The following is a 224796-nucleotide window of genomic DNA, read 5'->3' as shown; positions in this document are numbered from 1 at the left end:
TCACTTCCCCTCCTGCCGTCAACCAGCGGCCCCAGTGCGCGGAAACGGGCCGGTCATCGTCCATCGTCTCGCGCTCGGGAGGTACCGGTTCGTTTTGGACACGACCGCACCGCGGCTAGTTCCGGACGTTTCCTGCGGTTGATCCGACCGCGCCTGCACACTAGATGAATGTGAGCGGAGGTGCGCGACGACTACCGTTTCGGCGAGGTCGGGTTCGAGCCGGCTGGCGCCATGGATGGCTGCTCCGGGATTCCTCGTGGGTTTGTTCGTCGCAGACCTCTTTCCCGGCATCGGGATATGGCTAGGTGCCGCCAGCCTTGTTCTTGCAGTTGGCTTGTTCCTCTGGCGCAAGTCGCTCCGGTGGGCCGCTTGGCTTGCCGGCGGCGTGGCTGCTGGTGTCCTCGCGCTGTTCCTTCTCGCACTGCTGCAGATGCTGAATCCGAATGCCACTCCGAGCGCCGGCTCGGGCAACGGATCGGCGACGCCTCGATAGGTCACGTCCGCGCAGCATCACCCGCAAGCGCGGACGTGTCGGAACCAGCCGTGTTGGCTCGTATCCAGCGAGATGTCCCGCGACGACAGCGGCGTGTCGGGATGTCGAGTGGAGAGTGAGCGACTTTCGGCCGACGCACCACTAGGGGTACCTGACCTGATCTCCGTCGCAGATCTTGTCGATCGTCCCGAGCCGCTTGCCATTCGGGTCGACGATCTCCCAGGCCCTGCTGCATCCTCCCCGTGGCATGGTGCGCGATACCTCCACCTTCTGGTGCGCTGGGACCTCTACCACCTCGGGGTACTTCAGGTCGCCCGTCTGTCGGAAAGTGATGGGTCCATCAGTGTCGTTCTGAATCGAGTAGCTCGAGACGGGCGACTCAACGATGCAGCCCGTGGAACCGAGGAGGACGGCGGAGACAGCGACCGCACTGGCGAAGATGCGCATGAAACTCCTCGGGCTCAATCTAGCGATACAGGGGCCCGGTTCAGGCGAAGTCCTTGCGAGTCCGGGCACGAGATCGAGACTGGAGGGACTACCGGCTTCGCGTCCTCGCGAAGGTCTGTGACGGCGACGCCGTCTTCTACCCCTGAAGCACCGTCGCAGCGCGGCAAAGTCGCATGATTCGAGGTCACTCTCATTGTGGGTCTGAGCGGCGCCACTGTTTCATGTTGTTGGCGACCCTCGGGTCCGGATCGCCATAGAGGATTCGTGCGATCGATTCAGGCTGCCTGCTCCCTGTGAGGACGAAGCGCACCTCGACTGACCTATCGCGGGCAAGTAACTCGAGCACGTCGATCGGCAGGTCTACTCTGCTGAACACAGCGAGTTGGTAGCGAACCTTCCAAGAGCGGTCCTTGGCCAGGAGGAGAGTCTGTCCTCGGCTGAGATGACCGTTCTCGGCCGCGCCCGCACGCACGACCTGGGACGGGTCGGTCAGCAATCGCGCCAGCACGTCGGGGTCGCGGGTGTGTGCTGCGAGCCGCCCGCGAACCTGCGGGTCGAAGTCGGCAGCCAAGCTCTGTGCAACGTCGGCCGCCAGTTCCTGCCCCGCAAGGTTCTGCCGTGCCATGGAGTCCCCCGACGCTGCCACCGCCCGCTGGACGCGAGGCCCACAGTTCTTGTGGATCGACACGGCCCAGCGCACCTCATTGAACGGGTCGCTCACCAACGCCATCAGCGCCTCTTCCGGAGCCGACGGGTTCAGCGCCACCGCCCAGCGGACCGCTCGACGCTCATCTGCGGCAAGGACGACCAAGACATCCTGAGGAGTTGACGGGTTTCCGGCGAGCGCCCTGCGCACACCGGGCCCGGCCTCCACCGCAAGAGCCCTAAGCATCTCGACATCCGTGGACTGGTCGGCCGCAATAAGAGCACGTGCCCGCACCCCGGTAGGAGGGCCGAGCCCTGTCGACTGCTTGACCACCGCTCGCTCGCTCTCCCTAGCCGACACGACGCCATTCTCCACGCTTGGCCGGGAGCACGCCGGCGCTGGGCTAACAAGCGACCACCAAGAGTGCGACAGATCAAGTTGTGACAACCGCCCGATATCTACCGTGCGCTTGGTTCGCTCAGTCATGGACTCGCTTGAGGACGCCGCCCGCCCAACCGTGGCGGAGACATTTGCCACCCGCTTGCGGTCGTCGTCGATCTTCTTCCGCGCGGGGTGCGGCCCGTTGGTTACCGCGCGGGCAGCGAGCCGCCCACGCTGGGTGTCGGGCACCTGCTAGGACAGTCGACGTGTACGCCGAGGTTACGCAGGTGGTCGGCACGGTCGTCACGATCACTGGTCTGGTGGTGGTCGCGCCCTACGAGGCTGGCCGTGTGGTGCCGGACGTGTGGCGGGCGATCCGCTCGGGCGGTCGCCGAGCGCGGGTCTGGCTGTCCGGCTGGCTGACGTTCCTCCACCTAGACGCGACCATTCACGGGGTCGCCGGGGGCAGCGTGGCAATCGCCCGCTCTGCAATCTGGGCCGTCGGTTGGGTCGGCCTGACCGATCAGGGCACCACCGAGGAGCAGCTAGCCGCGATCCGCCGCGCCGTCGAGTCGATCCACGCTGAGCTGACCGGGCTGCGCGAGGGTCAGAACGCGCTCAAGGCGGAGCTGACCCAGCGCCTCGACCAGCTCACCCAGGACCTCGCGGAACTCCGCCGGGCTATCGCCGACCAGCAGCAGACGCAGCGTCAACTCAACGCCAAGGGCTTTCCGCTGGCTGCACTCGGTGCCTTGCTCGCGGGCACGCCCGCCTCGTGGCTCGTGGTCGTGCCGACCGACCCTGCCGCCGGCCCCTGGCCGACGTGGGCATGGTGGCTGTTGCTAGGACTCGGCGCGGTGGGCATGGGCGTCGCCGAGGCATGGAGGCGCAGCCAGGGGGACGCGGCGAGCGGTCCGCAGGGCTGGGGCGTGGAGTTTGCCAAGGGCTGGCGCGAGGGATGGACCGAGGCCCGCCCTCCCAAGCCAGCTCAGGAGCCGCCGCCTGCCCTCACGACTTTGCCGGACCCAGTAGCCAGCGGGCAGCTGCCGGAGGGCCACGGCCAGGAGCAGGCCGAGCCCGAGGTGACTACATGACAGATGGGGCCGACGTGTGCTGAACCCGCGCGTCGGGACGACCTGTATTCGGATACGGTCGAATGTAAGGCGCTACGCGTCCAAGAGGCTGGGCTGCTCGAGGCCCACCGCGGACCTTGTGGCGCCCGACGCCCGAGCCCGCGGGGACTCTGCCCTAACCGGCCCTTCGATTGCTGCCATCGCAACCTGAGAGAGCCTGTCGGCGATGAGCCTGTCTCGGTCCGCCGCTGTGTGCTGGTAGATCATGGCCATCGCGGGAGTCGTGTGCCCCAGCCGGCCCATCAGATCTGCCAGCGTCGCCCCGGACTGCGCCGCCAGCACGGCACCGGTGTGGCGCAGGTGATGGAACTTCAGATCATCCCTGCCGGCGGCGTCGCGGGCGGCGTGCCAGGCGGCCTGGAACTCGGAGGGACGCAGATTCCGCCCGGTCCGGTCATGGAAGAGCAGCGCCTCCTGCCCGCCCTTGACGTGGTTCGCAAGATGGTCGGTGACCATCGGCATCAGGTGTGGCGGAATGGTGACGTCCCGCACGCCCGCACTTGTCTTCGGACGGTCGTTGGTGACCTGACCCTTTGTCCACACGACGGCACGACGGATGTGCACCACCCCGTGGAGGGCATCGATGTCCTTACGGCGCAGCTCGAACACCTCGCCGTACCGCAACGCGCACCAGGCGCCGAGCTGGACGGCCAGCCGCAGCTCGTCCGGCATCGCCTCGGTGATCGTCGCCAGCTCGTCCAGCGTTGCCGGATGGATCTGCGTGGATCGCGGCACCCTACCCGCGCCCTTGATGTGCGCCGGGTTCTCGGCCAGCGGCACGTCAGGGTCGTTCTTCGCTGCGTTCAAGATGGTCCGCAGCAGGCTGTAGGCCTTCGCTCGTGCCCGAGGGATGCGTCGGGCACCGAGCTTCCGGTACCAGGCTTCGACGTGGGACGGCGCCAGCTCCGACAACCGAATGTTGCCCAGCCCCGGGAGGATGTGGTTGCTGAGGAGCAGTCGGTAGTCCTTCACCGAAGACGGGCGCAGCGCCTGCGGATCGTGCGGGTCACGGTCGCACCGATCCTCGAGCCAGGCAACGGCGTACTCCCCCACTGTCGGTCCATCCGGCTCGCGGCGCGGCGTTCGAACCTGACTGCGTCGGGCCGGACGACGTCGGCCTGGAGGTGCCCACTGATCCAGATCGATCAACCGGCGCTCGCTTGCCAGCCATCCTTCAGCGTCGATCCGCGCGTGGAAGGTCTCGTCGGCGCGATGGAGCTGCAGGTCAGGCCCGACGTAGGCTGCGCTGAACCGCCCCGACCGCTCCCGACGCACCCGTCCGAACCCTCTTCGCCGCTGGACCACGACACACCTCCTGGCTCCAGACCCGCGACGGAGGCCGCCCGACGGGCCGGGATCTTGCACAACATATGCACAACAACGAGGCCCACTTGTGCCTATGAAAGCCCACTTCTGACCACTTCTGCCAAGCCATTTCTGACATCATCTTACCTAGTCAGACGCGGTTTCACTAGGTCAGATGCTCCATTTTGGAAATGCGCGGAATAGAGGGTCAAGTCCTCTCTCGGACACTCAAGGATTGTGGCTCTGACCAGGTGATCGGTCAGAGCCACTGTCGTATCTGCAGGTCCTCCGCCAGCTGCCCGCCCGGACAACTTCCGGCCACGCCTGCGCGTCATCCTGAGCGAAGTTAGGCTCCCGACATGAGCCGTTACCGTCGCCTGTTCCGAAGCATGTGGATTGCCTGCGTAGTGATCGTGGTCGTGTCGGCGGCGATCGGCCTTCTTCTCGCCAGAGTGGCAAGCAAGGGGCTCGACGTCGATGAGGATCCGACGATCGACGTCGGTGTGGTCACCACCTCGGCCCTGCTCCTGAACACAGCAGTGGTGTTCGCAGCGTTGTGGGCGGCGACCTTCCTGGCCTATCTGATCACCTCGGCCATGGACGAGGGCCGCGCCGAGATCCTGGCCGCCATCCGCGCAGCCTCACAAGACTCGGCGCAGGGCACACCGTCGAGAAGCGCAGGACTCGGCACGGGCAGTCTGCGGACCCCTACCAGCACCGACCCATCGACATCGCAGGACACCGGCACTCACGACGTTGAGCCAAACCGCCCGGACTCGCAGCTAGCCTCAACCTTCGAGGAACTCGTCGGCAGGAAGCTGCTCGTCCGTGGCTACACAACGGTCGAACCGCCGCAGTTCCGGCGCGTGGAGGGCGTCCTCACCAAGGACTCGGCCGGGCAGTACTGGATCGGCAACTCGCGCGTCGACAACCTCCGCGATACCAAGCTGGAGATCATCGAAGGCTAGCTGGCCGACCGACCTCGGCCGGACCGACCGCCGTCCCGATGCACCAGGCTCAGGAGAACAGGCCGCGCTCGCGTGCCGTGGCGATCGCCGCGGTCCGGGAGGCGGCACCGAGCTTGGCGTAGGCGTGGGCCAAATGGGTCTTCACGGTGGCCCGGCTGAGGTACAGCGAGGCGGCGATCTCGTCATTGGAGAGCCCATCGGCGGCCAGCCGCAGCACTTCAGTCTCACGCGGGGTCAAGGTGGTCGCCGGATCGAGGACCCGGCGCACCAGGCGCTGCTGGACGGCCGCCGAGAGCGCCGGTTGTCCGGCAGCCGCGGCCCGAATGGCCCGCTCCAGCTCCTCGGTGGGAGCGTCCTTCAGGAGATAGCCGCGGGCACCGGCGTCCAGCGCAGCCAGGATCGCGGCATCGGTGGCGTAGGTGGTCAAGATCAGCACGGACGGTCCGGACGCTGCTGAGATCCGTCGGGTCGCCTCGGCACCGTTGAGCCGTCCCTCACCGAACTGCAGGTCGAGGAGGACCAGATCACAGCTGTGATCCTCCAGCCAGGCCAGCAGGTCCTCGGCACTGCCGTGCTGAGCCACCACGGCCACGTCCGGCATCGTCTCGACCAAGCTGGCCAGCCCGGCCCGGACCACCGGATGATCATCGGCAAGCGCCACCCGGATCATCGGGCCACCCCCTCCTGCGGTAGCGGCAGACTGATGGCGATCACCGTTCCCTCACCGGGGACGGACTCGATCCCGATCGTGCCACCCAGGTCACGAACCCGAGCGCGCAGTGCAGGCAGCCCGAAGCCTCCCGACGGTGACTCGCCCACGCGGTCAGGGACGAAGCCGATCCCGTCATCGCTGATGTCGAGCAGCACCCGTCCCGGCTCCCAGGTCAGAGCGACCCAGGAGTGGGCTGCCTGAGCGTGCCGGACCACGTTCGACAGCGCCGACTGGGTCATCCGCAGCAGTTCGGTCGGCAGCGGGCCGAGGCTCGTCGGCTCATCGCCCTCCGAGCTCACCTCGATGGTCGTGCGTCCGGCGCTGTCAGCCTCGGCTCGCTCAGCGGCATGCCGGATCGCGGAAAGGACCGAACTCCGGCTCGAACCCGCCGCCTCGCCGGCCACGAAGCGCCGAGCCTGATCGAGTCCTTCGGTCGCCGCCTGTTGGGCGGCCGCGACCGCGACCGCTGCCGGGCCGTCCGGTTCAACGAGGGCGGCCACCCGGCGCAGGTGCAGGTCGATGGCCGACAGGTCCTGGGCGATGGTGTCGTGCAGGTCGCGGGCCATGATGGCCCGCTCCTGTGCCCGGGACCGCTCACTCTCGGCCTCCAGGAGCCGCTCCTGGGCCTGTTTGAGCTCATCGAGAGCCTGCTGGCGTTCGACCAGCGATCGGGCCAAGGACTCCAGGCTGATCACGGACGCGACCGCCACCATGGCCCCCACGACTGGGCCCAGGACGTAGCCGATCGCCGTGTAGCCCCGGATCGTGGCGCCCAGCACCACGGCGGCGATCGTGGTGGCGGTCACAGCGACCACGCCGGACCGCGGCCCCAGCAGGTGCAGCTGGAGCAGCATCAGCGGGAAGGCCAGCCACATCCCGGCCTCGCTGGTCAGCAGCATGGCGACATACCCGGCCAGGAGCACCGTGGCGGCGAAACCGCCTGGCCACCACCGTCCGCGAGCGTCCATGGGGTGATCGATCACCCGGACCCGCAACCGGACCACGACCCAGGCTGCGGAGAAGCAGAGGACGGCAGTCCCGGTCAGCCACAGCGGCCCGGACGGACGAGTGAGCGCCACCACCACCAGCAGCGCGGTGAGCAGGTCCAGGCCCACCAGCAGGTGAGCGGTGACCGACCTCGAACCCAACTCCACCCGCGCACTCTAGCCCGCCGGGAGCGGCGTCCCATCAGCCAAAAGGTGGAGACCCGACTCAGCCGCGCGGTCTCCACCAACCACTCTCGCGTCCGATGTCTGGGCGCAAGTGTTCGGGAAGCATCGAAAGCAGTCGATTCCTTGTGGAGGTCACCATGCGAAGGCTCTACTTCGCCGCAATCACCTATACCGTCCTCGGCCTTGTCAGCGGGGTCTTCTTCCGCGAGTTCACCCGCGCCACCGCATTCACCGGTGCCACCCAGCTCGGCCTGGTGCACACCCATCTGCTGGCACTGGGGACGTTGATGATGCTCATCGTGCTGGCCCTGGACCTCACCCTCGGCCTCAGCGGCAGCCGCTCGTTCTCGTGGTTCTTCACCACCTACAACGCGGGCCTGGTGGTTACCGCCGGCACGCTGGTGTGGCACGGCCTGCTGCAGGTTGCCGGTCAGGATGCCGGCCCGGCCGTCGCCGGCATCGCCGGCTTGGGCCACATCCTGCTCACCATCGGCTTGGGCTGCCTGCTCTTCTCGCTCAACCGTCCGGTGCGCGCCCGGCTGGCCGCTACCGAAACGGAGCGCTGAACAATGCTGGTGCTGGCTATCGTCCTGATCAGTCTCGCCCTGGTCTTCTACACCCTCGGCGTCTGGGCCGAACGACGCTCCGGCGAACTGCACTGGTGGCACGTTGCCGCCTTCGGAGTCGGCTTGACCGCCGACATCAGTGGCACCTCGGTGATGGCGCTGATCGCCAACTCCGGTGCCACCACCATCGATAAGAGCTCCTGGCTGACCCAGGTGATGGCCATCACCGGTGGCCTGGCGCTGGTGCTGATGGCGCTGCATCTGGTGTGGGCGGCTGTCACCATGGTGCGCAACCGCGCCGAGGAGAAGCGCTCCTTCCACCGGTTCAGCATCGTGGTCTGGGCCATCTGGCTGATCCCCTACTTCACCGGAATGGTCGCCGCCATGCTCTAGCCGGGACCGGTCGTCGGTTCGGCACCACCGGATCTCCGAGAGCAGCCACTCCGAGGCCAGGACACCTCTAGCATCGGACTCACTGGCGGACGAGGATCGATGATCGCAGCTGAGGGTTTGACCAAGGTGTTCGGCGGCCGGGAACAGGAGTTCCTGGCCGTCGACGCGCTCGACCTCGAGGTGGACGAGGGCGAGGTCTTCGGCTTCCTCGGACCCAACGGTGCGGGCAAGACCACCACCGTCCGGATGCTCGCGACCCTGGTGGGTGCCAGCTCCGGCCGGGCCTGGGTGAACGGCATCCAGATCGGGGCTGGGAGGGACGCCGAGATCCGCGCCCGGATCGGGATCCTCACCGAGTCGCCGGGGCTCTACGAGCGCCTCAGCGCCGAACACAACCTGCGGATCTTCGCCGAGCTCTACGGCTGCGCCGATCCGGCCGGCCAGGTGGAGAAGTACCTGCGCCTGCTCGGGCTGTGGGAGCGCCGCGACGATCCGGCCGGGACCTTCTCCAAGGGGATGAAGCAGAAGCTGGCAATCGCCAGGGCCCTGGTTCACGAACCGGCCGTGGTGTTCCTCGACGAGCCGACCTCAGGGCTGGATCCCGAAGCGTCCAAGAACGTCTGCGACTTCGTCGAGACGCTGCGCGGACAAGGGCGGACGATCTTCTTGTGCACCCACAACCTGGACGAGGCCGAGCGCCTGTGTGATCGGGTCGGCGTCTTCCAGCAGCGCCTGATCGCCGTCGACTCCCCCGACGCCCTGCGTCGGCAACTCTTCGGTCGCCAGACCGTCGTCCAGCTCGCTCCGGACAGTCCGGTCCTCGACCCGCAGCGGCTCGCCGAACTGCTGCCGGGGATCGAGCCCGCCACCGTGGTGGCCGGCGACGAGCAGAACGGCGTCCAGCTGATCTTCACGGTCCGGCAGCCCCATGCGGAGAACCCGGAGATCGTCCGGGCACTGGTCGGCTGCGGCGCCCGGATCGAGGCCGTGACCGAGGTTCATCACTCCCTCGAGGACGTCTATCTCAGCCTGATCAGGGACGGCGCCGCACAGGAGGGCGTCCGATGAGCGCCATCTCCACCATCGTGGCCAAGGAGTGGGCCGGGGTCGTCCGAAACCGGACCGTCCTAGCCGTGGTGCTGATCGTGCCGCTGGTGATCACTGCCATTCCGATCGTGATGCTCGCCGTGATGGCCAACCTCGGGATCAGCCAGTCCGACTTCGCTGAGATCGGCTACCTGCTGAACAACCCACGCTTCGACGGGATGGGGCCGGTGGAGGCCATGCAGGCGGTGATGGCCTCCAACATGCTGGTGCTCTTCTTGATGATGCCGGCCATGGTCCCGGTGACCATCGCCACCAACAGCATCGTCGGAGAGAAGCTGACCCGATCCCTCGAACCGCTGCTGGCCACCCCGATCAGCACGACCCAGCTCCTGGTGGCCAAGGGCGCGGCTGCGGCCGTCCCCGGGATCGCCACGGCCTGGGCCGGCTACCTGATCTTCCTGATCGGCGCGCGGATCTTCTCGGTCAGTGATCGGGTGTTCACCATTTTCATCGACCCGATGTGGCTGGTGGCTCTGTTGGTGCTGGCCCCACTGCTGACGGTCCTCGCGGTGAGTGCCTCGATCATCGTCAGCAGCCGCGCCACCGATCCGGCGGCGGCCCAGCAGGTCGGCGGCCTGGTGGTGCTCCCGCTGGTCCTGCTGCTGATCTGCACGCTGAGCGGAGTGGTTCAGCTCAGCGGGGTGGTCTTCTGGATCGCCGCCGCCGTGGTGGCTGCGATCGATGTGGTGCTGCTACGCCTCGGCGTCCGCCTGTTCAATCGGGAGAGCATCCTCACCCGCTGGAAGTGACCCCCGCCGCCGCCAGGCGCGATAGCCCAGGGCGGCACCGGCCACGGCCAGGCCGAGCAGAGCCGGCCATCCGGTCAGCCACAGCAGGACGCACACGCTGATCAGCGAGAACACGGCCACCGACTTGGCGAAGACACCCGAGAGCAGCTTCAGGGCCGCCGCGGTGCCGAGCACGTAGACCAGGGTGATCCCGCCGCTGACCATCAGCATGAACGTGTGCTGGTCCAGCGGCAGCAACGCCACCACGATGGCCGAGACCACCACGAAGGTGAGCGAGCGATGATCGGTGCCGGTCAGCCAGCGCGGCAGGGCACCCTCGGCGGCCAGGGACGTGCCCAGTCGGGTGGCTCCGGCCACGTAGGCGTTCACTGTGCCCAGGGTCAGCAGCAGGGCCACGATGGCGGTGATCAGCCGGGCCGGCTCGCCGATTCCGACCGCGAGCAGGTCGGCCAGCGGAGCCTGACTGGCACCCAGCTTCGGCCCGAGCACGGCGATGTTCGTTCCGGCCACGGCCAGGTAGAGGACGCCGACCACGGCCACCGCCAACATGGTGGCCTTGGGGACGTCCCGGCGCGGGTTGGCATAGTCCGGCGAGAGCGAGGAGACCGCCTCCCAGCCGGCGAAGGCCCAGACCAACATCGCGGCCGCGACTCCGACCGCCGGCCAACCCTGCGGGGCGAACGGCACGAAGTTGGACGGCTGCGCATGCGGCAACGCCACCAGCACCGTGATCACCATCAGCGAGACCAGCACACTGACCATGACCAGCTGGACCCGTCCGGAGACGTGCAGGCCCAGCCAGTTCAGGATGAAGACCACGGTGATGATCACTCCGAAGGTGGCCAGGCTGGTCAGCCGGCCCCCGCCCAGCGCATCAGCCAGGTAGCCGCCGGCGAACGATGCCGCCACCGGCGCTCCGACCGGCACGGCCAGGTAGAAGACCCAGCCCACAGCGTCCGCCGCCGCTCCCCCGAAAGCCTGCCGGACGTAGCTGGATACCCCGCCGGCGTCCGGGAACCGGGCTCCCAGTTCGGCGAACAGCCACGCCAGCGGAGCCGAGATCACGACCAGGGCCAACCAGGCCAGAATCGAGGCCGGCCCGGCCACGGCGGCCGCCATGGCCGGCAGCGAGATGATCCCCGCACCGAGCACCGCGCCGGCGCTCATGGCAGCGCCCTGGGCCACGGTCAGCTTGTGCACGCGGCAACCATAGGCCACCCAGGAGGGCTCAGTTGGCCGAGTAGGCCACCGCGACCGCTGCACCCAGCTTGGCGTTGTTCTTCACCAGGGCGATGTTGGCCCGCAGCGAATCGCCATCGGAAAGCTCGACGATCCGGCCCAGCAGGAACGGGGTGATCGCGGCACCGGTGATGCCGCGCTGATCAGCCTCGGCCACGGCCTGCTCGATCAGCGCGCCGATCTGATCGGCCGGGATCTCGTCGGCCTCCGGGATCGGGTTGGCGATCACCAGGCCACCGGCCAAGCCGAGGTCCCACTTGGCCTTCATGGCCGCCGCGATGGTCGCGGCATCGTCCAGGCGCAGCGGCGAACGGAAGCCGCTGGTCCGGGAGTAGAAGGACGGGAAGTCGTCGGAGCCGACGCTGATCACCGGGACGCCGAGGGTCTCCAGCACCTCCAGGGTGCGGCCGATGTCGAGCAGCGACTTCACGCCGGCGCTGACCACGGCCACATCGGTGAGGCTGAGCTCGGTGAGGTCGGCCGAGACGTCCATGCTCGACTCGGCGCCGCGATGGACGCCACCCAGGCCGCCGGTCACGAACACCCGGATCCCGGCCAGCGCGGCCAGCCGCATGGTCGAGGCCACCGTGGTGGCACCGTGCGCCTTGGTGGCCACCACGAACGGCAGATCGCGGATGCTGACCTTGCGGACGCCACCGTCGGAACCCAGCAGATCCAGCTCGGCATCGCTCAGGCCGATCCGCGGCACGCCGTCCAGGATGGCGATGGTGGCCGGCACGGCGCCGCCGTCCCGAATGATCTGCTCGACCTCGCGGGCGGTCTGCACGTTGCGCGGGTAGGGCATGCCGTGGCTGATGATGGTCGACTCCAGCGCCACGACCGGACGTCCGGTGGCCAGCGCCTCACGAACCTCCTCGGTAAAGGTGAACAGCTCTGCGGTCATCGGTGAACTCCTTCTGCGTGCAGGCGCGCCGCGAATGCGACGCCCAGGTCTGGTCGTACGGTCTGTGAACTGGCCAGGGTCAGAGCGGCGGCCAGGTGGCCCCAACGGGCCGCGACGTCGGCCGGTTCCCCGGCCAAGAGAGCGTGGACGTAGCCGGCGGTCATGGCATCTCCGGCGCCGGTGACGTCCACCACGTCGACGGTCTCGGCGTCCAGCGCGACCACCCGATCGGCTCCGATCAGCATGCTGCCCGCCGCGCCGCGGCTCACCCACACGTAGGCCACCCCACGCTGGTGGAGTTCACCGGCAGCGGCGACCAGCTCGTCGGGGTCGTCGGCCACCGGGTGGTCGACCAGGGCGGCCAACTCGTCGACATTGGGCGTGATCGTGAACACCGGGCGCAGTGGCGACAGCAACGCGGCCAGCCGAGCCGCCTTGGCCACGCTCACCGGCTCGACCACCGTCCGCACCCCGAAACCGGCCGTGACGGCCAGCGCCCACTCCAGCACAGCAGCCGGCAGGTTGCCGTCCAGCACGACGACGTCGCTGCGCGAGACCAGGTCCTGGGAGCGGCTCAGCGCCGCCGGATCGAGGGCATCGGTGGCGGCGAAGTCGGCCATTCCAATGATCAGTTCACCCACGTCGTCCAGCGCGGCCAGGTAGCTGCCAGTGGGATGAGCGCTGGTGTGCACGTGATCGACGAAGACACCGGCCTCCGCGGTGCGGGCCAGCAGCTCACGTCCGGCCGAGTCGGCGCCGACCGCAGCCACCAGGTAGACCCGGTCGCCGAGCCGGGCGATCCCCTCGGCGATGTTGCGGCCGACCCCTCCCGGGGTCTGCACGACAGTGGACGGGTTGGACGTGTGCAGCCGCGCGGCCGCTCGACTGCGGGCCTTGATGTCCCAGGCGGCTCCACCGATCACCGCGGCACTGGCGTGGTCGCGGAGCAGGTAGCCGCGGCCGACGATCTCGCCTTTGGCGCTCAGCGAGGACAGCACGACGGCCACCGCACCCTTGCTGGTACCCAGCAGCGCCGCCAGCCCGGCGGCATCCAGCGACGGCTGGCTGCGCAGCAGTGCCAGTACCTCGCGTTCCCGTGGCGTCAGACTCACGTAAGCATTCTTAGCCCCACTTGCATCTATTAGCAAACGGAACCGCCGGGGTTGGCAGCTGATCACGGCCGCCCCGACGGTCAGTGATGCTCCGACCGCCGAGGCGGCCTCAGTTCACGGACACGCCAATCCCTCGCTCACCAGGCGTGGCTCAGGACTTCTCGGTCTGCTCAGCCGTGGGCTGGTCGGCATCAGCAACACTCACCGCGTCGGGATCGGTCGCCGTCGGCGCCTCACCGGCTGCGGGGACGTCCTCCGTCGACTGCGCGGCCCGACGCCGGTTGCGGCGATGCCGCCACCACAGGATGGGGATCACGATCAGGGCGGCCAGCGCCAGGAACGGCAGCAGTACGCCGAGCAGGGTCGCGGCGATCGCGAAGGCCTTGATCAGCCCATCCCAGCCGGCTTGGAGGCCGCCGAGGAAGCCGGGAGTCGTGGTGGTCACCACTTGCCCCGGAGTCAGCAAAGTCACCGTGATGGTCGAGCGGGCCACCTGGCCGGCCAGCGCCTTCTGTTGCGCGGCCAGCGAGTCCCGTTCACCCTGGCGAGCGGTCAGCTGCTCCTCCATGCTGGCCAGATCGCCGAGGTTCCCGGCCCGCTCCATCAGCTTGGTCAGCCGCGCGATCGAGGCGTCCAGGTTGCGCAACCTGGCGTCGATGTCGGCCACCTGAGTGGTGACGTCGTCGGTGGTGACCTGGCGGGACAGCACCTCACCGAGGCCGCCGACTGCCGCCAGCGCATCGTCGAGCTGGTTGGCCGCCACTTCGAGGACGACGTACGAACTGGTGGCCGAGCCGCCCTCCTCCAGGCTCAGTTGCTCGGAGGTCACCTGGCCCTGATGACTGGAGGCGAGCAGCCGAAGCCGAGCGACGGCCGGCAGGAGCTCGGGAACGCGCAACGCGACCTGGGCGGTTCGGACCAGCTGCGGGCTGAGCTGGTCGGACCCGCCAGTGGATGGAAGGCCCTTGTCGCCGGGCAACCCCGGACGTGGCGCGGAGTCAGGCAGCGAGTAGCCAGTGCCACCGGAGGCAGCACTGGGTTCCGCGGCCGGCCCGTCACCTTCGCCGGCGCCGGCGCCGGCGCCCGAGCAGCCCGTGAGAGCGAGGACTGAGAGCAGGACCACAGTCAGGAGCTTCTTCATACCTAAGTACACGCCGCAGCCGAGGAGAGTGTGGCAGTTTTCGTCGAGAAACTCCCCGCCGCTCAGCCGGCCGTCCGGCGCCGAGTGACCCCGGGGGCCAGACGCCATGCGCCGGACGGATCCTGAGCCACCAGCTGGAGCTGGATCAACTCCTCGAGGCCGGCCAGGCACGCGGGCAGGCTGCAGTCGGCGCGCAACGCCAACTCCGATGCCGGGAGGCTGCCTCGGCCCGGAATCACCTCGAACAGCCGCAGCAGGGTCGGATCCAGCCCATCGGTGACCCGGTGATCGCCGGAGTCCCAGCGGCGGGCGCGCCCCATCGGATCGAGCAGCTCCACGATGTCGGCTGCGCAACTGACCAGGATCGCCTCCGCGTCCCGGATCAGTCGATGCGGAGTGACCGAGGTGGCACTGGTCACCGGGCCGGGAACAGCCATCACCACCCGGGCCAGCACATTGGCCCAGGTCACCGTGTTCCGGGCACCGGATCGGGCGGCGGCCTCGACCAGAACGGTGCCCGGCGAGAGCGCGGCGATCAGGCGGTTTCGGGCCAGAAATCGGACTCGGGTGGGGTGCTCTCCGGGCGCGAGCTCGCTGACCAGGAGTCCCTTCTCGGCGATCCGTTCGAACAATGGCCGATGCCCGCTGGGGTAGGCCTCATCGAGGCCACCGGCCAGCACGGCGATGCTCGGCGAGCGCCCGGCCAGACAGCCCCGGTGGGCGGCGGCGTCGATGCCATAGGCGCCGCCGGAGATCACCGTCCGTCCGCCCTCGGAGAGCTCGGCAGCGATCTCGGCGGCCACCGTGTCGCCGTAGCCGGTGGACGCGCGGGAGCCGACGATCGAGACGGCCTTGTGGCACAGCTCAGCCAAGTCAGCGGGGCCGCCCAGCCACAGCCCGATCGGCACTCCGGAGAGCTCGTTGACCGGCTCGCAGTCCTCCAGATCACCCAGCCGGGTCGGCCACTGCGGGTCGGACGGAGTCAGGAACCGCAGCCCCAGGGATCTGGTGGCGGCCGCCAAGGCCTCGGGATCAACCCGACGGGCACGCTGGGCGAGGGTGGACGACTCGGCGCCGGTCACCATGGCCTGCCAGGTCGCCTCGGCCCCGAACTCGTCCAGCAATCTCCCCACGCCGGGTCGGCCGGGCTCGACCACGGCGGCCAGGCACATCCGGGCCAACCGCTCGTCCATCAGGCCGCCCCCGCCTCGCGTGGCTCGCCGCGGCGCAAGGCCAGGGCCAGCTGGAGTTCGGTGCGGCCGGGCCGATCCCGACCACCCAAGTCGGCGATCGTCCAGGCCAGTCGGACCACCTTGTCGACCCCGCGCACGGAGAGCTGGCCGCGCTGGAGTACCGAGGTCAGTAGCTCGGGGTCGGTCGGCGCCGGGAGCCGCTTGCGGAGTACCGCGCCGGGCACCTGAGCGTTGGTGCGCAGCCCCAGCGGAGCCAGCCGGCTCAGCTGACGCTCTCGGGCCTGAGCGACCCGCTCCGCGACCGCGGCACTCCCCTCGCCGGCGATGGCCTCGCTGAGCAGGTTGAGCCGGACCGGCCTCAGCAGCTGATGAACGTCGATCCTGTCAAGAATCGGGCCGGAGACTCGGCTGCGATAGCGACGCACCACCATCGGCGGGCAGTGACACACCGCACCCACCGTGGTGGCGTTGCCACAGGGGCACGGGTTGGCCGCTAGAACCAGCTGGAACTGGGCCGGGTAGATGGCCGTGGCGCTGGCCCGGGACAGCACCACCCGTCCGGACTCCAGCGGCACTCGCAGAGCCTCCAACGCCTTCGGCGGGAACTCCGGCGCCTCGTCCAGGAACAGCACCCCGTGGTGTGCCCGAGAGACCGCCCCGGGCAGCGCCACCCGGGCTCCGCCGCCGACCAGGCTGGCGATCGATGCGGTGTGATGAGGATCGGCGAAGGGCGGTCGGCGAATCAGCCCGGCCTCCAGGTTCAGGCCGATCAGCGAGTGGATCGCCGACACCTCCAAGGCCTCGTCGGGGGCCAGTTCGGGCAGGATGGACGGCAACCGCTCGGCCAGCAGGGTCTTGCCGACTCCCGGCGGCCCGTGCAGGTAGAGATGATGCCGCCCGGCGGCAGCAACTTCGAGCGCCCACTTCGCCTCGGGCTGCCCGATCACGTCGGCCAGATCAAGCCGGACGGCTGGCTCCTCCTCGCGCTCAGGGGACGCCGCCGCGACCACTCCCGGCCCGCCCTCGAGCACGGCGAACAGATCCTCCAGGTCAGCGACGCCGAGCACGGTCAGCCCCTCGACCAGGCTGGCCTCGTGCAGCTGGCCCACCGGCACCACGGCGCGCTCGAAGCCGTTGCGAACGGCCCCGAGCAGGGCCGGCAACAGCCCCCGGACGTTACGAACCCGGCCGTCCAGCCCCAGTTCGCCGAACATCACCAGTCGTTCCAGGGCGGCTCGGTCACAGCGCTGGTTAGCGGCCGCCACGGCAGCGGTGATGCTCAGGTCGTAGTGCGAGCCGGCCTTGGGCAGCGCTGCCGGGGACAGGTTGATCGTCACCGGATTGCTGGGCCAGTTCTGGTGGGCCGAGGCCATCGCCGCCCGGCACCGGGCTTTCGCCTCCGACAGTGCCAGGTCCGGCAGGCCGACCATCACGGTGCTGGGCAAGCCGGAGCCGATCGCCGCCTCCACCTCGACCATGGTTGCCTGCATGCCGACCAGCGCCACCGACCAGGCCCGGGCCTGGCTCATCGGCCCAGGCCCTTCAGATGGGTGAGTTGCGGACCGTCCGGGCCGAGCAGGACACCGATCGCGTCGATCCGAAAGCTCGGCACCGGACGCTGCTGGGCCCGCAGCCAGTACAAGACCAGTTCCCGTAGCTTGCCCAGCTTGGCACCGGTGATCGCCTCCAGCGGCGTCCCGAAGGACAGCCCGGTGCGGCACTTCACCTCACAGAAGACCACTGTGGGTTCACGGCCCGGCTCGACGGCGACGATGTCGAGCTCGCCGGCCGTGCAGCGCCAGTTCCGCTCCAGGATCGTCCAGCCCTTCGCGAGCAGGTACTCCGCGGCCAGCTGTTCGCCACGACGTCCGACCTCGTCCTTGTCCACGCGACCACCTCCGTCCCGTCACTGTGGGCGGAACGGCGCAGGGTTGTTCAGTGATCAGCGAGGTTGTGGACGACGCGTGGCGGCATCCACAGCGGCACTACAGGTTGTCGGGAACCTTCAGCTCGGAGTGCGCGATCTCCTCGATCGACACGTCACGGAAGGTGAGCACCTTGGCGCTCTTCACGAAACGGGCCGGACGGTACATGTCCCAGACCCAGGCGTCGGCCATCGAGACCTCGTAATAGACGTCGCCACCCTCGGTGCGGACCTTCAGGTCGACCGCATTGCACAGGTAGAAGCGCCGCTCGGTCTCCACCGCATAGGTGAAGATCCCGACCACGTCCTTGTACTCGCGGTACAGCTGCAGTTCGAGTTCGGATTCGTACTGCTCTAGATCCTCGGCGCTCATAGCGGATTCACCCTACCCGCTCGCCGGACGTTCTCGAAGCACTGCCGGTGAATGCTGCTCGCGCCGTGTTGCTCGAGTCGCTCCTGGTGCAGGCTCGTGCAGTAGCCCTTGTGAATGTCGAAGGCGTACTGCGGCAGTTCCTGGTGCCACTGATCCATGATCCGGTCCCTGGTCACCTTGGCGATCACCGATGCAGCCGCCACGGCCGCCGCCACCTGATCGCCCTTCCAGACCGCCAGGCTGGGCATCGACAGCCCGTCCACGCTGAAGCCGTCGGTGATGGCGAAGTCCGGGGACGGGTCCAGCCGGGCCACCGCTCGGCGCAGCGCGGCCAGGTTGGCCTGCTGCATCCCCAGCCGATCACACTCGAGGTTCTCCACACAGACCACCGACCAACTGATAGCCCGGGAGAGGATCTCCGGGTAGACCCGCTCGCGCTGGGCATGGCTGAGCAGCTTGGAGTCGGCCAGTCCGGGCACTCGTCCGCTGCGGCCTGCGGGAAGGATCACGGCCGCGGCCACCAATGGGCCCGCGCAGGCGCCACGTCCGGCTTCGTCGGCACCGGCGATCAGCTCGAAGCCGGCCCGGCGAAGCGAGGCCTCGTAGGCGTAGATGCCGGCATCCCGGCGCACCACCACTGCCATCGGCAGGGCTAGCAGACGACCCGATCGCCGGTGATCACCGGTGCGGCGGGTGGCGGGCCGCCAGGCGACACGCTCTCGAAGACGTGGGGTCTACTGATCCCGTGGATGCGGTCGAAGGGGAACACCACGGCCACCGCCACCCCCACCACAGCGTCCGTGGGGACGAAGGCCATGCTGCCCTCAGGCAGGCCGTCGGTGGTTGGCTCGCCGAGGTGGCAGCGCGAGTCCTGGGACGCATTGCGATGGTCGCCCATCACGAAGATCGTCCCAGCCGGCACCACCACGTCGAAGGAGCGCGACGACGGCTCGACCTGCTGGCCCGTAGTCGGGTCGGTGTAGAGGTACTCCCGCTCGTCCAGAGCCACGCCATTGACCGACATCCGGCCGCGCGCGTCGCAGCAGACCACGTGATCCCCGGCCACTCCGATCACCCGCTTGACCAGGTGCTCGGCACTCTCGTCCGGGGCCAGACCGAGGAAGATCAGTGCCTCGTGCAGACCATCGACCTTGTGCGGAGTGGTGTTCAGCCAGCCACGGGCGTCCCGGAAGACGACGACGTCACCGCGCTGGAAGCCGGCCACCTTCTGGACGGCCACCCGGTCGTTCACCATCAGCGTGTTCTCCATCGACTGGGATGGAATGACGAACATCTGGACGATGAACAGGCGCAGCAGGGTGGACGCAACCAAGGCGCCGATCACGACAATCGCGATCTCCCGCAGCCACGCACCAAGGGTGCTCAGCGCCGATGGACGTTCAGCCGATTCTGCCTTCGCCACCGGGTTCCTCTCCCTAGCTGCCGTTGAGATCCATACTGGCGGCAATCACGGGCCCTAGGGCTCAGCGGTCGCGCTTCTCCTTGATCTTCGCAGCCTTGCCGCGCAGACCACGCAGGTAGTACAGCTTTGCACGACGGACGTCGCCGAAGCGCTCCACCTCGATCTTCTCGATGATCGGGCTGTGCAGCGGGAAGGTGCGCTCGACACCGGTGCCGAAGCTGACCTTGCGGACGGTGAAGGCCTCGGCGATACCCGAGCCGTTGCGGGCGATCACGACACCGGCGAAGACCTGAATACGGGAGCGGTTACCTTCGATGACCCGCACGTGCACCTTGACCTGATCGCCAGGGCGGAACTCGGGAAGGTCGCTGCGGATTGCCTCCGCGGTGATCTGCTCTACCAGCTTGTTCATGGTTTCCTCGCCAGTGCCACAGGACACTAAGTTCATTGATTCATGATGGGGCGTCGACGCCTTCCCCCTGTGGCAGGAGCGACGACGGCACAACGACTGCCAAGTTTGCCACACCGGCCCCCGCCCCGGGAAATCGATGGACGGCACAGGGCCCCGGGACGCATCCCGGGGCCCTGTGGCAGGTGCTACTTGCCGTCCCGCTTGAACAGCGAGGCGATCAGGTCGCGGTTGAGCTGGCTGATCGTGTCGAACGGGATCTCCTTGGGGCAGACCGCCGCGCACTCGCCGATGTTGGTGCAACCACCGAAGCCTTCGGCATCGTGGGTGGCCAGCATCTTCTTGATCCGCAGGTGCCGTTCCGGCTGGCCCTGCGGGAGCATGGCCAGGTGGGTGATCTTGGCCGCGGTGAACAGCATGCCCGAGTGGTTCGGGCAGGCCGCCACACAGGCGCCACAGCCGATGCAGGTGGCCGCGTCGAAGGCCCGGTCGGCCTTCAGCTTGCCGACGGCGTTCGCGTGGGCGTCCGGCGCCGAGCCGGTGTTCACCGACACGTAGCCACCAGCCTGGATGATCCGGTCGAAGGCCGTACGGTCGACAACCAGGTCCTTGATCACCGGGAACGAGCCGGCCCGCCAGGGCTCGACATCGATCGTCGCGCCGTCGGAGAACGACCGCATGTGCAGCTGGCAGGTGGTGGTCGCCACCGGCGAGTTGCCCCGGCCGTGCGCGGTGCCGTTGATCACGACGCCACACATGCCGCAGATACCCTCGCGACAGTCGTGGTCGAATGCGATCGGCTCCTCGCCCTTGACGGTGAGGTCCTCGTTGAGCAGATCGAGCATCTCCAGGAAGGACATGTCCTCAGAAACGTCCTGCACCTGGTAGGTGACCATCCGCCCTTCCGAGGCGGCATTCGCTTGGCGCCAAACGCGCAGAGTGATGTTCACTTGTAACTCCGTTGCTTCAGCTCGATGGCCTCGTAGACCAGATCTTCCTTGTGCAGGACGGGCTTCTCGCCGGTGCCGGTGAACTCCCAGGCCGCCGCGTAGAGGAACTCGTCGTCGTGGCGCAGCGCCTCGCCGTCCTCGGTCTGGCTCTCGGCCCGGAAGTGACCACCGCAGGACTCGCGACGGTGCAGCGCATCGACGCACATCAGCCGGCCCAGTTCGAAGAAGTCGGCCACCCGGCCGGCCCGCTCCAGGGTCTGGTTGAAGTCCTCGTTGACGCCGGTGACCTTGACGTCCTTCCAGAACTCGGCCTGCAGCTCGTCGATCTTGGCGATCGCCAGCTTCAGACCCTCTTCGGTGCGCTCCATGCCGCAGTACTCCCACATGATGTGACCGAGCTCCTTGTGGAAGGAGTCGACCGTGCGGGAGCCGTTGATCGAGAGCAGCTTGTCGATCCGACCCTTCACCGATTCGAGCGCCTCGACCGCTGCCGGGTGCGAAGCGTCCACAGCCGGGAACTTCAGGGCATCGGCGAGGTAGTCGTTGATGGTGTTCGGCAGGACGAAGTAGCCATCGGCCAGGCCCTGCATCAGCGCGGACGCACCGAGCCGGTTCGCGCCGTGATCGGAGAAGTTCGCCTCACCGGTCACGTACAGGCCCGGGATGTTGCTGGACAGGTCGTAGTCGACCCACAGGCCACCCATCGTGTAGTGCACCGCCGGGTAGATCCGCATCGGAGTCTCGTACGGGTTCTCACCGGTGATCTGGGCGTACATGTCGAAGAGGTTGCCGTAGCGGGCCGCCACTCCGTCCTTGCCCAGTCGCGAGATGGCGTCGGAGAAGTCCAGGTAGACGCCGCGGCGCACCATCTTCTCGTTGCCGTTGTCGTCGTACTCCTTGACGGCCGGGCCGACGCCGCGGCCCTCGTCGCAGCGGTTCTTGGCCTGACGGGACGCGATGTCACGCGGAACCAGGTTGCCGAAGGACGGGTAGATCCGCTCCAGGTAGTAGTCGCGGTCCTCCTCGGCGATCTCGCGCGGATCCTTGCCGCAGTCCTCAGCCTTCTTGGGAACCCAGATGCGGCCGTCGTTACGCAGCGACTCCGACATCAGGGTCAGCTTCGACTGAGTCTCGCCGTGCACCGGGATGCAGGTCGGGTGGATCTGCGTGTAGCAGGGGTTGGCGAAGTACGCGCCCTTGCGGTGTGCCCGCCAGTTCGCGGTCACATTGCAGCCCATGGCATTGGTGGACAGGAAGAACACGTTGCCGTAGCCACCGGTGGCCAGCACGACCGCGTCGGCGAAGTACGTCTCGATCTCCCCGGTCACCATGTCCCGAGTGACGATGCCGCGCGCCTTGCCGTCAGCAACGATCAGCTCGAGCATCTCGTGGCGGGCGTACATCTTGACCGTCCCGGCCGCCACCTGGCGCTCCAGCGCCTGGTAGGCGCCGATCAGCAGCTGCTGACCGGTTTGGCCACGGGCGTAGAAGGTGCGCTGCACCTGGACGCCACCGAAGGAGCGGTTGTCGAGCAGGCCGCCGTACTCACGGGCGAACGGGACGCCCTGAGCCACGCACTGGTCGATGATGTTCGCGCTGACCTCGGCCAGCCGGTAGACGTTGGTCTCACGAGCGCGGTAGTCGCCGCCCTTGACCGTGTCGTAGAACAGCCGGAACGTCGAGTCGTTGTCGTTGCGGTAGTTCTTGGCGGCGTTGATGCCACCCTGAGCCGCAATCGAGTGCGCCCGGCGCGGGCTGTCCTGGTAGCAGAAGTTGAGGACGTTGTAGCCCGCCTCGCCCAGCGAGGCGGCCGCAGCGCCGCCGGCCAGGCCGGTGCCGACGATGATCACCGTCAGCTTGCGGCGGTTGGCCGGGTTGACCAGCTTCGCCTCGAACTTACGCTTGGCCCACTTCTGCTCGATCGGACCGCCCGGTGCCTTGGTATCGGCAACCGGCTCGCCCAGAGTGAAGTAGTCGGCGCCGGGGAGCTTCTTCGCGTCCGCAGCCTTGGTTGTCGTCGTCATCGTCCAATCCATCCAAAGAAGACGGCCACAGGCATGACCATGAAGCCGATGTAGAGCAGGATCGCCACGGCCCACGCGCAGGCGTTCAACACGACCTGGGCCTTCGGGCTGGTGTTGGCACCCAGAGTCGCGAAGGCGCTCCAGAAGCCGTGCCGGATGTGCATGCAGACGGTCACCATCCACAGCGCGTACAGCGCCACCATCCACCAGATCCGGAACTCGGAGAGAACCATCTGGTACGGGCTACCGGTGTAGGGACCGGCAACCAGGGTTGCATGCACGGTGAACTGGGCGAGATGGAAGATCAGCAGGCCGGCCAGGATGATGCCGCCCCAGCGCATGGTGCGCGCCGAGTAGGTCTGGGCCAGCCGCCGCTTCGCCTCGTAGGTGGTGGGGCTGGCCAGCTTGGCCCGCCGCCACAGGGTCACTGCCGAGTAGATGTGCAGCACGATCGCTGCGACCATCACCGCCCGGAAGATCCAGATGAACCAGCCCTTAGGCAGCAGCGGGTAGAGCATTTCGACCTTCAGCCACTCTGCATAGTGGTTGAAGGACTCCTCGCCGAGGAACATCTTCGAGTTGCCGAACATATGCATCAGCAGGAAGCCGATCATCAGCAGACCGGTTACGGCCATCAACGCCTTCAGCGCGACTGTCGATCGGACGGCACTCTGATGCGGAGTAAGAGTAGTTGTCGCCACGAGGGACACCCTAGTTTGTCCTAGGCCACAGTCCCACCACCCCAGACATTCGGGCGTGGTCGATCTCAGATTGCGGGATTTTGTGCTCTCACAAGGGGATTCATCCCGTTTTTAGTAACCCGTATGTTGCTTAATTGGGGCCCTGCAGGAGATCCGGACGCCGCTGCGCCGTCCGCTGCCGAGACTGCTCGGCGCGCCAGGTGGCCACCTGCTCGTGATGCCCGGACAGCAGCACCGGCGGCACCTCAAGACCACGCCACTGGGCGGGCTTGGTGTACATCGGATACTCCAGCAGGCCGTCCAGGTCGGCGCCGTGGGACTCCTCGGCCAGCGACTCGGGGTTGCCGAGCACTCCGGGGAGCAAACGGACGACCGCCTCCACGATGGCCAGCGCAGCCACCTCTCCCCCGTTAAGCACGTAGTCACCCAGGCTGACCTCGATTACCCGCATCCGGGTAGCGGCATGCTCGGCCACCCGGGCATCGATCCCCTCATAGCGTCCGCAGCCGAACAGCAGCCAGTCCTGCTCGGCCAACTCGGCGGCCAGCGACTGGGTGAACAGCTGCCCCGACGGGGTCGGCAGGATCAGGGTGGGCTGCGCCTCGGGCGGCACCAGCTCGTCCAGGGCCTCTCCCCACGGCTGCGGCATCATCACCATGCCGGCTCCACCGCCATAGGGGGTGTCGTCGACCGTGCGGTGCCGGTCGTGGGTCCACGTACGCAGGTCGTGGACGCCCAGCTCGACCAGGCCGCTGGACACGGCCTTGCCGACCAGGGACAGCTCCAGCGGGGCGAAGTAGTCGGGGAAGATGCTGATCAGGTCAATCCGCATCGTCGACCTCCGTGAGCAGTCCGGGGATCGGGATGACCACGATCCGACGGTTCAACAGATCGACCTCGGGGACCAGTGCCTCGACGAAGGGCACCATCCGATCGCCGTCCGGAGTGCGCACCACGAGCAAGTCTTGAGCGGGGTTGTGCTGAACCGCGGTCAGAGTGCCGAGCGCGGCACCGTCCGGGTCGACCACGTCCATGCCGATCAGCACCAGGTCGGCGTACTCGTCCGGCTCGGTCGGCTCGGCGATCCCCTCGGCCCATAGTTCCAGCCCGCGCAGAGCCTCGGCGGAGGTCCGGTCGCCCACCCCGTCGAAGGCGACCAGCAGGACGCCGTTGAGCCAGCTATGCCCCGTGACGGTCAGGGTCCGATCCGAGGTGCGTACCGTGGCGCCGGCCGCGAACCGCTGCTCAACACTGTCGGTCTGCGGACGGACGGTCACCTGTCCGCGCAAGCCGTGGGCTCGGCCGATGGTGCCGACGATCACCTGTTCGCTCACTGGTCTCCATACCGAATCCGCCCCGCCGCGGAAGCGGTCGGGGCGGATTCTGGCTCGTTACTGAATCAGTTGTGACGACGTGAGCGCCGGTCGACATCGACGAAGTCGACCCGGACCTGCTCGCGTCCGGCAAGGGCCGCGATCACCGTGCGCAGTGCGCTGGCGGTGCGACCCTGGCGGCCGATGACCTTGCCGATGTCCTCCGGGTGCACCCGCACCTCGAGGGTGCGGCCGCGTCCGCGGTCGAACTCACGAACCCGGACGTCGTCGGCATTGGGCACCAGTCCACGGACCAGGTGTTCCAGTGCGTCAGCGAGCACGATCAGGCCTCTTCAGCCTCGGCCGGCTCAGCAGCCTCGACCTCGGGCTCGGGGTCGGCAGCCTTCTTCTTCTTGGAGATGGCGGCAGCGGCGGGCTCGTCGTCGGCCTCGGCCAGGGCGGCGTTGAACAGGGCCACCTTGTCCTTGGGCTCCGGCTGCGGGTCGACACCGGACGGCGAGGTGTCACCGCTGAACTTCTGCCAGTCACCGGTGCGCTTGAAGATGGCCACCACGGCTTCGGTCGGCTGTGCGCCGACGCCGAGCCAGTACTGCGCCCGCTCGGAGTCGACCTTGATCACCGACGGGGAGTTCTTCGGGTGGTAGAGACCGATCTCCTCGATGGCGCGACCGTCACGCTTGGTGCGGGCGTCCATGACGACGATGCGGTAGTGCGGGGAGCGGATCTTGCCGAGCCGCTTGAGACGAATCTTGACAGCCACGAGTGTGGAATCTCCTGTTGGAACAAGGACCGGTGACGTCACCGGCCGAGCGGGTGGAGCCTTGCGGCGATGTGGGGCAACGTCCCTCGACTCCGGGTGAATCACCGTCAACAGGGCATGAGAGGGCACCTGCATTCCAGTGATGCGGGTAATAGTGTGCCAGAAGCGCGGCTCTGGGGGCCAACCGGGATAACCTGCGGCTCAAGATGCACCAGCCAACCGCCAACCAGCCGAGCCGGCGAGGAGCCCTCGCTTGGGCGCTGGGCTCTCTCGGACCCGCCTTCGTCGCCAGTATCGCCTATGTCGATCCGGGCAATGTCGCCGCCAATGCCAGCGGCGGTGCCCGCTACGGCTACGCCCTGGTCTGGGTGCTGGCCCTGGCCTCGCTGATGGCCATGGTGATCCAGTACCAGTCGGCCAAGCTCGGCCTGGTCACCGGGCTGACCCTGCCCCAGGCCATCGCCGCCCGATTCACCGGACGCAGCCGTCCGATCTTCACCTGGGGCTACCCGCTGCAGGCCTTCGCGATCGCCATCGCCACCGACCTGGCCGAGGTGGTCGGCGGCGCGCTGGGCCTCTACCTGCTGTTCGGGATTCCGCTGTGGCTGGGCGGGATCATCGTGGGCTTGGTCTCGGTGATCCTGTTGCGCCTGCTGCGCAGCAACGGCGAGCGTGGCTTCGAGTTGGGCGTCGGGGCGGTGCTGGCCGTGATCGTGGCCGGCTTCCTGGGTGCGCTCTGGTTTCGTCCGCCGGACCCGATGGCCACTCTGGCCGGGCTGATCCCGCAGCTACCCGACCACGGCGCCTGGCCGCTGATCGCCGCCATGCTGGGTGCCACCGTGATGCCGCACGCCATCTACCTACACTCCGCGCTGGCCATCGACCGGTTCCGGCCCGGCGGTGGCGAACTCGACCAGCCGCTGCCCCGGCTGCTGCGCCTACAGCGGGTGGACGTCTTCGCGGCACTGCTGATCTCCGGCACGGTGAACGTCAGCATGCTGCTGCTGGGCGCCACCACCCTGGCCGGCACCGGCGGCGACACCATCGAGGCTGCCCACGCCACCCTGAACGCCGACCTGGGGCCGCTGGCCGCCGGCATCTTCGCGGTCGGACTGATCGCCTCAGGCATCGGCTCGGCAGTGGTCGGCACCCACGCCGGCTCCCGGATCCTCAAGGATCTGAACGTCTGGCACGTGGCCCCGACCGCCCGTCGGCTGATCACCGTGCTGCCTGCCGTGGTGCTGCTGCTATTCGGGCTGCCGCCCACCGACGTCCTGGTCTGGAGTCAGGTGGTGCTGAGCTTCGGCGTGGCCTTGGCCGCGGCACCGCTGGCTCTGGTCACCGGAGATCGGCGAATGATGGGTGACTACGTCGATCGTCCGCTCAGCCGAGTGCTGAACTGGACGATCGTGGCCACCGTGGTCGCGCTGAACCTGATGATGATCTGGTGGGCGTTGACCCCCGTGTTGGCGGGCTAGGCCGAAGCCACCACCGCACCGCGCAGGATCACCATGGCCGGATGAGCGGTCACTTCCGGCTCCACCCGCGGATCGGCACGGTAGACCACCAGGTCGGCCGACTCCCCCTCACCGGCAGCCTCGGCGCCGAGCCACTGGCGGGCCCGCCAGGAGGCCGCACCCAATGCGTACTCGGTACCGCCCAGTTCGGCCAGCAGGCCGATCTCCGAGCTGATCAGCCCGTGCGGCAGAGTCCCGCCGGCGTCGGTGCCGGCGTAGACCGGCACCCCGGCCTCGATGGCCGCCCCGATCGTCTCCCGGCGCCGCTGGTGCAGAGCCATCATGTGGTCGGCGTAGCGGGGGAACTTGTCCCGTCCGGCTGCCGCGAAGCTCGGGAAGTTCTCCAGGTTGATCAGGGTCGGCACCAGAGCCACCTGTCGCGCCGCCATCAACTCGATGGTGTCGGCGTCCAGGCCGGTGCCGTGCTCGATGCCGTCGATGCCGGCCCGGACCAGCTGCTGCACCGACTCCTCGTCGAAGCAGTGCGCGGTCACCCGGGCGCCGAGCCGGTGGGCCTCCTCGATGGCGGCCTTGGCGGTCTCGTAGGGCCACAGCGGAGCGAGATCTCCGAGGTCGCGGTCGATCCAGTCCCCGACCAGCTTCACCCAGCCGTCGCCCCGGACGGCCTGGCGGGCCACCTCGGCGACCAACTGCTCGGGCTCCACTTCGGCGGCGAAGTTGCGGATGTAGCGCTTGGGCCGAGCGATGTGCCGACCGGCACGAATGATCCGGGGCTGATCGGCCTGTGCGTCCAGCCAGTGGGTGTCGATCGGCGAGCCGGCGTCGCGGATCAGCAGGGTCCCGGCATTGCGGTCGGTGCGCGCCTGCTGCTCGGCCACCTCGGCGCTGACCGCCCCGGCCGACCCCAGGCCGATGTGACAGTGGGCGTCCACCAGTCCGGGCAGGATCCACACGTCCGAGGCGATCGTGGTGGCGCCGGGCACCGGAATTAAGGTGACGGTGCCGTCGACGATCCAGACTCCGGTGCGCTCACCGGAGGGCAGCATCACTCCGTCGAGGTGAAGTGCCGCTGCGGGCTGGCCCTGGTTCATGGCGCGGCGGTCAGCGCGGGCCGGTGTTCTTCGGGTTGAACAGCTGCTGAAGCTCCGGCGGCAGCTGGAACTCCCCCATCTGCTTGGTCAGCTCGGCCTGATCGATCGCGGCCGGCTGGCCGAAGGCCGAGCCCGGTGCGGTCGGCGGCACCGCGGCCGGCTTGGCGCTACCGGCTCGTCGCGCCGGGTTGCCGGAGACCTTGTTGCCGGCCTTGCGCTTCTTCTGCGCCTGGGGCGCCTGCTTGCGCGGCATGCCCGGAATCGAGCCGGCCATCGACTGCATCATCTTGCGAGCGTCGAAGAATCGGTTGACCAGGGAGTTCACGTCAGAGACCTTGGTGCCCGAGCCGTTGGCGATCCGGGCTCGGCGAGAGCCGTCCAGCATCTTCGGGTTGGCCCGCTCGGCCGGGGTCATCGAGTAGATGATCGCCTCGATCCGATCGATCTCGCGCTCATCGATGCCGGCGATCTGGTCCTTCATCTGCCCCATCCCGGGCATCATGCCCAGGATCTTCGACAGCGGACCCATCTTCCGGACAGCCTGCATCTGCTGCAGGAAGTCGTCCAGCCCGAACTCGCCCTTGCCCTGCAGCAGCTTCTGCGCGGCCTTGGCCGACTGCTCGGCGTCGAAGGTCTTCTGGGCCTGCTCGATCAGGGTGAGCAGGTCGCCCATGTCGAGGATCCGGCTGGCCATCCGGTCGGGGTAGAACGCGTCGAAGTCGTCCAGGCCCTCACCGTTGGAGGCGAACATGATCGGCTTGCCGGTCACCTTGGCGATCGACAGCGCGGCACCGCCGCGGGCGTCACCGTCCAGCTTGGACAGCACCACGGCGTCGAAGCCGACGCCCTCGGCGAACGCCTTGGCGGTGTTCACCGCGTCCTGGCCGATCATGGCGTCGACCACGAACAAGACTTCGTCCGGGTTCACGGCCGCGCGAATTTCGGCGGCCTGGCGCATCAGCTCTTCATCGATGCCCAGCCGTCCGGCGGTGTCGACCACCACCACGTCGTAGAGCTTGCTGGCCGCGAACTCCAGACCGGCCTTGGCCACCGCCACCGGATCGCCGATGCCGTTGCCCGGCTCGGGCGCGAACACCTGGACGCCGGCCCGCTCGCCCACGACCTGCAGCTGGTTGACCGCGTTCGGACGCTGCAGGTCGGCGGCCACCAGCAGCGGGGAATGTCCCTGCCCCTTCAGCCACTTGCCGAGCTTTCCGGCCAGCGTGGTCTTGCCGGAGCCCTGCAGGCCGGCCAGCAGAATCACCGTCGGCGGCTTCTTCGCGTAGCGCAGCGGACGGGCCGCGCCGCCGAGGATCTCGATGAGCTCTTCGTTGACGATCTGCAGGATCTGCTGCGCCGGGTTCAGCGCGGCATGGATCTGGGCACCCTTGGCCCGCTCCCGGACGGCCTGGATGAACTCCTTGACCACCGCGAGGTTGACGTCGGCCTCGAGCAGCGCCAGCCGAATCTCCCGGGTGGTCGCCTCGATGTCGGCGTCAGTCAGGCGAGTCTTGCCGCGCAGATTGCGGAAGACGGCGGACAGGCGGTCGGTGAGGGTATCGAACAAGGCTGACCTCTTGGTGCGAGCGATGGGCGTCGGCCATCCTACCTGCCGGCGGGCCGCCGCCGACCCGACGGCGGTGCGGACCGCCGGTGGATCAGAGGACGAGCTCGACCAGCACCAGATCCAGCCAGCGATCGAACTTGCGACCGACCTCGGGCATCCGGGCCACCTCGGCGAAGCCGAGTCGGGTGTGCAGGGCAAGGGACGCGACATTGTCGGCACTCAGCCCGCCGATCAGGGCGTGCACGCCACGCTCCCGGGCCAGCTCGATCAGCTGCTCCAGCAGCGCCCGGCCCAGGCCGGCGCGGTGGTGGTCAGGACGAACGTAGACGCTGTGTTCCATCGTGTAGGCGTACCCCGAATGCGGCCGGAACAGCCCGTAGGAGGCATAACCGATCACCTCGCCAGCATCCTCGGCCACCAGCAGCGGAAAGCTCGAGTCATGCTTCACGTCGTACCAGTGCTGGTGGTCGGCTGCAGAGCGCTCCTGGTGGTCCCAGGTCGAGGTGGTCTCCCGCACTGCCTGGTTGTAGATCGCCCGGATCGCCTCCAGGTCGGCCGTGGTGGCCTCGCGGATCACGCTCATGACTCCTCCAGCAGGGCGTCCACGAAGGCTGCGGCCTGGAATGGGGCCAGGTCGTCGGCGCCTTCCCCCAGCCCGATCAGCTTGACCGGGACGCCGAGCTCGCGCTGCACGGGGACGATGATGCCGCCCTTGGCTGAGCCGTCCAGCTTGGTCAAGACGATGCCGGTGACGTCCACCACTTCGGCGAAGACCCGAGCCTGGGCCAGTCCGTTCTGGCCGGTGGTGGCATCGATCACCAGCAACACCTCGGTGACCGGCGCCTTGCGCTCGATCACCCGCTTGATCTTGCCGAGCTCGTCCATCAGGCCGGTCTTGGTGTGCAACCGGCCGGCGGTGTCGACCACCACCACGTCCACGCCGTCGGCGATGCCCTTGGCCACGGCGTCGAAGGCGACCGAGGCCGGATCGCCGCCCTCGGGACCGCGCACCACCTCGACTCCGACCCGGTCGCCCCAGGTCTTCAGCTGCTCGGCGGCCGCGGCTCGGAAGGTATCGGCGGCAGCCAGCACCACGGAGTGCTGTTCGGCCACCAGCACCCGGGCCAGCTTGCCGATGGTGGTGGTCTTGCCGGTCCCGTTGACCCCAACCACCAGGATCACGCCGGGCACGCCGTCAGCGCCGGTGAGGTTCAGGCCACGGTTGGTGTCCGGGCCGACCAGGCGCAGGAGTTCGTCGCGCAGCACGGCCTTGGCCCGGTCGGCGTCCGCTCCGCCGCTGACCGACAGTTCCTTGCGCAGCGCCTCGACCAGCTCGGTGGTCGGGCCGACGCCCAGGTCCGCGGTGATCAGCGAAGCCTCCAGGTCGTCCCAGGTGGCCGCGTCCAGGGTGTCCGCGCTCAGCAGCGACAGCAGCCCCTTGGCGAACGGGTTGTTGCTGGCCGACAGTCGGCGGCGCAGGCGGGCCAGCCGCGACTCCGGGGCCTCGGGCTGCTCCGGCTCCCAGGCCGACTCAGTGAGCTCGGCATCGGTCGGCTCCGCGAACGCCGGTTCGGCGCTGTCAGCGGGCAGTTCTGCCGGGGCGTCCGCCGGTGGCAGTTCCGGGCGTCTACCGACGATGATGGTGACCGCAGCCACCAGAATGACCAGCGCCACGCCGGCCAGGACGTACCAGAAGTAGTTCTCCACCAGGTCAGATTAGTGAAGGTCGGCGATCACTGACGCCAACGGACACTCAGTGCTTGCTCGCCTCGACCGCTGACGTGGCGCTGCGCGGGCGCAGATCCGGGATCTCTTCGAAGAAGTTGACCAGGCCCTGCGGCGGCTCGGCGTCACCGTTCAGGTGCCGGGCGGTGCTGGCCAGCACGTTGGCAATCTCCGGGGCGTCGTCAGCCACCGGCCCGTTCATGCCCACCGCCACAATCGCGATGATCACCAAGGCCAGCACCAGCACTATCGCAATGAAGATCACTGCCATCGTCACTCTCGTCCAACTCCTCTGCTCGTCTGTAGGCCCAATTATCCTCGCTCGAACCAGGTCCCCTGACCAGTGACACCCGCGGGGCGCTAGCCCTCGCGCAAACGCTGGCTGATCACAGCCGATACCCCGTCGGCGCGCATGGTCACGCCGTAGAGCGCATCGGCGATCTCCATGGTCCGCTTCTGATGGGTGATCACCAGAAGCTGACTGTTCTCGCGCAGCTCGCCGTAGATGTCCAGCAGCCGGCCCAAGTTCACGTCGTCGAGGGCGGCCTCGACCTCGTCGAGGATGTAGAAGGGGCTGGGCCGGGCCTTGAACAGCGCCACCAGGAAGGCCACGGCGACCAGGGAGCGCTCGCCACCGGACAGCAGCGACAGCCGCTTCACCTTCTTGCCGGCCGGACGGGCCTCGACCTCGACGCCGGTGGTCAGCCACTGCCCCGGCTCGGTCAGCACCAGACGTCCCTCGCCGCCGGGGAAGAGCCGCGAGAACGAGTCCTCGAAGGCCTTCTCCACGTCGGCGTAGGCGGCCGCGAAGACCTCCTGGACCCGAGTGTCCACCTCGTTGATGATGTCGATCAGGTCGGTCCTGGTCTTGCGCAGGTCGGTGAGTTGCTCGGCCAGGAAGGCGTGCCGCTCGCTGAGCGCGTCGAACTCCTCCAGGGCCAGCGGGTTCACCTTGCCCAGCACTGCCAGATCTCGCTCGGCGGCGCGCAGTCGCTTCTCCTGCTCGGAGCGGACGTAGGCAACCGGCTCGGCGGTCTCGCCCTCGGCCAGCGGCAGACCATCGCTCCCGGTGAGCACCGGAACCGGGACGTCCGGGCCGTAGTCGGTGATCAGCGCCTCGGCCTCAAGGCCCAGTTCGGTCAGGGCCCGCTCAGCCAGCGACTCGACCTTCAGCTGACGCTGGGCCCGGGCCAGCTCGTCGGCGTGGACGGTGTCGACCAGGCTCTCGAACTCCTTGGCCAGCTCCCGGCCCCGCTGGCGGGCCGCGACCAACTCAGCTTCGGCTCCGGCCCGCACCTGCTGGGCCTGCTGGCGGGCCTCCTCGGCCTGGGCGCGCGAGGTGGCCAGCTGCTCCGAGAGCCAGGCCGCGGCGGTACGGACGGCACCGGCGATCTCGGCCTCCCGACGCAACTGCTCGCGGCGCGCTTCGGCGCGGGCGCGCGCGTCCCGCTCGGCCTGGGCAGCACGGGTGAGGCTCTCGGCCCGTCCGGCCAGGGCCCGGGCGCGCTCCTCCAGGGTGCGCAGCGCCAGCCGGGCGTCCATCTCGGCGGCACGCGCCGCTCGGGCCAGATCGGCAGTGTGGTCGCGTTCGGTGGGATCGGCCTCGCTGGCCTCGGTCTTGGCCGAGGCGAGTTCCAGCCGGGTCTCCAGTTCGGCCAGGTTGGCCAAGGCTTGGGCGCGAGCCGCCTGCGCAGCTTCGGCCTGCGCGGCGAGCCGACCGGCCTCGCCCTGCGCGGCCCGGACCGCCTGGTTCAGCTCTCCGGCCTCCTCGGCCAGCGCGGCATGCTCGGCGTCGGACTCGTTCAGCCTGGCCAGCGCCGCTTCGGTGCGCTGCTCGGCCTCGGCCAGCCGGGTCCGCGCCGTGCTGAGCTCGAACCGCAACCGCTCGGTCTCGGCCTGGGCAGCCGCCAGCCGGGCATTGGTCTCGTCCAGAGCTGCCTGCACCTCGAGCAGGGACGGCTTGGCGGCCGAGCCGCCAGCGGCGAACCACGAGCTGAGCAGATCGCCCTCTCGGGTCACTGCCGTGACCTCGGGCAACGCAGCCACCAGTTCGGCTGCGGTGTCGATGTCGTCGACCACGGCCACCTTGAACAGCAGCCGCTCCAGCGCCGGACGCAACTGGGCCGCACACTCGACAAGCTCGATCCCGTAGCGCGCGCCGGCCGGAAGCTCGGGCCAGTCGGCCCGCTGGCTGGTGCCCGGGCCACCCAGCAACAGCCCCGCGCGACCCAGGTCCTCGGCCTTCAGATGATCGAAGGCGACCAGGGCGGCACTCACTCCGGTCACGGCCACGGCATCGGCAGCCGACCCCAGCGCAGCCGCGATCGCCAGCTGATCGGCCGGGGCTACCTTGATCAGGGCGGCCACCGAGCCGAGCAGGCCGTCCAGCCGCTCGCCGGCGGCCAGCAGGGCCGCACTCCCGTCCCGACGTTCCAGTCCCAGTGCCAGCGCCTCGACCCGGGCGGCCAGCGCCCCACGCTCGGCGGTGGCGGCCTGTTCGGCGGCAGTCAGTCGCTCCAGTTCAGCCTCGGCCTCGGCTTGGGCCTCCGCGGCCTGCTCATAGGCGTCGTCCAGGCCGGCCTCACCGGCGCTGAGCCCGACCAGCCGGGTCTCCAACTCGTGGAACCGCCGGGTGGCCTCTGCCGCGCGCTGCTGCGCCTCGGCCTGGGCCAGCTGCAACCGATCGATCTCGGACGCGCTCGCCTCGGCCCGGGTGCGCTGGCTGTTCACCTCACCGGACAGCCGGGCCAGCCCCTCACGGCGGTCGGCGATGGCTCGCTGCTGGGCGGCGTACTGGCGTTCGGCCTCTTCATGGGCCGTCTCGGCCACCCCCCGCAGCCGGGACGCCTCGGACAGGGCCGCGGTCTTCTCGACCAGCTCGATGCCCAACTCGGCCTCCGCGGAGCGGATCTCGGCGGCCTCCCGCTCGATCGCCTCGGGGTCGCGTCCGGGACGCTCCTCGGTGCCGACCTGGGACGCATTGCGCAGCCGCTCGGCTGCGATCGACTCGGTGCTGGCCAGGCGTTCGGCCATGGCGGCCAGGGAGTACCAGGTCTCCTGGGCGGCGGCCAGGACCGGTGCGGCCTGCCGCGAGACCTGCTCGGCCTGCGCCTCGGCCTCGCGCGCCTCGGTGAGCTCACGCTCCAGGCGCAGTCGGCGAGCCTTCAGCTCGGCCTCGGCGGCCAGTTCCCCGGCCAGGCTCTGCTGCAGGCTGACCAGATCATCGGCCAGCAACCGGGCCTTGGCGTCGCGCAGGTCGGCCTGGATCACCGCGGCCTTGCGGGCCACCTCGGCCTGGCGGCCCAGCGGCTTGAGTTGGCGGCGAATCTCACCGAGCAGGTCGGAGAGCCGGTTCAGGTTGGCGGCGGTGGCCTCGAGCTTTCGCTCGGCCTTCTCCTTGCGCTTGCGGTGCTTGAGCACCCCGGCAGCCTCTTCGATGAAGCCGCGCCGGATCTCCGGGGTGGCCTGCAGGATCGAGTCCAGCTGGCCCTGGCCGACGATCACGTGCATCTCCCGGCCGATGCCGGAGTCGCTGAGCAGGTCCTGGACGTCCAGCAGCCGGGCCGGATTGCCGTTGATGGCGTACTCGGAGCCGCCGCTGCGGAACATGGTCCGGCTGATCGTCACCTCGGTGTACTCGATCGGCAGCGCGCCGTCCGAGTTGTCGATGGTGAGCACCACTTCGGCCCGGCCCAGCGGCGCCCGTCCGGAGGTGCCGGCGAAGATGACGTCCTCCATCTTCCCGCCGCGCAGGCTCTTGGCCCCTTGCTCGCCCATCACCCAGGCCAGGGCGTCCACCACATTGGACTTGCCTGAGCCGTTCGGGCCGACCACACACGTGATCCCCGGCTCGAAGGCCAAGGTGGTGGTCGAGGCGAAGGACTTGAAGCCGCGGAGGGTGAGGGACTTCAGGTACATCTCAGCTCGCGCTCGTCCCGGATGCAGCCGCGTGCCGGCCACGGATGTGACGGAAGGTCCACAGCTTGTTCACCACGAAGTTGATCGGAGTGGTGATCACGATGGTGAACAGCTGAGACCAGTACTCCCGCGAGGCCAGTCCGGCGTTCTCGTGGAACCAGGGCTCGGGCAGGTAGATCGGAGAAGTCGGGTTGGTGAAGCCGATCTTGATGAACAGTCCGACCAGCGCAGCCACGCTGCCCACAGCCAGGAACGGCCAGAACTCGGCCAGCCAAGGCGCCGCCTTGGTGTCCCGGAAGGTCCAGGACCGATTCAGCTGGAAGTTGAACAGGTTCGCCACCAGGAAGCCGGCGATCCACACCACCGAGGTGAACCTCAGGTTGTAGGCGGTGCCCGGCAGCGACCACAGGATGTCCTGGGCGTGCTGGGTGCCGCCGTGGAGCTTGTTCATCACCACCGCGACCACCATGTTCACCAGGACGCCGGCACCGCCGACGATCCCGAACTTCACGAATTGCCGCGCGACATGGCCGTAGCGGCGGTAGAGATCGGCTGGGCTCACAACTGCGAAGGATATATGGCTCAGCCGCGGACGGCGTCGCGACGCGGTGAGCGCTGGCAGGACGGGCACCGAAACGACGACCGGTTCATGAACGGCTCGCGGACCATCGGACGTCCGCAGCGCAGGCAGGGCAGCCCCTCGCGGCCGTAGGCGTTGAGCGACCGTTCGAAGTAGCCCGATGAGCCGTTGACGTTCACATAGAGCGAGTCGAACGAGGTCCCGCCGGCGGCCAGAGCGGCGGTCATCACCTGATGGGCGGCCTGCAGCAGCTCGATCACCTTGGCCCGGGACAGGCGGTCGGCCGGGGTGTCGTAGTGCAGCTTGGCCAGCCACAGCGACTCGTCGGCGTAGATGTTGCCGATCCCCGAGACGATCTCCTGGTTCAGCAGCACCCGCTTGATCCCGGAGCTGCGGGTACGGATCCGGGCGGCCAACACCGAAAGGTCGAGCTCCGGATCGAGCAGATCGAGGGCGATGTGGGCCAACTCGGCCGGCGCGTCCGCGCCACCGGGGCTGATCGCCAGGCCGCCGAACATCCGCTGGTCGGCGAAGCGCAACTGGGGGCCACCATCAGTGAAGCCGAACATCACCCGACAGTGCGGCGGCAGCGGCTGCTCCTGGCCGTCCAGCCGGAACTGCCCGCTCATGCCCAGATGGGCCAGCAGAGCGTCCCCGTCGGCGAAGGGCAGCCACAGGTACTTGCCGCGACGCTTCGGCTCGGCGAAGGTGCGCCCGACCAGGCTCTGCGCGAAGTCCTCCGGACCGCCCGGGTGTCGCCGCACCGGACGGGTGTGCAGCACCTGGACGTCGGAAACCGTGCGTCCGGCCACTGCGGTGACCAACCCCCGGCGGACGACTTCGACCTCCGGCAGCTCGGGCATCAGGCCGGCGTCTCCTGTGGCACGGTCAGCCGCGCCGACAAGGTCGTGAAGGCGTTCTCGGCCGCGCCTTGCTCGGCAAGCTTCTTCGAGGTACCGGTTCCGGGCTCGAACGTCTCCTCACCGATCACGGCCACGGCTTCGAAGCGCTTGTCGTGATCGGGGCCGGACTCGGTGATCCGGTAGGACGGCCCGCCCAGGCTCTGGTCGGCGCAGAACTCCTGAAGGCTAGTCTTCCAGTCCAGGCCCGCACCCATCGCGGCCGCACTGGCGACCAAGGGGTCGAAGAGATGGTGGATCAGCCGGTCGGCGGCGTCCCGGCCGGCCGAGATCAGCACCGAACCCAGGAATGCCTCCAGTGAGTCGGCCAGGATGGACGACTTGTCGGCACCGCCGGTGGTCTGTTCGCCCTTGCCGAGCAGGATCTCATCGCCGAGATCCAGATCGCGGGCCACGTCGGCCAGGCTGTGCGAGTTCACCACGGCGGCGCGCAGCTTCGCCAGGCGGCCTTCGGGCAGCTCAGGGAACGTCAGGTAGAGATGCTCGGTGACCACGATGCCCAGCACGGCGTCGCCCAGGAACTCCAGACGCTCGTTGTGCGGCAGCCCACCGTTCTCGTACGCGTACGAGCGGTGGGTCATGGCAAGCCGAAACAGCTGGGGGTCGAGATCGATCCCCAGCTGCTCAATCAGCTGCAGGGCGCGGCTCGTCGCCGCTGATGTTCCGGACGTGGCCGGAGCTTCAGGCGTCCAGAACCTGACGACGTGCAGCCCGCGGGCCGTACTGGCCACACTCGGGGCACGCGGTGTGCGGCAGGTGCTTGGCGCCGCAGGCGGCATTCGCGCACGTCACAAGGGTCGGGGCAGTGGTCTTCCACTGCGAGCGGCGAGCCCTGGTGTTGGCACGGGACATTCTCCGCTTGGGAACGGCCACGGCGTTACTCCTTGTTCTTCGTGTCGTTGCTGGGTTGCGCCCACTCCGTTAGCTCAGCCCACCGAGGATCGATGGGTTCAGCGTGGCCGTGATCCGGATCCTGATTCAGGTTGGCCCCGCATTCGGGACACAACCCGGCACAATCCGGGCGGCACAACGGCGTGAACGGCAAATCGAGTACTACCGCGTCCCGCAGGACGGGTTCGAGGTCGATCAACTCTCCCTCGATGCGGCTGGCCTCCGGATCGTCAAGTTCCTTCCCCGGGTAGCAGTACAGCTCCTGGAGGTCGAACTCCTCAGTCTCGGAGATCTCGTCCAGACACCGTGCACAGCTGCCCTGGAGCCGAACCATGGCGGTCCCAGTGACCAGCACCCCCTCCACCACCGACTCCAGCCGCAGGCTGAGCTCGATGGGTGAGCCGAGTGGCACCCCGATCACTTCGATGCCGAGGTCCGCGGGCGCCTGGGCCACCTGAGTGATCTCCTTCAGCACGCCAGCCCTTCGGCTCAGCTCATGGGTATCGATCACGAGACCGGAGCGAGAGTCAGGCAGACGGGGAGGCACGAGGTATCCCTTCAACACGCGGTTCGACAGCGTCGTAACCAAAGGAGGACTCTACCGTGCCGGAGGTCCGGCCACAAAAGCGAGTCCGAATCAGTCGCGCAGCCTGGGCAGCGCTTGGGTGTTGGTGTCGTCGAGCGCAGAGCGCTGCGAGAGCCGCTCCCGCATCGTCCGCACCTGCGACATGGTCTTGTGTAGCCCGGCCTCGAAACTGGCGATCCGGGCGTCCACGTAAGCATCGGCCTCGCGGCTGAGTGCTTCAGCATCACTGAGGGCCTTGGCCTCCAGCTGAGCGGCCTTGCGCTTGGCCTCTTCGACGACCGCCGACTGGCCGGCCAAGAACCGGGCCTTCTCTTCGGCGGCTTCGATGATCTGCTTGGCCTCGGCCTGAGCACGCTCAAGGGTCTCCAGGGAGGTCGCGGCCACCCGCTGAGCCTCCTGGGTGTCGTCGATCAGGGCCTGGGCAGCTTGGTCAATCAACGTGATGGCCTCAGTGCGATTCACCATGCAAGATGCCGACATCGGCACACTCTTGGCCGTGCTGACCAACTCACGCAGCTGCTGAAGGACCTGTTGGGTCCGCTCAACCATCTGCTTGCTCCTTCCTGCCGGCGATTTGGCGGATCCGCCGGGAGACAACTTCTGGGACGAACTCAGAGATATCGCCGCCGTGGGCTGCGATCTCGCGAATCATCGTCGATGACAGCGTCCCCCAAACAGACGACGCGGGGAGAATAATAGTTTCGACTCCGCCAACCGCCGAATTCAGATGAGCCATCTGCAGCTCGAAGTCGAAATCCGAGGCGAAGCGAACCCCCTTCACAACGACTCCCCCACCTAGTCCGGTGACGAAATCCACGAGCAGCCCGGACAACGGCTCCACTCGGACGCCGGGGATACCTGCGGTGGCTTCGACAGCCAGCTTCAGCCGCTCTTCGGCATCGAAAAGGTAGCGCTTGGTGGAGTTCTGACCGACCGCCACCACCACCTCGTCGAAAAGACGGGCGGCACGGGTGATGATGTCGAGATGCCCATAGGTGATCGGATCAAAGGATCCGGGGCAGACGGCTAGCAAAGTTCACCTTCCGGCGGTGGCAGCGAAGTAGAGCGTCGTCTCACCGTAACGTCGAACCCAGCTCTCGGCTATCTGATCGGGCCAACTCGGGGGGGTATCTCTCGATGACCGCTCGAGGACGAACAGCCCGTCGGCGGCCAGCCAACCGGCCTCGAAGGCGGCGCTGAGCACTGGATCGAGCCGATCCAGCTCGACTGCGTAGGGCGGATCGGCCCAGATGATGTCGAAGGCCTGCGGCGCCTCTCCGGTGAGGATCCGCTCCACCCGTCCAGCGACGATTCGGACGTCCAGCCGGGTGTCGGCGACATTGCGGCGAGCCACCGCGACCGCCCGCTGGTCGGACTCGACAGCCCACGCCGGTGCCGCACCGCGGCTGGCCGCCTCCAGCGCCACTGCAGCCGTGCCCGCGTAGAGATCGAGGAAGCTGAACCCGGACAAGGTGGTTTCCGGCGGCTCACCGACCGTGCCGGCCCAGTCACAGATCAGCGAGAAGGCCGCCTCGCGAACCCGGTCGCTGGTCGGCCTGGTGCCGGGATGGTCGGGGGTGTGCAGCCGTTGGCCACGCCGCGATCCCGCGATGATCCTGGTCACCGGCTCAGGCTAGGCCCTCAGTTGTGCTCCAGCCAATCGCCGCCGGACAGCAACTCGGTGGCCCGCACCGCGTCGGCGAAGCCTGGGACCAGGCGCTGCGGGTCGGCCGCGACGCACTCGATGGCCAGCTCCCGCGCCTGTCCGATCAGGTCGGCGTGCTCAAGCACGCGCAGCAGCCGCAGGCTGGATCGGGTGCCGGCCTGGTCGGCGCCGAGCACGTCGCCCTCGCGGCGCTGCTCGAGGTCGAGTTCGGCCAGTTCGAAGCCGTCGGTGGTGGCTGCCACCGCGTCCAGCCGGGCCCGGGACGGCTCGGCTGCGCCGGCCTGGGTGACCAGCAGGCACACCCCGGGGTGCTCCCCCCGGCCGATCCGCCCGCGCAGCTGATGCAGCTGGGAGATGCCGAACCGGTCGGCGTCCCAGACCACCATCATGGTGGCGTTCGGGACGTCCACGCCCACCTCGATCACCGTGGTGGCCACCAGGACGTCCAGCCGGTGCCCGGCGAAGTCGCTCATCACCTGGTCCTTGGTGTCGGACGGGAGCTGGCCGTGCAGGACGCCTACGCGCAGATCAGCCAATGGCCCCGAACGCAGTTGCTCGGCGAGCTCGACCACGCCGAGGCCCGCAGCCGGATCACCCTGGCCGCCGATCCGTGGGCAGACGATGAAGACCTGCCGGCCGGTGGCCGCCTCTTCGCGAACCCGCTCCCAGGCACGATCCACCCAGGCCGGCCGCAGGGCGGCGTCCACCACCACCGTGGAGACCTGGGCCCGGCCGGACGGCAGCTCGGCCAGGGTGGACACGTCCAGGTCGCCGAAGATGGTCATGGCCACCGAACGCGGGATCGGGGTGGCGGTCAGCACCAGGACATGCGGACGGCTGGACGCCTTCTCGGCCAACTGAGCCCGCTGCTCGACGCCGAAGCGATGCTGCTCGTCGATCACGATCAGACCCAGCTCGGCGAACTGCACCCGGTCGGCCAGCAGCGCATGGGTGCCGATCACGATCCCGGCCTCGCCACTGGCCGCCCGCAGCATGGCCGACTTCTTGGCCGCCGTCGACAGTGAGCCAGACAGCAGCACCACCTCGGTGGCCACGTCCGGGGTGCCGAGCATCCGGCCGCCGCCGAGCTCACCCAGCAGCCGGGTGATGGTCTGGTAGTGCTGGGCGGCCAGCACCTCGGTGGGCGCCAGCAGCGCGGCCTGGCCGCCGGAGTCCACCACGGCCAGCATGGCCCGCAGCGCCACGACGGTCTTGCCCGAGCCGACCTCGCCCTGGAGCAGCCGCTGCATCGGACGGTCCTTGGCCAGGTCGTCCAGGATGTCGGCGCTCACCTGTTGCTGGCCCGCGGTCAGCGTGAACGGCAGCCGGGCGTCGAAGGCGTCCAGCAGGCCCTCGGCGACCCGGGGCCGCGGGATCGCCTTGCGGGTGGCCGCGTCGGCCCGCCGATAGGCCATGGTCAGCTGGGTGGACAGCGCCTCATCGAAGCGCAGGCGCTCGGCTCCTCGCTCAGCCTCCGCCAGGTCGGCGGGCTGATGGACGGCGGCCAGAGCCTGGCTCAGACCAAGCACTCCGGCCCGTTCGCGCACCCAGGACGGCCAGGGGTCCTCGACGCCCTCCACACTGGCCAGGGCCAGCCGGGCACACTCGGCCACCTTCCAGGTGTGCAACTTGGCCGTGGCCGGATACATCCCGACCAGTCCGGTGCGGGCCAGCTCGGCCATGAGCGCCTTCTCCTCGCCGGTGGCCACCACTCGTCCGGACGCATCGAGCATGACGAACTCGGGATGGCTCATCTGCAGCTGGTTGCGGAAGCTGCCGACCTTGCCGACGAACAGTCCGGCCACCCCGGCCTGCAGCTGGCGGCTCCACCAGTCGAGCAGGTGATCGCGTCCGAAGAAAGTCGCGGTGAGCCGACCCTTGCCGTCGGTGAGGGTGACTTCGAGGCGGCCGGGGGCCGGCTTGCGGCCGGCCGATGGTCGGGCCGAATGCCGCTCGATGTTGCCAACCTTGGCCATCACAGCCACATGGTCGCCCTCGACCAGCGTGGCCAGGTCGGTGAGTTCAGTACCGGACAGGTAGCGCCGCGGGATGTGTCGCAGCAGGTCGCCGACGGTCTGGATCCGCAGCGCCGTGAACTCCTTGGCGGTGCGCTCGCCGAGCACACTGGACAGCGGCGCATAGAGCCGCGCATAGGCCTGCGTGTGCCAGCCGTCCAGGTTCGTTCCCATGAGCGTTCAGCCTAGGTGCAGCCACCGACGACCGGCCCACGGCGACACTCGCCGGGTGTCGATCGACCACGTCCGGACATGACAAGAGACCCGCCGAAGCGGGTCTCTCGACGTTGGGTCAGCGAGTGACGCGACCGGCCTTCAGGCAGGACGTGCACACGTTGAGACGCTTGGGGGTGCCCTCGACCACAGCACGGACCCGCTGAATGTTCGGGTTCCAACGCCGGTTGGTCTTCTTCTTCGACCACGGCACGTTGTGCCCGAAGCCGGGCCCCTTGGCGCAGATGTCACAGACGGCAGCCACCGCAGCACTCCTCGTTATCCAAACTGTTCCGGCGCTCGATCGCAGCCAGAAGAACGGCCCCCACTGCGGGGACCTGCCCACGATACCCGACGGGTCGGGCACCTGGCCAATCGGTCAGGACGCCACCACGATCGGCAGGATCATCGGACGGCGCCGGAAGTTGTTGTTCACCCAGCGTCCGATCAGCCTGCGCAGCAGTTGCTGGAGCACATAGGTGTCGTCGGCGCCGTCGGCCAATGAGCGTCTCAGGGCGGCCGCCAGCTCGGGACGGATCTCGTCGAAGACCGAGTCGTCCTCGGCGAAACCACGGGCGTGGATGTCCGGTCCGCTGACCAGTTCGGCGCTGTGCAGGTTCACCACCGCGATCACCGTGATGAAGCCCTCCTCGCCGAGGATCTTGCGATCGGTCAGCTCGGCGTCACCGATCTCACCCTCGGTCAGGCCGTCCACAAAGATGTAGCCGCACTCCAGCTGACCGACCTGTCGGGCCACGCCCTTGGCCAGGTCGATCACGGCACCGTCCTCGACCGCGAAGGTGCGCTCGGGCGGGACTCCGGTGGAGATGGCCAGCTTGGCGTTGGCGATCAGGTGCCGGGCCTCACCGTGCACCGGCAGCACATTCTTCGGGGTCAGCAGGTTGTAGCAGTAGAGCAACTCCCCCGCGCTAGCGTGGCCGGACACGTGCACCAGCGCATTGCCCTTGTGCACGACGTTGACCCCATTGCGGATCAGGGCGTTGATCACCCGGTAGACCGAGTTCTCATTGCCCGGGATCAGGGACGAGGCCAGCAGCACCACGTCGCCGGGGCCCGCGGTGATCACCGGGTGCTCGTGGTTGGAGATCCGGGACAGTGCGCTGAGCGGCTCGCCCTGGGAGCCGGTGGAGATGATCACCACCTCATCGTCGCGGTAGTTCTCGATCTGCTTGAGCTCGATCAAAGTGTTCTCCGGCACCCGCAGGAAGCCGAGCTCCCTAGCCACGGTCATGTTGCGGAGCATCGAGCGGCCGACATAGACCACCTTGCGGCGATGCCGGGCGGCCGCGTCCATCACCTGCTGGACCCGGTGCACGTGCGAGGCGAAGCAGGCCACGATCAGCTTCTTGTCGGCCTGGGCGAAGACCCGCTCCATGGCCGGCTCGATCTCCCGCTCGCCGGTGGTGAAGCCGGGGGTGTCGGCATTGGTGGAGTCGGGCATGAACAGATCCAGCCCCTCCTCCCCCAGCCGGGCGAACCCGCGCAGGTCGGTCAGCCGATGGTCCAGCGGGAGCTGATCCATCTTGAAGTCGCCGGTGTGCAGCACCGAGCCGGCCTTCGTCCGCAGCGCCACCGCGAGGGCGTCCGGGATGGAGTGGTTCACCGCGAAGAACTCCAGGTTGAACTCGCCGGCCTGGACCCGGTCGCCCTCGGCGACTTCGTGCAAGTTGGTCTGGCCGACCCGATGCTCGCGCAGCTTGGCCTGGACCAGTGCCAGGGTCAGTCGGGAGCCATAGACCGGCAGATCGGGACGGCGGCGCAGCAGGTAGGGCACCGCACCGATGTGGTCCTCGTGACCGTGGGTGAGGACCAGAGCCTGTACCTGGTCGAGCCGATCCTCGATCAAGTGCAGCCCGGGCAGGATCAGGTCGACGCCGGGCTGGTCATCGGAGGGGAACAGCACGCCGCAGTCGATGAACAGCAGCTGAGAGTTGATCTCGAAGCAGCTCATGTTGCGGCCGATATCGCCGTGCCCGCCCAGCGGAATGACCCGCAAGGTGTCGGCAGCCAGCTTCGGAGGTTTCTTCAAGGTCTCACGCACAAGCCAAAACTAGCCCGCCGGGGGCTCAGCCAACGATTCCGACGCAGGTTGCCGGCGCTTCAAGGTGGGTACAGTGACCCGGTGATCGCTGACTCAGTACGCCTGGCCCTGCCCGCGGAGGCCGCCGCCATCGCTGCCCTGCAGCGTCGCTGCTGGGTCTCCGACTACCCGTCCGAGCTCTCCGACCAGCTGCTGGCCTCGGCCGATCTGGCCGCCATGACCGCCAGCTGGGAGGCCGCCATCGTGCGTCCGCCGCTGGCTCAGTTCCGGGTCCTGGTGGCGATCGGCGCCGAGCGACTGGTCGGCTTCGCCGTGGTCGGCCCCTCCGACGATCCGGACGCCGTCGCCGGCTCGGATGCGCTGGTGGCCGAGTTCAGTGTGGACCCGCAGGCCCGGCGGTCGGGCCACGGCTCCCGGCTGCTCAATGCCGTGGCGGACACTCTGCGCGCGGACGGCTTCGCCCGGGCCACCTGGTGGGTGCGCTCGACCGACGACGTCCTGCGGGAGTTCCTGGTGTCCTCCGGCTGGGCCGCTGACGGCGCGCACACCGAGGTGGCCATGAGTGGCGACGGACCTCGGCTGAAGCTGGTCCGGCTGCACACCGGGCTCGCCTAGGGCTCCTGCCGCTGTCAGTGCGGCCAGACGCGCGGCTAGAGGCCGAGCAGGTCGTCGATGCCGATGGTCAGTCCTGGACGGTCGACCACGGCCCGTACGGCCAACAGCACCCCGGGCATGAAGGACGCCCGGTCGAAGGAGTCGTGCCGAACCGTGAGGGTCTCCCCCACCGCGCCGAACAGCACCTCCTGATGGGCCACCAGGCCACGCAGCCGCACCCCGTGCACATGCACTCCGTCGACAACCGCGCCACGGGCTCCGTCCGGGTCGCTGGTGGTGGCATCCGGCACCGGACCCAGCCCGGCCTCGGCACGCGCCTGGGCGATCCGGGAGGCCGTCACCCGGGCCGTGCCCGACGGGGCGTCCACTTTGTCCGGGTGATGCAGTTCGATGATCTCGGCCGACTCGTAGAAGCGGGCCGCCTGCTCGGCGAAGCGCATCATCAGCACCGCGCCGATCGAGAAGTTGGCCGCGATCAGCACTCCGGAGGTCGGCTGCGGGCCGAGCAACTCGCGCACCTGGTCCAGCCGCTCCGCGGCGAAGCCGGTGGTGCCGACCACGACGTTGATGCCGCGTTCGGCGCACCAGGCAATGTTGTCCATCACCACGGCAGGGACGGTGAAGTCGACCACCACGTCGGCCTGCTCGACGGCGCTGCGGTCCTCACCGGCATCGACCGCGGCGACCAGTTCCAGGCCGTCGGCGGCCTCAACAGCCCGACAGACCTCGGCGCCCATCCGTCCCTTGGCCCCGAACACTGCAACCTTCATCGTCCATCCTTCCGTCGCGGCCATCCTAGACAGCACAAGGCCATCCACTCGCTGCACTACGCGCCGCGAACGCGGCTCACCTCGCTACCGTTCCGGCTGCTTCGCTACCGGTACTGCCACCTCGCTACCGGTGGAGCTGTAGCGAAGCAGCCCAAGGGGTAGCGAAGCGGGCCCCGACAGAGAGCGGCGGCAGCGACTGGTGATCCGAGAGGGGTCCTACGGCCTGCGAGTGCCCTACGCCCGCTGAGCTTTCGGCGCCGGATGGCGCGGCGCCAGGTCGAACCCCCGACGAAGCAGTCTCCGCAACTGGTCGGGGTCGTTGGCCTCACGCCATCCCCACCGGACGATCCAGAAGCCCGCCTGGCGAATCCTCTCCTCACGGCGCTTCTCGCGCATCACCGCGTCGGCCGGCGTCTCACCTGGACGAAGCAGTTCGCCGTACTTGACTCGTCCATCACACTCGCCCACTAGCCCGTAGTCATCCCAGCCAAAGTCAGTTGTCGCAACAAGCGCACCGTCCAGGATCACTCGGAACTGCGTGACGGGCATCGGGAACCCCAGCCGGTACATCTGCACCCTGCTGATCGACTCAGCGGGCGACCCCGCTGCACCATCGGCAAGTCGAAGTGCCGCGGCCGCGCGACGCCGTCCAGGCCAGTTGCTCATTCGGTCGAGCACCTCACCCAAAGCCTCGGGCGCGCAGCCGTCGGCCAGGGCGGCATCCAGCCCGACCACACCCCAGTCGAGGGTCAGCTCCCGTGCCAGATCCATTACCGTGCGGGCCAGGCTCGTGACCGGCAACCCGTCAACAGCGTCGAGGTCATCTCGCAACAACGACGCCCTGCGCAAATGGACCACCGGTCCGTGCCGACCATGGCCGTCGCCGGCCCGGGTCACCCACACCCGATCAAGACGATCCTCGCGCACAGGAAGGCCATGCAGCACGGCAGCAGAGGTATGACTCAGCACGCTGCCCTCCGCGAGCAGTGGGAACGTCGCCGCAATGAGGCGGCGATGCCGGGCGAGCGCGTCCAGGTCGGTCCTGGCTGCGTAGCTCCCCCGCCGGATGCGCTCAAGGTGCCCATCCCTGCAGGCCGCGCGCAGCTCGCCCGGTGCGATTCCCTCGCCTCGGACGAGCTCGTCGGTCGTCCGCCCACGATCCATGACGCACAGCACACCACGCTGAGCCTGCCATTCAGGGGGCCATCGGCCCGATCCGGGCGAATCTGTGGATAGCTACTCGGCCGTCATCACTGCGGCGCCGGCCGAGACGCGTCCGCTTCGCTACCCGTGGACGCGCTTCGCTACCCCTAGAGCAGTAGCGAAGTGGACCGACCGGTAGCGAAGTAGGCCAACCGGTAGCGAAGCGGACGGACGGCCCCGCGAACAGCACAGTGGCCGGCGTCCCGTAGGACGCCGGCCACTGTGACGAGCTGATCGGCTCAGGTTGAGCCGAACGATCTCAGATCAGGCCTCGGGCTCCGCCTCGGCTGCCTTCTCCTCGACGACCGGGATCAGGGACAGCTTGCCCTTCTCGTCGATCTCGGAGATCTCGACCTGGATCTTCTGGCCGACGCTGACCACGTCCTCCACGTTCTCCACCCGGCCACCGCCGGCCAGCGAACGCAGCTTGGAGATGTGCAGCAGGCCATCCTTGCCCGGGAGCAGGGAGACGAACGCGCCGAACGGCATGATCTTCACGACCGTGCCCAGGTAGCGCTCGCCCTTCTCCGGCATGGTCGGGTTGGCGATGCCGTTGATGATCATGCGCGCGGCCTCTGCGGCCTCACCGTTGTCGGCACCGATGTAGATGGTGCCGTCATCCTCGATCGAGATGTTGGCGCCGGTGTCGTCCTGGATCTGGTTGATCATCTTGCCCTTGGGCCCGATGACCTCGCCGATCTTGTCGACCGGGATCCGGATGGTGATGATCCGCGGAGCGTAGGGGCTCATCTCGTCCGGAGCGTCGATGGCCTCACCCATCACGTCCAGGATCGTGTGGCGAGCCTCACGCGCCTGCTGCAGAGCGCCAGCCAGCACCTCGGACGGGATGCCGTTGAGCTTGGTGTCCAGCTGCAGGGCGGTGACGAAGTCACGGGTACCGGCAACCTTGAAGTCCATGTCGCCGAGGGCATCCTCAGCACCCAGGATGTCGGTCAGCGCGACGTACTTGGTCTCGCCGTCGATCTCCTCGCTCATCAGGCCCATGGCGATACCGGCCACCGGAGCCTTCAGCGGCACACCGGCGTTCAGCAGGGCCAGGGTGGACGCACAGACCGAACCCATCGAGGTCGAACCGTTCGAGCCGAGAGCCTCGGACACCTCACGGATCGCGTAGGGGAACTCGTCGCGCTTGGGCAGCACCGGGATCAGGGCCCGCTCAGCGAGCGCGCCGTGACCGATCTCCCGCCGCTTCGGCGAGCCGACTCGGCCGGTCTCGCCGGTGGAGTACGGCGGGAAGTTGTAGTTGTGCATGTAGCGCTTGGTGGTCTCCGGGGAGAGCGTGTCCAGCTTCTGCTCCATGTCGAGCATGTTCAGGGTGGAGACGCCCAGGATCTGGGTCTCGCCACGCTGGAACAGCGCCGAACCGTGCACCCGGGGCAGCACGCCGACCTCGGCCGACAGGGTCCGGATGTCCCGGACGCCACGGCCGTCGATGCGCACCTTCTCGGTGAGCGTCTTGTGCCGGACGACCTTCTTGGTCAGCGCGTAGAACGCCCCGCTGATCTCCTTCTCCCGCTCGGTGAACTGCGCGTCGAGCTCGGCGTGCAGAGCAGCCTTCAGCTCCTCGGTCGCAGCCTCCCGCTCGGCCTTGCCGGCGATCGACATGACGGCCTTGAGCCGATCGAGGCCGGCGGCCTCGACAGCGGCGAACACGTCGGGCTGGTAGTCTAGGAAGACTGGGAACTGGCTGACCGGCTTGGGAGCCATGGCGGCCAGCTCGGCCTGAGCATCACACAGCGCCTTGATGAACGGCTTGGCCGCCTCGATGCCCTGCGCCACGACCTCTTCGGTCGGAGCGGTGCGGCCGGAGCGAACCAGATCCCAGGTGGCGGCGGTGGACTCGGCCTCCACCATCATGATCGCGACATCGCCATCGGGCAGAACCCGGCCGGCGATCGCCATCTCGAAGGTGGACTGCTCCATCTGGTCGACAGTCGGGAAGCCGACCCACTGGTCACCGATCAGGGCGATCCGCAGACCGCCGACCGGGCCGGAGAACGGCAGACCGGCCAAGGTGGTGGACGCCGAGCCGGCGTTGATGGCCAGCACGTCGAAGCGGACGTTCGGGTTCAGCGCCATCACGGTGATGACGACCTGGACCTCGTTGCGCAGGCCCTTGACGAAGCAGGGACGCAGCGGACGGTCGGTCAGCCGGGCAGCCAGGATGGCGCCCTCGGACGGCCGGCCTTCGCGACGGAAGAAGGAGCCGGGGATCCGGCCCGCGGCATACATCCGCTCCTCGACGTCGACGGTCAGGGGGAAGAAGTCGACGGCATCCCGCGGGTTCTTGGCCGCAGTGGTGGCCGACAGCAACATGGTGTCGCCGTCCAGGTAGACAGCAGCAGAGCCATTGGCCTGCTTGGCGAGCAGTCCGGTCTCGAACCGAACCACATGCTTACCGAATGAACCGTTGTCAATCACGGCCTCGGTGAAGCGAATCTCAGGACCTTCCATTCAGATTCCTTTCGTTATCCCCGCCGCTCCTCGCCCGGTCTTCGATCGAGGCTCGCGGGGAACTCGAGGTTTCCCGAAAGTCACTACCGAGGACCAAACCAGTTGCCGGTCGGGCTCGATCTTGGGTTGTACGCACGATCAGCCGGTGACGGAGTCCGTCACCGGCTGATCAAGAAGCGAGTGTCACCGACGCAGGCCGAGGCGTGCGATCAGCGAACGGTAGTGCTCAACGTCGTTCTTCATCACGTAGTTGAGCAGGCGGCGGCGCTGGCCGACCAGCAGCATCAGGCCACGGCGGCTGTGGTGGTCGCCCTTGTGCTCCTTCAGATGCTCGGTCAGGTGCGCGATCCGCTTGGTGAGCAGCGCAATCTGAACGTCCGGCGAACCGGTATCGCCCGGGGCGATCGCGTACTCTTCGATGATCTTCTTCTTGGTGTCAGCGTCCATCTTCGGCTGCTCTCCTCTCGGTTTCCCGTTGCGCGGCGCTCCCCTGACCAAAGGTCCGATTCGTTTCAGATTTCGGATCGTGGGAGCTCTTGGGCGTCCGCGGCCGTCATGACGGCGAGGCAATGTTACCGGGCCGCGGCACCAGCGGGCCAATCGCGTGCGTAATCGGTGCCCCTCGGCGGGCAAAACCAGCCCCACTGCACGATCGGGCGGCCCGAGGCCCGGGTCGAGGAAGAATGTTCACCCCGGTGCCCACTACGCTACCGACCGTTGGCTTTGCCGGGCCGACTTCGTCGGAAGGACTTACAACTTATGCAGATCGGCATCCCCCTGGAGACTCAGGTCGGGGAGACCCGCGTTGCGGCCACCCCGAAGACCGTCGCTCAGCTCATCCAACTAGGTCATTCGGTGCTCGTCGAGAAGGGGGCCGGGACCAAGGCTTCCTACCCCGACGCCGACTACGCCGCCGCCGGTGCCACCGTCGCTGACAGCCCAGCAATTTGGGCGGCCGAGATGGTGGCCAAGATCAATCCTCCTAGCGAGGCCGAGATCGCCAAGCTCCGCGAAGGCGCGGTGCTGGTTTCTCTGCTCGCTCCGGCCCGCAGCCCCGAGCTGGTGGCCGCCCTCAACGAGCGCAAGATCACCGCACTGGCAATGGACGCCGTGCCGCGGATCTCCCGCGCTCAGGCGCTGGACGTGCTCAGCTCGATGGCCAACATCGCCGGCTACCGCGCGGTGGTCGAGGCGGCCAACGAGTTCGGCTCGTTCTTCACCGGGCAGGTCACGGCGGCCGGCAAGGTACCTCCGGCCAAGGTCTTCGTCTCCGGCGCCGGCGTGGCCGGGCTGGCGGCGATCGGCACCGCGAAGTCGCTGGGCGCGATCGTCCGGGCCACCGACCTGCGCGCCGAGGTGGCCGAGCAGGTCCAGTCCATGGGCGGCGAGTTCGTCGCGGTGAAGGCCGAACAGCAGAAGTCGAGCGACGGCTACGCCAAGGAGGCTTCCGAGGCCTACAACCAGGCCGCCGCTCAGATGTACGCCGAGCAGTGCAAGGACGTCGACATCATCATCACCACCGCGCTGATCCCGGGACGCCCGGCTCCGCGGCTGATCACCGCCGAGATGGTGGCCACCATGAAGCCCGGCTCGGTGATCGTCGACATGGCCGCCTCCAACGGCGGCAACGTCGAGGGTTCGGTGGCCGACAAGCTGGTGGTGACCGAGAACGGCGTGAAGATCATCGGCTACACCGACCTGGCCGGCCGGCTGCCAACCCAGGCCTCGCAGCTCTTCGGCACCAACGTGGTGAACCTGATGAAGCTGCTCACCCCGGCCAAGGACGGCGAGGTCGTCTTCGACTTCGAGGACGTCGTGGTGCGCGGCATGACCGTCTCCAAGGACGGCGAAGTCCTGTGGCCACCGCCACCGGTGCAGGTGTCGGCAGCGCCGACGGCTGCCGTCGAGGCCAAGCCGGTCGAGGATCCGGCGGTCAAGGCTGCTCGTGAGGCGGCCCAGGCCAAGGCCAAGACCACTCGTCAGCTGATCTGGTCTGCGCTCGCCGCGGCGCTGGTGGTGCTGGCCGTCACCTTCTCGCCGGCCAGCTTCGTCGGAGCCTTCACGGTCTTCGCACTGGCCGTCGTGGTCGGCTTCTACGTGGTCAGCGGCGTCGCCCACTCGCTGCACACGCCGCTGATGGCTCAGACCAATGCCATCTCCGGCATCATCCTGGTCGGCGCCCTGCTGCAGCTGGGTTCGACCAACATCGCAGTCCTGGTGATGAGCTTCATCGCCGCGACCATCGCATCGATCAACATCTTCGGCGGGTTCCTGGTGTCGTACCGGATGCTCGGCATGTTCAAGAAGGAGGCCTGAGCATGCTTGAGTACTTCATCCAAGGGCTCTACATCGTCGCTGGGGTTCTGTTCATCCTCTCCCTGGCCGGGCTGTCCAAGCAGACCACGGCCCGGATGGGCAACATCGCCGGCATGGTCGGCATGGCTCTGGCTCTGATCGCCACCATCGCCGATTCGCTGTTCCTCTCGGCCACCCAGCCGGGCCGGCAGTCGGTGCTGGTCACCCTGGCCCTGATCGTGGCCGTGCTCCTGATCGGCGCCCTGATCGGTACTCCGATCGCCCGCAAGGTCGAGATGACCCAGATGCCCGAGCTGATCGCGGCCTTCCACTCCTTCGTGGGCATGGCTGCGGTGCTGGTCGGCTTCAACTCCTTCGCCGTGGCGGAGGGCGCCGGCGGCGCCGTCCACCTGGTCGAGGTGGCCCTGGGCGTGCTGATCGGCGCCTACACCTTCACCGGCTCGGTGATCGCCTATCTGAAGCTCTCCGCGAAGATGGGCTCCAAGCCGCTGACCCTGCCCGGACGCAACCTGATCAACCTGGTCGGCTTCGTGCTGTTCTTCGCGCTGATGATCTGGTTCGTGATCGGCGCTGAGGCCAACCCGACCCTGGGCTGGGTGCTGATCATCGCCATCGCGGTCATCGGCTTCCTGCTGGGCCTGCACATGGTCGCGGCCATCGGTGGCGGCGACATGCCGGTCGTGGTGTCGATGCTGAACTCGTACTCCGGTTGGGCGGCGGCAGCGGCCGGCTTCATGCTGGGCAACAACCTGCTGATCATCACCGGCTCGCTGGTCGGTTCTTCGGGTGCGATCTTGTCCTACATCATGTGCCGGGCCATGAACCGCTCGTTCATCTCGGTGATCCTGGGCGGCTTCGGCTCCGAGGGTGGCACCGTGGCGGCCAGCGCGGTCGAGGATGGCGAGCATCGCGAGATCGACGCCGCCGGCGCGGCCGAACTGCTCTGGAACGCCAAGAATGTGATCATCACCCCGGGCTACGGGATGGCGGTCGCGAAGGCGCAGTACCCAGTGGCCGATCTGACCGCCAAGCTGCGCGCACACGGCGTCAACGTCCGGTTCGGCGTCCACCCGGTGGCCGGACGCTTGCCCGGGCACATGAACGTGCTGCTGGCCGAGGCCCACGTCCCCTACGACATCGTCTTGGAGATGGACGAGATCAACGAGGACTTCGCCGACACCGACGTGGTGCTGGTGATCGGGGCCAACGACACGGTGAACCCGGCCGCGCTGGACGACCCGAACTCCCCGATCGCCGGCATGCCGGTGCTCGAGGTCTGGAAGGCCGAGAACGTGATCGTGTTCAAGCGCTCGATGGCCACCGGCTATGCCGGCGTCCAGAACCCGCTGTTCTTCAAGGAGAACACCCAGATGCTGTTCGGCGACGCCAAGCAGCGTGTGGACGACATCCTGAAGGCGCTCGACTGAGCTCACACCCAATGAACAGGGCCCCCGCCGGATTCGGCGGGGGCCCTGTTCATTGCGGCCAGTGGGGCTAGCCCATCGTCGTGAATTTGGCCGGCGGCTTGATCGTGACCGGCTCGTTGACCTTGGTGAGCAGCACCTCCATCTTGAGCGGCGCCTTGCCTGTGTTGAGGTCGAACACCGCCTTGCGCATCAGTCCGGAGTCGTCGAGCCACGCGTCATAGGCGACCTCCCCGCTGGCGCCGGCATCGGAGCCGAGGTCCTTCAGGGCCGCGGCGTCCAGGGTGAGTCGGTAGTGGGTGGTGTTCGCCCCGCCCACACTCTCGGTGCCGAGGTTCTCGACCTTCTTGAAGGCGTCCTTGTTCTGGGCCAACCACTTGCTCTGGTCGATCTCGGCGGTAGTGGTCTGCGAGGCCACGTCTTCGGACACCTTGACCCAACCACTGCCGAGCAGGCCCTTCATGTAGGAGTCCTTGCCGATCGTGATCATCTCGATGGTCATCTTGCCCAGGTCCATCGACAGATGCTGATTCGGATGTTTGGGGTCGGCGGCGTCGACGTCGCCCTCGAACGTCATCTGCTGACCAGCCGAGCTCATCGACATCTTCAGGTGGTAGCTCTTGACGCCGTCCAGGCCATTTCCGACCTTGGCGACGAAGTCGTCGATCGCGGAGTCGCCGGCCGGCTGAGCCGGACTGGACTGTGGAGCCGCGCTGGTCGCCGGAGCGGCCGAGCTCGCGGAGGGTTGGCTGGGCGCCTGCTGACTTTGCGCCGGTGCCGGCGTGGAGCAGCCAGCAACCAGGACCAGGCCGACAGCGGCTGCCGTCAGGCCGAGCTTGTGAAACATGGGTGGGTTCCTCCCTTGGCGAATCTTGTGAAGAAGCTTTGCATGAGGCACCGCCAGCTGTAAGTAATAGCTGGCATCCGTTGTCACACGGTGATCTTCAGGCGGTGTCCGAGTGGTGCCAGGGACCAAGACGTCCAGCCGGATTTGGCTGACGGGGCGACACTGAACAAGCGAACCCACTCAACGACGGAGGACGAATGCCCGAGGCGCCGATCGAGGTCCGACTCTGTACCGCTGCCGATCTGCCGGCTCTCATCGCTCGGGAGAGCAACCCGGCGGCCAACTTCTCCCAGGCGCAGTTCGACATGATGTCGGCCGGCGACTACTACTACGCGATCGCCCTGCGCGACGACGAGCCGCTGGGCACCGGAGCGCTGGACTGCCGCGCCAGCAAGCTGTGCCCCGAGCTGAAGAACCTGTGGGTCTACCCGACCATGCGACGCCAGGGCGCGGCGCGGGCAATCACCACCTATCTGGAGGGACAGGCTGCGGCCCGAGGCTTCGTGGAGGTGTTCCTGCGGGTCGACCCCGACAACGAGGCGGCCATCCCCATGTACATCGGCTTGGAGTACACCCCGACCGGGGATCACATCGAGACCAACTACGACCAGCTCGGCCCGGACGGCCAGGTAGTGGCCCGGACCCAGGTGGACGCGGTCTATCGCAAGTCGCTCACGGTTCGCTAGCTCAAGCCGAGCAGCCGACGACAGTCGGCCACATCGGTGTGCATCTGCTCGATCAGCCCCGCGATGCCGTCGAACTTCACCTGCCCGCGAATCCGGGCCACGAACTCGACGGTGACCGGGGCGTCGTAGAGCTCCAGGTCATCGCGATCCAGCACATAGGACTCCACCCGCCTGGACAGCCCACCGAAGGTCGGATTGGTGCCCACCGAGATGGCGGCCGGCCAGCGCGGGGACGGTGCCCCCTCGGCGAGCTGCTCGCCCCGCCCGTCCAGGCCGTCGCGACGAGTCAGGAAGCCGGCATAGACGCCGTCGGCCGGGCAGGCCAGGTTTGCCGGCACCGGCAGGTTGGCCGTCGGAAAGCCCAGCTCTCGGCCGCGCCGATCGCCATGGCTGACCACACCGCGGAAGCAGAACGGTCGACCCAGGTGCTCGGCCGCGTGCTCGACATCACCAGCGGCCAGAGCTTCCCGGATCCGGGTCGAGCAGGTGTCCTCGTCGCGGAACTTCACCAGCGGCAGCCCGTCCACCTCGAAGCGGCCGGCGGCCAGCTCGCGCAGAGTGTCCAGGTTCCCGACGGCGCGATGCCCGAACCGGAAGTTCTCCCCCACCACGACCACCTTGGGCGCCAGTGGCATCAGCACGCGCTCGACGAACTCGGCCGGGGTCCAGGAGGCGAACTCGGGGGTGAAGTCGATCACCTCGACCCGGTCGGCTCCGGCGGCACTCAGATGCTCGATTCGGGCCTCCAGGGAGGTCAGCAGCAGCGGTGCGGCCTCCGGGCGCAGCACCGAGACCGGATGCGGCCAGAAGGTCACCACGACCAGCGGCAGCTCGGGATCGCGGCGCCGAGCCTCGGCCAGGACGGCCCGGTGTCCGGGGTGCACGCCATCGAAGTTGCCTATGACGACGATCGACGAGCCCACTGCCCAACCTTCCCCGGCCAAAGCCACGCAATACCGGTGGCTACCTTACCCAAGTGACCCGAACCCGCCTGCCGCGGGTCGCGCCAGCCCGTCCGGCTCATCCGAGGACGGCCACCGGCCGAGCGATGTCGCCATCGGCGCGATAGAGCGCCAGGAGCTCGCCATCGAAGAGGACCGCGGACGGGCTGTGGTCCAGCGCAAGCTCCAGACTGCGGCCGTAGCGGACGTCGGCCGCCTGCGCCGCGTCCAACTCGACCACCGGGAAGGCCCGCCGAGCCACCTCGGCCAGGCTGAGCAGGGGGCCGGGCTCGGCGTCGGCCAGGCCGGCCTCGTCCAGGCCCACCAAGGACAGATCGAAGTTGCCGATCCGGGTGCGGCGCAGTCGGGTCAGATGGCCCCCGCAGCCGAGGGCCGCGCCGAGATCCCTGGCCAGCGCCCGGATGTAGGTGCCTGAGGTGCAGTCCACCACCACGTCCAGGTCGAGCAGCGGCAGCCCGTCGGCCACCACCGGGGTGGCCTGGATCACGTCGAAACGGCTCACCGTGACGGTGCGGGCGGCCAGCTCGACGGCCTCGCCGGCCCGGACTCGGGCATAGGAGCGCTTGCCGTCCACCTTGATCGCCGAGACCGCGGACGGGACCTGGCTGATCTCACCGGTCAAGGTGGCCAACACCGTGGCCACCTGTTCGAGGTCGACACCGGCGGCACCGGACGCACTGACGAACTCCCCTTCGGAGTCGTCGGTGATGGTGGCCTGGCCGAGCCGGATGGTCGCCGAGTAGCTCTTGTCGTGGGCGGCCAGGTGTCCCAGCAGCCGGGTGGCCCGGTTCACACCGACCAGCAGCACGCCGGTGGCCAGCGGGTCCAGGGTGCCGGCATGACCGACCTTCTTGGTGCCATAGAGGCGGCGGCAGCGGGCCACCACCTGGTGCGAGGTCCAGCCGGTCGGCTTGTCGACCACCACCAGGCCGGACTGCTCAGTCAAGGTCGTCTTCTGCGGCTTCCGGCTTCCGGTAGGGGTCCGGATCCCCGGCGTAGGTCGCCGTGGCCGCCTGAGCGGCCACAGCGGCGTCCTGGGCGCGTGCCTTGGCCAGCACGTCCTCCAGATACGCCGCATCCTCTTCGACCGCGTCCAGCACGAAGGTCAGACTCGGGGTGAACTTCATCCCCAGCTGCTTGCCGACCGCCGAGCGCAGAATGCCGGTGGCCGAGGCCAGGGCGATCGCCGACTCGGCTCGCGCGTTCTCGTCGCCGAGCACCGTGTAGAAGACCGTCGCCTCATGGCCGTCGCCGGTCATCCGGACATCGGTCACGGTCACGAAGCCCAGCCGCGGATCCTTGACCCGACGCTGCAGCATCTCAGCGACCACGAACTTGATCTGTTCGGTCACCTTGGCGAATCGAGGCTTCGACATCGCTACTCCCCTTTCGAAAACGCCCGCCCGGTCCCTCAGCTGAGAGACCGGGCGGGACGTGACTTAGTGTCCTGAGCCCGCGGGGACTCAGTCGCGCGGCTTCTCCACCATCTCGAAGGTCTCGACGATGTCGCCGATCTTGATGTCGGAGAAGTGCGCGAGCGTGAGGCCACACTCGAAACCTTCCCGAACCTCGGTGGCGTCGTCCTTCTCGCGGCGCAGGGAGGCGATCGAGGTCTCGGTGACCACGATGCCGTCGCGCAGCAGGCGAGCCTTCGCATTGCGCTTCACCGAACCGTCGATGATCATGCAGCCTGCGATCACGCCGAACTTGGACGAGCGGAAGATCTCGCGGATCTCCGCCTGGCCGCGGACCTTCTCCTCGAAGATCGGCTTCAGCATGCCCTTCAGAGCAGCCTCGACCTCATCGATCGCGGAGTAGATCACCGAGTAGTAGCGGACGTCCACGCCCTCGGCGTCGGCCAGCTGAGTGGCCTTGCCCTGGGCCCGGACATTGAAGCCGATGATCACTGCGTCGGACGCAGCGGCCAGCGAGACGTTGGTCTCGGTGATCGCACCGACACCGCGGTCGATGACCCGCAGCGACACCTCTTCGCCGACGTCGATCTGCAGCAGTGCGTCCTCCAGGGCTTCGACGGCACCGGCCGAGTCGCCCTTCAGGATCAGGCGCAGCTCCTGCGTCTCGCCCTTGGCCAGCTGCTCGAACAGCTGATCCAGGGTCTTGCGGCGCGTGGTCTTGGCCAGCATGGCGGCCCGCTGCCGGGCTTCCCGCTTCTCGGCGATCTGGCGAGCCATCCGGTCGTCCTCGACGACCAGGAAGTTGTCACCAGCGCCGGGCACCGAGGTCAGACCGAGCACCTGCACCGGCATCGAGGGCGGAGCCTCGTCGACGGTCTCACCCTGGTCGTTGATCAGGGCCCGCACTCGGCCATAGGCCGAACCGGCCACGATCGAGTCGCCGGTGTGCAGCGTGCCACGGTGGACCAGGACCGTGGCCACGGGGCCGCGTCCCTTGTCCAGGTGCGCTTCGATCGCCACACCCTGAGCCTCCATGGCCGGATTGGCCCGCAGGTCCAGCGATGCGTCCGCGGTGAGCAGGATCGCTTCGAGCAGCTCGGCCAGGCCGGTCTTGGCCGTTGCGGAGACGTCGACGAACATCGTGTCGCCGCCGTACTCCTCGGGCACCAGGCCGTACTCGGTCAGCTGTCCGCGGACCTTGACCGGATCGGCTGCTTCCTTGTCCATCTTGTTCACGGCCACCACGATCGGCACGTCCGCGGCCTTGGCGTGGTTGAGCGCCTCGATCGTCTGCGGCATCACACCGTCATCAGCGGCCACCACCAGCACCGCGATGTCGGTGGACTTGGCGCCACGGGCACGCATGGCGGTGAACGCCTCGTGACCCGGGGTGTCGATGAAGGTGATCTTGCGCTCCACGCCTTCCAGCTCGCTGGTCACCTGGTAGGCACCGATGGCCTGGGTGATGCCACCGTGCTCGCCTGCGACCACGTTCGTGTTGCGCAGAGCGTCGAGGAGCTTGGTCTTGCCATGGTCGACGTGACCCATGACGGTGACGGCCGGCGGACGCGCCACCAGATCTTCCTCGCCGCCTTCGTTCTCGCCGAACTCGATGTCGAAGCTCTCCAGCAGCTCGCGATCCTCGTCCTCGGGCGAGACGACCTCGATGTTGTAGTTGAGCTCGGCACCCAGCACCTGCAAGGTGTCGTCGGCCACCGACTGAGTGGCGTTGACCATCTCACCCAGGTGGAACAGCACCTGCACCAAGGACGCCGGCTCGACGCCGATCTTCTCGGCAAGGTCGGTCAGCGAGGCGCCGCGGCGAAGACGGACGATCTGGCCGTCGCCCTGGCGGACGCGCACGCCGCCAATCGACGGCGCCTCCATCTGATCGAACTCTTGCCTGCGCTGCTTCTTGGACTTGCGGCCCCGCTTGGCCGGACCGCCGGGACGTCCGAAGGCACCCTGGGTGCCCGAACCACCACGACCACCACGGCCACCACGACCGCCACCAGCCGGCGGACCACCGGCCGGCGCACCGCCGGGCATTCCGCCACGACCAGGAGCCCCACCGGGACGGCCACGGCCGCCACCGGCACCACCGGGACGGCCCGCACCGGCACCCGCCGGACGACCGGCGCCACCAATGCCGAAGCCACCGGTCTTGGGCATCATCGCCGGGTTGGGACGCGGCACTCCGGCCACTCCACCACCGGGACGAGGCATCCGGTCACCACCGGGGCGCGGGGCTCCGGAACGGTCGCCAAAGCCGGGACGCTCGCCACTGCGGGCGGGTGCGGCACCTTCGGGGCGCGGACGCTGAACGCCCATGCCCTGCCGGGAAGCGAATGGGTTGTTGCCCGGACGCGGCGCGCCGGGCTTGCGGGCACCCGACGGCAGACCGCCGGTGCCACCGGGGCGCGGGACCGGACGCGGGCGAGCCGCATCGGAACTGGGTGCCGCCGGAGCCGGACGAGGAGCACCCGGGGTCGGAGCCGGACGCGGCGCAGCCGGGGCTGCGCTCTGAGTCGGGGCCGGGCTGGGTGCTGCCGGGGCCGGAGTCGGAGCTGCCGGTGCCGGGGCTGCCGGTGCCGGAGCTTCGGCCTTCACCGGAGCCGGGGCCGGTGCCGGAGTCGGCGCAGGGGCAGGAACGGGAGCCGGGGCGGCCGCAGGCTTGGGCGCAGGGCTCGGGGCCGCGCTGGGCTTGGGTGCTGCCGGGGCAGGCTTGGCTGCCGCCGGGGCGGCGGATTGACTGGATGCAGACTTCTCGCGAAGCCGACGAACAACGGGCGCTTCGATCGTCGAAGACGCCGAGCGCACAAACTCCCCCATGTCATTGAGGGTCTGCAAGAGTTCCTTGCTTTCGAGTCCGAGCTCCTTTGCGAGCTCGTAGACGCGGACCTTGGCCACTACTCTCCTTCAGGTCCGCGCAGGCGCGTGGACCAGCTAGTTCTGTTCAGTGCTCATTTCGAGATTCTCATCGAGTGGTCATGAGCGTTAGCCCACTTTCTGGTTGTGCCCGCCACGAACTGGCGAACGCGCAGCCAGCAGTCTATCTCTTCCGCGGGCTGAGCACTCAATCGGCACCCGCCCGCCCAAACGGCGGTGCCACGCCTGCGCACCGGCTCAGCTGAGCGTGGCCAACAACTCGGCAACCTGACCCGGATCCACCGGACGGCGCAGCGCCCGTCCGACCGTCCGCCGGCGGATCACCTCGGCCGCGCAGCCTGGATGCAGGTAGCAGCCCCGTCCACCCAGCCGGAAGCCGGGATCCAGCACCACCTGGGCGTCCGGCTCGACCCAGGCCAACCGAACGAGCTCGTCGCGCGCCACGCTGCGCCGACAGCCCAGGCAGGTACGCAGCGGAAGGTTCACGGGGAGCAGTCTAGGCAGCCAGCGATCCACAGCCCGCACCCAGCCGTCCTCGGGCGGGCCCACAGGGCGCTCCGGTGTGGTGGAGGCACACCAGATCAGGGGGTCAGATGAACACAGCGGTCAAGATCGGCCTCGGCATCGCCGGCGGCGTGGTGGCGCTCGGTGCCGCTGTCGGGGTTGGCGTCGCCGCCTCGGGGTTGGTCGCCCCCAACTCGGAGGCGGCCGGCCCGGCCGTCGACCGTGGCTCCGACGGGCAGGGCGCCGGACGCGGCCCGTTCAACAACACTCAGCTGGCCGCAGACCTGGCCGAGAAGCTCGGCATCGAGCAGAGCCGCGTGGCAAGCGCACTCAGTGAGGTGTTCGCTGCGCAACGGCGCTCCGGTGCACCGACCGCGGCGCCCACAGCGAGGCCGTCCGGTCAGCCGGACGGACAGCCGGATGGGCAGCCTCGGCTGGAGGCCATCGCCCAGAGCCTGGCCGAGAAGCTGGGTCTGGACCCGGACCAGGTGCGCACCGCCCTGGAACAGGTGATGGCCGCCCGGATGGCGGCCCAGCCGTCGGCCAGCCCGACCAGCCGCTAGTCACCCGCCCATCACGAGCCCGGCCCGCCGTCGACCATCCAGGTCCACGGCGGGCCGTCCACTGCTGCAGCTGAGGTCTGGCTACTCGGCCGGAGCCGTATCGGGGCGGATGTCGATCCGCCAGCCGGTCAGCCGGGCGGCAAGTCGCGCGTTCTGGCCCTCGCGTCCGATGGCCAGCGAGAGCTGATAGTCCGGGACGACCACCCGGGCGGACTTGGCCGCCGCGTCGGTCACCGTCACCGAGCTCACCTTGGCCGGGCTGAGCGCCTGGGCCACGAACACGCTGGGGTCCTCGGAGAAGTCGACGATGTCGATCTTCTCCTCGTTCAGCTCGTGCATCACTGCCCGCACCCGCTGGCCCATCGGACCGATGCAGGCGCCCTTCGCCGAGACGTCCCGGTTGTGGCTGATCACAGCGATCTTGGTCCGATGGCCGGCCTCGCGAGCGATCGCCATGATCTCGACGATGCCGGACTCGATCTCGGGAACCTCGAGCCGGAACAGCTTGGCCACCAGGTTCGGATGGGTCCGGGAGACCACCACCTGCGGCCCGCGCAGTTCGCGGCGGACGCTGACCACGTAGACCCGCAGCCGCTTGCCGTGGGAGTAGTCCTCACCGGGCACCTGTTCGGCCGGCGGCATGATCGCCTCGATCGGGCCTAGATCGACGCGGACGGTGCGCGAGTCCCGATCCTGCTGGACGATGCCCAGCACGATGTCACCCTCGACGCCGGCGAAGTGTCCGTACTTCTGTTCGTCCTCGGCCTCACGCAGCCGCTGGAAGATCACCTGACGGGCGGTGGCGGCGGCCACGCGTCCGAAGCCCTCGGGAGTGTGGTCGTACTCACCGATCCGGTTGCCCTCTTCGTCGAGCTCGGGGGCCAGCACGCTCACCTTGCCGGTCTTGCGGTCGATCTCGACCCGGGCCCCTTCGATCGCCCCCGGGGTGTGCGCATAGGCGTTCACCAACGCATCGGTGAGCGCGGCGAGCAGCACTTCCATGCTGATCTCCTTGTCGCGCTCCAGCGCCTTCAATGCACTCAGATCGACGTCCATCAGTCTTCCTCCTCGTCCAGCTGGACTCCCGGGCGGTTCATCTCCACCTGGACCAGCGCCTTGCTGATGGCAGCCAGCGGCACGGCGCGGCTGCTGCCATCGATGTCTAGTTCCACCGCGTCATCGGCGATGCCGGTGATCCGGCCACACAGCTCGCCCTCGGTGGTGCTGAGCGCGACCAGTCGTCCCTGGTTGCGCCGGTAATGCTTGGCTTCGGTGAGCGGACGTCCCACGCCGCGCGAGGACACCTCGAGCACGTAGGCGCGTCCTCGGGTGAGGTCCGCCTCGTCCATGGCGTTCGAAATGCTCCTGGTGGCCTCTGCGATCTGGTCCAGGGACGGGCCACGCCCCTCAGGACCGTCGCCGTCCAGGAAGATCCGCACCAACTGCCGCTTTCCGGCCGCCACCACTTCGATCCGATCGACTTCGAGGCCGTGGCTCTCCACCACCGGCTCCACCACAGTGGTCACCTGAGCGCTGTCCATTGCCTCCCCGATCCGATTGTTCGATGCTGTTGTGCAGTGCCGTGAGGCGCGCCGCAGCCGCCTCAGCGCCCAGTGTAAGGCGCAGAGGCGATCTCTACCGCAGGATCAGCCGCGGACGCGCGCGATGACCTCGGCCACGGCAGCCGTGACCGCGACCTCGATGCGCTCGCCACTGGCCCGCTCGCGAAGCTCGACCACCCCGTCGGCCAGACCACGTCCGACCACGACCGCCAGCGGCATGCCGAGGATCTCGGCGTCGGTGAACTTCACCCCGGGGCTGGCCTTGCGGTCGTCCAGCAGGACGTCCAGGCCGGCTGCAGACAACTCGGCGGCCAACTGCTCGGCCGCGGCCAAGAGCTCCTCGCCCTTGCCGGTGGCGACCACCTGGACGTCGAACGGAGCCAGTTCCTTGGGCCAGGCCAGGCCACGGTCGTCGCAGGAGTTCTCGGCCACCGCAGCGACGGCCCGGGACACGCCCACGCCGTAGGAGCCCATGGTGACGGTGACCAGCTTGCCGTTCTCGTCCAGCACCTTCAGGCCCAGGGCTTCGGCGTACTTGCGACCGAGCTGGAAGATGTGGCCCATCTCGATGCCGCGGGCCAGGCTGAGCGGCCCCGAGCCGTCCGGTGCCGGGTCGCCGGCGCGCACCTCGGCCACGTCGATCACGCCGTCACTGACGAAGTCACGTCCGGCCACCACGTTCAGCTGGTGGGTGTCGGCCCGGTTGGCGCCGGTGATCCAGCTGGTCCCGGCCACCACCCGCGGATCGGTCAGGTAGCGCACCTTGAGGGCACCCTTGAGACCCAGCTGGAGCGCAGCCGTGCCGTCCTCGAGCCGGACCGGGCCGATGTAGCCCTTGACCAGGCCGGGGTTGGCCGCGAAGTCCTCCTCGCCCACCGCAACCGCCTCGGCCGGGGTGATCGCCGCCTCCAGCCGCTTGAGGTCGACGTCACGGTCGCCGGGCAGGCCGACCACCAGTAGCTCCGACTTGCCGTCGGGGAAGGTGAGCTTGAAGACCACGTTCTTCAGGGTGTCCGCAGCCGTCCAGGGACGGTCCGGGCGCGGGAAGCGGGCGTTCACGGCGTCCACCAGCTCGACGATGGTGCCCGTGCCCGGGGTGTCGATCTCCTGGATCGGGTCGATGGCCGAGGCGTCCTGCTCCGGCGGCGGGGTGACCTGCACCGCTTCGACGTTGGCTGCGTAGCCGCCGGGCGAGCGGACGAAGGTGTCCTCACCAGTCTCGGCCACTGCCAGGAATTCCTCAGATGCCGAACCACCCATGGCCCCGGAGGTGGCCTTCACGATCACGTACTCCAGGCCCAGCCGGTTGAAAATCCGGACGTAGGCGTCCCGGTGCGCCTGGTAGGAGGCGGCCAGGCCGGCGTCGTCCACGTCGAAGGAGTAGGAGTCCTTCATCACGAACTCGCGCCCGCGCAACAGTCCGGCGCGCGGCCGGGCCTCGTCGCGGTACTTGGTCTGAATCTGGTACAGCGACAGCGGCAGGTCCTTGTACGAGGAGTACAGGTCCTTCACCAGCAGGGTGAACATCTCCTCGTGGGTGGGCCCGAGCAGATAGTCGGCGCCCTTGCGGTCCTTCAGCCGGAACAGGTTGGGTCCGTACTCGGTCCACCGGTTGGTGGCCTCGTAGGGCTCGCGGGGCAGCAGGGCCGGGAACCGGACCTCCTGGGCGCCCATGGCGTCCATCTCTTCGCGGACGACCTGCTCCACCTTCTGCAGTACCCGCAGCCCCAGCGGGAGCCAGGTATAGATGCCGGGCGCCGTGCGCCGGATGTAGCCGGCCCGGACCAACCAGCGATGGCTGGGGACCTCGGCATCGGCGGGGTCGTCGCGCAGAGTGCGCACGAAGAGCTTGGACAGTCGCGTGATCACCCGATGATCCTATCCAGCCGGCCGGCCGATCCCGACCGCGGTTCGCCGCCCTGCCCGACGCGGCGGACAGATCGTGGCCATCCGCAGTTGTAATTCCGCTCCGAGTAGGCCACATTGGTTTGGTTAGCGGTCTCAATGCGGAGGTACTGATGCTCGTCGTTGGCGTCATCTTGACGTTGTTGGCGGCAGGCATCCAGGTTTACGTCTTCACTGTGCAGTCCCTGAACTGGACCAACGATCGCACCCGCTCGGCCTTCGGCCTGAGCTTGGCCGAGGCCCAGAGCACCCGGCTGCTGGCCTTCACCCAGGGCTTCCACAACCTGTTCCTGGCGATCGGGGTGACCCTCGGAGTCGTCCTGCTGCTCTTCGGCCAGACGGCGATCGGGGCCACCTTGATCCTGGCCGGCGCCTCCGCCATGGTGGCCTCCGCGCTGGTGCTGCTGCTGTCCGCACCGCGGCTGGCCCGGGTGGCGCTGTTCCAGGCCGCGCCGCCGCTGTTCGCCATCTTGTGCGTGGCCGCCGGGCTGGCTGCCTGACCCGATCCTGGCAGGATGGCCTGGTGAGTTCCGTGGAGTTGCCGGACAGTACCCGGCGAGTAGCAGCCTGGCTGGCCGAGGCCGGACACCCCGAATCCATCGTGATGCTGCCGGTCACCGGACGCACCGCCGCCGATGCCGCCGCCGCCCTATCGGTCGAGTTGGGGCAGATCGCCAAGAGCATCGTCTTTCGCCGACTCTCCGACGACGCGGCCGTCCTGGTGGTCGCGTCCGGTGATCGCCGGGTGGACGAGGCGAAGGTCTCGGCCATCGTGGGGCCGATCGGCCGGGCCGACGCCGAATTCGTCAAGACGACGACCGGATTCTCGATCGGCGGGGTCTGCCCGGTGGCCCACACCGGGGACGTGATCGTGCTGATCGACACCCAGCTGTCCCGGTTCGACCAGATCTGGGCGGCGGCCGGGCACCCGCATGCGGTGTTCCCGCTCTCGCCGGCCCAGCTCGCTGAACTGACCGGAGCTCCGGTCGCCGAGATCAGCTGAGCCGGATCAGTAGAGGATCGTGGCGAACTCGCCGACCTGCTCGAAGCCGGTGCGCAGGTAGCTGCGCACGGCGCGCTCGTTGAAGTCGTTCACGTAGAGGCTGGCCACGCTGAACTCGGCCAGGACGTACTCCACGACGGCCGCCATGGCCGCGCTGGACAGGCCCTGACCGCGCAGCGACGGATCCAGCCAGACGCCCTGGATCTGGGCGACATGATCGTTGGTGGCGCCGATATCGGCCTTGAACAGCACCCGACCGTCCTCGACGATGCCGAAGGCCCGATGATGCTCCACCAGCCACCAGCAATAGCTGCGATAGCCGGAATCGGCTCCAGTGCCCGGATCGCTGCCCACCTCCTCGGTGTACATGGCCACCGAGGCTTGGAAGTACGAGCCGAACTCGGCCGGACGGATGGGCCGCAGGCGCGGCTCCGGAGCCACCAGCGGTGCGCCGCTGATCGCCATCACCGGCTGCCGGGAGCGGACCTCGCGGGCCGCGTCGTAGCTACGTCCCCAGCGGGCGGCCAGCGCCCGCCAGAACGGCATCACCAACCAGGACGGGCCGACGATCGACTGGCTGGTGCGGCGGCGTCCGGCCGCCTCGACGAAGGCCGGCACCGGATCCAGGGTGCGCGCCACCGGGGCCAGGTTCGCCCCGCAGTGCAGCAATGCCGCCGGCTGCTGGGACGGCCACCCCCAGACCAGCCCCGGAACGCCAGGGTTGAGCACGCCCGCATCGATTCGCGAGCCGACGAAGACGTTCTGGATCGGGTCCTGCCGGATCACGAGCCGGGCGGCCTCCTCGTCAGCGGGAGTGAGGATGCGAGCTTCCACCGGTTACCCGACCGACACTTGCACCGCGCCGGACTCACTGGGCGGCAACTCAGCCGCCAGCCGGTTCGCCTCTTCGATCAGCGTGGCCACGATCTCGGACTCGGGGACCGTCTTCACCACTTCACCGCGGACGAAGATCTGGCCCTTGCCGTTACCGGAGGCCACACCGAGGTCGGCCTCACGCGCCTCGCCCGGGCCGTTCACCACGCATCCCATCACCGCCACCCGGAGCGGGACGGTCATCCCCTCCAGGCCCTTGGTGACCTCATCGGCCAAGGTGTAGACGTCCACCTGGGCGCGTCCACACGACGGGCAGGAGACGATCTCGAGCTTGCGGGGACGCAGGTTCAGCGACTCCAGGATCTTGATCCCGACCTTGACCTCTTCCACCGGCGGGGCCGACAGCGAGACGCGGATGGTGTCGCCGATCCCCTTGGCCAACAGTGCGCCGAAGGCGACCGAGGACTTGATCGTCCCTTGGAAGGCCGGGCCGGCCTCGGTCACGCCGAGGTGCAGCGGGTAGTCACAGGCTTCACTGAGCTGCTCGTAGGCCCGCACCATGACCACCGGGTCGTGGTGCTTGACCGAGATCTTGAAGTCCCGGAAGCCGTGCTCTTCGAACAGCGAGGCTTCCCACAGGGCCGACTCGACCAGCGCCTCCGGGGTCGGGGCGCCGTACTTGGCCAGCAGCCGCTTGTCCAGGGAGCCGGCGTTCACGCCGATCCGGATCGACACTCCGGCATCCGTGGCGGCCTGGGCGATCTGCTTGACCTGGTCGTCGAAGGCGCGGATGTTGCCCGGGTTGACCCGGACGGCCGCGCAGCCGGCGTCGATGGCCGCGAAGACGTACTTGGGCTGGAAGTGAATGTCGGCGATCACCGGGAGCTGGCTCTTCTTGGCGATGATCGGCAGCACGTCGGCATCGTCCTGGCTGGGCACGGCCACCCGGACGATGTCGCAGCCGGCCGCGGTCAACTCGGCGATCTGCTGCAAAGTGGCATTGATGTCGGTGGTCTTCGTGGTGGTCATCGACTGCACCGAGACCGGCGCACCACCCCCCACGGCCACCTTGCCCACCCGAATCTGGCGAGTCGGACGACGCGGCGCCAATACTGGAGGCGGAACTGCGGGCATCCCAAGACTGACGGTCATCGACTCCTCGTTCGTTCAGCATCAGCCGGTATCGACCGGCCGCCAGTAAGCCTACTCAAGGAACCTGGCGACCTGGGAGCGCAGTGCTCCCAGGCCCCCAAAGTACGCAATCCGACTGGGTCTCCTCTGCGGGTCCGCGACTCCTTCAGACGGCTCCCAGCTCGTCCAGCAGTTGCTGGATCTGCCGCATGGCCGCCGGATCCAGCGGCCCCAGCGCCAGGGCGTCCGCGTTCTCTGCGGCCTGGCGTCGGTTCTTGAAGCCCGGAATCGCCACCGTGTGATCGGCGCGCGCCAGCACCCAGCCCAGAGCGCCCTGGGCCAGAGTGCGACCGCCGCTGGTGAGCACCTCGCGCACGGCGGCCAGCCAGGCCAGGAAGACCGGATCGGGACGTCCGTCGGTGAAATAGCGCACCCAGGAGTGCCCGCTTCCACGGACGTCCTGGTCGGACAGCTTCGAGGTCGCCACATACCTCCCCGACAGCAGGCCCATGGCCAGCGGCATGTTGGCGATGGCGGCCAGTCCGTGGCCGGCAGCGGCGTCCAGCAGATCCGGCTGGTCGTGCAGCACGTTGAGCTCGCACTGCACGGCGGCCAGATCCCAGCGCGGGGCCACCGTGCGGACGAGTTCGACATTGCCGGTACTCCAGCCGTAGCTGCGAATCAGCCCCTCGCGACGCAGCTCGTCGAGCGCGCCGAACACGTCATCCAGCTGCGCCTGTGGAAGGTCGCCGACGTGGAGTTGGTAGAGATCGACGTAGTCGGTGCCGAGTCGGCGCAGCGAGGCCGTCAGCGCCCGCCGGAGGTAGCCCGGGCTGGTGTCGACGCCCACCACCGCCTGCGTTGCCGGATCCGGGACGAACCCGAACTTGGTGGCGATCACGATCTGATCGCGCACTCCGGCCACCGCCCGGCCGAGCACCTCCTCGCTGTGCCCGGTGCCATAGGCGTCCGCGGTGTCGAAGAAGGTCACCCCTCGCTCGATGGCGCACTGGATCGCCCGTACCGACTCGTCGTCGTCGACAACGCCATAGCCGTCCGGCTTGCCGTCCAAGGTGAAGTGGCCGCCGATCGCCCAGCAACCCAGCCCGATCGGGCTGACCTCGATTCCAGAAGTGCCCAGCGGGCGCAGTGACCTGAGAGTGTCCATGACTCGATCCTTCCGGAGCATTGGACTGGCTCTACTATCCAATGCTGTGAGCAGATCCCAGACCAATCTGTGGCAGGAGCGGATGGTCGCCGGGGACGGACCCCGGCACGCCCGACTCGCCATGGCGATCCGCACGGCGATCCGCGACGGTCAGCTGAGCGACGGAGCGCCGCTGCCGCCGAGCCGGGAGCTCGCAGCGGAGTTGAGCTGCTCCCGCTGGGTGGTGACCCAGGCCTATGAGCAGCTTGTCGCCGAGGGCTATCTGGAGGCACACGCCGGCGCCGGCACCAAGGTGCGCTCGGCGATGGCCCGCCCGCCGGCCCGGGCGCAGAAGACCACCCACTCGGCACCGGTGCGTTACGACCTGGGACCGGGCCTGCCCGACCTGAGCGCATTTCCCCGGGCCGGGTGGGCCCGGGCCTGGCACAAGGCACTGACGGAGGCACCCCACTCCGACCTGGGCTATGCCCCGGCCGGCGGCCATCCAGCGCTGCGCGAGGCATTGGCCGACTACCTGGGCCGGGTGCGTGGGGCCACGGTGGCACCCGACAACGTGATCGTGACCACCGGTGTCCGCGAAGGGGTCTCCGCCATGGCCCGGCTGCTCGCCGGCCAGCACGATCGGATCGCGGTCGAGGATCCCGGCTGGGCTCGACTGCGGGCCACGATCGCATCGTCCGGCCTGCAGCCGGTGAGCTTGCCGGTCGACAGACATGGTGCACGGACCGACGAGCTCGACGACGGCCTGCACCTGGCCGCACTCACCCCCGCCCACCACTTCCCCACCGGTGCCGTCCTCAGCTCCCAGCGCCGGGCGGACGCACTGGCCTGGGCCGAACGGGTGGACGGGCTGCTTCTGGAGGACGACTACGACGCCGAGTTCCGCTACGACCGCAGGCCCATCGGCACCCTTCAGGGGCTGGCTCCCAACCGGGTGGCACTGTTCGGGTCGGTGAGCAAGACCCTGGCCCCGGCCGTCCGGATCGGGTGGATCGCCGCTCCACCGCAATGGTCGACCAGACTCACCCAGACGGTTCCCGAGGTCGGCGTGCTGGACCAGTTGGCGCTGGCCCGATTCCTGCGCAGCGGTAGCTACGACCGCTACCTGCGCCAGGCGCGACGCCGCTACCGGGTCCGCCGGGATCTCCTGGTGTCGGCGATCGCCCGCCGGCTACCCCAGTGCCGGGTGAGCGGAGTGGCCGCCGGTCTGCACTTGTTGGTGGTACTGCCCGAGCAGAGCTCAGCTGCCATGGTCACCGCAGTGGCAGCCGAGGCCGGCGTGCGCGTGATGGATCTCGCCGCCTGCCGACTCGTCCCGGCGCACGACCGGCCGACCCTGGTTCTGGGCTACGGCAATCTCCCCGACCGCATGGTCGACAGCGCCGTCATGGCGCTGGCCACAGCGATCAGAACAGCCGCACCGGGCTGATCAGATCGGCCAGAATCAGCGCGACTCCGCTGATCAGCAGCAGGCCACCGACGCCGTAGGCGATCGGGAGCAGCTTGGCGGTATCGAAGTAGCCCGGATCCCGCCGTCGGAAGAGCTTGGCCAGGCCACGACGAGCACCCTCGTACAGGGCACCGGCAATGTGGCCACCGTCCAGCGGAGGTAGCGGCACGAAGTTGAACAGCGCCAGGAACAGGTTCACCGAGGCCAGCAGCGAGGCGAAGCTGGCCACCTTGGCGCCGGTGTCGAGTTCACCGGAGGCGACCACCTGACCGGCCACCTGGCTGGCGCCCAGAATGCTGATCGGGTCGCTGATGTCCCGCGGTTGCCCGGTGACCAGGCCGGCCACCACGTGCCACACCTTCACCGGGAACTGGACCAGGGCCACCACGCTCTGCTGGGTCAGGGTCCACATGTCGGAGAGGACCTCGACCGGCCCACCCTTGGTCAGGACCTGAGTCGGACGGATCCCCATCAGGCCGGCCTGCACCTTGCGACTCGGATCCAGCTGATCGGCCACCGAGGTGACGATGGTGTGCACCGGCGTGAGCGTCACCCGCTGGCCATCGCGCTCGACGACCAGCTGCGCGGGCCCGTCCAGGTTGCTCCGGATCAGCGAGCTCAGTTGGGCGTAGGAGCTGATCGTCACGCCATTGAACTCGACGATCTGGTCGCCCACCTTCAGCCCGGCCGCGGCCGCCGGCGAGGGCGGATCGCTGGGCAGGCAGGTGGTGCGGGTCGGGTCGGCGATCACGCAGGGTTGGACGTAGGAGATCGTGGTCTGCGGGCGGTACACCCCATAGCCGGCCGTGACCCCGAACATCAGGACGAAGGCGATCAACAGGTTCATGGCCGGACCGCCGGCCATCACGATCAGCTTCTGCCAGGTCTTCTTCTGGTAGAACAGCCGCTGGTTGGCCACGTCCTCTTCGGAGATCTGGGTCCACTCATAGGCCCGGGCATCGTCGGCGAACTCCGAGAGCCGAGTGCGCCGGAAGCTGCCGTCCGGGCGCGGCGGGTACATGCCGAGCAGCTGGACGTAGCCACCCAGCGGGAACCACTTCAGGCCGTACTCGGTGTCGCCGCGGACCGTCGACCAGATCCGGGGGCCGAAGCCGACGAAGTACTGCGGCACTCGCACCCCGAACAGCTTGGCCGGCACCATGTGCCCGATCTCGTGCAGCGCGACCGAGGCCATGATCAGGACGAAGAAGCCGATCGCGAAGCCCACCGTGGCCAGTAGCTCCATCACCGCTCCTTGATCCGCTGTGCTGCCGCGGTCCTGGCCCAGGAGTCAGCTGCCAGCACCGACGCAACGCTCATTTCGGCGGCCACCGGGTTCGCGAGTTGCTCGGCCACCACGTCCGCCACGACGTCGACTATGCCGCTGAAGTCCAAATCACCGGCGCAGAAGGCGTCCACGCAGACCTCGTTGGCCGCGTTGTAGACCGCCGGGACGGTGCCGCCGGCCTTGCCGGCCCGCCGGGCCAACTCGACAGCCGGGAAGGCTTCGCTGTCCAGCGGCTCGAAGGTCCAGCTGGTCGCCGAGGTCCAGTCACAGGGCCGCGCCGCATCGGCGAGCCGTTCCGGCCAGGTCAGACCGAGCGCGATCGGCAGCTTCATGTCCGGAGGCGAGCACTGGGCGATCGTCGAGCCGTCGTGGAACTCGACCATCGAGTGGACGATCGACTGCGGGTGCACCACGACCTGGATCGCATCCAGGTCCACGTTGTAGAGCAGGCCGGCTTCCAGGAGCTCCAACCCCTTGTTGACCAAGGTGGCCGAGTTGATGGTGATCACTCGTCCCATCGCCCAGGTGGGGTGAGCCATTGCCTGATCCGGGGTGACGTCGCGCAGCTCGGCCTTGCTGCGGCCGCGGAACGGGCCACCGGACGCCGTCAGGATCAGCCGACGAACCTCATCCGCCCGTCCGGCGCGCAGCGCCTGCGCGAAGGCCGAATGCTCGGAGTCGACGGCGACGATCTGGCCGGGCGCAGCGGCCTCGGTGACCAGGCGTCCGCCGATCACCAGGGACTCCTTGTTGGCCAGGGCCAATGTGGTGCCGGCACCCAGGGTGGCCAAGGTGGGCGCCAGGCCGGCAGCCCCGGTGATGCCGTTCAGCACCACGTCACATGACCGTGCGGCCAGGATTGTGGCGGCATCGGGTCCGGCCAGGACCTCGACTCCCGGCAACTGCTCGGCGACGCGGTCAGCGGCCGCGGTGTCACTCACGGCGACCACGGCCGGATGCAGGTGCTTGGCTTGGCTGACCAGCAGCTCGACCGAGTTGCCCCCGGCCGCCAGTCCGACCACTTCAAAGCGCTCAGGACGTTCGGAGATCACCTCGATCGCCTGGGTCCCGATCGATCCGGTGCTCCCCAGAATGACTACCTGACGCATCCGCCACCGACTCCTTGCTGAACAGGCACCAGTGCAGCCTAGCGTCCGCCGGCCACCCGGATAGGGTGCACTCAGGGGCAATTGGCATGGCTGAACGGAGGCGGGGTGCAGCACAGCTCGCAGTCGGCGGACGATCTTGAGATCGAAACCATCGCCCAGTTCGACGCCCAGGTGGCCAGCGGCTCGCTGGCCGGGTGCTACCTGCAATCCCTGGATCTGAGCGCACGCAGCGATGCCCTGCTTGCCGTTGATGTGACCCGGGCGGTCTTCCTGGGCTGCCGCTTCGGATCGGGCGTGGAGGCGGCTATCGAGGCCAGAGGCGCCCTGGTCTTTCCCACGCTGCCCGACCTGCCGTTCCAGCCGTACCGGACCGGGCTGTACCGGCCCGCCGAGCTCTACGCCGGGCTGGACCGCGGCTACCGCTACACGCTGGACGCCCGGACCTACCGCTGGTGGCGCCACGTCGGCACCCAACGCAGCCTGACCAGCCAGCTGGCCATGACGCTGCACGACCACGCCATCACCGAAGCCCTGGACGATCTGGCGCTGGCGGGCGCCGTCGGGGTGATGGGCGGACACGCGCTGGAGCGTGGCAGCGCTGACTATGCCGCGGCCGCTCAGCTGGGCCGCTCGCTGGTCGCCGTCGGCCATCCCGTGCTCACCGGCGGCGGTCCCGGCGCCATGGAAGCGGTCAACCTCGGCGCCGCGCTCCCGCCCGAGGCCGATCTTGAGCGGGCGGTCGCCGCGCTCGCGGTGGTGCCCAGCTTCGGCGAGAGCATCGAGGAGTGGGCCCGAGCGGCCTTCGCGGTCACCGAGGGCCAGGATCTGCCCGGACCGAGCTTCGGAGTACCCACCTGGCTGTACGGCCACGAGCCGCCCAATGTGTTCTGCGTCGGCTCGGCCAAGCTGTTCTCCAACGCCATCCGCGAGGACGTCCTGCTGCGGCATGCCTCGGCCGGCCTGGTCTGCCTGGCCGGAGCGGCCGGCACCGTCCAAGAGATCTTCCAGGCCGTGACCCCGCGCTACTACGCCCACACCGGCCCGGTCGCGCCGCTGATCCTGGTCGGGGTCGAGTACTGGACCCGCACTGTCCCGGCCTGGCCGCTGCTGGCCGCGCTGGCCACCGGTCGCCCGTTGGCCGGGTCCATCCACCTGATCGACGACGTTGCCGAGATCCCGGCCCTGATCGGCTGAGTTCAGCCCCAGCGCTGCTCGAGCCGCGGCCCGTCCGGCCCGGCCACCACCTCCAGCCAGGTATCGATCCCGATCCGGTCCAGGAACTCCGGGTCGTGGCTGACCACCAGCAGCCCACCCCGGTACCGGTTCAGGGCGGCGACCAGGCCGTCGATGCGCTGCAGATCCAGATTGTTCGTCGGCTCGTCCAGCACCACCAGTTGGGGTGCCGGATCGGCCAGCAGCAGCCGGGCCAGCACTACGGTGAACCGCTCCCCTCCCGACAGGGTCGCCACCGGCCGCTCCACGGCCGAGCCGCGCAGCCCGAAGCCGGCCAGTTGCGCGCGGATCTCGCCGGGCGTGCGTCGCGGCGCCGTGGTGGCCACGTTCTCCAGGACGGAGGCCTGGTCGTCCAGGTCGTCGAGGCGCTGCGGCAGATAGCCGATCCGCTCGGCCAGCGGACGCGCCTGCAGCGCCGAGTCCCGGCTGGGCTCGAAGAGGGTCTCCAGCAGCCGGGTCTTGCCGACCCCGTTGGCACCGGTCAGCGCGACTCGCTGTGGGCCGGCGATGATCCAGCTACGTTCGGGATCGCGCAGTTCGGCCAGCCGTCGCCCGGCACCCAGCCGCGGATCGGGCAGCTCGACGCTCAGTTCGGTGACCGGACGCAGCTGCTGCTCAGCCTGGGCCAGTCGCTCCTCGGCCTGACGCACCTTGTCGTCCAGAGTGCCGCGGACCTTGCCGGCGGTCTGCTGGGCCTGTCGGCGGCGCTCGTCGGCCACGGCACCGATGAAGGTGGCGTTAGCCCGGTCCGTGCGTCCCTTGCGAGCACTACGGGCCAGCCGGGTTTCGGCCTCGATCCGCTGGCGCTGCTCGGTCCGCAGCACCTGACGGGCGGTGGCCACCGCCTGCGCTGCCGCAGTCTGCTCCCGCTCTCGCTGTGCGCGGAACTCGTCGTAGCCGCCCCCGTAGACGGTGAGCCGGCCCTGGTCTAGTTCGACGGTCTGCTCCACGGTGCGCAGCAGCGGCAGGTCGTGGCTGACCACCAGCAATGAGCCGGGCCAGTCGGCGAGCACCTCGCGCAGGGCGCCCTGGGCCTGGGCGTCCAGATTGTTGGTCGGCTCATCCAGCAGCGCCAACGCCGGACCGGACGCACGCAGCCGGGTGATCGCCACCAGCATGGCCTCACCGCCGGACAGCGTGCCGACCGAGCGATCCAGCCCCAGCCGGTCCAGCCCGGCCGCCGCCAGCGCGGCGGTGGCTCGCGTCTCGACGTCCCAGGCATCGCCCAGCTGGTCGTAGTGGAGCTGGTCGGTAGAGCCGGCCTCGATGGCACGCAGCGCATCGAGTTGGAGCCCGAAGCCGAGCAGGTCCACCACTCGTCGCTCGGTCTGGAGGACCAGGTGTTGGGGCAGCACGCCCACTCGTCCGGCCACATGGAGCCGGCCGGAGTCGGGGTGCAACTCACCGGCGATCAGCCGCAGCAGGGTGGACTTCCCGGCGCCATTGGCCCCGATCAGGCCGGCTCGGCCACTCAGGCTGGCCGAGGCTGCATCGAGCACCACCCGGCCGTCCGGCCAGGCGAAACACACGTCCTCAAGGACGGTTGTGGGATAAGGCATGTACGGACTCCTCGATCAGCGCGCTGCGCCCGGAGTCCGGAAGGACTCGACAGGTCAGCGCTGGGTGGCAGCTGAACTGGAGTCTGCGTACATCTCAACCTCGATCGATCGGGGATACGGATGCCATGGTGCACCCAACCCGATGCCACCGGCAAACCGTGGCTCAGCCCTGATCGTCCGCCTCCACCCGATCCAGCCACTCGTTCACCAGCGCGGCGAACAGGGTCTGCTGCTCGATCTGCAGGTTGTGGCCGGCCACGTCCAGCACGGCCAGCGAGGCGTGCGGGTAGCGCTCCAACAGCGGCAGCTGATCGCGATAGCCGACCGCGTTGTCCTGGCGTCCGAGCAGGATCAGGGACGGTCCGTCGAACACCGGCTGGTCACGGTCCGGGTCGACGCTCAGGATGAGTTTGGCCTCCACTCGCTGGACCGTCTCGGGGTCGGCGGCGGCCAGGCCGGGCTGAACATCGGCCAGGAAGCGGCGGACGGCCTCAGCGGTGTGCACCACGGCCAGCGCAGTGAAGTTCTCGACCACCTCCGCGGACAGGCCGTCCAGCGCCCCCGGCTGTCGGCGCAGGACCTGCAGCGCAGGCACCGTCCGCTCGGTGTACGGGAGGGCCACCGAAGGGCAGATCAGCGCAACGCCACGCACCTGGTCGGGCCGGCGGTTCACGATGGCGCGAGTCAGCAGGCCTCCGTAGGACTCCCCCACCAGCAGGAACGGCTCCTGGCCAACCTGCTCCTCGATGAAGGCGTCCAGGGCGTCCAGCACGTCATCGGAGCTGGCCACTCCCGCGCCGGACGAGGCGCCCTGGCCGGGCAGATCGGGGTAGATGCGGCGATAGCCGGGCCGGGCCTCGAAGATCGGCTCCAGACAGCCCTGGACGATGTGGTGATCCACCGGCCAGCCGTGCACCGCAATCAGCGGGACGCCCTCGCCGAACTCCTGATAGACCATGCCGGACATGCTGCTCCTTGAATCGAACGTGCGTTCGAGAGCCTAGCGCATCCGGATCTAGCCGGCGACCTCGATCGCAGCCAGCTGACCGCAGGCACCGTCGATCTCGCGGCCCCGGGTGTCGCGGACGGTGACCGGCACTCCGCGGGCCTCCAGCCGCCGCACGAACTCGTTGGCATCCTCCGGCCGCGAGGCCGTCCACTTCGAACCCGGGGTCGGGTTCAACGGAATCGGGTTCACGTGCACCCAGCCGTAGCCGTTCGGGCCGCGCAGCACATCGGCCAGATGCTCGGCCCGATCGGCCTGATCGTTCACGTCGCGGATCAGCGCGTACTCGATCGAGACCCGGCGTCCGGTGGTCAGGAAGTACTGCTTGGCCGCACCGATCACCTCGGCCACCGGCCACCGGGTGTTGATCGGGCACAGCTCGTCGCGCAGTTCGTCGTCCGGGGCGTGCAGGCTGACCGCCAGGGTCACCGGCAAGCCCTCGGCGCACAGCTTGCGGATGGCCGGCACCAAGCCCACGGTCGAGATGGTCACCCCGCGGGCCGAGATGCCCAGGCCGTGCGGGCTCGGCGCCACCAGGGTGCGCACGGCGTGCAGCACAGCGTTGTAGTTGGCCAGCGGCTCGCCCATCCCCATGAAGACCACATTGCTGACCCGACCCGGGCCACCGGGCAGTTCGCCGTCCTTGAGCCGGCGGGCGGCGTCGATCACCTGAGCGATGATCTCGCCGCTGCTCAGATTGCGGCGCAGGCCGCCCTGGCCGGTGGCGCAGAACGGGCAGGCCATCCCGCAGCCGGCCTGGGAGGAGATGCAGACAGTGGCGCGCTCGCGGCCGCGTCCGCTGGCCCGGATACCGGGGACGCCGTAGCGCATCAACACGCTCTCCACCAGGGAGTTGTCGTAGAGCCGCCACAGCGACTTGATCGTGGTACCGGCATCGGCCTGCTGGTCGCGGACCTTGGTGATCAGCGGCGGTAACCAGGCCGCAGTCAGCTGCTCGCGGACGGCCGTAGGCAGATCGGTCCACCCGGACGGGTCCACCGAGAGATGTTCGAACAGATGCCGGTCGATCTGACCGGCCCGGAAAGCCGGCAGGCCGATGGCGGTGACCGCAGCCACCCGCTCCTCGGCGTCCAGATCGGCCCAGTGCTTGGCCGGCTTGCCGCGCCTTGGCGCGCCCAACTCCAGCGGCACCTGACGTCCGGCGGCCGCTTGGGCCAGGGTCTTCTGAAACTCAGCCTCTTCGGCCGGGGTTAGTCCGCTCACCCGAACAACCCAACCATGGTGAACAAGACCCAGGCTGCAGGACCGGCCAGCAGCATGGAATCCAGCCGATCCATCACCCCGCCATGACCGGGCAGGAAGGAGCTCATGTCCTTGATCCCGACGTCCCGCTTGATCAGCGACTCGATCAGATCCCCCGCCGTGCCGAAGATCACCACGATCACAGCGAGGATGGCACCCTGCCACCAGGGCCGGCCCATGAAGATGGCCGTGGCCAGGCTGCCGACCAGAATGGCCAGCGCGAAGGAGCCGGCCAAGCCTTCCCAGGTCTTCTTGGGACTGATCGTCGGCACCATCTGGTGCTTGCCGAGGGTGGCGCCGACCACATAGCCGCCGGTGTCGCTGCCGACCACACACAGGAAGACCGCGACCACCTTGGCCACCCCGTGCTCCTGAGCCAGAATCAGGCCGATGAAGGACGCCAGCAGCGGGACGTAGCCGATGATGAACAGGCTGGCTGCACTATCGCGGACGTAGCCCTCGGCGCCGCCGAACATCCGTCCGATCAGCGCCATCAAGACGGTGCCGCCGATCGTCCCGAGCAGCACCACATGCCAGGGCACATTGGTCTGCTTCTGGAACTCGGCAGCGGCGTAGGTGCCGCCGATGATCAGGATGTTCCCGATCACCACCGGAATGATGGCCGAGGTCATCCCCACTCGTCGCAACGCCTGGTGCAGTTCGATGGCGCCAAGGCTGGTCAGCAGGACGAGCAGGGCCACGAAGCCGGGGTGGAACCAGATCAGGGTCACCACCACCAGGGCGAACAGCGAGAGCCCGACAGCAATCGCGGCCGGGAGATCTCGCCCCGGGCCTCGCTTCGGCGAGGCCTCCGGGCCCTGGACGGTGGTGGTCACTCAGACCTCCAGCAGTTCGGCTTCCTTGGCCTTCAGCAGCTCGTCGACGATATCGATGTGCTTCTTGGTGGCCGCGTCCAGCTGCTTCTCGGCCCCACGGGCCTCGTCCTCGCTGGCTTCCTTGTCCTTGACCAGCTTGTTGACCGAGTCGATCGCGTGGCGACGGACATTGCGCACCGCCACTCGACCCTCCTCAGCCTTGTGCCGGGCCAGCTTGATGTACTCCTTGCGGCGTTCCTCGGTGAGCTGCGGCAGCACCAGGCGGATCACGTTGCCGTCATTGGCCGGGTTCACGCCCAGGTCGGAGTCGCGGATCGTCTTCTCGATGTTGTTCATCGCGCCCCGGTCGAACGGGGTGATCAGGACGGTGCGAGCCTCGGGCACCTGGAAGGTGGCCAGCTGCTGCAGCGGGGTCGGCGAGCCGTAGTAGTCGACCAGCAGCTTGCTGAACATGGCTGGGTGCGCGCGACCGGTGCGGATCGCGGCGAACTCCTCGCGGGCGTGCTCCACGGCCGTGGTCATCTTGTGCTCGGCGTCGGCAAGGATCTCAGGGATCACTGTTGGGTTCCCTTCTGGGTCACACGCGCGCGGCGTGCAGGATGGTTCCGATCTTCTCACCCGCGACGACGCGGGCGATGTTGCCATCGACACCGAGGTCGAAGAACACCATCGGAAGTTGGTGTTCCCGGGCCAGGCTGACAGCGGTTGCGTCGGCGACCTTGAGGTCGCGAGCCAGGAAATCGTCATAGGTGAGTTCGTCGAAGCGACGAGCATCGGGGTTGGTGCGGGGGTCTGCGTCGTAGACGCCGTCGGTGCCCTGCTTGGCCATCAGCAGGACGTCGGCGTGGATTTCCAGCGCCCGCTGCGCCGAGACCGTGTCGGTGGAGAAGAACGGCATTCCCGAGCCTGCGCCGAAGACCACGGCCCGGCCCTTCTCGAGGTGCCGGATCGCCCGCAGCGGGATGTACGGCTCAGCGACCTGGCCCATGGCGATCGCCGTCTGGACCCGGCTCGGCTGGCCGGCCTTCTCCAGGAAGTCCTGCAGGGCAAGGGCGTTCATCACGGTACCCAGCATGCCCATGTAGTCGGCGCGGGCCCGATCCATGCCCCGGGTCTGGAGCTCGGCACCGCGGAAGAAGTTGCCGCCACCGGTAACGATCGCCACCTGCACTCCGGAGGCCACCACACCGGCGATCTGAGCGGCGATGCCGCCGATCACGTCCGGATCAACTCCGAGCTTGCCCCCTCCGAAGGCCTCCCCGGAAAGCTTCAGCAGAACTCGGCGATACGGACTGACCATGGGGTCTCCTTCACTGCAGGGGCGGCACTGGCCGGCGGCTTCTCACACCCTAACCGAAATGGGGTGTCTAGACGCACCTGCGGCCGCCCAGCGTGGCTGGACGGCCGCAGGTGAGGAATGGCTCAGGCGCCGGCGGAGAAGCGGATGAACCGCTTGACCTCGACCCCGTTGTTCTTGAGCAGCTGGCCCACGGTCAGCTTGTCGTCGGAGACCGACGCCTGCTCGACCAGACAGACCTCCTTGAAGAAGCCGCCCAGGCGACCCTCCACGATCCGCGGGATGATCTGCTCGGGCTTGCCCTCTTCGCGAGCGGTGAGTTCGGCGATCCGGCGCTCGTTGGCCAGCACGTCCTCGGGGACGTCCTCGCGGGTCACGTAAGACGGGGACATCGCGGCGATCTGCATGGCGATGCCACGCACGAAAGACTCGTCGCCACCGACGTACTCGACCATGACGCCCACCTGCGGGGGCAGGTCCGCAGACCGCTTGTGCAGGTAGACGCTGACCTCGCCGTCGTAGCTGGCGGCCGCAGCCAGTTCCAGCTTCTCGCCGATCTTGGCGCTGAGCTCGCCGATGGCCTCGGCAGCGGTCTTGCCCGAGGGCAGGACGACCGCGCTGGCCGCCTCAACGCCATGGGCGCCGGCGGCGTCCACGGCCTTGGCGATGTCGTCGGCCAGGGTCATGAACTCGGCGTTCTTGGCCACGAAGTCGGTCTCGGCACCCAGCTGGATGACGGACTTGCCGGCCGAAGCCACCAGGCCGTTGCTGGCCTCGCGGTCGGACCGCTTGGCCATCTTGGCCTGGCCGGTCACCCGCAGGATCTCGACGGCGGCATCGAAGTCGCCGTCAGCCTCGGTGAGCGCCTTCTTGGCGTCCATCATTCCGGCACCGGTCGCGTCGCGGAGCTTCTTCACATCCGCGGCAGTGATCGCACTCATCAGTCTCTCGTTCCTTACTTGGTCTTCTTGGCCTTGGGGGCAGCCTCGGCGGCCGGCTCCTCGGCAGCGGCCTCGGCGACCTCAGCCTCGGGGGCAACCTCAGCCTCAGCGACAACCTCGGCCTCGGGGGCAACCTCAGCCACCGGAGCAGCCTCGGCCTCAGGAGCAGCTTCGGCGACAACCTCAGCCTCGACAACGGCCGGCTCGACAACGGCCTCGGCCGGAGCCTCGTCCGTCTTCGCCTCGGCGCCGGCCAGCAGGTCGCGCTCCCAATCAGGCATGGGCTCGACCTCTTCGCCGGTGCTCGCCGCAGCCGAACGGGCCAGCAGACCCTCGGCAACCGCGTCGGCGATCACCCGGGTGAGCAGCGCGACCGAACGGATGGCGTCGTCGTTGCCCGGGATCGGGAAGTCGACGTGATCGGGATCGCAGTTGGTGTCCAGGATGCCGACGATCGGGATGTGCAGCTTGCGCGCCTCGTCGATGGCCAGGTGCTCCTTGTTGGTGTCCACCACCCAGATCGCCTGGGGCACGCGGTGCATCTCGCGGATGCCGCCCAGGGTCTTGGCCAGCTTCTCCTTCTTGCGCTTCTGCTGCAGCAGTTCCTTCTTGGTCAGGCCAGAGGACGCCACATCGTCGAAGTTGAGCCCTTCGAGCTCCTTCATCTTCGCGATCCGCTTGCTGATGGTGCCGAAGTTGGTCAGCATGCCGCCCAGCCAGCGCTGGTTCACGTAGGGCATGCCCACGCGGGTGGCCTGCTCGGCGACGGTCTCCTGGGCCTGCTTCTTGGTGCCGATGAACAGCACCTGGCCGCCCTTGGCGACGGTCTCCTTGACGAAGGCGTACGCAGTGTCGATGTAGGTCAGCGACTGCTGCAGGTCAATGATGTAGATGCCGTTGCGCTCGGTGAAGATGAACTTCTTCATCTTCGGGTTCCAACGGCGGGTCTGATGCCCGAAGTGAACGCCGCTGTCCAGCAGCTGGCGCGTAGTAACGACGGCCATGGCCGTTCCTTTCTGCGCGGGGCTGGGCATGGCCCGGCCCGCATTAGGTTGTTCGGACCGAGCGATTCGGCCCGCCTGACCCAGTCGCCGGCGCGCCCTCCCCGAAGGGACCGTGGGTGCCGACCCGCCCGGAGGCGGAAAGACTGCGTGCGAAGTCAACCTGGATCTGCCAGATTGCTGAGCAAAGTCTACGCGGGCGATGCGCCGCTTCACCAATCGGCGCTGTGGACACCGGTCGGTGTCGATCCACAGGCGCGGGAGTCACTGAATCGGACGCCGCAGCGCACCCCACAGTACGGGCATGAAGATCCTTCGACTGACCGTCCTGCTCGGGGTGTGCCTGGGCCTCCTGGTCTCCGGCGCCGCACCGGCGGCCGCCGCCAGTGCGGTGTTGCCGGTACCGGGTCCGGTGGCGCGCGGGTTCGATCCGCCGGATCGTCCCTGGCTGTCCGGTCACCGCGGCGTCGACCTGCGAAACCCTGCGGGGACGCCGGTGCGGGCCGCCCTGGCCGGACGGGTCACTTTCGCGGCCGAGCTGGCCGGCCGCGGGGTGGTGGTCGTCTCGCACGGGGCTCTGCGCACCACCTACGAGCCGGTCACCGCACGGGTCTCGGTGGGCACCATGGTCGGCACCGGTGAGGTGATCGGGACGCTGCAAGCCGGACATCCGTGCACCGGCGGTGACTGCCTGCACTGGGGGCTGCGCCGCGGCGAGCAGTACCTCAACCCACTGTGGCTCCTGGATCCGGGGCCGATACGGCTGCTCCCGAGCTCCACCTTCGACGAGGTGTCCGGGCCGGAGCCGACCTGGGCCGAACTCACGCCCGCGGGTGGGCCTGCTGGTAGGCCTTACGGAGCCTCTCCGTGGTGACGTGGGTGTACAGCTGAGTGGTGGCCAGCGACGAGTGGCCGAGCAACTCCTGCACCGAGCGCAGATCCGCGCCACCCTCGAGCAGATGGGTGGCCATGGCGTGACGCAAGCCGTGCGGACCGAGGTCGGGAGCCTCGGGGATGCGAGCCAGCGCACGGTGGACGATCCGGCGGACCACCCGCGGATCGATCCGTCCGCCACGATCGCCCACGAAGATCGCCGAGCCGGCCCCCGGTGCCGCCAGCAGCTCGCGGACGCCCAGCCACGCGTCCAGGCTGCGCCGGGCCGGACCACCCAGCGGCACCACCCGCTGTTTGCCGCCCTTGCCCAGCACGCGAAGCAGTTCTCGTTCGGTGTCCTGGTCGGACAGATCCAGCCCACACAGCTCGGAGACCCGGATCCCCGTGGAGTAGAGCACCTCCAGGATCGCCGAGTCCCGCAGTGCCGCGGCCCGCTCGGCCGGATCCTCGGCCGCCGCAGCCGCAGCGGCCAGGTCGTCGAGCACCCGCCGGGCGTGATCGATCTCCAGAGTCGGCGGGAGCCGCCGGTCGACCTTGGGCGAGCGCAGGCCGCGGGCCGGATCTGTGGTGATTCGCCCGGTGTGCTCGGCCCAGGCGAAGAAGGTCCGCACCGCAGCCGCTCGTCGTTGCAGGGTCGAGCGGTCGGCTCCGGTGGCATGTTGGTTGGCCAACCAGGTGCGCAGGTCGCGCAATGTCGCCTGGCCCGGTGGCGGCCCGTCGGTCCGCGCCAGGTGGCCGAACAGCTGGGTGAGATCGCCGGTGTAGGCCCGGACGGTGTGCGCGGAGCAACCCCGCTCCTTGGTCAGGTGCTGGGCGAAGTCGTCCAGCAGCGCCTCGACCGCCGGATCGAGTTCCACCGGCTCGACTGACTTCACCCGGCCAGCGTCACCCGGTCCGCTGCTGAGTGCAAGCGGGCGCGCTGGGCGTCCTATGATGACTCGGCGGAAGTGAAGAGGAGCGTATGGGCATCGAGGAACTGACCACCGGGGGCAAGCTGCTGCGAGTGACGCGCTGGGGCGAACCGGTGATGCACGCGGTCACCCGCCAGATCACCGAGTTCGGTCCGGAACTGCAGGAACTGGTTCGGGACATGTTCGCCACCATGGACGCCGCCCGCGGAGTCGGGCTGGCCGCCACCCAGGTCGGCGTGGATCTGGCCCTGTTCGTCTACGACTGTCCCGACGAGAACGAGATCAACCAGGTCGGTGCCATCTGCAACCCGGTGCTCACCCTCCCCGAGGGCGATGACCGCAATCTGGAGTCCACGGAAGAGGGCTGCCTCTCGCTGCCCGGCGGCTACCAGCCGCTGGCCCGTCCCGATCACGCCACCGTCACCGGGGTCGACCCGTTCGGCGAGCCGGTGACTGTGCACGGCACCGGCCTGCTGGCTCGCTGCCTGCAGCACGAGACCGACCACCTCAACGGGACGGTCTTCGGCGATCGGCTGTCGAACCGGATGCGCCGCAAGCTGTACGCCCAGCACGAAGAACTGGCCCACCTGTACCCCGAGGACTGGCCGCTGACTCCCAAGCGCAGCTCCGCCGACGGCTGAGTCGCGGCAGCGTCGTCAGGACTGCGGAAGGCCGAGCTCGTAGCAGGCGATTGCGCTTGCCGCAGCCACGTTGAGGGAGTCGACCCCGGCCCGCATCGGAATCCGCACCACCTGATCGGCCTGGCTGATCCAGCGCGGGCTCAGCCCATGCCCCTCGCTGCCGAGCAGCACCGCAAGCCGGGTGGCCTGCGCAGCCCGGGGAGCGAACTCAGCCAGCGAGACCGCGTCGTCCGACAGCGCGAGCGCCGCCACCAGGAAGCCCGCCTGCTGTAGCAGCGGGACGGCCTGCGCCCAGTCGTCCAGCCGCGCCCAGGGCAGCGCCAGGACGGTGCCCATCGAGACCTTCACCGAGCGCCGATACAGCGGATCCGCACAACGCGGCCCCAGCAGGAAGCCGTCCCAGCCGAGCCCGGCCGCATTGCGGGCGATCGCCCCGATATTGGCGTGGTCGGCGATCTCCTCGGCCACCACCAGCCGACGTGCGCTGCTCAGTAGCCCGGCGACCGTGTGTCGCTGCTCTCGATGCAGGGACGCCAACGCACCGCGGTGCACGTGGAAGCCGGTGACCTGCTCGGCCACCTCCTCGCTGACCAGATAGACCGGCACCTCGGGGACGGCCTCGAGCAGGTCACGCAAGTCGTCCAGCCACCGTGGCGCCAGCAAAAAGGACCGCGGCCGGTAGCCGGCTTCGATGGCTCGCCGGATCACCTTGCTGCCTTCGGCGATGAACAGGCCCTGCTCGGCTTCGAGGCTGTGCCGCAACGACGATTCGCGCAGTCTCACATAGTCGGCCAGTCGTTCGTCCCCGGGCTCCGCGACATCGACGATCACCTGGAGATTCTAGGATGCCGGGGTGAAACTCCCCCGCATCCCGATCGACCGCTTCCTGTTGGCGATCATCGCCGCCGCGATCACCGCGTCGATCTTCCCGGCCTCGGGGCTCGGCGAACAGATCCTGGAATGGCTGACCACCGCGGCCATCGCGATCCTGTTCTTCCTCTACGGGGCCCGGCTCAGCCCGCAGGAGAGCCTGGAAGGGCTCAAGCACTGGCGGCTGCACGCGACCATCCTGAGCTTCACCTATGTGCTCTTCCCGCTACTGGGCCTGGGCATCGTGGCGGTCACCAACGGCTGGCTGAACCCGAGCCTGCAGGCCGGACTGCTCTACCTCACCCTGGTTCCCTCGACGGTGCAGTCCTCGATTGCGTTCACCTCGATCGCCAAGGGCAATGTGGCCGGTGCAGTGGTCTCGGCGTCGGCGTCGAACATCCTGGGGGTGTTCATCACCCCGGCCCTGGTCTGGTTGCTGATGACCCGGACCAGCGGGGTCAGCTTCACCACCAGCACCATCGTCGACATCGTCTTGCAGCTGCTGGTGCCGTTCATCCTGGGCCAGCTCTCCCGGCGCTGGACGGCCGGCTTCGTGAAGGCCCACCCCGAGCTGAAGCTGGTCGACCGCGGCTCGATCGTCCTGGTCGTCTACTCGGCCTTCTCGGCCGGCATGCGGGAGGGCATGTGGTGGCAGACCACCTGGGTCGACCTGGTGGCGCTGCTGGTGATCTCGCTGGTGATCCTGGCGATCATGCTGTGGCTGACCTGGTGGACGGCCCGCCGGCTGGGCTTCAGCCGCGAGGACGCCATCGCCATCCAGTTCTGTGGCACCAAGAAGTCACTGGCCTCCGGCCTACCGATGGCCGGGGTTCTGTTCGCCGGCTCGCCGATCGGCTTGATGGTCCTGCCCCTGATGCTGTTCCACCAGGCCCAGTTGATGGCCTGCTCGACGCTGGCCGGACGCTACGCCAGGACCGCGGAGGCGTCCGAGTCGCCGAGCTGAGCTCGCCTCCGCTGGAACACCACGGCGGTGAGGCCGCGGGCTACTCGACCTTCACGCCGAGCCGCGCCGCCATCAGCGGAGCCAGGTCGAGCAACTGCTCCAGCGAGACGGTCGCCCCGGAGAGCCCGGCCAGATCCCCGACATCGCTGAGCTGTGCGCCGCGCAGGTCCACGTCGGCCAGGGTGGATCGAGTCAGCTCGAGGCGACCCAACCGGCAGTTCGAGAAGGCAACCCTGGTGACTTTGGACCGCATCAGGTCCAGTTCCTCGATCAGGCAGTTGGTGAACTGCAGGTCACTGACCTGGGCGTCGCGCAAGTTCAGATAGCCGAGCTTGCAGCCGCTGAAGTGCACCGAGCGCCACACCGATCCGGACAACTCGGCCGATCCGATCCGGGAGTCGCACACCTCGACCCGGCGCCAGCCCGAGTCGGCCGCGTGCAAGGACACCAGCTCGACTCGCTCGAGCACGGTCTCGGCCATGGCCAGGCCGTGGGCTCGCCACTGCTCGACCCGCAGCCCGGAGACCCGGGACGAGTCCAGCCGCCGGCGGGTCGGCCAGCTCAGCGACTCCCGGCTGAACCCGTGCGACTCGACCGCCTCCACGTCGTCGTCGCCGTCGGCGAACCGACCGTCGTCGACACCGATCAACTGGCCGAGTTTCACCGGAGTGAGGCGGGGCGCGCGGGTCTGGGATGCAGGACTGTTCACTGAGGTCACCCTAGTCAGCGACGCTGACAGCGGGCGCCATCGTTACGTTCGTGGGTAGCGGTGTGGACTGCCCTGCCGCGCCCCGGCCGAGCCTCTAGATTTCGGCCACGAGGCGACCGCGGAGGACGACAGTGATCGATGAGAGCAGCTTCTGGGCGACGGCCAATAGGCATCTGACCCGCTACGGCGGCGGCAGCTTCATCACCGAGCCGATCGTGTCGGCCAGCGGCAGCTGGGTGACCACGGCGGCCGGACGAAAGGTGCTGGACTTCACCTCCGGCCAGATGAGCGCGATTCTGGGCCACAGCCATCCCCGGATCGTGGAGAGCCTGGCCAGGGCCGCCGGCAGCCTGGACCACCTCTACTCGAACATGATCTCCCCGCCGGTGGTGGACCTGGCCCGGCGGCTGGCCGAGTCCTTGCCCGCTCCGCTGCAGAAGGTGCAGCTACTGAGCACCGGCTCGGAGGCCAACGAGGCGGCATTGCGCCTGGCCAAGCTGGTCACCGGCGGCTGGGAGGTGGTCTCGTTCTCGCGGTCGTATCACGGGGTCACCTCGGGCTCGTTGTCGGCCACCTATGCCGCCGGACGCCGCGGCTACGGCCCCACCATGCCGGGCAACCTGGTCCTGCCGACTCCGAACAGCTACCGCCCCGAGCTGATCGGGCCGGACGGTGAGCTGGACTGGCGACGCCAGCTCGATCTCGGCTTCGCCCAGATCGACGCCGCCTCGACCGGCGCCCTGGCCGCCTGCATCGTCGAGCCCATCATCAGTGCCGGCGGCCTGCTCGTCCCACCGCCGGGCTACCTGCGGGCGCTGCAGGAGAAGTGCCGCGAGCGCGGCATGCTGCTGATCCTCGATGAGGCTCAGACCGGCCTGTGCCGGACCGGCGACTGGTACGCCTTCCAGGACGAAGGGGTGGTGCCGGACATTCTCACCCTCTCCAAGACCCTCGGGGCCGGCCTCCCGCTGGCCGCGGTGATCACCTCCGCCGAGATCGAGCAGACCGCCTTCGAGCGTGGCTACTTCTTCTTCACAACTCACACCAACGATCCGCTGGTGGCGGCGGTCGGCAACACGGTGCTGGACGTCCTGGAGTCCGAGGAGTTGGCCGCACGCAGCCGCGACCTCGGCCGGCGACTGGCCGCGCGGTTGTGGGCATTGGGCGACCACCTCCCGGTGATTGGGGACGTCCGTGGCCGCGGCCTGCTGCAGGGCCTGGAGCTGGTACTCGACAGGGAGTCGAAGGCTCCGGCCGAGACGCTCGGTGATCGGGTGACCCAGCTCTGCTGGGAGCACGGGCTGCACATGAACCTGGCCCGGGTGCCCGGCTTGAGCGGCACCTTCCGGATCGCTCCCCCGCTGACCATCAGCGACGACGAGCTCGAACTCGGACTGGAGATCCTGGCCCAGTCGCTGACCGAGGCGGTCGGACCGTGAGGCGCGTGGTCGGCAGGAGGCGTGTGGCTGCCTGAGTCGTCGGACTCCGCTCAGCCGTCCAGCCGAGCGAAGTCCAGGGTGTGCACGACCAGTTCCCCGGCCCCATCACACTCGTCCAGGTCGATCCGGGCCGTGATCGACCAATCCCGGTTGCCGGCCGGGTCGGCGATGAGCTGCCGCACCTGCCAGGTGCGCGACTCCTCCTCGATCACCAGGAATTGGGGGCCGCGGGCGTCGGCGTCGGTGCCGATCCGGTCGTGCTCGTCCCAGTACTGCCCCAATGCCTCGTCCCAGTCGCCCCGCGTCATGGCCCCACCCGGTTCGAGCGCGGCAAGTGCGTCCACGTCGTCGGCCGCGGCCAACTCCACCCGGCGGAACATGGCATTGCGGACCAGCACCCGGAAGGCCCGCGCGTTCCCGGTGACCGTCTTGTTCGGCGGCGGGGCCTCCCCCAGCTCGGACGCCGTGCCGGCCAGGCTGGTCAACGACGCCCACTCGTCCAGCAGCGAACTGTCGGTCAGCCTGGTCACCTCGCCCAGCCACTCGATCAGGTCGCCGAGTTCTTCGGTTCGGGCGGCCTCGGGCACGGTCTGACGCAGCGCCCGGTAGGCGTCCGACAAGTAGCGCAGCAGCAGACCCTCGCTGCGTTGCAGCTTGTAGAAGCCCACATACTCACCAAAGGTCATGGCCCGCTCGAACTGATCGCGGACGATCGACTTCGGGCTGATCGGCGTCTCGGACAGCCACGGATGGGCCGCCGACTCCCGCAGGTGCACCTGCTCCAGCATCTCGGCCAAGGGCCGCGGCCAGGACACCTCTTCCAGAATCTCGGTCCGGGTCTCGAAGTCGTAGCCATCGGCCTTGAGCTCGGCCACGGCCTCGCCGCGGGCTTTGAACCGTTGGGCCAGCAGGATCACCATCGGATCCTCCAGCGTCGACTCGATCACACTCACCACATCGAGGGCGTAGCCGGGGGCCTCGGCATCGAGCTCGTCCATGGCGGCCAGCGCCAACGCGCTCAGCGGCTGGTTCAGGGCGAAGTTGTTCTGCAACTCCACGGCCAGTTGGTAACGCCGTCCGGTGGCCGTGGGCTCGGGCAGCCGCACCACCACGCCGGCGGCGATCAACGAGCGCCCCATGGCCGCGGCCCGGCCGATCAACCGGCGTCGGGTGGTCGGGTCCGGTTCTCCAGCGTCGATCAGGTGGACGAAGGCCGCCGCGGTGTCCTCTTCGCGTTGCAGCAGGTTCAGCAGCATGGCGTGGGTCACCCGCATCCGCGCCCGCAGCAGTTCTGGGGTCGACTCGATCAGCTTGGTGAAACTGGCCTCGGTGTAGTTCACGAAGCCCTCCGGCGGCTTCTTGCGCCGCACGCTCTTCAGCTTCTTGGCGTCATCGGCGAACTTGACCAGGATCCGGGTGTTCTCCACCTCATGATCCGGCGCCTGGGCCACCACGTAGCCGACGCTGTCGAAGCCCGGACGTCCGGCTCGTCCGGCGATCTGGTGGAACTCGCGGCTGCGCAACAGCCGGGAGCGGCGTCCGTCGAACTTCGACAAGGCCGCGAACAGCACTGTGCGAATCGGCACATTGATGCCCACGCCCAAGGTGTCGGTGCCGCAGATCACCGTGAGCAGGCCGCGTTGGGCCAGGGTCTCGACCAGGCGGCGGTAGCGCGGCAGCATGCCCGCGTGATGGACGGCCACCCCGGCGTGCAACAGGGTGGACAAGGTCTTGCCGAAGCCTCCGGCGAACCGGAAGCCGCGCAGGGCCTCCACCAACTCCTTGCGATGGCGTCGATCGACGATCCCCGAACTCAGCAGCGCCTGGGCTTGGTCCACCGCCCCGCCCTGAGTGGCATGCACCACGTAGACCGGGGCCTGCTGGGCGGCGATCAGGTTCTGGATGGTCTCGTGGATCGGGGTCACCGCCCAGGAGTACATCAACGGCACCGGACGAGTGGCTCCCCCGATCACCGACGACGGCCGTCCCGTCCGCTGCTCCAGGCTGCGGGCGAGCTCGGTGACGTCACCCAGGGTGGCCGACATGATCACGAACTGGGCCTGCGGCAGCTCCACCAGCGGCACCTGCCAGGCCCAGCCGCGGTCGCGGTCGGCGATGAAGTGGAACTCGTCCATGATCACCTGGTCGACACGGGCGGCCCGTCCCTCGCGCAGCGCGATGTTGGCCAGGATCTCGGCCGTGCAGCAGATGATCGGAGCCTCGGCGTTCACCGCGGCGTCCCCGGTCACCATGCCGACGTTGTGCGCGCCGAAGATGGCGCACAGGGCGAAGAACTTCTCGCTGACCAGGGCTTTGATCGGCGCGGTGTAGTAGCTCCGGCCACCGGCAGCCAGGGACGCGAAGTGTGCGGCCACGGCGATCAGCGACTTTCCCGACCCGGTCGGGGTGGTGATGATGGCATTCGCCCCGGTGAGGATGTCGATGATCGCTTCATCCTGGTGCGGGTACAGGCTGATGCCGTCGGCACTGGCTGCGGTGACGAAACTCTCGTAGAGCGCGTCCGCGTCCAGATGTTCGCCGGCGGGGAGCTGCTCGGTGAGATTCATAGCGAGGCCATCGTCTCATCCCGACCACCCCCGCGGCTCTGTGGTGGGTTCCGGGGGACGAGCAACGGCCCATCGCAGACCTCCCCCATCGCCTACTGGAAGTCTCGGGAGCGATGCGGCACCAGGATCGGCAGAGCCTCGATCCGGTCGGCCAGGACGTTCACCACGCCCTCGGTCGAGCGTTCCAGCTTGCCGCGGACGATCAGCGCGGACGACCCGCGAGCCACCCGGCGGTAGCGCTGCCAGACCCCCATCGAACAGACCACATTCACCAGGCCGAACTCGTCCTCGAGGCTCAAGAAGGTGACCCCGGACGCGGTGGCCGGACGCTGCCGGTGGGTGACCAGCCCGCCCAGCTCGATCCGGCGATCCGGCTCGGCGAAGTTCAGGTCGGCCGAGCTGAGCACCCCGCGGGCGGTCAGCTCGGCGCGCAACTGCCCGATCGGATGCTCCCCGGTGCTGACTCCGGTGGCCCACAACTCCTCGGCCAGGGCCTCGGTCGGACTGGGCTCATCGAAGAGCGGTGGCTGGCTGGCCAGCAGCGTCCCGGGTAGCGAATCAGGCTGGTCCAGGGCCGCGCTACCGGCCCGCCACAAGGCCTGACGCCGGCTCAGCCCAAAGCAGTCGAAGACTCCCGCGGTGGACAGCGAGGCCAACTGCTCGGCATTCAGCCCGGTCCGGCGCACCAGATCCTCCATCGAGCGGTACTCCCCGTTGGCCCGCTCGGCGACGATCCGTCCGGCCACCTCTGGCCCGATCCCCCGGACGCCGGCCAGGCCGAGCCGGACCGCGAACCCGGCATCGCGGCGATGCTCGCCGGTGTGATCCGGGGCGGTGACGTCGAACTCCCCCGGCTTCGGCTGGGTCCGTTCCAGGCAGCTGTCCATCCCGGACGGGCTCCGCGACTCGCCGATCGCCTCCAGCCCGGCCTGCACCCCGGAGTGAACCAGGTCGGGCGGCAACACGCTGACTTGGTGCCGACGGGCATCGGAGACCAGGGTGGCCGGAGAGTAGAAGCCCATCGGCTGGGCGCGGAGCAGCCCGGCCAGGAAGGCCCCGGGGTAGTGCAGTTTCAGCCAGCTGGAGGCATAGACCAGCAGCGCGAAGCTCAGCGAATGCGACTCGGCGAAGCCGAAGTTGGCGAAGGCCTGGATCTGCGCGTACAGCCGATCGGCCACCTCGCCGACCAGGCCGTTGCGGGCCATTCCGGCATACAGCTTGACCTTCAGCGACTCGATCCGCTCGACGCCGCGCTTGGACCCCATGGCCCGGCGCAGCAGGTCGGCATCCTCTCCGGAGCAGTCACCGACCGCCATGGCCATCTGCATCAGCTGCTCCTGGAAGACCGGGACGCCCAACGTCCGCTTCAGTACCGGTTCCAGCAGCGGATGGGCGTAGCTGATCGGCTCGCGACCCAGCTTGCGCCGGACGAATGGATGCACCGCTCCGCCCTGGATCGGGCCGGGCCGGATCAGCGCGATCTGAACCACCAAGTCGTAGAAGCGCCGCGGCTGCAGCCTCGGCAACAACCCCATCTGTGCGCGGGATTCGACCTGGAAGACCCCGATCGAGTCGGCCCGGCAGAGCATGTCGTAGACGCCGGGCTCCTCCTTGGGGATGGTGGCCAGTTCCCACCGCTCCCCGGTGGCACCGACGATCAGGTCGAAGCAGTACTGCAAGGCGGCCAGGATGCCCAAGCCGAGCAGGTCGAACTTCACCAGGCCCATCCAGGCGGCGTCGTCCTTGTCCCACTGGATCACCGTGCGGGCCTCCATCCGGGCGTGCTCGACCGGCACCACCTCAGCCACGGGACGCTCGGTGAGCACCATCCCGCCGGAGTGAATGCCCAAGTGCCGGGGCGCTTTCAGCAGTTGGGTGGCCAGTTCGGCCACCTGCTCAGGCAGCGCCTCCTCCGCCTCGGTGGGGGTCGGCCCCCAGCGCTCGACCCGCTTGGCGAAGGCGTCGGCCTGGCCGGGGCTGTAGCCCAGCGCCTTGGCGATCTCGCGGACGGCGTTGCGCGGCCGGTACTGGATCACATTGCAGACCTGGGCGGCGCATTCGCGTCCATAGCGGGCGAAGACCCACTGGATGATCTCCTCGCGCCGGTCGGAGTCGAAGTCGACGTCGATATCGGGCTCCTCGTCACGCAGCGCGGACAGGAAGCGTTCGAAGGGCAGGTCGTAGCCGATCGAGTCGACCGCGGTGATGTTCAGCAGGTAGCAGACCGCCGAGTTGGCCGCCGACCCGCGTCCCTGGCACAGGATGCCGCGCCGGCGGGCCTCGGCCACGATGTCGTGGACGATCAGGAAGTAGCCCGGAAAGTCCTTGGCCTCGATCACGGCCAGTTCCCGCTCGATCCGGGCCCGCTGGTCGGGAGTCAGGTCCGGATAGCGATGCGGCACCGCCTGCCAGACCAGGTGCCGCAGCCAGCTCATCGGAGTGTGCCCGGCCGGCACCTCCTGCTTCGGCAGGGCCGGCTTGGCCCGGCGCAGGCTGAAGGCCAGGTCGTCGGCCAGGCCGACCGTCCGGGCCACCGCTCCGGGGTAGCGGACGAAGCGCTCGGCCATCTCCGCCCCGGACCGCAGGAAGGCGGTTCCGGAGGCCGGCAGCCAGCCGTCCAGGGCATCCAGACTGCGGTTGGCCCGGATCGCAGCCACCGCCTGGGCCAGCCGATGCTGGGCCGGGGTGGCGTAGTGGACGTTGCCGGTGGCGATCACCGGCAGGCCACGTTGCGCAGCCAGTGCGGCCAAGGCGTCGTTGTGGTCGGCGTCCAGCGGATGCCCGTGATCGGTGAGTTCGACGAAGACCCGTTCGGGACCGAACAGCCGCACCAAGGTGTCCAGTTCCACCCCGGCCGCCTCGAGGCCGCCGGCGGCCAGCGCCTGCCGTACCGTCCCCTTCCGGCAGCCGGTGAGCACCACCCACTCGCCGTGGGCCGCCTGGGCCAGCTCGTCCAGCTGGTAGGTCGGACGGCCCTTCTCGCCACCGGCCAGCTGTCCCGTCGTGATCGCCGCTGACAAGCGGTGATAGCCGGATTCACCGGCGGCCAGCACCAGCAGGTGGCTGCCGTCCGGGTCGGGATGGCCGGCTTGTGGCTCGGTCAGGCCCAGGGACAGTTCGGCGCCGAACACCGTCTTGACCGAGGTGGGCTCGGCCGCCTCGGCAAATCGGACGATCCCGTACAGCCCGTCGTGGTCGGTGATCGCCAACGCGTGCAGGCCCAGCCGCTCGGCCTCCACGGCCAGTTCGGCCGGGCCACTGGCCCCGTCCAGGAAGGAGAAGGACGAGTGGGCGTGCAGTTCGGCATAGGGCACCACCTGCGTGGGCCGTTCGATCGCCGGCGGCTGATAGGGGCCACGCTTGCGCGAGAACGGCGCCTCGAGGGGACGCTTGCCGGTGCCGCTGAGCGTTTGTTCCAGCTGCGACCAGGGCATCGGCGGATTGTTGAAGCCCATCAGTCGTACCTGGCCTCGGCCCAGCAGCCCTCGGCGTCGGTGAACAGCAGCCAGCCGGTGCCCTCCCCGTCGACCACCTGGAACCGGTCGGCTCGTCGGGCCCGCTGCGGATCCCAGGCCCGTTCGCTGACCGGCCACGGCCCGGCCCAGCCGATCACCGGCACGGTGCGCTGGCCCAGGCCCAGCGTCACCGGCGGGTCGGTGACCCGGCCCCGATCGTCCACCCGAACCGGACGCCCGGAGGCGGTCAGCAGCTGCACGGGCTTCGGCTCGATGAACACCGAACCGGGCAGCGGATCGGGAACCATCCCCGGCCAGGGCTCCTCGCGCCGGGCCGCGGCGGCCGGACGATCCCCCCAGGCGACCAGCTGCTGCCGCTCGGCCAACCACCGCCCACCGCTCAGCCGGACGGTGACCACCTGATCGGGTCCCACCAGCGACTGCACTCGGGACAGCACGTGGTGCACCCGCTCGTCCGGCCCCAGCCCGAACAGCCCGGGGACGTGATGAGCGGCCTCATCGGTGGTGAGCGGCTCCAATCGCAGCCGGGCCAGCGGACTGGACAGCTGGCCACCCGAGGCCGCCTGCAGCTGCCAGCGGATCCGGTCGATCACGGCCGCGGCATCGAAGACCGTTGCGGCCAGCCAGTTGCGGACGATCACCTCGCCGGCCTCGCTGACCAGCTCGATCCGGACTTCGGTGAGGGCCAATCCGGCCGCGGTGAGCCTGCCGATGAACTCCTCGGTGGTTGCCTTGGCCGAGAAGGCCACCTGCTCGATCACCTCCAGCGGCGGCTCGAAGCTGAGGGTGGCGGTCAGCTCTGGGGGTGGCTGCCGTGGCTGGAGGTGCTGCGGATCGGTGCCGCCGGCCAGGGTGTGCAGCCGCAGCCCTTCGGAGCCGAACCGCTCCCGGACCGCCGGCACCGGCAACGCAGCGAACTCCCCGAGGGTGCGAACCCCCAAGCGAGGCAGCAGTTCGGCCAGTTCGGGCCGGCCCAGCCGGGCCACCGGCAGTGGGGCAAGGAAGGCCGGCGAGCCACCGGGCAGCACCCGCAGCACCGGGTCGCCGGCCCGGGCCGCCTGGATCGCGGCGAACAGGCCGTCGGCGATTCCGAAGCGTCCGCTGATGATCCCCACCTCGGTGGCCACCGCCTCCAGCAGGGTCTCGGCGGCCTCCAGCTCGCTGCCCAGATAACTGGCCAGCCCGCGCAACCGCAGCGCACACAGCCCCGGACGGATCACCTGAACCCCCGGAGCCAGTCGCTCCACGGCAGCCACCACCGGCTCGAAGCAGCGGGCGTCCCTGGCCTCGTCCGCCGCGATCACCCGCAACTGCGGACAGCGGGACTGCGCCTCCCGGCGGCGCTGTCCAGGCAGCACCCCCTCGGCCAGGGCAGCCGTCGAGCAGGAGCTGACCCGATTGGCCACCAGCACCGCCACCGGCGCCGAATCGTCCTCGGCTTCGGCCAGCGCCCACGCGGTCACCGGCCAGCCGGGGAACCAGAGCACCCCGAATCGTTCGGCCATCTCAGCCGACCGCCCGCAACGGACTCGGCGCCTCAATAGCGCGCAACGTGCCATCGGAGGCCGGCAGCAGGACCCGGGCGCTCCGCCCGGACGGGTAGCGCTTGGAGGTCACCGAGACCTGCACCTCCTGGCTGCGCAGATGCCCATGGCCGAGCCCCAAGCCCTGCCAGCTGCGGGAGCCGATCCGGAATCGAGCCTCGGCCCGAGGCCAGTCGCCGGCCACCAGCAACACTCCGCCGCGATCGCGCAGCCGGGCCGCCAGCCGGGCGGCGTCGGCCTCGCGCACTCGTCCGGGCGGACGCAGGGCCAGCACCGGGATCACTTCGGCCAGGGCCGCGGTAGCGGCCAGCCACTGCTCACCCGGGTCGGGCACCAGCACCAGCCGTTCCAGGTTCACCCCGGCCGCCGCTGCCGCCTCCGCGGACAGGGTCGGGATCCCGACCGCGCCACACCAGTGGCCTTGGGCCGAGGCGCCGGCCAGCAGCACGTTCAGCAGCGCCCCGGAGGGGGCCAGGCAGTAGGCCGCGCCCGGTTTCAGGCCGGTCTCCCCCAGCAAGTCGGCCAGCACCGGATCCAGCCCAAAAGGCTGCTGCCGGACCCGGGCTTCGGCATTGGCCACCTGCGCACGCAGCGACGCCAGCAGCTCCGCCGGGCTGGCGGAGTTGGGGACGGCGAAGGCGGCTTTCACTCGTCCATGATCGAACGCCTGTTCGATTACGTCAAGTGGCTCACCAGCCGGTGCGGCTCGCCGAACTCCGGCCCACGGGAGCGATCTGACCCAACCGATCCAGGGCCTCGCTCACCCCGGAGACGATCAACAGCTCGCCCGCCTCCACCACTCGTCCATCCGGCGGCGTGGCCTCATACAAGCCGCCCTCGCGAAGAATCGCCATGGTGAGCACGCCCTCCCCACGCAGTTCGCCGATGGCCTTCCCGACCAGCTGACCGTCGGGGGCGGCCAGTACTTCCTCCATCCCGAAGGCGAGGCTTTGCCTGGTCAGGGCCGCGTCGATGAACTCGACCACGGCCGGACGCAAGGCAAGGTTCACGATGCGTCGCCCGGCCATCACATAGGGCGAGACCGCCCGATCGGCTCCGGCCTGCAGCAGCTTCGAGATCACGTTCTCGGCTCCGGCCCGCGCAACGATGAACAGCTCCGGGTTCAGCGCCCGCGCCGAGAGGGTCACGTAGACATTGTGAGCATCGGAGTCGATGGCACTGACCAGACCCTTGGCTCGCTCCACCCCGGCCTGACGGAGCACCGCCTCGGAGGCGCCGTCGCCATGCACCACCAGGTAGTCGTCGGCTTCGGCTCGACGCAGCGAATCCTCACCGACATCGATGACCACCACCTGGTTGCCATCCTCGACCAGCTCCCGAGCGACCATCGAGCCCACTCGTCCATAGCCGCACACCACGTAGTGCCCACTCAGCTTGCCGATCATGCGGTCCATCCGCTTGGCCCTCCTCCTGCCGCTGGCCACATCGGCCATCACGTTCTCGGCCACTACTCCGACGGTCCCGAAGATCACTCCGATCGAGGACAGCGCCATCAACATCGTCCAGAGTCGGCCTGACCAGCTCAGCTCATGCACCTCGCGGAAGCCGACCGTGGTCATGGTGGTCACCGCCATGTAGAGGGCGTCGAAGAAGCTCCAACCCTCAAGGATCATGTAGCCGAACGACCCGATCAGAGCGAGGGCGAGCACCGCCAACACCCAGCCGAGCACCGGGCGCTCGGCCACCGAAGAACTACCGGCGCGGCGTCGTTGCCCCACCCTCAAGTTCCACATGCTCGCAGCCTAGGCCGCAAAACTCACCGCCTGCTGGCAAACCGCCCCAGTCCTCTTGACTCTTCCGCGATGTGAGGGTGTCTCATGGTCGCGACGAAAGGCCGCCCATGGAGAAGATCGACTTCAAGAAATCACTGCCCAGCTACACCGCGCGCACCGGGGTGTTCGAGGTGGTCGACGTGCCACCTCTCAACTACCTGATGATCGACGGGCACGGCGATCCGAACGCCGGTGGCCCGTTCAACGAGGCGATCGGCGCGCTGTTCAGCGTCGGCTACAAGCTGAAGTTCACCTCGAAGAACGAGTTCGGCCGCGACTACACGGTGATGCCGCTGGAGGGTCTGTGGTCATCCGACGATCCGTCCACCTTCACCACGGCCCTGGACAAGTCCACCTGGGACTGGACCCTGCTGATGATGGTGCCCGACTGGATCACCGCGGACGTCTTCGAGGCCACCCGCGACGTCGTCCGGACCAAGGTGGGACCGGCCATCGACCGACTCCGGCTGGAGACCCTGGACGAAGGACGCTGCGTGCAGATCCTGCATCTGGGCTCGTTCGACGACGAAGCCGAGACCTTGCACCGGCTACACACCCAGTTCGTCCCCGACAACGGCCTACGGCTGCGCGGACGCCACCACGAGATCTACCTGTCCGACTTCACCAAGACCGCCCCCGCCAAGCTGCGGACGATCCTGCGCCAACCGATCGACGAGGCCATGCGTGGGTAGCGGTGCCCGTGGGCGGCAGCAGGAGGCGCCCCCATCGAATGGGCCCACAGCACACCCGATCCGGATGGGCTGGCGAATGCCGGTCGCTCGGATTGACGATCATCGATCCGAAGGGCCTAGAGTTGATATCGACAAACGTCAATATCAACTCTAGGAGTGCCTCATGGTCAGCATCCGTGTCTTCGAGCCGGCGCTGTGCTGCAACACCGGCGTATGCGGGGAGGACGTGGACCAGGCACTGGTGAGCTTCAGTGCCGATCTGGAGTTTCTCATTTCTCAGGGTGTCGACATCTCGCGACACAACCTGGCCAACGACACCGCAGCCTTCATCCAGAACCCAGTAGTCGCAAACTTCATCGGCGCAGTTGGATCTGAGGGGCTGCCGTTGGTACTGGTCGACAACGTGGCCGTCCTCACCGGCCGATACCCAACCCGCGAGATGCTGGTCCGCTACGCCGGTCTCGCCTCAGCTGGAGCCAAGACCCTCCCTCTTGCCACAGTCCCATCCCAGGGCTGCTGCGGCGGCCCCAGCAGCAGCTGCTGCTGAGCGGCCCCGATGCGATTCCTCACGGCACCGACCCGCTTTCTCTTCTTCACCGGCAAGGGCGGGGTGGGCAAGACCTCCATCGCGTGTGCGGCGGCACTACAGCTGGCCGAGGCCGGACGCCGGGTCCTGCTGGTCAGCACCGACCCGGCGTCCAACGTCGGACAGGTGTTCTCCCAGTCGATCGGCAACACCATCACGGCCGTGACCTCGGTCGCCGGACTGGACGCGCTGGAGATCAATCCAGAGCAAGCCGCCGCGGCTTACCGCGAGCGGATCATCGGCCCTGTGCGAGGTTTGCTGCCGAAGAAGGAGATCGAGTCGATCACCGAGCAGCTGTCGGGTTCGTGCACCACCGAGATCGCCTCATTCAACGAGTTCACCGGGCTACTCGCCGATCCATCGCTGGTCGCCGACTACGACCAGGTCGTTTTCGACACCGCCCCGACCGGGCACACCATCCGATTGCTCAAGCTCCCCGGGGACTGGACCGGTTTCCTCGACGCCGGCAAGGGCGACGCATCCTGCCTCGGCCCGCTGTCGGGCCTGGAGAAGCAACGCGCGTTGTATGCGGGAGCAGTGCAGACCCTGGCCGACCCGTCGGTGACCAGCCTGATCCTGGTGGCCCGCGCTCAGGCCTCGAGCCTCGCCGAGATCGCCCGGACGGCCGACGAACTGTCCACTACCGGGATCAAGCCTCGCGGTGTCGTCATCAACGGCGTCCTGCGCGCCGGGACGGCAGGTGCCGACTCCCTTGCCGCCGCCGTTCGGAAGCGCGAGCAGGCGGCGATCGCCGGCATGCCCGCCTCACTGGCCGCCATCGGCCGGGACATCATCGAACTCAAGCCCGAGAACATGGTCGGCCTCCCGGCCCTTCGGTCCCTGCTCGATGCCACCACAGCGACCCCGCCAAAGGCAGTGCCGCCAAGCCTTGGCGACCTACCCGGGTCGCTGGATACCCTGATCGATGAGCTCGCCGCCGATGGCCACGGCCTGATCATGTGCATGGGCAAGGGCGGAGTCGGCAAGACCACCATCGCCGCCGCGATCGCCACCCGTCTGGTCGCGTTGGGTCACCCCGTCCACCTCACCACCACCGATCCGGCCGGACATCTGGAGAGCACCCTGGGCGAGGCAGCGGCCTCGGCCGGCCTCACAGTCTCTCGGGTCGACCCTGCACAAGCAGTTGCGGACTACCGCAGCCACGTAATGAACACCAAGGGGAAGCTGCTCGACGACGCCGGCCGAGCGGTGCTTGCCGAAGACCTCATGTCGCCATGCACAGAGGAGGTAGCGGTCTTCACGCAGTTCTCCCGCCTGGTCAACCAGGCCCGCAGCGGCTTCGTGGTGATGGATACGGCCCCGACCGGACACACGCTGCTGCTCATGGACGCCGCCGGCTCCTACCACCGCGAGGTCATCCGCAACATGCCAAGTGGCGCGGACTACACGACCCCGATGATGCGGCTACAGAACCCCGGGTACACCAAGATCCTGCTCGTCACTCTCCCCGAAACCACCCCTGTCCTCGAAGCTGGCGTCCTTGAGGACGACCTTGAGCGAGCCGGGATTCGGCCCTGGGCATGGGTCATCAACCAGTCACTCGCCGCCACGAAGACCAGTTCGGTTCTGCTCCGGTACCGGGCCGGACAGGAGAGCGGCCCGATCGACGCCGTCCGAAAGCGTGCGGGCCGGCTCGCGATCGTCCCCTTGCTCGATCGAGAACCGATCGGTCGCACCGGCCTCTCTCAGGTCGCACCATGAGCCGGACTCTGGCGACCATCGAATGCGCTCCGGCATCATCAGCACAGCTCATGTCAGCCGCCGAAGCCGAACTGCTCGCGAACTTGCTGAAGGCGCTCGCCGATCCAGTCAGACTTCGCCTACTGCGCCTGGTCGCAGAGTCCCCGGGCACGACCGCGTGCGGCTGCCATCTGCCCGCAGCATTGGGGATCTCGCAACCCACCCTCTCTCACCATCTGAAGAAGCTCATCGACGCTGGTCTCCTGATCAGGGAACAGCGCGGACGGTGGGCCCACTACCGGCTCGCAAGCACGTCCTTGGACCCTGTGCAGGGGCTCCTGGACACCTGCCGCTGAGCACCCGAGCACCCACTCGCCACGAGGGACCTCGCCAGCGTCACGCCGGCGAGGCGGCGGACGATCCTGCGCCAACCGATCGACTAGGCCATATGCGGGTAGCCGGTGCCCGTGGGCGGCAGCAGGTTCTCCTTGATCGAGCGCGGGCTGACCCAGCGCATCAGGTTCCACAGTGAGCCAGCCTTGTCATTGGTGCCGGACGCGCGGGAGCCGCCGAAGGGCTGCTGCCCGACCACGGCGCCGGTGGGCTTGTCGTTGACGTAGAAGTTGCCGGCCGCGTGCCGCAGTGCCGTCGAGGCCTGCTGGACCGCGGTCCGGTCGGTGGCGAAGATCGCCCCGGTCAGCGCGTACGGCGAGGCCTGGTCGACCTGGGTCAGCACATCGGCATAGCGGTCGTCGTCGTAGACGTGGATGCCCAGGATCGGCCCGAAGTACTCGGTGGCGAAGATGTCCTGGGACGGGTTGTCCGAGGTGATCAGGGTCGGCCGGATGAACCAGCCCTCGCTGCGGTCGTAGCGGCCACCGGCGACGATCTGGGCATCGGCGGACGACCGGGCCTGCTCGATGGCGCCGGACAACTTGGTGAACGCCCGTTCGTCGATGACCGCAGAGGTGAAGTTGTGGAAGTCGCGGACGTCGCCGACACTCAGCGCCTCGGTCTGGGCGATCAGGTCGTCACCGATCACCTTCCACAGGCTGCGCGGAATGTAGGCCCGGGAGGCCGCCGAGCACTTCTGCCCGGAGTACTCGAATGCGCCGCGGATCAGGGCCGCAGTCAGCGCCTCGGGATCGGCGGACGGGTGCGCCACCACGAAGTCCTTGCCGCCGGTCTCGCCGACCAGCCGCGGGTAGGCCCGGTAGCCGGAGATGTTGGCACCGACCTGCGACCACAAGCCCTGGAAGACCCTGGTCGAGCCGGTGAAGTGGATGCCGGCCAGTTCCGGATGGCTCAGCGCCACGTCGGAGACCTCCGAGCCGTGGCCGGGCAGCATATTGATCACACCGTCGGGCAGGCCGGCCTCGATCAGCAGCTCCATCAGCAGGTCGGCAGCCAGGCTCTGGGTCAGGGCCGGCTTCCAGATCACCGTGTTGCCCATCAGGGCCGGGGCGGTCGGCAGGTTGCCGGCGATGGCCGTGAAGTTGAACGGGGTGATCGCGTAGACGAAGCCGTCCAGCGGCCGGTAATCCATCCGGTTCCAGACCCCGGGCGAGTTCTGCGGCTGGTTGGCGTACAGCTCACGGGCGAAGGCCACGTTGAACCGCAGGAAGTCGATCAGTTCGCAGGCCGAGTCGATCTCGGCCTGCTGGACGGTCTTGCCCTGGCCGAGCATGGTGGCCGCATTCAGGAGCGCCCGCTTCGGCCCGGCCAGCAACTCGGCGGCGCGCAGGAAGATTGCGGCCCGCTCGTCGAAGGGCATGGCGGCCCAGTCGGCCTTGGCCGCGACCGCGGCCTCGATGGCCTCGGCAGCATCGGTTGCGGTGGCCTGGTGGACGTTGGCCAGCAGGGTGGAATGGTCCGAGGGCATCCGCACCTCATGGACGGGAGCAGCCACCGAAGCGGCAGCCACTCCACCGATCACCGGCAGGACTTCGCGGGTATCAGCGGCCAGCTCGGCCAGCTCGATCTCGATCGCGGCCCGCTCCGGACTCCCCGGGGCGTAGGTGCGAACAGGCTCATTGACAGGACCAGGAACAACGGTGATGGCATCCACACGGCGACTTTACGCCCAGCCGTCTCCTGAGGCCGAATCGCAGCGAATCAGCTAGCCGCAGCCTCGTCCCGACGTTTCTTGGCGGCTTCCACCGACGCTTTGAGCGCGGCCACCAGGTCGACCACCTGGCCACCGGTGTCGGCCGGCGCAACCGCCTCCGGCGGGGCCACACCCTCCAGCTTGGCGTTGATCACCTCGGTGAGCGCCTCCCGGTAGTCGTCGGTGTAGGCGGCCGGATCGAACTCACCGAACAGCTGATCGATCAGCAGTTCGGCCATCGAAATCTCGGCATCGCTGACCTTCACCTCGGCCTCGGGGGCCGCGAACTCGGTGTCCCGCAGCTCGTCGGGCCACAGCATGGTGTGCAGCCGCAGCACCTCTCCGACCGGACGGATCAGGGCCAGCGACTCTTTGTTGCGCAGGGCCACCTTCACCACCGCGGCCCGCCCGGAGTCGGCCAGGGCTCGGCGCAGCAGGACGTACGGCTTCAGGCCGGCTTTCTCCGGGGCCAGCAGATAGGTGCGGTCGAAGTAGATCGGGTCGATCTCGGCCAGGTCGACGAACTGCTTGACATCCACGGTCTTGCCCTCGGCGGCGGGCAGCCCGGCGAAGTCGTCCGGCTCCAGGATGGCCATCCGGCCGTCCTCGGCCTCATAGCCCTTGGCGATGTCGGCGAAGGCCACTTCCTGGCCACACACCTCACAGACCCGCTGGTAGCGGATCCGTCCACCGTCGGACGAATGCACCTGGCGGAAGCTGATATCGCGCTCCTCGGTGGCTCCGAAGACCTTCACCGGGATGGTGACCAGGCCGAAGGAGATGGCGCCCTTCCAGATCGATCTCGGCATCCCACTCCCCTCGATTGCCCGATCACTTCTGAATCAGTGCACCCCATTCCGCCGCCCCGTGCCAGAGCAGGTCAGCATTCTCCAGTAGCGCCACCACGGCCGGATCTTCCCAGGCCTGGGCCAGGGAGAGCCCGCGGGCGGCCTCCGCGGCGGCTGGCAGGGTCGGCTCGGCGGCATCGTCGGCGAAGATGGCCTCGACTGCGGAGTAGGCGAGGCCGGCGACCCGTAGCTCACCGAAATCCGGATCCCCGGACGGTTCGCCGCTGCCCTCGACGACGGCGATCAGCCGGACGCCGTGCGCGGCCAGACCGGCAACCGAGGCCACCAGCAGCGCAATGTGCTCGGCATCCTCATCGTCGCTGGTGTCGAAGGCGGCGCGCAGCCCCGCAGTCGCCGAGAACGCCGGACGGGGCTGGTCCAGCCGGCCGTCGCCGGCCCAGGCGGCCAACTCCGCCGGTGTCACCGGCACGAACAACAGGCTCACCTGGCCTCCTTGAGCAGGGTGGAGAGTTCGGCGGCCAGGTCGTCGGCCCAGCCGTCCAGGGCGCGGGTGGACATCGCGGCCAGACTGACCCGTCCGCGATAGCTGGTCACTGCCACCGAGAGCTCTTCGGCATCGGTGAGAGACGTGCAGCCGAACACCTCCTCGACCAGAGCCGTGCCCAGATAGCGAGCCCGTTGCGGCCCGGGGACATCGGCGACCAGCACCTGGTGGGCCCGGCCGGCTCCGACGCTCCCGGCGGTTACAGCATGCAAGGTGGGCGGCGCGAATCCGGCCAGCTCGACCAACTCCGGGACCCGGACGCTGTGTCCGCTGTCGGCGCGCACCCGAGTCAGAGTGGCGATCGCCGACAGCCGCTCGACGGCCGAGGCCTCCGAGACCGGCAGCGACAGCCACGACGGCGCGATCCGGCAGCCGATCGCCGACTCCAGTACGGCCGGCTCGCTGACGGCCAGCGGGACCAGTGCCACCGGATCGGTGAGCGTCCGGCCGAGCCGTCGGGCCTGCCCTCGCAGTCCGGCGGTGACTAGGGCCAACACCACGTCGTGGACTGTGCAGGCGAAGCCGTTGCGGACCACCTTCAGCGCGGCGAGTTCCACTTCGGCGACCGCCAGCTGTGCGGAGCGCCCGGCGAGCGTGACGGTGCGGACGGCGTTCTCGACCAGCCCGAACAGCCCACCGGCTACCCCCTGGGCGGCCTGCAGCGGGTCCCGTAGACCGGCTAGCGCCGCCCCCAGGCCGGGCGCCGGCTGCGGCTCCCAGGACGACTCGGGGCCGATCTGTGCGGTGGGCCGTTCGTCCAGCAGCTCCTGCAGCAGATGGACGTGGTCGTAGCCGTCGACCAACGCCGGATGACACCGGAACACCAATGCCTGTTGGCCGGGCGCGACCTCGTCCAGCAGAACCGCCTGCCACAGCGGGTGCTCGTCGTCCAGCGGGTCGGTGAGCAGGTCGGCCAGCCACTGCTCAAGAGTCTGATCGGCCGGCAGTCGCTGTTGCCGGACGTGACCGGCCACGCTGAAGGTGGGGTCGTCCACCCAGGCGGCGATCGGCCAGCCTTCGACCCGGCGTCGGAAGCGCGGCGCGTAGCCGATCCGCTCACCGATCCTTGCGATCAACTCGGCTCTGGACAGGCCGCCGGCCAGCAACAGGACGAATGCCTGCTGCCAGGGCTGCGTGGGTTGGTCCCGGGCCAGCAACGCTGCCTCGGTGACCGAGACGAACTCGCTCACGGCTCAACCCTACTCATCCACAGCTTTGCCGGATCGCCTGTTCGATGCGTTCCCCGGCGGGCCAAGCTGAGCCCAGGAGGATGCATGGATCCCAGTCAGGCCAGATGTCGGCCCGCGCCCAGCTCGTGGCCGCCGGTGATCCCGCTATTCGAGCCGGCCCCACTCCCCTCGCCCGACCAGCCACTGCTGCCGTGGCTGAACGCACCCGAGGTGATCGACGCCACCGCCTTCGTCCCGGCCCAGAACCGGCGGATCGCTCGCGACCTGGCCAGTGCCGTTGTCGAAACGCTCAGCGGACGGCGTCCACTGCATCAGCTGGAGCCCTGGCTGAGCCCGGACGTGCTGCGCCTGGTCGGATCGATCCGGACCAGTCCGGCCAGCCGTCAGCTGAGCCTGCTGTCGCTGCGCACTCAGCAGCCGCGTGCAGGGGTGGTCGAGGTGGCGCTACATCTGCGCCAGGCCGGACGGTCCAGGGCCGCGGCGGTACGGCTGACCCGGCTGGAGGGAGGATGGCGGATCACTCAGCTGGCGATCGCGCTGGATCCGCCGACCGTGCACGACGCGGGTCGGCTCAGTCCGTGAGCGGGCTGAGCGCGATCGTCCCCTCCTCGTTGAGCAGAAGGCCGTCCGCGGCCACGGTCGAGGCGGTATAGGGCGGCGGCACTCGGAAGATCCTGGCCGCGACGCTGTCCTCGGTGCGGCTGGGCGCAGCCACGATCAGCGTGTCGGCCTGGGCGGGTCCGGTTCGCAGGCTGCCGACCACCGCCCCCACCAGTCCCATCTGGGTGGCCCGACCGCCCAGGACACCGCCCTCGGCCAGCCGCGTGGCCGGACAGTCGGCTGCGGCAGTGAGCGGGATGATCCAGGACGCTCCGGCCCCGGCGACACCGTCCACATCCTCGCCGAAGGCCCCAACCAGAAGCCCGGGTGCACCATGGCAGACCTTGATCAGGGCCACCGACGAACCGAACTGCTCACCTTCTGCGGGCTGAGCCGACAACTCGGACGATGTCTGGTCGATCATTCGGGCGCTCCCAAAAGAACCCGGAGTGAACACCAGCACCGCTCCGGCGCCGGCCGCACCGACCTGGCGGCCCGGGAGCCCCGCAGCCGCATAGCCATCGGTGATGGCGACACTGGCCCCCAACCGATCACCGGAGGCGGGCCCATTGCCGCGCCGCGCAGGATCGAGGGTCTCGAGCCGCCCGCGGAACGCTCCACCACCCTGGTAGGTGGCCACGAACACGGCACCGGCGTCTGTGGCCGAACCGACGTCCTTGCCCGGCACTCCCACCAGCAACGTGTTCCGGCTCGCTGCCAATGCAGCACCGAACCGGTCGCCGGGACGGGACTCGCCGGTCAGCGAGCGTTGGCTGAGGACGGCCGCACCATCGATCGGCAACCCGTCAGGGCCGATCCGGAAGGTGGTCAGTGCGCCATCGTCCCCACTCCCGCCACCGGCAACGACCAGCAGCTTGTCGGGCGTGGTGAGCAGCGCCGGCGTGCCGCCGACACCGGCAACCGGGTAGCGCCGGGCCTCGGCCACTCGCAGGCCGTCCTTCGACCCGAAGATCAGGTAGATCGCCGAGCCGCCGCCACCGACGGTGGAGTCGACCACGACCAGGTCGCTGAACGAGTCAGAGTTCAGGTCCGCGGCCAGGACCCCGTCCCCGAACCCGCGCACATTGTCGTCGCTGGGGTCTGCCGGACCACCGGCGTCAGTGCGCTCGAATCCGGCCTTGCCCCCCGAGCCGTACTCGACGACGACTCGGCCATGGGTCGATCCGATCCCGAAGACCAGATCGGCCCGGCCGTCCCCGTCGAAGTCGGGGACGGCGTCACTGGGCCGGACGGCGGCGGATGCAGGCTGAGTGGGCACGGCCGAGTGGCTGCAGCCGACCTGCACCAGCGCCAGCGCTGCAGCAGTCAGCAACACGCCGGGTGACCGCACCCCGGAACCCCCTGATCAGGCGTTACGACCGTGGCAGACCTTGTACTTCTTCCCCGAACCACACGGGCACGGCGAGTTCCGGCCAACCCCGGCGTAGGGGTTGGTGTCCGGTCCGGTCGCGCCGGCCTTGGCCACCGCGCCGGTCTCATCCGGTGCGGAGTAGGCCATCGGACGGGCCGCCTTGCGCTCCAGACCCTTGGCCTTCAGCGCGGTCTTCGCGGCCGGAGCCTGGGCCCGGGCGGCGAGTTCGGCGGCAGCCCCGGCGACCAGGTCGTCGGTGGTGGTCGCCTGCGCGGACGGTGCCGGTGCCTGCTCGACGCGGACCTCGAGGTTGAACAGGTAGCCGACGACTTCCTCCATGAAGGCTTCCATCATGGTGTTGAACATCTCGCCACCCTCGCGCTGGTACTCGACCAGCGGATCGCGCTGGGCCATGGCCCGCAGCCCGATCCCCTCGCGCAGGTAGTCCATCTCGTAGAGGTGCTCGCGCCACTTGCGATCCAGCACGGTCAGCAGCACCTGCCGCTCGAACTCGCGCATGGTCTCTTCACCGAGCTGCTCGGTGCGCGCGTCGTAAGCGGCCTGAGCGTCGGCCTGGAAGTCGGTGACCAACTCGTCGATAGTGACGTCGCCGCGGCCCTCATAGTCGGACTGCTCGAGCTTGACCGGGTAGAGGGTGCGCAACTGGGTCCACAGCGCGTCGAAATCCCAATCCTCGACGAAGCCTTCGGTCAGGCTGCGGACGTACTGCTCGACCACGGTGTCGACGGTCTTGCGCAACTGCGCCTCGACGTCGGCACCCTCGAGCACCCGGCGCCGGTCACCGTAGATGGCGTGCCGCTGCCGGTTCATCACGTCGTCGTACTTCAGGACGTTCTTGCGCATCTCGAAGTTCTGGCTCTCGACCTGCTCCTGCGCCGAGGCCACCGAGCTGCTGACCCGCTTGTTCTCGATCGGGACGTCGTCGGGGACCTTCAGGGTCTGCAGCACCCAGGCGATGATGTCGGACTTGAACAGCCGCATCAGGTCGTCTTCCAGGGACAGGTAGAACCGGCTCTCGCCCGGGTCGCCCTGACGTCCGGAACGTCCACGCAGCTGGTTGTCGATACGCCGGGACTCGTGCCGCTCGGAGCCGATCACGTACAAGCCGCCCAGCCCGACGACCTCTTCATGCTCGTCGGAGACCTGCTGCTCGATGGTCTTCAGGGTCTCCGGCCAGGCCGCCTCGTACTCGGCCGGCGATTCGACCGGGTCCAGGCCCTTGCTGCGCAGCACCTGGTCGGCCAGGAACTCGGCGTTGCCGCCGAGGATGATGTCGGTACCACGGCCGGCCATGTTGGTGGCCACGGTGACCGCGCCCTTGCGTCCGGCCAAGGCCACGATGGCGGCCTCACGCGCGTGGTTCTTCGCGTTCAGCACCTCGTGCGGCACTCCGGCCCGCTTCAGCAGCTTGCTGAGCACCTCGGACTTGGCCACGCTGGCGGTACCGATCAGCATCGGCTGGCCGAGCTCGTGGCGCGCCACCACGTCGGTGACGATCGAGTCGAACTTGGCAGCCTCCGTGCGGTAGATCAGGTCCGCCTGATCGATCCGGATCATCGGCTTGTTGGTCTCGATCGGCAGCACGCCCAGGCCGTAGATCTTCTGGAACTCGGACTCTTCGGTCTTGGCGGTACCGGTCATACCGGCCAGCTTGCGGTACATCCGGAAGTAGTTCTGCAAGGTGATCGTGGCGAGCGTCTGATACTCGTCCTTGATCTCGACGCCTTCCTTGGCCTCCAGCGCCTGGTGCAGACCCTCGTTGTAGCGCCGGCCGACCAGAGTGCGTCCGGTGTGCTCATCGACGATCAGCACCTCGCCGTTGAGGATGACGTAGTCCTTGTCCCGCTTGAACAGCTCCTTGGCCCGAATCGCGTTGTTCAGGTAGGAGATCAGCGGGGTATTGACGCTCTCGTAGAGGTTCTCAATACCGAGCCGGTCCTCCACGGCCGAAATCCCGGGCTCGAGCACCGAGACGGTGCGCTTCTTCTCGTCCACCTCGTAGTGGACGTCGCGCTCCAGGCTGCGGACGAGCTTGGCGAACTCGGGGTACCACTCGGAGTTATCCTCCGACGGGCCGGAGATGATCAGCGGGGTACGGGCCTCGTCCACCAGGATGGAGTCGACCTCGTCGACGATCGCGTAGTAGTGGCCGCGCTGCACGCAATCATCGATCGACAAGGCCATGTTGTCGCGCAGGTAGTCGAAGCCGAACTCGTTGTTGGTGCCGTAGGTGATGTCGAAGCCATAGGCCTCGCGCCGCTGCGCGGGGTTCATGTCGGAGAGGATGGCGCCGACCTTCAGGCCGAGGAAGTGATGGATGCGGCCCATCTGCTCGGACTGGAACTTGGCCAGGTAGTCGTTCACCGTGACCACGTGGACGCCCTCGCCCGGGATCGCGTTCAGGTAGGAGGCGAGCACGGCGACCAGGGTCTTGCCTTCACCGGTCTTCATCTCGGCGATGTTGCCCCAGTGCAGGGCGGCCGCGCCCTGGATCTGGACGTCGAAGTGCCGCTTGCCGAGCACACGCTTGCTGGCCTCGCGGACCGCGGCGAAAGCCTCCGGCATCAACGAGTCGAGGCTCTCCCCGTCAGCGAAACGCTGCCGGAACACCTCGGTCTGACCGCGGAGCTCGTCGTCGCTCATGGCTTCGAAGTCCGGCTCGATCAGGTTCACCTGATCGGCGACCACCTTCAGCTTCTTGAGCTGACGGCCTTCGCCCATGTGCAACATCTTGTCAAGTAGAGCCACGCTGATCCGCTTCCTGATCGCACCAAAGCATCGCCGCGCAAATGCGCGGCGGCTTTACCATCCTAGCGAGCCCGGCGAAGATCTCAGTCCGGCTCGGTCTCACCCAGTTCGGAGTCTTCGATGTGGGTCGGGTCCAGCACGCGCTTGAGGAAGATCTGGGTGCGCCGCTCCTTGGGCGCAGTGATCAGTTCCTGGGAAGCACCTTCCTCGACGATCACACCGCCGTCCATGAAGATGGTGCGGTCCGACACGTCCCGAGCGAACGACATCTCATGGGTGACCACCATCATGGTCATGCCGGCATGCGCCAAGTCGCGCATGACCGCCAGGACGTCGCCGACCAACTCGGGGTCGAGCGCGGCGGTCGGCTCGTCGAAGAGCATCACCTTGGGATCCATCGACAGCGCGCGGGCGATGGCCACCCGCTGCTGCTGGCCGCCGGACAACTTGGCCGGAACGTAGTCCATCCGGTCCGAGAGGCCCACCATGGCGAGGTTCTTCTTGGCGATCTCGATGGCCTCGGCCTTCGAGCGCTTCAGGACCTGGCGCTGACCGATGATGCAGTTGCCGAGCGCGGTCATGTTCGGGAACAGATTGAACGACTGGAAGACCATGCCGACGTGGGCGCGCACCTGGTTGAGCTCGACGTCCGGGTCGGTCATCTCCGCACCCAGCAGTTTGATCGAACCCTTGGTCGGCTGCTCGAGCAAGTTCACGCAGCGCAGCAGGGTCGACTTGCCCGAGCCGGACGGCCCGATCACGCAGACCACCTCGCCCTGGGTCACGGTCAGGTCGATGCCTTTGAGCACCTCGTTGTCGCCGAAGCTCTTGTGCAGGCCGGTGATCACCACCGGCGGCTGGGTGGACTCCAGATCCGGGAACAGGTCGCTCATCGCTTCGGGTCCAGCTTCTTCTCGAGCAGGCCGACCAGGTAGGTCAGCGGTAGCGTGACAACGAGGTAGGCCAACGCCACCATCACCAGCGGCGTCGGGTTACCGGTAAGACTCAAGGCATCCTGTCCGAAGCTGGTGAGCTCCTTCTCCTTCACCGCAAAACCACCGATGAAGAGCAGTGAGGTGTCCTTGAGCAGCATGACAAGTTCATTGGTCATCGGCGGAATCACGATCCGCAGCGCCTGGGGCAGCACGATCCAGAACATCGTCTTGCCAGAACTCATACCGAGCGAGCGGGCCGCCTCGGACTGACCGGGCGGAACCGCCTCGATGCCGGCCCGGACGATCTCGGCTGCATACGCACCGGTGACGATGGTGAGCGCCATGATGCCCGCGCCGGGCCCACCGCCAGGGATCTGGAACCCGAACGCAATCGGGACGACGAAGGCGAAAGTGAAGATCGTCAGCAGCGCGGGGATGCCCCGAAAGAACTCAATGAACGCGGCGGCGAACCAACCGAGCGGGCCGCCGGTCACCTTCAGCACGGCCAGCAGAACAGCGAGCGCCGATCCCAGCACAAAGCTGGCGATCGTATAGATCAGTGTGTTCTTCAACGCGATCGTGACGATCGTCGGCCACATCTTGACCGCGACGTCCAGGTTGAAGAACTCCTTGCCGATCGTGTTCCAGTCAGCGAATACAGCTACCGCCAGCAGGATGATCAGGCCGATGGCATAGGACGAGCCTCGGCCGAGCCGTGCGCGCACGGTCGGCTTCAGGTACGGGATGACGCTCACGCGATTCTCCGAGGGTTCACACAGATCGCCTGGTGGGCCCGGCTAGCGGGCCCACCAGGCATCCGTTCAGCCGAAGTACTTCTTGTACAGCGTGCCGTAGCTACCGTCAGCGCGCAGCGCCTTCAGCTGCTCGTTGACCGCAGCCAGCAGCTCGGGCTTCTTGTCCTTGGCAAAGGCGAAGCCGTACTGCTCGTTGGTGTTGTAGGTCTCCACGATCTTGTAGGTCGGGTCGTCCACCTCGTGCTGGTGGTTCACCGGCTGATCCTGAAGGATCGCGTCCACCTGCCCGGCCTTCAGCGCCACGAACATCTTGCCGTCATCCGGGAAATCGATGAGGCTGGCGTCCTTCGGGGCGTTCTTGGTCGCATACGACTTGCCGGTGCTGCCCTTCTGGAGCCCGATCCGCTTGCCGGAGGTACCGGCCAGGTTCGTGATCCCGGAATCAGCCTTCACCAGGAGCGACTGCAGCGAGTCGTAGTAGGCATCGGCGAAGTCGAGGTTCTTCTTGCGCTCATCGGTGATGGTCATCGCCGAGGCCGCGAGATCGCACTGGTTGGCCACCAGGGCAGTGCCTGACTGCAGAGCGTCGAAGTCAGCCTTGATCACCTTCAGGGTGAGCCCCAGCTTCTTGGCGATGGCGCCGACGATCTCGACATCGAAGCCGGTGTAGCCGGTGTCAGTGGAGGCGTCCTCGAACTCGAAGGGCTTGTAGGGAATGTCGGAGCAGACCGTGAGGGTGCCCGGGGTGACCAGCTTGTAGTCGACGGCGGGCGCGGAACTGCTCGCGGCGCCACTCGGGCTCGGCGCAGCCGAGGTGGCCGGAGCAGCAGGGGTGCCCGTGCAGCCGGTGAGGGCCAGGGCAAGGGCGGCGACGCTCGCCGCAATGGTGGAAGTCTTCTTGAAGAGCATCACGCGGGCTTCTTTCTTGAATGCGGGCATAACTCTGTAGGAGCAACTGGTATCGGCAAGTTACCTATTGCATGTGAAGGTGGCGTTACAGTATCGGGCTCAGCCGCGGATGCTCTGGCGTCCCGCAGCCTGAATCCCCTGACCGCGCCGACGGAGCTGGACACTCACCGCGCGAACCAGGAGGCCGGCGGCCAGCGCCCAGAATGCCGCCCCGATTCCGGCAACGCTGATTCCGGAGGCCGCCACCAAAAAGGTCACCACGGCAGCCTCACGTCCCTCGGCTTCGGCCATCGATCCGGCCAAGGACGCCCCTAGTGTTCCCAGCAGCGCCACCCCTGCGGCGGCCTGCAGCAACCCGGGCGGGCCGGCGAAGACCAAGGCGGTGATGGTGGCCGTGATGCCGCCGAAGACCAGATAGCCGAAGCCGGCCACCACTGCGGCCCGCCAGCGCTTGGCCGGATCCTCACCGGCGTCCGGTGAAGCGGCCAGGGCCGCACTGATCGCCGCATAGTTGATCGCGTGGCCGCCGAATGGCGCGCCGACGACCGTGCCCAGGCCGGTCAGGGTCAGCGCTGAGCGCCAGGGCGCCTGGTAGCCGAAGCTGCCCAGCACGGCGACGCCGGGGATGTTCTGTGAGGCCATCGTGACCAGCCACAGCGGAACGGCCAAGCCGATCGCGGCCGACCACGACGGGGCCGGCATGGTGAACACCAAGGCCGTCCCCGGCGGCGGCAGCACGGACAGGCCCGGGCCGGTGCCCACGGCGATCACCGCGATCACCAGGGCCAGGCCCACCGCGGTGGCTGCCGCCCAGCGCGGCTTCCAGGCCAGCATCACCAGCCAGGTGACCAGCACCGGTGCGATCACCAGCGGCGCCTTCAGCAGCGACTGCACCGGAACCAGACAGATCGGCACCAGCACGCCGGCCAACATGGCCTGGGCCAGCGCGGTGGGGATCTTGGCCACCAGCCGACCCAGCCACGGCACCAGCCCGGTCACGGCCAGCAGGACTCCGGTGACCATGAAGGCGAAGACTGCAGCCGGCCAGCCGCCCTCGGGGATCCCGGTCGAAGCCAGTAGCGCCGCTCCGGGGGTGGACCACGCGATGGTGATCGGCATCCGGAACCGCCAGGCCAGGATGATGGTCGCGGTGCCCATGGTGAAGCAGAGCACCGCCAACCCAGACGCCGCCTGCGCCGGACTCGCCCCGACCGCCTGCAGGCCGGTGAGCACCACCGCGAAGGCGCCGGTGTAGCCGACCAGGATCGTCACCAGTCCGGCAACCACTGCCCTGCGCATCACAACCCCGTTCCACATACAGAACGTTCCGTATGTGGAACGAAGAGTAGCCTGAGCCCGTGACGGATTCGGACCTCAACTCAGCAGTCGGACGCCGGGTGCGTGAACTGCGCCAGGCGCGCGGCTTTTCGCTGTCCGGGTTGGCTGCTGCCGCCGGCGTCGGCAAGGGGTCGCTCTCCGAACTGGAGGCCGGCACCAGAAACCCCACCCTGGGCACGCTGTACGCCCTGGCCGGACCACTGGAGGTACCGATCTCGGCCCTGCTGGGCGAGGAGTTGGGCACCGGCATCGAGGCCGGCGGACTCAGCCATCAGCTGATCGATGTCCACCGCACCGAGGCAGCGGTTCGGGAGACCTTCCGAGTGGAGGGCCGAGCCGAGGCCGTCCGCCAGTCCCCCGCCCACGGGCCCGGGGTGCGTGAGCACATCGTGGTCACCCGCGGACGGATGCGCGCCGGACTTCTCGGCACCGAGCGGGAGGCCGGCGTCGGCGAGGTGCTGACCTGGATCAGCGACGCCCCGCACAGCTATCAGGTGCTGGAGGCGCCGTTCGAGGCGATCCTGGTGATTGTGACGCCGGTCAGCCGCTGACGGCGGCCAGCGCCGCGGCCAGATCGCCACGTGGCGCCACCACCACCTCGGCCAGCCCCAGCCAGTCCGCCAGCCGGCGCAGCTCGACAGCCAGACGGACGGCGGTCTGCCCCTGATCGCAGCCAGGCTCCAACCAGGAGGCCTGCACCAGCAGCCGTCCGGACTTGCGATCGGCCTTCAAGTCGACCCGGGCGGCGATCGCGTCGTCGGCCACGAACAAGTAGACGTAGTAGCCGTGGACCCGCTGCGCGGCCGGGGTATACAGCCCGATCCGGTAGTGCACCCCGAAGGTCTCCAGGAGCCGATCCCGGTCGAAGACCAGCGAGTCGAACGGCGCTACCAGGGCGTCCCCGCTGATCCGGCGCGGACGAGCGGCGTCCGCCCACAGATAGGCCGGACTGGACCAGCCGCGGACGGTGACCGGCTCCACCTCGCCCAGACGCACCAGTTCGGCCAGCGCCACCTGAGTCTGGGTCCGGTCGGTGTAGAAGTACTCGGCTAGCCACGGCTCGGTGAACACTCCCAGCGCCGCGGCCGCCCGCCGGGCCAACATCAGCCGAGCCTCTTCCTCGCCAGGGGTGGCCTGTGCGTGCACGGCCGTCGGCAGCACCCGCTCGGGCAGGTCGTAGCGGCGCTCGAAGGCCGTGTTGCGTCCGGCACTGGTGAGTTCGCCGACCAGGAACTGCCACTCGAGCACCGACTTGGCCGCCGACCAGTTCCACCAGCTGCCCGGGGTGCGTTGCTCCTCGTGATCGATCTCACGGGCGGTCAGCGGGCCGCGCTCACGCACCTGAGCCATCACCTTGTCGACCAACTCGGGGTGAGCGCCCAGGATCTCGCGCATCTGGTTCCACGGACGGCTCCGGTTGGCGTCCATCCGCCAGCGCAGCGCCGGCTGCAGGTTCACATCAATCAGACAAGCGGCATGCCCCCAGTACTCGAAGACCCGGCGCGGCGCGACGCCGCCGGCGCGGTCGAGCAGAGTTCGGTCGTAGCCGCCCAGCCGGGCGAACAGCGGCATGTAGTGCGCGCGGACGCAGACATTCACCGAGTCGATCTGCAGCTGGCCGAGCCGACTCACCACCTGCTGCACCTGCCGCATGGTGACCGCCGCGTCCGGACGGCGTCCGAAGCCTTGCGCGGCCAGCGTGATCCGACGAGCCTGGGCCGAGGTGAGAGTCGCTACCACGGCGCGCAGCCTAGCCGCAGCCTCCGACAGTGCCGGCTAGCCGAGTCCGACGTAGCCGACCTGCTCGATCAGGGCCTGGCCCTCGGCCGAGCGCACCCAGTCGATCAGCTTCGGCACGTTGGAGTTCGTGGTGCCGGCGGTCACTGCGTGAACCTCCACGGTGAACGGGTAGCTGCCGTTGCGGATGTTCTCCACGCTCGGCGCCACCCCATCGATGGAGAGCAGCTTCAGCCCGGCCTTGGCGTTCATCACGGTGGCGTACCAGCGGAAGGAGTAGCCGATCGCCCCCGGCGAGTTCCGGTAGTCGGCCACCGAGCTGAGGATGTCGCCCATGCCGGCGGCGTTCTCCTCCTTTAGCGGGGCCGCCATCGGCCGACCCTGCATCACCTTGGCTTCCATGATCGTCTGGCTGCCCGAGTTCTGCGGACGCTGGAAAGCGATGATCGGCTCGTCAGTGCCGCCGACCTGCTTCCAGTTGGTGAGCTGGCGGGTATAGATCGCTCGCACCTGGTCGGAGCTGAGATTCGAGACCGGGTTGTCCTGGCTGACGAAGATGACGAATGCTTCCCGTCCGATCGGGGTGAGCTTCAGGGTCCGCCCGGCCTGCTGTGCGGCCGCCTGCTGCGCCTTGGACGGCTGGGCGCCGAAGAACACGTCCGCCTCCCCGTCGATCAGGCGCTGATATCCGCCGGAGGTGTTGTTGCAGGACAGGTACTGCCAGGCGAACTCGGACAGGCCTTCCTGGCCCAACCCGACCGGCGGCTGGTAGATGGCTTGGCCCATCGCCGCATAGATGGGGTAGGCCGCCGTGGCACCGTCCAACACCGGGAAGTCCGCGTTCAGCTGCAGCGATGGACGGGTGGCCGGACTCACCAACCGGTTCCCCGAGGAGAACGGCTGGTACTGACTCAAGTCCACCTCCTGCGAGACGACCGTCCCGATCGCCAGCTGGTCGGCATTGGCCTTGGCGACCGCCAGCTGACCCCCGGTGGCACCACTCAGCGCCAGCACCACCGCCGTCACCACCGCAAGGGCCAGCCGACCGAGCGGGGCCTTCGCCCGCCGCCAGGAGCCGATCCCGAAGGCCAGTGCCGTAGTGACCAGCGAGGCGACCAGCACCAGCGGGAGGGTCATGGTCGCGCGCACGAACGAGATGCCGATGAGCAAGAGCAGGAAGGGAGCGTGGCTGTAAGCCGCGACTCGATAGCTGTCACCGAAGGCGAACCCCTCGACCTGGAAGACGACCAGCCACGCCAGTAGGAAGTAGGCGGGCCCGATCAGCACCGGCAACCAGGCCTGCACCCAGCCCTGCGGGCGATCGGGCGAACTGGCGCGGGGATAGATGAACACCGCAACCAACAGCACGGTGACGATGCCGGCGACCCACTCCAGCTGACTCGCCCCGGCCTCGGCGAACAGAATCATCGCCACCAGGGACACCACCGAGATCATGAAGGGGAGACCGATCAACCCCATCACGAGGTTCCACGACCAGTAGCGCAACGTTGGGCTCACAGGTCGAACATAGCCTGCGTCACCGGGCCGCGGGGTGGGACGGCGGATCCTCGCCCCGCGGCCCGGACAGGCTCACGCCGTCGCGGCCTCGGCGTCCTCCATGGTGAGGTGAATCACGCCGTAGTCGTAGGCCTTGCGGTGGTAGACCACGCTGGGCGCGCCGGTGTCGGCGTCCACGTAGAGGAAGAAGTCGTGGCCGACCAACTCCATCTCGTCCAGAGCCTGAGCCAGGGTGAGCGGAGTCGCCTCGAAGTTCTTCTCCCGGACCACCAGCGGGCCGTCGCCCTGGACGTCGATTCCGGCGATCTTGCGGATCTCCGGACGCTGCTCCTCCGGCTCGGCCTCGACCAGCGCGAAGCTCTGGTCCTCGACTGCGGCCTGGCCACGCAGCCCGCGATGGGTCTTGCGACGGTCAGCGGCCCGCCGTAGCTGCGCCTTCAGCCGATCCAGTGCGTGGTCGAAGGCGACGAACTTGTCATCGGCGGACGCCTCGGCCCGGACCACCGGGCCCCGTCCGCGCAGCGTGATCTCGACCTGGGTGGCCTGATCGGGTTGGCGGCGATAACCGTAGGCACTGACCTGGACCTCGACTCGAATCACCCTGTCCTTGAGCTTCTCGATCGCTGCGATCCGGTCGGTGACCCGCTCGCGGAAATCGTCGGGAATCTGGCAATGGCGACCAGTAACCAGGACGTCCATGTCTACCTCCTAGGTCGGGTCCGCTCATCTGATGACAAGCGGAGATGACAATGGCACCAAGCCGAACCCTCCCCCGAGGGGGTCGGAGCTGGCCTTGGTGCCATGCCCCCAACCTAGCTCGCCCACCCCCACTTCGCCAGCACTCAACCTGTGGATTTCCGATGTCTGAGCTGGGCGCCGAAACCACTTCGTAACATGGGCTAACGCGTTAGTAACGCGGACCGCATCGGCACGTAACACCGGTACGGAACCCTCATCACCATGTTGGAAATCAGCGCAGGCGACACCGCCTGGGTCCTTGCTAGTGCCGCACTGGTACTGCTCATGACCCCCGGTCTCGCGTTCTTCTACGGTGGCATGGTCCGGGCCAAGGGCGTCCTGAACATGATGATGATGAGCTTCATCTCGATGGGCGTCATCGGTGTGCTTTGGGTCCTGTTTGGTTACAGCATGTCCTTCGGCAACTCGGTTGGCGGCCTCGGCCTGATCGGTAACCCGCTGGAATATGCGGGCCTGCAGGGGCTCATCACCTACAGTCCGGACGCCTCCCTACCCAGCCTCGCCTTCGTCGCCTTCCAGGCCTGTTTCGCGATCATCACGGTCGCACTGGTCTCCGGCGCCGTGGCCGACCGAGCCTCCTTCGGCGCGTGGACACTGTTCACCGTCCTCTGGGGCACCCTGGTCTACTTCCCGGCAGCCCACTGGGTCTTCGCCTTCACCAGCGCGGACGGTTCCGTGGTCGGCGGCTGGATCGCCAATGTGGTCGGCGCTCTCGACTTCGCCGGTGGCACCGCGATCCACATCAACGCCGGTACCGCGGCGCTGGTCTTGGCCCTGGTCCTCGGCCCGCGTATTGGCTTCGGCACCAAGCCCATGCGTCCGCACAACATGACTCTGGTCATGCTGGGCGCCGGCCTGCTGTGGTTCGGCTGGTTCGGCTTCAACGCCGGCTCCGCCGTGGCCGCCAACGGCCTGGCCAGCCTGGCCTGGGTGAACACCCTGGGCGCCACCGCGGCTGCCATGCTCGGCTGGTTGATCGTTGAGAAGATCCGCGACGGGCACGCCACCTCACTGGGTGCCGCATCGGGCATCGTGGCCGGCCTGGTCGCGATCACCCCGGCCTGTGGTTCTGTTGATCCGCTCGGCGCTCTGGCCATCGGCGTGATCGCCGGTATCGCCTGCGCCTACGCCGTCGGCCTGAAGTACAAGTTCGGCTACGACGACTCGCTCGACGTGGTGGGCGTCCACCTGGTCGGTGGCCTGGTCGGCACCCTGCTGATCGGCTTCTTCGCCAGCCCGCTGGCGCTGACCTCGATCGCCGATGCCGCTGACCCGACCAAGGCTCACGCACCTGGTGTCGCCGGCCTGTTCTACGGCGGCGGCTTCGAGCAGCTCGGCAAGCAGGCCATCGGCGCCTTCTCGGTGATGCTCTACTCCGCGATCGTGACCTACATCATCGCGCTGATCATCAAGCACACCATCGGTTGGCGGATCAGCCCGGCGGACGAGCTCAGCGGGATCGACCTGGCCGAGCACTCCGAGGCCGGCTACGACCTGAGCCCGGTCTACTACACCAACAAGGTCCAGCGGACCCTCGTCCTCACCAAGGACGACCTGGCTGAGGCCGACAAGACGGGAGCTTCAAAGTGAAACTGGTAACCGCCATCATCCAGCCGGAGGCGCTGGAGACCGTGCAGAAGGCGCTGGTGCGCCATGGCGTGGGTGGAATGACCATCTCCGAGGTGTCCGGCTACGGCCGCCAGCGGGGTCACGTCGAGGTCTACCGCGGTGAGGAATACACCATCGACTTCATCACCAAGGTTCGCCTGGAGGTCCTGGTCGACGACGAGGAGGCCGAGGCTTTGACCGGCGTCATCGTCCAGGCCGCTCGGACCGGCCAGGTCGGCGACGGCAAGGTCTGGGTTATCCCGGTGGATACCGTCGTTCGGGTTCGGACGGGCGAAAGCGACTCTTCCGCCATCTGATCCGGCTCTGAACGGCCCAAAGGGGGTCCCTGCCTCAGCAGGGGCCCCCTTTCGCTGTCGCCGCCACGGTGACGCAGCCCAGCACCACTGCCCCGGCCGCCCGGCAGGCCCGGGTGGCTTCGGCCAGCGTGGCCCCCGTGGTGACGATGTCATCGCACAAGATCACCGGGACGGTCGGGACGCCACCGGCCCGGAACGCCCCTTCAAGGTTGCGCCAGCGCTGCCCGCGGGACAGCCCGGACTGGTCCTGGGGACGCCGCTGCACCACCAAAAGCGAGCGCGGCCAGACGTCCACCTCCAGCCGCCGCAGCCGTAGTGCGGCCAGCCGGGCCAGCTCACGGGTGTGATCCAAGCCTCGCTCCACGGCTCGGGCTGGCAGAGTCGGCACATTGACCAGCTGCACCGGCTGGACCGGGTCGTCCAGCAGGAGGGCCGCCACGGCGGCGGCCAGTCTTTCGGCCAGCAGCGGAAGCAGCCCGAGCGCCGAGCGCTCCTTAGCCGCGATCAACACCTCCTTCAGCACCCCGGCGTAGCCGCCGGCCGCATACACCGGAGGCAGCCCGGCCAGACCGTCCACCCGAAACGGCGCGGTGCTACGGATGGTGGACCGACATGATGCGCACAGCCCGATTCCCGGTCGCCGGCATCCGGCACAGCAGGCCCCCAGCACCAGCTGGGCGCCCGCCTGGCTCGCCGCTCGCCACCTCACGTACGCACGGTGGGGGTCGATGGCCCGCGCCGTTCAGCCGTCCACAGCCCTAGCCGGAATAGACCAGCGAAGTCACCGCCGACATGGTCATCGGCCAGGCGAACTCGCCGTCGTAGCGATAGACATTGCCCTCGGCGCTGCGGGCCAGCGTGGACCGGCCCGGCGCCACGGCGAGCTGGACCAGCGGGCCGGCGTCACCGGGTCCCAGATCTGTCACCGTGTCGGCGTCCTCGGTGGTCTTGAGCACGCTGGATCCGCCGGTGTCCCCGGTGACCAGCACCGCCAGCCCGGTCGCATTCGTCCAGCCGATGTCCGTGGCCGCCCCGGAGGCCGTTCCGGTGGTGGTCAGGGTGAGCGGTCGCCAGCTGCCCAGCCGGAAGGTCTCACCTTGCCGGACGATCGTGGCCAGGCCGACCTGGGTCGACTTGCCGACCTTGAGCGCCAGCGCCAGCCGGACCCCGTCGGGTGACAGTCGCATCGCCACCACCGGCAGGTTCGGCACCGCAGAGGTGTCCACGGCCACCTCGGCATCGGCGCGGTACACCTTCAGCTGCCGAATGCTGGCCGCTGCGGCCGACCAGAGCTCACCGTTGCGGCCGTAGTCGGGTCGGAGCAGCCCGGAGCCGACCCGCAGCTGCCGTGCCTTCGTCTCGCCGATCCGGCTGACCTCGAGCACTCGCCCGTCCGTGCTCACCGCCGCCAACTCGGTTGCCGCCGCATTCACGGTGAGAGCGCCGGGGTTGGTCAACCCGTTCACCACTTCGAGGCTCTGACTGGCATCGGTCACGTTGCGGATCTGACGCACCTTGTGGTCATCGCCCTCGACCGCGAACAACACCCCGGAGGAACCGGAGTTATCCGGGCTGAGCTGGCTGTAGCTGGCGCTGGTGACCACGGCGCGTCCGGCCGGATCCATCCAGGTGCCCGACTCCGTGGTAACGGTCAGCCCGGCCACCTGAGTGAAGCTGGCCAGGGTGAACGCCAACTCGGCCAGGAGCCGCTGTCGCTGTGCGGCATTGAGCGAGGACGCTCTCCCGCCCAGGGTGATCTTGACCAGCCCGGTCCGGTCCAGGTCGAGCGAGACCACACTCACTCCAGCCGTGTCGATCGGCTGGACGGCCGGCTTCAGCCAGTCCGACGGCCCGGCCAGCTCGGCCTCGACCGCGGCCCTGATCGCCTGGTCCCCGCTGGCGAAGAACCGGGAGTCCGGCACCAGCACCGACCCGGTGGCATCGAGGAAGTGCAAGTCCACGTCGGCGAAACCGGTGGAGAACAGATAGCGGGACAGCAGCAGCCCGGTCGGCGGCTTGGAGATCCGCCACTGACCTTGGGAGTTCTTCACCAAGGCGAAGTCCTGACGGATCGGGTCGGACTTCGCATCGGCCGCGGAGTAGATGCCCTTGGCGTCCACCCGGCCGACCGGCTGGGCGAGCAGTCGCACCGAGGACCCGGCATCGGTGAGCGGCACGCCGTCGGCATAGACCTGGACACCGTCCTCGGGATGCCATTCCTTGCTGGCCTGGTCAGTCAGGTACTGCCGGGCCACGGCATAGTCGGGCTGATAGGTGCTCATCGCGTGCAGGAAGCCTTCGACGATCAGCAGCGGGCTGGCCCCCTCCGACGGCGGCAGTGGATCGACCCGGACGCCGCCGTCAACGCTCACCGCCTGCGGCGTGTGGTGGGCCACCGGCCCGGTGGTCGGCACCGACGCGCAGCCGGTGAGCAGCACCGCCAGGGCCGCGATCATCAGGCGCTCAGTTGCTGATCGCATCGACGTCCTCCTTCACGTCATCGGGGATCAGCGGCAGCGGCGAGGATCGCACCGTGTCGCCGGCCCGCCGCGGCACCGTCAGCCGGAACTGGGCTCCCTCCCCCGGCCGTCCCCAGGCCGTCAGCCAGCCGCCGTGCAATCGGGCATCCTCCAGCGCGATCGACAGGCCCAGCCCGGTGCCACCGACCCGGCGGCCACGGGACGGGTCGGCCCGCCAGAAGCGGTTGAACACCTGGCCACCTTCGGCGACGGTGAACCCGACGCCATGATCGCGGACGGCGATCGCCACCGACTTGTCGTCCCCGGCGACCTGAACCACGATCGGTCGTCCCTCACCGTGCTCGATGGCATTGGTGAGCAGGTTGCGCAGGATCCGCCGAATCCGACGTCCGTCGACCTCGGCCACGCAGTTGCCACTGGCCAGCACGGTCAGGGTGCTGCCGGACTCCTCGGCCAGCCGCTGCACGGCGGCCACCTCCTCGGTGGACAGCCCATGCAGGTCCACATCGTCCAGCGCCAGCTGGGCGGCACCGGCGTCGAAGCGGGAGATCTCCAGCAGGTCGGCGAGCAACTCCTCGAACCGATCCAGCTCGGCGGACAGCAGTTCGGCAGAGCGTCCCGAGGCCGCATCGAAGCTGAACCGGTGGGCGTGGATCACTTCGCTGGCCATCCGGATGGTGGTCAGCGGGGTACGCAGTTCGTGTGAGACGTCCGACACGAACCGCTGCTGCACGGCCGAGAGATGCTCCAACTCGGTGATCTTGTGTTCCAGCTCGGCGGCCATGTGGTTCATCGAACGGGCCAGTCCGGCCAGGTCCTCGGTTCCGGTCACCTTCATCCGGTCGGTGAGGTGACCGGCGGCCAGGCGCTCTGCGGCCAGACGGGCATCACGCACCGGGCGCAGCATCTGCAGCGAGATCAGGTAGACCATCACAGCCAGTCCCACGATCACGAACAGGCCGGTGGCCAAGGTGGCCTGCTGGACCACGGCGAGGGTCTGCTGTTCCTGGCCTGTGGAGAACAAGAAGAAGATCCGGTAGGGCTCCTGGCCCGGTGCCAGCAGCCGGGACGCGACCACCAACCCGGGCTCCTCGGGTCGGCTGTCGGTGAAGCGGATCATGGTCGGAGTGCTCCACAGCCCGTCCTCGTCCGCTGCGGCCGCCCGGATCGAGTCCGGGATGCTGCTGGAGGCCACACCCTCGGTTCCGATCTGGGCGATCGACGTCTCCACGACCACGAAGTACTGGTTGCCGACCTTGCCGCGGTTGGCCGCTTCCCTGGTCAGCTGGGTGATTCGCTCGCCCAGCGAGGTCGTCCGCGGGTCGGTGGCGGACAGGTCGCGCTGCATGCTGGTCACCACCGAGGATGCCTCAGCCACGCTGGCCTGGGTCTTTCCGGCCATGATTCCCTGGACCGACTGAGCGGTGAGGAACCAGCCGGTGGCCATCAGGATCAGCACCGCAGCCAGCATGGTGCTGGTCACCACCCGATACGGCAGCGAGCGCGACCACAGCTGCAGTGGGTTCAGCCGGGCCAGCCAGCGCTTCATCAGGCCGACTTGGACTCACCGGCGCGGTAGCCGACGCCGCGCACCGTCACGATGATTTCGGGCTTCTCCGGGTCCTTCTCGATCTTGGAGCGCAACCGCTGCACATGGACGTTCACCAGCCGGGTGTCCGATGCGTGCCGGTAACCCCACACCTCTTCGAGGAGGACCTCACGGGTGAAGGCCTGCCGCGGACGGCGGGCCAGGGCCAGCAACAGGTCGAACTCCAGCGGGGTCAAGGTGATCTCGCTGTCGCCGCGCCGGACGGTGTGCTCGTTGACCCGGATCACCAGATCACCGATCCGCAGCGTGTCGTTGTCGGAGTCGGCCACCACATGGCGGCGCAGCCGGGTCTTGATCCGGGCGATCAGTTCCTGAGTCTTGAACGGCTTGGGGACGTAGTCGTCGGCGCCGGCAGCCAGTCCGTCCACCACATCGGTGGTGTCGGACTTGGCGGTGAGCATGATCACCGGGACTCCGGACTCCTCGCGGATGTCGCGGCAGACGTCCACTCCGTCGCGGCCGGGCAGCATCAGATCCAGCAGGACCAGATCGGGGCGGTAGTCGTGGAAGGCAGCCAGCGCAGTATCACCGTTATGGCAGAGCCGAGCGTCGTACCCCTCCGACTCCAGCACGATGTGCAGCATCTCGGCGAGGGCCTCGTCGTCATCCACCACCAGGATCCGCGCCGGTGCGGTGCGGGGAGCCTCTGAAAGCAACTTCCCTCCTTGGACTTCCAACAGCGTCATCCTATGCGACAAGGGGCGCTCAGTTGAGTTCCGCGTTCGCCGTCCATGTGGAGAGCAGCGCGAGCTCTCCCCCTTGCCGACGTAGTACCCGCCGCCACAAGCTGTTCGGCTGGGTGTCGAAGACGTCATCATGGGCCGCCGGCAGCACATGCCACATGGCCAACTCGAGCTCCCGTTCCAACTGACCGGCATCCCAACCGGCGTAGCCGGCGAAGATCCGCAGGCGTCGGTAGGCCCCGGCAGCGATCTCCACGGGGGTCTCCAGGTTGAGCAGCCCCACCCTTCCGAAGATCGGACGCCAGCCGGGCGGCTCCTCACCGGCGTGGGACGGCTCCGCCAGGCAGATCGCTCCCTGCTGGGACACCGGGCCGCCGTCGAACAGCCGGGCCGGCTCGCTGACCAGACCGGCCCAGGACGGAAGTGCACTGCCCAGATCGAGTTCGGAGATGCGGTTCAGGACGACTCCGACCGTGCCGGACTCGTCCACCTCGACCAGCAGCACCACGGTGCCGTCGAAGACACCGTCGCTGATCGTGATGCCGGCAACCAACAGGTCGCCAACCGCGAATCCGGACATCTCACCTCCCTGGGCCCAACCATATCCAGTGCCTGAACGAGTTCAGCGAGCCCAGATCCGGGCATAGAAGTCCCGAGACGGTGCGGCCAGCAGCGCGCGATAGGTGTCGGACGGCAGGCTCAGCGCCACTCCCCGGACCGCTCGCGTGCCCAGCAGGGACAGGCCCAGGCCCGCGCGTCCGTCCGGGATCGAGAAGCCGAGCGCCTCCAGCGTGGTCGGCAGCACCGAGAACTGGTCGCCGCGATCCACCCCGAGGTGCACCGGCCGGGGGCTCCACAGCCGGAAGAAGATGCTCCGCTGGCCGGCGTGCGACAGCTCCTGGTGAAAGGCGGTGCCGTCGCCGACCGCCTTGAGGTGGTCACCGGTCACGACCACCACCGTGTCCTTCAGGTAGCCGGCCGCGCGCAGGTGCTTCAGGAAGCCCGCAACCGCTCGCATGGAGCACTTGGTTGCCACAGCCATCGACGCGCCCTGACCGGCATTGCAGGAACCGTGCACGGTGGCCGGCTCGTGGGTATCCAAGGTGAGCAGGGTGAGATTGAAGGGCTGCTGGCGCGCGTGCAGGTCGTCGACGATCGCAGCGGCCCGATCGAACAACCGCTCATCCGACAGCCCCCAGCTGGAGATGTCCTGGGCGGGCTCTCCTTGCCGCACCCAGTCGTCCAGCCCCAGCACTGTCTGGTAGCCGTGGGCACTCAGGTACTTGCCCTTTCCTGCGAACTCAGTCGTGGCTCCGCCGGCGAAGGTGCTTGTGTAGCCGGCATCACGCAGCACGTCGCCCAGGCAGACCGCACCAGGCAGGTAGCTGTCCACCCGCTCACCGGTCTCGTTCGGATCGAACCCCGCCTGGAAGAGGTCACTCTTCAGCGCCAGCCCGCACTGAGTGGCGACGATGCCGGCCATGGTCCACCCGCTGCTGGCGGGCTGCTCGAGGCGCGGATAGGACGACCAGTCGGCGGTTGCCGCCTTCACCTCGCTGAGCAAGTCCTCTCCGAACAATGCCGAGTCACCGAAGGCGTTCTCGATCGACTCCAGGTAGATCGTGATCAGGTTCAGCGGACGGGCCGGGCCGGCCGTGACCGACGGCGTCACGTAGTAGGGCTCGATCGAGCGACCATCGGTGAGCGAGTACAGATACTGCGGCACGCCCGTGATCGATGCGAAGCCGGCGAACGACACCACAGCAGCCAGCAGCGGTAGCCAGATCGGCCCAAAGGTGACTCGTCCACGGACTCGTCCGCCTCTGCGGCCCCTGCGGATGACGATGATCGCGATCACGAGAACCAGCGCCAACGGAGCGATCAACCAGGCGGCCAGCTCGACCGCGACAGCGCCCGCGCCGGCCTCGGAGGCTCCTCCGGGCAGATTGAGCAGCGCCTGATCCAGCAGTACGGCTCCGAACCGGTAGCGAACCCAGATCCCAGTAACGGCGAAAGCCAGCGTGGACACAATGAGCACCCAACGCACCACATCGACTATGTGCCGAGGTGCGCCAGGAGCAGCTGGAGTGGTGCCGGCCATCGTGGAATCACGATAAGTCGCACGAAGCCGGCCCCGGACGAGCGGAACTGGAGTTCGGCCGAATCGGCCGCAAAATGTCCGGCTGGGGCACGCCGAGAATGGGACGGCCCCCGTTCGGCGCATCAGGTGCGCCCGACGGGGGCCGTTCTCAGCAGGGTGCCGCTGACCGGGAAGGTCAGGCAGCTGGTGGAGGTGGCGGGAGTCGAACCCGCGTCCTCAAGAGGTGAACCAGGACTTCTCCGGGCGCAGCCGACTAGGCGTTCTGCTTGGCTCTCACCCTCTCATCGGCAAGTGGTGAACAAGCCCAGTTCCATAAGTTTCCCCGCACAGCCCTGGAACGAGACTGCACAGGTAAGCCTCCAAAATGAGGCCAGGATCCGGACGGAAGGCACATCCGGACTGACCCTTCGGTCACTGCTCAGGCAGCGAGAGCGAAGTCAGTGCGCTTGGAATCGGCACTTATTGGTTTTCGGGAATCGTTAACGAGATGTCCCCGATCCTCGGCCCGCTTCTCCTGGGACTACCGTCCCAAGTCGAAACCAGTCACCCCCTGTTGAGTTGTCGCCGGCCAGGATCTCTCCTGTCCAGCTTTCAAAGCATACGCGCTCGGACCCAGGGATGCTCATTGGGTAGGGTGCCGGGCATGGAAAAGCCATTCGTCGACCCGATCGAGGGTCCAGCTCCCACCGAACTGCAGATCATCGATCTGGAGGTCGGCACCGGCCCCGAGGCGGTCGCCGGCAAGACCGTCGCCGTGCACTACGTGGGGGTCGCCCACTCCAGCGGCGAGGAGTTCGACTCCAGCTACGACCGCGGCGCTCCCCTGGTTTTCCCGCTGGGCGCCCGTCGGGTGATCACCGGCTGGGATACCGGCCTGATCGGCATGAAGGTCGGCGGACGACGCCGCCTGGAGATCCCGCCGCACCTGGCCTACGGCGATCGTGGCGCCGGTGGTGCCATCGCACCGGGCGAGACGCTGATCTTCGTCTGCGACCTGGTCGGAGTGAAGTAACCGCTACCAGCTACCGGCGCCGCCCCCGCCGCCGCCACCACCGGAACTGAAGCCGCCGCCTCCGCCGAAGTCACCGCCACCAAAGGCGGATCCGCCACTGCCGAAGCCAGTGTCGGAACTGAACGCGGGGGCGGCGGCGGCCACCGACCCGAGTACCGAGCTGTCGAGTTGGTTCAGCTGCCAGCCCAGGGTGGCCAGGCTCCAGTTCGGACCGTAGTACCACGTCGGGACGATCTCCGGAATCCGGCCCAACTCGACCAGACGTTCACAGACCTTCGTCCAGCGCTCGGTGAGGTCGAACATCACCGCCCAGGGCAGGTACTTGCTGAAGATGTCCTCGCCCTCTTCGAACTTCAGCTGTTCGGCCTCGGCCGTGGCGAGGTAGAGCCGGAAGCCCTCGACCTGATCGGTCAGCGCTCGGCCCACCCCGGTCCGCTGACCGCGACGCAGCCGGGAGCGCACCACCACCCAGGTGATCACCACCGACGCCACCACCGGGAGCAGCCACAGCGCCAGCGAGCCCAGCAGGTTCACTCCGAAGAAGCCGGCTATCAGCATGGGGAAGATCGCCTTGGCCGCACTGGAGCCGACCCCGGTCACCCCGCCAGGCTGGCGGGCGAACCAGTGCTCTGCGGTGGCTCGCGCCAGCACCGTCCGACCGACAGCCTCATGGGCATCGGTCAAGGTGCCGGCTTCGCCGAGGTCGCGCAACTGACCGACCTGACCGCTGGGGAACAGCTCTCCCAACAGCACCCGCTCGGGCTCGGCCAGCGGGACCGTCGGATCGAGCAACTCAACCTGCTGGACCTCGTCGCTGCGCAGCCGGACGGCCCCGCTGACCGCAAGACTGACCAGGGTCGCCGTGGTGTCACGCACCTGAGTCTCGCCATCAGCCAACAGTCCCGCCTCTGCCACGGCGATCGGCGGCGGAGCGAAGCAGACCGGGATCTCCAGCTTCGGATCGCCGATCACCTCGGTGGCCGCCGCACCCGGCGGCGGGAAGGTCCCCGGCGGCATGCCGGCGAAGCGGTAGTCACGGTTGCGGCGACGCAGGTAGGCCCAGCCGGCCAATGGGATCAGGGCGGCCACCCCGAGCGCACCGCCCAGCGTCCAGGCCACCTGACGGTTGGCGGCGGCATCGGCGTTCTCCTCGCGGAGCGGACGAGGGTCACTCACCGCTCCGGGAGCGAGCCGGACGCCGATGGTCATCAACTCCCCCGAGGGCACCAAGCCGGCAAAGACAGCCTGCGCACCGCTGACCTCGGACGTGCCGCAGCTCCCCTGCTGGCCGGCCCGGGCAATCGAGCACACTGCCTGCTGGGCGCCACCCGGCACACTCACCTGGACCCGAACAGCGTCGATCGGCGGCATCGTGGAGCCGGTGACGTCCCAGTAGAGCTGGTCGACACCGTCCACCGAGCGAAGCAGGCCGAGCACTCGGTAGGAGATCACATAGGTGGCCGTGTCGGCTCTGATCGTCCGATCGGACGAGCCGATCCGCAGCTCGAGGTACTGCTCACGTCCACTGCCCTGCGCGGTGGTCTTCAGCCGCGTGGAGACGCTGGGATCGGGACTGGAGACACTGATCTGGTCGATCCGGTAGACCATGTCATAGTCGCTGCCGTCCGGCTCACGAGTGACCAGGGTCCGGGTGATGCCGTGACGTCCGGACGACGCTCCGAACCTCCACACGAAGGTCTCGGTGACGTTGGTGTAGCCCTGCTCGTCCACCACGGCAGCGACCGTGAGACTGTCGATCCGGTCGCCGGAGGCGGCCAGCGCCGCGGGGGCCGCAGCCAATACCGACCAGCAGGTCAGCACCAGGACGGCCAGCCCCGCCAGCCAGGACGACAGCGGTCGCCGAGTCACCGTTCGCCCCGGCTACGGGCGGCCAGTTCGCGCCGCGCCTCCCGGTCCGCGTCTCGAGCGGCGATGGTCTGCCGCTTGTCCCAGTCCTTCTTACCGGTGGCGATCGCCAGCTCGACCTTGGCGTAGCCGTCGGAGAAGTAGATAGCCAGCGGGACGATGGTCTTGCCGGTCGCCGAGGTCTCCCGATCCAGCTTGGAGATCTCCTTGCGGTGCAGCAGCAGCTTGCGGTTGCGCCGGGTGGCGTGGTTGGTCCAGGTGCCGAAGGCGTACTCGGGAATGTGCGCGTTGCGCAGCCACACCTCGCCGTCGTCGACGGTCGCGAACGCGTCGGCCAGCGACGCGCGTCCCAGCCGGAGCGACTTCACCTCGGTACCGGTGAGCACGATGCCCGCCTCGAAGCGGTCGTGAAGGTGGTAGTCGTGCCGCGCTTTGCGGTTCTGCGCCACCATGATCCGGCCCTGCGGTCGCGGCATAGCTCCTCCTTCCCGATGCGGTCCAGTCAGCCTACCAACTCCGGCCGACGGCTCCCCCGGTCGGGCTCAGAGGTACTTCATCGGGTTGACGCGCTCCCCGTTGCGGTAGATCTGCAGATGCAGGTGGCACCCGGTGCTCAGTCCGGTGGTGCCCACATAGCCGACGATCTGGCCCTGAGCCACATACTGTCCGGCCTTCACGATGACCTTCGACTGATGGGCATAGCCACTGGCCAGCTGCGCGCCGTTCCTCTTGCCATAGCTGATGATCGTGTAGTTGCCGAAGCCGGTGGTCGTCCAGCCGGCCGAGATGACCTTGCCGTTGGCCATGGCCCGAATCGGGGCACCACAGGCCGCACCGAAGTCCGTGCCCCAGTGCATCCGCCAGTAGTGCAGGATCGGGTGGAACCGCATCCCGAACGGCGATCCAGCCGGCGCATTGACCGGACGAATGAAGCCGCCCTTGTTGACCAGGTTGTAGTTGTCCTTGGCCAGCTTGGCGGCGATCGCGGCCTCCTCACGCTGCAGCTTCTCGTACTGCGCGGTGGACTGCTCAAGCTCGTTCTCGGCCGCGGCGCGCGCCTGCTTGTTCTTCTCCACCAGTGCAGTCACGGTTGCCCGATAGCCCGCCGCTTCCTCGGTGAGCTGCTGCACCTTGGCCAGAGCGGCCGCGCTGGCCTGCTTGCGCTCAGCCGACTTGGCCTGGGCAGCCTGTGCGGTGGCGCTGAGCCGCTGCAAGGTGGCCTCCGCGGCACGCAGTCGGACGTACTGCGCCTGGACGCTGCCGAAAATGGTGTCGGTCCACTGCATCCGCTGCGCGAGCTCCGTGGGAGTGTCAGCGCCAACGAAGACGGTCACGCCGACCAGCGGAGTCTGCTGCTGATAGGCGGTGCGGACGGCGTTGGCGACCACCCGGCGCTGCTCGTCCACCTCGGCTTGGGCCTGCCGCTCGGCCGCCTGTGCAGCCTGCGCGGCTGAGTCCGCCTCGGCCAGCTCCTGGGCGATCCGGGCGTCATCGGCCTTCGCCTGGTCGAGCTTGGCGGTGGCGGTCGCGAGCGCGTGCTGCGCCTCCACCAACTCCGCCTGCGAGTCGGCGAGCCGCGCCTTCGCCTCGGCCAGCACCTTCTTGTCGGAGGCGATGTCCTTGTTGGTCTGGGACAGCTCGCGGCGAACCCGGTCCCGCGCATCGTTCAGGTTCTCGGCCTGAGCCGGGCCGCCCAGCCCCAAACTCAGGCACAGGACAATGCCGATCACCAGCGACGGCCGCAATGCGGCGCGCAGTCGTCCAGGGCGTCTGCCCCGGGCCACGTTCTGGGTGGAGGAAGACACCCGCACGATTCGCCCCTATCAGTTGTGTGGCTAGACCCGAAGGAACCTTCGGGTTGCGATCAGGGTTGGCACTACCGAAAGAACGATGGCGACGATCGAAATGATCCCCATCGCCCAGCCGACCTGCGTCCATTCGATCCACCTGATGGTGGTGATCTCCTTGGCCGCCTTGTCGACGATCACGAACTTCTCGACACCGGCCAAGGTCAGACAGGCCAGCGCCGCTCCGCCGATGGCAGCCACCAACGACTCCATCAGGAAGGGCAGCATGATGTACCAGTTCGACGCGCCGACCAGCCGCATGATGCCGATCTCCCGCCGTCGGGAGAAGGCGGCCATCCGGATGGTGTTGCCGATCTGGAGCGCGGCGGCCAACAGCAGCAGGCCGCTCAGCCCGACCGTGGCCCAGCGGGCCAGGTTCAGCCAGGCGAACATCGGATCCAAGATCTTGCGCAGGTCCTGGACGAGCTGGACGCCGGGCATCCCGGTCACTGCCGAGACCACCCCGAGATACTCCTCGGGGTTCTTCAGCTTCACCCGGAACGAGTCCTGCATCATCTCGACCGTGGTCGACTGCAGCACCGGATTGTCGGCGTAGAACTCCTTGAACTGCTGGTAGGCCTGCTCCTTGGACTCGTAGTAGACCTCGGCCACCTCAGGATTGGCGCGAAGGGTCTGCTCGATGGCTTGGCGCTGAGCGTCCGTGGTGCCCACGCCGTCCTCACAGTTGGCCCCCGGCGAGTCCGGGACGCACAGGAAGACGCTGATCTCGATCTTGTCGTACCACTCGTCCTTGAGCCGATCCACCTGCTGGGCGACCAGCAGGCCGGTGCCGAACAGAGTCAGCGAGACCCAGATGGTGACCACGACCGCGACTGCCATCGACGCATTGCGGCGCAGTCCGGACCACGCCTCGGTGAAGGTGTGCCTCATCGTCGGCCTCCCGCGCTCAACTGCTGATCACTGGTAGCCATACACACCCTTGGTCTGGTCACGGACGAGCTCGCCGTTGGACAGCTCGATCACTCGCTTACGCATCTGGTCGACGATGTTGGCGTCGTGGGTGGCCATCACCACCGTGGTGTCGGAGCGGTTGATCCGATCCAGCAGCTTCATGATCCCGACGCTGGTGGCCGGGTCGAGGTTTCCGGTGGGCTCATCGGCGATCAGGATCGCCGGACGGTTCACGAAGGCGCGGGCGATCGCCACCCGCTGCTGCTCGCCACCGGAAAGCTCCTCAGGCAGCCGGTCACCCTTGCCTTCCAGGCCGACCAGTTCCAGGGTCTCCGGGACGATCTTGCGGATCACCGAGTTCGACTTGCCGATCACCTGCAGCGCGAACGCCACGTTCTCGTTGACGGTCTTGCCCGGCAGCAGCCGGAAGTCCTGGAACACCGTGCCGATCCGACGGCGCAGTCCGGGTACCTTCCAGCCGTGCATCCGGGTCAGGTCCTGGCCGGCCACGTGGATGTGCCCGCTGGTAGGCAGGTACTCGCGCAGGATCAGCCGCAGGAAGGTGGACTTGCCCGAGCCGGACGTTCCGACCAGGAAGGCGAACTCACCCTTGGCGATCTCCACGGTCACGTTGTTGAGGGCAGGCTTCGACTGACCGTCGTAGGTCTTTGTGACGTTCTCGAATCTGATCACAGTGAACTGACCGTCCCGGTAGACATTGGGGAAGCAAGCTTAAGAAATCCTGAGGATCGGTCAAGCAGGAGTCTAGAGGACGTCACCAATCGCCCCCGACAAGCCGTGCGGCGTGTCAGTGGCTACCTTGCCGGGTCAGCGCTCTCCCTGTTGACGGCGCCAGCGCACCCCGGCGTCGATGAAGGCATCGATGTCACCGTCGAAGACGGCGTCCGGGTTGCCCACCTCATGCTCGGTGCGCAGGTCCTTGACCATCTGATACGGGTGCAGCACGTAGGAGCGCATCTGCGAGCCCCAGGAGTTGCCGGCGTCGCCCTTCAGGCCACGCATCTCGGCTTCCTTCTCGGCCCGCGCCCGCTCGAGCAGTCGAGACTGCAGGACCCGCAAGGCTGCCGCCTTGTTCTGGAGCTGGGACTTCTCGTTCTGGCAGGACACCACCAGGCCGGTAGGCAGGTGGGTGATCCGGACCGCCGAGTCGGTGGTGTTCACGCTCTGCCCACCAGGGCCGGACGAGCGGAACACGTCCACCCGGATGTCGGCCTCGGGGACGTCGATGTGGTCGGTCTCCTCGGTGACCGGGAGCACGTCGACTCCGGCGAAGGAGGTCTGGCGGCGCCCCTGGTTGTCGAAGGGGCTGATCCGAACCAACCGATGAGTGCCCTGCTCGACCGAGAGCATCCCGTAGGCGAACGGCTCCTTCACGGTGAAGGTGGCCGACTTGATCCCGGCCTCCTCGGCGAAGGAGGTGTCGTAAACCTCGGTGGCGTAGCCGTGCCGCTCGGCCCAGCGCAGGTACATCCGCAACAGCATGGACGCGAAGTCGGCCGCGTCGACACCGCCGGCTTCGGCGCGAATCGTCACCAGCGCATCGCGCTGGTCGTACTCACCGGCCAGCAGGGTGCGGATCTCGAGCGCCTCGATGTCGGCGGACAGTCCCTTCAAGTCGCGTTGCGCCTCGGAGAGAGTGGCCGGATCGTCCTCCTCCACGGCGAGTTCGATCAGCACGCCGAGATCGTCCACTCGTCCCCGCAAGGCGGTGATCCGGTCCACCTCGGCTTGCAGCCGGGAAAGCTTCGAGGTGACGGCCTGGGCATTGTCCTGGTCGTCCCACAGGTCAGGGGCTGCCGCCTGCTCGGCGAGCTCGGCAATCTCGGCCTTCTTGGCCGCTGGGTCGAGGACGGCCTCGATCGACTGAAGAGTGCGGTCGAGGACGGCCAGATCGGCCTGGAGGTCTGCAGCGGTCACAGTTGACTACTTTACCGTGAGCGGTACCCGAACCGGGCTGCCCGGCCCGGCCGCCTGGCCGTCACCCGAGCGAGTGACCGACCTGTCACCTATTAGGGGGACTGGTTAAGTAGCCAGAAGAATGCATTCGAAATTGTCTGGCAATCGGGGTTGCTATCCCCGCATTTCGGTGCGTAGAGTTCTTCTCGAGGCGGGTGGTTCCCCCCGAGCCGATCGCCTCACAGCCCAGTTCCCCTGAACTGGACCCCCTGCCCCCCGGCAGTGCCCGCAGAACGTTCCCAGGTTCGTGGCGGGCATTTTACTTTTCCCCTGCGACTAGGCGTAAGCCTGCGGCGCAGCCATGCCCGGAGAGGTCCGGGCACTATCGCAGGACCACCCTCGCGGAACAAGAGGTTACCCTCTCATTCATCAGGAGAATGCCCCCGCAAACCCTCAAGTACCAGACGAGACTGATTAACAATGAATTAACCTCATCAACGTCGGAAATTGAAGAATCAGCAATGCGATGGCCCCGGCAGCGGCGACTTCGACGGTCGGGGGCCGCTCCGGCACCGGAATCAGCAGCCGAGAGCGGCCTGGACCCAGGAACCTGGAGTTGTGCCGGCTCCGGCGGCCCACATGGGCTCGCCCGACACGGGCCTCGACGAGAGGTGGGGGCCGTTACGGCCTCCGCGGAGGCGCACTGGTCGAAAAGCTGCCAACTTGCGCACCGCGCGGTGGGGTCGGCGAGATGGGGAAATGATGCGTCCATGATGATTCGACGCACCCTCACAGCCGCTCTCGGCGCTGTCGTGCTACTGACCTCGGCGATGCTCCCCGCCCTACCGGCGGAGGCTTCAGAGACTCAGGTCACGGTCGGTAGTCGCCAAGTAGAGGTCACCTTCAACAACCCGATCAGCGCCGGCGGCGCAGACTGGGCGCATCACGACAAGCTACGGCGTCTGATCGCCGATGCCCCAGCCGGAGCCGAGATCCGTCTCGGCATCTACTACTTGACTCGGGACAACATCGTCGACAGCCTTCGCGACGCGGTTGCCCGCGGCGTATCGGTGTACGTGGTCGCCGACGGAACCTCCAGTCACAGGACTGCTCAGCTGAGGGCTCTCGCCACCTTGCTCGACAGCCGGATGAGGATCTGCGGGACCGGCACCTCCGGAGGATGCCTCTCCAACGCTTCCGGCGGCCTCATGCACGCCAAGTACATGCTGATCAGCCAGACCAAGGACAACCAGGGAACCAGCCGCTCGAACGTGGTCTGGGTGTCGTCAGCCAACCTGACCACGCCCTCGGGCGCTGAGCAGTTCAACAACTCGGTCACGATCTACGACGACGAGAGTCTCTATGACGGCTACATGTCCCAGGTGTGGAACCCGATGTGGGCAGGCACCCGCAACTACCCTGGCAACGACTACTACGTGGCATCGATGCCGCGCGGCTACTTCGGATCCAGCGCCAGCAACTCCACGGTGTTCGTCTCCCCCGAACAGAACACCGACCTGGTCGCTAACCGGCTCGACAACATCTCGCCCGACTCGAACTGCCGGATTCGCGTGATGCAAGCGTCCTTCAGCGACAGTCGATCCGCAGTTGCCGACAAGCTGGTCTCATTGAAGGCCGGCGGCTGCAAGGTCTGGATCATGGTCGGCGATGGCGACGCGATGGGCGACGGCAACCTCGCCAAGTTCAAGCGGGCCGGCATCTCGGTCCACAAGGGCGCGATCCACGACAAGGTCATCCTGGTCTCCGAAGGCGCCAACAACGCGCACACCTGGGTTCTGGTGGGTAGCCACAACCTGACTGAGTCAGCGCTGCGCGACCAGGACAACATCCTGATGCGACTTCAGGACAGCAAGCCGTTGTACGACGCCTACTACGCGCACTTCAACGACGCCTACAACAACTACCCGAGCGCCTAGTGCCTGACCCTGCCGGGCCTCCCGAGGCCCGGCAGGAGGGCCGGTACACGGCAAACGTCCAATCGGTGGGCGCAGAGGGACTCGAACCCCCGACCCCCTCCTTGTAAGGGAGGTGCTCTAACCAACTGAGCTATGCGCCCCGCCCGGACATCCTAGGGGCCAGGCCCTCGGAACGCGGAACTGGTGTGAGGCGCGCCGCACTGAACTCAGCGCCGAATCGAGCGACGGTTCGCGTGATCGCTGACCACGCTCATCGACACCGGCCACACGCGCCAGTGGACGAGCCCGCGGCTAGCGGCGTCCGCCCTTCGGCCGAACCAGCTTGTGGGCCTGCCAGAGCTTGCCGACCGAGACCGAGTTGGCCATGGCCAGGCCTGCAGTCAGCGCCGCCTCGGCCAGGTCCGAAGGATCCAGGTAACCGTCGCGGCCCACCTTCGGGCTCAGCAGCCAGATCGCTCCCCCGGCCGCCAGATCGGTCAGTGCATCCACCAGACCGTCACCGAGATCGCCGTCGTCCTCGCGCCACCACAGCAGCACGACATCGACAGCCTCGATGGCCTCGTAGACGAAATCCTCGCCGATGGCGTCCAGAATCGCCGAGCGCAAACCCTCGTCGACGTCCTCGTCCCAGCCGAGTTCCTGAACCACCTGGCCAGCGGTCAATCCCAACGCGGCCACCGGGGAACCGGTGGTCGATCCGGGCGCGGTACTCACGCGCTCAACACCTCTCTCGGCCAGTCCAGAATCTGATTGGCTTTCAGCCTGCCAGATCCGGACCGCCGAGGAAAGACGGATCACTCAGGAGTCGCCGCCAACTGCACCGGAAGCACCGGCCGAGATGTCGTTCAGGTGGTAGATCTCGGCCGCCCGCGCCGCCTCGGAAGCGTCCAGTTCGCCGGCCGCAGCAAGCTCCTGCAGGGTCCGAACCACCAGCGAAGGCCCATCGATGTGGAAGAAGCGACGAGCCGCCGCCCGAGTGTCGGAGAAGCCGAAGCCATCAGCACCCAGCGAAGCGAAGCGCTGCGGAACCCAGTTGATGATCTGATCCTGGACGCCCCGCATGAAGTCGGAGACCGCCAGCACCGGGCCGGGACGGCCCTGCAGCTTCTGGGTGACCCAGGGAACCTGCGCCGGCTGATCAGGGTGCAGGAACTTCTGCTCGTCGCAGATCAGGCCGTCACGACGCAGTTCGTTCCAGCTGGTCACGCTCCAGACGTCGGCAACCACTCCGAAGTCCTTCTTGAGCAGCTCCTGGGCTTCCAGGGCCCAGGCCACGCCGACGCCGGAGGCGAGCAGCTGCGCGCGGCGGGCGTCCGCCCCGACACCGTCGAAGTTGCCCTCCTTGAGCAGGTACATGCCCTTGACGATGCCCTCGACATCGACGTTCTCCGGCTCGGCCGGCTGCGGCATGGGCTCGTTGTAGACGGTCAGGTAGTAGATGACGTTCTCGGGGTTCTCCCCGTACATCCGGCGCAGACCGTCCTCCATGATGTGGGCGATCTCATAGCCGTAGGCCGGGTCGTAGGCGACCACTGCCGGGTTGGTGGCAGCCAGCAGGTGGCTGTGCCCGTCCATGTGCTGGGTGCCCTCGCCGGTCAGCGTGGTGCGCCCGGCCGTGGCCCCGATCATGAAGCCGCGGGACAGCTGGTCAGCCGCGGCCCAGATCGCGTCCGCGGTGCGCTGGAAGCCGAACATCGAGTAGAAGACGTAGATCGGCACCATCGGCACGCCGTGGGTGGCGTAGGACGATCCGGCGGCGGTGAAGGCCGCGACCGAACCCGCCTCGTTGATGCCCATGTGCAGGATCTGACCCTTGGGGCTTTCCCGGTAAGCGAGCATCAGCTCGTGGTCGACCGGCGTGTAGTTCTGGCCGTGCGGGTTGTAGATCTTGATGGTCGGGAAGAACGAGTCCATCCCGAAGGTGCGCGCCTCGTCCGGAATGATGGGGACGACGTGCGGGCCGAAGCCCTTGTCACGCATCAGATCCTTGAGCAGCCGCACCCACGCCATGGTGGTGGCCACCGGCTGCTGACCCGAGCCCTGCTTGACCGCGGCGTAGGCGCTCTGCGCCGGCAGCGGCAGCGGCTTGGCCACATCGCGACGCTCCGGAACCCAACCGCCCAGCGCCTTGCGACGCTCCAGGACGTAGGCGATCCGCTCGTCCTCGGGGCCGGGGTTCACGTACGGCGGCTGGTAGGGGTTCTCCTCCAGCACGGCGTCGCTGATCGGCATGTCGAGCCGGTCGCGGAACTGCTTGAGGTCGTCCAGAGCCAGCTTCTTCATCTGGTGGGTGGCGTTGCGGCCGGCGAAGTGGCTGCCCAGGAAGTAACCCTTGATGGTGTGGGCCAGGATCACGGTCGGTGCGCCCTTGAACTCCATGGCTGCCTGGTAGGCCGAGTACACCTTGTGGTAGTCGTGGCCACCGCGGGTGAGCTTCCAGATCCGGTCGTCGGACCAGTCGGCCACCATCGAGGCGGTCCGCGGATCGCGGCCGAAGAAGTGCTCGCGGACGTAGCCGCCGTCGTTGGCCTTGAAGGTCTGGAAGTCACCGTCGGTGGTGGCGTTCATCAGGTTGAGCAGCGCACCGTCGTTGTCGGCCGACAGCAGCGGATCCCAGCCGCGTCCCCAGACCACCTTGATGACGTTCCAGCCGGCGCCACGGAAGAAGCTCTCCAGCTCTTGCATGATCTTGCCGTTGCCGCGGACCGGGCCGTCCAGGCGCTGCAGGTTGCAGTTCACCACGAAGGTCAGGTTGTCCAGCTGCTCGTAGGCGGCCAGCTGCAGCGCGCCGCGGCTCTCCACCTCGTCCATTTCGCCGTCGCCCAGGAAGGCCCAGACGTGCTGGTCGGTGGTGTCCTTCAGGCCGCGGTTGGCCAGGTACTTGTTGAACTGCGCCTGGTGGATCGCGTTGATCGGACCCAGGCCCATCGACACGGTCGGGAACTCCCAGAACTCCGGCATCTGCCGCGGGTGCGGGTACGACGGAAGCGCGACCGGACGTCCGTCGACGATGTGGCTCTTCTCCTGCCGGAAGCCGTCCATCTGGCTCTCGCTGAGCCGTCCCTCAAGGAAGGCGCGGGCGTACATGCCGGGGCTGGCGTGGCCCTGGAAGAAGACCTGGTCGCCGCCGCCGGGGTGATCCTTGCCGCGGAAGAAGTGGTTGAAGCCCACCTCATACAGCGTCGCCGAGGACGCGTAGGTGGAGATGTGGCCGCCGACGCCGACGCCGGGGCGCTGGGCACGGTGCACCATGATCGCGGCATTCCAGCGGGCCAGGCGGCGGAACTTGCGCTCAAGCTCGACGTCGCCGGGGTACCAGGGCTCCTGGTCGGCCGGAATCGTGTTGACGTAGTCGGTCGCGGTCAGCGCCGGGAGACCGACGTGCTTGTCGCGAGCGCGCTCCAGGAGCCGCAACATGATGTAGCGGGCCCGGTTGCGGCCGGAATCGTCCAGGAGCATGTCGAGGGACTCCAGCCACTCGGCGGTCTCCTCGGAATCGATGTCGGGAAGGTTGGTCGGCAATCCGTTCAGGATCGGGCCGGCTTGGTCGCGACTTGCCACGGTTCGGTGCCTTTCGGTGGTACAGCTCGAGATCATCGAGCAAGGCTGACCTTACCCGGCAGGATCGGCTCGGGGATGTGGTCAGGAGCGCTCAGGGCACTTGGCGGCCCGATTATTAGCAGTTCCTCGACCGTCCGGATTATTCCCGCGGGCGCGAAGTTGGTCGCCGAGCCGCCCCACTCGACGGCCCCGCACCCTAGGATTCGGCTCATGGGAGCTCTCTCCGAACTGATTTCGGGTAGCCCGGACGAGGCCGCCGCACTGCTGACCCGGCTGACCGAGGCCGCCCGTCAGCAGCTCCCCGACGCCATCGAAGGAGTCAGCTACGCGATCCCCTGCCTGCTGCACAAAGGCAAGCCGGTGATCGGCTTCCGGGTCGGCGCCAAGGACTTCTCGCTCTACCCCTTCTCCTCTGCCGTGGTCAGCGCGGCCGTCCAGGCCAGCCCTGAGCTGCAGACCACCAAGGGCAGCATCCACTTCACCCTGGAGCATCCCCTCACCGAGGAACTGATCGCCCTGATCGTCGAGCGCCGCGTCGCCGAGATCGAGAGTCGATGACTGCAACCGATCAGTCCTGGTGGCCGGCACCGGAAGCGCGGGCCGCGAGCGCCCGCGAACTGGGCGCAGAGGCCGCCGGGCTGACCACCCGAGCCCTGGCCCGGATTGCCGCCGAGCACCCCTGGTTCGGCGAGCTGGACGCCGAACATCGCTCCTGGATCACCGTGGTGGCTCGAGCCGGCATCGACGGCTTCATCAGCTGGTTCGCCAGTGGCGGTGAGGGTGCGGACCCGTCCGCGGCCTTCGATGCCGCGCCGCGCGCCCTGGCCCGGCGGATCGCACTGAACCAGACAGTCGACCTGGTGCGCAGCACCATCGAGACCGTCGAGGAACGCATCGCCACCATGCCGGAGAGCGAGCAACTCCCGTTGCGAATCGGCATTCTGCGCTACTCCCGGGAGATCGCCTTCGCCGCGGCCAAGGTCTATGCCCGGGCCGCCGAAGCCCGCGGCGCCTGGGACGCCCGGCTCGAAGCCATGGTGGTGGACGCCGTGCTCCGCGGCGACGCCGACGAAGCTGTGGTCTCCCGGGCCTCGACGCTGGGCTGGCTGGCCACTCCCGACATCGCGGTGGCGATCGGCACCGCTCCGGCCGATCCGGTCCGCGCCGTCGAGGCGATCCGGGCCGTGGCCCAGGCCGAGTCACTGGACGTCCTGGCCGCCCCTCAGGGAGACCGACTGGTCGTCGTGCTCGGCGGGCGGTTGGCCTCGACCACCGAGCTGGTGGCCACAGTGGCCGCCTTCGTCGATCAGTTCGGACCCGGCCAGGTGGTGGTCGGTCCGGTGGTGCACAGCCTGGGTGAGGCGGTGAGCAGCGCCCGGGCCGCGCTGTCCGGGCTGCGGTCGGCGTCCGCCTGGCCGCAGGCGCCGCGTCCGGTGGCCGCCCGGGACCTGCTGCCCGAACGCGCCCTTGCCGGGGACGGCCACGCCCGGCGGGCGTTGTCGACCGAGCTCTACCACCCGCTGGCCGATGCCGGCGATCTGATCGACACGCTGGCGGTCTACTTCGAGTCGAACTCGTCGATCGAGGCGACGGCGCGGGCGCTGTTCGTCCACCCGAACACGGTCCGCTACCGCCTGCGGCGGATCCAGGACATCACCGGTTACTCGCCCAGCGAGTCCCGGGACGCCTATGCGCTACGGCTGGCGCTGACCCTGGGTCGCCTGCTGGGTTGAGCAGAACCGACAATCGACACCCTCGCTCCTCGGCCAGCCGCGCTGAGTCGTTGTAGGAAACCTACAAATCTGACGGCATCTTTTTCGTCGTGCTCGCGGCCTCGGCGGCCCTGCTTTATCGACACAGTTGTGGAGTGCTCGCAATCGTTGCGCCCGGACAGGGCGCCCAAACCCCCGGTTTTCTCGGCCCCTGGCTCGAAGAGCGCCGTTTCGCCGATCGACTGAACTGGCTGTCCACGGTGGCCGGGATCGACCTGGCCCACTACGGCACGCAGGCTGACGCCGAGACCATCAGGGACACCGCCATCGCCCAGCCGCTGCTGGTAGCCGCCGGCCTGCTGACCGCCCTCGAACTGTTCCCGCAGCCCACCGACGGCTTCCGCCGCACCGGAGTGGCAGCCGGCCACAGCGTGGGTGAGATCACCGCAGCCGCCGCCGTCGGAGTCCTGTCGGCCGAGCAGGCCATGGTGTTCGTCCGCGAGCGGGGCGCCCAGATGGCCGCCGCCAGCGCCGTCCGGCCCACCTCGATGATGGCCGTCATCGGTGGCGACCCGGACGAGGTGCAGGCCGCCATCGCCGCTGCCGGGCTCACCGCAGCCAACAACAACGGCTCCGGCCAGGTCGTGGCTGCCGGCACCGTCGAGCAGCTGGCCGACCTGCAGGCCAATCCCCCGGCCAAGGCCCGGCTGATCCAGCTGAGCGTGGCCGGCGCCTTCCACACCGTCCATATGGAGCCGGCCGTGGCTCACCTGGAGCGGCTGTCCCGAGCGATCACCACCCACGATCCGCGGACCCGGCTGCTGTCCAATGCCGACGGCCAGGTCGTCCAGTCCGGCCGGGAGTACCTGGCTCGCCTGGTCAAGCAGGTGGCCAACCCGGTCCGCTGGGATCTGTGCCTGGCCACCATGGCCGAGATCGGCGTCACCGGGCTGCTGGAGTTGCCGCCGGCCGGCACTCTGACCGGGATCGCCAAGCGCAACCTCAAGGGCATCGAGCTGTTCAGCCTGAACACTCCCGACCAGCTGGCCGACGCCCAGGACTTCGTGGCCCGTCACGGCGACGCCGGCTGGGCCAACCCGCTGGCCAGCACCCCGTCGTGGCGGATGCTGGTCTCCCCGATCAAGGGCGAGTTCACCAAGGCGTCCGGCATCGAGACCGGCCAGGCGCTGGCCGCCGGCACTGTGATCGGCACCGCGGCCAACCTGCGCGACAGCGTCGAGGTCCGCGCCACCCACGACGGCATCGTTACCGAATGGCTGGTCGAGGACGGTGACCCGGTAGCCCCGGGCCAGCCGCTGATCCGGCTCTACCCCGCAACCGAAGCAGGAGCAGCTCAGTGACCGAACTCAAGGCCAGCACCGGCGCCAAGTACGCACGAATCCTCAGCGTCGGCTCGGCGACCCCGTCGCGCGTGATCGACAACGAGTTCATGCTGCAGTACATCGACTCCTCCGACGAGTGGATCACCCAGCGCACCGGCATCAAGGAGCGCCGCTGGGTGGCCGAGGGCGAGACCATCGAGACCCTCTGCCTCGAGGCGGCCGGCAAGGCCATCGAGCGTTCCGGGCTCGAGCCGTCCACGATCGGCGCCGTGATCTTGTCGACCATCTCGCACTACCACCAGACCCCGGCGCTGGCTCCCAAGCTGGCCGCCGAGCTGGGCATCGGCGACGCCGCGGCCTATGACATCTCGGCCGCCTGCGCCGGGTTCAGCTACGCGCTGGCCCAGGCCGAGTCGATCGTCCGGGCCGGCCAGGCCGAGTACGTCCTGGTGATCGCCGGCGAGACCATCAGCCACATCACCGACCTGACCGACCGCGGCACCGCCTTCCTGTTCGGGGACGGCGCCGGCGCCGTGGTGGTCGGCCCGAGTGAGACCAACGGGATCGGCCCGGTCATCTGGGGCTCGGACGGCGCCCAGGAGGGCGTCATCTGGCAGACCGCCGACTGGCAGAAGGCCGTGGCCGAGGGCACCTTCCCCAAGCTCGGCATGGACGGACGCGCGGTCTTCAAGTGGGCCACCACCTTCATCGCCGGGGCCGCCAAGCAGGCTCTCGACGCCGCCGGAATCAGCCCTGAGCAGTTGGACGTGTTCATCCCGCATCAGGCCAACAACCGGATCACCGACACCCTGCTGCGCTACCTGAAGCTGCCCGAGCATGTCGTGGTGGCCCGGACCATCCAGCACCTCGGCAACAACTCCGCGGCCACCATCCCGATGGCCATGGACGCCCTGCTGAGCTCCGGCGAGGCCAAGAGTGGCCAGACCGCTTTGATCATCGGCTTCGGAGCCGGGCTGGTGTACTCCGGCCAAGTGATCACCCTTCCCTGAACCTCCGGCTCCGCCCGGACCCAAGACCCACAACACAAGGAGATATGAAATGGCCACCACCGAAGAGATCCGCGCCGGCCTCGCCGAGCTCGTCAACGACGTCGCCGGTGTCGCCGTCGAGGACGTCCAGCTGGACAAGTCCTTCGTCGATGACCTGGACGTCGACAGCCTCGCCATGGTCGAGATCCTGGTCGGCTGCGAGGAGAAGTTCGGGGTCACCATCCCCGACGAGGAGTCCAAGAACCTGAAGACCGTGGGCGACGCCGTCGCCTACATCGAGGCGCACAGCTGACTCACCCCTGGCCGGTAGCCGCCCCCGAACCGCGGGGCGGCACCGCCGGCCGTCCACCACACCCGCAGTCGACCACCACTCCAGGGAGCTTGCATGACTGAGATCGTGATCACCGGCCTCGGCGCCACCACGCCGTTGGGCGGAGACTTGGCGTCCACCTGGGCCGGAATGCTCGCTGGACGCTCCGGCGTCAGCGCCATCACCGAGGAATGGGCGGCCGAACTGCCGGCACGGATCGCGGCCTACGTGGCCGTCGATCCGTCCACCATCATCGATCGAGTGAAGGCTCGCCGACTGGATCGCTCGACCCAGCTGGCTCTGATCGCCGCCCAGGAGGCCTGGACCGACGCCGGCTTCGACTGGGAAGCCGAGGAAGGCTCCCAGGTGGATCCGCACCGGCTGAGCGTCTCGGTGGCCAGCGGAATCGGCGGCCTGCACTCTCTGCTGAACAACTGGGACGCCCAGCGCGACAAGGGCTATCGCCGGGTCAGCCCATTCACCATCCCCATGCTCATGGCCAACGCCCCGGCTGCGAACGTCGGCCTGGCCGTCCACGCCAAGGCCGGGGTGCACGCCCCGGTGTCGGCCTGCGCGTCGTCCAACGAGGCCATCGCACTGGCCGTGGACCAGCTGCGGCTGGGCCGGGCCGATGTCGCCGTGGTCGGCGGCACCGAGGCCACGATCCATCCGCTGCCGCTGGCCGCCTTCGGCCAGATGCAGGCGCTCAGCCGCCGCAACGACGACCCCCAGGGCGCCTCCCGTCCGTGGGATCGCGGCCGGGACGGCTTCGTGATGGGCGAGGGGTCGGCGGTCATGGTGATCGAGACCCTCGAACATGCGCTGGCCCGCGGTGCCAAGATCTACGGCACCATCGCCGGAAGCGGGATCACCGCCGACAGCCACGACATCGTCCAGCCCGATCCGACCGGCGAAGGCCAGTCCGGGGCCATGATCAAGGCCATCGTCGACGCCAAGCTGAGCCCGTCCGACATCCGGCACATCAATGCGCACGGCACCTCGACCCCACAGGGCGACGTCACCGAGGCCGGTTCGATTCGAACCGGGCTGGGTGATGCCACCGACGGCTGCGTGGTCACCTCCACCAAGTCGATGACCGGGCATCTGCTCGGCGGCGCCGGCGCCCTGGAGACTATCGCCACCGTGCTGGCGCTGCGGGACCGGATGGTGCCGCCGACGATCAACCTGGAAGATCCCGAGCCCGATCTGGGCATCGACATCGCCGCAAATGTGGCCCGTCCGCTGCCGTCCGGCGATCTGGCCGGCATCAACAACTCGTTCGGTTTCGGCGGCCACAACGTGGCCATCGTCGTCACCAACGCCAACTTCAACCGCTGACCTTCTTCACCGCAGGCCGCACCCGGTGCGGCCATCGCGGGCTACCCGAAACCGGCTTTGGCCGATCAGGAGGATCGCATGACTCACGCCGTTGCCAAGCCGCCCCGCCTCCCCCGCGAGGAGGATCCGCGCAACCCGAACGCTCGGCTGGCTGCCCTGCTCGACCCGGGCTCGCTGGAGCTGCTCAGCGCCGACGACCAGTCCGGCATGCTGGCCGCGCGCGGAACCGTGAACGGTTCCCGGGTGGTGGCGTTCTGCTCTGATGCCACCGTGATGGGCGGCGCCATGGGGGTGGACGGCTGCGAGGTCGTCGTCCAGGCCTACCGGCAGGCCATGATCGAGCGGATCCCGATCATCGGGATCTGGCATTCCGGCGGTGCCCGGCTGGCTGAAGGCGTGCTGAGCCTGCATGCGGTCGGCCTGATCTTCCACGCCATGACCCAGGCCTCGGGCAAGATCCCGCAGATCTCGGTGGTGCTCGGTGCCGCCGCCGGTGGTGCCGCCTACGGGCCGGCGCTCACCGATGTGGTGATCATCGCCCCGACCGGACGCATCTTCGTGACCGGCCCGGACGTGGTCCGCTCGGTCACCGGCGAGGACGTCGACATGCTCCGGTTGGGCGGCCCGGACACTCACGGCCGCAAGTCCGGGGTGGCGCACGTGATCGCCGACAACGAGGCGGACGCCCTGCTGCGGGCCCGCACCGTGACCACGCTGCTGGCCGCCCAGGGCCGGGTCGGCGAGGTGGCCGACACCGAGCTGGCCGACCTGCTGCCGGAGTCCCCCAAGCGCGCCTACGACGTGCACCCGCTGATCGACGCCGTCCTCGACGAGGGCAGCACCTTCGAGTTGCACGCCCGCTGGGCACCGAACGTGACCATCGCCCTGGGCCGCCTGGGTGGCCGGACGGTCGGTGTGGTGGCCAACAACCCGCTGCGGCTGGGCGGCTGCCTGGACTCGCTCAGCGCGGAGAAGGCGGCCCGGTTCGTCCGTTTCTGTGACGCCTTCGGGGTGCCGCTGGTGGTGCTGGTCGATCTGCCCGGCTACCTGCCCGGCGTCGGCCAGGAGTGGGACGGGGTCGTCCGGCGCGGCGCCAAGCTGCTGCACGCCTTCGGCGAGGCCACCGTCCCCCGGGTCACCCTGGTCACCCGCAAGGCCTATGGCGGCGGCTACATCGCCATGAACGCCCGCTCGCTGGGCGCGACCCGGGTGTTCGCCTGGCCGGGCGCCGAGATCGCGGTCATGGGCCCGGTGGCGGCCATCCGGATCCTGCACCGGCGCACGCTGGCCGAGGTGCCCCCGGACATGCTGGCTCAGGTGGAGGCCGAGTTGGCCGCCGAGCACGAGCGGATCGCCGGTGGCGTCGAGAAGGCCGTCGAGATCGGGGTTGTCGACGAGATCATCACCCCGGCCCGGACGAAGTCCGCGTTGGCCGAAGCCATCCGCAATGCCGACACCGGCCAGCGCGGGTTCCACGGCAACATCCCGCTCTGATCGTCCCTCCGCGCCTCTCCGACGTCGCACGCTGTGACTTCAGCGGCGACATCGCCGCCCAACTCACAGCGTGCGAGGAAAGTGGGGGCTAGCCGACCTGGTGCAGCCAGCGGACGGGCTGTCCGGCTCCGGCCTGCCGGAACACCTCGAGTTCGTCGTCCCAGCGGGCGCCGAGCAACTCGGCCACTCCCTCGGCCAGGCTGCGCCGACCCAGCGCATCGGCCAGCAGCGCCTGCTTGAGCCGGTCCTCGTGAATCATGATGTCGCCGTGTTCACCGATGGTGGCCGCGAACAGGCCCAGCGCCGGGGTGTAGGCCCAGCGGCTGCCCGCCCCGGCGGCACTGGCCTCTTCGGTCACCTCGAACCGGGCCCGCAGGCAACCCTTCAGCGCACTGGTCAGTTGGGCGCCGGTGCCGGCCGGACCGCGCCAGGAGTACTCGGAGCGCAGAGTGCGTGGCTCGGCGGGCTGATCGCTCCAGCTGAGCTCGATCGGATGCCCGAACACCGCACCGATCGCCCACTCCAGATGTGGGCGCAGTGCAGCGGGCGCGGAGTGGATCTGAATGATCCCGCGCGTGTGATCCATCTGATCCCCGATCGCTGAGATTTACCTTCCCCAGCAACCTCAGCCATGTCGGGAGTCATCGCCATTGTGCACCCGGCCACCAACGAAGACCAGCAGGTGCGGGCTGAGCAAGTCTGGTTAGCTAGGGATATGACCCAGATCGCGGCGAACCTGGCAACGGTGCGGGCCCGGATCTCGGTGGCCTGCCACAACGCCGGACGGGCCCCCGAGTCGGTGGCTTTGCTGCCGGTCTCCAAGACCCGGCCGGCCTCGGACGTACTGGCCGCCCACGCGGCCGGCTACCGGCGGTTCGGCGAGAACAAGGCCCAGGAGGCCGAGGCCAAGGCCGCAGAGCTGGCCCAGCTCGCCGACCTGGAGTGGGTGATGATCGGCCACCTGCAGTCGAACAAGGCCAAGCTGGTCGCTCGCTTCGCCAGTGAGTTCCAGGCGCTGGACTCACTGGCGCTGGCCGCAGAGCTGGATCGCCGCCTCCAGGCCGAGGGACGCCAGCTGGACGTCCTGATCCAGGTGAACTCCTCCGCCGAGGACTCCAAGTTCGGGCTGCCGCCGGAACAGGTTCCCGCCTTCGCGGCCGCCCTGACCAGCTTCGATGCGCTGCGGGTGCGGGGCCTGATGACCCTGGCGCTGCCCTCGCCGATCGAGGATCAGGTGCGGGCCTGCTTCGTCCGGATGCAGCAGGTGCAGGCGCAACTGCGCGATCAGGGGATCGAAGGCCAAAGCTACGACGAGTTGTCGATGGGGATGTCCGGAGACTTCGAACTGGCCATCCAGCATGGCGCCACCGTGGTCCGGGTGGGGACGGCCATCTTCGGCCAGCGCAGCTATCCGGCTGTCGGCTGACCGATCAGGGCCAGCGGGCGGCCAGCGACATCATGGCCAGCACGGCCAGCGCAGCGAAGCCGACCGCATAGCCGGCGTAGGTCTCGGTGACCTCCTGGTCGGCCTTCACGTAGCCGACCGAACGTGCGATCGAGGCGTACACCTGCCGCAGCTCCTCCGACGAGCCGGCCGAGAATTTCTTGCCACCGGACAGCCGGGCCACCTGGGACAGCTCGGCGTGATTCACCGGGACCGGCTCCCGCTGTCCGCCGTCGCCGATCAGGTAGCCACCCGCGGTGCCGTAGGCGATCGTGTAGATGGGGATGTTCTTGGTCTTGGACTCCCGGGCGGCATCGGCGGAGTCTCGTCCGATGTTGGTGAAGCCGTCGCTGAGCAGGACGATCGCGCCCGGTGCAGTGGCCTCCGGGTCGTTGGGATCCGGCGGCGCCTGGGCGATGGCGTCCAGGGAGGAGTAGATCCCCTCGCCGATCGCGGTGTACGGGGCCACCTGCAGTGAGTCGATGGCTGCCGCCACCACTCCCCGATCGCTGGTCGGCGGCACCACCACGGCCGCCGTGCCGGCGAAGCGGACCAGCGACACGTTGAAGCCGACCGGGAGCAGCTGGAGGAACTCCTTGGCTGCCGCCTTCGCCGCATCCAACCGGTTCGGGGCCACATCGGTTGCCTGCATCGACAGCGACACGTCCAAGGTGAGCACGATGGTGGCCCGGTCTCTGGGCACGTCCACCTCGGCCTTGGGTTGGGCGAAGGCGATGTTCAGCGCCCCCAGCGCCAAGATGGCCAGGCCGACGGCCACGTGCCGCTTCCAGGCCTGCTGCTTGGGCAGCACTCGGTCCAGGTTGGTGATGGCATGCGCCTTGGACCGGGAGCGGCGCCACCACAAAAGGAACACGTACAGCGCCACCAGGATGGGGATGATCAGCAGCCACCACAGCCGATCGGGACGCATGAACTCGGTCGGGATCAGGGCCATCTCGCCCCCAAGGAAACGGCAGCCAGAGCGGCCACCACGGCGAAGGCCAGGCCGTAGCCGGCCCAGATCGCGGTGGTCTCCTTCTTGGTCGGCGTCTGGCCGACCTCGCTGCGGATGTTGTCATAGACCCGGCTCAGCTGGCCGAGGTCCTCGGCGCTGTAGGTGCGGCCGCCGGAGTCTCTGGCCAGCTCGGCGAGCGCCTGCGGATCCGGCGGCACCGACTGCCGGACCCCGTCCAAGTCGACGTGGCCGTTGGCGGTGCCGTAGGCGATCGTGTAGATCGGCACCCCGGCCTGCTTGGCCGCGAAGGCCGACTGCACCGGAGAGCGGCCGGCCGTGTTCTGGCCGTCGGACAGCAGGACGATCGCGCCCGGCGCCGGGCGCTTGTCCCCGTCCGGGCCGGCCGGGGCCATCTTCAGGGCGTCCAGGCTCACGTACACGGCCTCACCGATGGCGGTCGAGTCCTGCACCTTCAGGCTCTGGATCGCCAGCCGGGCCTGGGTCCGGTCGGTGGTCGGTGGCAGCCGCACCGACGGGTTACCCGACAGGCTCACCAGGGACAGGTTGTACTTGGCCGGAAGATCGTTGGCGAACTCCAGGGCTGCCTGCTTGGCCGCTTCCAGCCGACTCGGCTTGATGTCGGTGGCCGCCATCGACTGCGAGATGTCGATCACCAGGACGACCGTGGCGCGTTCCCGCGGCACCATCTCGATGCCATTGGGACGGGCCCAGGCCAGGCTCAACGCGATCAGGCTGAGCAGCGACAACGCGACCGCCAGGTGGCGACGCCACTGGGACTGCCGCGGCATCACCTGGGCCAGCAGCGAGGTGTTGGTGAACCGCATCCCGACCCGCTTCTTCAGCCGCAGGATCACCAGGTAGGCCACGATCAGCAGCGGAACCAGGATCAGGATCCACAGCCGTTCGGGGTTGAGGAAGGTCGGCCAGGAGAACATCAGCGGCTCACTCCGCTCGGCGGCTGATGCAGCATCACGGCCGTGCGCCGGTAGGCCATCACGAACCGGGCGATGTCGTGCACCCAGTCCGAGTCGGTGCGCAGCTGGATGTGCGCGGCACCGGCCCGGCGCAGGGCCACCCGGATCCGCTCGCGCTGGGCGGCTGACGCGGCGTCCATCCGTTCCCGGGCGGCCGGATCGGAGGTGTTCACATAGCGCTCGAAGCTGGTCTCCGGGTCACGGATCAACAGGTCGCCGACGTCGGCGAACTCGACCTCGTGCCGGTCCACCACCTCGACGGCCAGCACCTGGTTGCGGACCGCCAGCCGGCGCAGCGGACGTTCCCACTCCGGCTCCACGTTGGGGTCCAACTCGAAGTCACCGGGAGTGAGGAAGTCCGAGACGATCAGCCGCAGGCCGCGCCGGCGCTCGGTGCGGCGCAGCCGCTCGATCCCGGCAGCCAGCGAGAACGGGCCGGTGGTGTGGTCGGAGACGATCGGCTCGGTGAGCATCCGGCGCAGCAGCGCGTACAGCGCCGTCCGTCCGGATTGGGCCGGCAGCCGCTTCATCGAATCCGGACGCATGATCAGCCCACCGAACCGGTCCCCCATCTTCTGGGAGAGGAAGCCGATGGTGGCCACGGCGGCGATCCCGAGGTCGCGCTTGGTGACGCCCTCGGTACCCCAGTTCATGCTCGGGGTGACGTCCAGGAGCGCCCAGATCTCCAGCTCCCGGTCGGCCACGGTGTCGCGGACGTACGGGACGGTGGTCCGGGCGGTCACGGCCCAGTCGATCTTGCGGACGTCGTCCTGCCCGGGGACGTACTCGCGGGCGTCGCTGGCTTCCGAGCCCGGCCCGGGCAGCAACCCCTGGTGATCGCCGTGCAGGAAGCCCTCCAGCCGGCGGACGATGGTCAGCTCCAGGCGACGCAGCGCGGCCTCAGGGGCCAGCTTGTTCAGCGGGATGGTGGCGGTGGTCGGCTCGGCCAGCACCGATCGCACCGCGCCGAGCTCGGGCGGTGGAGGCGCGAAGCCGGGCGACACACTCACCGGCGATCAGCCCTGGCCGGGGACGGTAGCGGGCTGGGCGGAACGCTGCTGGTTGTTCCACACCGGGGTGGGCGGCGGCACCATGGCGATGATCCGCTCGATCACCTGGGCCGGAGTGATGTTGTCGGCCAGGGCGTCGAAGCCGAGCACCAGCCGGTGGCTCATCACGTCCTTGGCGACGGCCTGAACATCGGTGGGCAGCACGTAGTCGCGTCCGTGGATCAAGGCCAGCGCCCGAGCTGCGGCCACCAGGCCGAGGGTAGCTCGGGGGCTGCAGCCGATCTGAATCACGTTGACCAGGTCGGGCATCCCGAACTCGTCCGGGGTCCGGGTGGCCAGCACCAGCCGGACGATGTACTCGGCCACTAGGTTGTGCACGAAGACGTTGGAGGCCAACTCCTGCAACTCGGCGACTAGTTCCGGATCGAGCACCGGGTTGGCCGTGGGCGGCTTGACGCTCATCCGGCGCAGGATCTCGAACTCCTCGTTGCCGCGCGGGTAGGGCACGTCCACCTTCAGCAGGAAGCGGTCCCGCTGCGCCTCGGGCAGCGGGTAGACGCCCTCGGACTCGATCGGGTTCTGGGTGGCGATCACGATGAACGGCTGCGGCACCGGGTAGGTGTGGCCGCCGATCGAGACCTGCTGCTCGGCCATCAGCTCGAGCATGGCCGACTGCACCTTGGCCGGAGCGCGGTTGATCTCGTCGGCCAGCACGAAGTTCACGAACACCGGGCCCAGCGCGATGTCGAACTTCTCCTCGCGGGCGGAGTAGATCCGGGTGCCGACGATGTCGGAGGGCACCAGGTCGGGAGTGAACTGGATCCGGGCGAACTGGCCGCCGACCACGGTGGCGAAGCTGCGTACGGCCAGCGTCTTGGCCACCCCGGGGACGCCTTCCAGCAGGCAGTGCCCCTTGGCCAACAGCGCGACCATCAGCTGCTCGACCATGTGCTCCTGGCCGACGATGACCCGCTGCACCTGGGCGATCGCCTCACCGAGCACCTTGGACGCCTTGGCGGCGTCGGTCTTGGCCGGGGCCGGAGGCGCTGAGGCCACCGGCTGCTCCGGGGTACCGGGCTGGGATGCCGTGGTGGGTTCGTTCTCACTACTCACAGGTGATCTCCCGCTGGGTTCCGTCTGGCCTTCCAGACCCGGTCAACGATACCGGCTGGTGGTAGCCGCAACCTGTGACCGAACCAGGCGGCCGGATGCGGGCCTGCGCAGGTGCGGCACAATGGGTTCACCTCGGTTCCCGAGCCCGATTGGACGAGATGAGCACACCGACCCCGGACGGCCAGCCTGCCGCGCGGCCGTTTCCGTTGCTCGCCTCCGATCCGCCGAAGGTCGGCGACTACTGGATCGACGCCCGGCTGACCGCGGCCGCCTCCGGTGTGGCCTACCTGGGCCATGACCCGGTGAACACCTCAGCCATCGTGATCCTGCTGTCCGAGGGTGCCGCCGGCGATGCCGCGGCCCGGGATCGGTTCGCCGGACTGATCAATCAGCTGCACATCGACACCGTGTTGGCCCGCGGCGGTCACGGTCAGGACGACGGACGTCTGGCCGTCCGGTTCCGTCCGGACACCGACGACCCGGCGGTCGGCGACGAGCTGCCGGACACCCCCTGGGTGGCTCTGGCCTATGACGCCAGCGCGGCTTCGGTAGCCGAGGCTCAGCGGATTCTGGACGACGTGGCCCTGATCGGGGTGGCTGCCCAAGGCCGTCCGACCGGCCCGGACTACCGGCTGCACTGGATCGACCAGGTGCGTCCGGGGATCGCCAAGCTGTGGCCGCTGCCCTGGCCGGGCCGCCACGATCGGGCCGGCTGGGGATCGATCCTGGCCTCCTGGCTGCTGATGATCCTGCTGTGCGCACTGGCGGTCCTGATCGCCATCCTGCTCTTCCAACAGGCACCGACGCAGGCCCCGCGGCCTCCGGTGCCGACCACCGGGTCGCCGAACGCCACCGTGACCGTGTCGTCCAGTGCGTCGCCCAGCCCGTCACCGTCGCCGAGCAGCTCTTCGCCGTCCTCGGCCAGCCCGTCCCCCTCGCCGGGGGCAAGCTCGCCGTCAGGTTCGGCCGGCTCACCGAGCCCGAACTCACGGCTATGACTCGGCCGCGGCTGATCGCCACCGACCTGGACGGCACCTTCTTGAACTCGCGCAGCGAGGTGTCGCCGCTGAACGCGTCCGCGGTGCTGCGAGCAGCCGAGCTCGGGGTGCCGTTCGTGGTGGCCACCGGACGTCCCAGCCGCTGGCTGGGGGTGCTCGACCAGCTCAGTTCTGCGCACCCGCAGGTGATCGTGAGCAACGGCGCCGCCGTCGTCGAACTGGGCACCCACAAGGTCCTTCACGAGTTCCCGCTGCCGGCCGAGGTGGCCTTGGCGGTGGCCGAGGAACTGCGTCCGGTGATCCCGGGGATCAGCTTCGGCTTCGAGACCGGCACCGGCTTCGGCTGTGAGCCCGACTCGCCCTCGCGGCAACGCAACGAGCCCGGCCACCACTTGGGCACCCTCCCGGAGCTGGTCAGTTCGCTGGGCAAGGTGATCAAGCTGCTCGGCTTCCACCCGGAGCTGGCCTCGGACACCATGACCCAACTGGCCGCCCCGATCGTCGGTGAGCGGCTCACCCTCACGCACGCGGCCACTAGCCATCCCTACGGGATGATCGAGCTCACCGCGACCGGGATCAGCAAGGCCAGCACCTTGGCTCTGCTGTGCGCAGAACTCGGGATCGCCGCAGAGGACGTGGTTGCCTTCGGTGACATGCCCAACGATCTGGACATGCTGCAGTGGGCCGGACGCGGCTATGTGGTGGCCAACTGTCACGCCAGTCTCAAGCGGCCCGGGCTGCACCCGGTGCCCGGCAACGACGCCGACGGGGTCGGCGCCACCATCTTGGAGCTACTCCGCTGAACTCGGCTGGTCGCTGAAGGCCGTCTTCGGGACGAAGGCCAACGCGATGGCTGCTGCCAATGCGGTCAGGCCACACACCGTCCACACGGTCAGATAGCCGCTGAACGAGCCGGCCGTCCCGGCCGCCGTGCCGTCGGGATGAGTAGCCAGCGCGATCCCGAACACCGCGGACGCCACCGCGCCACCCACCGTCTTCACCGAGTTGGTCAGGCCGGTGGCCACACCGGTCTGGGTCGGCGGAGCGGCAGCCGCGGCAGCGGCCGGGAGGGCGGCCACCAGGGCACCGGAGCCGATCCCGGCGATCACCATGTTCAGCAGAGTCTCGACGAAGCTGGCGTGGAACGGCAGGAACAGCAGGTAGCCCACGGCCACCATGGCACTGGCCCCGATCAGCGCGACCCGGGGCGCGACCACCTTGGTCACCAGTGGCAGCAGCAGCGCGCCGACCGCCAGCATCAGCACGTAGACCCCGATCAGGATCGACGTCATCCCACTACTGGCGCCCAGGCCGTAGTGATAGATGGTCGGATCGGTTCGGGCGAAGGTGGACAGCGGCGCCTGGGCACCCAGCACGCTGACTCCGAACAGGCCGGCGGTCAGGAAGACCGGCCACAGCGCCGGGTTGGTGAACATCCGCACGTCCACCACCGGGTCGTCCTGGCGCAGCTCCCAGGCGATGAACGGCCACATCAGCACCAGGCCGACCAGGGTGACCACCCAGGCCAACAGGCTTCCGGGGCCGTAAACCCGCAACAGGAACAGGCCGCCGGTGAAGCCGAGCAGGGCGATGGCCACCAGGATCAGGCCGACGGTGTCGAAGCGTCCGCCGTGCAGCTCGGGCGACTCCTTGACCCCGAACCAGATGATGAAGAAGCAGGCGATCACCGCGATGGCCGGAATCCACAACACACTGGGCAGGCCGAGCACGCCGACCAGCTGGCCACCGGCCAGGGCGGCCACGATCACGCCGGTCTCCAGGGCGCCGACGAGCAGACCGGCCGCCCGCCGGGTGAGCGCGGCCGGATGACCGGTGGAACGGGCCCGGGAGTAGATCAGGGCGGTCTCCAGGGGCAGCCACACGATGTAGAAGCCCTGCAGTGACCAGGCCACCAGGAACAGCCAGAAGTTGCCGGCCAGCGGCATGGCGATGCTGGCCAGGGCGGTGACTGCGGTGGAGATCAGCAGCATCTTGCGATGCCCGATCATGTCGCCGAGCTTGGCGAAGGCCGGGATGATCAGGGCGGCGGCCATCATCTGGCCGCCTTCCAGCCAGTTCACATCGGCATCGGGGACGCCGAAGTAGCGGGCGATGTCGGTGAGCATCGGGGTGTAGAAGCCCTGGATCACCCCGCTGGTCAGCTCGACGAAGACCAGGAAGCCGACCACGGCACCCAGGGTGCCGAAGCGCACCCGGCCCGGGTCGGTGATCTGGGTGGGTGTGCTCATGCGGGTAGCCCTTTCAGCAGTGCCCGGTAGCAGCGCTCTCCGCGCTGCAAGGTCTCGATCGAGACATGTTCGTTGGTGCCGTGGATGCTGCCCCGCTGGGCGGCGTCCATCAGCAGCGGAGCGAAGCGGTAGACGTCCGGGGTGAACCGGTGCCAGTGCCGTCCGTCGGTGGCGGCCGTGGTCAGGTAGGGCAACACCGGGACGCCCGGGTAGCCGGCCTCGACCGCACTGGCCAGGAGTCGCCAGGCCGGGTTATCGAAGCCGGACTCCGGGGTCGGCTCATCGCCCTCGATCAGTTCGACGTTCACCGCTCGGTCGGCGATCACTCGGCGCAGCCGGGCCAGCACCCCGGCGGTGCTCTCCCCCACGTTCACCCGGATGTTCAGGGTGGCCGAGGCCTGTGATGGCAGCACATTGGCGCTGCTGCCGCCGGCCAGCATGGTCGCGGCCAGGCTGGTCTGGACCAGCACCCGGGCGTCCGGGCCGGCCAAAGTGAGCAACCGGCTGGTCAGCGCAGGGACAGTCAGCGCGGCCCGGTAGAGCCGGGCGTACTTCGGCTCAGCGTGCTCGGCGATGGCGGCCAGCAACTGCCGGACGGTCTTGGGCAGCCGGATCGGGAACGGATTGTGGTTGAGCCGGTTCACCGCCCGCGAGATCCGGCCGACCGCGGTCAGCCCGGACGGCGCGGACGCATGCCCGCCGGTGCCTGTGGTGCTCAGCCGGACGGTCATCACACCCTTCTCGGCCAGCCCGACCATGCCGAACCAGCCGCTGACACCGGGGAACGGAATCTCGGTGATGGCGCCGCCCTCGTCCAGCACGAACCAGGGCCGGACGCCGCGGTCGCGCAGGGTGGCCGCGATCTGCTGCGCCGAACGTCCGTAGACCTCCTCGTCGCCGCCCAGGCAGATCAGCACCTCGCGGGCCGGCGTCCAGCCCTCGGCCAGCAGGTTCTCCACGGCCTCCAGCAGCACACAGACCGCACCCTTGTCGTCCAGGGCACCGCGGCCCCAGACGTGGCCGTCGGCGATCTCACCGGAGAACGGCGGTTTCGTCCATTCGGCTTCCTGGCCGGCCACCGGAACCACGTCGTAGTGGCCCATCAGCACCACCGGCGCGGCCTCGCTGGGCTGAGCCGGCCGCCAGCGGAAGACCAGGCCGAGCTCGCCGATCCGCTCGGTCTCCAGGCGGGTGTGGGTCAGCGGGTAGAGCTCGGCCAGCAGCGCGTGGAAGTCGGTGAACGGGCCGGGGCCGGTCTGTTCGTACTCGGCCGACACGGTGGGGTGTTGGATCATGGCGGCGAGCCGCTCGCCGATTCCTTCTCTGGCCGGCGCAGGGTCGGTCGGCGCGGGCAACTGCTGGTGCATGGCGGGCAGCCTATTCCTGGCCGGAATCGTGCGCTGACGTGCCCGCACGTCGGCCGGGAGCTAGGGTCGAACCGTGAGTGAACAACTGGCCGAAGTGATCGCGTCCGCACGGCGGATCGTCTTCTTCGGCGGTGCCGGGGTCTCCACCGAGAGCGGCATCCCGGACTTCCGTTCCGGGAAGGGTCTCTACCAGCGCTGGCTGGGCCCCTACTTCTCCCCCGAAGACATCCTCAGCCATCACTTCTTCACCAACCACACCGCCGAGTTCTTCGACTACTACCGCAAGAACCTGCTGCATCCACAGGCCAAGCCGAACCCGGCCCACCTGGCCCTGGCGAAGCTGGAGGCCCAGGGCAAGCTGAGCGCGGTGATCACGCAGAACATCGACGGGCTGCATCAGGCGGCCGGCTCACAGCGGGTGCTGGAACTGCACGGCAGTGTGCTGCGCAACCGGTGCGTGCGCTGCGGCACCAGCTACCCCATGGAGAGGATCCTGGAGGCCGAGGGCATTCCGCGCTGCGAGTGCGGTGCCACGGTGAAGCCGGACGTCGTCTTGTACGGCGAGTCGCTCAACCAGCAGGTGCTGGACGAGGCCGTCGCCGAACTGGCCGCGGCCGACACTCTGATCGTCGGCGGCACGTCCCTGGTCGTCCAGCCCGCTGCCGGGCTGACCAGGGCCTTCACCGGTGAGCATCTGGTGCTGATCAACTCCAGCCGGACCGCACTGGACTCCCACGCCGAGCTGGTGATCCGGGAGCCGATCGGCCAGGCACTGGGTTCGGCGGTCAGCTAGCCAGGTACAGCCGGCTATCGACGCCCGATCGGCGGCTGAGCAAGGATGGCTCCATGAGCAGCGAGCGGGTGGCCATCGACGGTCATGAGCTCGCCCTGACCAACCTGGACAAGGTGCTCTACCCGGCCACCGGCACCACCAAAGCCGAGGTGATCGCCTACTACGCCGAAGTGGCCCAGGTGATGCTGCCGCATCTGCGGCAGCGTCCGATCACCCGCAAGCGCTACCCCGATGGCGTCGGGGACGGCACCGAGCCGGGAGGAGTCTTCTTCGCCAAGAACCTGGCCGAGGGAACCCCCGACTGGGTGCGCCGCTACCGGATCGAACACCGCTCCGGCCCGAACGACTACCCGGTGGCCGACGATGTGGCCACCCTGGTCTGGCTGGCCCAACTGGCCGCCTTGGAGTTACACGTCCCGCAGTGGCGGTTCGCGGCCGACGGAACCCCGCAGCCACCGGACCGGCTGGTGCTCGACCTCGACCCGGGCGAGGGCGTTGAACTGGGGGCCTGCGCGGAGGTGGCCGGCTGGGTCGGAGAGGCGCTGGCCGGGGCCGGGCTGACCGCATTCCCGGTGACCAGCGGCAGCAAGGGCATCCATCTCTATGCGTCCCTGGACGGCTCGCTGAGCACCGAAGAGGCCTCGACGGTGGCCCACGAGCTGGCCAACGCTCTGCAGGCCGCCCATCCAGATCGGGTCACGTCGGTGATGCGCCGCTCCGGGCGCGACGGCAAGGTGTTCCTGGACTGGAGTCAGAACAACGGCTCCAAGACCACGGTCTCGCCGTACTCGCTGCGTGGCCGAGAGCGTCCCTGGGTGGCCGCCCCGCGCAGCTGGGACGAGCTGAGCCGGCCCGGGCTGCGCCAGTTGGAGTTCGGCGAGGTGCTGGAGCGGCTCCCCGACGGCGACCTGCTCGCTGGGCTGCTCACTCGGCCCGATCGGCTGGCCACGTACCGCAGCCTGCGCGATGGCGCCAAGACTCCCGAGCCGGTGCCGGCCGAGCCGGCTCCGCCCAGCAGTGGCCGCTCGTTCGTCGTCCATGAGCATCACGCCCGGCGGCTGCACTACGACTTCCGGCTCGAGCACGACGGGGTGTTGGTCAGCTGGGCCGTGCCGAAAGGTCTGCCGACCGATCCCCAGCGGAACCGACTGGCCGTCCAGACCGAGGATCATCCGCTGGCCTACGGCAGCTTCGAGGGGACGATCCCGGCCGGCCAGTACGGGGCCGGCACCGTCCGGATCTGGGACGCCGGCAGCTACGAGCTGGAGAAGTGGCGCGACAACGAGGTGATCATCACCCTGCATGGACGGCCCGACGGCGGCCTGGCCGGGCGTCCGACCCGGTTCGCGCTGATCCGAACCGACGAAAACTGGCTGATGCATCTGATGGCCCCTGCCCCGGACTAGGGGTCATGTGAGACAGTGGCAATGAGGGGGTGCGGATGGACGTCGTGGCTGCGGTGTTCGCCGAGCAGGACTATGTGCTGGCCTGTCGGCGCCGTCCACACCTGCGCTCCGGCGGCCGCTGGGAGTTCCCCGGCGGAAAGGTCGAGTCCGGCGAGGATCCGCAAGACGCCCTGGCTCGCGAACTGCGCGAGGAACTCGACGTCGAAGCCGAAATCGGCGCACTCCTGGATCGCACGACCACCTGGACGCCCACCGGGCCGATCAGCCTGGCCTGCTACGTCGTCCGCTCGCTGACCCCGTTGCCGGCCACCAGCCCCGACCACGACGTGATCTCCTGGTTCGACCGGGCCCGACTGGCTGCCTTGAACTGGGCCGAGCCTGATCGTCCGGCCATGTGGAAGCTGATCGTCAGCTGAGCGCGCACAATAGTGTCATGGCACTGTTCACACGGCTCCGGATCGACCCCGACCTGGCCACGCTGATCGGGCGAAGTGCTGTGCTTGCTGTTGGGACCACCGCGGACGGCCAGGTCGTGGCCACCACCGACAGCCTCTGGTACGCCACCGGCGACGGCTGGCGTCACCAGCCCTGGCACCAGATCACCCACGGCGGCTGGGACCGCAACGAGTTGCGACTGCGCTGGCACGACCAGGAGCGCGTCGAGCACTCGCTGCACCTGACCGAGACCGGCCGGGTGCCCGAAGTCTTCAACGAGCGCGTCACCGAGAGCATCGTGGTGCAGCGGGTCGTCGACCTGATTGGCCCGGGCGCTGCCGTGATCACGGCCCGTCGCGACCTCGGCAACCCCGACGCCGCCCTGGACTGGCGCCTCGAGCCGACCACCGGGACCAGCCTCGACGCGGTGCAATCCGACCGCCGAGTGGCCTCCGAGTTGGCCCGATTGAGGTCCGAGTACGACGTTCGCTGAAGTTCTGCTAACGTACCTACTCGCGCCCAGCGCGATCCCCTGTAGCTCAATTGGCAGAGCGTCGGACTGTTAATCCGTAGGTTCCTGGTTCGAGTCCAGGCGGGGGAGCCATTACGGCCCCGGTGAAGAACACCCCGGGGTCGACCTGTATCAGGCTCGCGATCTCGATGAGGTCGTTTGAGTCGTAGGGTGTGGCGCCGCGGTCTCGGCGTCCCCAGTAGGCGACGCTCTGGCCGATCAGCCGTTCGAGGTGGCTGATCTTGATTCCGTGGCGTGCCAGTTCGGCGCGGACGTTTGAGGCGACTGGGTTCGCGATGCGTAGCGGCTGCACTTCACTCATGTGACTAGGGTACATACGCTCAGCGAACGAAGCAAGGCATAGAGCGCACAAAACGACACGCCCAGAACTTGGCCAGTTCGCTTGACGCACTCTCCTGCCAGCGCTAAGAATGTGCGCTATGCGAACAAACCCGACGGCCACGACACAGCGCACCGCTGCCCACGTCCGAGGCCTCATCGCTTCCCGCAACCTCAGCCGCGCCGAAGTCGCCGCCGCCATCGGCATGTCCGAGGCCGCCTTCGGACGTCGAGTCCGCGGCCAGATCCCGTTCAACGTCGACGAGGTCGAGAAGCTCGCCATCCTGTTCGGCGTCCCCGCCAGCCGCTTCCTCGAAGAGGTGGCGTGATGGTCGCCTGGGAGCTGGCCACCATCGTGACCCGCGGCATCTGCGTCCTGGTCCTACTCGCAGCCGGCTACGTCGCCGGATCGATCGTGTGGGCCCGCTTCGCGGCCAGGAGCTCACGATGAAGGCCCCGAACCACGGCAAGCTCGTCCGCGTCGTCCTGCCCGCCGGCACCGTGCTCGGCTACGGGCAGCTCGGCTACACCCCGGGCATTTCCAAGCCGACCCACCAGGACGGGCTGTCGGGCCTGACACTGTTCGACACCGACGCGCCGTGCCCGATTCGGCTCATCACGACCGACCGGATCGAGGTCCTTTCGTGACCGCCACCGATCCGCGGAAGCTCCGCGGCAGCATGGCCGGACCAGGCGGCCCATTCGACAACGGCGGGGTCGTGATCGACGGCCAGAACGCCGTGCTCCTCGAGGGCGTCGGCGTGGCCGCGGTAAAGCCCGAGTCTGGTAGCGACTCCGATGGGCACATGATTGCGATGCTGCTGAACGGTCGCGTGAACAACACCACCGACCAGGCCGACGTGCTGTTCCTGTTCGACGTCGACGGCGCCGCCTCGATCATCACCGAACTCGTCGACCTGGCCGCCCGGATGGGAAGTGGTGGCGAACTGACGACCGCGATCGAAGCGGCCTACGCGGCCATCGACGCAGAGCTGGGCCGGTCATGAGCGCCCATCTGGCGGCCGCGCCGACCTCACCGTTCGAGGCGATCCGGCAAGCCCATCCGTCCGGCGCTGAGCGCTGGTCAGCGCGCGACCTCATGCCGCTCATGGGCTACTCGTCGTGGCAGAACTTCCAGGTCCCGATGGACCGGGCGAAGAAGGCGTGCGAGAACCAGGGCCTGGACCCGGACCGGAACTTTATGGGATCCCGCAAAGTTTCCGGCGGCCGCGGCCCCGACCAGTTCGACTACCTCCTGACCCGGTTCGCCGCCTACCTCGTCGCGATGAACGGTGACCCGAACAAGCCGGCCGTCGCCGCCGCGCAGGCCTACTTCGCTGTCCGGACCCGCGAGGCTGAGCTGCACCCGAGCCGGGCACTCCCCCAGAGTTACGCCGAGGCGCTGCGGGCGCTCGCTGACGAGTCCGAAGCGCACGAGCTCGCGAAGGCACGCATCGGTGAGCTGGAGCCGCCCGCGAAAGCGTGGCTGCACCTCGTCGACGCGGCCGGCGACTACTCGGTTGCGGACACCGCGAAGATGCTCTCCCGTGATCCGGCGATCCAGATCGGGCAGAACGGCTTGTTCCGGTTCATGGGCAAGCACCGGTGGCTGTACGAGCGCCGCGGCGACTGGCACCCCTACCAGGACAAGGTCGACGCCGGCTTGCTGACGATGCGAGCGAACCCGCCCTACTGGAATGACCGTCTCGGCCGGGAGCAGGTGCCGGCACCCACCGTTCGCGTGACCGCGAAGGGACTCCACAAGCTGTACGCCGAACTCGGCGGCACTGACCTGAACGAGGAAGCATGACCGACACCCCGACGCTGCGTGGCGTCCTCATCCCGGCCGACCCGGACCAGCCGGTGAAGCTCGTCCACTACGAACCGCAGCACGTCGCGAAGGCGATCGGCGCTGAGTGGTTCGAGCTGCTGTACTCCGTCGAGCTGTCCGGCTTGGACCTGGTCCTGGTCGTCGACGAGGAAGGCCAGCGCCAGTACCGCGCCTTCAATGGCCGTGCGAGTGGCTTCCGGGGCTGGCCGCTGGTCGGTGACGTCCTGGTCGCCGCTGAAGGCCTCGACGACGAAGGCGACCGGGAGCTCACCAGCCTGACCGACCACCAGCTCACGTGGCTGGCCTCGATCCTGGGCGAGGTGCAGAAGTGACCGATCCGACGACCATTGCCCCGGCCGGCCCGCCGACGATCAACGCTCCCGGGTTCTACTCCGGGATCCCCGACGAGCTGTACCACACCGGCTGGATCGACGTCGACGGCAACGTCATCAAGACGTGGTCCCGGTCGCAGCTGAAGGACTGGCGGTCGGCGCCGACGCCGGCGCACTTCCTCGACCCGGAGCCGCCGCGCACCAGGACCCAGGAACGGAAGTTCGACCTCGGATCCGCTGCGCACCTCCTGGTCCTCGGGAAGGGTCCGCTGCTGCTCGACATTGGCCGCGACGACTGGCGATCGCCGAAGGTCAACCAGGCCGCCGAGGAGTTCGAGGCTCGTGGTGGGCTCGCGCTGCGGAGCCGCGACTATCGCATGGTCCAGGACATGGCCGCTGCGACCCGGCACCATCCGACCGCGGCGGAGATCCTCTCCGACGGTCACGCCGAGGTGTCCGGCTACTGGTGCGACCCGGAGACCCACCTGTGGCTGCGGATCCGGCCCGACTGGCTGACCGGTGACGAGGTCGACGACTACAAGACCGCCGAGTCGGCGGCCGCGGACGAGTTCGGCAAGGCTGTTGCGAACTACGGCTACGACATGCAGACCGCGATGTACCTCGACGTCGCCCAGGCGCTCGGGCATCCGGCGCGCCGGTTCCGCTACATCGTGCAGGAGAAGACCGCGCCGTTCCGGGTGTGCGTCTACGAGCTCGACCCGGACGCTGTCGAGCTGGGCCGCTGGAAGTACCGGACCGCGCTGGCCGAGCTGGCCGCCGCACTGGATGCCGACGACTTCCCCGGCTACCCGGAAGAGACCGTGACGCTGTCGCTGCCCTATTGGGCGTTCCCGCGTGACTGGCGAACCAGCCAGGCCGTCGACGGCGCCGACCCCGAAACCTCCACGACCGGCGACGTCTTCGCCTTCCTCGACTCCATCAACCAGTAAGGGACTCCACCATGACCGAACCCACCAAGGACGTCGAGCACGTCAAGCCCGCCGAACTCGTCGAGCGGTACCGCGGTAGCTTCACCAGCCTGCTGCCGACCCATCTGCGCCAGGAGGACGGAGGCGACACCTGGATCGGCTCGGTGCTGTCGGTGCTGCGCACGAACCCGCAGGTCGCGACCGCCGCCTTGAACGACAACGCCGCGTTCCTGCGTGCGCTCGTCCCCGCTGCGCAGCGTGGCCTGACGCCGGGCACCGAGGAGTACTACCTGGTGCCGTTCTCGCCGCGCCGCGGTGAGCCGCAGATCGTTCAGGGCATCATCGGCTACCAGGGCCTGATCGAGCTGATCTACCGTGCCGGCGCGGTCTCGTCGGTGATCGTCGAGGTCGTGAAGCGGAACGACGAGTTCAGCTACGACCCCGGCGTCGACGAGCGGCCCCACCACAAGGTCGACTGGTTCGGAGGCGATCGCGGCGAGCTGATCGGCGCCTACGCCTACGCGCGGATGCGCGACGGTGCCACGTCGAAGGTCGTCATCATCGGCCCCGAAGAGGTGCAGAAGGCCAAGTCGAAGTCCGCGTCGGCCGCGTCCAACTACTCGCCGTGGAACACGAACCCTGAGGCGATGTGGATGAAGACCGCCGCCCGGCAGCTCGCCAAGTGGGTCCCCACGTCCGCGGAGTACCGGCGCCAGCAGCTCCGTGACGCGCAAGCCGTCCTCGCTGAGGATCGCCGCAACGGCATGATCGTGTCCGGCCTGGCCGACATTCCCGTGTCGAGCCCTGCCGAGGGAGAGACCGTCGACCCGGTCACCGGCGAAGTGCTGACTGAGGGCGACATCGTCGACGCTGAGCTCGTCGACACCACCAAGCCGGATCCGGGACTGGACGCCGGGGGGCAGTCCACGGGGAAGCCCGGATCCACCAAGGGGGCGCCGGTGGCGGCCGGCGCCCCCGCCACAACCCCGGCCCCGGCCGTGCAGATCGTCGACGCGACCCCGCCGGCCGAGCAGGCCCCGATCGACGTCATCCCCGAAGCCGTACCGCTGATCACGAACAAGCAGAAGTCGCTGCTGCGTGGCCGCTGCGCCGACCTCGGGATCCAGTCCGACCTGCAGCTGAAGCTGACGTACTTCGACCTGATCCTGCAGCGCCCCGAAGGGCAGCAGCTCGCTGCGGTCGACGACCTGACCAGTGCCGAGGCCGACCAGATCCTCGCTGTCCTGCAGCCGATGGCTACCAAGGCCGACCTTGAAGCGTGGGGTGCGGGCCAGGTCGCGCTCACCACCGAACCCGAAACCGACTGACCCACCACAACCCTGAAGGGACTCCACCACTATGAGCCAGAAGCTGAAGCTGGCCGGGAAGCTGCCCGGCAACGAAATGATCAACGGCCTGGACCCGCTCGCTGAGCAGCTGGCCGCTCGCTGGAACGACTCCGACGCCGAGAACCCGGCCGCGGTCCTCGTGATCGGGATCATGCGCGTCCGCAAGCTCGAGGTCGTCGCTGGCGACGACGGCCGGCAGCACGTGCCGACGTTGGAGCTGTCCCGGGTTGAGCCGCTCGGTGTGCTCGGGGCCGAGAACATCGACGGGTTGGGTTTGGCGTCGGTGGAGCATCAGAAGATCCTGCTGAGGGCGGCCGAGGCGCGGACCGGTGACACTCCGTTGCCGATCGACGCTGAGTCCGTCGACGATGCGCAGATCACGGTGATCGGTGACGGTGTCGAGGGTGGCGCCCAGGTCCTCGAGTTCGGTCGTGGCGGTGAGTGATGGCTGAGATCGAAACGGTGGAGGTCTGGTCTGACCGGCAGGTGGCCGAGGTCGTGTCGAAGCTGTCCCGGGGCAGCACGCCGGCGCAGGTGGCCACGTCGACGCATCTGCCGCTGGAGGTCGTTGAGCAGGTCGGGAAGCTGTACGGCTACCCGTCGATTGCTGACCTGACGCGGGCGTCGAAGCAGCTCGCGAAGAAGCTCCGTGACGCCGCCGAGGGGCAGAGCGCCATCAGCCCGAAGGTGATGCAGACCATCGACGTCAACGCGGCCGTCGCGGCCGCCGAGGAGACGGCCGGCGACATCGCCGAAGACCAGCAGGTGAACGACTCCCTCGTTCAGGAGGGCAAGCTGGTCCCGGTGCAATTCCCGGTCCCGCAGGACGCCGATGCCGCCCCCGCTGAGCCTGAGAGCCCCAAGTACGCCAACGGCGGCCCGGTATTACCCGGCCACGTCGTCGTCGTCGATGGGCCGGGCTGTCTCACGCAGGCCTTCTTCCCTGAAGCCTCCCCCGCCATGTCGGAGCAACACGAAGGTGGGGAGGACGCACCCGTTCCGGCTGAGCAACCGGCGGGTGTGGCCGAGGAGCCGTCGATCCCGCCGGCCGATCCTGACCCTTCTTCGGTCAGCTGGTTCGGTCCGGGTCCGAGAACGATCGAACGGCTCCTCGGCGCAGCTCGGCAGGCCGGTACGCCGGCGATGTTGGAGATCGTCGCAGCGATCGAGCAGAAGACGAACGAGCTGGTCGACCTAGTCGAAATGCACGAGAAGCTGGAGCAGGAGCTGGTCCTGGCGGAGGCGCGCGTTGCGGAGCTGCGGGCAGCACTGTCGGAGATCTCCGGCACGCCGGCGAGCAGGCCGGTGTTGACGGTTGTGCCTGATCCTGAGACGCCGGCGGTGCCGGCCCGGGACGGGGACGTGTGGCCGTTGTTGCCGGTCGAGGTGCGGCGTCAGATCTTGCCGTGGGCGATCGAGCACCGTGTTCACCATGCAGCTCGTGGCCGTCAGTCCGCTGCGACTGTCGACGCGTTCCTGGCCGCTCATCCGGATCTGGATCCGCGGCGATGAGCATCGAGGAGACGATCGCCGATCTGGAGGCTCGGAAGGCGCAGCTCGAAGCGGCCGCCGACCTGCTCGGCCGGAACACCTGCATCGGCGGGATCGTGGGCGGAATGGCGGCGGCGTACGCGCGGGCGACCATGCTGGTCACGCTTGGGGCGGCCTCGGACTTTGTGGCCCAGGCGTGCGCTCAGGAAGCGGACAAGCTCCGCGAGCTCGGCGATGCGATCCCGGGCCTGATCGCGATGCTGGAGCTGGCCCAGATGCTGCGCGGCGTCCACAACGTCGACGAGCTGCGCGTCCTGAAGGCTGCTCGTGAGGCGGCGGCTGCGGGGGTGGGCCATGTTGACGGTCACTGAAGCGAACGCGGTCAATAAGGTGTTGCGTGAGCTCGTCAGCGTCCCCCAGGCCGCAGACAAGGGTCTGATCGAGGCGGCTGTGCTGCTCGCTGAGCATGCGCATCAGCGGCTCGGTGCCGGCCTGACGAAGGCCGAGGTGCGGGCGGCGTTGACCGTCCGGGTCTGCGCGGGGTGCGGCTGCACCGACGACAACGCCTGCGTGACCCGTGAGGGGCCGTGCTGGTGGATCAACGACGACTTGTGCTCGGCGTGCGCGAGATTGGCGGTCGGGTCGTGACCGGGGATGCTGCGGTCGACACCACGGTGTCGCTCGTGCCGCGGACCGCTCGCGGTCTGTGCCCGACCTGCGGGACCCGGTTCACCGCGATCGGACCCGAGGCGCGCCCCGCGCTGCAGGCCGCCCTCGCCCAGCACGACCACGAGTGCGCAGACCTGCGCGCCGCGGCCGCGCTCCTCCCGAAGCCCGTCGATGATCCGGTGGCCCTGAACGACCTTCGGGCCGCGCTGCGCGTCATCTGGAAGCGAGCGTCCTGATGTACATGACGATCCGACCCCTGACCAGTTGGACCGGGGAACGCACCCCGGCCAGCCGGCGGAAGGCGCACAACTTCACCCGCCAGTCCGGCAACGGCTGGGACCGGCAGGACCTTCCGTGGTCCGACACCCTGCAGCTGCTCGATCGTGAGCTCACCGCGCTGCGCGCGTCCGGGGTCGTGGTGCAGATCAGCGTCACCGAACGGGACATCCGCCTCGACGGCCAGCTGCGCACCAACGCCCGCCCGTCCGACCCAGCGGTTCGGCTCCTGTTCGACTCCAAGCACGGCCCGCTGACCTACCAGTGCGACCGGTTCGCGACATGGCAGGACAACTGCCGGGCCATCGCTCTCGGCCTCGAAGCGCTGCGGAAGGTTGAGCGGTACGGCATCACCGAGCACGGCGAGCAGTACAAGGGCTGGCTGCAGCTCGAAGCCGGCTTGCCGATGGCGACGCCGCGCGAGGTGTTCGCCGCGGTGATCGGCGAGGGAGTCGACGCGGCCGACAAGAGCCTGGCCGACGTCGATCTCTGGCGGCGCGCCCGGGCCGCAGCTCACCCGGACCGTAACGGCGGCCGCCGTGAGCTGTGGGACCAGGTCGAGTCGGCCGCCAAGCAACTCGGGCTGGTGTGACGTGGACTGGTGGCTGATCGGCGCCGCGGTGGTCCTGGTGGCCACGCTGCTGGGTGCCCGGCATGACCTGAACCGGCGTGCGCAGAAGCGTCGCGCCGCCGCGGCCGCACGGAAGGCCGCGATCGCGAAGTACGGGCCGTGCAAGGCGCAGTCCAACCTCGGTGGCCACGAGTGCCACCTCCCCAACGACGACCACGACGAGCACGAATGCAGGTGCAACTACCGATGGACGAAATGATGACCGGCGAGTTCGCGATCGGCGATGCGCACCCAGTCGCGGCGGCGACGTTCGATCTGTCCGGGCCGCACCCGCGTGTCGAGGTGTCGGTCGACGTGCTCCGGATCGAGCTGGACGGTGTGCTGTACCGGCTGACGTTGACACCGCCCGAGGTCGACGCGGGCCGCTGCGAGGCGCACCTGGACCCGAACGGTTTGCTGGATCTGCTGGGCGCCGACGTCCCGGTCGAAGCTCGGCAGCCGCAGTCGTGGTGCGACCTGCGCGCCGGCCACACCGGCTGCCACCGTGACCAGTCGACCGGTGCCGAATGGCACAGAGTGGACAACCTCGCGGCTGAGCAGGCCGAAGTAGTCCGCTGCGGTCTCAGCCTCGACGAGCTGGCCGCGACCTTCAAGGCGCACGCCTTCGACCGGATGACGTGCCTCGATCATGCCCACCTGGGAGTCGCGTGCGACCCGGCCGGCTGCCACGGAATCATGGACGACCAGTACCGGCACTACGCCGAAATCGTCCAGGCCCACAGCGCCCGGATCAGCCCGGCCATCCAGGACGTCGCGGCCGAACGAGCGTCGCATGCCGGCCGCGGCTGGACCGCCGAGCATGACGCCAAGATCGGGGTCCACACGCTGATCGAACTCAGTGACCGATACCAGACCGAGGCGGTGCGCTGGACTCGGCGCAACCCGCTATGGGTCGGGTCGGGGTTCCTGCGCGACAGGCTCGTGAAGGCTGCCTCGCTTCTCGTCGCCGCGATCGAGCTGATCGACGCCGAGAGTGAGCAGCGATGACCACCAGATGCGACCTGGACGCGATCGAGGCCCGCTACTCGAAGGCGCTCGACGCGAAGCCGGGCAAGGGCGAGTACTCACCGGATGGCATAGCGGCGATCGTCGACTCGCACTGCGACGTCCGCGAGCTCGTCGCCGAAGTGAAGGCGCTGCGCGGCGCGGCCATGTGCGGGTGCGGTAGCCCGGCCACGCTTGGCACGGTGCACCGCGCTAATAGCCCGTGCTATGTCGCTGAGCTCGATCGAGTGCTGCCGAGCCGGGAAGAGATCGCGAAGGCGCTGTACGCCTGCGACGCGGCCACGATGGACTATGAGCGCCTATCGCGTGATCGCGATGGAGCTGGCCAGCCTGTCGACTACCACGCTGAGGAGTGGACGCGGTATCTGGCTGACGCCGACGCCATCCTCGCCCTGATCACCAACGCCCCCACGGTCGAGCAGGTCAAGGCACCCGCGTGGGACGAGGGGCATCGGGCGGGATACGCCGATCGCGCCGGCTACGAGAACGGCGATGGGTGCGGGCCTGACTCGTGGGACTGCGACTGCCCCAACCCCTACCGCACCAGCCAGCCCAAAGGTGACCCGGTGAAGCCGGCTCCCGTCGACGGTGGGCAGGTGTGGTCACCTGGTGCCCAGGCCGCTGCCGTCGCGCTGTTGCGCGGCCACGACGTGGAGCGGGAGCAGCCATGACTATTCCCGAGCCGCGCTCGACCCATGTCGTCCGCCGCGGCGCGGCCGAGACACCGTGCTGGTGCGCCGCACCGCGCGACCATCTGATCGGCGAAGAGATCCTGACGCCGGCGCAGATCGCCGCCCGAGCGATCACCAACGTTGGATGGACTCTCGACCCGGGCGGCTTCCGGATCGCGACCGCGCACGCGGCCCAGGCCGTCATCGAGACCGCGGCCGCGGTCACTAACCGGATCCGCGCGAGGCATTCGGCCGGCCACTGGTGCATCGACGCCGAGGGGCGGCCCGACATGTTCCACCCCGACCGAAGCCTGGGGTTCAACTGGCCATGCCCCGAGCTCGAGTACCTCGGCCAGATCGACGCCGAGTTCGGAGTACTCCGATGAGCCGCCGCGCTGCCGAAGTGCTCGTGGTGCTCGTCCTGGCCGCGATCGTCGGCATCGTCCTGTCGCTGATCCTGGGCGGTGCCGCGCAGCTCAGTGACGCGATCGGCGTCTGCCTCCAGCTACTCGCAGAGGCACTCCGATGACCTGGAGTGAGACCGGCTACCTGGACGGCCGCGAGACCCGAGTGGCGGTGGTTCGCCTCCTGGCTGCCGAGCCCGAGTGGGCGCCGTCCGTCGCAGCGCTGCAGGGCGAACTGCCCCCAATCGTCACCAACCGGGACTGCTCGGACTCCGAGTGGGACCGATGCCGGGTGCCGGCCTGCGAGTGCCAGCCCGCGCACTGCCTCGACCCGAAACGCCTCTGCGATGGCAAGGTCTGCGTCACCGAACGCCGCCAGCCGAACGTCTACACCGCTCTGCACTGGCTACGCAACGCCGGCATCGTCGAACGCAAGGGGGCCAAGCGGTCGATCACCTGGACGCTCGCCTGGGACACCACCAAGGCGCTGGCCTGGGCCGCCGTCTACGAAGGCATCCTGAGCAGCTGGAACGAGGCGAACGGCCCCTGGGCGAGCCGACCTGAGCTGCAGGACCAGCTCGTCACCCGAGTTCTCGAGGAAGCGATCCGATGAGTGCCGAAACGCCGCGCACATACGCGGATCCAGTCGACTGCCAGCATGGCGGCCGCCACCAGCACGGCACCCGTAGCGCCTACGTGTTCGATCGCTGCCGCTGCGAGGCGTGCACGATCGTGAACCGGGAAGGCATGCGGATCCGCAGCAGGCAGAAGGCGCTGGCGCGCTGGAATCCTGAACTGGATCCGTTCATCCCCGGCGACGTGGTCCGTGCCCACCTGCGTGGCCTCATGGACGCCGGCATGGGCTGGAAACGGATCGCGGCCGCGGCCGGCGTCGCCACTTCGACGGTGTACCCGATCCTGTACGGCAAGAACGTCGACCAGCCCGACCATCCCGAGTACCGGCCGCCCCGCAAGCAGGTCCGCCGGAACGTCGCTGAGAAGCTTCTAGCCGTAACTTTGGACCTAGCCGATGGCGCCATGGTCGACGGCACCGGCACGCGCCGCCGCCTGCAAGCGCTCGTCACCGTCGGCTGGTCACAGTCGCGCCTGGCCAGCGAGCTGGGCTGGACGGTGGCCAACTTTGGCCACCTGATACACGGCACCGGTCTCGTCACGAAGGGCACCGCGGCGCGAGTCCGCGACCTGTACGACCGCTGCTGGAGCGCGCCGCCTACCGCCACGACCCGGCAAGAGCGTGGTGGCATCACCAGGGCCCGCAAGGTAGCCCGTCAACACGGCTGGATGCCACCGATGGCGTGGGACGACGACACGATCGACGATCCGGCCGCTCGGCCGAACGTCGGCGTCCCGGCTGTCACGACGAATGCCCGGATCGAGGACGTCCGCGAGCTCCTGGAGCTCGGTGAGCATCCCGACATGATCGCTGCTCGGATCGGCATGAAGGCGTCGTCGCTCCACGAGCTGCTGCGCCGCAACGCACCCGAGCTGGCCACCGAGTTCGGGACTCTAGCTCACCGGCGCCGAACCGAAGGGAGCACTGCAGCATGACCATGCGCATCCTGACTGTCCGGTACCCGTGGGCGCCGGGGATCGTCGACCTCCACAAGTCCCCGGAGAACCGCACCCGCAACCTCGCCGGCGACTACCGCGGCGCGGTCGCGATCCACGAAGGACGCGGCCCGTGGACCGAGGACGAGCTCGTCCGCGTCGCTGACCTGGCCAGTGTGAAGGTCGAGCAGGTCCCCGCACCCATGCCGGGCATGATCATCGGCGTCGCCGAACTCATCACCGTGCACCACGGCCTCGACTGCGGCGGCCACTGCACCCGGTGGGCCGAACCCGACCGTTGGCACCTCCGCCTCGCGTTCCCCGAACGGCTCCGCAACCCGATCCCGTGGCGCGGCCAGCTCGGCCTCCAGACTTTGCCCGACACCATCGAGGCGCAGATCCGCCGCCAGCTCGCCGGAGGCCGCTATGCCAGCTGAGTGCGGGACAACAGGCGGCTACCAGAAGCACCGCCGCGACGGCACCAAGACCTGCAAGGCGTGCCGGGCGGCGCAGACCGCCTACAACCAGCAGTGGTCAGCGAGTAGCCCGACGTACAAGCGAAACAACCGCCTCATGTCACGAGCCCGGAGCCGCGCCCTCGCGAAGCTCGCCGAGCAGCACCCCGACGAATACCGCCGCCTCTACCAGCAGACCGTGACCGAGCTGAGGACAGCCTGATGCCCGCCGTCCGAATCGAAGGCACCCCCGCCACGAAGGGGTCGCTGCAGTGCATGGGGCCGCGCCGCTGCAAGGCGTGCGAGGCGGCCGTCTACCACCAGCTCGTCGAGGACGATCCGACCGGCGCCGGGAAGGTGTGGCGGCATCTCCTGGAGAAGGCCGGACGGCAGCTACGCGACTCGATCGGCCGCACCTACACCGAAGCTGTCCAGGTCGACGCAACGTTCGCGCTCGCTCGGCCGCCGGCCGCCGCGAAACGCCGCTGGCCTCACGTCCGGCCCGACGTCGACAAGCTCGACCGGATGGTCCTCGACTCGCTGCAGTCGGCCGGCGTCATCCAGAACGACGCCCTGGTGTGCGAGCTGACGTCGCGGAAGGTGTTCGCCGGCACGCTCGCGATGCTCCCGAAGCCCGGCGTGCTGATCACGATCGCGCCGATGGTCGACCCGGACGCGCCCACCCTGTTCCCACCCACTGCCGGAGCTGCTCATGCCTAAGTACCAGAAGCCGACCTACCAGAAGGGCCGCACCTGCCTGCTGTGCGACGGCCGGCTCGCCGATGACGCCGGCGACGTCTGGTGCTGCGGCCTCCCGACCCGCGACGTCCTGGTCCTGCCCGGCCTCGGCATGTGCCGCATGGACCGCACCCGGATCCTGCCCGGCGGCACGACGCGCCGCTGGACCGGAGTCAGCCAGCACGGTGCCCGGATCGTGTGGGACGACGTCGCCGAAGCCCAGGGACGAGGCGCGGCCTGATGGCGCGGTTGTGCATCGCTGACCCGCCCTATCCGCCGGCGGCGTCTGTCCGGTTCGACCGTCCCGGTGGCCGTGTGGTCAAGCGCAGCCGGGCGCGTCGCTACTACGGCGACGGCACCAGGCCGAGGCAGGAACGCCCAGCGGACTTCCACCCCGCCGCTGCCGAGTGGGACGACCCGGCCCGGCACGCCGCGCTTGCGCAGCAGCTGGCCACCGAGTTCGACGGATGGGCGATCGCCACCACCCCGGACGGAATCTCCGCCTACGGCGAGCTGCCCGAGGTGCGGATCATGGCATGGATCAAGCCCAACAATCCGCCCACCGCGCACCGGATCCGCGGATGCTGGGAAGCCGTCCTCGTCTGCCCCCCCCGGGACCGCCGAGCTGGTCGCGCCGGCGACTTTGTCAACGACGTCCTAACCGCACCATCCCCACGGATCGGCTTTGTCGGAGCCAAACCGGCTGCCTGGACCTGGTGGGTCCTGGACGCCCTCGGCTACCAGCCCGACACCGACGACGTGATCGACCTATTCCCCGGATCGGGCGGCGTGCAGGCCGCGGTCTCCGCCTACCCGACCCGGCTCCCCCTACGACCCAGAGAAGTGATGATGGAAGGAGTTCAACGTGCCTGAGCAGCGGACCTCTGAAGTGGTGGTCATGACCTGGGCGAGGCTGTTCCACGGCCGTCTGTGGCACGTCCAACAGTCCCCCGACCAGACGTGGTGCGGTGAGGTCCTCGTCTCGATCGACGAACGCCGCGTCGAACGGATCGACAACGCCCCGCCTGGTGGTGCGTGGATCTGCGACCGGTGCGTCCGAGAGATCCGCCGCCTCGCCGACGATGCCCGCGCCGCATGGCTGCTAGATCCGCGCCGGCAGGACACCGACCAGCTCCCGGAGGCCTCCGAACCAGTCCCAGAACCGGAAGTGGCCAGTACTCCGGAGGTGGAGCTGCTGGAGCGCCTGTCCGAGTCGGCAGGCCCGTCCGCGAAGGAGAAGGCAGCCGCGGCCGCCGAGATCGCGGAACGGCTCAGGGAGGCCGCTGCGGAGGCTCTCGCGGCCCGGGACGCGAACCCGGAGCCGATCACCCGTCTCGACCTCGCCCCGGCCGTTGAGGGGGCTTCTGCCTGATGGCTGAGCGTTCCTCTGATCTGCCCGAGTTTGAGGCTGCGCCCAGCGTCCGGATCGACCAGGCGATGCCTGAGAAGGGGTCGATCGTGGTGTTGTCCGATGCGGCGTTCCGGCTGATGATCGAGTCGATCTGCTACTGCGGCCGCAACGAGACGAACGGCTTCCTGCCGGCGACCTGGCTGCGGAAGAACGGCCGCCCGAAGGCGATCGCCGAGCTGGTCGCTCAGGGCCACCTCGCTGAGGTCGACAACGCGACCTACCAGCTGCCCGACTACCTGCGCTGGAACCGTGCCGCGTCCGAGATCAACGCCTACCGCCAGTCCAAGAGCGAGGGCGGCTCGAAGGGCGCCCACATGCGATGGCACGAGGCGGCCAGGAAGAAGGTCAAGGACTGCGCCTACTGCTATCCGGACACCCAGGCGGCATCCAATGGGTAAGCCATGGCACACGGGTAGCAGATGCCATAGCTCCACCTATGACAAAACGATGGCTATGCGATGGCTAAGACAGACTCAGACTCAGACTCAGACTCTTCACTTAGGTCTGCTTGTGGGTGTCGGTGGTTACGTCAAGCGTCAAACGTTGAGTAGTCAACGCGCGCGCCGCCGTCGATTGACCGTTGACAAGGCTGAACACCGATGAACCACGCCGAGCTCCAACGCCTCGCGGCCGCCGTCCACCAGCTGCGCCCCGACTGGCGAGTCGACAGCCTGGCGACGTTCCTCCGGCGGACATCAGCGCACCGGCCGCTGTGGGATGTCGCCCGAGAACTCGTCTGGATCGCACTCGAACCCGGCACCGCACCCGGCACCTACGCGAACACCACACCGGCGCTACTCGAGCATGACGGACCCTGGCGGGCGGCCCTCATCCCGACCATCAGCCAGACCCCGATCCCGCTCGGCTGGTGCAGCCTCCACCAGTGCGAAGACTCCCAACGCCACCCCTGCCGGGACTGCGCCAGGTCACGAGCCGAAGCCCTCCACGACCCCGAACGGATCCGGCAGATCCGCACCGAAGCAGCAGCTGAACTCGCCCAGGAGAACCCTTGCAACTGACCCCGGTCGGCCACCCCGCCGGACTCACCTTCGAGCCCGGAACCATCCTGCAAGTCCGCATCGGCAACGAGGTGTACCAGGGCACCCAGATCGAAGTGCTCCGCTACCGCAACCACGGCGGGAAGACCGTGTTCCGTCTCCAGCTCGTCGACGCGATCCTCGTCGAGGACGCCGAATGAGCCGCGGACCGTGGTGGCAGCCGAAGACGCAGCTCAGCGCCGACGAGATCAACCAGCACACCACCCACCTCGCCGAGATCCCGACCCTGTACGGGCAGCTACCGACCATCGACGAACCCGACCGGGCCGACGCCGGCCAACCCAACGACGACGGCGCCCACACCCAGCCCGGATCACGTGCCCCGATCAACCTGACCGTCATTCACCTGCAGTCGACCAGCATCGGCATCGGCTGGCGGCAACACGACCCCGGCCGGACCGCGTCCATCCACCGACTCGGCACCCTGCCAGCCCTCGTCTGGTGGACCGACAACATCGCCCGCCAAATGCTCGCCGCCCCCGGCGTCACCATGCCGCCGCTCGCGAACCCAGCCACCGTCGCGACCGAATGCGACTGGCTCAGCCACGTCACCCTGTTCGTCCTCGCCCGAGCGTGGGCGCCGCTCCACGTCCGCGACATCGCCACCCTCCACACCCGACTGTCCGAGACGGTCACCGGGAAGCGTGAGCCGTGGGTGCCGCGCTGCACCAAGTGCAACAACCAGCTCCGGGCGCGCGACGACGTCTCCTGGTTCGAATGCCCCGCCTGCCAGAAGCAGTACACGCCCGGGACGATGGTCGACCTCGGCCGCCGGCAGCCACCCATGTCCGGCGAGGAGCTCGCCGCGATCCTCGGCGTCTCACCGTCAACGATCACGACCTGGCGCAGCCGCAAGCTCATCAGCCCAGCCCGGCGAGACAGCCACGGCCGGCCCCTGTACTACCTCGCCGACGTCCTCCGAGTGAAGGAACGCGTCCGCGACCGTGGCCACCACCGCCGCAAGAGCTGACCCAGGCAAAGAACCGGCACATTCGAGTCAGGACGACACGCCCACACGATCAGCGCTAACCAACGCTATCCGCGCCAACTGTTGACTATCTGGTGCATACTGAGACGCAGATCGGTCGTTCAGCGACCCCAAACGCAGGCCTCAGCCCGAGCCACACGCTCACCAGCTGAGGCCTTTCGCGTCCCCAGACCCGGCCCCGCCCACGCCAACCATCGCCACTGTGTTGGCATCGCCTGCAGGAGTGGAGTCCCCAGGCCCGGGCGGGGCCGCCACGCATGAAGACCCCGAGAGGACCCAGAGTGAAGATCACTGTCACCACCACCGATGGCGCGCCCTACGACTTCGAGGCCGACACTCGCCGACGAATGCGACGGCAGGGCCACGCTCAACTGGGTCGTCGTCGCGTTCAGCATCAACCAGGCCGACTACGGGACCGGCCGCGGCGGCTACTACCGCACCGTTGCCGACGGCCAGCCGCTCCACGTCACCGACGGCCTCCTCGTCCAGGCTGAGCGCATCAGCGCCGACATCTGGTCCGACGAGTGACCGATCGCACCACCAGCTGGTCAGGACGTCGCAACAGCTACCCCAAACCAATCCGGGCCAAGATCCTCCGACGCGACCCGACCTGCCAATGCCCAGGCTGCCCCAACTGCACCCCCAACGGCTGCACCCAGCCAAGCACGATCGCCGACCACCGCATCCCGCACGCCGAATGCCTCCGCCAAGGCATCAACCCCGACACCCTCGACAACGGCCAAGGCCTCTGCAGCCCCTGCCACGACCACAAGACGCGCGGCGAACAGCAAGCCGGCCGCGAACGCCTCAAAGGCCACCGCGGCCCCAAGCCCCACCCCAACCAAGCCTGACCCCCAGGGGGACCACCCCCCACCCCCAACCCCCACCCCACGTTAGGCATAGGGCTTGCCTGGCTGTGCAAAACGTGAACCGTTCAGAGCCTTTGGATTTCGGGAGGTGATCGCTGGTGCCTGTTCCTGGCCGTAAGCAGAAGACCGAGGGTCAGGCGATCACCCGGCACCCGCCGACGACCGAGTGGGTCCTCGTTGAGGATGTGCCGTTCACCGGTGGGCCGAAGTTGCCGCGGACTCAGCCGGATGGCCGGGCCTGGCCGACGTGGACGAAGCGCTGGTGGGCGACGGTGTCGACGATGCCGCACTGCTCGCTGTGGACGGCGTCGGACTGGGAGTTCGCGATGGACACCGCGGCGCTGAAGGCGAAGTTCCACACCGATGGCGGCACCGGCATGGCGACCGAGATCCGGAACCGGGAGAAGGTCCTGGGCACGACGGTCGACTACCGGCGCGATCTGCGGATCCGGTACTTCACCAGGAAGCCGGAGGTGGCCGAGGACGCGGCGCCGGCCGCCGTGGTGTCGCTGGATGACTACCGCGAGCTCTGAGCTTCTACCCGGGTACCGGGTCGATCCGGAGACGGGCGCCTGGTGCACGTTGCCGTGGCCGACGGATCCGGAGGAGAAGCTGGCGATCGTCCGGTCTTCGCTCGCGCCGGCGTTGATCGCCTGGGCGGAGGGACGCACCGAGCGGCCTGGCCTGATCCACTACCTGACCGGGCAGCCGTGGCGGTTCACCGATGGCCAGAAGCGGTTCCTGATGCTGTGGTACTGGGTCGACGACGACGGTCGGTTCGTGTATCGGCGCGGTGTGAAGCGTGGCGCGAAGGGCACCGGGAAGGACCCGTTCGCGGCGACGATCGGGAACATGGAGCTGGCCGGCCCGGTCGAGCTGTACGACGTCGACGACAAGACTGGCCGCCCGATCGGACGTCCTCGAGGTCTGCCGCTGGTGCAGATCTCGTCGAACTCGGAGTCGCAGTCGCGGGACCTGCTGCGGATCATGAACGCGATGTGGTCGATGGACGCCCGGGCGTTCTACCGGCTCGACTGCGGGGTGACTCGCACGGTGATGGTCGACAGCTTCGGCCGCGTCGAGGTGAACACGCTTTCGGAGAAGACGAACGAGGGCGACCCGGTGACCTGCTCGTTGCTGAACGAGACGCACCACATGCACACCGACCAGGGGCACGCGATCGCCGCCCAGGCCCGCCGCAACGTCGCGAAGTCGCCGGCGTCGGTGCAGGCCCGGTCGCTGGAGTTCACGAACGCTCACCGGCTCGGCCAGGAGTCGGTGGCCGAGAAGTCGTACGAGGCATGGCAGGTGCAGCAGGCGCCGAAGTACTCCAACCCTCGCGACATCCTGTACGACTCGATCGAAGCACCGCCGACCGCCGACATGATGACCGAGGAAGGCCGGCTGGCTGGTCTGCGGGCGGCCTACATGGATGCGAAGTGGTCGGATCTGCTGCGGATGTCGCGGGAGATGCTCGACAACACGACGTCGGTCGGTGACTCGATCCGCTACTACTTCAACGGTTTGGCCGCCGACGAGGACTCGTGGGTGGATCCGGCGAACTTCGACCAGCTCGCCGACGCGTCGAACCCGCTGCAGGCCGGCCAGCAGATCGCATTGTTCCTCGACTGCTCGAAGTCGGAGGATGCGACGGCGCTGGTCGGGTGCCGGCTACGGGACTTCTACGTGCAGCAGCTGGGCTGCTGGGCGAAGCCGAAAGGCTGGAACGACAAGCGGGATGGCCGCTGGTTGGTGCCGCGGGACCAGGTCGACGATGCGGTTCGGGCTGCGAAGGCGACCTACAAGGTTGAGTGGTTCGGGGTGGATCCGGGCCCGGCGAAGGACGACGAGGGTGTGGCCCTGTACTGGGCTGACCAGATTGCCGAGTGGGCGACGCTGTTCCGGCCGCGGCTGAAGGTGTGGGCGACGCCGGGAGCGAAGGGCTCCCCGGTGCTGTACGACATGCGGCTATCCGCGTCGGGCGGTCTGGCGAGGAACTACGAGTTCACGAAGACGGCCGAGCTCGTCCAGTCGTGGATCGACGACGAAGGACCCGACGAGGTGCCGTTCCGGTGGGACGGGTCGCCGCAGCTGAGGAGTCACGTTCACGCGGCGAAGAACCGGCCGAACCAGTGGGGCATCTCGTTGGGCAAGGTCACCCGCGACTCTCTGCAGCTCGTCGACTTGGCGGTCGCCATGGTCGGTGCCGTCGTCGGGGCACGCGCAGTGATCGCGTCAGGCAAGGTCAAGATCAGGACCGGGGCACGCTCCGGTGGAGGCTGGAGGGCGGTGGTGCCATCGTGACTGTGATCCGTGGCCTGACGGTCGACGAGCAGCGCGTCGTCAACCAGCTGGAGGCGCAGCTCGACGCGAAGGCACGCCGGAACCAGCTCCGGTCGGCGTACATGGACGGGAAGCACGCTCTGCGGCAGCTCCCGCCGACAATCCCGCCGTACCTGCGGAACATCGGCATGGTCCTGGGCTGGCCGGCGAAGGCCGTCGAGGCGCTGGCGCGCCGTGCGCGTCTGGTTGAGTTCTCGATCCCTGGCCGGGACCTGACCGAGTTCGGCCTGGACGAGATCCTCACCGGCAACGACTACTACTCCGAGGCGCGGATCTCGGGCCTGTCGTCCCTGGAGCATTCCGTGGCGTGGCAGATCACGACCCGGGGCGACACCGCGGCGGGTGATCCTGAGGTTGTGATCAGCCGGAAGTCGGCGCTGAACGGCACCGGTGAGTGGTCGTCGCGTGCCCGCCAGCTGGTGAACTTCCTGTCGGTCGTTGATCGCGACAAGCAGGCGAAGATGGCCGCGTTCAACCTGTACCTGCCCAAGCAGGTCATCGTGTGCAAGGACGGTGCCGTCGTCGAACGGCTGCCGTCCTCGCTGCCCCGGATCCCGGTCGAGCCGCTGGTCTATCGGCGTCGGGACGGCCGCCCGTTCGGATCGTCGCGGATCAGCCGGCCGATCATGGCTCTCACGAACTCCGCGGTCCGGTCGATCCTCCGCTCCGAGGGGACCGCCGACTTCTACTCGATTCCGACCCTGGCGCTGTTCGGACCCGACGAGTCGTTCTTCGAGGGGAACCCGACCTGGAAGATGCTCCTGAACGGCATCTTCTCCGTCCCGGACAACGACGAGGCCGAGACCACTCGCGCGACCTTGACGCAGCTGACCCAGGCAAGCCAGCAGCCGCACGTGGATCAGCTCGAGGTGTGGGCGCAGCTGTTCGCTGCTGAGGCGTCGATCCCGGTGTCGTCGCTGGGTATCGGCATGACGCAGGCGAACCCCACCTCGGCCGAGTCGTACCTGGCGTCGCGTGAGGATCTGATCTCTGAGGCTGAGGACACGATCGATGGCTGGCGGTCGGCGCACGTGCGGACCCTGCAGAACGCGTGGATGATCCGTGAGGGTGCGACCACGCTGCCCGTCGAACTGCGTAACCTGCAGGCGAACTTCCGCGATCCTCGGCACGAGTCGAAGTCGGCGGCCGCTGACTGGTTCTTGAAGGTGACGACGTCGATGCCGTGGATCGCCGATACCGACGCCGCGGTGAAGCTCATCGGTCTGGACGAGACCACCGTGGCTCAGCTCCTTGGTGAGCGTGACCGCGACAAGGGCATGGCCAACCTGCGGACGATCCTCGACAGCGCGGCCGCCAACCCGGCCACCACCGCCGATCAGCCGGCGAGCGCGACCGATGAAGCGATCGCCGAAGCGAACCTCATGCGCGCCCGGTTCGATGCGCTCGGCGTCGCGATCCGCGCCGGCGCCGACCCCGAGGACGCCGCTGCGAGAGTGGGCCTGCTAGGCCTGAAGTTCACCGGCGCCGTCCCGGTCTCGTTGCGTGTCCCGGACAACCAGGCCGCCGCGCTCGAAAGCAAGTAGCCCGTGGACTCCCCCGGCGTGCAGCTGGCGGTCCTGGAGTACCGGCTGAAGAACATCGTCCGCAACGCCCGCGGCGACTTCGACAAGATCTGGTCGCAGGTCACCGACCTGGATGCGGCCGACGTGTTCCTGAACAAGGTCCTGCCGTCGATGGTCGACCTGTACGGGCCGGCGCTCGCGACCGCGGCCGCGGACTGGTACGACGAGACCCGGGATGCGTTCGGGATCGGTGGCCAGTTCTCTGCGATCCCCGCGGCCACCAAGGATGCCGGCATTCCGGCGCTGGTCGGCTGGGCGACGTCGGAGGCGACCAGCGATGCAGCGTTCCAGCAGTTGCTGTGGGGTGGCCTGGAGCGGCGCCTGACGAACTTCTCGCGGAACACGATCATCCGATCCTCGGTCGCTGATCCGAAAGCGCGCGGCTGGATGCGGGTCGCGCACGGCGACTCGTGCGACTTCTGCAAGATGCTCGCCACCCGCGGTGGCGTCTACACGACCACGACTGTCCGGTTCGGAGCTCACGACCACGACAAGTGCCAGGCGGCGCCGTCGTGGGGCGAGGACGCGGCCGTGTTCGACCTGCAGGCCTACCGGCAGTCGGAGCGCCGGGCCGGCATGACCGAGGAGCAGCGGGCTGCCGACAACGCGCGCGCCACCGAGTGGATCGCAGCGCACCTACCCAACTGACTTACGCCAACCCGAGCGGTCAATCGGGGCCATAGCCGACGGGCTCAACAACGGAAGGAATGACGATGACCTATACCCCGCCTGCCACTCAGGAGGACCTGGACCGCATCATCGCGGACCGGCTCACCCGGCAGGAGACCAAGATCCGCGGCGAGTACGCCGACTACGAGGACCTGAAGAACAAAGCGGCTCAGTTCGACAAGGCGCAGGACGCCTCGAAGACCGAGCTGCAGAAGGCCCTCGACCGGATCGAGGCGACTGAGAAGGAGCTGAACGCCTTCAAGACCGAGAAGCAGTCGGCCGCGGCCAAGGCTGCTCAGGACAAGCAGGTCGCCGACTGGACCGCCGAGGTCGCGAAGACCAAGGGCGTGCCGGCCGAGCTGCTGAAGGGGTCGACCAAGGAGGAGCTCGAGGCTCACGCCGACGTGCTCAAGCCGGTCATCGTCGCCAGTCGTAACGGGGTCGTGCCCAACGAGGGCGAGACGACCCCGAATGTCACCTCCGAAGAGCGGGCCGTCGTGGCCCAGCTGTTCGGCAATAACGATTAGGAAAGAGAGGCCGTCATGGCTGTTTTTGGAACCACTCAGGCCAAGGTCCTCATGCCCCGCAACATTGCGGCCGGCATGGTCACCCAGGCGCGCACCGACTCGACCGTCGCGAAGCTGACCGGCCGGGAGCCGATGAAGTTCGGTGAGACGGACCTCATCGTCTTCAACGACTTCCCGAAGGCGGAGTTCGTCGAGGAGGGCGCCAACAAGTCGTCCACCAGCGGTGGGTTCACCTCCGCGACCGCGAAGCCCCACAAGGCGCAGGTCACGATGCGGTTCAACGAGGAAGTCCAGTGGGCCGAGGAGGACTACCAGCTGGAGATCCTCAAGAGCCTCGGCGAGGCGGGTTCGCTCGCGCTGTCCCGAGCCCTCGATCTGGGCCTCTACCACCGGATCAACCCGCTTTCGGGCAGTGTGATCTCCGGCTGGGACAACTACGTGACCGCGACCACCAAGCGGGTCGAGATCACCGGCACCTCGGAGGCGGACGCGGACTTCCGCGCTGCGGTGGGCCTGCTCGTCAACGCCACAACCCCGATCGCGGTGAACGGTGCGGCGTTCTCGCCGAAGTTCGCCTGGGCGCTGGCGAACCTGAAGCGGAAGGACGGCGCCGGCCTGACCTCCGACATGCGGTACCCGCAGCTCGGTTTCGGCACCGCCGTCACCGACTTCTCCGGTGTCCCGGTCGCCCAGGGCGACACCGTCGACGGCACCCCGGAGGCCGCCGACACCAAGGTTCGCGCGATCGTCGGCGACTTCAAGAACGGCATCCGCTGGGGCATCCAGCGCGACCTGCCGATCGAGCTCATCCGCTACGGCGACCCCGACGGCCAGGGCGACCTGAAGCGGAAGAACCAGATCGCTCTCCGTCTGGAGATCGTCTACGGCTGGTACGTCTTCACTGACCGCTTCGTGGTCATCGAAGACGCGGTGGCGAACAGCTGATGCCTCGCCTCAAGAACCCGGACGCCGGGACCGTGGTCAACGTCGATGACGAGACCGCGGCCCGGCTCCTGAGCGGCGAGTACGGCATGGGTCGTTGGGAACCCTACGACCCCAAGCCGAAGCCCAAGCCGAAGCCGAAGCCCAAGCCCGCGGACGGTCCGCAGCAGCCGAGCGTCCCGGACGCCGGCGACCCGGCCAAGCCCGAGGGCGAGACCAAGCCGGCCGACCCCGGTGCTGGTGACCCGGCTGACGCCGGCGACCAGACCCAGGCCGAGGCGAGCGACCCGGACGCCGGCACTGCAGGTGACGGTGAGCCCGACACCGGCATTGCGGGTGACGGTGAGGTGGAAGTCGATCTGTCCCCCACGACCAGCGAGGAGACCGTGAAGGTCCCCGAGCCGGCCCCGGCTGCCAAGCCGAAGGCAGCCACCACCCCGCGGCGTACGACCCGACCCCGTACCCGCAAGTGACCAGAAGGGGGCAACGATGACAGCACTGATCCAGGTCAGCGATCTCACGCCGTTCGGCTTGCCGGACGACACGAAGACCGCGGCGATGATCACTGACGCGCTCGCGCAAGCTGTCATCGTTGCCCCCTGCCTGGGCGGCACCGACGATCTGTCCCCCGAGGTCGCGGCCGCCGCGAAGGCGATTCTCCGATCGGCGATCGTCCGCTGGCACGACGCCGGATCCGGAGCGATCACCACCGAGTCGGAGACCGCTGGCGCGTTCAGCCATTCGAAGACCGTCGACACGAGCCGCAAGCGCAAGGGGTCGTTCTATCCGTCGGAGATCACCGAGCTGCAGCGGCTGTGCCGCACCAGTAAGGCGCGGGCGTTCACGATCTCGATGAGCGACAGCGGCACCACGCATCTGCCGTGGTGCGACGTGATGTTCGGCGGCACCAGCTGCTCGTGCGGCGCGTCGCTCGCCGGCGCCCCGATCTACGAGCTCTGAGGCTTCCTGACCGCGGCCACGACGAACAGTGCGATGGCGATGATGACGAGCAGCCCTGCGGAGATCCCGGGCAGTAACGCGGCCTGAAGGCCTGCCATCTGGCCGGCGGCTTCGGCCCTGGCGATCCCGCCCGGAGTTGAGAAGTAGGCGTCCTGCTCAGCGCGTCCGTACGCGACCGGCGCCCACCAGGCCAGCCCACCAGCGACCAGGACCAGCACGGCCCCGGTTCCGATCAGTCCCTCACGGCTCATGCCGGGAGCGTACCGCGCAGAGGAGGTCACCATGTCGACAAGTGGCCAGGTCGTTCGTCTGCGTGCCCCGCTGATCGTCGATCCGTACTCGCAGCTCCCCACGAAGCGCGACTGGACGGACCCGGCACGGCAGCCGCTGGACGGCTTCATGGTCGACCCGGGCGGCTCTGTCGAGACCGACCTGGTGAACCGGACCCAGATTGTCACCACCCCGAAGCTGTACGGCCCGTTCGACGCTGACATTGAAGCGTCCGATCGGGTCGAGGCGGCCGGCGTCGTCTATGAGGTCGATGGGCATGCGGCGCGTTGGGAAGGCCGCTCTGGCTGGAAGGCCGGCGCGGTGTGGCAGCTGAAGCGGATCGAGGGCTGACATGCAGGGCTTTGGGCCGGTGAACCTGAACATGGCTGAGCTGGTCGAGATTTCGAACCTGGTCAACCGCGAGGTGTGTAACCCGATCGGTGAGCAGGTCCTGGCTCGGGCGCAGGCCGACGCTGACGGGTTCGCGCAGTCGGGGAACTATCGGGACACGCTGCGGCTGGAACCCGACGTCCGCGACGGTGTCGAGGATTGGGCGCACACCAGGGTCGTGTCCGGTGCCCGTTACGGCCACATCGTCGAAGCGAAGCACGGCACGCTCGCTCGGGCTCTGGGGTCGGCATGACCGGCATCCAGTTTCCCGACCTGGAGCTGCAGCTGGGCCCGGTGCTGCGTGCTCGGCTGGCGAGCTTCGAACCGCTGGTCGTGTCGCGTGAGTTCCCGGCCCCGGGCTGGGCACCTGGCCAGCCGGTGGAGGGCGCGGATTCGTCGTTCCGTCCGCGGTTCTGGATCGTGATCCGTGACGACGGCGGCCCCGAGCTGATGGTGACCGCGCAGCCGCGGCTCGGGTTCAACGTGATCGGTGCCGCCTACGACGAGACGGGCGACCTCGCACGTCGCCTGGCCGCCCTTCTGCAGGCCCTTCCTGAGCTGTGTCTGCTGCCTATCGCTGACGCCACTGTGCGCAGCCCCTACTCGCTCGGAGCGACTGATCGCGCCGAGTTCTACCTGACCGCGGAGCTGGTTGTGGTCGGGCGCCCCGTCAACCTGTAACACCGAGAGGACATTCGAAATGTCGACGATGATTGACACCTCCGGCCACGACGTCTCTAAGGTCGGCATCCCCGTCTCGGGTATGACCGCCATGGGGCCTCGGACCGCACCGATTCCCACCAAGACGCAGCTGTCTGACCCGAACTTCGTCTACCCGAACGCCTACGTCCGGCTCGGTCTGCGGAAGACCGACGGCTCGCCCGACTGGAACGAGGCGCCGGGCGGGATGATCGAGTTGTACGAGGAGGGCAACAAGGTCTCCGCGCGCAACGGCAAGCTGACCGTCACCCAGATCTTCGCCCAGGAGGACGACGTTCTGCGGGCACAGATCCGCGGGATCCCGGTCGTGAACGGCGTCCAGGACGTCGACATCGACCAGCGCGTGACCTGCATCCTGATCACCGAGGACCTTTACCTCATGCCCGACGGAAGCTACGAGCTCGATCGGAAGGTCGGGCCTGGCGCCACCGTGGTGTCGGTCACGAAGGGCAAGAGCCCTCGCGGTGAGGTCACCGGCACCACTGTCCAGTGGGAGATCGAGCGGTCGGCCGACATCGAGAACGCGCACTTCCGGCACGCCCGGATCCCGGTCGACGTCTCGCCGTTGCCGGTCATCCTGAACGTCACCCCGGCCGGCCAGAAGGTCGCCGACGAGATCGTGATCGAGGGCTACAACTTCGCTGGCGCCACCGCGGTGTCGATCGGCGGGACCGCCGTTGTGACGAAGCTGGTCGCGTCCTCGACGACGATCGTCGCGAAGATCCCGGCCGGGGTCGCCGCCGGCGATAAGGACGTCCTCGTCACCACGCCGAACGGCGTCTCGGCGGCGTTCAGCTACACCGTCGCGGCATGACCCAAGCCGACGATTGGGAGGTCGTTGGGGACGAGCTCGTCGTCCCCAACGGCCCTCGGCTGTCTTTGGCGATCCCACTCGATCACCTCGACGTGTGGCTCGACATGGAGAACTCCGCCGGGTGGCGCGCCCAGCATGACCGGATCCGTGACCAGGTCATGTCCGACCAGGCCGCCGACGCGATCCGGGAGCTTGAACGGACCGACAGCATGCTCGCCGTGCAGGCCGTCCGGAGGTGGGTGTGGGCACTCAATGAGCGCCTGGGAAAATCGCTGGACTTGCTGCTCTCTGGCGGGCCCACCGAGCAGCCCTCGCCCGAGACTTCTGGGAGCGATTCGGACTCCGAGCCGACCGAGCCGGCCTCGACTACTCCCTGACCCTGGCTGAGGACTACGCCCAGTCACTTCTGGCGGACGTCTTCAGCTACTCCTACGCGGCGTTCGTCGACTGGCCGATTTCTCTCCACGAGTGGATTGAGCGTGCCCAGCTCGACGTCCTGGCCGCCCTGGCCCAGGTCGAGATCCCGATGCCTTGGGATGCGCCAGCGTCAGGGCCGGTCATCGATGCCTCAGTGCAGGCCCAGGCCGACGAGATCATGCGGACCCGGTCCGCGATGCGTGACCCGAAGGAGGCGTAATGGGTGAGGTTGCCAGCTCCTATGTGAGCGTCTACCCGAAGATCGTGCCTCAGTTTGGGGCGCAGCTGCAGACGCAGATGGCCGGCGCCACGAGGGGTGCGTTCGGGCAGATCGACAAGCAGTCGGAGTCGGCTGGCAGCAACGCCGGGAAGAAGTTCGGCGACCGGTTCCGCGGGGTGGCCACGACCCTGGTCGCCGCGGTCGGTATCCACGCCATCGGGGACCTGGTCAAGAGCAGCGTCGACTCCTTCGCCGAGTTGCAGGACTCGACCGCGGCCGCCGCAGTCATCTTCGGCGACTCGATGGGCGAGATCGCTGACCAGTCCGAGACCGCGGCGGAGAAGATCGGCCTGTCGAAGCAGCAGGTCATCAACGCGGCGAACACCTTCGGCACGTACGGGAAGTCGGCCAACTTGGCCGGTCACGACCTGGCGAAGTTCTCTACCGATATGACCCAGCTGGCCGGCGATATGGCCAGCTTCAAGGGCACCTCGACCGAGCAGGCTGTCGAGGCGGTCGGTGCCGCAATGCGCGGCGAGATGGAACCGATCCGGGCCTACGGTGTGATGCTCGACGACGCGACGCTGCGCAGCGAAGCGATGCGGATGGGCCTGATCAAGACCAGCAAGGAAGCGCTCACCCCGCAGCAGAAGATCCTCGCGGCACAGGCGGCGATCCTGAAGCAGACCACCGACGCCCAGGGCGACTATGCGCGCACCGCGGACTCGACCGCGAACACCGCCAAGACCCTGGCGGCCAAGTCGGCCGATCTGTCCGCCGAGCTCGGCGAGAAGCTGGCGCCGGCGATCACCGCTGCGAAGGCTGCCGGCATCGACTTCCTGACCTGGGTCGATGCAAATCAGCGCGCACTCGTGCCGCTCGTTGGGACCGTCGGTGCCCTGGCGGCCGCGCTGGCCGGGTTCGTCGGGGTGGCGCGTGGCATCGAGGCTCTGAAGTCGGCGAAGGAAACCGTCGACGGTCTGCGGGCCTCGTTCGACGGGCTGAGCATCGGCGCCCGCGGCGCTATCTCGATCGCTGGCGGTGTCGGCGCGGTCCTGACCGTCGCGTCGATCGGCTATGGGATCTGGGCGAAGGCGAACGCTGACGCTGAGCAGCAGGTGAAGGACCTGACCGAGGCGATCAAGGCCGACTCGGGTGAGCTCGGGAAGAACACCCGCGCTTATGTGGCGAACGCGCTGCAGAAGAACGGCGTCCTGGACGCGGCGAGGAAGCTCGCGATCAGCGGCGACACGATGGTCAGCGCTGCGCTGGGCGAGGCCGACGCGGTTGCCGAAGTGAACCGGGCCTACGAGCAGCAGAAGACCACCATCGGGTGGCGGCTTCAGTACATGGAGGACGAGAAGAAGGGCACCCTGGAAAGCCGGGATGCCTACTTCGAGTCGAAGGATGCGCTGGTCGACGCGGCCGACGCCTACAACCTGATCCAGTCGAACGTGGCCGCGTTGCGGCCGAATCTCCAGAAGGCGACCGAGCAGGAACAGCAGTTCAACCAGGCGGTCGGTGAAACGACGCCGGCAGCAACCAGCGCCGCGACCGCAAGCAAGGACCTCGCCGACGGCACCCAGAACGCCGGCGCCGCAGCTCAGGGCGCGTCGAGTGCACTGGACGCCTACACCGAGTCGATCACGAAGAACTACAAGGCGCAGCTGGCGTTGCGTGGTGACCAGCGTGACCTCGAGTCAGCGATCGACGATGCGACCGCGACCTTGTGGAAGTCGGCCGGGGTCACGGACAAGATGATCGACAAGCACGGCAAGCTGACCGCGTCGGGCCAGAAGCTGGTCGACGAGTACACCAAGTCGGGCAACGTCTTCGACATCCACAGCGAGAAGGGCCGGAACAACTCCGAGGCCCTGGACAAGATCGCGGTCGCTGGTCTTGGCCTCGTCGATGGGCTGAAGGCTGTGCAGGCGCCCGCCGACAAGGTCGCCGCCCAGATGGACGCCTCCCGGAAGAAGTTCCTCGATGCCGCGCACGCCATGGGCATGGGCAAGACCGAAGCCGAGAAGCTAGCCAACAAGCTGGGCCTGATCAAGGGCAAGAACGTCGAGGTGACAATCGACACCAAGTGGATCGGGGACACGAAGAAGACGTTCAAGGTCGGCGGTGTCGGCCGCTTCCAGGTCGGGTTCTCTGCTGCCGGAGGCGGCCCCGTCCCCGAGAGCCTGGGCGTGCGTGGCATCGACTCGGTGCCGTCGCTGCTGATGCCCGACGAGCACGTCCTGACGGTGTCCGACGTGCAGAAGGTCGGTGGCCACCAGGCGGTCTTCCGGATGCGGAAGGCGATCCAGTCCGGCCAGCTGCGGTTCGCCGATGGTGGCCCCGTGCCGCCGGCGAGTGCTCCATCTGCTGGCGGCGCCGAGTGGGCGTCGATGCCGACCATCAAGAACGAGTTCTACGGCGTCGACATGGATCAGGCAGACCGGATCTCGGCGGCCATCATGGACAAGGTCGCGACCGAGTCGCGCCGGCGAGCGATGGGACTCGCGGCATGACCGTGTTGAGCGAAGGCCAGTACGAGCTCGACGGGTACCTGTTCGGGCTCGGCACCCCGGTGCGCCTCCTGAGCGGTGGGGATGTGACCAGCGGTGTCACTGTTCGCGTCCAGGACCAGGACCATCCTCGAGCTGATCAGCTGCTGATGGGGCGCGACCAGCTGGCTCCCCCGAGCCGGGAGTTCACTTGGCTGGTCGACGCCGAGGATGCGGCCAGCGAGCTGGCCCGGCTTCGGGCAGCGTGGCGCGCCGACAAGGTCCGGGCCACCCCTGGTGCGACGTCGGTGCTTCGCTGGTGCCGGCACGGTGTCACCTACTGGAGTCGGGGCCGCGGCCGCGACTTCACTCCGCTGCACCGTGACCCGGTCGAGCCGGGACGCCGATACGCGTCGGCGAAGTGGCAGTACGCGGAGGCGCAGGCCTATCTCGACACGCTGGTGTCGGCCGAGTTGTCGTTGACCGGATCAGCGGCACCGACCGGGTTCACTCTTCCCGCGGTCCTGCCGTGGATCCTCGGGTCGGTCACCTCGGAACGTGCTGGCGTGGTCACCGTCGACGGCCTGGCCGCTGTGCCGTTCCGGGTCGTGATCGCTGGCCCGTCGACCGGGTCAGCCACGAACCTGAAACTGGCGGGGCCCGGATGGCTGCTCGACTTCGGTGCGCTCGTGCTGAAGGCCGGGTCACAGATTGTCGTCGATACGTCCTGGATCGGGTCGGCGCTCATGGATGGCGCGTCGGTCGCCGGCACGCTGTCTCGGAAGTCGACTCTCACTGGCCGGCTGCAGCCCGGCACGGCTGAGTTCACCTTCACCGCTACCGACACGAGTCGCACCACCAAGGCGACGATCAGCTGGCGCCCCGCGGCGCTCATTTTCTAGGAGGTCCTGATGGCTCTACTGCCTGCCGGGTTCGTCGATGGCGGATCCACGTCTGCCGAGGTGCTGCGTCGTCTCGCCTACGCGGCGACCTCTGGTGAGGGTGGCGTGGTGCAGCCGTCCGACCTTCAGGTGACAGCAGCCGGCACCCCGGGTGGGCTGGTCTACGTGGCCGCCGGCTCGGCGTTCGTGCCGACGAAGTTCAGCGACGCCTACGGCTCCCAGTCCTACATCGCGTCGAACGACGCGGCCACCGCGGTGACCGTGCCGGCGAACACTTCCGGCTCAACCCAGATCTGGTACGTCATCTTGCGGATCACCGACCCGCAGTACGCCGGCGAACCGATCCCGCCCGATCGGGCAACTGCGATCTATGCCGTCCTCGAGCTGGTGGCCGCGCTGCCGACGACGAAGCCTTACCTGCAGCTGGCGAAGCTGACTGTGCCGAACGGCGCGTCGGCGATCACCGCGGGCATGATTTCGGACGCCCGCGTGCTGGCCAGGGCTCGTGCCCGCCGGGATCTGAAGGTGCTCCAGGTCGCGTCGTCGCAGTCGCTGACTGGCACGTCTGACACGAGGTGGCCGGACGCCGGGTCGTGGCAGATCGCGGTCCCGTCGTGGGCGACGAAGGCGCTGGTCCGGGCCTCGTGGGATGGGGTGTCGCAGCCCGGGTCGAACATGATCGGCTCGGTGCTGGTCCGGATCGGGACTGGCCGAGCTGATGTGGTGACGACGGGCCGCAACAAGGTCGATACGCCGTCCTCGGGTGGGACGACCCGGATCGCGCTGCGGGTCACCGACCAGGTGACGATTCCGGCGACGATGCGCGGCCAGACCGTGACCATCGACCTGCTCGGTAAGCGGGACTCCGGATCGTCTTCGGTGCTGGTCGACTCCGGCTCGTCGGTCGATCTCGACATCGAGTGGATCGAGACTCTGTGATCTGGCTGGCCCGCCTCAACGGGGACGGCACCGAGACTGGTCTGCGGACCGAGGTGCCGGCGACGTCGTGCCCGATCGTCGATCCGTTGACGGCGCCGCAGCAGATCACGCTGACGCTCGAACCGGAGTCGATCGATGTGGGCCTGTTCGTGCCGTGGCAGACCGCGGTCTATGTCGGCACCGAGGATCAGATCCTGGCCGCCGGCATCGTCGACATCAACGGGGTCACCTCGGAGAACTCGAAGCTGACCGTGAAGTGTGTCGGCTGGTCGGGCTACATCGCCGGCATGCCGTGGACGGACAAGGCGCTGTCCTACGTCCACACCGACCCGGGCAAGATCCTTCGCGCGATGTGGCTCCAGGTCCAGTCGCATCATGCCGGCAACATCGGCTTGTCGGTGCCGGCCGTGTCGACGGGCACCACGGTCGGCACGCCGGCTGTGTACGGCAAGACGAAGCGCGGGAAGAAGACGGTGAAGACGGCCGCGGAGCCGTTCGTCCTGGCGTCCTATGCGACCGCTGATCTCGCGGCCGCGCAGACGACGCTGCTGACCGAGGGCAAGATCGAGTACCGGGAGCGGCACTGGGTTGAGGGCGGCGTGGTGAAGCACGCGCTGCTGATGGCTTCCCCGAGGCTGGGCCGGCGTAACCCGGATGTGCGGCTGGTGATTGGTGAGAACGTCACCGAGGTGCCTTCGGTCGATCCGGCGCAGTACGCATCCGAGGTGCTCGTCCTGGGCGCCGGTGATGGGCCGAAGAAGATCCAGTCGCGGCAGCTGATCGCCGCGCCGCCACGGCTTCGCCGGGTGTATCTGCACAACCAGGAGACGATCACGCGATCGGCGGCCGCGGAGAGGCTCGCGAAGTCGTTGCTGAAGCTGCTCGCTGGCACTGCTGACGACGTCGAGAAGGTCGTTGTGACTGATGGGCCTTCGGCGCGGATCGGCGCTTTGGTGCCCGGCGATGAGGTGCTGCTGTCTGGCGACTCGGGATGGGCTGGCCCGATCGAGGTGTGGGTGCGGATCTTGGAACGGGAATGGGACGAGGTGGCCCCGCAGACGGTGACGTTGACGGTGGCCCGGGCAGACAAGGTGGGCGAATGAGCGCAGCTGATGATCTGGCGAGGATGATCGCCAAGCTGTCTGCTCAGGCGGCCGGGGCGCACACTGCGCCGCAGATGTCGGCGTCGGCTTTGGTCGGGTCGATTGACGTGGTGGCCCTGGTCGAGGGTGAGGAGACTGACGCTGACGGGAACCCGGTCCTGACCGAGACCACGATGGCACAGATCGGCGTCCAGGAGGACGGGTCGACGGTCCTGGTCGTGCTGGATGGGCCGGATCCGGCCAGGCCGATCGGGGCGTCTGTGACCGCGGCGATCTACACGCTGGTGGTGTCGTGGCTGGGTGGCTTCGATGGTGAGCAGCCGGTCGACTTCAGCCACATCGTGGTCCACATGGCTGCGAAGGCTGACGTTGATGCTGCGCTGGTCGAGTTCCCTTCGGATGCCACGGCTGTCTCGACTATCAGCACCCTTCAGGGCGGGGTCGTGGTGCTCCCCGGAGCGGTCGGGGTCGAGTATGTGGTCGGCCTGGTGACCGTGTCGCAGGCCGACAAGTCGTCGCCGATCTCCGACCTGATGTACGGCACCCCGAAGTCCGTCCTGGACGACACCGGACTGGCTGGTGAACTGGCGAACCGGCCTCGCGTCTACACCGACGAGTACCCGCCCGCCGTCGGCGAGGTGATTCCGGAGAACTCGTGGTGGTTTGAGGACGGCGGCGTGGTGCGTCGCCGCGTTGGTGGGGCATGGGATGTGCAGGTGTTCGACGCATCACTGACGATCGCGGCCGGCACGATCATCACGGAGCTTCTGGCCGCAGAGGCGATCACCGCAGAGAAGCTCGCTGCCGGAGCGATCACGGCGGCGAAGATTGCGGCGGGCGCGATCACGGCGGCGAAGATTGCGGCGGGCGCGATCGAGTCGGACAAGATCAAGGCTGGTGCACTCGACAGCTTCCTGATCACCTCGCCGAACATTCAGACGGCGGCGTCCGGCCAAAGGGTCGTCCTCAACTCGAGCGGCCTGCACGGCTACGACTCCGGCGGCGGGGAGAAGACGAAGGTTGGCACCGATGGCAAGCTGGCAGCGGTCGATGCGTCGTTCAGTGGCACGATCACCGGCTCCACCGTCACCGGCAGCACTGTGCAGACGGCGGCGTCCGGGAAGCGGATCGCGATGGTGCCCGCCGGCCTCCTCGACTTCTACAACACCGCCGGCACGAAGGTCGGCTCGATCTACCCGCAAGGGCCGACCGATGCGATCACCCTGTACGGTCTCGGGGACCTGCAGCTCAACACCGACGGGAAGGTCGCCATCAGCGGCGACCAGGGCGTCGACATCGCGACTGGCGGCTACCCGATCGCGGTGAACGCGGGCGCGTCCTCGTTCCGGATCGACACCGACCCGACTGGTTCCCTCGACGGCGTCTACCTCTACACCAGGCAAGTCAAGGTGAAGGACAACCCGACCACGAACACGGCAACGTGCCGATTCGCGAGCATCGGCGCTGATGGCATGGGCACCCTTCAGCGGAACACGTCGCTGCGCCGGTTCAAGATCGCATATGAGGACCTGGACGTGACCCCCGACCAGGTGCTCGCTCTCCGGCCCCGGAAGTGGTTCGACAAGGGTGAGGTACTGGACCATCACCTCGACCCCGACACGGCGACTGCTGAGGAGTGCCTGGCCTATCAGCTCGACTGGGTTCCGGGGTTCATCGCTGAGGAGGTGGAGGAGGTCGCCCCGGTCTTCGTCACCCGCGACTATTCGCAAGAGCTTGCTGGTGTCGCCTACGACCGGATCACGGCCGGCCTTGTCGTGCTCGCCCAGGCGCAGCAGCGCCAGATCGAGGACCTCACTGGCCGCCTGGTCGCCATCGAAGCCCGACTCGCGAAGCTGGAGGTCTGATGCCTGCTGCCCCTGCCGGAACCCCTTGGTGGGCATGGCTGATCGCGACCGTGATCGTGGTTGGTGTCCCGGCCTTGGTGACGTGGCTCACCCAGCGACGCACACGGCAGGACGTGACCGCGATCAAGGAGCAGGTCGCGAACACTCACACCACGAACCTGCGTGAGGACCTCGACAGGCTCAGCACCGCGCTGACCGAGGGTCTGACGAAGCTGGGCGCCGATCATCTGGCCGCAGTCGAGTCGATCCGTGAGGACATCGGCGGCCTGCACTCCGAGACCAGGGACCTCCGCAAGGACATTGCTGGGGTCCGGACCGATGCCCGCCAAGACCGCCGGGCCGTGGCAGCCCTGCGCGAGGAGCAGGCCGACGCCATGAAGCGCGCCGTCGAACAGCACGTCTCCGACTGCCCGCTGCGGAACCCCGCAGCCTGACTCAACTCCACCTCGACCCTCTCGAAAGGAGGGCACTTCACCATGCCCAGAACTCTGAATGTCGAGTCGATCCTGGCGGCCGCCGAGTCCATTCCGGACACCACCGGCTACGCCCAGGAACAGAACCAGCGGCGCGAAGTCTTCGACGAGGCGAAGCGCATGTGGCGGGCCTGGCGGTCCAGCGACTGCTCGTTCATGGTCTTCGCCGTGATGCTCGTCGCCGGCCTGACCGTCTCCGCCTGGCGGAAGATCACTCTCTTCTCAGGCAACCTCGTGAAGGTGCTGGTCGCGACCGGGCTGTTCCGCGAGATCGACGTGAGCAGATACGACACGCTGGGCGAGCTCACCGCGGCGCTACAGCCAGCCGATGCGATGACCGGGCCCGGCCACGCCATCCTTGTTGGCCGCGGCGGAAAGCGGTGGCTGTCTTGGCGGAACAACGAGCTCGGCAAGTCAACGGGCGGCAGGAAGGGCCGGCAGAAGGGGGAGGCCGTCGGCTGGGTCGCGCCCTACATGCGGTCGCGCGGGTGGACCAGGGTCGCCCGGCTGATCCCGGCCGCGGAGTTCTTGGGCCGGATCCTGGCCGCCTACGCGAAGGGCAAGAGCTGGGCGAAGCCGCTGGCACTGTTCGGTGTTAGGGCGCCGTCCGATGTGAAGCTGTGGCGCATCTTCCTGGCCGAGATGGAGCGGTTCACCAAGGGTGTGCAGCCCGACTACAAGCCGCGGGTCGTGTCCGACTCTGGCCATGCGTACGTGGTGCTGGGCGGAACGATCGCGCAGATGAAGCAGCGGCTGACCGTCGCGCTGGCCGGCCTGCAGCTGAACCCGAAGTCGCTGGTGATCGTCACCGGTGGCGTCGTGCGCCAGGGCAAGAGCGAGGCGGTGTGGATGCGCGACTGGCTGCTGGCCAACGGGGTTGCGGCCGACCGGATCGTGACTGAGACGAAGGCTTCCTCGACGGTCGGAAACGCCCGCTACAGCTTGCCGCTGCTGATCGCCCGCAAGATCACCTCGGCGACGCTGGTCAGCTTCGACTCCCACGTCCGCCGTGGCCAGATCCTGATGCTCGCGGCGCAGCTGGCGATCGAGACGGCCGGCGCCGGCATCCATCCGACCGGGATCACCTGGACGACCCCGCTCGCCTACCCGGACAAGCAGGTGGCCAAGACCAAGGCCTCAGCGGCGACCCGGGCGACGATCGCCGCCCACACCGCCGCGGTCCTTGGCCTCACCAAGCAGTACCAGGCTGCGCTGTGACCGCGAAGTGCAAGCACTGCGGCCAAGCGATTACCGATGGTGAGCATCCCGTGCACACCGCCGGCGACTACCGCGGGAAGAACCGTTGCTGCCCGGGAGACAGCGGCCTGCCCTACGGCTACGAAGCCGCACCCGAGGGGGCCGAATGCAGCTACCCCTGCCTCGGAGCCTCACCCACCGAACCGAACAACCACTGAGGAGCATCATCATGTCTCGTCTATTCACTGTGGCGTTCTGGCGGCTCGTCGCCGGCGCCCTGGCGCGGACCGCGATCGCCGCGCTCGTTCCGGCCTTCCCTGCCCTCCTCGCTGACCCGGCGGGCGTCTGGCGGACAACCGCGCTCACGGTCGGCTTCACGGTCGTCGGGGCGCTCGCGTCGGCGTTCGCCGGCCTTCCCACGACCGACGGCGGTCCGTGGTGGTCAGTCGCTCTGCAGCGTGGCGTGAGGCAGTTCGGCCAGTATGTGGCCGCTGCAACGGCCAGCGGAGTACTGCTGTCCGACTTCGACTGGCCGACCATCCTGATCGCGGCCGTGGGCTCAGCGGGGTCGACCATTTTCCTGGCCGCCCTCGCCCTCGCCCCGAGCCTTTCGGATCCCGCCGTCGTCGAGCTCGCCGGGAAGCGCTACACCGGCGTGCTGCCGGTGCCGGAGGATGACGACGTCGAGGATGTGACCCCTGACGCCGCGGCCGACGTCCCGGACGAGCCGTTCCCGGATCCGGGCCCGGACGTCCCGGAATCGACCGATGATGAGACGGCCGTCGAGGCGGACGCTGCTGACTAACCCCGCCCCCTGACACACTGCGGCCCCGGCCTCTCCCACCAGAGAGACCGGGGCCGCTTTCGTGCGTTCAGGCGACGGCAGCGGCCGGCACTACCCAAGCCGCTCCGACCCGGCGTGCTGGCAGAGCACCCTTGTCGATCCTCTGCTGGACCGCAGCCCGAGTGATACCCAGCCGATCGGCAACCTCGGTCACCGACAGCAGCGGCGGGATCTCCGTGCCGGCGCGCCGGTCGAAATCATCCGACAGCTCGACCGTCACCCGGGTCACGCCCAGGTCCGCCGACAGCGCCCGAGCCGTGCTGGTGGCCTGCCACATGTGCTCGGCCGGGATCGACACGATCAGCTCAGTCCGGCCCAGGTTCGAAACAGTCACCACCGGGTGGTAGTCGGCGAACTGGTCGAGCAGGCGATCGCCCAGCGCACCCTCGGCGGCTTCCTTTCCTGCGTCGAGTTCGAGAGCCAGGTTGTACGACTTCATTGTTCTGTCCCTTTCCGTGTTGGAGGGAGTGGAGGTAGCCTTTGGTGAGTTGGTGGGGAGCAGTAGCTTTGCTCCCCACCCTTTGTCACCTCTTGGGTGGCCACTCGAAGCCGAATCGTCTCAGTGCTGCGATGAGGTTCTTGCTTCCTCGTCGGTCACTGGGGGTCATCGCGGTCTTCGTGACGAACTGTCCGTTTCGGTACACCATCGGGTGTCCGTCGCTGGTGTGTCGTACCTCGAAGCCTTGCTTCTCGGCGGCCCGGAGGATCTTTGCGAGATCCTTGTCCAAGGTGATCACCTCCTCCCCTATTGAGTTGTTATCTAGATACTACGTGTTCGGCGTCCAGTTGTCAAGCAGATAACAAGGGAAGATGTGAGAACCGCTTGCCAAGTATCAACTAGCCAGCCACTCGGGCCGCCACCCCGCCAACCCCTCCCACTGGGCGGCCAGCTGACGCACCTCGGTGCACGGCCACGGCTCGGCGCACACCACACACTCCCGCGAGCCGCGGCCAGGGTTATGGGTATCCGAGACCATCCACTCTGCCTCGGTCCGCCGGTGAGCACGCAGGAAGGCGCCCAGAGCAGACGCCGATTCAGGAGGGAGCATGGCGGCCAGCGTAAGAGCCGCCGCAGACAGGGGGCGTCAGGCCGCGGCCGCCTCGACGATCTGCCGAAGCACGTCGGAGTCCTGGTGCACGTAGCGGGCCGTCGTCTCTGGGGTCGCATGGCCGAGCAGCTCCATCACGCCCAGGAGGTTGTGCGTTCGCGCCCAGGCGTCGGTCCCGAACCGGTGGCGGAGCGGGTGCGCCGTCCACTTGCCGGGGAGCGCCCGCGATACCAGCACGGTGACGTGGCCGGACGACAGGTGGCCGTCCGTCTGGCCGGGGAACAGCCATCCTCTTGGTCGGGCGAGGATCGCCGCGGCGACTTCGGGGTGTAGTGGCATGATCCGGTCCTTGCCGCCCTTGCCGTGCACGACGAGGCTCCAGCCGTTCAGGTCCTCGATCAGATCAGTCTCGGTGTTCACCTGCGCGATCTCGCCAGCCCTGAGGCCCTGCCGGTAGCCGAGCAGCACCATGAGCGGCACCCGGTCGTCCTCGGCCTTCAGACCGGCCTCCACGGCCCACTGAGGGGCCGGTGCGCGCCGCTTCCCGGACTGTTTGATCCTCGGCAGCGTCCCGGACGGATCCGCGTCGACCAGGCCTGCGGCGTGAGCCCACTGGTAGAAGCCGCGTAGCGCCGACCGTTGCGACCGTCGCGTCTCCTGGTCCCATCCGGGCCGGCCGAGCCAGGCGACGAGGTCGGCCGTGGTGACCGCGAGCAGGTCGGGGTGTTCCTCGGCGAAGCGGCGCAGCTGGTAGCAGCGCAGCCGGATGGTGTTCTTGGACAGGTTCGAGGCGACGAGCCAGGTGCGCCAGTCGCCGATGAGGGTGTGTGGGGTCATACCCATCTGCTCTATCGGAGCGGTGTTGTCTGGACTGTTGACTACGAGGGATAGCCCGCCACGCCTGGAGTTTGGGTTGAGGTTCATGCGGCCGGCGTCTGCCCGATCGGCGGCACGAGATGAAGGCGTCGGACCGTTAATCCGTAGGTTCCTGGTTCGAGTCCAGGCGGGGGAGCTTCCCAGCTCCTTAGCCCCTTTTCGCAGGTCATTGCGACCTGTGTGGGCAGCCGTCAGCCCCTCGCCGATCTCCTCGATGTGGCGAAACTGCGGGCACTCTCACTGGACAACGCCAGCAGCACCAGCACGCTGGCCGCCAGCGGAATCAGGTCGGCATGCATCGGGCCGTGCTCGTTCTCCAGAGTCCGCGAGACGAACGTCGAAGCGACGCTGACCAGGCTCAACGCACACACCAGGAGTCTGGCCCAGTTGCGTCCTGCCAGGGTCGCGACCGCCAGCACCAGATCCGCCAGCCCAGCCACCAGCGCGATCACTCCGAACGCCAGGACGACCTCTTGGGTGATCCCCTGAGCCTCGGTGGACGTGGCGATCACGTCCTTTCCGGCCACGAAGATCAACCCCAGCCCGAGGAAGGCCAGTGCCTGCAGCGCGGTGGCGGCCACTCCGAAGATCACCGAGCCCGGTGCCCTCCTCCGCACCGGCACCAGCGCGGTGGACGCCGGCTCGGCGGGGCCTGGTTGGGTGGGGACCGGCAGCGCCGAGAGATCGACGATCGGCAGATGCCCGTCGGTCTGCACGAGGTCTCCTCCCCCATTGCGGGAGTGGTAGCCGGTGGAGAAGTCCTCAAGGATCTGCACCGAGCTCTCCGGGACGGCCGCGCGGACCGTCCCGATCACGTGCTCGCGTTCCCGGTCGATGTCCATCTCGATCTTGTGGGTGACCTGGAGGGTGAACAGCGACAGCCCGACACTGCGGTCGTAGGTGCCGGCGGCCAGCCAGCCGACGGCGAACCCGCCGGGCAGCAGCCAGCCGTCCGGGCACTTCCAGAACCGGACGTGGTGACGCTTGGACGGGCTGCCGGCCACCTCCTGCTGGTAGGCGAAGTCCTGCCGGCGTCCGAAGAGGAACAGCGGGCTGACCGGCGCGCTCGGATAGCTCTTCCGGGTGAAGGTGTTCAGCACGATCCGCCAGCCGGTGCCGAACGTCAGGTCGTCGGCTCGGATCCACCCGGCCAGCTCCATGGCCCGGTGCAGTTGCTCGGGGCTGCCCACCAGGGCCAGGTTCACCGGATCACCGAGGAGCCCGTCAGAGGTGCGGGTCCGTCCGATGAAGTAGTCGGGCACGTAGATCCGGGTGAGGATCCGGTGGATCCGCGGCAGCACCAGATAGGCCACCAGTGCCCAGAACACCACGAGCAGGAGCATCGGCCAGCCGGGGGTGATCCCCTCCTGAAGAGTGAGGTACGCGAACCAGACCGAGGCGGCGCCGGCCAGCATGAACAGGACACCGTCGATGCGCGCCGCGAACTTACCGGCCATCGCCACCGCCTAGACGGACGGTGATCACCATCGAGCGCATCTGTCTCCCATCGCCGGGCGGCATCCCTCGCTGAGCGTAATCCACCGCCCCGACGGTTCGCCGGTTCCTATGCCTGCTCCAGGGAGATCAGTGCGATCCCGAGGTCACGCACCTTGGCCAGCAGGCTGTGCAGCCGCGCCTGGTCGACGTCCACTCCGGTCAGCGTGGTGGTTCCGTCCGGCTCGATCCGGATCGTGAAGCCGTCGAACCAGGTCGCCCAGCGTGTGTCCAGCCGACCGGCGAGTCGGATCGTGTAGCCAGCCGGGTTCTGGGTCATGCCGGGTTGCCGACTTCCGTGCGGAGCTCGACCGGGCGCGACCCGCGCGCACCACCACCGGGGCCGTGCCGGATCACATACTCGGCCACGGCGAGGTTCATCGCCCAGGCGGCCGTCATGCTCAGGTCGAAGTCCAGACTGCCGGATCCCGACAGCGCGCTACGGACGGCCCCGGTGATGACCTGGGTGCCGGCGCCTAGCGCCAGCGCGTAGCTGCGAGTCATCCAGGCCAGGTGGTGCCGGACGTCGCCGCGGCGGATCGCGCGCAGGCCGCGGGCAATACTGACCGCCATTCCGGCCCCGACCAGCACCCGGACGATGTAGAGCAGTTCGCCGCTGCCGGGCTGGAGCGGATAGCCCAGCGTCATCCAGAGCCCGGAGATGGCCGTGGCCATTCCGAGCAGGACGAGGACGCGTCCCGCCCACCGATGCCACGCCGGCCACCGGCCCCGTACCTGCGACGAGAACTGGAAGGCCCCGACCAGAGCGAACGGGATCACGCTGACCAAGTGCACGATCATCGGCGCCGGCAGCGCCTCGAACCGCGGGTTGGCCGGCATCAGCTGCGGACCGCCGAAGACCTCCCCCAGCCGCAGGCCGCCACTGGCCACCGGAAGCAGGCCCAGCGCCACCAGGGCGAACGGCACCCACCGAGCCGTGGCGGCCCGGTGGGTTGTGGAGTGGAGGGTCACTGGCCGACCCGGTCGGACAGCGGCACCTCGGCCACTGCCGCTACCGAGGCCGGGTTTCGGCTCTCTCGCCACAGCGAGTAGCCCAAGGCGATCAGGGCCAGTCCGGTCGGGATCGCGAAGAGCCGCTGGTTGATCCAGGGAAGCACTGGGATCGCCAGGCTGAGCGGGGTCGCCACCGCCAACAGGATCGAGGCCCAGCGGGCCAGGACGTTTGCGCGGAACATCGCGATACCGAAGACCAGGCCGCCGGCCAGGTAGCCGATCCCGCCGATCAGGTTCAGCTGGGTCATGGCTCCGATGTCGCCCACGGCGGTGCCATTGGTGGCCACGGCCAGTACATCGCCGACGTAGCCCGGTGCGCTGCCTGCGATCGCCGGCATCACCACCAGCCCGACCGTCTCCAGAGCGAACATGGTCAGGAACCCGGCGGCGAGGATCAGATAGCCGATCAGGCCGAGGATGCCGCTCTTGGTCACCTGCCGCAGGTACATCCCGGTGATCCCGATCAGGGCGAGCACGGTGAAGGCAACCTTCATGCTCTGCCGAATCACCCACTCCCCGGTGGTGACCAGCGCCAGATCGACCGGTGGGTGGTTGATCTGCACAGCGATGAACAGCAGGCCGCCCGCGACGGCGGCTGCGGCTGCTAGTCGGGTCAGCGTCTCTTCGGTGATCGACATCGACAAGCTCCCTTGGTGGAACCCGCGGTCGGTGCCGCAGGTGATGTCTCGACGGTAGGGACGCCGCTGGTGGGTCGGCATCACCCAACGATGTGACCTTCCTGGTGACAGGCCGGTCGAGCTAGAGCAGGCCGCGCTCTCGTCCCCGAGCGATGGCGGCCCGCCGCGAGGTGACGTCCAGCTTGGTGAAGATGTGCTTGGTGTGGGTTCGCAGGGTGTTGTCCGAGACGAACAGCGTCCGGGCGATCTCGGGCCCGCTGAGCTCGCTGTCGAGAAGCCGCAACACCTGCAGCTCCCGCTCGGTCAGCGCCGGGCGCGCAGCGGACGGCGCCAGACCCGCGCCCGCCGCGTGGACGGCCCGAGCCAGCTGCCGGCGTATGTCGGTCAGGCTGCCGAGCCGTCCCGACGTCTGTGCGGCGGCCTCCAGTCGCTCCAGGAGGGTGATCAGAGGGCCGAGCTCACCGCGACGCCGCGGCTGATCGGCCAGGATCAGCCGGGCCAGGGTGAGCTCGTCGTACTCGGCCAGATAGTCGGCCTCATCGGTCATGGTGACCGCCTGGTCGAGCGCCCATTCCGCGGCCTGAGCAAGCTCACCGGCGGAGATCAGGACCCGCGCCCGCAGCGCGGGAATCGGGCGCACCTGTGGGTAGTAGCCCGGCTGGTAGAGCGCCTCGGCCTGGGCCAGATGCTCCAGGGCACCAGCGAAGTCGGCCCGCGACTCAGCCACTCGCGCCGCGGCCATGAACCAGCGATGGCGTCCCCCACTTCCGGACACCTGCACTTCGAACTCCTCGGCCGCGGCGAGGTGTCGCCCGGCCGCATCCAGGTCCTGGTCGTCGAGGTCGAGTTCGGCCAGCTGGACGTGCAGGTCGGCGATCGCCCGGGCTGCCGGAGCCCCCAGTTCTTCGGCCCGGCGCAATGCCGTCCGGCACAGCTGCCGAGCCTTGGCCGGACGGCCCGCCGCGGCGACCATCTCGGCCAGCAGCGCAGTGCCGGCCAGTTCGTCCACGGTCGCTCCGGCGGATCGCAGACTGGCGATGGCGCTGGTGAAGGTGTCCACGGCCATTCCGATCTCCCCGGCCGACCATGCCACCAGCGCCAGGAAGCCGGCCGCAGCACCACGGGCCAGATGATCGTCCGGCCCGATCAGCTCCAGCGCCCGGCGAGCGTGTGCGGCCGCTCCGGCCAGATCACCACGCGCCTGGGCCAGAGAGGCCCGGTAGATGGCGATCGTGGCCGGCAGGGTGCGCAGTTCCTCGGTCTCGGCCCAGCCGCGCGATCCGCTCGCCGGATCGGCCAGCAGCGACTCGGCCAGCTCGAGCCGCGACTCGACTGCCTCTAGGTCGCCGCTGGCCATCAGGGTCCAGCCGTGGAAAGTCGTCAGGACGGGGTTGGCGGAGATCACCTCGATCGGCAGGCTCTGCAGCCAGCGAGTCAGTCTGGCGTCCTGCCTGCTGCGGCGGGCTTCGGGCAACTCGAGCTCGACCAGCCGAGCGGCGGAGCCGACGTCTCCTGCGGCCAGAGCGTGGCTGATCGCCTCGTCGGCGAGCCCGGCGGCCTCAAACCAGGTGCTGGCGCGCCGGTGCAGCGGCCGGACCATTTCGGGCTGCTCGGCGAGCAGTCGGGCCCGCAGGAGGTCGACAAAGAGGTGGTGATAGCGGAACCAGACCGCCTGGTCGTCCAGCGGAACCACGAACAGGTTCGCGCGCTCCAACCACGAGAGCATCTCGGCGCTGTCGTTGCGCTCGGTGACGGCGTCGCACAGGCTCCCGCTCAGTCGGTCGAGGACGGCGGTGCGCAGCAGGAAGTCAACGGTCTGCGCGGACTGGCCGGACAGCACTTCGTCCATCAGGTAGTCGACCAGGTACCGGTCGTCTCCGGCGAAGCGCTCGATGAAGCCGGCGACGTCGTGGTGCCCGCGCATTGAAAGCGCCGCCAACTGGAGCGCAGCAACCCAGCCCTCGGCCCGCTCAGCAAGGTGCGCTGTCTGCGCAGCACTGAGATCCAGCCCGGCCGACGACCGCAGATACTCGGCAGTCTCGTCCGCAGTGAACCGAAGGTCCGCAGCCCGCACCTCCACCAACTCTCCTCTGGCCCGCCAGCGAGACAGCGGCAGATCCGGGTCCTGCCGCGTCCCGATCAGCAGATGGACGTGCGCCGGCAGATGGTCGATCAGCTGGCCGACCGCGATGAGCACCTCGCCGTTGTCGAGCTGATGGAAATCGTCGAGCACCAGCCAGACGTCCTGCTCGACGCCGGCCAAGGCATTGACGATCGTGGCGACCACGTGGCTGGCGGCCAGCGGGGCCCCAACCACCAGGTCGGCCAGGGCGGGCACCGCGGCCCGCAGCGAGGCCACCACATAGTTCCAGAAGAGGGCCGGCTCGTTCTCGGTGCCGTCCAACGACAGCCACGCCACCAGCCGGGGATCGACGTCCGGGCGCTGCACCCACTCCGCGAGCAGAGTTGTCTTGCCGAAGCCGGGCGGTGCCGACACAACGACGACCCGGGCCGAAGTCGCGTGGCTGACCCGCTGCAGCAGTCGCTCGCGCAGCACCACGTCAGGGCGCACCCTGGGGACGTACAGCTTGGTGCTGATCAGCGGAACTGGCACGAACTCCCCATCCGAAGCGCCGTGTCGGCGAGGCTCCTGGCGACGACGGCAACGCTAGCCACTCAACGAACTTCGCACCATGCGTACGTCGAACGCGCTGCAACGAAACCGGCTTTGCGAGACTCTTCCTTACGTGACCGCATCCAGCGAGGAGCTCGAGACCTCCGTGCCTCGCGCTGAGCCGACCTCGTTCGACAGCTACGTCCGGGCCCGCTCGGACGGCCTGCTGCGGCTGGCTTGGCTGATCACTCGCAACTGGGACGATGCCCGCGACGCGATCCAGGACGCCTTCGTCTCGCTATATCCGCGCTGGCCACAGCTGCCCAGCGGTGCGCGGCTGGAGTCCTACGTCTATCGCAGCGCCGTGAACGCCTGCCTGCGGATCATCCGTAGCCGGAAGGCCGATCCGGTGGCCGACCCGGCCGGGCTTCGGGAAGCTCCGATCCTCGGTGATCCGACCGCCACCGTGGCGGCGTCCACCGAACTGTGGCGGCTCTGCGGCAAGTTGCCTCCCCTGCAGCGCACGGCCGTGGTGCTGCGCTTCTACCAGGATCTGAGCTTTGCCGAGGTCGCCGCCGCCATGGGCTGTCGCGAAGCCACCGCCCGCTCGCACGTCCACCGCGCCATCGCCACGCTGCGCACCAGCCTGAAGGAGGACCTGTCATGACCGACTTCGAGGATCGGATCCGCAAGAGCTTGCGTCCGGCGGCGAGCATGCCGGTTCCGGTGGCTCCGCTGGACCCGGACGACCTGGCCGCCCGCGCCGGGAGGCGCCCGCACCGAGTCTTCCCAGCACGCGTGTGGCTGGCCGCGGCAGCGGCCGTCGCCGTGGTCGCCGGCGTAGGGGGCGTGGCCACCATCTGGCCCGGACGAGGCCAGGGCGTCCCCGCAGCACCGATCGCGCCGACTCATTCAGCGATCACCCCCTCGGCGGTGAGTCCGACCCCCTCGGTGACCGCGTCGACCCCAGCTGTGGCTGGATCGGCCACCGTCCAGGTGCTGATGTTCTCCGGACGTCGAGACCCGGTTGCCACCCTCCCTGCCGACGTGGCCGACGAGCTGTATGCGATGCTGGCCGACCAGGAAGCGGCCGGGTTGCTGAAGCCGAGCGATGCCCCACCAGCGGACAACCTGGGCTTTCGCGGCTTCCTGGTGACGCCGAAGGACCGCTCGCAGCCCGCGCTGCAGATTCTGCCGACCGCGGTGTATCTCCAGCGCGCCGGGGACTTGCGCTTGGACGACCCCAACCAGAACTTCTACAACCGGGTCTACGACGCGATCGCGCCTCAGCTGGACCCGGACGTCCGGGCGGCCCTGCCGAGCGGGAAGCCGGCCATCCCGACGGTCGGCGTCAGCGTCCCGCCACAGGTCGGGGCTACGGCCACGTGGACCCTGACCCGGCCGGAGTCGATCGACGCACACACGGTCACCTTCGAGGTGTTCGCCACCCGGCTGGAGTGTGCCAGCGGCAAGACCGGCAAGCTGCTCGCGCCCGTGATCGCGGTGGGCGACAAGGAGGTGGTAATCAGGATCGATGCCAAGCCGCGCCACTCCACTGGCGACACCTGCCCAAGCAACAACCCGGTGCGAGTCAGAATCACGCTCCCCGAGCCGCTGGGCCATCGCAGCCTCGTGGACGCCGCCTGCCTGGTCGGAGAGGCCGTGAGCACCACAGCCTGCGCCAACGGCGCCGCCCGTTCGAAGCCGTGAGGCGCCATCACCTCAAGCCCGAGGCCGACATATGCGAAGATGCATGCAGTAGTCGACACGGGAGGGCACATGTTGAGCCGCAGCGGAGCAGAGTCACTGGCCACTGACCAGTACCTCCGGATCCGTGCCGACATTCTCAGCGGCGAGTTCCCGGTGGGTCAGCGGCTGCTGGAGACGTCCCTGGCCACCCGCTACGGGGTCTCTCGGACGCCGGTCCGCGAAGCCCTGACCGCACTGCAGCATGAGGGTCTGATCGAGCGCACCGAAGGTGGCTTCCGAGTCCGCACCGGCACCGCCGAAGACGTGATCGAGATCTACGAAGGCCGGATCGCCCTCGAGCCGGCCGCCGCTGCTGCCGCCGCCCGCAAGCGCACCGACCTGGACCTGCTCCGGCTGGAGAGCCTGCATCGAGCCAGCACCGAGGCCGCCGACACCCTGACCGGCCACGAAGCCGACGCCTCCTGGCATCGCGCCTTGTGGGAGGCCGCCCACAACCAGACCATCTCGACCACGCTTGAGCGCTGGTCGGCGCAGCTGCGGATCTACGACCAGGGCCCGCCCGGACGCACCGATGACCTGCACATCACCAATGCCGAGCACGCCGCGATCCTGGACGCCATCCGCAACCGGGACGATGCCGCAGCCCATGCCGCCATGGAGGCGCATCTGACCCGCAGCCGCTCGGTCCGGCTGAGCGCCCTGGCCTGATCCGACCTGGCCGCTCGGCCGGTGGTAGGAATGCCCCGGTCAACCCCCGGACGGCCGCCCAGGGGTTGACACTTGCCAGCCCGGGCGCGACCATTCTCGCGGGCACACTGCCCGCATCAATGAGGATTGCTACTGCGCACGCAGGCGAGACCTCCGCTGTCGGTTGAGCGACGGTTGGGGTCTCTTTTTGCGTTTGGCGCAGGCGAGACCTCTCGACTTCCACAGAAGTGAGAGGAAAAGATGGCTAGCGAGACGACAACCCTCGCGCAAGAGATTGCGGCCCAGGTGGGCGGCTCCGACAACGTCACGTGGGTCGGCTCCTGCACCACCAGACTGCGATTCGTCGTGAAGAACGAGTCCAAGGTGAACTTGGCCGAGCTCGGCAAGATTCCGGGCGTGCTGCAGGCGATCAAGGCCGGTGGCCAGATTCAGGTGGTGATCGGCACTCACGTCGATCAGGTACGCGACCAGGTGCTCGGCCTTCCCGGATGGTCCCGGTTGGCAGAGGCCGGCTCGTCCAGTGGCGCGGCGAAGGCCAGCCCGCTGGATCGGGTGTTCGACTTCCTGGGGGCGACCTTCCAGCCGCTGCTGGCTCCGATCACCGGTGCCGCACTGGTCCAGGTGCTGGCCCTGCTGCTGACCCAGTTCGGCGTGCTGGCTCCGACCGACCCGACCTACCTGGTGCTGAGTGCGGCCGGCAACGCCGTGTTCTACTTCCTGCCGATCTTCGTCGGCTTCACCGCCACCCGGAAGCTCGGTGCCAACCCGTACCTGGGCGCGACCATCGCCGCAGCCCTGCTGCACCCGAGCTTCGCCGGCATCGGCGAGACCGGGACGGTCGCGCAGGCGTTCGGGCTGCCGCTGTTCATGTACGGCTACGCCAACACGATGTTCCCCTCGATCCTGATCGCGCTGGCCCTGGCCGGCCTGGATCGCGGACTGAAGCGCTGGATGCCGAAGGCACTGCAGCAGGTGTTCAACCCGACCCTGGAACTGCTGATTCTGGTTCCGCTGACCGTGCTGGTCTTCGGCCCGATCGGCTCGGTGGTCGCCAACTCGATCGCGTCCGGCACCTCGTGGCTGAGCACCACCGCACCGTTCGTGTTCTACCTGGTGGTGCCCGCGGTGTGGGTGCTGCTGGTCTCGCTGGGCATCCACTGGGCGATCATCACGATCGGCCTGGTCGAGATGGCCAACGGTGGCTCCGTGATCCTGGGTGCCGGTGCCGGCTACCAGTACGCGATGATGGGCATCGCCTTGGGCATGCTGATCAAGGCCGCTCGGGAGAAGAACCAGCCGCTGCGCGATACGGCCGCTGCGGCCAGCCTTTCGGTGGTCATCGGCGGCATCACCGAGCCGACCCTGTACGGCCTGGTGCTGCGCTACCGGCGACTGCTGGTCATCGAGGTGATCTCGGCGGCCGCGTCCGGCCTGGTGCTGAGCCTGTTCCACACGGTGATGACCGGGTTCAGCCCGGCTCCGATCCTGGCCCTGCCGCTGTTCGTGCCGATGATCGGTGCCGTGCTCGGCCTGGTCACCGGCGTGACCGTGGCCGTGCTGCTGATCCAGTTCTGGGGCTACGAGAAGCCGGGCAGCACGTCCAGCTTCGACGAGGTCGAGGCCACTGCACCGCGCGGTGTGGCCGGCTTCGGTGGGGTGGCGGACGCCACCGCGTCCACCGTGCCGGTGACGGTGACCTCGCCGCTGGCCGGCGTCGTCCGTCCGCTGGAGAAGACCGGCGATCCGGTCTTCGCCGGCGGCCTGATCGGCCCGGGGGTCTCGATCGTGCCCAGTTCCGACCAGGTGGTGGCCCCGGCCAACGGGACCATCGTGGCCGCGCCCAGCACGGCCCACGCCATCGGGCTGCGCACCGATACCGGGATCGACCTGCTGATTCACGTCGGCATCGAGACGGTTCGCCTGGACGGTGCCGCGTTCACCCTGCTGGTTGAGCAGGGACAGCGGGTCACCGCCGGCCAGGCGCTGCTGAAGTTCGATGCGGCGGCGATCACCGCGGCCGGCTGTTCTGTGGTCAGCCCGGTGGTGGTCACCAACCTGGCCAAGTCGCAGCAACTGACCGTGCTGGCCGACGGGCCGATCGAGGCAGGTTCGCCGTTGTTCATCGTTGGCCCCAAGGCCGACTGACCCACGGCGGTCAACGTGGGTTGCCGTCCGCCGCCACGGACGGCAACCCGCCAGCAAAGGAGGATCAGTGCTCGTCATCAAGCGGATCTACAACAACAACATCGTGATGGCCGTGGATGACGCCCACGAGGAAGTGATCGCTACCGGTGCCGGCGTCGGCTATCTGACCAGCCGCGGCCAGGCCGTGGACGAGTCCAAGGTGGAGAGAGTCTTCCGGATGACCGGGCTGGCCAAGAGTGGCGGCTTCCGGGTGCTGCTGGAACTGCCCTACGAGGTGCTCAGCGCCACCACCCGGATCTCCACGGCACTCAAGCGGCGTCATGGGCTCAGCCTTACCCCGGCCCTCGAGGTCGCTCTGGCCGACCACTTCGCGCAAGCGCTCAAGCGGGTCGACGCCGGGCAGCCGATCTACAACCCGATGCTGTGGGAGACCAAGCTGAGCTATCCCACCGAGTTCGCGATCGCGCTGGAGGTGCTGGAGGAACTGCACGAGGCGGTCGGCGTGCGACTGCCGCTGGATGAGGCCGGCTTCGTAGCCATGCACTTGGCCAGCGCCGGACTTGTCGGCGACCCGGCCCGCGCGCTGAACCTGGGCAAGGCCCTGCACGATGTGATCGAGCTGGTCGAGCAGGATCTGGGAGTCAGTCTGAACACGGCCGGGGCGAGCACCACCCGATTCCTCACCCATGTGAAGTTCGTGATCCAGCGACTCACCCACAACAAGGCCTTCGCCGGATCCTTCGACGAGATCTTCCAGACCTTGAAGCGGCAGTACCCCGACACCTACGCCTGCGCCCGGCACCTCGGCGACTATCTGCAAGGTCAGTTCGCCACCGTGGTGACCGAAGAGGAGGAGCTCTACCTGATGCTCCACCTGCGCCGGCTCCAAGACGACGTGATCTCCGCCGACGAGTCCACCCAGACGATCCCCGACACCGACGCCTGAGCGTCCCCCGAAGAAGAGAGCTCTGTATGCCCAAGCTGATCGTCCAGGCCGACGACCTGGCCATCACTCACGCCGCCACCCTTGGCACGATCCATTCAGTCAAGGCCGGCATGGTCCGGGCCGCCGGGCTGTTCACCAACCGCCCCGACGCTGCCTTCGCGGCCGCCGAGTTGGCCGGCATCACCCGGCTCGACCTCGGCCTGGACCTGAACCTGGTCACCGGCGCTCCCCTGCTCAGCGCCGACCAGGTGCCCGGGCTGGTCGGCCTCGACGGCAACTTCCGCACCTCGCATCAGATCAAGGCGTCGCATCGCACCGTGGCGCAGGAGGGCTTCTACTCCACCTTCGAGCCCGAGCCGTTCGATCACGAGCAGACGCTGGCGGAGGCCAGGGCTCAGCTCGTCCGCTTCTTCGAGCTGGTCGGCCGCCCGCCGGCCTACGTGCACCACCACTCGATCATCAGCCCCATGCTCGATCAGGTGCTCCACGAGGTGGCCGCCGAGGCCGGCGTGCCGGTGATGGACGATCTGCTGCGCTACCACCGGGTGCACCAAGTGGAGAACTCCTGGTACGCGGCACCGTTCAGCGCCGAGGCGCAGGCCGGCTGCGACCCGATCGGCGCCTTCGAGGCACAACTCGACGCGATCGCCGCGCACGAGATCAGCCTCCTGATCGTCCACCCCGGCTATCTGGACGCCGAGCTGATCGACATCACCAGCTACCACATCGTCCGGGCTCGCGACCTCGAACTGGTCAGTTCGCAGCGGGTTCTCGCCATGCTGGCCGACCGCGGGATCGAACTGGCCAGCTACACCTCCAGCGGCCTGAGCTGGTGATCCTCTGGGCGCGCCACGCTCGCTACGATATGCGTCGATGGCGTCGCCCAAACGATGCGACCGATCGGAGGCTCGATCCTAGATGCCGACCCGCGAGAGCATCCTTGACGCCGCCGCTGCCGAGATGTTGCAGCACGGCTACGCGGCATCCTCGCTGTCGGCCATCGCCAGTCGCCTCGGCCTGACAAAGGGCGCTCTGGTGAGGCGTTTCCCCACAAAGGAGGCGCTCGCTCAGGCCTTGGTGGAGAACTTGCGGGCCGAGGTGGTCAGCCAGCGCGAGCGTTCCGCGCAGGCCTACCCCGACAGCGGAATCCGGGCCATGATCGACTTCCTGGTGGAGCTGGGCACGGCCTCGGAGGCGAAGCCGCTGGCGGCCGCGGCCGCGGTCCTGATCACCGACCGGACCTCACCCACCTTCGCCATGACCGAAGTGGTCGCCGTGTGGCGCTCCGCCTTGGCGGCCTTCCTCGAGCGTGCCCTCCAGCTGGGCGAACTGCCGGAACCGAGCTCGGCAAGCGAACTGGCCGAGTACGCCCTCATCACGAGCATCGGGGAGGCGGCGTTGTCAGCCCACGTCTACTCCCCGGCCGCCCGGGGCGAACCGCTGCACTTCCTGCGGTTCACCCTCACGGCAGCCGGGGTGGTCGACGTGGACGGGCAGATCGACGAGGTGTTGGCTCGCCGATCCGCCGAGGTTGCCGGCTAGCTCCGCCGAGCCCAGGGACGCGTGATCAGCAGCAGTCCGGTCCCGAGCAGCAGTGCGATCACACCGCCACCGATCGGCCAGATCAGATCCGTGCCAGTGAAGGCCAGCTGCTTGGACGGATCACCGTTCACGTCGGTGGTCGGCGCCACCGTGGGTACCACCGAACCACTCGCCGTCGACGTCGGGTCGACCGTCGGGGTCGGAGTCGGAGTCGGCTCACCGGCCGGGTCGACCGGCGCTGTTGGGGTCGGCTCGATGGTCGGCTGAGAGGTCTGGCCGCCCTCGGGATCGAGAGTCGCCGTCGGAGTCGCGCTGGTCTCGGTCGGGGTCGGCGTCGGCTCTGCCGGGGAGCTGGTCTCGGTCGGAGTCGGCTCCACCGTGGCACTCGTCTCAGTCGGAGTCGGCTCCACCGGGGAGCTGGTCTCGGTCGGAGTCGGCTCCACCGGAGCACTCGTCTCCGTCGGAGTCGGCGTCGGCTCTGCCGGGGAGCTGGTCTCGGTCGGAGTCGGCTCCACCGGAGCACTCGTCTCAGTCGGAGTGGGCGTGGGCTCCACCGGAGTACTCGTCTCCGTCGGGGTCGGCTCCACGGTCGGGCTGGTCTCAGTCGGCGTCGGCTCCACCGGGACGACCGGGGCGCTGGCGCAGGGCAACTCACCCAGGAAGGCGTGGTGATGGATCTCGCCGCCACCGGCGCTGGTCAGGTTCTGAGCGAACCACTGGCCGTTGGTGGTGATTCCGGAGCTGAAGTTCAGGCTCGCCTGGGGCGCCCAGATCGCGCCCATCTCGAGGCCGTCCACCGACACCGCACCGGTCACCTGGGACAGGTCCAGCAGGATGTAGCGAGCCAGGTCCTGCTGCGCACCGCGCTGCGAGGACCAACCCTCGAACCGGAGCTGGCCCAAGGTGGTAGTGCCCGGCGCCACCCGGATGATCAGCGGCGCGGACGCCGTCGGCCGGTAGCCGTTGGCACGATCCATCTTGATGGTCTTGCCGGCGATCTGGCTGTAGTCGATGACGTTGGGGCGATCGGTGGCGAAGCCGGAGACGAACACCATGCCACCGTCATTGGCCACCGCGACCTGGTTGCTGGCCGCCAGCGTCGGATCGTAGAGGGAAGCCAGGCACTGATTGGCGCGCGCGACCTTGGCATCAAGCTCGCCGAAGTAGGCCGCCGCCGAGGACTTCTCACTCTTGAGCGAGCTGACCGTTGAGCCCCGATAGGGCACGGTCTTCAGATCGAGAATGCCGCCGGATGAGTTGGTGACCCGCAGGAAGTCGGTGCCGGCCGCCGGGCCATTGCCGCCGCCGCGAGCCGAGCCGGTCAGCCCGGCGATGTCGGCCAACTTCAGCACGGCCGTCGCCTCCGGCGACGTGGGCGAGATGGTGTGCGAATCGTCCCGGTTGCTCAGCTCGAAGCCGCCGGAGCCGACGAAGCGATCAGCGAGGATCCGGACCGGCACCCCATCGATGGTGGGCACCACATAGTCGGGCGTCCCGGCGGCCTGATGGATCATCGGGTAGCCGTTCTGGTTACCCGAAGAGATCGAGCCCAGAACCGCGATCGACCCCTCGAACTCGCTGTTGTTCAGGTATGCGTCACCCTTGGTGACAACGGTGAACCCCTGGTTCACATCAAACGGATTGAACGTACTGGACGCCGCTTGCGCGGGTCCTGCTGCGCCGACGACGCCGGCCAGCAGAGCCAGCAGTGCTGCTCCAGACAAGCCCAGTGCACGCTTTCCGCGTCCGCTGTTTCCCCTTTCGGGCATGCCAAAACTAGCCACGATGTATTCCCCCCAAAATGCGGCGGTCAGCCAATGGCTCCGCCATCCCCCAGTGCAATCGCTCTCCAGGCTAGCACGGCCGTAGACGACCGTTTACATCCGGCTGAGCGAGCACTAAGTAATCATGAGGAGACGGTGGGGTTCGAGCGCCGACTCTCGAACCCCACCGCACTGATTGGTTCTCGCATACCGCGCCGCGAAGCGCAGTCCTCCTCTGCGGGAACCGGCTTGTCAGGCGCTGGCGCGCCGCCGAACCACGGTGGTCGCCGCGACTGCGATGCCGGCCACGACGGCCAGTCCACCGAGCACCGAAAGGCCGATCAGCAGCTCCGGGTTCCCACCGTCGGAGTTGGCCGAGTAGGCGGCCGCGGCGCTGGGCTCCGACGAGCTGGGTGCGACCGGCGCAGCCACGTCCGTCGAGGTCGACGGAGTCGGGGCCGCCGAGGTGCTTTCGGTGGGAGTGGCCCCCGGGGTCGCCGGAGCCGACTCGGTGGACGACGCCGTAGCGACCGCCTTGACCGACTCCTTCGCGCCGGTGGACGCCTTGGTCGAGCTGGACGGCTTGGGCGAAGCGGACGGCTTGGGCGAGGCCGAAGAACTGGCCGATGCGGTGGGCGTCGGCTTGGGAGTGGGCTTCGGCTTCAGCCCCTTGCCGGTCTGGGAGTCCGGCGACGGACCGGCCGGGGTGTCACCCTTGGTGCCGTCGAAGCCGGGCCAGGGCACCTTCACCCCGGTGTGGTCGTCGTAGCCGTCCCAGTCGCAGTCTTCCCACTGGGTGTAGTCGTTGCCGGCTGCGTAGGCCAGCGTCGCGCTGAACGGCGCCACGCCGGTGAAGAGCAGCGCCAGGGCGGCGGCACCGCCGGCCAGAGCCAGTCGAACTCGGTTCGGCAGAGTGTTGTTGGTCATCTCAGATCTCCTAGTAGGCGTTCGGGCTATCGGGTTGAGGCGGACGACAGCGGTGCCGTCCCCGCCTCTTCGATGGTGGGATCGGTCAGGGTCGGGTCATCGAGGATCGTCCGGTCGAGCTCGCCCTCGGAATGGGCGACCAGGGTGGCCGAGACGATGGCTCCGGTGACGTTGGTGGCGGTGCGTCCGGTGTCGGCCAGCGACGAGATCGGGATGGTCAGCACCATCACCTCCAGCGGCAGCCCGACGGCGGCCAGCACGCTGGCAGTGACCACGGTCGCGGTGCCGGGGACGCCGGCGGTGCCGATCGAGACGAACAGCGACATCACCGCGAGCAGCAGGTAGTCCTGCCAGCCGTAGTTGATGCCCAGGCCGTGGACGGCGTAGATCGCAGTGAGCACCGGCCAGATCCCGGCGCAGCCCGGCATGCCGATCGTCGTCCCTAGTGGGGCGGTGAAGTTGGCAACCTCGGGGCTGACCCCGAGCCGGTCGGTGAGCACCCGCGTGGTCACCGGCAAGGTGCCGGTGCTGGACTGGGTGGAGAAGGCGACCACCTGGGCCGGCACGATCTTCTTGAAGAACGGCAGCGGCGAGATCTGGGCGAAGACGCTCAGCAGCGTCGCGTTGAGCAGCCAGGTGTCGATCACGAAGGCCAGGAAGGCGACGGCCAGGAACACCAGCAGGGACCAGATGATGCCGGTGTTGGTGAACCCGCGCGAGGTCTGGACGGCCACCAGCGAGAGCACCGCGTACGGGGTGAGCGCGATGATGAAGGTGACCGCCTTGTTTATCACGGCCCGGACGGCCTCGATCAGGTCCTTGAACGGGGCCACTCGCTCGGGGTGCTTGCCCGCGACCAGAACGTAGGAGACCGAGATCAGCACCGAGAACAGGATCACCGGGATGATGTGGTCATTGGCGGCGTCCCACACGATGTTGCGCGGGAAGAAGCCGATGATCACCTCTTGCAGGCTCACCGTGCTGCGTTCGAAGTTGGCGGCGTCCACCCCTTCGATGCTGAGGTTGGCGCCCTTGCCGACACCGAAGGCCAGGCCCAGCCCGATGGCCAAGACGATGGCGATGGCATTGGTGGCCAGCAACCAGAGCACCGACTTCAGGCCGATCCCCTTCAGCTGCTGCACCGAACCGAGCGAGGTGACGCTGGACAGGATCGACACCGAGATCAGCGGGATCACGATGGCACCCAGCACGGTCACGTAGATCTTGCCGAAGGAGACGATCCAGTCGGTGTGACCCTGGAACACGAAACCGACCAGGATCCCGGCGGCCATGGCAGCCAGGATCGTGATCGTGAAGTTGGTCTTGCGACGGCGCAGGAAGAAGATCCCCACGTAGAGTGCGACGACCGCGAGGAGGGCGAGCGCCGAAAGTACGTCGAATGGCATTGGACTGCTTTCTGGCTGGCGGCCCGGCCCGAGAGCCGGGCCACCAGCGGGTTGGAGGTGGGCGCTACTTCACCGAGCCGGTCGGCTTGGCCGCCTTGGTGGTGGTGACGTAGCCGGCCTTGGTGGCGGTCACCTTGACGGTGACCTTCTTGCCCAGCTCGGCCGGGGTCAGGGTGTAGCTGGAGTTGGTGCCACCGAGGATGGCCACTCCCCCGGCGAACCACTGGTAGCTGAAGCTCACCCCCGCCTTGGGAGACCAAGTGCCGAGCTTCACCTTCAGCACCGAACCGACCTTGGCCGAACCGGTGATCTTCGGCGCGGGCGCCTTGGTGAACTTGGCCGCAGCGACAGGCTTGGACGCCGACGAGGTCTTGGTCACCGAGGCGTAGCCGCTCTTGGAGCCGGTCACGCTGAGGGTGATCTTGGCCCCCAGCTGCGCGGCGGTCAGCGTGAAGCTGGACTTGGTCGCGCCCTTGATCGGGGTGCCGTTGGCCAGCCACTGGTAGCCGAACTTGGCCGCCGGACTCCAGCTGCCGATGCTCGCCTTCAGAGTGGCACCCACCGTGGCCGTGCCCTTGAACTTGGGCGCCGGGGTCTTGGTGAACACCTTGGCCACCGCGTCCGTGGCCGCCGAGGTCTTGGCCACCGGGACGTAGCCGGTCGCAGATCCGGTCACCGTGACGGTGATCTTCTTGCCGGCCTCAGCCGCCGTCAGCTTGTAGCTGGCCGCGGTCGCCCCCTTGATCGCAACGCCATTGGCCTTCCAGCTGTAGGCGAGGCTGGCAGTCGGCTCCCAGGTGCCCGGGTTGGCGGTCAGGGTCGAGCCGACCTGCGCCGCTCCCGAGATCGTCGGGACCGGAGCGGTGGTGAACGGAATGGACGCGACCGGATCGGTCGGGTCGGACACGGTGGTCGTGGTCCGGTAGTCCGGACGAGATGCGGTCAGGGTCACCGTGATCTTCTTGCCGGCATCGGCCGGGGTGATCGTGTAGCTGTCGGTGTTCGCACCGGCGATGTCCACGTTGTTGGCCCGCCACTGATAGACGAGGTTCGGTGACTGGCTCCAGTAGGACTCCAGGTTGGCGACCAGCTTCTGGCCGACTGCCGCCGTCCCCTCGATCCAGGGCGCCGGAGCGTTGGTGAACTCGTGGATGACAGTGCCGTTGTGGGTCAGCACACGATCCAGCGAGGCCACGGCCTCGGCTCCGAACTCGGCCTTGGTCAGGCCGTCACGACCGGCCGAACGGGATGAGTCGGCCTTGGCAAGATCGGTCTGACGAACCCAGGAAAGCTCGAGCATGTACTCGGTGTAGGTCTGGTCGGCTCCGTCCGCGACCTTGTCCTTGTGCAGCCAGTGGCCCACGATCGGGCCACCCACGGCGTCCTTGTTGTAGCGGACGATGGTCGGCACCTGGAGCCGAGTTGCGTTGGCCTTCTGAGTGGCCGGATCGAAACCGACAGCGAACGGGTTGGTCGTCGAGGTCTCACCGAGCACAGCGTTGGGGTAGTAGGCCACCGAGTTGCTCTTCTTCGACGAGTTCTCGGTGATCCAGTTCGGACCGAAGTACTCCGCGAGCTTGCCGTAGAGGTAGGAGTAGCCGTAGCGATAGGGCGCGGTGGTGGCCAGCGTGGCATTGCCGGAACGGATCCACAGGCCACCGGTGGCGCTGTTGGCCGAGGCGGTGTCAATCAGGTCACCGGTGCCGAACTTCACGTTCGAGTCCAGTGCGAAGTCGACCACGTAGACCACAGGAAGATGCAGTTCCTTGGCCCGCTTGGCCACCGACCCGATGATCGCCTGGGTGTTGTGGCAGCCCTGGCCAGCGAACAGGATCGGGAACTCGCCGGTGGAGTTGAGCAGGTTGTACAGCTCCTTGACGTCGATGGCCTTCAGCACGAAGTCGCCCGGGTTCGGGTAGTCGGCCGGATCGAAGATGCTCACCGCCGTGCCGAACCGGTCGGCGGACGGGGTCGAACCCTCGGTCTTGGTGGCGCTGGCGTTGTAGAGCCGAGAGAAGAACTCGAACTGGCTGCGGACCGCGGAGGTCTTGCCGGTGAAGGCGGTGTTCAGCGCCGCGGTGGCGTCCGTCTTGACCCCGCCGGTGTCGGCGTTGAAGGCGGCAACGTCGGCGTCCTTGAGCTCGGCGAGCTTAGTGACGGTCTTGCCGGTGTCGACGTTCTTGCGGTCGGTGATGTTCACGTTCAGCAGCACCGCGGTGTTACCGGCGTAGTTCTCCAAGACACCGCCGGAGGCGACCGTGCTGGCCGGCAACAGCTGGGTGATCAGCTTCCAGACGTCACTGATCTTGGCGGTGCCGCCGAAGTTCACCGAGGTGCCGCCGGTGACGTCGGTGATCCCGTTCTTCAGGGTGGAGTCGAGCTGGTAGCCGTCCACGTAGGGATCGAAGTGGTAGATCTTGGTGATCCCCTTGGCCCGCGCGGCAGCATCGATCACCGGCAGCAGCGCCTGGCTGGCCGAGTGCTCGGGGCCGGCGAAGGCGATGTAGTAGTTGCCGTTGCTGGACAAGATGTCGAGCAGCCGGTCGGTGGTCACATTCTCGAAGACGTGACCGGAGGCCAGACCGGTGTAGGCGTCGGCGAGGTAGTCGCCGGTGCTGGCCACCTTCGACCAGGGGTAGACCGGGTCTGCGGCCCGCGCGGTGCTGGTGGATAGCACCGACGTGGCCACGATCGTGGTCGCGGCCACTGCGAAGGAGAGGCCGATGGCGGCCGCTCTGCGCAGTGGGTTCAGGGTTCGTGCCGAACTCATGATTGCCTTTCTGGGTGCGCGACAAGGCGTCGCAAGGGCGCGGCAAAGCCGCACTCGATGGAGTTGCGTTCAAAGAGCGCGCCTCGGACGGGCACGCGTCGGCGTCTTGGTGAGTTGGAGTCAACTCACAGGTCAGTTGGGCTGTCGCATCGAGGACAGCCCGCGGCCGCTGAGGTCAGCTCAGCCGCAGTGGTGCCGCCATACATCGGTGGGCGGTTACCGGAACTTCATACCGCGCCACGAGGCACCTTTCGTCGACCTGGAACGCGGGAGGTTTCCCGCTGCGCACGACTGTATACACTGGGATTCGGCCTGTCAAACACCTATGTGGCGTTGTGGGACCGATGTCATCCAGGCGGACGGCGCCACATGTCCACTCCCCCGTCCTTCCGCCTCGAGAGGTTCCGGACGGACTCACGCCCGCCACACCCGTCCATCGTTTGTCGCTCGAGCGAGCCGCCCGATACCGTGACTCGCGGACGACACTGGGGGCGGTAGCTCAGCCGGTCAGAGCAGGGGACTCATAATCCCTGGGTCGCGGGTTCGAGCCCCGCCCGCCCCACCGAGGCCGTCTCGATCCGGGGCCACGACGCTGGCCCCGCCTCCGGGGACGCCGTGCCTCATGTGAACGTCTCAGACGCAACCGGTTGGTCCTACCAATAGTCGCAATTGTTCTAGACTTGCCTCTCGCAAGGCCTTTGGCCTGCTCGCCGCCGTTGGCTAACCGCCGACCTGGTGGCATCCCCAACCAAGCTCGCGCGCGTAACCCGCGCGCGTGCGCAGAAGGAGCTGTATGACCGCCGAAGTGGACACTCGCCCATCGCTGTACCGGGACGACGCGTGGGAGGGGTTCACCACCGGCCCCTGGACCGAGCGCATCGACGTCCGCGACTTCATTTTGGCGAACTACACGCCCTACACCGGGGATGCCGCCTTCCTGGCCGGCCCCACCGAGCGCACCCTGACGGTCTGGGAGACCCTGCAGCGTGACTACCTCTCCGTCGAGCGCGCCAAGCGCGTCTACGACGTCGAGACCCACATCCCGGCCGACGTGGACGCCTTCCCGGCCGGCTACATCTGCGACGAGGACAACGTCATCGTCGGCCTCCAGACCGACGTCCCGCTGAAGCGTCCGATGATGCCGGCCGGTGGCTGGCGGATGGTCGAGACCGCGATCCGCGAGGCCGGGCTCGAGCCCGACCTGCGGCTCAAGGAGGTCTTCACCAAGTACCGCAAGACGCACAACGAGGCTGTCTTCGAGATCTACACCCCGCGCATCCGCGCCGCCCGTAGCGCACACCTCGTCACTGGCCTGCCGGACGCCTACGGCCGCGGCCGGATCATCGGCGACTACCGCCGCGTCGCGCTCTACGGCATCGACCGGCTCATCGAGGCCAAGCAGGCCGACATGGATTCGATCAACGACCAGCCGTTCAGCGAGAACTGGGCGCGCTACCGCGAGGAGCACGCCGAGCAGATCAAGGCTCTGCGCAAGCTCAAGAACCTCGGCGAGGAGTACGGGTTCGACCTCGGACGTCCGGCTGCCACCTTCGTCGAGGCCGTCCAGTGGACGTACTTCGCCTACCTGGGTTCGGTGAAGAGCCAGGACGGCGCCGCCATGAGCATCGGCCGCCTGTCCGGCTTCTTCGACGTCTACGCCGAGCGCGATCTCGCCGCCGGCATGATCACCGAGTCCGATGCCCAGGAGGTCATCGACGCGCTGGTGACCAAGCTGCGCATCGTCCGATTCCTGCGCACCATCGACTACGACCAGATCTTCTCCGGCGACCCGTACTGGGCGACCTGGTCCGACGGCGGCTTCGCCGACGACGGCCGCACCCTGGTCACCAAGACCTCCTTCCGGCTGCTGCAGACCCTGCGCAACCTCGGCCCTGCCCCGGAGCCGAACATCACGGTCTACTGGGACGCCAAGCTGCCGGCCGGCTACAAGGACTTCTGCTCGCTGATCTCGATCGAGACCTCGGCGATCCAGTACACCGACGACGCCGAGATTCGTGGCCACTGGGGCGACGACACCGGCATCGCCTGCTGCGTCTCGCCGATGGCGATCGGCAAGCAGATGCAGTTCTTCGGCGCCAGGCTGAACGCGGCCAAGACCTTCCTCTACGCCATCAACGGCGGCCGCGACGAGGTGTCGGGCAAGCGGATCGTGCCTGATCACGACGCCATCGAGGGCGACGGCCCGCTCGACTTCGACACCGTCTGGGCCAAGTACGACCAGATGCTCACCTGGGCCGTCGAGACCTACGTCGAGGCGCTGAACATCATCCACTACAGCCACGACAAGTACGCCTACGAGGCCATGGAAATGGCCCTCCATGACGACGAGGTCGTCCGCACCATGGGCTGCGGCATCGCCGGGCTGTCGATCGTGGCCGACTCACTGTCGGCCATCAAGTACGCGCGGGTGACCCCCGTCCGCGACGAGACCGGGCTGGTCGTCGACTACCGCACCGAAGGCGAGTTCCCGCTGTACGGCAACGACGATGATCGCGCCGACGAGCTCGCGTCCCTGGTCGTGAAGACCGTGATGGACAAGATCCGCAGCATCCGGATGTACCGGGACGCCGTCCCCACCCAGTCGGTGCTGACCATCACGTCCAATGTCGTCTACGGCAAGGCCACCGGCGCGTTCCCCTGCGGGCACAAGGCCGGCACCCCGTTCGCACCGGGAGCCAACCCGGAGAACGGCGCCGACAGCCACGGCATGCTGGCCTCGATGCTCAGCGTCGGCAAGCTCTCCTACGACGACGCGCTGGACGGCATCTCGCTGACCAACACGATCACGCCGGACGCGCTGGGCCGCACTGGCGAGGAGCGGATCAGCAACCTGGTCGGCATCCTCGACGCCGGCTTCGGCGAGGGCCTGTACCACGCCAACATCAACGTGCTGAACCGGGAGACCCTCCTCGACGCCATGGAGAACCCGGACAAGTACCCGCAGCTCACCATCCGGGTCTCCGGCTACGCGGTGAACTTCACCAAGCTGACCCGCGAGCAGCAGCTCGACGTGCTGTCCCGCACGTTCCACGAGGCCGTCTGAGCGTGGCCTCGACCCTGTTGGAGGTCGCCCCGGGGTATGAGCCCGGGGCGGCGCTCCGACCTGTGCGGGCGCCGGAGGCCGGACGCCTGGCCGGGCTGCCCACCGCGCTGCACCTTGAGCGCAGCGAGCTGCTCGCCGCCCAGCGCAGCGGCGAGGTGGGTTCGGTGCACTCCTGGGAGCTGGTGACGGCCGTGGACGGGCCGGGGACGCGGATGACCACGTTCCTCGCCGGCTGCCCGCTGCGCTGCCTGTACTGCCACAACCCGGACACGATGAGCGCCCGCGGCGGCGTCCCCGTGTTCGCCGACGACCTGCTCGCGCGGATCGGTCGCTATCGCGCCATCTTCCGCGCAACCGGCGGCGGCATCACCTTGTCCGGCGGCGAGGTGCTGGCCCAGCCAGCGTTCGCCCGACGCATCCTGCGCGGAGCCAAGCAGCTCGGCGTCCACACCGCCATCGACACGTCCGGCTACCTGGGGCGCAACGCCGACGACGCCATGCTGGCCGACGTCGACCTCGTCCTGCTGGACATCAAGGCTGGCGACGAGGCCACCTACCGCCAGGTCACCGGCCGGTCGCTTGAGCCCACCCTGGAGTTCGGACGCCGAGTCGCCGCCCTCGGCATCGAGATCTGGGTTCGCTTCGTCCTGGTTCCGGGCCTGACGGACGACCCGGCCACCGTCGAGCGAGTCGCCGACCACGCCGCGTCGTTCGGCAGCGTCTCCCGCGTCGAGGTGCTGCCGTTCCACCAGCTCGGCACCACGAAGTGGGACGAACTCGGCCTCGACTACGCGCTGGCAGGCAATCGCACCCCGACCGCCGCCGAGGTCGAGAGTGCTCGGGCCGTGTTTCGCAGCCGGGGGCTGACCACCTTCTGAGCCTTGTCGCTGGCTGAGCCTGTCGACGCCAGCGATCAATCCCTTCGACAAGCTCAGGGATCGGGACGACCAACCCAGGAACCCCGATGGCTGAGCCTGTCGAAGCCCCCGGCGGCTGATCCTGGCGAAGCCGCTCACTCAGCCTGGGCGGGCCTCGCTGTCTCGGACCACCATGGCCACCGACACCCGGTTGTCGACACCGAGCTTGGTGAACACCCTGGTCAGATTGGCTTTCACAGTGGCAAGACTCATCTGCAAGCGGGTGGCGATCTGCGAGTTGGTCATCCCTCGTGCCACCAGCACGGCCACCTCCCGCTCCCGCGGAGTGAGGCTGTTGAGCTCGGTAGAGGCCACGGTGTTCGCCTGCGGTGCCTTCGTGGCCACAGCGATCAGAGCCGAGGTGACCTCCGGGGCCAGCATCGGCTCGCCGGCATGCACGCGGCGCACGGCATCGACCAGTCGTTCCGGGTCGGCGTCCTTCAGCAAGAACCCCTCAGCCCCCAGGGCGAGCGCCCGCAAGACGTAGTCGTCGGTGTTGAAGGTGGTCAACACGATCACCTTCGGGCGGCGCGGACGCTCTGCGAGCGCGGCCAGGGTGGCCAAGCCGTCCATGCCGGGCATCCGGATGTCGAGCAGCAGGACGTCCACCTCGAGTTGGTCGAGCACAGCGAGCGCGGACGCCCCGTCGCCGGCCTGGCCGACCACCTCGATGTCGACCGGCCCGCCGAAGATCATCCGAAGTCCGGTGAGCACCATGGCGTCGTCGTCGACGATGGCGACACGGATCACATCGGCTCCTTGATCGGCAGCTCGGCTTCCAGGACGAAACCCTCTCCGTCCACCGCTCCGTAGGTCACGCTACCGCCGACCAGCGCTACTCGCTCGGCAACCCCGAGCAGGCCGAGGCCCGCCCCGGGCGCCGTCGGGGCCAAGTCGGCCAATGGGTTGCTGATCCGTACCCGTACCGCGCTGCTGCCGACCTCTACCGCAGCCGATACCGGCACCCCTGGCGCATGCTTGCGCGCATTGGTCAGCCCTTCCTGCACGATCCGGAAGGTGTGCCGCGAGACCCGCTGCGGAACCGCCCCGAAGTCACCCACCTTCGACAGGGTGACCTTCTGGCCAGCGGCTTCGGCATCTGCCAGCAAGGCATCGAGCTCGGCCAAGGTGGGCTGCGGCTCGGCCGGCGCCTCCCCCGGGCCACGCAGCGTGGTCAGCATTGCCCGCAGCTCACTCAGGGCAGCCTTCGCATTGGCCTGAATCAGGCTCACCGTCTCGCGGGCTTCATCACCGAGCAGATCGTCGCGATAGCCGAGCGCACCGGCATGCATCGCCACCAGCGAGATCCGGTGGGCGACGACATCGTGCATCTCACGGGCGATCAGCTCTCGCTCAGCGAGCCGCGCCTCCCGCAGCCGAGCCACCTCCGCGTCGGCGCGGGCCAGCTCGGCGGACAGGCGCTGCTCCTGGAGCTCGACCTGACTTGTGCGCAGCAACCCGATCAGCATCGCCAGCACCACCCCGATGACGCAGAGCGACAGTTCCACCGTCGAGGCCATCCGCCACGGCCCGACGTCCGGGCTCACCAGAAGCCGGACGAGGGTGGCCACGACCATCCCCACGCCGGCCAGCGGAGTGGCCCATCGGCGGTCACCGTTGCGAGCGAGCCGCTCCTGAATCACCAGGGCCGCACCCAGCCCGGCCGGTGACAGCAACAGCGTGACCATGATCAGCAGAGCAACTCCCCACGGCCGGCGATGGCGCCAGGCCAGAGCCGCCACGGCGATGACACCCGGGAGCGCGATGAGCGCGATCCGCGCCGGCGCGGACGGTCCGTCCACGCGTCCGGCGAAGACCGGGGTCATGTAGTACAGCCATCCCAGGACCGCAACTGTCCACGCGACGGCGGGCCACGGGCGCGAGCTGTCCTCACTTCTGAGGTCGGCGATATCGGTCACCTCCACAGGCTATGGGTCTGCGACCGGGCTGGTTAGCGACCTTCGGCTATGGCCGTCGGTCCGAATGGCTACGACCGGGCTGGCCGATCGCCCGATGACGCGACCCACCTGGCTGAGTTGTGCTGAACCCATGATCAGCCTCAGCCACGTGACCAAGCGCTTCGGCGCCACCCTCGCCTTGGACGATGTGTCGTTCGAAGCCCGTCCGGGGGCGGTGACCGGCTTCCTCGGCCCGAACGGGTCCGGGAAGTCGACCAGCCTGCGGATGCTGCTCGGCCTGGTCCGTCCGGACGCCGGCGAAGCCACCATCGGCGCGCAGACCTACTCCAGCTTGGCCGAGCCCGGACGTGTCGCTGGAGCCCTGTTGGACGCGGGCAACTTCCACCCCGGACGGACTGGCCTGGAGACGCTGCGGATGGCCTGCCTGATGATCGGCTGCTCGAGGTCCAGGATCGACATCGTCCTGGCCGAGGTCGGCCTGACGACGGCAGAGGCCCGTCGCCGAGTCGGCACGTACTCGCTGGGCATGCGGCAGCGGCTCGGCCTGGCCCAGGCGCTGCTGGGAGATCCGCCTGTTCTGATCCTGGACGAACCGGCCAACGGCCTGGATCCGCAAGGCCA

The 224796-nt window shown here is 68.3% G+C and carries 231 protein-coding genes, 4 tRNA genes, 1 other RNA gene and 1 pseudogene (1 of these 237 cut by a window edge); 110 read left to right on the top strand and 127 right to left on the bottom strand.

What is annotated here, in order from left to right:
- Window positions 1-634: 634 nt before the first annotated feature.
- Window positions 635-940 (bottom strand): hypothetical protein, encoded by a 306-nt coding sequence (locus tag ATK74_RS04970; protein WP_098460007.1) that lies wholly within the window; start codon window positions 938-940, stop codon window positions 635-637.
- A gap of 190 nt (window positions 941-1130) precedes the next feature.
- Window positions 1131-1946, bottom strand: coding sequence for a hypothetical protein (locus ATK74_RS04965; protein WP_098460006.1), 816 nt, complete (start codon window positions 1944-1946; stop codon window positions 1131-1133).
- Between the two features lie 287 nt (window positions 1947-2233).
- Here ATK74_RS04965 and ATK74_RS04960 point away from each other — a divergent pair, with 287 nt between their 5' ends.
- Window positions 2234-3061: a hypothetical protein gene (locus ATK74_RS04960; RefSeq protein WP_098460005.1), complete on the top strand. Its 828-nt coding sequence runs from the start codon at window positions 2234-2236 to the stop codon at window positions 3059-3061.
- Window positions 3062-3133: 72 nt separating this feature from the next.
- Here ATK74_RS04960 and ATK74_RS04955 read toward each other — a convergent pair whose 3' ends face one another.
- A complete protein-coding gene (locus tag ATK74_RS04955) occupies window positions 3134-4153 on the bottom strand; it encodes a tyrosine-type recombinase/integrase (protein WP_211283286.1) in 1020 nt (339 codons plus the stop codon).
- A 99-nt stretch (window positions 4154-4252) separates the two neighbouring features.
- Window positions 4253-4375, bottom strand: a pseudogene (locus ATK74_RS15785) (hypothetical protein); the annotation flags it as partial.
- A gap of 389 nt (window positions 4376-4764) precedes the next feature.
- Between ATK74_RS15785 and ATK74_RS04950 the strand changes: the two are divergent.
- Entirely contained in the window at window positions 4765-5373 is a 609-nt protein-coding gene (locus ATK74_RS04950) for a hypothetical protein (RefSeq protein ID WP_098460003.1), read from the top strand.
- Window positions 5374-5422: 49 nt separating this feature from the next.
- Here the strand turns inward: ATK74_RS04950 and ATK74_RS04945 are convergent, their stop codons facing one another.
- Entirely contained in the window at window positions 5423-6043 is a 621-nt protein-coding gene (locus ATK74_RS04945) for a response regulator transcription factor (RefSeq protein WP_098460002.1), read from the bottom strand.
- The gene (locus ATK74_RS04940) at window positions 6040-7239 is read right to left on the bottom strand and encodes a sensor histidine kinase (protein ID WP_098460001.1); all 1200 of its coding nucleotides are present in this window, start codon (window positions 7237-7239) and stop codon (window positions 6040-6042) included. Before ATK74_RS04940 ends, ATK74_RS04945 begins: the two co-directional genes overlap by 4 nt.
- Window positions 7240-7394: 155 nt before the next feature.
- Between ATK74_RS04940 and ATK74_RS04935 the strand changes: the two genes are divergently transcribed.
- The 4 genes from ATK74_RS04935 to ATK74_RS04920 all read left to right on the top strand — a co-directional run bounded on the left by ATK74_RS04935 (window position 7395) and on the right by ATK74_RS04920 (window position 10072).
- Window positions 7395-7823 (top strand): DUF2871 domain-containing protein, encoded by a 429-nt coding sequence (locus ATK74_RS04935; protein ID WP_098462016.1) that lies wholly within the window; start codon window positions 7395-7397, stop codon window positions 7821-7823.
- 3 nt (window positions 7824-7826) lie between these two features.
- Entirely contained in the window at window positions 7827-8216 is a 390-nt protein-coding gene (locus ATK74_RS04930; protein ID WP_098460000.1) for an HsmA family protein, read from the top strand.
- A 99-nt stretch (window positions 8217-8315) separates the two neighbouring features.
- Window positions 8316-9284 carry an ABC transporter ATP-binding protein gene (locus tag ATK74_RS04925; RefSeq protein ID WP_098459999.1) on the top strand — a complete coding sequence of 323 codons (969 nt, stop codon included), beginning with the start codon at window positions 8316-8318 and terminating at the stop codon, window positions 9282-9284.
- Window positions 9281-10072, top strand: coding sequence for an ABC transporter permease subunit (locus ATK74_RS04920; protein ID WP_098459998.1), 792 nt, complete (start codon window positions 9281-9283; stop codon window positions 10070-10072). Before ATK74_RS04925 ends, ATK74_RS04920 begins: the two co-directional genes overlap by 4 nt.
- On the opposite strand, the gene ATK74_RS04915 is transcribed toward ATK74_RS04920, so the two are convergent.
- From ATK74_RS04915 to rpsP, 18 genes are all read right to left on the bottom strand, one after another.
- Complete coding sequence (locus tag ATK74_RS04915; protein WP_098459997.1) at window positions 10016-11272, bottom strand: APC family permease; 1257 nt, start codon at window positions 11270-11272, stop codon at window positions 10016-10018. The two genes, ATK74_RS04920 and ATK74_RS04915, sit on opposite strands and share 57 nt — an antisense overlap.
- Before the next feature lie 28 nt (window positions 11273-11300).
- The gene (locus tag ATK74_RS04910) at window positions 11301-12215 is read right to left on the bottom strand and encodes a pseudouridine-5'-phosphate glycosidase (protein WP_098459996.1); all 915 of its coding nucleotides are present in this window, start codon (window positions 12213-12215) and stop codon (window positions 11301-11303) included.
- Window positions 12212-13327, bottom strand: a complete 1116-nt coding sequence (locus ATK74_RS04905; protein WP_098459995.1) for a carbohydrate kinase family protein — start codon at window positions 13325-13327, stop codon at window positions 12212-12214. Before ATK74_RS04905 ends, ATK74_RS04910 begins: the two co-directional genes overlap by 4 nt.
- Window positions 13328-13478: 151 nt before the next feature.
- Entirely contained in the window at window positions 13479-14468 is a 990-nt protein-coding gene (locus ATK74_RS04900) for a DUF4349 domain-containing protein (RefSeq protein WP_169923737.1), read from the bottom strand.
- Window positions 14469-14530: 62 nt separating this feature from the next.
- Window positions 14531-15661, bottom strand: coding sequence for a DNA-processing protein DprA (gene dprA, locus ATK74_RS04895; RefSeq protein ID WP_098459993.1), 1131 nt, complete (start codon window positions 15659-15661; stop codon window positions 14531-14533).
- Complete coding sequence (locus ATK74_RS04890) at window positions 15661-17190, bottom strand: YifB family Mg chelatase-like AAA ATPase (protein ID WP_098459992.1); 1530 nt, start codon at window positions 17188-17190, stop codon at window positions 15661-15663. The genes dprA and ATK74_RS04890 overlap by 1 nt, the downstream gene beginning before the upstream one ends.
- Window positions 17187-17549 (bottom strand): YraN family protein, encoded by a 363-nt coding sequence (locus tag ATK74_RS04885; protein WP_098459991.1) that lies wholly within the window; start codon window positions 17547-17549, stop codon window positions 17187-17189. The genes ATK74_RS04890 and ATK74_RS04885 overlap by 4 nt, the downstream gene beginning before the upstream one ends.
- 97 nt (window positions 17550-17646) lie before the next feature.
- Window positions 17647-17958, bottom strand: coding sequence for a DUF2469 domain-containing protein (locus tag ATK74_RS04880; RefSeq protein WP_098459990.1), 312 nt, complete (start codon window positions 17956-17958; stop codon window positions 17647-17649).
- Window positions 17955-18602: a ribonuclease HII gene (locus tag ATK74_RS04875; RefSeq protein ID WP_098459989.1), complete on the bottom strand. Its 648-nt coding sequence runs from the start codon at window positions 18600-18602 to the stop codon at window positions 17955-17957. The genes ATK74_RS04880 and ATK74_RS04875 overlap by 4 nt, the downstream gene beginning before the upstream one ends.
- A gap of 8 nt (window positions 18603-18610) precedes the next feature.
- Window positions 18611-19381, bottom strand: coding sequence for a signal peptidase I (gene lepB / locus ATK74_RS04870; RefSeq protein WP_098459988.1), 771 nt, complete (start codon window positions 19379-19381; stop codon window positions 18611-18613).
- A gap of 61 nt (window positions 19382-19442) precedes the next feature.
- Entirely contained in the window at window positions 19443-19793 is a 351-nt protein-coding gene (gene rplS / locus ATK74_RS04865) for a 50S ribosomal protein L19 (protein ID WP_098459987.1), read from the bottom strand.
- Between the two features lie 185 nt (window positions 19794-19978).
- Window positions 19979-20740 carry a succinate dehydrogenase/fumarate reductase iron-sulfur subunit gene (locus tag ATK74_RS04860; RefSeq protein WP_098459986.1) on the bottom strand — a complete coding sequence of 254 codons (762 nt, stop codon included), beginning with the start codon at window positions 20738-20740 and terminating at the stop codon, window positions 19979-19981.
- Window positions 20737-22764 carry a fumarate reductase/succinate dehydrogenase flavoprotein subunit gene (locus ATK74_RS04855; RefSeq protein WP_098459985.1) on the bottom strand — a complete coding sequence of 676 codons (2028 nt, stop codon included), beginning with the start codon at window positions 22762-22764 and terminating at the stop codon, window positions 20737-20739. The genes ATK74_RS04860 and ATK74_RS04855 overlap by 4 nt, the downstream gene beginning before the upstream one ends.
- Window positions 22761-23399, bottom strand: a complete 639-nt coding sequence (locus ATK74_RS04850) for a succinate dehydrogenase cytochrome b subunit (protein WP_211283426.1) — start codon at window positions 23397-23399, stop codon at window positions 22761-22763. The genes ATK74_RS04855 and ATK74_RS04850 overlap by 4 nt, the downstream gene beginning before the upstream one ends.
- A 196-nt stretch (window positions 23400-23595) precedes the next feature.
- Window positions 23596-24297 (bottom strand): tRNA (guanosine(37)-N1)-methyltransferase TrmD, encoded by a 702-nt coding sequence (gene trmD, locus ATK74_RS04845; protein WP_098459983.1) that lies wholly within the window; start codon window positions 24295-24297, stop codon window positions 23596-23598.
- Entirely contained in the window at window positions 24287-24799 is a 513-nt protein-coding gene (gene rimM / locus ATK74_RS04840) for a ribosome maturation factor RimM (protein ID WP_245840702.1), read from the bottom strand. Before rimM ends, trmD begins: the two co-directional genes overlap by 11 nt.
- 65 nt (window positions 24800-24864) lie before the next feature.
- Entirely contained in the window at window positions 24865-25119 is a 255-nt protein-coding gene (locus ATK74_RS04835; RefSeq protein ID WP_098459982.1) for an RNA-binding protein, read from the bottom strand.
- 2 nt (window positions 25120-25121) lie between these two features.
- Window positions 25122-25559 carry a 30S ribosomal protein S16 gene (gene rpsP, locus ATK74_RS04830; protein WP_098459981.1) on the bottom strand — a complete coding sequence of 146 codons (438 nt, stop codon included), beginning with the start codon at window positions 25557-25559 and terminating at the stop codon, window positions 25122-25124.
- A gap of 206 nt (window positions 25560-25765) precedes the next feature.
- Between rpsP and ATK74_RS04825 the strand changes: the two genes are divergently transcribed.
- Window positions 25766-27037, top strand: coding sequence for an Nramp family divalent metal transporter (locus tag ATK74_RS04825; RefSeq protein WP_098459980.1), 1272 nt, complete (start codon window positions 25766-25768; stop codon window positions 27035-27037).
- Here ATK74_RS04825 and ATK74_RS04820 read toward each other — a convergent pair.
- From ATK74_RS04820 to ATK74_RS04740, 17 genes are all read right to left on the bottom strand, one after another.
- The gene (locus ATK74_RS04820) at window positions 27034-28128 is read right to left on the bottom strand and encodes an amidohydrolase family protein (RefSeq protein WP_098459979.1); all 1095 of its coding nucleotides are present in this window, start codon (window positions 28126-28128) and stop codon (window positions 27034-27036) included. The two genes, ATK74_RS04825 and ATK74_RS04820, sit on opposite strands and share 4 nt — an antisense overlap.
- A gap of 10 nt (window positions 28129-28138) precedes the next feature.
- Complete coding sequence (gene ffh / locus ATK74_RS04815) at window positions 28139-29695, bottom strand: signal recognition particle protein (RefSeq protein WP_098459978.1); 1557 nt, start codon at window positions 29693-29695, stop codon at window positions 28139-28141.
- A gap of 91 nt (window positions 29696-29786) precedes the next feature.
- Window positions 29787-30278 (bottom strand): GNAT family N-acetyltransferase, encoded by a 492-nt coding sequence (locus ATK74_RS04810; RefSeq protein ID WP_098459977.1) that lies wholly within the window; start codon window positions 30276-30278, stop codon window positions 29787-29789.
- Window positions 30275-31402 (bottom strand): signal recognition particle-docking protein FtsY, encoded by a 1128-nt coding sequence (gene ftsY, locus ATK74_RS04805; protein ID WP_425440093.1) that lies wholly within the window; start codon window positions 31400-31402, stop codon window positions 30275-30277. The genes ATK74_RS04810 and ftsY overlap by 4 nt, the downstream gene beginning before the upstream one ends.
- A gap of 46 nt (window positions 31403-31448) precedes the next feature.
- Window positions 31449-31691, bottom strand: a complete 243-nt coding sequence (locus ATK74_RS04800) for a hypothetical protein (protein ID WP_098459975.1) — start codon at window positions 31689-31691, stop codon at window positions 31449-31451.
- Window positions 31692-31780: 89 nt separating this feature from the next.
- Entirely contained in the window at window positions 31781-35338 is a 3558-nt protein-coding gene (gene smc, locus ATK74_RS04795; RefSeq protein WP_098459974.1) for a chromosome segregation protein SMC, read from the bottom strand.
- 1 nt (window position 35339) lies between these two features.
- On the bottom strand, window positions 35340-35900 hold the full coding sequence (locus ATK74_RS04790) for a GtrA family protein (protein ID WP_342745419.1): 561 nt from the start codon (window positions 35898-35900) through the stop codon (window positions 35340-35342).
- 20 nt (window positions 35901-35920) lie between these two features.
- Window positions 35921-36781, bottom strand: coding sequence for a bifunctional DNA-formamidopyrimidine glycosylase/DNA-(apurinic or apyrimidinic site) lyase (gene mutM / locus ATK74_RS04785; RefSeq protein WP_098459973.1), 861 nt, complete (start codon window positions 36779-36781; stop codon window positions 35921-35923).
- A complete protein-coding gene (gene rnc, locus ATK74_RS04780) occupies window positions 36781-37569 on the bottom strand; it encodes a ribonuclease III (protein WP_425440092.1) in 789 nt (262 codons plus the stop codon). The genes mutM and rnc overlap by 1 nt, the downstream gene beginning before the upstream one ends.
- Window positions 37520-37711 carry a 50S ribosomal protein L32 gene (gene rpmF / locus ATK74_RS04775; protein WP_098459971.1) on the bottom strand — a complete coding sequence of 64 codons (192 nt, stop codon included), beginning with the start codon at window positions 37709-37711 and terminating at the stop codon, window positions 37520-37522. Before rpmF ends, rnc begins: the two co-directional genes overlap by 50 nt.
- 4 nt (window positions 37712-37715) lie before the next feature.
- On the bottom strand, window positions 37716-38318 hold the full coding sequence (locus ATK74_RS04770) for a YceD family protein (RefSeq protein WP_245840700.1): 603 nt from the start codon (window positions 38316-38318) through the stop codon (window positions 37716-37718).
- 48 nt (window positions 38319-38366) lie between these two features.
- On the bottom strand, window positions 38367-38864 hold the full coding sequence (locus tag ATK74_RS04765) for a hypothetical protein (protein WP_098459970.1): 498 nt from the start codon (window positions 38862-38864) through the stop codon (window positions 38367-38369).
- A complete protein-coding gene (gene coaD / locus ATK74_RS04760; RefSeq protein WP_098459969.1) occupies window positions 38857-39348 on the bottom strand; it encodes a pantetheine-phosphate adenylyltransferase in 492 nt (163 codons plus the stop codon). Before coaD ends, ATK74_RS04765 begins: the two co-directional genes overlap by 8 nt.
- Window positions 39349-39351: 3 nt before the next feature.
- The gene (locus ATK74_RS04755) at window positions 39352-39939 is read right to left on the bottom strand and encodes an RsmD family RNA methyltransferase (RefSeq protein WP_098459968.1); all 588 of its coding nucleotides are present in this window, start codon (window positions 39937-39939) and stop codon (window positions 39352-39354) included.
- Window positions 39940-39956: 17 nt separating this feature from the next.
- Window positions 39957-42170: an ATP-dependent DNA helicase RecG gene (locus ATK74_RS04750; protein WP_098459967.1), complete on the bottom strand. Its 2214-nt coding sequence runs from the start codon at window positions 42168-42170 to the stop codon at window positions 39957-39959.
- Window positions 42171-42288: 118 nt separating this feature from the next.
- Window positions 42289-42474: a 50S ribosomal protein L28 gene (gene rpmB, locus ATK74_RS04745; RefSeq protein ID WP_098459966.1), complete on the bottom strand. Its 186-nt coding sequence runs from the start codon at window positions 42472-42474 to the stop codon at window positions 42289-42291.
- 114 nt (window positions 42475-42588) lie between these two features.
- Window positions 42589-44271, bottom strand: coding sequence for a ribonuclease J (locus ATK74_RS04740; protein WP_098459965.1), 1683 nt, complete (start codon window positions 44269-44271; stop codon window positions 42589-42591).
- 81 nt (window positions 44272-44352) lie between these two features.
- Between ATK74_RS04740 and ATK74_RS04735 the strand changes: the two genes are divergently transcribed.
- Complete coding sequence (locus ATK74_RS04735; protein WP_098459964.1) at window positions 44353-44886, top strand: GNAT family N-acetyltransferase; 534 nt, start codon at window positions 44353-44355, stop codon at window positions 44884-44886.
- Window positions 44887-44921: 35 nt separating this feature from the next.
- Here the strand turns inward: ATK74_RS04735 and dapB are convergent, their stop codons facing one another.
- The 4 genes from dapB to rpsO form a co-directional block, all read right to left on the bottom strand.
- Window positions 44922-45656 carry a 4-hydroxy-tetrahydrodipicolinate reductase gene (dapB, locus tag ATK74_RS04730; protein ID WP_098459963.1) on the bottom strand — a complete coding sequence of 245 codons (735 nt, stop codon included), beginning with the start codon at window positions 45654-45656 and terminating at the stop codon, window positions 44922-44924.
- Window positions 45657-45890: 234 nt separating this feature from the next.
- On the bottom strand, window positions 45891-46820 hold the full coding sequence (locus ATK74_RS04725; protein WP_143483566.1) for a type IV toxin-antitoxin system AbiEi family antitoxin domain-containing protein: 930 nt from the start codon (window positions 46818-46820) through the stop codon (window positions 45891-45893).
- Between the two features lie 303 nt (window positions 46821-47123).
- On the bottom strand, window positions 47124-49334 hold the full coding sequence (locus ATK74_RS04720) for a polyribonucleotide nucleotidyltransferase (protein WP_098459961.1): 2211 nt from the start codon (window positions 49332-49334) through the stop codon (window positions 47124-47126).
- Window positions 49335-49517: 183 nt separating this feature from the next.
- Window positions 49518-49781, bottom strand: a complete 264-nt coding sequence (gene rpsO / locus ATK74_RS04715) for a 30S ribosomal protein S15 (RefSeq protein ID WP_098459960.1) — start codon at window positions 49779-49781, stop codon at window positions 49518-49520.
- Between the two features lie 312 nt (window positions 49782-50093).
- On the opposite strand from rpsO, the gene ATK74_RS04710 reads away from it, so the two are divergent.
- Both ATK74_RS04710 and pntB read left to right on the top strand, forming a co-directional pair.
- Window positions 50094-51650, top strand: coding sequence for a Re/Si-specific NAD(P)(+) transhydrogenase subunit alpha (locus tag ATK74_RS04710; protein ID WP_098459959.1), 1557 nt, complete (start codon window positions 50094-50096; stop codon window positions 51648-51650).
- A gap of 2 nt (window positions 51651-51652) precedes the next feature.
- Window positions 51653-53077, top strand: coding sequence for a Re/Si-specific NAD(P)(+) transhydrogenase subunit beta (gene pntB, locus ATK74_RS04705; protein WP_098459958.1), 1425 nt, complete (start codon window positions 51653-51655; stop codon window positions 53075-53077).
- A 67-nt stretch (window positions 53078-53144) separates the two neighbouring features.
- Here pntB and ATK74_RS04700 read toward each other — a convergent pair whose 3' ends face one another.
- Window positions 53145-53921 (bottom strand): LppX_LprAFG lipoprotein, encoded by a 777-nt coding sequence (locus ATK74_RS04700; protein ID WP_098459957.1) that lies wholly within the window; start codon window positions 53919-53921, stop codon window positions 53145-53147.
- A gap of 197 nt (window positions 53922-54118) precedes the next feature.
- Between ATK74_RS04700 and ATK74_RS04695 the strand changes: the two genes are divergently transcribed.
- Window positions 54119-54607 (top strand): GNAT family N-acetyltransferase, encoded by a 489-nt coding sequence (locus ATK74_RS04695; RefSeq protein ID WP_098459956.1) that lies wholly within the window; start codon window positions 54119-54121, stop codon window positions 54605-54607.
- Here ATK74_RS04695 and ATK74_RS04690 read toward each other — a convergent pair.
- From ATK74_RS04690 to ATK74_RS04670, 5 genes are all read right to left on the bottom strand, one after another.
- On the bottom strand, window positions 54604-55530 hold the full coding sequence (locus tag ATK74_RS04690) for a bifunctional riboflavin kinase/FAD synthetase (protein WP_098459955.1): 927 nt from the start codon (window positions 55528-55530) through the stop codon (window positions 54604-54606). The two genes, ATK74_RS04695 and ATK74_RS04690, sit on opposite strands and share 4 nt — an antisense overlap.
- A gap of 97 nt (window positions 55531-55627) precedes the next feature.
- Window positions 55628-56515 (bottom strand): tRNA pseudouridine(55) synthase TruB, encoded by an 888-nt coding sequence (gene truB / locus ATK74_RS04685; protein WP_245840697.1) that lies wholly within the window; start codon window positions 56513-56515, stop codon window positions 55628-55630.
- On the bottom strand, window positions 56508-56945 hold the full coding sequence (gene rbfA / locus ATK74_RS04680; RefSeq protein ID WP_245840694.1) for a 30S ribosome-binding factor RbfA: 438 nt from the start codon (window positions 56943-56945) through the stop codon (window positions 56508-56510). The genes truB and rbfA overlap by 8 nt, the downstream gene beginning before the upstream one ends.
- 87 nt (window positions 56946-57032) lie before the next feature.
- Window positions 57033-59894 (bottom strand): translation initiation factor IF-2, encoded by a 2862-nt coding sequence (gene infB / locus ATK74_RS04675; protein ID WP_098459953.1) that lies wholly within the window; start codon window positions 59892-59894, stop codon window positions 57033-57035.
- 216 nt (window positions 59895-60110) lie between these two features.
- Window positions 60111-60359: a YlxR family protein gene (locus tag ATK74_RS04670; RefSeq protein ID WP_169923736.1), complete on the bottom strand. Its 249-nt coding sequence runs from the start codon at window positions 60357-60359 to the stop codon at window positions 60111-60113.
- Window positions 60360-60466: 107 nt separating this feature from the next.
- On the opposite strand from ATK74_RS04670, the gene ATK74_RS04665 reads away from it, so the two are divergent.
- Complete coding sequence (locus ATK74_RS04665) at window positions 60467-60940, top strand: Clp protease N-terminal domain-containing protein (RefSeq protein WP_098459951.1); 474 nt, start codon at window positions 60467-60469, stop codon at window positions 60938-60940.
- Between the two features lie 81 nt (window positions 60941-61021).
- Here ATK74_RS04665 and nusA read toward each other — a convergent pair whose 3' ends face one another.
- From nusA to ATK74_RS04650, 3 genes are all read right to left on the bottom strand, one after another.
- Complete coding sequence (gene nusA, locus ATK74_RS04660) at window positions 61022-61996, bottom strand: transcription termination factor NusA (protein WP_098459950.1); 975 nt, start codon at window positions 61994-61996, stop codon at window positions 61022-61024.
- Window positions 61996-62481 (bottom strand): ribosome maturation factor RimP, encoded by a 486-nt coding sequence (gene rimP, locus ATK74_RS04655; protein ID WP_098459949.1) that lies wholly within the window; start codon window positions 62479-62481, stop codon window positions 61996-61998. The genes nusA and rimP overlap by 1 nt, the downstream gene beginning before the upstream one ends.
- Window positions 62482-62586: 105 nt before the next feature.
- On the bottom strand, window positions 62587-64359 hold the full coding sequence (locus ATK74_RS04650; RefSeq protein WP_211283425.1) for a proline--tRNA ligase: 1773 nt from the start codon (window positions 64357-64359) through the stop codon (window positions 62587-62589).
- Between the two features lie 161 nt (window positions 64360-64520).
- Here ATK74_RS04650 and ATK74_RS04645 point away from each other — a divergent pair, with 161 nt between their 5' ends.
- Together ATK74_RS04645 and ATK74_RS04640 are read left to right on the top strand one after the other, a co-directional pair.
- Window positions 64521-64907, top strand: coding sequence for a DUF1304 domain-containing protein (locus ATK74_RS04645; protein WP_098459947.1), 387 nt, complete (start codon window positions 64521-64523; stop codon window positions 64905-64907).
- Window positions 64908-64930: 23 nt separating this feature from the next.
- Window positions 64931-65410, top strand: coding sequence for a YbaK/EbsC family protein (locus tag ATK74_RS04640; protein WP_211283284.1), 480 nt, complete (start codon window positions 64931-64933; stop codon window positions 65408-65410).
- A gap of 6 nt (window positions 65411-65416) precedes the next feature.
- Here ATK74_RS04640 and ATK74_RS04635 read toward each other — a convergent pair whose 3' ends face one another.
- From ATK74_RS04635 to ATK74_RS04625, 3 genes are all read right to left on the bottom strand, one after another.
- Window positions 65417-66244 (bottom strand): GNAT family N-acetyltransferase, encoded by an 828-nt coding sequence (locus ATK74_RS04635; RefSeq protein ID WP_098459946.1) that lies wholly within the window; start codon window positions 66242-66244, stop codon window positions 65417-65419.
- Between the two features lie 3 nt (window positions 66245-66247).
- Window positions 66248-67396: a flavodoxin-dependent (E)-4-hydroxy-3-methylbut-2-enyl-diphosphate synthase gene (gene ispG, locus ATK74_RS04630; RefSeq protein WP_098459945.1), complete on the bottom strand. Its 1149-nt coding sequence runs from the start codon at window positions 67394-67396 to the stop codon at window positions 66248-66250.
- Window positions 67397-67541: 145 nt separating this feature from the next.
- Window positions 67542-68543 carry an aldo/keto reductase gene (locus ATK74_RS04625; RefSeq protein ID WP_098459944.1) on the bottom strand — a complete coding sequence of 334 codons (1002 nt, stop codon included), beginning with the start codon at window positions 68541-68543 and terminating at the stop codon, window positions 67542-67544.
- Window positions 68544-68589: 46 nt separating this feature from the next.
- Between ATK74_RS04625 and pdxR the strand changes: the two genes are divergently transcribed.
- The gene (pdxR, locus tag ATK74_RS04620) at window positions 68590-69972 is read left to right on the top strand and encodes a MocR-like pyridoxine biosynthesis transcription factor PdxR (protein WP_245840692.1); all 1383 of its coding nucleotides are present in this window, start codon (window positions 68590-68592) and stop codon (window positions 69970-69972) included.
- Here the strand turns inward: pdxR and ATK74_RS04615 are convergent.
- Both ATK74_RS04615 and dxr read right to left on the bottom strand, forming a co-directional pair.
- A complete protein-coding gene (locus tag ATK74_RS04615; protein WP_098459942.1) occupies window positions 69950-71239 on the bottom strand; it encodes a M50 family metallopeptidase in 1290 nt (429 codons plus the stop codon). The two genes, pdxR and ATK74_RS04615, sit on opposite strands and share 23 nt — an antisense overlap.
- Window positions 71239-72390 carry a 1-deoxy-D-xylulose-5-phosphate reductoisomerase gene (dxr, locus tag ATK74_RS04610; RefSeq protein ID WP_098459941.1) on the bottom strand — a complete coding sequence of 384 codons (1152 nt, stop codon included), beginning with the start codon at window positions 72388-72390 and terminating at the stop codon, window positions 71239-71241. The genes ATK74_RS04615 and dxr overlap by 1 nt, the downstream gene beginning before the upstream one ends.
- A 105-nt stretch (window positions 72391-72495) precedes the next feature.
- Between dxr and ATK74_RS04605 the strand changes: the two genes are divergently transcribed.
- Window positions 72496-73584: an LOG family protein gene (locus ATK74_RS04605; RefSeq protein WP_211283282.1), complete on the top strand. Its 1089-nt coding sequence runs from the start codon at window positions 72496-72498 to the stop codon at window positions 73582-73584.
- 2 nt (window positions 73585-73586) lie between these two features.
- On the opposite strand, the gene ATK74_RS04600 is transcribed toward ATK74_RS04605, so the two are convergent.
- The 8 genes from ATK74_RS04600 to rpsB form a co-directional block, all read right to left on the bottom strand.
- Window positions 73587-75182 (bottom strand): ABC-F family ATP-binding cassette domain-containing protein, encoded by a 1596-nt coding sequence (locus ATK74_RS04600; RefSeq protein ID WP_098459940.1) that lies wholly within the window; start codon window positions 75180-75182, stop codon window positions 73587-73589.
- A 163-nt stretch (window positions 75183-75345) separates the two neighbouring features.
- The gene (locus tag ATK74_RS04595; RefSeq protein ID WP_245840689.1) at window positions 75346-76149 is read right to left on the bottom strand and encodes an alpha/beta fold hydrolase; all 804 of its coding nucleotides are present in this window, start codon (window positions 76147-76149) and stop codon (window positions 75346-75348) included.
- Between the two features lie 48 nt (window positions 76150-76197).
- The gene (gene rlmN, locus ATK74_RS04590; protein WP_098459939.1) at window positions 76198-77412 is read right to left on the bottom strand and encodes a dual-specificity RNA methyltransferase RlmN; all 1215 of its coding nucleotides are present in this window, start codon (window positions 77410-77412) and stop codon (window positions 76198-76200) included.
- On the bottom strand, window positions 77409-78287 hold the full coding sequence (locus ATK74_RS04585; RefSeq protein WP_098459938.1) for a phosphatidate cytidylyltransferase: 879 nt from the start codon (window positions 78285-78287) through the stop codon (window positions 77409-77411). The genes rlmN and ATK74_RS04585 overlap by 4 nt, the downstream gene beginning before the upstream one ends.
- A complete protein-coding gene (gene frr, locus ATK74_RS04580) occupies window positions 78288-78809 on the bottom strand; it encodes a ribosome recycling factor (protein ID WP_425440110.1) in 522 nt (173 codons plus the stop codon).
- 55 nt (window positions 78810-78864) lie between these two features.
- Window positions 78865-79587 (bottom strand): UMP kinase, encoded by a 723-nt coding sequence (gene pyrH, locus ATK74_RS04575; protein WP_098459937.1) that lies wholly within the window; start codon window positions 79585-79587, stop codon window positions 78865-78867.
- Window positions 79588-79709: 122 nt separating this feature from the next.
- Window positions 79710-80525, bottom strand: a complete 816-nt coding sequence (gene tsf / locus ATK74_RS04570; protein ID WP_098459936.1) for a translation elongation factor Ts — start codon at window positions 80523-80525, stop codon at window positions 79710-79712.
- 14 nt (window positions 80526-80539) lie between these two features.
- The gene (gene rpsB / locus ATK74_RS04565; protein ID WP_098459935.1) at window positions 80540-81529 is read right to left on the bottom strand and encodes a 30S ribosomal protein S2; all 990 of its coding nucleotides are present in this window, start codon (window positions 81527-81529) and stop codon (window positions 80540-80542) included.
- A gap of 301 nt (window positions 81530-81830) precedes the next feature.
- Here rpsB and ATK74_RS04560 point away from each other — a divergent pair, with 301 nt between their 5' ends.
- Entirely contained in the window at window positions 81831-82400 is a 570-nt protein-coding gene (locus tag ATK74_RS04560; RefSeq protein ID WP_098459934.1) for a M23 family metallopeptidase, read from the top strand.
- Here the strand turns inward: ATK74_RS04560 and ATK74_RS04555 are convergent.
- Window positions 82348-83295: a tyrosine recombinase XerC gene (locus tag ATK74_RS04555; protein WP_143483565.1), complete on the bottom strand. Its 948-nt coding sequence runs from the start codon at window positions 83293-83295 to the stop codon at window positions 82348-82350. The genes ATK74_RS04560 and ATK74_RS04555 overlap by 53 nt on opposite strands.
- An 86-nt stretch (window positions 83296-83381) precedes the next feature.
- Between ATK74_RS04555 and def the strand changes: the two genes are divergently transcribed.
- Window positions 83382-83972 carry a peptide deformylase gene (gene def, locus ATK74_RS04550; RefSeq protein WP_098459933.1) on the top strand — a complete coding sequence of 197 codons (591 nt, stop codon included), beginning with the start codon at window positions 83382-83384 and terminating at the stop codon, window positions 83970-83972.
- Window positions 83973-83987: 15 nt separating this feature from the next.
- On the opposite strand, the gene ATK74_RS04545 is transcribed toward def, so the two are convergent.
- Window positions 83988-84803, bottom strand: coding sequence for a TrmH family RNA methyltransferase (locus ATK74_RS04545; protein ID WP_098459932.1), 816 nt, complete (start codon window positions 84801-84803; stop codon window positions 83988-83990).
- A 22-nt stretch (window positions 84804-84825) separates the two neighbouring features.
- Between ATK74_RS04545 and ATK74_RS04540 the strand changes: the two genes are divergently transcribed.
- A complete protein-coding gene (locus tag ATK74_RS04540; protein ID WP_098459931.1) occupies window positions 84826-85806 on the top strand; it encodes a bile acid:sodium symporter family protein in 981 nt (326 codons plus the stop codon).
- Window positions 85807-85846: 40 nt separating this feature from the next.
- On the opposite strand, the gene ATK74_RS04535 is transcribed toward ATK74_RS04540, so the two are convergent.
- Window positions 85847-86515: a pentapeptide repeat-containing protein gene (locus ATK74_RS04535; protein WP_143483564.1), complete on the bottom strand. Its 669-nt coding sequence runs from the start codon at window positions 86513-86515 to the stop codon at window positions 85847-85849.
- Window positions 86516-86646: 131 nt separating this feature from the next.
- Between ATK74_RS04535 and ATK74_RS04530 the strand changes: the two genes are divergently transcribed.
- Window positions 86647-87954, top strand: coding sequence for an aspartate aminotransferase family protein (locus ATK74_RS04530; RefSeq protein WP_098459929.1), 1308 nt, complete (start codon window positions 86647-86649; stop codon window positions 87952-87954).
- 50 nt (window positions 87955-88004) lie between these two features.
- On the opposite strand, the gene ATK74_RS04525 is transcribed toward ATK74_RS04530, so the two are convergent.
- The 5 genes from ATK74_RS04525 to ATK74_RS04505 all read right to left on the bottom strand — a co-directional run bounded on the left by ATK74_RS04525 (window position 88005) and on the right by ATK74_RS04505 (window position 97295).
- On the bottom strand, window positions 88005-90521 hold the full coding sequence (locus ATK74_RS04525) for a DEAD/DEAH box helicase (protein WP_098459928.1): 2517 nt from the start codon (window positions 90519-90521) through the stop codon (window positions 88005-88007).
- 92 nt (window positions 90522-90613) lie between these two features.
- Window positions 90614-93976, bottom strand: coding sequence for an error-prone DNA polymerase (locus tag ATK74_RS04520; protein WP_098459927.1), 3363 nt, complete (start codon window positions 93974-93976; stop codon window positions 90614-90616).
- A complete protein-coding gene (locus ATK74_RS04515) occupies window positions 93976-95502 on the bottom strand; it encodes a DNA polymerase Y family protein (RefSeq protein WP_098459926.1) in 1527 nt (508 codons plus the stop codon). Before ATK74_RS04515 ends, ATK74_RS04520 begins: the two co-directional genes overlap by 1 nt.
- Window position 95503: 1 nt before the next feature.
- Window positions 95504-96190, bottom strand: a complete 687-nt coding sequence (locus tag ATK74_RS04510; protein ID WP_211283281.1) for a hypothetical protein — start codon at window positions 96188-96190, stop codon at window positions 95504-95506.
- A gap of 40 nt (window positions 96191-96230) precedes the next feature.
- Window positions 96231-97295, bottom strand: coding sequence for a potassium channel family protein (locus ATK74_RS04505; RefSeq protein WP_098459925.1), 1065 nt, complete (start codon window positions 97293-97295; stop codon window positions 96231-96233).
- A 107-nt stretch (window positions 97296-97402) separates the two neighbouring features.
- On the opposite strand from ATK74_RS04505, the gene ATK74_RS04500 reads away from it, so the two are divergent.
- The 4 genes from ATK74_RS04500 to ATK74_RS04485 all read left to right on the top strand — a co-directional run bounded on the left by ATK74_RS04500 (window position 97403) and on the right by ATK74_RS04485 (window position 100669).
- Entirely contained in the window at window positions 97403-98026 is a 624-nt protein-coding gene (locus ATK74_RS04500; protein WP_098459924.1) for a GyrI-like domain-containing protein, read from the top strand.
- A gap of 163 nt (window positions 98027-98189) precedes the next feature.
- The gene (gene arsD, locus ATK74_RS04495) at window positions 98190-98573 is read left to right on the top strand and encodes an arsenite efflux transporter metallochaperone ArsD (protein WP_098459923.1); all 384 of its coding nucleotides are present in this window, start codon (window positions 98190-98192) and stop codon (window positions 98571-98573) included.
- Between the two features lie 9 nt (window positions 98574-98582).
- Window positions 98583-100334: an arsenical pump-driving ATPase gene (gene arsA / locus ATK74_RS04490; RefSeq protein WP_098459922.1), complete on the top strand. Its 1752-nt coding sequence runs from the start codon at window positions 98583-98585 to the stop codon at window positions 100332-100334.
- On the top strand, window positions 100331-100669 hold the full coding sequence (locus ATK74_RS04485; protein WP_098459921.1) for an ArsR/SmtB family transcription factor: 339 nt from the start codon (window positions 100331-100333) through the stop codon (window positions 100667-100669). The genes arsA and ATK74_RS04485 overlap by 4 nt, the downstream gene beginning before the upstream one ends.
- A gap of 83 nt (window positions 100670-100752) precedes the next feature.
- On the opposite strand, the gene pruA is transcribed toward ATK74_RS04485, so the two are convergent.
- From pruA to ATK74_RS04465, 4 genes are read right to left on the bottom strand one after another with little or no spacing between them, the layout of a single operon-like run.
- The gene (pruA, locus tag ATK74_RS04480) at window positions 100753-102381 is read right to left on the bottom strand and encodes an L-glutamate gamma-semialdehyde dehydrogenase (protein ID WP_098459920.1); all 1629 of its coding nucleotides are present in this window, start codon (window positions 102379-102381) and stop codon (window positions 100753-100755) included.
- A gap of 47 nt (window positions 102382-102428) precedes the next feature.
- Entirely contained in the window at window positions 102429-103229 is an 801-nt protein-coding gene (gene ku / locus ATK74_RS04475; protein ID WP_098459919.1) for a non-homologous end joining protein Ku, read from the bottom strand.
- Window positions 103230-103251: 22 nt separating this feature from the next.
- Window positions 103252-103713: a DUF6912 family protein gene (locus ATK74_RS04470; protein ID WP_098459918.1), complete on the bottom strand. Its 462-nt coding sequence runs from the start codon at window positions 103711-103713 to the stop codon at window positions 103252-103254.
- A complete protein-coding gene (locus tag ATK74_RS04465) occupies window positions 103710-104963 on the bottom strand; it encodes a wax ester/triacylglycerol synthase domain-containing protein (protein ID WP_098459917.1) in 1254 nt (417 codons plus the stop codon). Before ATK74_RS04465 ends, ATK74_RS04470 begins: the two co-directional genes overlap by 4 nt.
- A gap of 84 nt (window positions 104964-105047) precedes the next feature.
- Here ATK74_RS04465 and ATK74_RS04460 point away from each other — a divergent pair, with 84 nt between their 5' ends.
- The gene (locus tag ATK74_RS04460) at window positions 105048-105545 is read left to right on the top strand and encodes an Rv3235 family protein (protein WP_098459916.1); all 498 of its coding nucleotides are present in this window, start codon (window positions 105048-105050) and stop codon (window positions 105543-105545) included.
- On the opposite strand, the gene ATK74_RS04455 is transcribed toward ATK74_RS04460, so the two are convergent.
- From ATK74_RS04455 to ATK74_RS04430, 6 genes are all read right to left on the bottom strand, one after another.
- Window positions 105535-106914, bottom strand: a complete 1380-nt coding sequence (locus ATK74_RS04455) for an FG-GAP repeat domain-containing protein (protein ID WP_169923735.1) — start codon at window positions 106912-106914, stop codon at window positions 105535-105537. The two genes, ATK74_RS04460 and ATK74_RS04455, sit on opposite strands and share 11 nt — an antisense overlap.
- Window positions 106915-106929: 15 nt before the next feature.
- Entirely contained in the window at window positions 106930-109686 is a 2757-nt protein-coding gene (secA, locus tag ATK74_RS04450; RefSeq protein WP_098459914.1) for a preprotein translocase subunit SecA, read from the bottom strand.
- A gap of 101 nt (window positions 109687-109787) precedes the next feature.
- On the bottom strand, window positions 109788-110597 hold the full coding sequence (locus ATK74_RS04445; RefSeq protein WP_098459913.1) for an amino acid ABC transporter ATP-binding protein: 810 nt from the start codon (window positions 110595-110597) through the stop codon (window positions 109788-109790).
- Entirely contained in the window at window positions 110594-111394 is an 801-nt protein-coding gene (locus tag ATK74_RS04440) for an amino acid ABC transporter permease (protein ID WP_211283280.1), read from the bottom strand. Before ATK74_RS04440 ends, ATK74_RS04445 begins: the two co-directional genes overlap by 4 nt.
- A gap of 66 nt (window positions 111395-111460) precedes the next feature.
- Window positions 111461-112303, bottom strand: a complete 843-nt coding sequence (locus ATK74_RS04435; protein ID WP_098459912.1) for a substrate-binding periplasmic protein — start codon at window positions 112301-112303, stop codon at window positions 111461-111463.
- Between the two features lie 99 nt (window positions 112304-112402).
- Window positions 112403-113602 carry a benzoate/H(+) symporter BenE family transporter gene (locus tag ATK74_RS04430; RefSeq protein WP_211283278.1) on the bottom strand — a complete coding sequence of 400 codons (1200 nt, stop codon included), beginning with the start codon at window positions 113600-113602 and terminating at the stop codon, window positions 112403-112405.
- 59 nt (window positions 113603-113661) lie between these two features.
- Between ATK74_RS04430 and ATK74_RS04425 the strand changes: the two genes are divergently transcribed.
- Entirely contained in the window at window positions 113662-114192 is a 531-nt protein-coding gene (locus ATK74_RS04425; RefSeq protein WP_098459910.1) for a helix-turn-helix domain-containing protein, read from the top strand.
- On the opposite strand, the gene ATK74_RS04420 is transcribed toward ATK74_RS04425, so the two are convergent.
- The 3 genes from ATK74_RS04420 to hpf all read right to left on the bottom strand — a co-directional run bounded on the left by ATK74_RS04420 (window position 114182) and on the right by hpf (window position 117595).
- A complete protein-coding gene (locus ATK74_RS04420) occupies window positions 114182-115381 on the bottom strand; it encodes a winged helix-turn-helix domain-containing protein (RefSeq protein ID WP_245840686.1) in 1200 nt (399 codons plus the stop codon). The two genes, ATK74_RS04425 and ATK74_RS04420, sit on opposite strands and share 11 nt — an antisense overlap.
- A gap of 36 nt (window positions 115382-115417) precedes the next feature.
- The gene (locus tag ATK74_RS04415; protein WP_143483563.1) at window positions 115418-116896 is read right to left on the bottom strand and encodes a substrate-binding domain-containing protein; all 1479 of its coding nucleotides are present in this window, start codon (window positions 116894-116896) and stop codon (window positions 115418-115420) included.
- 72 nt (window positions 116897-116968) lie between these two features.
- Entirely contained in the window at window positions 116969-117595 is a 627-nt protein-coding gene (gene hpf / locus ATK74_RS04410; protein WP_098459908.1) for a ribosome hibernation-promoting factor, HPF/YfiA family, read from the bottom strand.
- 261 nt (window positions 117596-117856) lie between these two features.
- On the opposite strand from hpf, the gene ATK74_RS04405 reads away from it, so the two are divergent.
- Both ATK74_RS04405 and ATK74_RS04400 read left to right on the top strand, forming a co-directional pair.
- The gene (locus ATK74_RS04405) at window positions 117857-119245 is read left to right on the top strand and encodes an ammonium transporter (RefSeq protein ID WP_098459907.1); all 1389 of its coding nucleotides are present in this window, start codon (window positions 117857-117859) and stop codon (window positions 119243-119245) included.
- The gene (locus tag ATK74_RS04400; RefSeq protein ID WP_098459906.1) at window positions 119242-119580 is read left to right on the top strand and encodes a P-II family nitrogen regulator; all 339 of its coding nucleotides are present in this window, start codon (window positions 119242-119244) and stop codon (window positions 119578-119580) included. The genes ATK74_RS04405 and ATK74_RS04400 overlap by 4 nt, the downstream gene beginning before the upstream one ends.
- A gap of 34 nt (window positions 119581-119614) precedes the next feature.
- Here the strand turns inward: ATK74_RS04400 and ATK74_RS04395 are convergent, their stop codons facing one another.
- The 7 genes from ATK74_RS04395 to ssrA all read right to left on the bottom strand — a co-directional run bounded on the left by ATK74_RS04395 (window position 119615) and on the right by ssrA (window position 127004).
- Entirely contained in the window at window positions 119615-120157 is a 543-nt protein-coding gene (locus ATK74_RS04395) for a ComF family protein (protein WP_098459905.1), read from the bottom strand.
- A 181-nt stretch (window positions 120158-120338) separates the two neighbouring features.
- Window positions 120339-122060, bottom strand: coding sequence for an LpqB family beta-propeller domain-containing protein (locus ATK74_RS04390; protein ID WP_098459904.1), 1722 nt, complete (start codon window positions 122058-122060; stop codon window positions 120339-120341).
- Window positions 122044-123609, bottom strand: coding sequence for an MtrAB system histidine kinase MtrB (gene mtrB / locus ATK74_RS04385; RefSeq protein ID WP_098459903.1), 1566 nt, complete (start codon window positions 123607-123609; stop codon window positions 122044-122046). Before mtrB ends, ATK74_RS04390 begins: the two co-directional genes overlap by 17 nt.
- The gene (gene mtrA, locus ATK74_RS04380) at window positions 123609-124325 is read right to left on the bottom strand and encodes an MtrAB system response regulator MtrA (RefSeq protein WP_281255361.1); all 717 of its coding nucleotides are present in this window, start codon (window positions 124323-124325) and stop codon (window positions 123609-123611) included. Before mtrA ends, mtrB begins: the two co-directional genes overlap by 1 nt.
- A gap of 49 nt (window positions 124326-124374) precedes the next feature.
- Window positions 124375-124932, bottom strand: coding sequence for a YqgE/AlgH family protein (locus ATK74_RS04375; RefSeq protein ID WP_098459901.1), 558 nt, complete (start codon window positions 124930-124932; stop codon window positions 124375-124377).
- A gap of 42 nt (window positions 124933-124974) precedes the next feature.
- A complete protein-coding gene (locus ATK74_RS04370) occupies window positions 124975-126399 on the bottom strand; it encodes an LTA synthase family protein (RefSeq protein WP_169923734.1) in 1425 nt (474 codons plus the stop codon).
- 238 nt (window positions 126400-126637) lie between these two features.
- Window positions 126638-127004, bottom strand: a transfer-messenger RNA (tmRNA) gene (gene ssrA, locus ATK74_RS04365).
- A gap of 92 nt (window positions 127005-127096) precedes the next feature.
- Between ssrA and ATK74_RS04360 the strand changes: the two genes are divergently transcribed.
- On the top strand, window positions 127097-127465 hold the full coding sequence (locus ATK74_RS04360; protein WP_098459899.1) for an FKBP-type peptidyl-prolyl cis-trans isomerase: 369 nt from the start codon (window positions 127097-127099) through the stop codon (window positions 127463-127465).
- 3 nt (window positions 127466-127468) lie between these two features.
- Here the strand turns inward: ATK74_RS04360 and ATK74_RS04355 are convergent, their stop codons facing one another.
- From ATK74_RS04355 to prfB, 6 genes are all read right to left on the bottom strand, one after another.
- A complete protein-coding gene (locus ATK74_RS04355) occupies window positions 127469-129334 on the bottom strand; it encodes a DUF2207 domain-containing protein (protein ID WP_098459898.1) in 1866 nt (621 codons plus the stop codon).
- Complete coding sequence (smpB, locus tag ATK74_RS04350; protein WP_098459897.1) at window positions 129331-129807, bottom strand: SsrA-binding protein SmpB; 477 nt, start codon at window positions 129805-129807, stop codon at window positions 129331-129333. The genes ATK74_RS04355 and smpB overlap by 4 nt, the downstream gene beginning before the upstream one ends.
- Window positions 129808-129873: 66 nt before the next feature.
- Entirely contained in the window at window positions 129874-131142 is a 1269-nt protein-coding gene (locus ATK74_RS04345) for a peptidoglycan DD-metalloendopeptidase family protein (RefSeq protein ID WP_143483562.1), read from the bottom strand.
- 24 nt (window positions 131143-131166) lie between these two features.
- A complete protein-coding gene (gene ftsX / locus ATK74_RS04340; protein WP_211283277.1) occupies window positions 131167-132069 on the bottom strand; it encodes a permease-like cell division protein FtsX in 903 nt (300 codons plus the stop codon).
- 27 nt (window positions 132070-132096) lie between these two features.
- Window positions 132097-132783, bottom strand: a complete 687-nt coding sequence (gene ftsE, locus ATK74_RS04335; RefSeq protein WP_098459895.1) for a cell division ATP-binding protein FtsE — start codon at window positions 132781-132783, stop codon at window positions 132097-132099.
- Between the two features lie 135 nt (window positions 132784-132918).
- Entirely contained in the window at window positions 132919-134028 is a 1110-nt protein-coding gene (gene prfB, locus ATK74_RS04330) for a peptide chain release factor 2 (RefSeq protein WP_098459894.1), read from the bottom strand.
- 749 nt (window positions 134029-134777) lie between these two features.
- On the opposite strand from prfB, the gene ATK74_RS04325 reads away from it, so the two are divergent.
- On the top strand, window positions 134778-135944 hold the full coding sequence (locus ATK74_RS04325; protein ID WP_169923733.1) for a phospholipase D-like domain-containing protein: 1167 nt from the start codon (window positions 134778-134780) through the stop codon (window positions 135942-135944).
- A 66-nt stretch (window positions 135945-136010) separates the two neighbouring features.
- Here the strand turns inward: ATK74_RS04325 and ATK74_RS04320 are convergent.
- The 3 genes from ATK74_RS04320 to aceE form a co-directional block, all read right to left on the bottom strand.
- A tRNA-Val gene (locus ATK74_RS04320) sits at window positions 136011-136084 on the bottom strand.
- 151 nt (window positions 136085-136235) lie between these two features.
- On the bottom strand, window positions 136236-136658 hold the full coding sequence (locus tag ATK74_RS04315) for a DUF3052 domain-containing protein (RefSeq protein WP_245840683.1): 423 nt from the start codon (window positions 136656-136658) through the stop codon (window positions 136236-136238).
- An 84-nt stretch (window positions 136659-136742) separates the two neighbouring features.
- Entirely contained in the window at window positions 136743-139541 is a 2799-nt protein-coding gene (aceE, locus tag ATK74_RS04310; RefSeq protein ID WP_098459892.1) for a pyruvate dehydrogenase (acetyl-transferring), homodimeric type, read from the bottom strand.
- A 174-nt stretch (window positions 139542-139715) separates the two neighbouring features.
- On the opposite strand from aceE, the gene ATK74_RS04305 reads away from it, so the two are divergent.
- From ATK74_RS04305 to ATK74_RS04275, 7 genes are all read left to right on the top strand, one after another.
- A complete protein-coding gene (locus tag ATK74_RS04305) occupies window positions 139716-140063 on the top strand; it encodes an iron chaperone (protein ID WP_098459891.1) in 348 nt (115 codons plus the stop codon).
- Complete coding sequence (locus ATK74_RS04300; RefSeq protein WP_098459890.1) at window positions 140060-141238, top strand: PucR family transcriptional regulator; 1179 nt, start codon at window positions 140060-140062, stop codon at window positions 141236-141238. The genes ATK74_RS04305 and ATK74_RS04300 overlap by 4 nt, the downstream gene beginning before the upstream one ends.
- Before the next feature lie 134 nt (window positions 141239-141372).
- Window positions 141373-142578 (top strand): acyltransferase domain-containing protein, encoded by a 1206-nt coding sequence (locus ATK74_RS04295; RefSeq protein ID WP_098461970.1) that lies wholly within the window; start codon window positions 141373-141375, stop codon window positions 142576-142578.
- Window positions 142575-143570 carry a beta-ketoacyl-ACP synthase III gene (locus ATK74_RS04290; protein WP_098459889.1) on the top strand — a complete coding sequence of 332 codons (996 nt, stop codon included), beginning with the start codon at window positions 142575-142577 and terminating at the stop codon, window positions 143568-143570. Before ATK74_RS04295 ends, ATK74_RS04290 begins: the two co-directional genes overlap by 4 nt.
- Before the next feature lie 49 nt (window positions 143571-143619).
- Window positions 143620-143862, top strand: a complete 243-nt coding sequence (locus ATK74_RS04285; RefSeq protein WP_098459888.1) for an acyl carrier protein — start codon at window positions 143620-143622, stop codon at window positions 143860-143862.
- A gap of 93 nt (window positions 143863-143955) precedes the next feature.
- Window positions 143956-145218, top strand: coding sequence for a beta-ketoacyl-[acyl-carrier-protein] synthase family protein (locus ATK74_RS04280; protein WP_098459887.1), 1263 nt, complete (start codon window positions 143956-143958; stop codon window positions 145216-145218).
- Between the two features lie 78 nt (window positions 145219-145296).
- Window positions 145297-146712, top strand: a complete 1416-nt coding sequence (locus tag ATK74_RS04275; protein WP_098459886.1) for an acyl-CoA carboxylase subunit beta — start codon at window positions 145297-145299, stop codon at window positions 146710-146712.
- Between the two features lie 88 nt (window positions 146713-146800).
- Here the strand turns inward: ATK74_RS04275 and ATK74_RS04270 are convergent, their stop codons facing one another.
- A complete protein-coding gene (locus ATK74_RS04270; RefSeq protein WP_098459885.1) occupies window positions 146801-147298 on the bottom strand; it encodes a DUF3145 domain-containing protein in 498 nt (165 codons plus the stop codon).
- Between the two features lie 129 nt (window positions 147299-147427).
- Here ATK74_RS04270 and ATK74_RS04265 point away from each other — a divergent pair, with 129 nt between their 5' ends.
- Entirely contained in the window at window positions 147428-148138 is a 711-nt protein-coding gene (locus ATK74_RS04265; RefSeq protein WP_098459884.1) for a YggS family pyridoxal phosphate-dependent enzyme, read from the top strand.
- A 4-nt stretch (window positions 148139-148142) separates the two neighbouring features.
- Here the strand turns inward: ATK74_RS04265 and ATK74_RS04260 are convergent, their stop codons facing one another.
- From ATK74_RS04260 to ATK74_RS04245, 4 genes are read right to left on the bottom strand one after another with little or no spacing between them, the layout of a single operon-like run.
- Entirely contained in the window at window positions 148143-149111 is a 969-nt protein-coding gene (locus tag ATK74_RS04260; RefSeq protein WP_098459883.1) for a VWA domain-containing protein, read from the bottom strand.
- Window positions 149102-150067: a VWA domain-containing protein gene (locus tag ATK74_RS04255; protein ID WP_098459882.1), complete on the bottom strand. Its 966-nt coding sequence runs from the start codon at window positions 150065-150067 to the stop codon at window positions 149102-149104. The genes ATK74_RS04260 and ATK74_RS04255 overlap by 10 nt, the downstream gene beginning before the upstream one ends.
- Window positions 150067-151068 carry a DUF58 domain-containing protein gene (locus ATK74_RS04250; protein WP_425440109.1) on the bottom strand — a complete coding sequence of 334 codons (1002 nt, stop codon included), beginning with the start codon at window positions 151066-151068 and terminating at the stop codon, window positions 150067-150069. The genes ATK74_RS04255 and ATK74_RS04250 overlap by 1 nt, the downstream gene beginning before the upstream one ends.
- Before the next feature lie 54 nt (window positions 151069-151122).
- Window positions 151123-152172: an AAA family ATPase gene (locus ATK74_RS04245; protein WP_098459881.1), complete on the bottom strand. Its 1050-nt coding sequence runs from the start codon at window positions 152170-152172 to the stop codon at window positions 151123-151125.
- A 215-nt stretch (window positions 152173-152387) separates the two neighbouring features.
- Between ATK74_RS04245 and ATK74_RS04240 the strand changes: the two genes are divergently transcribed.
- Complete coding sequence (locus ATK74_RS04240) at window positions 152388-153227, top strand: hypothetical protein (RefSeq protein WP_098459880.1); 840 nt, start codon at window positions 152388-152390, stop codon at window positions 153225-153227.
- Window positions 153224-154030: an HAD family hydrolase gene (locus ATK74_RS04235; protein WP_098459879.1), complete on the top strand. Its 807-nt coding sequence runs from the start codon at window positions 153224-153226 to the stop codon at window positions 154028-154030. The genes ATK74_RS04240 and ATK74_RS04235 overlap by 4 nt, the downstream gene beginning before the upstream one ends.
- On the opposite strand, the gene ATK74_RS04230 is transcribed toward ATK74_RS04235, so the two are convergent.
- Together ATK74_RS04230 and ATK74_RS04225 are read right to left on the bottom strand one after the other, a co-directional pair.
- Window positions 154019-155476, bottom strand: a complete 1458-nt coding sequence (locus ATK74_RS04230) for an MFS transporter (RefSeq protein WP_098459878.1) — start codon at window positions 155474-155476, stop codon at window positions 154019-154021. The genes ATK74_RS04235 and ATK74_RS04230 overlap by 12 nt on opposite strands.
- Window positions 155473-156843 (bottom strand): M20/M25/M40 family metallo-hydrolase, encoded by a 1371-nt coding sequence (locus ATK74_RS04225; protein ID WP_098459877.1) that lies wholly within the window; start codon window positions 156841-156843, stop codon window positions 155473-155475. The genes ATK74_RS04230 and ATK74_RS04225 overlap by 4 nt, the downstream gene beginning before the upstream one ends.
- A 73-nt stretch (window positions 156844-156916) precedes the next feature.
- On the opposite strand from ATK74_RS04225, the gene ATK74_RS04220 reads away from it, so the two are divergent.
- The 45 genes from ATK74_RS04220 to ATK74_RS04015 all read left to right on the top strand — a co-directional run bounded on the left by ATK74_RS04220 (window position 156917) and on the right by ATK74_RS04015 (window position 184027).
- Complete coding sequence (locus tag ATK74_RS04220; protein WP_098459876.1) at window positions 156917-157636, top strand: NAD-dependent protein deacylase; 720 nt, start codon at window positions 156917-156919, stop codon at window positions 157634-157636.
- 53 nt (window positions 157637-157689) lie between these two features.
- Complete coding sequence (ligD, locus tag ATK74_RS04215; protein ID WP_098459875.1) at window positions 157690-159042, top strand: non-homologous end-joining DNA ligase; 1353 nt, start codon at window positions 157690-157692, stop codon at window positions 159040-159042.
- A 35-nt stretch (window positions 159043-159077) separates the two neighbouring features.
- Window positions 159078-159458 carry a (deoxy)nucleoside triphosphate pyrophosphohydrolase gene (locus ATK74_RS04210; protein ID WP_098459874.1) on the top strand — a complete coding sequence of 127 codons (381 nt, stop codon included), beginning with the start codon at window positions 159078-159080 and terminating at the stop codon, window positions 159456-159458.
- Window positions 159459-159475: 17 nt separating this feature from the next.
- On the top strand, window positions 159476-159970 hold the full coding sequence (locus ATK74_RS04205) for a hypothetical protein (protein ID WP_098459873.1): 495 nt from the start codon (window positions 159476-159478) through the stop codon (window positions 159968-159970).
- A 35-nt stretch (window positions 159971-160005) separates the two neighbouring features.
- Window positions 160006-160081 (top strand) — tRNA-Asn (locus tag ATK74_RS04200).
- Between the two features lie 347 nt (window positions 160082-160428).
- On the top strand, window positions 160429-160656 hold the full coding sequence (locus tag ATK74_RS04195; protein WP_169923732.1) for a helix-turn-helix domain-containing protein: 228 nt from the start codon (window positions 160429-160431) through the stop codon (window positions 160654-160656).
- A complete protein-coding gene (locus tag ATK74_RS15675; RefSeq protein ID WP_281255359.1) occupies window positions 160656-160778 on the top strand; it encodes a hypothetical protein in 123 nt (40 codons plus the stop codon). The genes ATK74_RS04195 and ATK74_RS15675 overlap by 1 nt, the downstream gene beginning before the upstream one ends.
- Window positions 160775-160975, top strand: a complete 201-nt coding sequence (locus ATK74_RS04190) for a hypothetical protein (RefSeq protein ID WP_098459871.1) — start codon at window positions 160775-160777, stop codon at window positions 160973-160975. Before ATK74_RS15675 ends, ATK74_RS04190 begins: the two co-directional genes overlap by 4 nt.
- Window positions 160972-161334 (top strand): hypothetical protein, encoded by a 363-nt coding sequence (locus ATK74_RS04185; RefSeq protein ID WP_098459870.1) that lies wholly within the window; start codon window positions 160972-160974, stop codon window positions 161332-161334. Before ATK74_RS04190 ends, ATK74_RS04185 begins: the two co-directional genes overlap by 4 nt.
- Entirely contained in the window at window positions 161331-162137 is an 807-nt protein-coding gene (locus ATK74_RS04180; RefSeq protein WP_098459869.1) for a phage antirepressor KilAC domain-containing protein, read from the top strand. Before ATK74_RS04185 ends, ATK74_RS04180 begins: the two co-directional genes overlap by 4 nt.
- Window positions 162134-162490: a DUF3846 domain-containing protein gene (locus ATK74_RS04175; RefSeq protein WP_098459868.1), complete on the top strand. Its 357-nt coding sequence runs from the start codon at window positions 162134-162136 to the stop codon at window positions 162488-162490. Before ATK74_RS04180 ends, ATK74_RS04175 begins: the two co-directional genes overlap by 4 nt.
- Window positions 162487-163440 (top strand): PD-(D/E)XK nuclease-like domain-containing protein, encoded by a 954-nt coding sequence (locus ATK74_RS04170; RefSeq protein WP_169923731.1) that lies wholly within the window; start codon window positions 162487-162489, stop codon window positions 163438-163440. The genes ATK74_RS04175 and ATK74_RS04170 overlap by 4 nt, the downstream gene beginning before the upstream one ends.
- 11 nt (window positions 163441-163451) lie before the next feature.
- On the top strand, window positions 163452-164747 hold the full coding sequence (locus ATK74_RS15485) for a recombinase RecT (protein WP_098459866.1): 1296 nt from the start codon (window positions 163452-163454) through the stop codon (window positions 164745-164747).
- Between the two features lie 31 nt (window positions 164748-164778).
- Window positions 164779-165213: a hypothetical protein gene (locus ATK74_RS04160; RefSeq protein ID WP_098459865.1), complete on the top strand. Its 435-nt coding sequence runs from the start codon at window positions 164779-164781 to the stop codon at window positions 165211-165213.
- Window positions 165213-166280, top strand: coding sequence for a hypothetical protein (locus ATK74_RS04155; RefSeq protein ID WP_098459864.1), 1068 nt, complete (start codon window positions 165213-165215; stop codon window positions 166278-166280). The genes ATK74_RS04160 and ATK74_RS04155 overlap by 1 nt, the downstream gene beginning before the upstream one ends.
- On the top strand, window positions 166277-166630 hold the full coding sequence (locus tag ATK74_RS04150; RefSeq protein ID WP_098459863.1) for a hypothetical protein: 354 nt from the start codon (window positions 166277-166279) through the stop codon (window positions 166628-166630). Before ATK74_RS04155 ends, ATK74_RS04150 begins: the two co-directional genes overlap by 4 nt.
- Window positions 166614-166907 (top strand): hypothetical protein, encoded by a 294-nt coding sequence (locus tag ATK74_RS04145; RefSeq protein ID WP_098459862.1) that lies wholly within the window; start codon window positions 166614-166616, stop codon window positions 166905-166907. Before ATK74_RS04150 ends, ATK74_RS04145 begins: the two co-directional genes overlap by 17 nt.
- Entirely contained in the window at window positions 166904-167164 is a 261-nt protein-coding gene (locus ATK74_RS04140; RefSeq protein WP_143483561.1) for a hypothetical protein, read from the top strand. The genes ATK74_RS04145 and ATK74_RS04140 overlap by 4 nt, the downstream gene beginning before the upstream one ends.
- Before the next feature lie 5 nt (window positions 167165-167169).
- The gene (locus ATK74_RS04135; protein WP_143483560.1) at window positions 167170-167796 is read left to right on the top strand and encodes a molecular chaperone DnaJ; all 627 of its coding nucleotides are present in this window, start codon (window positions 167170-167172) and stop codon (window positions 167794-167796) included.
- 1 nt (window position 167797) lies between these two features.
- Window positions 167798-168034, top strand: a complete 237-nt coding sequence (locus ATK74_RS04130) for a hypothetical protein (protein ID WP_098459859.1) — start codon at window positions 167798-167800, stop codon at window positions 168032-168034.
- Window positions 168004-168822, top strand: a complete 819-nt coding sequence (locus ATK74_RS04125; protein WP_169923730.1) for a hypothetical protein — start codon at window positions 168004-168006, stop codon at window positions 168820-168822. Before ATK74_RS04130 ends, ATK74_RS04125 begins: the two co-directional genes overlap by 31 nt.
- Window positions 168819-169511, top strand: coding sequence for a hypothetical protein (locus ATK74_RS04120; protein ID WP_098459857.1), 693 nt, complete (start codon window positions 168819-168821; stop codon window positions 169509-169511). The genes ATK74_RS04125 and ATK74_RS04120 overlap by 4 nt, the downstream gene beginning before the upstream one ends.
- Window positions 169508-169897 carry a hypothetical protein gene (locus ATK74_RS04115; protein WP_098459856.1) on the top strand — a complete coding sequence of 130 codons (390 nt, stop codon included), beginning with the start codon at window positions 169508-169510 and terminating at the stop codon, window positions 169895-169897. The genes ATK74_RS04120 and ATK74_RS04115 overlap by 4 nt, the downstream gene beginning before the upstream one ends.
- Window positions 169894-170040 (top strand): hypothetical protein, encoded by a 147-nt coding sequence (locus tag ATK74_RS15305; RefSeq protein WP_169923729.1) that lies wholly within the window; start codon window positions 169894-169896, stop codon window positions 170038-170040. The genes ATK74_RS04115 and ATK74_RS15305 overlap by 4 nt, the downstream gene beginning before the upstream one ends.
- Window positions 170037-170528 (top strand): hypothetical protein, encoded by a 492-nt coding sequence (locus ATK74_RS04110; RefSeq protein WP_098459855.1) that lies wholly within the window; start codon window positions 170037-170039, stop codon window positions 170526-170528. Before ATK74_RS15305 ends, ATK74_RS04110 begins: the two co-directional genes overlap by 4 nt.
- Window positions 170525-171484, top strand: coding sequence for a hypothetical protein (locus ATK74_RS04105; RefSeq protein WP_098459854.1), 960 nt, complete (start codon window positions 170525-170527; stop codon window positions 171482-171484). The genes ATK74_RS04110 and ATK74_RS04105 overlap by 4 nt, the downstream gene beginning before the upstream one ends.
- On the top strand, window positions 171481-171921 hold the full coding sequence (locus ATK74_RS04100) for an ASCH domain-containing protein (protein ID WP_143483558.1): 441 nt from the start codon (window positions 171481-171483) through the stop codon (window positions 171919-171921). The genes ATK74_RS04105 and ATK74_RS04100 overlap by 4 nt, the downstream gene beginning before the upstream one ends.
- A 240-nt stretch (window positions 171922-172161) precedes the next feature.
- The gene (locus ATK74_RS04090; protein ID WP_098459851.1) at window positions 172162-172659 is read left to right on the top strand and encodes a RusA family crossover junction endodeoxyribonuclease; all 498 of its coding nucleotides are present in this window, start codon (window positions 172162-172164) and stop codon (window positions 172657-172659) included.
- Window positions 172652-172918, top strand: a complete 267-nt coding sequence (locus tag ATK74_RS04085) for a hypothetical protein (protein WP_098459850.1) — start codon at window positions 172652-172654, stop codon at window positions 172916-172918. The genes ATK74_RS04090 and ATK74_RS04085 overlap by 8 nt, the downstream gene beginning before the upstream one ends.
- Complete coding sequence (locus ATK74_RS04080; protein ID WP_098459849.1) at window positions 172918-173550, top strand: hypothetical protein; 633 nt, start codon at window positions 172918-172920, stop codon at window positions 173548-173550. Before ATK74_RS04085 ends, ATK74_RS04080 begins: the two co-directional genes overlap by 1 nt.
- Entirely contained in the window at window positions 173543-174049 is a 507-nt protein-coding gene (locus ATK74_RS04075; RefSeq protein ID WP_098459848.1) for a hypothetical protein, read from the top strand. Before ATK74_RS04080 ends, ATK74_RS04075 begins: the two co-directional genes overlap by 8 nt.
- Window positions 174049-174486, top strand: a complete 438-nt coding sequence (locus ATK74_RS04070) for a hypothetical protein (RefSeq protein WP_098459847.1) — start codon at window positions 174049-174051, stop codon at window positions 174484-174486. Before ATK74_RS04075 ends, ATK74_RS04070 begins: the two co-directional genes overlap by 1 nt.
- A gap of 201 nt (window positions 174487-174687) precedes the next feature.
- On the top strand, window positions 174688-175107 hold the full coding sequence (locus ATK74_RS15300) for a hypothetical protein (protein ID WP_169923728.1): 420 nt from the start codon (window positions 174688-174690) through the stop codon (window positions 175105-175107).
- On the top strand, window positions 175098-175286 hold the full coding sequence (locus ATK74_RS15295; RefSeq protein WP_169923727.1) for a hypothetical protein: 189 nt from the start codon (window positions 175098-175100) through the stop codon (window positions 175284-175286). Before ATK74_RS15300 ends, ATK74_RS15295 begins: the two co-directional genes overlap by 10 nt.
- Window positions 175283-176116 (top strand): MerR family transcriptional regulator, encoded by an 834-nt coding sequence (locus ATK74_RS15290; protein ID WP_169923726.1) that lies wholly within the window; start codon window positions 175283-175285, stop codon window positions 176114-176116. The genes ATK74_RS15295 and ATK74_RS15290 overlap by 4 nt, the downstream gene beginning before the upstream one ends.
- Before the next feature lie 324 nt (window positions 176117-176440).
- Window positions 176441-176662, top strand: a complete 222-nt coding sequence (locus ATK74_RS04060) for a hypothetical protein (protein WP_098459845.1) — start codon at window positions 176441-176443, stop codon at window positions 176660-176662.
- On the top strand, window positions 176659-176985 hold the full coding sequence (locus tag ATK74_RS04055) for an HNH endonuclease signature motif containing protein (RefSeq protein WP_169923725.1): 327 nt from the start codon (window positions 176659-176661) through the stop codon (window positions 176983-176985). Before ATK74_RS04060 ends, ATK74_RS04055 begins: the two co-directional genes overlap by 4 nt.
- Before the next feature lie 116 nt (window positions 176986-177101).
- Window positions 177102-177536: a phage terminase small subunit gene (locus tag ATK74_RS04050; protein WP_098459843.1), complete on the top strand. Its 435-nt coding sequence runs from the start codon at window positions 177102-177104 to the stop codon at window positions 177534-177536.
- The gene (locus ATK74_RS04045; protein WP_098459842.1) at window positions 177517-179307 is read left to right on the top strand and encodes a terminase; all 1791 of its coding nucleotides are present in this window, start codon (window positions 177517-177519) and stop codon (window positions 179305-179307) included. The genes ATK74_RS04050 and ATK74_RS04045 overlap by 20 nt, the downstream gene beginning before the upstream one ends.
- On the top strand, window positions 179304-180890 hold the full coding sequence (locus ATK74_RS04040) for a phage portal protein (protein WP_169923724.1): 1587 nt from the start codon (window positions 179304-179306) through the stop codon (window positions 180888-180890). Before ATK74_RS04045 ends, ATK74_RS04040 begins: the two co-directional genes overlap by 4 nt.
- Window positions 180891-180893: 3 nt before the next feature.
- Window positions 180894-181577, top strand: a complete 684-nt coding sequence (locus ATK74_RS04035) for a VG15 protein (protein ID WP_098459840.1) — start codon at window positions 180894-180896, stop codon at window positions 181575-181577.
- Between the two features lie 65 nt (window positions 181578-181642).
- Window positions 181643-182125 carry a hypothetical protein gene (locus tag ATK74_RS04030; protein WP_098459839.1) on the top strand — a complete coding sequence of 161 codons (483 nt, stop codon included), beginning with the start codon at window positions 181643-181645 and terminating at the stop codon, window positions 182123-182125.
- 15 nt (window positions 182126-182140) lie between these two features.
- Entirely contained in the window at window positions 182141-183070 is a 930-nt protein-coding gene (locus tag ATK74_RS04025; RefSeq protein ID WP_098459838.1) for a phage major capsid family protein, read from the top strand.
- Window positions 183070-183540, top strand: coding sequence for a DUF7302 family protein (locus ATK74_RS04020; RefSeq protein WP_098459837.1), 471 nt, complete (start codon window positions 183070-183072; stop codon window positions 183538-183540). The genes ATK74_RS04025 and ATK74_RS04020 overlap by 1 nt, the downstream gene beginning before the upstream one ends.
- Window positions 183541-183556: 16 nt before the next feature.
- Complete coding sequence (locus tag ATK74_RS04015; protein WP_098459836.1) at window positions 183557-184027, top strand: hypothetical protein; 471 nt, start codon at window positions 183557-183559, stop codon at window positions 184025-184027.
- Here the strand turns inward: ATK74_RS04015 and ATK74_RS04010 are convergent.
- Window positions 184015-184278, bottom strand: a complete 264-nt coding sequence (locus tag ATK74_RS04010) for a hypothetical protein (RefSeq protein ID WP_098459835.1) — start codon at window positions 184276-184278, stop codon at window positions 184015-184017. The genes ATK74_RS04015 and ATK74_RS04010 overlap by 13 nt on opposite strands.
- A gap of 31 nt (window positions 184279-184309) precedes the next feature.
- On the opposite strand from ATK74_RS04010, the gene ATK74_RS04005 reads away from it, so the two are divergent.
- The 13 genes from ATK74_RS04005 (at window position 184310) to ATK74_RS03940 (ending at window position 196634) form a co-directional block, all read left to right on the top strand.
- Window positions 184310-184648, top strand: coding sequence for a hypothetical protein (locus ATK74_RS04005; RefSeq protein ID WP_098459834.1), 339 nt, complete (start codon window positions 184310-184312; stop codon window positions 184646-184648).
- 1 nt (window position 184649) lies between these two features.
- Window positions 184650-184940, top strand: coding sequence for a hypothetical protein (locus ATK74_RS04000; protein ID WP_098459833.1), 291 nt, complete (start codon window positions 184650-184652; stop codon window positions 184938-184940).
- Window positions 184937-185368 (top strand): hypothetical protein, encoded by a 432-nt coding sequence (locus ATK74_RS03995; RefSeq protein ID WP_098459832.1) that lies wholly within the window; start codon window positions 184937-184939, stop codon window positions 185366-185368. Before ATK74_RS04000 ends, ATK74_RS03995 begins: the two co-directional genes overlap by 4 nt.
- Window positions 185369-185387: 19 nt before the next feature.
- Window positions 185388-186221: an IPT/TIG domain-containing protein gene (locus tag ATK74_RS03990; protein ID WP_098459831.1), complete on the top strand. Its 834-nt coding sequence runs from the start codon at window positions 185388-185390 to the stop codon at window positions 186219-186221.
- On the top strand, window positions 186218-186598 hold the full coding sequence (locus ATK74_RS03985) for a hypothetical protein (RefSeq protein ID WP_098459830.1): 381 nt from the start codon (window positions 186218-186220) through the stop codon (window positions 186596-186598). Before ATK74_RS03990 ends, ATK74_RS03985 begins: the two co-directional genes overlap by 4 nt.
- A gap of 259 nt (window positions 186599-186857) precedes the next feature.
- The gene (locus ATK74_RS03980; protein ID WP_098459829.1) at window positions 186858-189374 is read left to right on the top strand and encodes a hypothetical protein; all 2517 of its coding nucleotides are present in this window, start codon (window positions 186858-186860) and stop codon (window positions 189372-189374) included.
- A complete protein-coding gene (locus ATK74_RS03975) occupies window positions 189371-190252 on the top strand; it encodes a hypothetical protein (protein WP_098459828.1) in 882 nt (293 codons plus the stop codon). Before ATK74_RS03980 ends, ATK74_RS03975 begins: the two co-directional genes overlap by 4 nt.
- Window positions 190253-190261: 9 nt before the next feature.
- Window positions 190262-191191: a hypothetical protein gene (locus ATK74_RS03970; protein ID WP_098459827.1), complete on the top strand. Its 930-nt coding sequence runs from the start codon at window positions 190262-190264 to the stop codon at window positions 191189-191191.
- Window positions 191173-192294 carry a hypothetical protein gene (locus ATK74_RS03965; RefSeq protein ID WP_143483557.1) on the top strand — a complete coding sequence of 374 codons (1122 nt, stop codon included), beginning with the start codon at window positions 191173-191175 and terminating at the stop codon, window positions 192292-192294. Before ATK74_RS03970 ends, ATK74_RS03965 begins: the two co-directional genes overlap by 19 nt.
- Window positions 192291-194159 carry a hypothetical protein gene (locus ATK74_RS03960; RefSeq protein WP_098459825.1) on the top strand — a complete coding sequence of 623 codons (1869 nt, stop codon included), beginning with the start codon at window positions 192291-192293 and terminating at the stop codon, window positions 194157-194159. The genes ATK74_RS03965 and ATK74_RS03960 overlap by 4 nt, the downstream gene beginning before the upstream one ends.
- Window positions 194159-194593 carry a DUF2746 domain-containing protein gene (locus ATK74_RS03955; protein WP_098459824.1) on the top strand — a complete coding sequence of 145 codons (435 nt, stop codon included), beginning with the start codon at window positions 194159-194161 and terminating at the stop codon, window positions 194591-194593. The genes ATK74_RS03960 and ATK74_RS03955 overlap by 1 nt, the downstream gene beginning before the upstream one ends.
- Window positions 194594-194635: 42 nt before the next feature.
- Complete coding sequence (locus ATK74_RS03950) at window positions 194636-195850, top strand: YdcF family protein (RefSeq protein WP_098459823.1); 1215 nt, start codon at window positions 194636-194638, stop codon at window positions 195848-195850.
- A 208-nt stretch (window positions 195851-196058) separates the two neighbouring features.
- Window positions 196059-196634 (top strand): hypothetical protein, encoded by a 576-nt coding sequence (locus ATK74_RS03940; protein ID WP_143483556.1) that lies wholly within the window; start codon window positions 196059-196061, stop codon window positions 196632-196634.
- Between the two features lie 67 nt (window positions 196635-196701).
- On the opposite strand, the gene ATK74_RS03935 is transcribed toward ATK74_RS03940, so the two are convergent.
- The 4 genes from ATK74_RS03935 to ATK74_RS03925 all read right to left on the bottom strand — a co-directional run bounded on the left by ATK74_RS03935 (window position 196702) and on the right by ATK74_RS03925 (window position 198559).
- On the bottom strand, window positions 196702-197112 hold the full coding sequence (locus ATK74_RS03935; protein WP_098459820.1) for a helix-turn-helix domain-containing protein: 411 nt from the start codon (window positions 197110-197112) through the stop codon (window positions 196702-196704).
- An 85-nt stretch (window positions 197113-197197) separates the two neighbouring features.
- On the bottom strand, window positions 197198-197410 hold the full coding sequence (locus tag ATK74_RS03930; protein ID WP_098459819.1) for a hypothetical protein: 213 nt from the start codon (window positions 197408-197410) through the stop codon (window positions 197198-197200).
- Window positions 197411-197506: 96 nt separating this feature from the next.
- On the bottom strand, window positions 197507-197722 hold the full coding sequence (locus tag ATK74_RS15130) for a hypothetical protein (RefSeq protein WP_143483555.1): 216 nt from the start codon (window positions 197720-197722) through the stop codon (window positions 197507-197509).
- 36 nt (window positions 197723-197758) lie between these two features.
- Window positions 197759-198559 carry a tyrosine-type recombinase/integrase gene (locus ATK74_RS03925; RefSeq protein WP_169923723.1) on the bottom strand — a complete coding sequence of 267 codons (801 nt, stop codon included), beginning with the start codon at window positions 198557-198559 and terminating at the stop codon, window positions 197759-197761.
- Between the two features lie 97 nt (window positions 198560-198656).
- Here ATK74_RS03925 and ATK74_RS15285 point away from each other — a divergent pair.
- A tRNA-Asn gene (locus tag ATK74_RS15285) sits at window positions 198657-198734 on the top strand.
- Window positions 198735-198789: 55 nt separating this feature from the next.
- On the opposite strand, the gene ATK74_RS03920 is transcribed toward ATK74_RS15285, so the two are convergent.
- The 5 genes from ATK74_RS03920 to ATK74_RS03900 form a co-directional block, all read right to left on the bottom strand.
- Window positions 198790-200055: an LssY C-terminal domain-containing protein gene (locus ATK74_RS03920; protein ID WP_098459817.1), complete on the bottom strand. Its 1266-nt coding sequence runs from the start codon at window positions 200053-200055 to the stop codon at window positions 198790-198792.
- Window positions 200056-200162: 107 nt separating this feature from the next.
- Window positions 200163-200372 carry a hypothetical protein gene (locus ATK74_RS03915; protein WP_098459816.1) on the bottom strand — a complete coding sequence of 70 codons (210 nt, stop codon included), beginning with the start codon at window positions 200370-200372 and terminating at the stop codon, window positions 200163-200165.
- On the bottom strand, window positions 200369-201019 hold the full coding sequence (locus ATK74_RS03910) for a DUF2306 domain-containing protein (RefSeq protein WP_169923722.1): 651 nt from the start codon (window positions 201017-201019) through the stop codon (window positions 200369-200371). The genes ATK74_RS03915 and ATK74_RS03910 overlap by 4 nt, the downstream gene beginning before the upstream one ends.
- A 41-nt stretch (window positions 201020-201060) precedes the next feature.
- Complete coding sequence (locus ATK74_RS03905) at window positions 201061-201825, bottom strand: hypothetical protein (RefSeq protein ID WP_098459814.1); 765 nt, start codon at window positions 201823-201825, stop codon at window positions 201061-201063.
- 40 nt (window positions 201826-201865) lie between these two features.
- A complete protein-coding gene (locus tag ATK74_RS03900) occupies window positions 201866-204358 on the bottom strand; it encodes a winged helix-turn-helix domain-containing protein (protein ID WP_098459813.1) in 2493 nt (830 codons plus the stop codon).
- Between the two features lie 133 nt (window positions 204359-204491).
- On the opposite strand from ATK74_RS03900, the gene ATK74_RS03895 reads away from it, so the two are divergent.
- The 7 genes from ATK74_RS03895 (at window position 204492) to ATK74_RS03865 (ending at window position 211409) form a co-directional block, all read left to right on the top strand.
- Window positions 204492-205025, top strand: a complete 534-nt coding sequence (locus tag ATK74_RS03895; RefSeq protein ID WP_169923721.1) for an RNA polymerase sigma factor — start codon at window positions 204492-204494, stop codon at window positions 205023-205025.
- Window positions 205022-206068, top strand: coding sequence for a hypothetical protein (locus ATK74_RS03890; RefSeq protein ID WP_098459811.1), 1047 nt, complete (start codon window positions 205022-205024; stop codon window positions 206066-206068). Before ATK74_RS03895 ends, ATK74_RS03890 begins: the two co-directional genes overlap by 4 nt.
- Window positions 206069-206137: 69 nt before the next feature.
- Window positions 206138-206776 (top strand): GntR family transcriptional regulator, encoded by a 639-nt coding sequence (locus ATK74_RS03885; protein ID WP_098459810.1) that lies wholly within the window; start codon window positions 206138-206140, stop codon window positions 206774-206776.
- A 240-nt stretch (window positions 206777-207016) separates the two neighbouring features.
- A complete protein-coding gene (locus tag ATK74_RS03880) occupies window positions 207017-208921 on the top strand; it encodes a glucose PTS transporter subunit IIA (RefSeq protein WP_098459809.1) in 1905 nt (634 codons plus the stop codon).
- Window positions 208922-208988: 67 nt separating this feature from the next.
- A complete protein-coding gene (locus ATK74_RS03875) occupies window positions 208989-209867 on the top strand; it encodes a PRD domain-containing protein (protein ID WP_098459808.1) in 879 nt (292 codons plus the stop codon).
- Window positions 209868-209893: 26 nt separating this feature from the next.
- On the top strand, window positions 209894-210703 hold the full coding sequence (locus ATK74_RS03870) for a ChbG/HpnK family deacetylase (RefSeq protein WP_098459807.1): 810 nt from the start codon (window positions 209894-209896) through the stop codon (window positions 210701-210703).
- A gap of 82 nt (window positions 210704-210785) precedes the next feature.
- Window positions 210786-211409, top strand: a complete 624-nt coding sequence (locus ATK74_RS03865; RefSeq protein WP_098459806.1) for a TetR/AcrR family transcriptional regulator — start codon at window positions 210786-210788, stop codon at window positions 211407-211409.
- Here ATK74_RS03865 and ATK74_RS03860 read toward each other — a convergent pair.
- The 4 genes from ATK74_RS03860 to ATK74_RS03845 all read right to left on the bottom strand — a co-directional run bounded on the left by ATK74_RS03860 (window position 211406) and on the right by ATK74_RS03845 (window position 218275).
- Window positions 211406-213133 (bottom strand): collagen-binding domain-containing protein, encoded by a 1728-nt coding sequence (locus ATK74_RS03860; protein ID WP_169923720.1) that lies wholly within the window; start codon window positions 213131-213133, stop codon window positions 211406-211408. The genes ATK74_RS03865 and ATK74_RS03860 overlap by 4 nt on opposite strands.
- Before the next feature lie 291 nt (window positions 213134-213424).
- A complete protein-coding gene (locus ATK74_RS03855) occupies window positions 213425-214099 on the bottom strand; it encodes a hypothetical protein (RefSeq protein WP_098459804.1) in 675 nt (224 codons plus the stop codon).
- A 26-nt stretch (window positions 214100-214125) separates the two neighbouring features.
- Window positions 214126-215505 carry a dicarboxylate/amino acid:cation symporter gene (locus ATK74_RS03850; RefSeq protein ID WP_098459803.1) on the bottom strand — a complete coding sequence of 460 codons (1380 nt, stop codon included), beginning with the start codon at window positions 215503-215505 and terminating at the stop codon, window positions 214126-214128.
- Between the two features lie 64 nt (window positions 215506-215569).
- Entirely contained in the window at window positions 215570-218275 is a 2706-nt protein-coding gene (locus tag ATK74_RS03845) for a hypothetical protein (RefSeq protein ID WP_098459802.1), read from the bottom strand.
- Between the two features lie 488 nt (window positions 218276-218763).
- Between ATK74_RS03845 and ATK74_RS03840 the strand changes: the two genes are divergently transcribed.
- The 3 genes from ATK74_RS03840 (at window position 218764) to pflA (ending at window position 222217) form a co-directional block, all read left to right on the top strand.
- Window positions 218764-218837 (top strand) — tRNA-Ile (locus ATK74_RS03840).
- 231 nt (window positions 218838-219068) lie between these two features.
- A complete protein-coding gene (gene pflB / locus ATK74_RS03835) occupies window positions 219069-221339 on the top strand; it encodes a formate C-acetyltransferase (RefSeq protein WP_098459801.1) in 2271 nt (756 codons plus the stop codon).
- A gap of 2 nt (window positions 221340-221341) precedes the next feature.
- Complete coding sequence (gene pflA, locus ATK74_RS03830) at window positions 221342-222217, top strand: pyruvate formate-lyase-activating protein (protein ID WP_245840678.1); 876 nt, start codon at window positions 221342-221344, stop codon at window positions 222215-222217.
- 138 nt (window positions 222218-222355) lie between these two features.
- Here pflA and ATK74_RS03825 read toward each other — a convergent pair whose 3' ends face one another.
- Both ATK74_RS03825 and ATK74_RS03820 read right to left on the bottom strand, forming a co-directional pair.
- On the bottom strand, window positions 222356-223006 hold the full coding sequence (locus ATK74_RS03825) for a response regulator (protein ID WP_098459800.1): 651 nt from the start codon (window positions 223004-223006) through the stop codon (window positions 222356-222358).
- Window positions 223003-224175, bottom strand: a complete 1173-nt coding sequence (locus tag ATK74_RS03820) for an ATP-binding protein (protein WP_143483554.1) — start codon at window positions 224173-224175, stop codon at window positions 223003-223005. The genes ATK74_RS03825 and ATK74_RS03820 overlap by 4 nt, the downstream gene beginning before the upstream one ends.
- Window positions 224176-224323: 148 nt before the next feature.
- On the opposite strand from ATK74_RS03820, the gene ATK74_RS03815 reads away from it, so the two are divergent.
- On the top strand, window positions 224324-224796 hold the 5' portion of the coding sequence (locus ATK74_RS03815; protein WP_245840675.1) for an ABC transporter ATP-binding protein. The gene runs 214 nt beyond the window's last position; 473 of the gene's 687 nt are visible here — the first part of the coding sequence; the start codon lies at window positions 224324-224326; its stop codon lies off the right edge, out of view.

The sequence above is a fragment of the Propionicimonas paludicola genome, from assembly GCF_002563675.1.
Lineage (GTDB): Bacteria > Actinomycetota > Actinomycetes > Propionibacteriales > Propionibacteriaceae > Propionicimonas > Propionicimonas paludicola.
The sequence above is the reverse complement of the archived record's forward strand: the minus strand, read 5'-3'. Positions and strand labels throughout refer to the sequence as shown.

Coding starts and splice junctions, on each gene's coding strand:
- ATK74_RS04430 (WP_211283278.1), bottom strand. CDS start 113,602: ATGCGCAGGGCAGTGGTTGCCGGACTGGTGACGATCCTGGTCGGCTAC.
- ATK74_RS04225 (WP_098459877.1), bottom strand. CDS start 156,843: ATGCACCAGCAGTTGCCCGCGCCGACCGACCCTGCGCCGGCCAGAGAA.
- smc (WP_098459974.1), bottom strand. CDS start 35,338: ATGTACCTGAAGTCCCTCACCCTCCGCGGCTTCAAGTCCTTCGCCTCG.
- ATK74_RS04665 (WP_098459951.1), top strand. CDS start 60,467: ATGAACACAGCGGTCAAGATCGGCCTCGGCATCGCCGGCGGCGTGGTG.
- ATK74_RS03985 (WP_098459830.1), top strand. CDS start 186,218: ATGACCCAAGCCGACGATTGGGAGGTCGTTGGGGACGAGCTCGTCGTC.
- pflB (WP_098459801.1), top strand. CDS start 219,069: ATGACCGCCGAAGTGGACACTCGCCCATCGCTGTACCGGGACGACGCG.
- ATK74_RS03950 (WP_098459823.1), top strand. CDS start 194,636: ATGCCCAGAACTCTGAATGTCGAGTCGATCCTGGCGGCCGCCGAGTCC.
- ATK74_RS04255 (WP_098459882.1), bottom strand. CDS start 150,067: ATGTTCTCCTGGCCGACCTTCCTCAACCCCGAACGGCTGTGGATCCTG.
- ATK74_RS04880 (WP_098459990.1), bottom strand. CDS start 17,958: ATGAGCGCCGAGGATCTAGAGCAGTACGAATCCGAACTCGAACTGCAG.
- ATK74_RS04600 (WP_098459940.1), bottom strand. CDS start 75,182: ATGCCTTATCCCACAACCGTCCTTGAGGACGTGTGTTTCGCCTGGCCG.
- ATK74_RS04405 (WP_098459907.1), top strand. CDS start 117,857: ATGTTGGAAATCAGCGCAGGCGACACCGCCTGGGTCCTTGCTAGTGCC.
- ATK74_RS04525 (WP_098459928.1), bottom strand. CDS start 90,521: ATGAATCTCACCGAGCAGCTCCCCGCCGGCGAACATCTGGACGCGGAC.
- ATK74_RS04820 (WP_098459979.1), bottom strand. CDS start 28,128: ATGAACCAGGGCCAGCCCGCAGCGGCACTTCACCTCGACGGAGTGATG.
- ATK74_RS04485 (WP_098459921.1), top strand. CDS start 100,331: ATGAGCCGGACTCTGGCGACCATCGAATGCGCTCCGGCATCATCAGCA.
- ATK74_RS04765 (WP_098459970.1), bottom strand. CDS start 38,864: ATGGTTGAGCGGACCCAACAGGTCCTTCAGCAGCTGCGTGAGTTGGTC.
- ATK74_RS04015 (WP_098459836.1), top strand. CDS start 183,557: ATGACAGCACTGATCCAGGTCAGCGATCTCACGCCGTTCGGCTTGCCG.
- ATK74_RS04025 (WP_098459838.1), top strand. CDS start 182,141: ATGGCTGTTTTTGGAACCACTCAGGCCAAGGTCCTCATGCCCCGCAAC.
- ku (WP_098459919.1), bottom strand. CDS start 103,229: ATGCCGAGATCGATCTGGAAGGGCGCCATCTCCTTCGGCCTGGTCACC.
- ATK74_RS04930 (WP_098460000.1), top strand. CDS start 7,827: ATGCTGGTGCTGGCTATCGTCCTGATCAGTCTCGCCCTGGTCTTCTAC.
- ATK74_RS04060 (WP_098459845.1), top strand. CDS start 176,441: ATGGCGCGCCCTACGACTTCGAGGCCGACACTCGCCGACGAATGCGAC.
- ATK74_RS15675 (WP_281255359.1), top strand. CDS start 160,656: ATGGTCGCCTGGGAGCTGGCCACCATCGTGACCCGCGGCATCTGCGTC.
- ATK74_RS04145 (WP_098459862.1), top strand. CDS start 166,614: ATGTTGACGGTCACTGAAGCGAACGCGGTCAATAAGGTGTTGCGTGAG.
- ATK74_RS04135 (WP_143483560.1), top strand. CDS start 167,170: ATGACGATCCGACCCCTGACCAGTTGGACCGGGGAACGCACCCCGGCC.
- ATK74_RS04300 (WP_098459890.1), top strand. CDS start 140,060: ATGACTGCAACCGATCAGTCCTGGTGGCCGGCACCGGAAGCGCGGGCC.
- ATK74_RS04375 (WP_098459901.1), bottom strand. CDS start 124,932: ATGTCCGGATTCGCGGTTGGCGACCTGTTGGTTGCCGGCATCACGATC.
- ATK74_RS04190 (WP_098459871.1), top strand. CDS start 160,775: ATGAAGGCCCCGAACCACGGCAAGCTCGTCCGCGTCGTCCTGCCCGCC.
- ATK74_RS04945 (WP_098460002.1), bottom strand. CDS start 6,043: ATGATCCGGGTGGCGCTTGCCGATGATCATCCGGTGGTCCGGGCCGGG.
- ATK74_RS04005 (WP_098459834.1), top strand. CDS start 184,310: ATGTCGACAAGTGGCCAGGTCGTTCGTCTGCGTGCCCCGCTGATCGTC.
- dprA (WP_098459993.1), bottom strand. CDS start 15,661: ATGGACGAGCGGTTGGCCCGGATGTGCCTGGCCGCCGTGGTCGAGCCC.
- ATK74_RS04520 (WP_098459927.1), bottom strand. CDS start 93,976: ATGGGCTTCAACAATCCGCCGATGCCCTGGTCGCAGCTGGAACAAACG.
- ATK74_RS04950 (WP_098460003.1), top strand. CDS start 4,765: ATGAGCCGTTACCGTCGCCTGTTCCGAAGCATGTGGATTGCCTGCGTA.
- ATK74_RS04030 (WP_098459839.1), top strand. CDS start 181,643: ATGACCTATACCCCGCCTGCCACTCAGGAGGACCTGGACCGCATCATC.
- ATK74_RS04970 (WP_098460007.1), bottom strand. CDS start 940: ATGCGCATCTTCGCCAGTGCGGTCGCTGTCTCCGCCGTCCTCCTCGGT.
- ATK74_RS04710 (WP_098459959.1), top strand. CDS start 50,094: ATGCAGATCGGCATCCCCCTGGAGACTCAGGTCGGGGAGACCCGCGTT.
- ATK74_RS04175 (WP_098459868.1), top strand. CDS start 162,134: ATGACCGACACCCCGACGCTGCGTGGCGTCCTCATCCCGGCCGACCCG.
- ATK74_RS04925 (WP_098459999.1), top strand. CDS start 8,316: ATGATCGCAGCTGAGGGTTTGACCAAGGTGTTCGGCGGCCGGGAACAG.
- ispG (WP_098459945.1), bottom strand. CDS start 67,396: ATGACCGTCAGTCTTGGGATGCCCGCAGTTCCGCCTCCAGTATTGGCG.
- frr (WP_425440110.1), bottom strand. CDS start 78,809: ATGACCACGGCCGTGGAGCACGCCCGCGAGGAGTTCGCCGCGATCCGC.
- ATK74_RS04240 (WP_098459880.1), top strand. CDS start 152,388: ATGAGCACACCGACCCCGGACGGCCAGCCTGCCGCGCGGCCGTTTCCG.
- ATK74_RS03925 (WP_169923723.1), bottom strand. CDS start 198,559: ATGACCCCACACACCCTCATCGGCGACTGGCGCACCTGGCTCGTCGCC.
- ATK74_RS15485 (WP_098459866.1), top strand. CDS start 163,452: ATGACCGAACCCACCAAGGACGTCGAGCACGTCAAGCCCGCCGAACTC.
- ATK74_RS04120 (WP_098459857.1), top strand. CDS start 168,819: ATGACCACCAGATGCGACCTGGACGCGATCGAGGCCCGCTACTCGAAG.
- ATK74_RS04155 (WP_098459864.1), top strand. CDS start 165,213: ATGGCTGAGATCGAAACGGTGGAGGTCTGGTCTGACCGGCAGGTGGCC.
- secA (WP_098459914.1), bottom strand. CDS start 109,686: ATGTTGCACATGGGCGAAGGCCGTCAGCTCAAGAAGCTGAAGGTGGTC.
- tsf (WP_098459936.1), bottom strand. CDS start 80,525: ATGAGTGCGATCACTGCCGCGGATGTGAAGAAGCTCCGCGACGCGACC.
- ATK74_RS03980 (WP_098459829.1), top strand. CDS start 186,858: ATGGGTGAGGTTGCCAGCTCCTATGTGAGCGTCTACCCGAAGATCGTG.
- ATK74_RS03915 (WP_098459816.1), bottom strand. CDS start 200,372: ATGACCCAGAACCCGGCTGGCTACACGATCCGACTCGCCGGTCGGCTG.
- ATK74_RS04180 (WP_098459869.1), top strand. CDS start 161,331: ATGAGCGCCCATCTGGCGGCCGCGCCGACCTCACCGTTCGAGGCGATC.
- ATK74_RS04160 (WP_098459865.1), top strand. CDS start 164,779: ATGAGCCAGAAGCTGAAGCTGGCCGGGAAGCTGCCCGGCAACGAAATG.
- ATK74_RS03940 (WP_143483556.1), top strand. CDS start 196,059: ATGTCTCGTCTATTCACTGTGGCGTTCTGGCGGCTCGTCGCCGGCGCC.
- ATK74_RS03975 (WP_098459828.1), top strand. CDS start 189,371: ATGACCGTGTTGAGCGAAGGCCAGTACGAGCTCGACGGGTACCTGTTC.
- ATK74_RS04725 (WP_143483566.1), bottom strand. CDS start 46,820: ATGGATCGTGGGCGGACGACCGACGAGCTCGTCCGAGGCGAGGGAATC.
- trmD (WP_098459983.1), bottom strand. CDS start 24,297: ATGCGGATTGACCTGATCAGCATCTTCCCCGACTACTTCGCCCCGCTG.
- ATK74_RS04615 (WP_098459942.1), bottom strand. CDS start 71,239: ATGGAGCTACTGGCCACGGTGGGCTTCGCGATCGGCTTCTTCGTCCTG.
- ATK74_RS04720 (WP_098459961.1), bottom strand. CDS start 49,334: ATGGAAGGTCCTGAGATTCGCTTCACCGAGGCCGTGATTGACAACGGT.
- ATK74_RS04045 (WP_098459842.1), top strand. CDS start 177,517: ATGACTACCGCGAGCTCTGAGCTTCTACCCGGGTACCGGGTCGATCCG.
- ATK74_RS03865 (WP_098459806.1), top strand. CDS start 210,786: ATGCCGACCCGCGAGAGCATCCTTGACGCCGCCGCTGCCGAGATGTTG.
- ATK74_RS04080 (WP_098459849.1), top strand. CDS start 172,918: ATGGCGCGGTTGTGCATCGCTGACCCGCCCTATCCGCCGGCGGCGTCT.
- ATK74_RS04750 (WP_098459967.1), bottom strand. CDS start 42,170: ATGGGAACGAACCTGGACGGCTGGCACACGCAGGCCTATGCGCGGCTC.
- ATK74_RS03890 (WP_098459811.1), top strand. CDS start 205,022: ATGACCGACTTCGAGGATCGGATCCGCAAGAGCTTGCGTCCGGCGGCG.
- ATK74_RS04150 (WP_098459863.1), top strand. CDS start 166,277: ATGAGCATCGAGGAGACGATCGCCGATCTGGAGGCTCGGAAGGCGCAG.
- ATK74_RS04595 (WP_245840689.1), bottom strand. CDS start 76,149: ATGTCCGGCATGGTCTATCAGGAGTTCGGCGAGGGCGTCCCGCTGATT.
- ATK74_RS04445 (WP_098459913.1), bottom strand. CDS start 110,597: ATGAGCGACCTGTTCCCGGATCTGGAGTCCACCCAGCCGCCGGTGGTG.
- ATK74_RS04235 (WP_098459879.1), top strand. CDS start 153,224: ATGACTCGGCCGCGGCTGATCGCCACCGACCTGGACGGCACCTTCTTG.
- ATK74_RS04500 (WP_098459924.1), top strand. CDS start 97,403: ATGGAGAAGATCGACTTCAAGAAATCACTGCCCAGCTACACCGCGCGC.
- ATK74_RS03955 (WP_098459824.1), top strand. CDS start 194,159: ATGCCTGCTGCCCCTGCCGGAACCCCTTGGTGGGCATGGCTGATCGCG.
- ATK74_RS03850 (WP_098459803.1), bottom strand. CDS start 215,505: ATGCCATTCGACGTACTTTCGGCGCTCGCCCTCCTCGCGGTCGTCGCA.
- ligD (WP_098459875.1), top strand. CDS start 157,690: ATGAGCAGCGAGCGGGTGGCCATCGACGGTCATGAGCTCGCCCTGACC.
- ATK74_RS04205 (WP_098459873.1), top strand. CDS start 159,476: ATGGCACTGTTCACACGGCTCCGGATCGACCCCGACCTGGCCACGCTG.
- ATK74_RS04090 (WP_098459851.1), top strand. CDS start 172,162: ATGCCCGCCGTCCGAATCGAAGGCACCCCCGCCACGAAGGGGTCGCTG.
- ATK74_RS04700 (WP_098459957.1), bottom strand. CDS start 53,921: ATGTTTCACAAGCTCGGCCTGACGGCAGCCGCTGTCGGCCTGGTCCTG.
- ATK74_RS04305 (WP_098459891.1), top strand. CDS start 139,716: ATGGGAGCTCTCTCCGAACTGATTTCGGGTAGCCCGGACGAGGCCGCC.
- ftsX (WP_211283277.1), bottom strand. CDS start 132,069: ATGAGGCACACCTTCACCGAGGCGTGGTCCGGACTGCGCCGCAATGCG.
- ATK74_RS04875 (WP_098459989.1), bottom strand. CDS start 18,602: ATGGCAGTGGTGGTGCGCCGGGATGCCGGCATCTACGCCTACGAGGCC.
- ATK74_RS04115 (WP_098459856.1), top strand. CDS start 169,508: ATGACTATTCCCGAGCCGCGCTCGACCCATGTCGTCCGCCGCGGCGCG.
- ATK74_RS04460 (WP_098459916.1), top strand. CDS start 105,048: ATGGATCCCAGTCAGGCCAGATGTCGGCCCGCGCCCAGCTCGTGGCCG.
- ATK74_RS04230 (WP_098459878.1), bottom strand. CDS start 155,476: ATGAGCACACCCACCCAGATCACCGACCCGGGCCGGGTGCGCTTCGGC.
- ATK74_RS04360 (WP_098459899.1), top strand. CDS start 127,097: ATGGAAAAGCCATTCGTCGACCCGATCGAGGGTCCAGCTCCCACCGAA.
- ATK74_RS15305 (WP_169923729.1), top strand. CDS start 169,894: ATGAGCCGCCGCGCTGCCGAAGTGCTCGTGGTGCTCGTCCTGGCCGCG.
- ATK74_RS04900 (WP_169923737.1), bottom strand. CDS start 14,468: ATGAAGAAGCTCCTGACTGTGGTCCTGCTCTCAGTCCTCGCTCTCACG.
- ATK74_RS03885 (WP_098459810.1), top strand. CDS start 206,138: ATGTTGAGCCGCAGCGGAGCAGAGTCACTGGCCACTGACCAGTACCTC.
- dapB (WP_098459963.1), bottom strand. CDS start 45,656: ATGAAGGTTGCAGTGTTCGGGGCCAAGGGACGGATGGGCGCCGAGGTC.
- ATK74_RS04920 (WP_098459998.1), top strand. CDS start 9,281: ATGAGCGCCATCTCCACCATCGTGGCCAAGGAGTGGGCCGGGGTCGTC.
- smpB (WP_098459897.1), bottom strand. CDS start 129,807: ATGCCGCGACCGCAGGGCCGGATCATGGTGGCGCAGAACCGCAAAGCG.
- ATK74_RS04010 (WP_098459835.1), bottom strand. CDS start 184,278: ATGAGCCGTGAGGGACTGATCGGAACCGGGGCCGTGCTGGTCCTGGTC.
- dxr (WP_098459941.1), bottom strand. CDS start 72,390: ATGCGTCAGGTAGTCATTCTGGGGAGCACCGGATCGATCGGGACCCAG.
- nusA (WP_098459950.1), bottom strand. CDS start 61,996: ATGGACGTCGATCTGAGTGCATTGAAGGCGCTGGAGCGCGACAAGGAG.
- ATK74_RS03960 (WP_098459825.1), top strand. CDS start 192,291: ATGAGCGCAGCTGATGATCTGGCGAGGATGATCGCCAAGCTGTCTGCT.
- ATK74_RS04800 (WP_098459975.1), bottom strand. CDS start 31,691: ATGGCAGTGATCTTCATTGCGATAGTGCTGGTGCTGGCCTTGGTGATC.
- ATK74_RS04810 (WP_098459977.1), bottom strand. CDS start 30,278: ATGAGCGTGATCCGCGAGGCCACCACGGCCGACCTGGAGGCGATCCGG.
- ATK74_RS04100 (WP_143483558.1), top strand. CDS start 171,481: ATGACCATGCGCATCCTGACTGTCCGGTACCCGTGGGCGCCGGGGATC.
- ATK74_RS04280 (WP_098459887.1), top strand. CDS start 143,956: ATGACTGAGATCGTGATCACCGGCCTCGGCGCCACCACGCCGTTGGGC.
- ATK74_RS04285 (WP_098459888.1), top strand. CDS start 143,620: ATGGCCACCACCGAAGAGATCCGCGCCGGCCTCGCCGAGCTCGTCAAC.
- ATK74_RS03995 (WP_098459832.1), top strand. CDS start 184,937: ATGACCGGCATCCAGTTTCCCGACCTGGAGCTGCAGCTGGGCCCGGTG.
- ATK74_RS15290 (WP_169923726.1), top strand. CDS start 175,283: ATGAGCCGCGGACCGTGGTGGCAGCCGAAGACGCAGCTCAGCGCCGAC.
- ATK74_RS03905 (WP_098459814.1), bottom strand. CDS start 201,825: ATGCCGACCCACCAGCGGCGTCCCTACCGTCGAGACATCACCTGCGGC.
- rpsO (WP_098459960.1), bottom strand. CDS start 49,781: ATGGACGCTGACACCAAGAAGAAGATCATCGAAGAGTACGCGATCGCC.
- ATK74_RS03935 (WP_098459820.1), bottom strand. CDS start 197,112: ATGAAGTCGTACAACCTGGCTCTCGAACTCGACGCAGGAAAGGAAGCC.
- rbfA (WP_245840694.1), bottom strand. CDS start 56,945: ATGTCGAAGCCTCGATTCGCCAAGGTGACCGAACAGATCAAGTTCGTG.
- ATK74_RS04625 (WP_098459944.1), bottom strand. CDS start 68,543: ATGGACACTCTCAGGTCACTGCGCCCGCTGGGCACTTCTGGAATCGAG.
- arsD (WP_098459923.1), top strand. CDS start 98,190: ATGGTCAGCATCCGTGTCTTCGAGCCGGCGCTGTGCTGCAACACCGGC.
- ATK74_RS04125 (WP_169923730.1), top strand. CDS start 168,004: ATGCAGGTGCAACTACCGATGGACGAAATGATGACCGGCGAGTTCGCG.
- ATK74_RS15300 (WP_169923728.1), top strand. CDS start 174,688: ATGAACCACGCCGAGCTCCAACGCCTCGCGGCCGCCGTCCACCAGCTG.
- ATK74_RS04070 (WP_098459847.1), top strand. CDS start 174,049: ATGGCTGAGCGTTCCTCTGATCTGCCCGAGTTTGAGGCTGCGCCCAGC.
- ATK74_RS03990 (WP_098459831.1), top strand. CDS start 185,388: ATGTCGACGATGATTGACACCTCCGGCCACGACGTCTCTAAGGTCGGC.
- arsA (WP_098459922.1), top strand. CDS start 98,583: ATGCGATTCCTCACGGCACCGACCCGCTTTCTCTTCTTCACCGGCAAG.
- ATK74_RS04110 (WP_098459855.1), top strand. CDS start 170,037: ATGACCTGGAGTGAGACCGGCTACCTGGACGGCCGCGAGACCCGAGTG.
- ATK74_RS15130 (WP_143483555.1), bottom strand. CDS start 197,722: ATGCTCCCTCCTGAATCGGCGTCTGCTCTGGGCGCCTTCCTGCGTGCT.
- ATK74_RS03970 (WP_098459827.1), top strand. CDS start 190,262: ATGGCTCTACTGCCTGCCGGGTTCGTCGATGGCGGATCCACGTCTGCC.
- rimP (WP_098459949.1), bottom strand. CDS start 62,481: ATGGACAGCGCTCAGGTGACCACTGTGGTGGAGCCGGTGGTGGAGAGC.
- ATK74_RS03845 (WP_098459802.1), bottom strand. CDS start 218,275: ATGAGTTCGGCACGAACCCTGAACCCACTGCGCAGAGCGGCCGCCATC.
- ATK74_RS04935 (WP_098462016.1), top strand. CDS start 7,395: ATGCGAAGGCTCTACTTCGCCGCAATCACCTATACCGTCCTCGGCCTT.
- rplS (WP_098459987.1), bottom strand. CDS start 19,793: ATGAACAAGCTGGTAGAGCAGATCACCGCGGAGGCAATCCGCAGCGAC.
- ATK74_RS04850 (WP_211283426.1), bottom strand. CDS start 23,399: ATGGCCGTAACCGGTCTGCTGATGATCGGCTTCCTGCTGATGCATATG.
- ATK74_RS04505 (WP_098459925.1), bottom strand. CDS start 97,295: ATGTGGAACTTGAGGGTGGGGCAACGACGCCGCGCCGGTAGTTCTTCG.
- ATK74_RS04910 (WP_098459996.1), bottom strand. CDS start 12,215: ATGACCGCAGAGCTGTTCACCTTTACCGAGGAGGTTCGTGAGGCGCTG.
- ATK74_RS03855 (WP_098459804.1), bottom strand. CDS start 214,099: ATGACCAACAACACTCTGCCGAACCGAGTTCGACTGGCTCTGGCCGGC.
- ATK74_RS04515 (WP_098459926.1), bottom strand. CDS start 95,502: ATGGCCGAACGATTCGGGGTGCTCTGGTTCCCCGGCTGGCCGGTGACC.
- ATK74_RS04260 (WP_098459883.1), bottom strand. CDS start 149,111: ATGGCCCTGATCCCGACCGAGTTCATGCGTCCCGATCGGCTGTGGTGG.
- ATK74_RS04560 (WP_098459934.1), top strand. CDS start 81,831: ATGAAGATCCTTCGACTGACCGTCCTGCTCGGGGTGTGCCTGGGCCTC.
- ATK74_RS04210 (WP_098459874.1), top strand. CDS start 159,078: ATGGACGTCGTGGCTGCGGTGTTCGCCGAGCAGGACTATGTGCTGGCC.
- ATK74_RS04890 (WP_098459992.1), bottom strand. CDS start 17,190: ATGAGCCAGGCCCGGGCCTGGTCGGTGGCGCTGGTCGGCATGCAGGCA.
- ATK74_RS04825 (WP_098459980.1), top strand. CDS start 25,766: ATGCACCAGCCAACCGCCAACCAGCCGAGCCGGCGAGGAGCCCTCGCT.
- aceE (WP_098459892.1), bottom strand. CDS start 139,541: ATGATCTCGAGCTGTACCACCGAAAGGCACCGAACCGTGGCAAGTCGC.
- pyrH (WP_098459937.1), bottom strand. CDS start 79,587: ATGGTCAGTCCGTATCGCCGAGTTCTGCTGAAGCTTTCCGGGGAGGCC.
- ATK74_RS03880 (WP_098459809.1), top strand. CDS start 207,017: ATGGCTAGCGAGACGACAACCCTCGCGCAAGAGATTGCGGCCCAGGTG.
- ATK74_RS04265 (WP_098459884.1), top strand. CDS start 147,428: ATGACCCAGATCGCGGCGAACCTGGCAACGGTGCGGGCCCGGATCTCG.
- ATK74_RS04855 (WP_098459985.1), bottom strand. CDS start 22,764: ATGACGACGACAACCAAGGCTGCGGACGCGAAGAAGCTCCCCGGCGCC.
- ATK74_RS04270 (WP_098459885.1), bottom strand. CDS start 147,298: ATGGATCACACGCGCGGGATCATTCAGATCCACTCCGCGCCCGCTGCA.
- def (WP_098459933.1), top strand. CDS start 83,382: ATGGGCATCGAGGAACTGACCACCGGGGGCAAGCTGCTGCGAGTGACG.
- ATK74_RS04645 (WP_098459947.1), top strand. CDS start 64,521: ATGCTCGTCGTTGGCGTCATCTTGACGTTGTTGGCGGCAGGCATCCAG.
- ATK74_RS04435 (WP_098459912.1), bottom strand. CDS start 112,303: ATGCTCTTCAAGAAGACTTCCACCATTGCGGCGAGCGTCGCCGCCCTT.
- ATK74_RS04325 (WP_169923733.1), top strand. CDS start 134,778: ATGATGATTCGACGCACCCTCACAGCCGCTCTCGGCGCTGTCGTGCTA.
- ATK74_RS03920 (WP_098459817.1), bottom strand. CDS start 200,055: ATGGCCGGTAAGTTCGCGGCGCGCATCGACGGTGTCCTGTTCATGCTG.
- ATK74_RS04000 (WP_098459833.1), top strand. CDS start 184,650: ATGCAGGGCTTTGGGCCGGTGAACCTGAACATGGCTGAGCTGGTCGAG.
- ATK74_RS03870 (WP_098459807.1), top strand. CDS start 209,894: ATGCCCAAGCTGATCGTCCAGGCCGACGACCTGGCCATCACTCACGCC.
- mtrB (WP_098459903.1), bottom strand. CDS start 123,609: ATGAAGCGCTGGCTGGCCCGGCTGAACCCACTGCAGCTGTGGTCGCGC.
- ATK74_RS04390 (WP_098459904.1), bottom strand. CDS start 122,060: ATGCGATCAGCAACTGAGCGCCTGATGATCGCGGCCCTGGCGGTGCTG.
- ATK74_RS04020 (WP_098459837.1), top strand. CDS start 183,070: ATGCCTCGCCTCAAGAACCCGGACGCCGGGACCGTGGTCAACGTCGAT.
- hpf (WP_098459908.1), bottom strand. CDS start 117,595: ATGGACGTCCTGGTTACTGGTCGCCATTGCCAGATTCCCGACGATTTC.
- ATK74_RS04695 (WP_098459956.1), top strand. CDS start 54,119: ATGCCCGAGGCGCCGATCGAGGTCCGACTCTGTACCGCTGCCGATCTG.
- mutM (WP_098459973.1), bottom strand. CDS start 36,781: ATGCCCGAGCTGCCGGAGGTCGAAGTCGTCCGCCGGGGGTTGGTCACC.
- rpsB (WP_098459935.1), bottom strand. CDS start 81,529: ATGGCCGTCGTTACTACGCGCCAGCTGCTGGACAGCGGCGTTCACTTC.
- pntB (WP_098459958.1), top strand. CDS start 51,653: ATGCTTGAGTACTTCATCCAAGGGCTCTACATCGTCGCTGGGGTTCTG.
- ATK74_RS04105 (WP_098459854.1), top strand. CDS start 170,525: ATGAGTGCCGAAACGCCGCGCACATACGCGGATCCAGTCGACTGCCAG.
- ATK74_RS04275 (WP_098459886.1), top strand. CDS start 145,297: ATGACTCACGCCGTTGCCAAGCCGCCCCGCCTCCCCCGCGAGGAGGAT.
- ATK74_RS04085 (WP_098459850.1), top strand. CDS start 172,652: ATGCCTAAGTACCAGAAGCCGACCTACCAGAAGGGCCGCACCTGCCTG.
- ATK74_RS04195 (WP_169923732.1), top strand. CDS start 160,429: ATGCGAACAAACCCGACGGCCACGACACAGCGCACCGCTGCCCACGTC.